At 62.5% G+C, this 230,686-nt stretch carries 204 protein-coding genes, 1 tRNA gene and 1 pseudogene (1 of these 206 running past the window's edge); 122 read left to right on the forward strand and 84 right to left on the reverse strand.

What is annotated here, in order from left to right:
* Nucleotides 1-255 carry the start of a cyclase family protein gene (locus RHP72_RS00565; protein ID WP_007735859.1) on the reverse strand. Its footprint begins 699 nt before the window's first position, so only the first 255 of its 954 coding nucleotides appear in the window; its start codon is at nucleotides 253-255; its stop codon lies beyond the left edge, outside the window.
* A 163-nt stretch (nucleotides 256-418) separates the two neighbouring features.
* Here RHP72_RS00565 and RHP72_RS00570 point away from each other — a divergent pair, with 163 nt between their 5' ends.
* Together RHP72_RS00570 and RHP72_RS00575 are read left to right on the forward strand one after the other, a co-directional pair.
* Nucleotides 419-1,297: a TetR family transcriptional regulator gene (locus RHP72_RS00570; protein ID WP_372482283.1), complete on the forward strand. Its 879-nt coding sequence runs from the start codon at nucleotides 419-421 to the stop codon at nucleotides 1,295-1,297.
* 46 nt (nucleotides 1,298-1,343) lie between these two features.
* A complete protein-coding gene (locus tag RHP72_RS00575) occupies nucleotides 1,344-3,071 on the forward strand; it encodes an oleate hydratase (RefSeq protein WP_118605004.1) in 1,728 nt (575 codons plus the stop codon).
* Nucleotides 3,072-3,078: 7 nt separating this feature from the next.
* Here RHP72_RS00575 and RHP72_RS00580 read toward each other — a convergent pair whose 3' ends face one another.
* On the reverse strand, nucleotides 3,079-3,456 hold the full coding sequence (locus RHP72_RS00580; protein WP_003943558.1) for a DUF5313 family protein: 378 nt from the start codon (nucleotides 3,454-3,456) through the stop codon (nucleotides 3,079-3,081).
* A 30-nt stretch (nucleotides 3,457-3,486) separates the two neighbouring features.
* Nucleotides 3,487-4,458, reverse strand: coding sequence for a GlxA family transcriptional regulator (locus RHP72_RS00585; protein WP_007735863.1), 972 nt, complete (start codon nucleotides 4,456-4,458; stop codon nucleotides 3,487-3,489).
* 71 nt (nucleotides 4,459-4,529) lie between these two features.
* Between RHP72_RS00585 and RHP72_RS00590 the strand changes: the two genes are divergently transcribed.
* The 3 genes from RHP72_RS00590 to RHP72_RS00600 all read left to right on the forward strand — a co-directional run bounded on the left by RHP72_RS00590 (nucleotide 4,530) and on the right by RHP72_RS00600 (nucleotide 7,925).
* Nucleotides 4,530-5,846 (forward strand): MFS transporter, encoded by a 1,317-nt coding sequence (locus RHP72_RS00590; protein WP_030536659.1) that lies wholly within the window; start codon nucleotides 4,530-4,532, stop codon nucleotides 5,844-5,846.
* A gap of 78 nt (nucleotides 5,847-5,924) precedes the next feature.
* A complete protein-coding gene (locus RHP72_RS00595; RefSeq protein ID WP_003943578.1) occupies nucleotides 5,925-7,478 on the forward strand; it encodes a succinic semialdehyde dehydrogenase in 1,554 nt (517 codons plus the stop codon).
* A 3-nt stretch (nucleotides 7,479-7,481) separates the two neighbouring features.
* Nucleotides 7,482-7,925, forward strand: coding sequence for an SRPBCC family protein (locus RHP72_RS00600; protein ID WP_311094186.1), 444 nt, complete (start codon nucleotides 7,482-7,484; stop codon nucleotides 7,923-7,925).
* 61 nt (nucleotides 7,926-7,986) lie between these two features.
* On the opposite strand, the gene RHP72_RS00605 is transcribed toward RHP72_RS00600, so the two are convergent.
* Complete coding sequence (locus tag RHP72_RS00605; protein ID WP_064688029.1) at nucleotides 7,987-8,943, reverse strand: proline dehydrogenase family protein; 957 nt, start codon at nucleotides 8,941-8,943, stop codon at nucleotides 7,987-7,989.
* Between the two features lie 115 nt (nucleotides 8,944-9,058).
* Between RHP72_RS00605 and RHP72_RS00610 the strand changes: the two genes are divergently transcribed.
* Nucleotides 9,059-9,463, forward strand: a complete 405-nt coding sequence (locus tag RHP72_RS00610; RefSeq protein WP_228232358.1) for a hypothetical protein — start codon at nucleotides 9,059-9,061, stop codon at nucleotides 9,461-9,463.
* Between the two features lie 9 nt (nucleotides 9,464-9,472).
* Here RHP72_RS00610 and RHP72_RS00615 read toward each other — a convergent pair whose 3' ends face one another.
* From RHP72_RS00615 to RHP72_RS00630, 4 genes are all read right to left on the reverse strand, one after another.
* The gene (locus RHP72_RS00615; RefSeq protein ID WP_047272699.1) at nucleotides 9,473-10,288 is read right to left on the reverse strand and encodes a siderophore-interacting protein; all 816 of its coding nucleotides are present in this window, start codon (nucleotides 10,286-10,288) and stop codon (nucleotides 9,473-9,475) included.
* A gap of 144 nt (nucleotides 10,289-10,432) precedes the next feature.
* The gene (locus tag RHP72_RS00620) at nucleotides 10,433-11,671 is read right to left on the reverse strand and encodes a DUF222 domain-containing protein (protein WP_311094187.1); all 1,239 of its coding nucleotides are present in this window, start codon (nucleotides 11,669-11,671) and stop codon (nucleotides 10,433-10,435) included.
* Between the two features lie 92 nt (nucleotides 11,672-11,763).
* Nucleotides 11,764-12,381: a response regulator transcription factor gene (locus RHP72_RS00625; RefSeq protein ID WP_003943536.1), complete on the reverse strand. Its 618-nt coding sequence runs from the start codon at nucleotides 12,379-12,381 to the stop codon at nucleotides 11,764-11,766.
* Complete coding sequence (locus RHP72_RS00630; protein ID WP_003943587.1) at nucleotides 12,378-13,580, reverse strand: sensor histidine kinase; 1,203 nt, start codon at nucleotides 13,578-13,580, stop codon at nucleotides 12,378-12,380. The genes RHP72_RS00625 and RHP72_RS00630 overlap by 4 nt, the downstream gene beginning before the upstream one ends.
* 114 nt (nucleotides 13,581-13,694) lie before the next feature.
* Here RHP72_RS00630 and RHP72_RS00635 point away from each other — a divergent pair, with 114 nt between their 5' ends.
* The 3 genes from RHP72_RS00635 (at nucleotide 13,695) to RHP72_RS00645 (ending at nucleotide 16,030) form a co-directional block, all read left to right on the forward strand.
* Nucleotides 13,695-14,741: an ABC transporter permease gene (locus tag RHP72_RS00635; protein WP_039973533.1), complete on the forward strand. Its 1,047-nt coding sequence runs from the start codon at nucleotides 13,695-13,697 to the stop codon at nucleotides 14,739-14,741.
* Entirely contained in the window at nucleotides 14,738-15,478 is a 741-nt protein-coding gene (locus RHP72_RS00640; protein ID WP_003943539.1) for an ABC transporter ATP-binding protein, read from the forward strand. Before RHP72_RS00635 ends, RHP72_RS00640 begins: the two co-directional genes overlap by 4 nt.
* A gap of 111 nt (nucleotides 15,479-15,589) precedes the next feature.
* A complete protein-coding gene (locus RHP72_RS00645; protein ID WP_311094188.1) occupies nucleotides 15,590-16,030 on the forward strand; it encodes a PAS domain-containing protein in 441 nt (146 codons plus the stop codon).
* A 6-nt stretch (nucleotides 16,031-16,036) separates the two neighbouring features.
* On the opposite strand, the gene RHP72_RS00650 is transcribed toward RHP72_RS00645, so the two are convergent.
* Complete coding sequence (locus RHP72_RS00650) at nucleotides 16,037-16,663, reverse strand: TetR/AcrR family transcriptional regulator (RefSeq protein WP_003943606.1); 627 nt, start codon at nucleotides 16,661-16,663, stop codon at nucleotides 16,037-16,039.
* A gap of 51 nt (nucleotides 16,664-16,714) precedes the next feature.
* Here RHP72_RS00650 and RHP72_RS00655 point away from each other — a divergent pair, with 51 nt between their 5' ends.
* On the forward strand, nucleotides 16,715-17,686 hold the full coding sequence (locus RHP72_RS00655; protein ID WP_037130941.1) for a hypothetical protein: 972 nt from the start codon (nucleotides 16,715-16,717) through the stop codon (nucleotides 17,684-17,686).
* Here the strand turns inward: RHP72_RS00655 and RHP72_RS00660 are convergent.
* The 5 genes from RHP72_RS00660 to RHP72_RS00680 form a co-directional block, all read right to left on the reverse strand.
* A complete protein-coding gene (locus RHP72_RS00660; protein ID WP_030535883.1) occupies nucleotides 17,633-18,925 on the reverse strand; it encodes a YcaO-like family protein in 1,293 nt (430 codons plus the stop codon). The genes RHP72_RS00655 and RHP72_RS00660 overlap by 54 nt on opposite strands.
* Nucleotides 18,922-20,262, reverse strand: a complete 1,341-nt coding sequence (locus tag RHP72_RS00665; RefSeq protein ID WP_311094189.1) for a YcaO-like family protein — start codon at nucleotides 20,260-20,262, stop codon at nucleotides 18,922-18,924. Before RHP72_RS00665 ends, RHP72_RS00660 begins: the two co-directional genes overlap by 4 nt.
* Nucleotides 20,255-21,685, reverse strand: coding sequence for a CocE/NonD family hydrolase (locus RHP72_RS00670; RefSeq protein WP_311094190.1), 1,431 nt, complete (start codon nucleotides 21,683-21,685; stop codon nucleotides 20,255-20,257). Before RHP72_RS00670 ends, RHP72_RS00665 begins: the two co-directional genes overlap by 8 nt.
* Complete coding sequence (locus RHP72_RS00675) at nucleotides 21,682-22,494, reverse strand: hypothetical protein (RefSeq protein ID WP_311094191.1); 813 nt, start codon at nucleotides 22,492-22,494, stop codon at nucleotides 21,682-21,684. Before RHP72_RS00675 ends, RHP72_RS00670 begins: the two co-directional genes overlap by 4 nt.
* Before the next feature lie 94 nt (nucleotides 22,495-22,588).
* Nucleotides 22,589-22,777, reverse strand: a complete 189-nt coding sequence (locus RHP72_RS00680) for a streptamidine-related RiPP repeat protein (protein WP_003943543.1) — start codon at nucleotides 22,775-22,777, stop codon at nucleotides 22,589-22,591.
* Nucleotides 22,778-22,869: 92 nt separating this feature from the next.
* On the opposite strand from RHP72_RS00680, the gene RHP72_RS00685 reads away from it, so the two are divergent.
* The 5 genes from RHP72_RS00685 to RHP72_RS00705 all read left to right on the forward strand — a co-directional run bounded on the left by RHP72_RS00685 (nucleotide 22,870) and on the right by RHP72_RS00705 (nucleotide 27,729).
* Nucleotides 22,870-24,129: an MFS transporter gene (locus tag RHP72_RS00685; protein WP_311094192.1), complete on the forward strand. Its 1,260-nt coding sequence runs from the start codon at nucleotides 22,870-22,872 to the stop codon at nucleotides 24,127-24,129.
* An 84-nt stretch (nucleotides 24,130-24,213) separates the two neighbouring features.
* Nucleotides 24,214-25,281: an iron ABC transporter permease gene (locus RHP72_RS00690; protein WP_218681112.1), complete on the forward strand. Its 1,068-nt coding sequence runs from the start codon at nucleotides 24,214-24,216 to the stop codon at nucleotides 25,279-25,281.
* Nucleotides 25,278-26,072, forward strand: a complete 795-nt coding sequence (locus RHP72_RS00695; protein ID WP_042453274.1) for an ABC transporter ATP-binding protein — start codon at nucleotides 25,278-25,280, stop codon at nucleotides 26,070-26,072. The genes RHP72_RS00690 and RHP72_RS00695 overlap by 4 nt, the downstream gene beginning before the upstream one ends.
* Entirely contained in the window at nucleotides 26,069-27,049 is a 981-nt protein-coding gene (locus tag RHP72_RS00700; protein ID WP_311094193.1) for an ABC transporter substrate-binding protein, read from the forward strand. The genes RHP72_RS00695 and RHP72_RS00700 overlap by 4 nt, the downstream gene beginning before the upstream one ends.
* Nucleotides 27,046-27,729 (forward strand): SagB family peptide dehydrogenase, encoded by a 684-nt coding sequence (locus tag RHP72_RS00705; protein ID WP_165638696.1) that lies wholly within the window; start codon nucleotides 27,046-27,048, stop codon nucleotides 27,727-27,729. Before RHP72_RS00700 ends, RHP72_RS00705 begins: the two co-directional genes overlap by 4 nt.
* Before the next feature lies 1 nt (nucleotide 27,730).
* On the opposite strand, the gene RHP72_RS00710 is transcribed toward RHP72_RS00705, so the two are convergent.
* The 4 genes from RHP72_RS00710 to RHP72_RS00725 form a co-directional block, all read right to left on the reverse strand.
* Nucleotides 27,731-28,015, reverse strand: coding sequence for an SHOCT domain-containing protein (locus tag RHP72_RS00710; protein ID WP_007735909.1), 285 nt, complete (start codon nucleotides 28,013-28,015; stop codon nucleotides 27,731-27,733).
* Nucleotides 28,012-28,464, reverse strand: a complete 453-nt coding sequence (locus RHP72_RS00715; RefSeq protein WP_007735911.1) for a DUF6325 family protein — start codon at nucleotides 28,462-28,464, stop codon at nucleotides 28,012-28,014. The genes RHP72_RS00710 and RHP72_RS00715 overlap by 4 nt, the downstream gene beginning before the upstream one ends.
* A gap of 3 nt (nucleotides 28,465-28,467) precedes the next feature.
* The gene (locus tag RHP72_RS00720) at nucleotides 28,468-30,114 is read right to left on the reverse strand and encodes an MFS transporter (protein ID WP_050657053.1); all 1,647 of its coding nucleotides are present in this window, start codon (nucleotides 30,112-30,114) and stop codon (nucleotides 28,468-28,470) included.
* Between the two features lie 68 nt (nucleotides 30,115-30,182).
* Nucleotides 30,183-31,430: a hypothetical protein gene (locus RHP72_RS00725; RefSeq protein ID WP_311094194.1), complete on the reverse strand. Its 1,248-nt coding sequence runs from the start codon at nucleotides 31,428-31,430 to the stop codon at nucleotides 30,183-30,185.
* An 18-nt stretch (nucleotides 31,431-31,448) separates the two neighbouring features.
* Between RHP72_RS00725 and RHP72_RS00730 the strand changes: the two genes are divergently transcribed.
* Entirely contained in the window at nucleotides 31,449-32,036 is a 588-nt protein-coding gene (locus RHP72_RS00730; protein WP_003944177.1) for a DinB family protein, read from the forward strand.
* A gap of 1 nt (nucleotide 32,037) precedes the next feature.
* On the opposite strand, the gene RHP72_RS00735 is transcribed toward RHP72_RS00730, so the two are convergent.
* Together RHP72_RS00735 and RHP72_RS00740 are read right to left on the reverse strand one after the other, a co-directional pair.
* Nucleotides 32,038-33,600 carry a YfcC family protein gene (locus RHP72_RS00735; RefSeq protein ID WP_050657054.1) on the reverse strand — a complete coding sequence of 521 codons (1,563 nt, stop codon included), beginning with the start codon at nucleotides 33,598-33,600 and terminating at the stop codon, nucleotides 32,038-32,040.
* Complete coding sequence (locus tag RHP72_RS00740) at nucleotides 33,597-34,973, reverse strand: M20/M25/M40 family metallo-hydrolase (protein WP_311094195.1); 1,377 nt, start codon at nucleotides 34,971-34,973, stop codon at nucleotides 33,597-33,599. Before RHP72_RS00740 ends, RHP72_RS00735 begins: the two co-directional genes overlap by 4 nt.
* A 150-nt stretch (nucleotides 34,974-35,123) precedes the next feature.
* Here RHP72_RS00740 and RHP72_RS00745 point away from each other — a divergent pair, with 150 nt between their 5' ends.
* Genes RHP72_RS00745 through RHP72_RS00760 form a run of 4 tightly spaced genes read left to right on the forward strand, consistent with a single transcriptional unit; the run spans nucleotide 35,124 to nucleotide 42,103 of the window.
* Entirely contained in the window at nucleotides 35,124-35,759 is a 636-nt protein-coding gene (locus tag RHP72_RS00745) for a TetR/AcrR family transcriptional regulator (RefSeq protein ID WP_054828442.1), read from the forward strand.
* Nucleotides 35,760-35,784: 25 nt separating this feature from the next.
* Nucleotides 35,785-37,482, forward strand: coding sequence for an AMP-binding protein (locus RHP72_RS00750; protein ID WP_311094196.1), 1,698 nt, complete (start codon nucleotides 35,785-35,787; stop codon nucleotides 37,480-37,482).
* The gene (locus RHP72_RS00755; protein ID WP_311094197.1) at nucleotides 37,479-40,676 is read left to right on the forward strand and encodes a carboxyl transferase domain-containing protein; all 3,198 of its coding nucleotides are present in this window, start codon (nucleotides 37,479-37,481) and stop codon (nucleotides 40,674-40,676) included. Before RHP72_RS00750 ends, RHP72_RS00755 begins: the two co-directional genes overlap by 4 nt.
* A 56-nt stretch (nucleotides 40,677-40,732) precedes the next feature.
* Nucleotides 40,733-42,103, forward strand: coding sequence for a sulfatase (locus tag RHP72_RS00760; RefSeq protein WP_003944134.1), 1,371 nt, complete (start codon nucleotides 40,733-40,735; stop codon nucleotides 42,101-42,103).
* Here the strand turns inward: RHP72_RS00760 and cysC are convergent.
* The 8 genes from cysC to RHP72_RS00800 form a co-directional block, all read right to left on the reverse strand.
* Entirely contained in the window at nucleotides 42,100-43,980 is a 1,881-nt protein-coding gene (gene cysC / locus RHP72_RS00765) for an adenylyl-sulfate kinase (protein ID WP_311094198.1), read from the reverse strand. The genes RHP72_RS00760 and cysC overlap by 4 nt on opposite strands.
* A complete protein-coding gene (gene cysD / locus RHP72_RS00770; RefSeq protein WP_030535867.1) occupies nucleotides 43,980-44,894 on the reverse strand; it encodes a sulfate adenylyltransferase subunit CysD in 915 nt (304 codons plus the stop codon). The genes cysC and cysD overlap by 1 nt, the downstream gene beginning before the upstream one ends.
* A complete protein-coding gene (locus RHP72_RS00775) occupies nucleotides 44,891-45,700 on the reverse strand; it encodes a trehalose 2-sulfotransferase (RefSeq protein ID WP_007735934.1) in 810 nt (269 codons plus the stop codon). Before RHP72_RS00775 ends, cysD begins: the two co-directional genes overlap by 4 nt.
* A 122-nt stretch (nucleotides 45,701-45,822) precedes the next feature.
* A complete protein-coding gene (locus RHP72_RS00780) occupies nucleotides 45,823-46,764 on the reverse strand; it encodes a CopD family protein (RefSeq protein ID WP_311094199.1) in 942 nt (313 codons plus the stop codon).
* Between the two features lie 4 nt (nucleotides 46,765-46,768).
* The gene (locus RHP72_RS00785) at nucleotides 46,769-47,287 is read right to left on the reverse strand and encodes a copper resistance CopC family protein (RefSeq protein WP_003944137.1); all 519 of its coding nucleotides are present in this window, start codon (nucleotides 47,285-47,287) and stop codon (nucleotides 46,769-46,771) included.
* Nucleotides 47,287-47,955 carry a YcnI family protein gene (locus RHP72_RS00790; RefSeq protein ID WP_058038085.1) on the reverse strand — a complete coding sequence of 223 codons (669 nt, stop codon included), beginning with the start codon at nucleotides 47,953-47,955 and terminating at the stop codon, nucleotides 47,287-47,289. Before RHP72_RS00790 ends, RHP72_RS00785 begins: the two co-directional genes overlap by 1 nt.
* A gap of 52 nt (nucleotides 47,956-48,007) precedes the next feature.
* The gene (locus tag RHP72_RS00795; RefSeq protein WP_003944165.1) at nucleotides 48,008-48,523 is read right to left on the reverse strand and encodes a hypothetical protein; all 516 of its coding nucleotides are present in this window, start codon (nucleotides 48,521-48,523) and stop codon (nucleotides 48,008-48,010) included.
* Between the two features lie 14 nt (nucleotides 48,524-48,537).
* Nucleotides 48,538-49,191, reverse strand: a complete 654-nt coding sequence (locus tag RHP72_RS00800) for a DUF6474 family protein (protein ID WP_003944178.1) — start codon at nucleotides 49,189-49,191, stop codon at nucleotides 48,538-48,540.
* Between the two features lie 124 nt (nucleotides 49,192-49,315).
* On the opposite strand from RHP72_RS00800, the gene RHP72_RS00805 reads away from it, so the two are divergent.
* Together RHP72_RS00805 and RHP72_RS00810 are read left to right on the forward strand one after the other, a co-directional pair.
* The gene (locus tag RHP72_RS00805; RefSeq protein WP_275232001.1) at nucleotides 49,316-50,872 is read left to right on the forward strand and encodes a TM0106 family RecB-like putative nuclease; all 1,557 of its coding nucleotides are present in this window, start codon (nucleotides 49,316-49,318) and stop codon (nucleotides 50,870-50,872) included.
* Nucleotides 50,873-51,010: 138 nt separating this feature from the next.
* Entirely contained in the window at nucleotides 51,011-53,338 is a 2,328-nt protein-coding gene (locus tag RHP72_RS00810) for a bifunctional diguanylate cyclase/phosphodiesterase (RefSeq protein ID WP_311094200.1), read from the forward strand.
* 55 nt (nucleotides 53,339-53,393) lie between these two features.
* Here the strand turns inward: RHP72_RS00810 and RHP72_RS00815 are convergent, their stop codons facing one another.
* Nucleotides 53,394-54,161, reverse strand: a complete 768-nt coding sequence (locus RHP72_RS00815) for an SDR family NAD(P)-dependent oxidoreductase (protein WP_003944195.1) — start codon at nucleotides 54,159-54,161, stop codon at nucleotides 53,394-53,396.
* Between the two features lie 158 nt (nucleotides 54,162-54,319).
* Between RHP72_RS00815 and RHP72_RS00820 the strand changes: the two genes are divergently transcribed.
* Genes RHP72_RS00820 through RHP72_RS00830 form a run of 3 tightly spaced genes read left to right on the forward strand, consistent with a single transcriptional unit; the run spans nucleotide 54,320 to nucleotide 57,046 of the window.
* Entirely contained in the window at nucleotides 54,320-54,910 is a 591-nt protein-coding gene (locus RHP72_RS00820; RefSeq protein WP_054188683.1) for a hypothetical protein, read from the forward strand.
* Entirely contained in the window at nucleotides 54,903-55,553 is a 651-nt protein-coding gene (locus RHP72_RS00825) for a DUF6308 family protein (RefSeq protein WP_003944144.1), read from the forward strand. Before RHP72_RS00820 ends, RHP72_RS00825 begins: the two co-directional genes overlap by 8 nt.
* 35 nt (nucleotides 55,554-55,588) lie before the next feature.
* Entirely contained in the window at nucleotides 55,589-57,046 is a 1,458-nt protein-coding gene (locus RHP72_RS00830) for a DUF222 domain-containing protein (protein WP_311094201.1), read from the forward strand.
* Here RHP72_RS00830 and RHP72_RS00835 read toward each other — a convergent pair.
* Together RHP72_RS00835 and RHP72_RS00840 are read right to left on the reverse strand one after the other, a co-directional pair.
* On the reverse strand, nucleotides 57,024-57,575 hold the full coding sequence (locus RHP72_RS00835) for a GNAT family N-acetyltransferase (protein ID WP_311094202.1): 552 nt from the start codon (nucleotides 57,573-57,575) through the stop codon (nucleotides 57,024-57,026). The genes RHP72_RS00830 and RHP72_RS00835 overlap by 23 nt on opposite strands.
* On the reverse strand, nucleotides 57,572-58,255 hold the full coding sequence (locus tag RHP72_RS00840; RefSeq protein ID WP_158170479.1) for a TetR/AcrR family transcriptional regulator: 684 nt from the start codon (nucleotides 58,253-58,255) through the stop codon (nucleotides 57,572-57,574). The genes RHP72_RS00835 and RHP72_RS00840 overlap by 4 nt, the downstream gene beginning before the upstream one ends.
* A 102-nt stretch (nucleotides 58,256-58,357) precedes the next feature.
* Between RHP72_RS00840 and RHP72_RS00845 the strand changes: the two genes are divergently transcribed.
* Genes RHP72_RS00845 through RHP72_RS00865 form a run of 5 tightly spaced genes read left to right on the forward strand, consistent with a single transcriptional unit; the run spans nucleotide 58,358 to nucleotide 64,016 of the window.
* Nucleotides 58,358-59,548 carry a lipid-transfer protein gene (locus tag RHP72_RS00845; RefSeq protein ID WP_007735955.1) on the forward strand — a complete coding sequence of 397 codons (1,191 nt, stop codon included), beginning with the start codon at nucleotides 58,358-58,360 and terminating at the stop codon, nucleotides 59,546-59,548.
* A 42-nt stretch (nucleotides 59,549-59,590) separates the two neighbouring features.
* Nucleotides 59,591-60,022 carry an SRPBCC family protein gene (locus RHP72_RS00850; RefSeq protein WP_030535858.1) on the forward strand — a complete coding sequence of 144 codons (432 nt, stop codon included), beginning with the start codon at nucleotides 59,591-59,593 and terminating at the stop codon, nucleotides 60,020-60,022.
* Between the two features lie 7 nt (nucleotides 60,023-60,029).
* The gene (locus RHP72_RS00855; protein ID WP_050655961.1) at nucleotides 60,030-60,905 is read left to right on the forward strand and encodes a MaoC/PaaZ C-terminal domain-containing protein; all 876 of its coding nucleotides are present in this window, start codon (nucleotides 60,030-60,032) and stop codon (nucleotides 60,903-60,905) included.
* 41 nt (nucleotides 60,906-60,946) lie between these two features.
* Nucleotides 60,947-61,813, forward strand: coding sequence for an SDR family oxidoreductase (locus RHP72_RS00860; protein ID WP_007735961.1), 867 nt, complete (start codon nucleotides 60,947-60,949; stop codon nucleotides 61,811-61,813).
* A gap of 4 nt (nucleotides 61,814-61,817) precedes the next feature.
* Nucleotides 61,818-64,016 (forward strand): acyl-CoA dehydrogenase, encoded by a 2,199-nt coding sequence (locus tag RHP72_RS00865; protein ID WP_065351756.1) that lies wholly within the window; start codon nucleotides 61,818-61,820, stop codon nucleotides 64,014-64,016.
* Nucleotides 64,017-64,036: 20 nt separating this feature from the next.
* Here RHP72_RS00865 and RHP72_RS00870 read toward each other — a convergent pair whose 3' ends face one another.
* From RHP72_RS00870 to RHP72_RS00885, 4 genes are all read right to left on the reverse strand, one after another.
* The gene (locus RHP72_RS00870; RefSeq protein ID WP_042453230.1) at nucleotides 64,037-65,449 is read right to left on the reverse strand and encodes an amidase; all 1,413 of its coding nucleotides are present in this window, start codon (nucleotides 65,447-65,449) and stop codon (nucleotides 64,037-64,039) included.
* A 90-nt stretch (nucleotides 65,450-65,539) separates the two neighbouring features.
* Nucleotides 65,540-65,698, reverse strand: coding sequence for a hypothetical protein (locus RHP72_RS00875; protein ID WP_003944172.1), 159 nt, complete (start codon nucleotides 65,696-65,698; stop codon nucleotides 65,540-65,542).
* 143 nt (nucleotides 65,699-65,841) lie between these two features.
* On the reverse strand, nucleotides 65,842-66,492 hold the full coding sequence (locus tag RHP72_RS00880; protein WP_030535853.1) for a sterol desaturase family protein: 651 nt from the start codon (nucleotides 66,490-66,492) through the stop codon (nucleotides 65,842-65,844).
* On the reverse strand, nucleotides 66,489-67,211 hold the full coding sequence (locus RHP72_RS00885) for a GntR family transcriptional regulator (protein WP_311094203.1): 723 nt from the start codon (nucleotides 67,209-67,211) through the stop codon (nucleotides 66,489-66,491). Before RHP72_RS00885 ends, RHP72_RS00880 begins: the two co-directional genes overlap by 4 nt.
* 166 nt (nucleotides 67,212-67,377) lie before the next feature.
* On the opposite strand from RHP72_RS00885, the gene RHP72_RS00890 reads away from it, so the two are divergent.
* Together RHP72_RS00890 and RHP72_RS00895 are read left to right on the forward strand one after the other, a co-directional pair.
* The gene (locus RHP72_RS00890; RefSeq protein WP_212634060.1) at nucleotides 67,378-68,400 is read left to right on the forward strand and encodes an ABC transporter substrate-binding protein; all 1,023 of its coding nucleotides are present in this window, start codon (nucleotides 67,378-67,380) and stop codon (nucleotides 68,398-68,400) included.
* Nucleotides 68,397-69,410 (forward strand): ABC transporter substrate-binding protein, encoded by a 1,014-nt coding sequence (locus tag RHP72_RS00895; protein WP_047272737.1) that lies wholly within the window; start codon nucleotides 68,397-68,399, stop codon nucleotides 69,408-69,410. The genes RHP72_RS00890 and RHP72_RS00895 overlap by 4 nt, the downstream gene beginning before the upstream one ends.
* 12 nt (nucleotides 69,411-69,422) lie before the next feature.
* Here RHP72_RS00895 and RHP72_RS00900 read toward each other — a convergent pair whose 3' ends face one another.
* From RHP72_RS00900 to RHP72_RS00910, 3 genes are read right to left on the reverse strand one after another with little or no spacing between them, the layout of a single operon-like run.
* On the reverse strand, nucleotides 69,423-70,874 hold the full coding sequence (locus RHP72_RS00900) for an amidase (protein WP_311094204.1): 1,452 nt from the start codon (nucleotides 70,872-70,874) through the stop codon (nucleotides 69,423-69,425).
* 33 nt (nucleotides 70,875-70,907) lie between these two features.
* Nucleotides 70,908-72,170: an amidohydrolase gene (locus RHP72_RS00905; protein WP_030535849.1), complete on the reverse strand. Its 1,263-nt coding sequence runs from the start codon at nucleotides 72,168-72,170 to the stop codon at nucleotides 70,908-70,910.
* Between the two features lie 13 nt (nucleotides 72,171-72,183).
* Nucleotides 72,184-73,392 carry an MFS transporter gene (locus tag RHP72_RS00910; RefSeq protein WP_311094205.1) on the reverse strand — a complete coding sequence of 403 codons (1,209 nt, stop codon included), beginning with the start codon at nucleotides 73,390-73,392 and terminating at the stop codon, nucleotides 72,184-72,186.
* 99 nt (nucleotides 73,393-73,491) lie between these two features.
* On the opposite strand from RHP72_RS00910, the gene RHP72_RS00915 reads away from it, so the two are divergent.
* Nucleotides 73,492-74,526, forward strand: a complete 1,035-nt coding sequence (locus RHP72_RS00915; RefSeq protein ID WP_311094206.1) for an Lrp/AsnC family transcriptional regulator — start codon at nucleotides 73,492-73,494, stop codon at nucleotides 74,524-74,526.
* Between the two features lie 3 nt (nucleotides 74,527-74,529).
* Here the strand turns inward: RHP72_RS00915 and RHP72_RS00920 are convergent, their stop codons facing one another.
* Together RHP72_RS00920 and RHP72_RS00925 are read right to left on the reverse strand one after the other, a co-directional pair.
* Complete coding sequence (locus tag RHP72_RS00920) at nucleotides 74,530-75,243, reverse strand: TMEM165/GDT1 family protein (protein ID WP_058227350.1); 714 nt, start codon at nucleotides 75,241-75,243, stop codon at nucleotides 74,530-74,532.
* A 294-nt stretch (nucleotides 75,244-75,537) separates the two neighbouring features.
* The gene (locus RHP72_RS00925) at nucleotides 75,538-76,065 is read right to left on the reverse strand and encodes a hypothetical protein (RefSeq protein WP_003944138.1); all 528 of its coding nucleotides are present in this window, start codon (nucleotides 76,063-76,065) and stop codon (nucleotides 75,538-75,540) included.
* 165 nt (nucleotides 76,066-76,230) lie between these two features.
* On the opposite strand from RHP72_RS00925, the gene RHP72_RS00930 reads away from it, so the two are divergent.
* From RHP72_RS00930 to RHP72_RS00945, 4 genes are all read left to right on the forward strand, one after another.
* On the forward strand, nucleotides 76,231-77,580 hold the full coding sequence (locus RHP72_RS00930; RefSeq protein WP_054831751.1) for a DUF1254 domain-containing protein: 1,350 nt from the start codon (nucleotides 76,231-76,233) through the stop codon (nucleotides 77,578-77,580).
* A gap of 156 nt (nucleotides 77,581-77,736) precedes the next feature.
* Nucleotides 77,737-78,309: an HdeD family acid-resistance protein gene (locus RHP72_RS00935; RefSeq protein WP_003944155.1), complete on the forward strand. Its 573-nt coding sequence runs from the start codon at nucleotides 77,737-77,739 to the stop codon at nucleotides 78,307-78,309.
* A complete protein-coding gene (locus RHP72_RS00940; protein WP_311094207.1) occupies nucleotides 78,299-79,447 on the forward strand; it encodes an AI-2E family transporter in 1,149 nt (382 codons plus the stop codon). The genes RHP72_RS00935 and RHP72_RS00940 overlap by 11 nt, the downstream gene beginning before the upstream one ends.
* Before the next feature lie 43 nt (nucleotides 79,448-79,490).
* Nucleotides 79,491-80,840 carry a hypothetical protein gene (locus tag RHP72_RS00945; RefSeq protein ID WP_311094208.1) on the forward strand — a complete coding sequence of 450 codons (1,350 nt, stop codon included), beginning with the start codon at nucleotides 79,491-79,493 and terminating at the stop codon, nucleotides 80,838-80,840.
* On the opposite strand, the gene RHP72_RS00950 is transcribed toward RHP72_RS00945, so the two are convergent.
* Nucleotides 80,837-81,460 (reverse strand): superoxide dismutase, encoded by a 624-nt coding sequence (locus RHP72_RS00950; RefSeq protein ID WP_003944189.1) that lies wholly within the window; start codon nucleotides 81,458-81,460, stop codon nucleotides 80,837-80,839. The two genes, RHP72_RS00945 and RHP72_RS00950, sit on opposite strands and share 4 nt — an antisense overlap.
* A gap of 260 nt (nucleotides 81,461-81,720) precedes the next feature.
* Between RHP72_RS00950 and RHP72_RS00955 the strand changes: the two genes are divergently transcribed.
* The 3 genes from RHP72_RS00955 (at nucleotide 81,721) to RHP72_RS00965 (ending at nucleotide 84,259) form a co-directional block, all read left to right on the forward strand.
* Nucleotides 81,721-82,899: an acyltransferase gene (locus tag RHP72_RS00955; protein ID WP_047272742.1), complete on the forward strand. Its 1,179-nt coding sequence runs from the start codon at nucleotides 81,721-81,723 to the stop codon at nucleotides 82,897-82,899.
* Nucleotides 82,838-83,551 carry a peptide-methionine (S)-S-oxide reductase MsrA gene (gene msrA, locus RHP72_RS00960; RefSeq protein WP_020905733.1) on the forward strand — a complete coding sequence of 238 codons (714 nt, stop codon included), beginning with the start codon at nucleotides 82,838-82,840 and terminating at the stop codon, nucleotides 83,549-83,551. The genes RHP72_RS00955 and msrA overlap by 62 nt, the downstream gene beginning before the upstream one ends.
* 177 nt (nucleotides 83,552-83,728) lie before the next feature.
* Nucleotides 83,729-84,259 carry a hypothetical protein gene (locus tag RHP72_RS00965; protein WP_003944143.1) on the forward strand — a complete coding sequence of 177 codons (531 nt, stop codon included), beginning with the start codon at nucleotides 83,729-83,731 and terminating at the stop codon, nucleotides 84,257-84,259.
* Nucleotides 84,260-84,274: 15 nt separating this feature from the next.
* Here the strand turns inward: RHP72_RS00965 and RHP72_RS00970 are convergent, their stop codons facing one another.
* Both RHP72_RS00970 and RHP72_RS00975 read right to left on the reverse strand, forming a co-directional pair.
* Nucleotides 84,275-85,204, reverse strand: a complete 930-nt coding sequence (locus RHP72_RS00970; protein ID WP_058038067.1) for an LLM class F420-dependent oxidoreductase — start codon at nucleotides 85,202-85,204, stop codon at nucleotides 84,275-84,277.
* A gap of 16 nt (nucleotides 85,205-85,220) precedes the next feature.
* Nucleotides 85,221-87,002: a hypothetical protein gene (locus RHP72_RS00975; protein ID WP_311094209.1), complete on the reverse strand. Its 1,782-nt coding sequence runs from the start codon at nucleotides 87,000-87,002 to the stop codon at nucleotides 85,221-85,223.
* A gap of 415 nt (nucleotides 87,003-87,417) precedes the next feature.
* Between RHP72_RS00975 and RHP72_RS00980 the strand changes: the two genes are divergently transcribed.
* The 4 genes from RHP72_RS00980 to RHP72_RS00995 are packed head-to-tail and all read left to right on the forward strand — an operon-like array spanning nucleotide 87,418 to nucleotide 90,954.
* Nucleotides 87,418-88,395, forward strand: coding sequence for a DUF4328 domain-containing protein (locus RHP72_RS00980; protein WP_311094210.1), 978 nt, complete (start codon nucleotides 87,418-87,420; stop codon nucleotides 88,393-88,395).
* A complete protein-coding gene (locus RHP72_RS00985; RefSeq protein WP_042920594.1) occupies nucleotides 88,392-89,156 on the forward strand; it encodes a glycerophosphodiester phosphodiesterase in 765 nt (254 codons plus the stop codon). Before RHP72_RS00980 ends, RHP72_RS00985 begins: the two co-directional genes overlap by 4 nt.
* Before the next feature lie 11 nt (nucleotides 89,157-89,167).
* Entirely contained in the window at nucleotides 89,168-90,082 is a 915-nt protein-coding gene (locus tag RHP72_RS00990) for a DUF5926 family protein (RefSeq protein ID WP_311094211.1), read from the forward strand.
* A 53-nt stretch (nucleotides 90,083-90,135) separates the two neighbouring features.
* A complete protein-coding gene (locus RHP72_RS00995; RefSeq protein WP_003944129.1) occupies nucleotides 90,136-90,954 on the forward strand; it encodes an alpha/beta fold hydrolase in 819 nt (272 codons plus the stop codon).
* Here the strand turns inward: RHP72_RS00995 and RHP72_RS01000 are convergent.
* Both RHP72_RS01000 and RHP72_RS01005 read right to left on the reverse strand, forming a co-directional pair.
* On the reverse strand, nucleotides 90,951-91,496 hold the full coding sequence (locus tag RHP72_RS01000; RefSeq protein WP_030535839.1) for a ferritin: 546 nt from the start codon (nucleotides 91,494-91,496) through the stop codon (nucleotides 90,951-90,953). The two genes, RHP72_RS00995 and RHP72_RS01000, sit on opposite strands and share 4 nt — an antisense overlap.
* 154 nt (nucleotides 91,497-91,650) lie before the next feature.
* Nucleotides 91,651-92,577, reverse strand: a complete 927-nt coding sequence (locus RHP72_RS01005) for a cation diffusion facilitator family transporter (RefSeq protein ID WP_311094212.1) — start codon at nucleotides 92,575-92,577, stop codon at nucleotides 91,651-91,653.
* A gap of 179 nt (nucleotides 92,578-92,756) precedes the next feature.
* Here RHP72_RS01005 and RHP72_RS01010 point away from each other — a divergent pair, with 179 nt between their 5' ends.
* The 3 genes from RHP72_RS01010 to RHP72_RS01020 are packed head-to-tail and all read left to right on the forward strand — an operon-like array spanning nucleotide 92,757 to nucleotide 94,718.
* The gene (locus tag RHP72_RS01010) at nucleotides 92,757-93,386 is read left to right on the forward strand and encodes a M23 family metallopeptidase (RefSeq protein WP_047272743.1); all 630 of its coding nucleotides are present in this window, start codon (nucleotides 92,757-92,759) and stop codon (nucleotides 93,384-93,386) included.
* A 28-nt stretch (nucleotides 93,387-93,414) separates the two neighbouring features.
* Nucleotides 93,415-93,774, forward strand: a complete 360-nt coding sequence (locus RHP72_RS01015) for a BlaI/MecI/CopY family transcriptional regulator (RefSeq protein ID WP_063315268.1) — start codon at nucleotides 93,415-93,417, stop codon at nucleotides 93,772-93,774.
* Complete coding sequence (locus RHP72_RS01020) at nucleotides 93,771-94,718, forward strand: M56 family metallopeptidase (protein ID WP_003944128.1); 948 nt, start codon at nucleotides 93,771-93,773, stop codon at nucleotides 94,716-94,718. Before RHP72_RS01015 ends, RHP72_RS01020 begins: the two co-directional genes overlap by 4 nt.
* Here the strand turns inward: RHP72_RS01020 and RHP72_RS01025 are convergent, their stop codons facing one another.
* Nucleotides 94,719-95,363, reverse strand: coding sequence for a DsbA family protein (locus RHP72_RS01025; RefSeq protein WP_311094213.1), 645 nt, complete (start codon nucleotides 95,361-95,363; stop codon nucleotides 94,719-94,721).
* Between the two features lie 126 nt (nucleotides 95,364-95,489).
* Between RHP72_RS01025 and RHP72_RS01030 the strand changes: the two genes are divergently transcribed.
* On the forward strand, nucleotides 95,490-96,431 hold the full coding sequence (locus tag RHP72_RS01030) for a cytochrome c oxidase assembly protein (protein WP_007736006.1): 942 nt from the start codon (nucleotides 95,490-95,492) through the stop codon (nucleotides 96,429-96,431).
* Nucleotides 96,432-96,442: 11 nt separating this feature from the next.
* On the opposite strand, the gene RHP72_RS01035 is transcribed toward RHP72_RS01030, so the two are convergent.
* From RHP72_RS01035 to RHP72_RS01055, 5 genes are all read right to left on the reverse strand, one after another.
* A complete protein-coding gene (locus tag RHP72_RS01035) occupies nucleotides 96,443-96,988 on the reverse strand; it encodes a ferritin (protein WP_003944176.1) in 546 nt (181 codons plus the stop codon).
* Between the two features lie 37 nt (nucleotides 96,989-97,025).
* Nucleotides 97,026-97,496 carry a hypothetical protein gene (locus RHP72_RS01040; protein WP_007736008.1) on the reverse strand — a complete coding sequence of 157 codons (471 nt, stop codon included), beginning with the start codon at nucleotides 97,494-97,496 and terminating at the stop codon, nucleotides 97,026-97,028.
* 99 nt (nucleotides 97,497-97,595) lie between these two features.
* Nucleotides 97,596-98,831: an LCP family protein gene (locus RHP72_RS01045; RefSeq protein ID WP_174519508.1), complete on the reverse strand. Its 1,236-nt coding sequence runs from the start codon at nucleotides 98,829-98,831 to the stop codon at nucleotides 97,596-97,598.
* 160 nt (nucleotides 98,832-98,991) lie between these two features.
* Nucleotides 98,992-99,813: a CPBP family intramembrane glutamic endopeptidase gene (locus tag RHP72_RS01050; protein WP_058227346.1), complete on the reverse strand. Its 822-nt coding sequence runs from the start codon at nucleotides 99,811-99,813 to the stop codon at nucleotides 98,992-98,994.
* 10 nt (nucleotides 99,814-99,823) lie between these two features.
* Nucleotides 99,824-100,603, reverse strand: coding sequence for a DUF2470 domain-containing protein (locus RHP72_RS01055; protein WP_003945406.1), 780 nt, complete (start codon nucleotides 100,601-100,603; stop codon nucleotides 99,824-99,826).
* A gap of 139 nt (nucleotides 100,604-100,742) precedes the next feature.
* On the opposite strand from RHP72_RS01055, the gene RHP72_RS01060 reads away from it, so the two are divergent.
* From RHP72_RS01060 to RHP72_RS01070, 3 genes are read left to right on the forward strand one after another with little or no spacing between them, the layout of a single operon-like run.
* Nucleotides 100,743-101,381 carry a hypothetical protein gene (locus tag RHP72_RS01060; protein WP_003945395.1) on the forward strand — a complete coding sequence of 213 codons (639 nt, stop codon included), beginning with the start codon at nucleotides 100,743-100,745 and terminating at the stop codon, nucleotides 101,379-101,381.
* A gap of 31 nt (nucleotides 101,382-101,412) precedes the next feature.
* Nucleotides 101,413-102,327, forward strand: coding sequence for a prephenate dehydratase (gene pheA / locus RHP72_RS01065; protein WP_007736017.1), 915 nt, complete (start codon nucleotides 101,413-101,415; stop codon nucleotides 102,325-102,327).
* Nucleotides 102,324-102,992, forward strand: coding sequence for a histidine phosphatase family protein (locus RHP72_RS01070; RefSeq protein ID WP_083057958.1), 669 nt, complete (start codon nucleotides 102,324-102,326; stop codon nucleotides 102,990-102,992). The genes pheA and RHP72_RS01070 overlap by 4 nt, the downstream gene beginning before the upstream one ends.
* A 9-nt stretch (nucleotides 102,993-103,001) precedes the next feature.
* Here RHP72_RS01070 and RHP72_RS01075 read toward each other — a convergent pair whose 3' ends face one another.
* From RHP72_RS01075 to RHP72_RS01100, 6 genes are all read right to left on the reverse strand, one after another.
* Complete coding sequence (locus RHP72_RS01075) at nucleotides 103,002-105,104, reverse strand: acyltransferase family protein (RefSeq protein ID WP_269611663.1); 2,103 nt, start codon at nucleotides 105,102-105,104, stop codon at nucleotides 103,002-103,004.
* 40 nt (nucleotides 105,105-105,144) lie between these two features.
* On the reverse strand, nucleotides 105,145-105,963 hold the full coding sequence (locus tag RHP72_RS01080; RefSeq protein ID WP_003945407.1) for an ESX secretion-associated protein EspG: 819 nt from the start codon (nucleotides 105,961-105,963) through the stop codon (nucleotides 105,145-105,147).
* Nucleotides 105,963-107,222 (reverse strand): PPE domain-containing protein, encoded by a 1,260-nt coding sequence (locus RHP72_RS01085; RefSeq protein ID WP_073513207.1) that lies wholly within the window; start codon nucleotides 107,220-107,222, stop codon nucleotides 105,963-105,965. The genes RHP72_RS01080 and RHP72_RS01085 overlap by 1 nt, the downstream gene beginning before the upstream one ends.
* 60 nt (nucleotides 107,223-107,282) lie before the next feature.
* A complete protein-coding gene (locus tag RHP72_RS01090; RefSeq protein ID WP_003945399.1) occupies nucleotides 107,283-107,582 on the reverse strand; it encodes a PE family protein in 300 nt (99 codons plus the stop codon).
* Between the two features lie 134 nt (nucleotides 107,583-107,716).
* Nucleotides 107,717-108,067, reverse strand: coding sequence for a metallopeptidase family protein (locus tag RHP72_RS01095; RefSeq protein WP_007736028.1), 351 nt, complete (start codon nucleotides 108,065-108,067; stop codon nucleotides 107,717-107,719).
* Nucleotides 108,068-108,070: 3 nt separating this feature from the next.
* Nucleotides 108,071-109,177 carry a septum formation family protein gene (locus tag RHP72_RS01100; RefSeq protein ID WP_003945397.1) on the reverse strand — a complete coding sequence of 369 codons (1,107 nt, stop codon included), beginning with the start codon at nucleotides 109,175-109,177 and terminating at the stop codon, nucleotides 108,071-108,073.
* A 70-nt stretch (nucleotides 109,178-109,247) separates the two neighbouring features.
* Here RHP72_RS01100 and RHP72_RS01105 point away from each other — a divergent pair, with 70 nt between their 5' ends.
* From RHP72_RS01105 to RHP72_RS01120, 4 genes are all read left to right on the forward strand, one after another.
* Nucleotides 109,248-109,643, forward strand: a complete 396-nt coding sequence (locus RHP72_RS01105; RefSeq protein WP_003945404.1) for an ankyrin repeat domain-containing protein — start codon at nucleotides 109,248-109,250, stop codon at nucleotides 109,641-109,643.
* A gap of 65 nt (nucleotides 109,644-109,708) precedes the next feature.
* Complete coding sequence (serS, locus tag RHP72_RS01110) at nucleotides 109,709-110,962, forward strand: serine--tRNA ligase (protein WP_007736032.1); 1,254 nt, start codon at nucleotides 109,709-109,711, stop codon at nucleotides 110,960-110,962.
* 657 nt (nucleotides 110,963-111,619) lie between these two features.
* Complete coding sequence (locus RHP72_RS01115; RefSeq protein ID WP_311094214.1) at nucleotides 111,620-114,535, forward strand: Ig-like domain-containing protein; 2,916 nt, start codon at nucleotides 111,620-111,622, stop codon at nucleotides 114,533-114,535.
* 252 nt (nucleotides 114,536-114,787) lie between these two features.
* Nucleotides 114,788-118,552, forward strand: coding sequence for an Ig-like domain-containing protein (locus RHP72_RS01120; protein WP_311094215.1), 3,765 nt, complete (start codon nucleotides 114,788-114,790; stop codon nucleotides 118,550-118,552).
* Nucleotides 118,553-118,562: 10 nt separating this feature from the next.
* On the opposite strand, the gene RHP72_RS01125 is transcribed toward RHP72_RS01120, so the two are convergent.
* Nucleotides 118,563-119,402, reverse strand: coding sequence for a hypothetical protein (locus RHP72_RS01125; protein ID WP_073513723.1), 840 nt, complete (start codon nucleotides 119,400-119,402; stop codon nucleotides 118,563-118,565).
* A 93-nt stretch (nucleotides 119,403-119,495) separates the two neighbouring features.
* Here RHP72_RS01125 and RHP72_RS01130 point away from each other — a divergent pair, with 93 nt between their 5' ends.
* Genes RHP72_RS01130 through RHP72_RS01140 form a run of 3 tightly spaced genes read left to right on the forward strand, consistent with a single transcriptional unit; the run spans nucleotide 119,496 to nucleotide 121,864 of the window.
* Nucleotides 119,496-120,251: a 1-acyl-sn-glycerol-3-phosphate acyltransferase gene (locus RHP72_RS01130; RefSeq protein ID WP_042921233.1), complete on the forward strand. Its 756-nt coding sequence runs from the start codon at nucleotides 119,496-119,498 to the stop codon at nucleotides 120,249-120,251.
* A 3-nt stretch (nucleotides 120,252-120,254) separates the two neighbouring features.
* On the forward strand, nucleotides 120,255-120,989 hold the full coding sequence (locus RHP72_RS01135; RefSeq protein ID WP_054188660.1) for a 1-acyl-sn-glycerol-3-phosphate acyltransferase: 735 nt from the start codon (nucleotides 120,255-120,257) through the stop codon (nucleotides 120,987-120,989).
* Between the two features lie 53 nt (nucleotides 120,990-121,042).
* Nucleotides 121,043-121,864: a Cof-type HAD-IIB family hydrolase gene (locus tag RHP72_RS01140; RefSeq protein ID WP_037131235.1), complete on the forward strand. Its 822-nt coding sequence runs from the start codon at nucleotides 121,043-121,045 to the stop codon at nucleotides 121,862-121,864.
* Between the two features lie 37 nt (nucleotides 121,865-121,901).
* On the opposite strand, the gene RHP72_RS01145 is transcribed toward RHP72_RS01140, so the two are convergent.
* Nucleotides 121,902-123,875 (reverse strand): N-acetylmuramoyl-L-alanine amidase, encoded by a 1,974-nt coding sequence (locus RHP72_RS01145; protein WP_003943924.1) that lies wholly within the window; start codon nucleotides 123,873-123,875, stop codon nucleotides 121,902-121,904.
* A 331-nt stretch (nucleotides 123,876-124,206) separates the two neighbouring features.
* Between RHP72_RS01145 and RHP72_RS01150 the strand changes: the two genes are divergently transcribed.
* On the forward strand, nucleotides 124,207-125,769 hold the full coding sequence (locus tag RHP72_RS01150) for a SpoIID/LytB domain-containing protein (protein ID WP_042921230.1): 1,563 nt from the start codon (nucleotides 124,207-124,209) through the stop codon (nucleotides 125,767-125,769).
* A 102-nt stretch (nucleotides 125,770-125,871) separates the two neighbouring features.
* On the opposite strand, the gene RHP72_RS01155 is transcribed toward RHP72_RS01150, so the two are convergent.
* Nucleotides 125,872-127,365, reverse strand: a complete 1,494-nt coding sequence (locus RHP72_RS01155; RefSeq protein ID WP_311094216.1) for a PucR family transcriptional regulator — start codon at nucleotides 127,363-127,365, stop codon at nucleotides 125,872-125,874.
* Nucleotides 127,366-127,536: 171 nt separating this feature from the next.
* Here RHP72_RS01155 and RHP72_RS01160 point away from each other — a divergent pair, with 171 nt between their 5' ends.
* The 17 genes from RHP72_RS01160 (at nucleotide 127,537) to RHP72_RS01240 (ending at nucleotide 153,804) form a co-directional block, all read left to right on the forward strand.
* A complete protein-coding gene (locus RHP72_RS01160; RefSeq protein WP_064442963.1) occupies nucleotides 127,537-128,946 on the forward strand; it encodes an amino acid permease in 1,410 nt (469 codons plus the stop codon).
* A 90-nt stretch (nucleotides 128,947-129,036) separates the two neighbouring features.
* The gene (locus tag RHP72_RS01165; RefSeq protein WP_007731825.1) at nucleotides 129,037-130,218 is read left to right on the forward strand and encodes a thiolase family protein; all 1,182 of its coding nucleotides are present in this window, start codon (nucleotides 129,037-129,039) and stop codon (nucleotides 130,216-130,218) included.
* A 2-nt stretch (nucleotides 130,219-130,220) separates the two neighbouring features.
* Nucleotides 130,221-131,372, forward strand: a complete 1,152-nt coding sequence (locus tag RHP72_RS01170; RefSeq protein ID WP_007731824.1) for an acyl-CoA dehydrogenase family protein — start codon at nucleotides 130,221-130,223, stop codon at nucleotides 131,370-131,372.
* Nucleotides 131,373-131,482: 110 nt separating this feature from the next.
* Nucleotides 131,483-132,406: an MBL fold metallo-hydrolase gene (locus tag RHP72_RS01175; RefSeq protein ID WP_161121230.1), complete on the forward strand. Its 924-nt coding sequence runs from the start codon at nucleotides 131,483-131,485 to the stop codon at nucleotides 132,404-132,406.
* 69 nt (nucleotides 132,407-132,475) lie between these two features.
* Nucleotides 132,476-133,690, forward strand: coding sequence for a UDP-galactopyranose mutase (glf, locus tag RHP72_RS01180; protein ID WP_003943925.1), 1,215 nt, complete (start codon nucleotides 132,476-132,478; stop codon nucleotides 133,688-133,690).
* Nucleotides 133,687-135,600, forward strand: coding sequence for a glycosyltransferase (locus tag RHP72_RS01185; protein ID WP_003943981.1), 1,914 nt, complete (start codon nucleotides 133,687-133,689; stop codon nucleotides 135,598-135,600). The genes glf and RHP72_RS01185 overlap by 4 nt, the downstream gene beginning before the upstream one ends.
* Nucleotides 135,581-136,114 carry a phosphatase PAP2 family protein gene (locus RHP72_RS01190; protein WP_003943893.1) on the forward strand — a complete coding sequence of 178 codons (534 nt, stop codon included), beginning with the start codon at nucleotides 135,581-135,583 and terminating at the stop codon, nucleotides 136,112-136,114. The genes RHP72_RS01185 and RHP72_RS01190 overlap by 20 nt, the downstream gene beginning before the upstream one ends.
* Entirely contained in the window at nucleotides 136,111-137,016 is a 906-nt protein-coding gene (locus RHP72_RS01195) for a decaprenyl-phosphate phosphoribosyltransferase (protein WP_003943808.1), read from the forward strand. The genes RHP72_RS01190 and RHP72_RS01195 overlap by 4 nt, the downstream gene beginning before the upstream one ends.
* Nucleotides 136,994-138,913: a flagellar motor control protein ZomB gene (gene zomB / locus RHP72_RS01200; RefSeq protein ID WP_161121231.1), complete on the forward strand. Its 1,920-nt coding sequence runs from the start codon at nucleotides 136,994-136,996 to the stop codon at nucleotides 138,911-138,913. The genes RHP72_RS01195 and zomB overlap by 23 nt, the downstream gene beginning before the upstream one ends.
* 331 nt (nucleotides 138,914-139,244) lie before the next feature.
* Nucleotides 139,245-140,255, forward strand: coding sequence for an alpha/beta hydrolase family protein (locus RHP72_RS01205; RefSeq protein WP_003943835.1), 1,011 nt, complete (start codon nucleotides 139,245-139,247; stop codon nucleotides 140,253-140,255).
* Between the two features lie 252 nt (nucleotides 140,256-140,507).
* Nucleotides 140,508-142,391 carry an alpha/beta hydrolase-fold protein gene (locus tag RHP72_RS01210; RefSeq protein ID WP_230359378.1) on the forward strand — a complete coding sequence of 628 codons (1,884 nt, stop codon included), beginning with the start codon at nucleotides 140,508-140,510 and terminating at the stop codon, nucleotides 142,389-142,391.
* Between the two features lie 106 nt (nucleotides 142,392-142,497).
* A complete protein-coding gene (locus RHP72_RS01215) occupies nucleotides 142,498-143,049 on the forward strand; it encodes a DUF732 domain-containing protein (protein ID WP_003943980.1) in 552 nt (183 codons plus the stop codon).
* A gap of 9 nt (nucleotides 143,050-143,058) precedes the next feature.
* Complete coding sequence (locus tag RHP72_RS01220; RefSeq protein ID WP_003943848.1) at nucleotides 143,059-144,012, forward strand: cutinase family protein; 954 nt, start codon at nucleotides 143,059-143,061, stop codon at nucleotides 144,010-144,012.
* Between the two features lie 205 nt (nucleotides 144,013-144,217).
* Entirely contained in the window at nucleotides 144,218-145,213 is a 996-nt protein-coding gene (locus RHP72_RS01225; RefSeq protein WP_007731815.1) for an LLM class F420-dependent oxidoreductase, read from the forward strand.
* A 182-nt stretch (nucleotides 145,214-145,395) separates the two neighbouring features.
* Nucleotides 145,396-147,285, forward strand: a complete 1,890-nt coding sequence (gene fadD32 / locus RHP72_RS01230; RefSeq protein ID WP_003943899.1) for a long-chain-fatty-acid--AMP ligase FadD32 — start codon at nucleotides 145,396-145,398, stop codon at nucleotides 147,283-147,285.
* A 37-nt stretch (nucleotides 147,286-147,322) separates the two neighbouring features.
* On the forward strand, nucleotides 147,323-152,266 hold the full coding sequence (gene pks13 / locus RHP72_RS01235) for a polyketide synthase Pks13 (RefSeq protein ID WP_037126071.1): 4,944 nt from the start codon (nucleotides 147,323-147,325) through the stop codon (nucleotides 152,264-152,266).
* Nucleotides 152,263-153,804 (forward strand): acyl-CoA carboxylase subunit beta, encoded by a 1,542-nt coding sequence (locus RHP72_RS01240; RefSeq protein ID WP_003943957.1) that lies wholly within the window; start codon nucleotides 152,263-152,265, stop codon nucleotides 153,802-153,804. The genes pks13 and RHP72_RS01240 overlap by 4 nt, the downstream gene beginning before the upstream one ends.
* Before the next feature lie 42 nt (nucleotides 153,805-153,846).
* On the opposite strand, the gene RHP72_RS01245 is transcribed toward RHP72_RS01240, so the two are convergent.
* Nucleotides 153,847-154,635, reverse strand: a complete 789-nt coding sequence (locus RHP72_RS01245) for a GntR family transcriptional regulator (protein ID WP_080552804.1) — start codon at nucleotides 154,633-154,635, stop codon at nucleotides 153,847-153,849.
* A gap of 392 nt (nucleotides 154,636-155,027) precedes the next feature.
* Between RHP72_RS01245 and RHP72_RS01250 the strand changes: the two genes are divergently transcribed.
* The 15 genes from RHP72_RS01250 to RHP72_RS01320 all read left to right on the forward strand — a co-directional run bounded on the left by RHP72_RS01250 (nucleotide 155,028) and on the right by RHP72_RS01320 (nucleotide 169,672).
* The gene (locus RHP72_RS01250) at nucleotides 155,028-156,602 is read left to right on the forward strand and encodes an APC family permease (protein ID WP_003943825.1); all 1,575 of its coding nucleotides are present in this window, start codon (nucleotides 155,028-155,030) and stop codon (nucleotides 156,600-156,602) included.
* A 229-nt stretch (nucleotides 156,603-156,831) separates the two neighbouring features.
* Nucleotides 156,832-158,118: an aspartate aminotransferase family protein gene (locus tag RHP72_RS01255; protein ID WP_003943881.1), complete on the forward strand. Its 1,287-nt coding sequence runs from the start codon at nucleotides 156,832-156,834 to the stop codon at nucleotides 158,116-158,118.
* Entirely contained in the window at nucleotides 158,118-159,680 is a 1,563-nt protein-coding gene (locus RHP72_RS01260; protein ID WP_003943852.1) for an aldehyde dehydrogenase family protein, read from the forward strand. The genes RHP72_RS01255 and RHP72_RS01260 overlap by 1 nt, the downstream gene beginning before the upstream one ends.
* 3 nt (nucleotides 159,681-159,683) lie before the next feature.
* Entirely contained in the window at nucleotides 159,684-160,286 is a 603-nt protein-coding gene (locus RHP72_RS01265; protein WP_003943811.1) for a BMC domain-containing protein, read from the forward strand.
* Entirely contained in the window at nucleotides 160,286-160,774 is a 489-nt protein-coding gene (locus RHP72_RS01270) for a hypothetical protein (protein ID WP_037131195.1), read from the forward strand. Before RHP72_RS01265 ends, RHP72_RS01270 begins: the two co-directional genes overlap by 1 nt.
* Nucleotides 160,774-161,049, forward strand: a complete 276-nt coding sequence (locus RHP72_RS01275) for a EutN/CcmL family microcompartment protein (RefSeq protein ID WP_003943836.1) — start codon at nucleotides 160,774-160,776, stop codon at nucleotides 161,047-161,049. The genes RHP72_RS01270 and RHP72_RS01275 overlap by 1 nt, the downstream gene beginning before the upstream one ends.
* A 62-nt stretch (nucleotides 161,050-161,111) precedes the next feature.
* On the forward strand, nucleotides 161,112-161,393 hold the full coding sequence (locus RHP72_RS01280) for a BMC domain-containing protein (protein WP_003943829.1): 282 nt from the start codon (nucleotides 161,112-161,114) through the stop codon (nucleotides 161,391-161,393).
* Nucleotides 161,394-161,510: 117 nt separating this feature from the next.
* Nucleotides 161,511-162,119 (forward strand): microcompartment protein, encoded by a 609-nt coding sequence (locus RHP72_RS01285; protein ID WP_050794046.1) that lies wholly within the window; start codon nucleotides 161,511-161,513, stop codon nucleotides 162,117-162,119.
* Between the two features lie 33 nt (nucleotides 162,120-162,152).
* Nucleotides 162,153-163,169 carry a phosphotransferase enzyme family protein gene (locus tag RHP72_RS01290; RefSeq protein WP_003943949.1) on the forward strand — a complete coding sequence of 339 codons (1,017 nt, stop codon included), beginning with the start codon at nucleotides 162,153-162,155 and terminating at the stop codon, nucleotides 163,167-163,169.
* 38 nt (nucleotides 163,170-163,207) lie between these two features.
* Complete coding sequence (gene fabG, locus RHP72_RS01295) at nucleotides 163,208-163,987, forward strand: 3-oxoacyl-ACP reductase FabG (RefSeq protein ID WP_003943844.1); 780 nt, start codon at nucleotides 163,208-163,210, stop codon at nucleotides 163,985-163,987.
* A 103-nt stretch (nucleotides 163,988-164,090) separates the two neighbouring features.
* Nucleotides 164,091-164,861 carry a GntR family transcriptional regulator gene (locus RHP72_RS01300; protein WP_037131190.1) on the forward strand — a complete coding sequence of 257 codons (771 nt, stop codon included), beginning with the start codon at nucleotides 164,091-164,093 and terminating at the stop codon, nucleotides 164,859-164,861.
* 301 nt (nucleotides 164,862-165,162) lie between these two features.
* Nucleotides 165,163-166,530 (forward strand): ArgE/DapE family deacylase, encoded by a 1,368-nt coding sequence (locus RHP72_RS01305; protein WP_003943974.1) that lies wholly within the window; start codon nucleotides 165,163-165,165, stop codon nucleotides 166,528-166,530.
* Nucleotides 166,527-166,826: a hypothetical protein gene (locus RHP72_RS01310; protein ID WP_003943970.1), complete on the forward strand. Its 300-nt coding sequence runs from the start codon at nucleotides 166,527-166,529 to the stop codon at nucleotides 166,824-166,826. The genes RHP72_RS01305 and RHP72_RS01310 overlap by 4 nt, the downstream gene beginning before the upstream one ends.
* A gap of 1 nt (nucleotide 166,827) precedes the next feature.
* A complete protein-coding gene (locus RHP72_RS01315) occupies nucleotides 166,828-168,348 on the forward strand; it encodes a sodium:solute symporter (protein ID WP_003943875.1) in 1,521 nt (506 codons plus the stop codon).
* A gap of 340 nt (nucleotides 168,349-168,688) precedes the next feature.
* Nucleotides 168,689-169,672 (forward strand): response regulator transcription factor, encoded by a 984-nt coding sequence (locus tag RHP72_RS01320; protein WP_161121237.1) that lies wholly within the window; start codon nucleotides 168,689-168,691, stop codon nucleotides 169,670-169,672.
* Nucleotides 169,673-169,723: 51 nt separating this feature from the next.
* Here RHP72_RS01320 and RHP72_RS01325 read toward each other — a convergent pair whose 3' ends face one another.
* Both RHP72_RS01325 and RHP72_RS01330 read right to left on the reverse strand, forming a co-directional pair.
* Entirely contained in the window at nucleotides 169,724-170,500 is a 777-nt protein-coding gene (locus RHP72_RS01325) for an SDR family NAD(P)-dependent oxidoreductase (RefSeq protein WP_003943850.1), read from the reverse strand.
* Nucleotides 170,501-170,650: 150 nt separating this feature from the next.
* Nucleotides 170,651-171,550, reverse strand: coding sequence for a LysR family transcriptional regulator (locus tag RHP72_RS01330; RefSeq protein ID WP_311094217.1), 900 nt, complete (start codon nucleotides 171,548-171,550; stop codon nucleotides 170,651-170,653).
* A 73-nt stretch (nucleotides 171,551-171,623) separates the two neighbouring features.
* Here RHP72_RS01330 and RHP72_RS01335 point away from each other — a divergent pair, with 73 nt between their 5' ends.
* Entirely contained in the window at nucleotides 171,624-172,574 is a 951-nt protein-coding gene (locus RHP72_RS01335; protein ID WP_058227044.1) for a DMT family transporter, read from the forward strand.
* Here RHP72_RS01335 and RHP72_RS01340 read toward each other — a convergent pair.
* The 3 genes from RHP72_RS01340 to RHP72_RS01350 form a co-directional block, all read right to left on the reverse strand.
* Nucleotides 172,571-175,873, reverse strand: coding sequence for an arabinosyltransferase domain-containing protein (locus tag RHP72_RS01340; protein WP_030535817.1), 3,303 nt, complete (start codon nucleotides 175,871-175,873; stop codon nucleotides 172,571-172,573). The two genes, RHP72_RS01335 and RHP72_RS01340, sit on opposite strands and share 4 nt — an antisense overlap.
* 73 nt (nucleotides 175,874-175,946) lie before the next feature.
* Complete coding sequence (locus tag RHP72_RS01345; protein ID WP_311094914.1) at nucleotides 175,947-179,201, reverse strand: arabinosyltransferase domain-containing protein; 3,255 nt, start codon at nucleotides 179,199-179,201, stop codon at nucleotides 175,947-175,949.
* A gap of 82 nt (nucleotides 179,202-179,283) precedes the next feature.
* Complete coding sequence (locus RHP72_RS01350) at nucleotides 179,284-179,553, reverse strand: helix-turn-helix domain-containing protein (protein WP_003943854.1); 270 nt, start codon at nucleotides 179,551-179,553, stop codon at nucleotides 179,284-179,286.
* A gap of 49 nt (nucleotides 179,554-179,602) precedes the next feature.
* Between RHP72_RS01350 and map the strand changes: the two genes are divergently transcribed.
* Complete coding sequence (map, locus tag RHP72_RS01355) at nucleotides 179,603-180,367, forward strand: type I methionyl aminopeptidase (protein WP_030535815.1); 765 nt, start codon at nucleotides 179,603-179,605, stop codon at nucleotides 180,365-180,367.
* Nucleotides 180,368-180,376: 9 nt separating this feature from the next.
* Here map and RHP72_RS01360 read toward each other — a convergent pair whose 3' ends face one another.
* On the reverse strand, nucleotides 180,377-182,209 hold the full coding sequence (locus RHP72_RS01360) for a glycosyl transferase (RefSeq protein WP_283377503.1): 1,833 nt from the start codon (nucleotides 182,207-182,209) through the stop codon (nucleotides 180,377-180,379).
* A gap of 335 nt (nucleotides 182,210-182,544) precedes the next feature.
* Here RHP72_RS01360 and RHP72_RS01365 point away from each other — a divergent pair, with 335 nt between their 5' ends.
* Nucleotides 182,545-183,216 (forward strand): MspA family porin, encoded by a 672-nt coding sequence (locus tag RHP72_RS01365; RefSeq protein WP_003943954.1) that lies wholly within the window; start codon nucleotides 182,545-182,547, stop codon nucleotides 183,214-183,216.
* Between the two features lie 21 nt (nucleotides 183,217-183,237).
* Here the strand turns inward: RHP72_RS01365 and RHP72_RS01370 are convergent, their stop codons facing one another.
* The 5 genes from RHP72_RS01370 to RHP72_RS01390 form a co-directional block, all read right to left on the reverse strand.
* Nucleotides 183,238-183,870 (reverse strand): hypothetical protein, encoded by a 633-nt coding sequence (locus RHP72_RS01370; protein ID WP_202022615.1) that lies wholly within the window; start codon nucleotides 183,868-183,870, stop codon nucleotides 183,238-183,240.
* A gap of 99 nt (nucleotides 183,871-183,969) precedes the next feature.
* Nucleotides 183,970-184,578: a TetR/AcrR family transcriptional regulator gene (locus RHP72_RS01375; protein WP_003943927.1), complete on the reverse strand. Its 609-nt coding sequence runs from the start codon at nucleotides 184,576-184,578 to the stop codon at nucleotides 183,970-183,972.
* Between the two features lie 73 nt (nucleotides 184,579-184,651).
* A complete protein-coding gene (locus tag RHP72_RS01380) occupies nucleotides 184,652-186,505 on the reverse strand; it encodes a galactan 5-O-arabinofuranosyltransferase (RefSeq protein ID WP_042921256.1) in 1,854 nt (617 codons plus the stop codon).
* A gap of 90 nt (nucleotides 186,506-186,595) precedes the next feature.
* Nucleotides 186,596-187,357: a decaprenylphospho-beta-D-erythro-pentofuranosid-2-ulose 2-reductase gene (locus tag RHP72_RS01385; protein ID WP_007731800.1), complete on the reverse strand. Its 762-nt coding sequence runs from the start codon at nucleotides 187,355-187,357 to the stop codon at nucleotides 186,596-186,598.
* Nucleotides 187,354-188,787 (reverse strand): FAD-binding oxidoreductase, encoded by a 1,434-nt coding sequence (locus RHP72_RS01390; RefSeq protein ID WP_003943934.1) that lies wholly within the window; start codon nucleotides 188,785-188,787, stop codon nucleotides 187,354-187,356. The genes RHP72_RS01385 and RHP72_RS01390 overlap by 4 nt, the downstream gene beginning before the upstream one ends.
* 63 nt (nucleotides 188,788-188,850) lie before the next feature.
* On the opposite strand from RHP72_RS01390, the gene RHP72_RS01395 reads away from it, so the two are divergent.
* From RHP72_RS01395 to RHP72_RS01405, 3 genes are read left to right on the forward strand one after another with little or no spacing between them, the layout of a single operon-like run.
* Nucleotides 188,851-189,324 (forward strand): GtrA family protein, encoded by a 474-nt coding sequence (locus RHP72_RS01395; protein WP_074447111.1) that lies wholly within the window; start codon nucleotides 188,851-188,853, stop codon nucleotides 189,322-189,324.
* Between the two features lie 54 nt (nucleotides 189,325-189,378).
* Nucleotides 189,379-190,287 carry a PIN domain-containing protein gene (locus tag RHP72_RS01400; protein WP_311094218.1) on the forward strand — a complete coding sequence of 303 codons (909 nt, stop codon included), beginning with the start codon at nucleotides 189,379-189,381 and terminating at the stop codon, nucleotides 190,285-190,287.
* Nucleotides 190,288-190,306: 19 nt separating this feature from the next.
* Nucleotides 190,307-191,290 carry an alpha/beta hydrolase gene (locus RHP72_RS01405; RefSeq protein ID WP_030535811.1) on the forward strand — a complete coding sequence of 328 codons (984 nt, stop codon included), beginning with the start codon at nucleotides 190,307-190,309 and terminating at the stop codon, nucleotides 191,288-191,290.
* 13 nt (nucleotides 191,291-191,303) lie between these two features.
* Here RHP72_RS01405 and RHP72_RS01410 read toward each other — a convergent pair whose 3' ends face one another.
* The gene (locus tag RHP72_RS01410; RefSeq protein ID WP_158170230.1) at nucleotides 191,304-191,912 is read right to left on the reverse strand and encodes a TetR/AcrR family transcriptional regulator; all 609 of its coding nucleotides are present in this window, start codon (nucleotides 191,910-191,912) and stop codon (nucleotides 191,304-191,306) included.
* Between the two features lie 209 nt (nucleotides 191,913-192,121).
* On the opposite strand from RHP72_RS01410, the gene RHP72_RS01415 reads away from it, so the two are divergent.
* Genes RHP72_RS01415 through RHP72_RS01430 form a run of 4 tightly spaced genes read left to right on the forward strand, consistent with a single transcriptional unit; the run spans nucleotide 192,122 to nucleotide 196,678 of the window.
* The gene (locus RHP72_RS01415; protein WP_311094219.1) at nucleotides 192,122-192,913 is read left to right on the forward strand and encodes a cyclase family protein; all 792 of its coding nucleotides are present in this window, start codon (nucleotides 192,122-192,124) and stop codon (nucleotides 192,911-192,913) included.
* A gap of 53 nt (nucleotides 192,914-192,966) precedes the next feature.
* Nucleotides 192,967-193,899 carry a fumarylacetoacetate hydrolase family protein gene (locus tag RHP72_RS01420; protein WP_030535808.1) on the forward strand — a complete coding sequence of 311 codons (933 nt, stop codon included), beginning with the start codon at nucleotides 192,967-192,969 and terminating at the stop codon, nucleotides 193,897-193,899.
* Complete coding sequence (locus RHP72_RS01425) at nucleotides 193,896-195,134, forward strand: thiolase family protein (protein ID WP_030535807.1); 1,239 nt, start codon at nucleotides 193,896-193,898, stop codon at nucleotides 195,132-195,134. Before RHP72_RS01420 ends, RHP72_RS01425 begins: the two co-directional genes overlap by 4 nt.
* Complete coding sequence (locus RHP72_RS01430; protein WP_058038043.1) at nucleotides 195,131-196,678, forward strand: AMP-binding protein; 1,548 nt, start codon at nucleotides 195,131-195,133, stop codon at nucleotides 196,676-196,678. Before RHP72_RS01425 ends, RHP72_RS01430 begins: the two co-directional genes overlap by 4 nt.
* On the opposite strand, the gene RHP72_RS01435 is transcribed toward RHP72_RS01430, so the two are convergent.
* The 4 genes from RHP72_RS01435 to rfbA are packed head-to-tail and all read right to left on the reverse strand — an operon-like array spanning nucleotide 196,667 to nucleotide 200,187.
* Nucleotides 196,667-197,527 (reverse strand): hypothetical protein, encoded by an 861-nt coding sequence (locus tag RHP72_RS01435; RefSeq protein ID WP_311094220.1) that lies wholly within the window; start codon nucleotides 197,525-197,527, stop codon nucleotides 196,667-196,669. The genes RHP72_RS01430 and RHP72_RS01435 overlap by 12 nt on opposite strands.
* Nucleotides 197,528-197,561: 34 nt before the next feature.
* Nucleotides 197,562-198,653: a S1C family serine protease gene (locus tag RHP72_RS01440; RefSeq protein ID WP_064687981.1), complete on the reverse strand. Its 1,092-nt coding sequence runs from the start codon at nucleotides 198,651-198,653 to the stop codon at nucleotides 197,562-197,564.
* A gap of 51 nt (nucleotides 198,654-198,704) precedes the next feature.
* On the reverse strand, nucleotides 198,705-199,310 hold the full coding sequence (locus RHP72_RS01445; protein ID WP_042447635.1) for a dTDP-4-dehydrorhamnose 3,5-epimerase family protein: 606 nt from the start codon (nucleotides 199,308-199,310) through the stop codon (nucleotides 198,705-198,707).
* Between the two features lies 1 nt (nucleotide 199,311).
* Complete coding sequence (rfbA, locus tag RHP72_RS01450; protein WP_311094221.1) at nucleotides 199,312-200,187, reverse strand: glucose-1-phosphate thymidylyltransferase RfbA; 876 nt, start codon at nucleotides 200,185-200,187, stop codon at nucleotides 199,312-199,314.
* Nucleotides 200,188-200,283: 96 nt separating this feature from the next.
* Here rfbA and rfbB point away from each other — a divergent pair, with 96 nt between their 5' ends.
* From rfbB to RHP72_RS01465, 3 genes are all read left to right on the forward strand, one after another.
* A complete protein-coding gene (gene rfbB, locus RHP72_RS01455) occupies nucleotides 200,284-201,288 on the forward strand; it encodes a dTDP-glucose 4,6-dehydratase (protein ID WP_149357858.1) in 1,005 nt (334 codons plus the stop codon).
* Between the two features lie 81 nt (nucleotides 201,289-201,369).
* Nucleotides 201,370-203,271, forward strand: coding sequence for a glycosyltransferase (locus RHP72_RS01460; protein ID WP_311094222.1), 1,902 nt, complete (start codon nucleotides 201,370-201,372; stop codon nucleotides 203,269-203,271).
* A 3-nt stretch (nucleotides 203,272-203,274) separates the two neighbouring features.
* Nucleotides 203,275-204,843 carry a glycosyltransferase family 39 protein gene (locus RHP72_RS01465; RefSeq protein ID WP_311094223.1) on the forward strand — a complete coding sequence of 523 codons (1,569 nt, stop codon included), beginning with the start codon at nucleotides 203,275-203,277 and terminating at the stop codon, nucleotides 204,841-204,843.
* Here RHP72_RS01465 and RHP72_RS01470 read toward each other — a convergent pair whose 3' ends face one another.
* The 4 genes from RHP72_RS01470 to RHP72_RS01485 form a co-directional block, all read right to left on the reverse strand.
* A complete protein-coding gene (locus tag RHP72_RS01470; RefSeq protein WP_003943943.1) occupies nucleotides 204,844-205,692 on the reverse strand; it encodes an ABC transporter permease in 849 nt (282 codons plus the stop codon).
* A 36-nt stretch (nucleotides 205,693-205,728) separates the two neighbouring features.
* The gene (locus RHP72_RS01475; RefSeq protein WP_042447644.1) at nucleotides 205,729-206,616 is read right to left on the reverse strand and encodes a glycosyltransferase family 2 protein; all 888 of its coding nucleotides are present in this window, start codon (nucleotides 206,614-206,616) and stop codon (nucleotides 205,729-205,731) included.
* A complete protein-coding gene (locus RHP72_RS01480) occupies nucleotides 206,609-207,451 on the reverse strand; it encodes an ABC transporter ATP-binding protein (RefSeq protein WP_003943818.1) in 843 nt (280 codons plus the stop codon). The genes RHP72_RS01475 and RHP72_RS01480 overlap by 8 nt, the downstream gene beginning before the upstream one ends.
* Nucleotides 207,452-207,608: 157 nt before the next feature.
* Nucleotides 207,609-208,178: a bacterial proteasome activator family protein gene (locus RHP72_RS01485; RefSeq protein ID WP_003943894.1), complete on the reverse strand. Its 570-nt coding sequence runs from the start codon at nucleotides 208,176-208,178 to the stop codon at nucleotides 207,609-207,611.
* Nucleotides 208,179-208,310: 132 nt separating this feature from the next.
* Here RHP72_RS01485 and RHP72_RS01490 point away from each other — a divergent pair, with 132 nt between their 5' ends.
* On the forward strand, nucleotides 208,311-209,513 hold the full coding sequence (locus RHP72_RS01490; RefSeq protein WP_311094224.1) for a cysteine desulfurase-like protein: 1,203 nt from the start codon (nucleotides 208,311-208,313) through the stop codon (nucleotides 209,511-209,513).
* A 15-nt stretch (nucleotides 209,514-209,528) separates the two neighbouring features.
* Here RHP72_RS01490 and RHP72_RS01495 read toward each other — a convergent pair whose 3' ends face one another.
* Nucleotides 209,529-210,518 carry an NAD(P)H-quinone oxidoreductase gene (locus RHP72_RS01495; protein WP_007731765.1) on the reverse strand — a complete coding sequence of 330 codons (990 nt, stop codon included), beginning with the start codon at nucleotides 210,516-210,518 and terminating at the stop codon, nucleotides 209,529-209,531.
* On the opposite strand from RHP72_RS01495, the gene RHP72_RS01500 reads away from it, so the two are divergent.
* The 3 genes from RHP72_RS01500 to RHP72_RS01510 all read left to right on the forward strand — a co-directional run bounded on the left by RHP72_RS01500 (nucleotide 210,517) and on the right by RHP72_RS01510 (nucleotide 212,450).
* Nucleotides 210,517-211,755 carry a lactate 2-monooxygenase gene (locus RHP72_RS01500; protein ID WP_311094225.1) on the forward strand — a complete coding sequence of 413 codons (1,239 nt, stop codon included), beginning with the start codon at nucleotides 210,517-210,519 and terminating at the stop codon, nucleotides 211,753-211,755. The genes RHP72_RS01495 and RHP72_RS01500 overlap by 2 nt on opposite strands.
* 128 nt (nucleotides 211,756-211,883) lie before the next feature.
* Complete coding sequence (locus RHP72_RS01505) at nucleotides 211,884-212,309, forward strand: MarR family winged helix-turn-helix transcriptional regulator (RefSeq protein ID WP_020968140.1); 426 nt, start codon at nucleotides 211,884-211,886, stop codon at nucleotides 212,307-212,309.
* 51 nt (nucleotides 212,310-212,360) lie between these two features.
* Nucleotides 212,361-212,450: transfer RNA gene (locus RHP72_RS01510), tRNA-Ser, on the forward strand.
* A 2,119-nt stretch (nucleotides 212,451-214,569) separates the two neighbouring features.
* On the opposite strand, the gene RHP72_RS01515 is transcribed toward RHP72_RS01510, so the two are convergent.
* Nucleotides 214,570-214,950, reverse strand: a complete 381-nt coding sequence (locus tag RHP72_RS01515; protein WP_099696805.1) for a hypothetical protein — start codon at nucleotides 214,948-214,950, stop codon at nucleotides 214,570-214,572.
* 401 nt (nucleotides 214,951-215,351) lie between these two features.
* Nucleotides 215,352-215,846, reverse strand: coding sequence for a DUF1877 family protein (locus RHP72_RS01520; protein WP_019746449.1), 495 nt, complete (start codon nucleotides 215,844-215,846; stop codon nucleotides 215,352-215,354).
* A gap of 250 nt (nucleotides 215,847-216,096) precedes the next feature.
* Here RHP72_RS01520 and RHP72_RS01525 point away from each other — a divergent pair, with 250 nt between their 5' ends.
* From RHP72_RS01525 to amt, 14 genes and pseudogenes are all read left to right on the forward strand, one after another.
* A complete protein-coding gene (locus tag RHP72_RS01525; RefSeq protein ID WP_223257880.1) occupies nucleotides 216,097-216,948 on the forward strand; it encodes a glycoside hydrolase family 43 protein in 852 nt (283 codons plus the stop codon).
* Nucleotides 216,949-217,538: 590 nt separating this feature from the next.
* Nucleotides 217,539-218,222, forward strand: coding sequence for an MspA family porin (locus RHP72_RS01530; protein WP_311094226.1), 684 nt, complete (start codon nucleotides 217,539-217,541; stop codon nucleotides 218,220-218,222).
* A 90-nt stretch (nucleotides 218,223-218,312) separates the two neighbouring features.
* Nucleotides 218,313-218,705 (forward strand): hypothetical protein, encoded by a 393-nt coding sequence (locus tag RHP72_RS01535; RefSeq protein ID WP_020968150.1) that lies wholly within the window; start codon nucleotides 218,313-218,315, stop codon nucleotides 218,703-218,705.
* Between the two features lie 62 nt (nucleotides 218,706-218,767).
* Nucleotides 218,768-219,106: a hypothetical protein gene (locus RHP72_RS01540; RefSeq protein WP_029254242.1), complete on the forward strand. Its 339-nt coding sequence runs from the start codon at nucleotides 218,768-218,770 to the stop codon at nucleotides 219,104-219,106.
* Entirely contained in the window at nucleotides 219,103-221,271 is a 2,169-nt protein-coding gene (locus RHP72_RS01545; RefSeq protein WP_190287624.1) for a hypothetical protein, read from the forward strand. The genes RHP72_RS01540 and RHP72_RS01545 overlap by 4 nt, the downstream gene beginning before the upstream one ends.
* Before the next feature lie 1,022 nt (nucleotides 221,272-222,293).
* Entirely contained in the window at nucleotides 222,294-222,971 is a 678-nt protein-coding gene (locus tag RHP72_RS01550; RefSeq protein ID WP_054781775.1) for an SMI1/KNR4 family protein, read from the forward strand.
* Nucleotides 222,972-223,294: 323 nt separating this feature from the next.
* A pseudogene (locus RHP72_RS01555) lies at nucleotides 223,295-223,534 on the forward strand (hypothetical protein); the annotation flags it as partial.
* Nucleotides 223,535-223,636: 102 nt separating this feature from the next.
* The gene (locus RHP72_RS01560) at nucleotides 223,637-224,191 is read left to right on the forward strand and encodes a hypothetical protein (RefSeq protein ID WP_007731734.1); all 555 of its coding nucleotides are present in this window, start codon (nucleotides 223,637-223,639) and stop codon (nucleotides 224,189-224,191) included.
* Between the two features lies 1 nt (nucleotide 224,192).
* Nucleotides 224,193-224,381, forward strand: a complete 189-nt coding sequence (locus RHP72_RS01565; protein ID WP_007731733.1) for a hypothetical protein — start codon at nucleotides 224,193-224,195, stop codon at nucleotides 224,379-224,381.
* A 138-nt stretch (nucleotides 224,382-224,519) separates the two neighbouring features.
* Entirely contained in the window at nucleotides 224,520-225,293 is a 774-nt protein-coding gene (locus RHP72_RS01570; RefSeq protein WP_223304698.1) for a hypothetical protein, read from the forward strand.
* Between the two features lie 533 nt (nucleotides 225,294-225,826).
* A complete protein-coding gene (locus tag RHP72_RS01575) occupies nucleotides 225,827-226,522 on the forward strand; it encodes an Imm52 family immunity protein (RefSeq protein WP_397517603.1) in 696 nt (231 codons plus the stop codon).
* An 86-nt stretch (nucleotides 226,523-226,608) separates the two neighbouring features.
* Nucleotides 226,609-227,304, forward strand: coding sequence for an Imm52 family immunity protein (locus tag RHP72_RS01580; RefSeq protein ID WP_311094227.1), 696 nt, complete (start codon nucleotides 226,609-226,611; stop codon nucleotides 227,302-227,304).
* Between the two features lie 92 nt (nucleotides 227,305-227,396).
* Nucleotides 227,397-228,392 carry a squalene cyclase gene (locus RHP72_RS01585; RefSeq protein ID WP_311094228.1) on the forward strand — a complete coding sequence of 332 codons (996 nt, stop codon included), beginning with the start codon at nucleotides 227,397-227,399 and terminating at the stop codon, nucleotides 228,390-228,392.
* A gap of 575 nt (nucleotides 228,393-228,967) precedes the next feature.
* A complete protein-coding gene (gene amt, locus RHP72_RS01590) occupies nucleotides 228,968-230,647 on the forward strand; it encodes an ammonium transporter (protein WP_283377546.1) in 1,680 nt (559 codons plus the stop codon).
* The last annotated feature ends 39 nt before the right edge of the window (nucleotides 230,648-230,686 follow it).

Below are 230,686 nucleotides of genomic sequence, written 5' to 3' on the forward strand. Positions count from 1 at the left end.
GCCGTCCCAGCTGCTCTCGTCGAAGATCTGTGTGCGCTCGGCAGGGCTGCGTCCCGGCCACACCGGATCACCCTTGGGGTCGCCGATGAGCCGTTGAAGCGTGAACACGGAACCCTGCTTGATGGTTCCGACGCCACGAAGCACCTGTCCGGCGTCGAGGTAGTTCAGTGAACCGACCTCGTCGGACTCTCCCCACTTGCCCCAGTTGCTGGGTGCGTCGCGCAGGAGTTCTCCAAGATATGGCGCCTCGGTCATGGTGATTCGATCCTCTCGCTACCGACACCGAACGATCGCTCGGGCGGACCTGGGTCTTTGTGATCCACATCATGTTCAGGCCGATAATCAGTAGTCAACAGGTTCACCGATTGCCGTGGTCATCGCATTGTTGGAAATCCAATGTTCGGGAATACTGAACACTGTGACCGAATTCGAGAATGCCGTCCTGATCGGAGCGTCGATCCGGCAAGCCCGGCGTCACCGTGGGCTCTCGCTGCGCGAATTGGCCAGGCGTCTCGGCGTCAGCGCAGCTACCCTCAGCGCCGTCGAGACCGGAAAGACCAGAGTCAGCGTCGACAGGTTGGCGGCAATCGGCGGGATTCTCGGAGTGCGTTTCGACGCTCTGCTCCCGGCTGCGATAGTGCGTCCGCCAGAACAGCCACGATGGGGAGGCGACGACGCCGACCCGAACGCACATTTTCGCCCGAACGAGTGGCGAAGGTTCGGCCCGAGTTCGTTCGATCCGGTGTTGGCGGCCGCGCTCGCGGAGATGGTGAAGACCGGATATCACGGTGCTGCGATGCGTGAGATCGCCAAACGTGCGCAGATGAGTGTTCCAGGTCTGTACCACCACTATTCCAGCAAGCAGCAGATGTTGGCCGAAATTCTCGACCTCACCATGGATGAACTCAACACGCGATCGTTGGCGGCAATCGACGAGGGCGAAAGTCCCTCCGAAAGGCTGGCTTTCCTCGTCGAATGTGTGACCTTGTTCCATATCTATCGGCGTGATCAAGGATTTCTCGGTGCCAGCGAAATGCGCAGTCTCACAGCCGAGAACAGGTTGCGCATCACGGAATCACGCAACTACCAGCAATGGTTGATGACGAAGCAGGTCGACGACGGAATCGCCGCCGGTGTGTTCGGGACGGATCGGCCGAGACAGGCCGCGCGTGCAATCGTCGTGATGTGTGTCTCTGTCGCGCAATGGTATCGGCCGAGCGGACCACAAACGCCCGAGGAAATTGCACGCGACTACGCGCGTTTTGCACTGGATCTGGTGCGCCTTCAGCGACCGTGACGGACGTCATCCGGTTCGGGTGATGCGCCTGCGGGCAAAGGGGTCCATGCTTGGAAGGTATCCGTACCGCGACTCGAGTAAGGAACGAAACCCAATGTCTTCCAATCTGTCTCACAAGGCCTACATGATCGGTGCCGGCATCGGAAACCTCTCGGCTGCCGTCTATCTGATTCGAGACGGTGAGTGGAACGGTGAGGACATCACCATCATGGGCCTGGACATGCACGGAGCGAACGACGGCGAATCTGCCGCTACGTTTCAGCACCAGTACGGCCATCGCGAACTCGGTAACGACGCGGGTTTCATCAATCGTGGCGGTCGCATGCTCAACGAGGAGACCTATGAGAACCTCTGGGACGTGCTGAGTGTGGTTCCGTCGCTGGATAACCCGGGAAAATCGGTGACGGATGACATTCTCGATTTCGACCACGCACATCCGACGCACGACGTCGCACGATTGATCGATCGCGACGGTATTCGCAACAAGGGTGAAAACGACTACAAGCACATGCAATTCGACAACAAGGATCGGTACTTGTTGACGAAGCTGATGACGATGCCGGAGTCGGACGAGGCAAAACTCGACGACATCAGTATCGAGCAGTGGTTCGAGGACACTCCGCACTTCTTCACCACCAACTTCTGGTACATGTGGGAGACCACATTTGCTTTCAAGCGGGTGAGTTCGGCGATGGAGCTGCGCCGGTACATGAACCGAATGATTCTCGAGTTCAGTCGCATTCAAACTCTTGCCGGTGTCACCAGATCCCCGTACAACCAGTACGAGAGCATCATCTTGCCGATGCGGGCCTTCCTCGAAGGCAAGGGCGTGAAGTTCGTCAACGAACTGAAGATCACGGAGTTCGTGTTCAAGGACACCCCGCTACGAGACGAGATCATCGTGACGGGACTCGATTACGAAAACGTCCGCACCGGTGAGAAGGGCAGAATCGACGTGGCGGAGGGCGATTTCGTCTTCGACACCAACGGCAGCATCACCGACAGTTCTTCGATCGGCGATCTCGACACGCCGATCGTCGAAGACATGAGATACGCACCGAGTGCGCTGCTGTGGAAGCAGGCCACCGAGCATTTCTACGATCTCGGGAATCCCGACAAGTTCTTCGGGGACCGGGCGCAGAGTGAGTGGACCAGCTTCACCGTCACCACTTCGTCACACGAGCTCATCAACGAGATTTCCCGAATCACCAAGCAGCTCCCCGGAAATGCGCTCAACACATTCGTGGACTCGAACGTGCTTCTCTCGATCGTGGTCCACCATCAGCCGCACTACCACGCGCAGAAGGAGAACGAAGGAGTCTTCTGGGGTTACTGTCTGTTCCCGCGCAAGGACGGCGACTACGTGAAGAAGCCGTTCATCGAGATGACCGGGCGGGAAATGCTGGAAGAGACGCTCGGACACCTCGAGGCGCTCGACGAGAGCGGTGCGCTCGCCGCGCGTCGACAAGAGATTATGGACAGCGTCGTGAATTCGATTCCCAGCCATATGCCTTACGCCAGTGCGCTGTTCAATCGGCGCGCCGTCGGCGACCGGCCGCTGGTGGTGCCGAAGCACTCCAAGAACCTGGCGTTCATCAGTCAGTTCGCGGAGCTGCCGTTCGACATGGTGTTCACCGAGCAGTACTCGGTGCGCTGCGCTCAGGTAGCCGTCTACAAGTTCCTGGGGATTCCGGAAGACAAGCTCACCAAGATGCATCACTACGAGAAGGATCCGAAGGTCCTCGCCAAGGCCGCAGTGACGATGTTCCGCTGAGGGGTGCTCAGCGACCGTGCCGCTTCTCGTAGTCCTCGCGAGTGCGATCGGCACGGCGCTGGGCCTTCTCGTCGAGCAGTTCGGGATCGAGTCCGTGGCTCAGCAGGCGGTGACGGCGGTAGATGGTCCCGAGCGCCACGACGAAGTACGCGAGCGGGATGAGCAACAAGGCCATCATGGCCAAGGGAATCCAGATCGGTCCCGGGATCAAGAGGAACAGCAGAAGAATCAGCGTCGCCGGCACGGTGAAGCGGATGATGTAGCGGGCCTGGGCGCCCGGGCCGACCAGATCGTTCCGAACCCAGTCTTGATACCGGTCGGGGAGCGTCTTCCCCAGGAGGTATCCGCAGTACTGAGGAAAGTTCGGGCGAGTCTGTTCGGCCATGGCATCCAGGATAGTGCCTGGTACTGCCGCTTACACCGGTGCCTTGAACGTGCGTCGGTAGGCGCTCGGTGAAACGCCGAGGGCCTCGTTCATGTGTTGACGCATGGATGTCGCAGTCCCGAAGCCGGTTCGAGCGGCAATCGCATCGATCGACAGATCGGATTCCTCCAATAGTTCCCGCGCCCGATCGACGCGTCTGCTGGTCAACCAGCGGTTCGGTGTGGTTCCGACTTCGTCGCGGAATCGACGGCTGAACGTGCGGACGCTCATGTTGGCGCGCGTCGCCAGGTCCGCCAGGGTGATCGGGTCGTCGAGATGTTCGAGGGCCCAGTGCCGAGCGTCGGCAGTCGATTCCGAAGGCTTGTCGGCCAGGGGGCGTCGGATGTACTGAGCTTGGCCACCGTCGCGCCACGGCGGTACGACGCAACGCCTCGCGACGGTGTTCGCCACTTCCATGCCGTGGTCACGCCTGACGATATGCAGGCAGAGGTCGACTCCCGACGCCACCCCGGCCGAGGTCAGGATGTGGCCTTCGTCGACGAACAGCACGTCCGGATCCACGTTCACCTTGGGATAGACACGCTGGAAATGGTCGGTGTTGCGCCAGTGCGTCGTGGCGCGGAGTCCGTCGAGCAAACCCGCCGCGGCGAGGATGTACGACCCGGTGCAGATCGAGACCAGCCGAGTGCCCGGCCGGATGTGTTGGAAAGCTGCGGCCAACTCGGGGGAGAGGTAGCCGTCTTCGTAGGCCGGACCCAACTCGTACGACGCGGGGATGACGACGGTGTCGGCGGTGGCGAGCAACTCGCTCCCGTGGTCGACCGAGATGCTGAAGTCTGCGTCGGTCTGCACGGGATTGCCGTCGACGGTGCACGTCAGGATCTCGTACAGCGGCCGATCCTCGACGTCGAGGGCACGTCCGAAGATGCGCGCCGGGATGCCGAGTTCGAAGGGGATGACTCCATTCAGTGCCAGTACGACGACGCGATGCGGACCAGACATGGCTTGATTCTTTCATATATTGGCAATCTGGCCACTGTTCTCCATCGAATCCGAACTGCAGAATTCTCTCTGTGACTTCTGAGACCGCTCTCCCCGAATCAGGCCAACAGCAGGTGAGCCCGCCGCGCTTTCACCGCGCCTGGTCCGTCGCGATCGTGGCATTCCTGGCGTTGGTCGGTGCGGCGAGCTTCCGCGCTGCCCCATCGGTGCTGATCGATCCGCTGCACGAGGATTTCGGGTGGTCGCGCGCCAGCATCTCGGCGGCCGTCTCGGTCAACCTGATTCTGTACGGGTTGACCTCGCCGTTCGCTGCTGCCTTGATGGAGAGGTTCGGTATCCGGGCGGTCGTCACCTCGGCGTTGGCGCTCATCTCGCTCGGCAGTGGTCTCACGATCTTCATGACCTCGAGTTGGCAGCTCATTCTGCTGTGGGGTGTCTTCGTCGGTCTCGGTACCGGTTCGATGGCGCTGGCGTTTGTCGCCACCGTCGTCGATCGCTGGTTCGTCGAGAAGCGTGGTCTCGTGACCGGCATCCTGACGGCCGGTGGTGCTGCCGGTCAGCTGGTGTTCCTTCCGGTCCTGGCGAAGATCGCCGAAACGTACGACTGGAAGAGCGTCGCCTTCACAGTTTCGTTTGCCGCACTGGCCGTTGTGCCGTTCGTTCTGCTGTTCCTGCGTAACTATCCGTCAGACGTGGGTACGACGCCTTACGGAGCGCCCGCCGATTACGCCCCACCAGCCAAGCCTGTCTACCAGCGCGGCGGCGCCGGGGGCCGGGCGATCTCGGTGCTGGTGATGGCGTCGAAGACCAAGGTGTTCTGGCTTCTCGCCGGTACCTTCGCGATCTGTGGCGCGAGCACCAACGGCCTGATCGGCACGCACTTCGTCCCGGCGTCGCACGATCACGGAATGCCGATCACCACGGCCGCGTCACTGTTGGCGTTGATCGGAATCCTCGACATGGTCGGCACCATCGCTTCGGGTTGGTTCACCGACCGCATGGACTCGCGAAAACTTCTCGGCATCTACTACCTGTTCCGCGGAATCTCGCTGCTCTTCCTGCCGCTGCTGCTCGCCAACACCGTGAATCCGCCGATGATCGCGTTTGTCATCTTCTACGGGCTCGACTGGGTGGCGACGGTTCCGCCGACCGTCGCGCTGTGCCGTCAACACTTCGGCGCCGACGCTCCCATCGTGTTCGGTTGGGTGCTGGCATCGCACCAGATCGGTGCGGGTCTGGTGGCCTTCTTGGCCGGTCTCGTTCGTGATCAGATCGGCTCGTACGACGCTGCCTTCTTGGTGGCCGGCGCGCTCTGCGCGATCGCTGCAGTCATGTCGTTGTTGATCGCAAAACGTCCGAAAGAGGCAGTATTGGTTGACTCTGTCTGATTCGGCACTGTGATCGGTACCACCGACGGGGTAAGTTGTGTGTAACTCCAAGAACTACTCACCAGTAGGGGTACTGAAATGCCTGCTCCGTCCGCTGCGACCTTCTCGCGGCTCGCCGATCTGATCGCCATCGACAATGTTGCCGATCGCCCGACGAAGTCCATCACCGAGGTGTTCACCGGCAAGGAGCTGGCGACCATCCCCGTCGGCACCGCCGACGACGCACTTGCGGCCATCGCCCGTGCCCGCGTCGCCCAGAAGGAATGGGCCAAGCGCTCCGTCCTCGACCGCGCTGCCGTCTTCCACCGCTACCGCGATCTCATCCTCGAGAACCGCGACGCCCTCATGGACATGGCTCAGGCCGAGACCGGAAAGTCGCGTACCGCAGCTCAGGAAGAAGTCCTCGACATCTCGATGACGTCGCGTCACTACGCACGTGTGGCGCCGAAGCTGCTGCGCCCGCGTCGCGTCTCCGGCATGCTCCCGGGTCTGACGAAGACCGTCGTCCGCTACCAGCCCAAGGGTGTCGTCGGCGTCATCTCGCCGTGGAACTACCCGATGACGCTGGCCGTGTCCGACGCCATCGCCGCGCTGCTCGCCGGTAACGCCGTTGTCCTCAAGCCGGACAGCCAGACACCGTACTGCGCGCTCGCCTGCGTCGAACTGCTCTACAAGGCGGGTCTGCCTCGCGACCTCTTCGCCGTGGTTCCCGGGCCGGGCTCCGTCGTCGGCACCGCCCTGGTCGAGAACACCGATTACCTCATGTTCACCGGTTCCACCGCGACCGGTCAGCTCCTCGCCGAGCAGGCCGGCCGTCGACTGATCGGCTTCTCCGCCGAACTCGGTGGCAAGAACCCGATGATCGTTGCCGCCGGCGCAGACCTGCGCGAGGTCACCGACGCCGCTGTGCGTGCGTGCTTCTCCAACTCCGGTCAGCTGTGCATCTCCATCGAGCGCATCTACGTCGAAGAGTCCATCGCACCCGAGTTCATCCGCATGTTCGGTGACCGCGTCAAGAAGATGAACCTCGCCGCCGGATACGAATTCGGAATCGAGATGGGCAGCCTCGTCTCCGAGGCGCAGGTCAAGGCAATCTCCGCTCATGTCGATGACGCAGTGGTCAAGGGCGCCACCGTCATTGCCGGTGGCAAGGCTCGGCCGGACATCGGACCGCTGTTCTACGAGCCCACCCTGCTCACCGGGGTTCCCGAAGACGCCGAGTGCTACCGCGACGAGACCTTCGGGCCGCTCGTCTCGATCTACCCCGTCAAGGACGTCGAAGAGGCCATCGCTGCGGCCAACGACACCGAGTACGGCCTCAACGCCAGTGTGTGGGCGGGAAGCAAGGCTGCCGGCGAAGCCATCGCAGCGCGCATCCACGCCGGCACTGTCAACGTCGACGAGGGTTACGCACCGACCTGGGGCAGCACCGCAGCACCGATGGGCGGTATGGGTGTCTCGGGCGTCGGTCGTCGTCACGGCGCCGAGGGGCTAATCAAGTACACCGAACCGCAGACCGTTGCCACCACTCGCGTCATGAATCTCGGTGGACCGCGCGGACTTCCGGCCAAGGTGTGGGCAAAGCTCATGCCTCACGCCATCAAGATCATGTCCTGGGTTCCGGGCCGGTAACGGGTGGAAACCGCCAGCGCGTACATCGAGGCAACGCCGGTATCGGTGTGGAAGGTTGTCAGCGACATCGAAGGTATGGGTCGCTTCAGTCCTGAAAACACCGGTGGAACATGGACTTCCGGAACTCCGGGCACTGTGGGTGCAAAGTTCAAGGGCACCAACAAGCATGGTCTGATTCGGTGGAGCACGCACTGCACGGTGATCGACGTGGTCGACTGCCGGAGGTTCTCCTTCGAATCGGACGAGCCGAAAGCGCGGTGGACCTATGTGCTCGAGCCTTCGGGAACGGGCACCGTGCTTACCGAGACTCGTGAGATCTATGCGACGCCAGCGCTTTACGTGCGCATGATGTCGGGTAGCGGCCTACTCGGTCGGGGTCGAGATCAGCTGATGCAGACCGGAATGGAAACCACCCTGGCGCGCATCAAGGCGTTTCTGGAGAGCTAGAAACTGACACAAGTGGGGCTGCACTCGATTCGAGTGCGGTCCCACTTCTGTTGTTGGAGATCTAGTTTGCAGTGCTGATGAGCGCAGCGTCGATGAGCGCGGTGTAGACACGCTCCGGTTCTTCGGCGATGCGATTGAGTACGTACAGCCACCACTGTGTTCCGAAGATGACGTATTCGCGTGTGGTGAAGCCCGCTCCTCGGAGTGCGTCCAGTTGCTCGGTGCCGAGGCCGAGCAGCATCTCGAACTCGACGTGCTCGCCTCTGAGCTTCGAATCATGTTCGGCGCGTAGTGCTTCGAGGATGTCGCGGTCATGTGTCGCGATGGAGACCTGGTGACCCGAGTCGACGATTCGGGCTGCGTAGTCGAGATACGCGCTGCGCAGTTCGGCACTACCGCGTGGGTAGGCGACGGACTCGGCTTCGAGGAAGGCGCCCTTTACGAGACGGATGCGACCGGGTCGGTCCAGCAGAGCGGTGAGATCCTTTGCCGTGCGGTGCAGTCGGGCCTGAACGGTGATCCCCACGTGAGTGAACCGCTCGGCCAGTCGCGCGTGCATGTCGAGGACCAGGTCGGTGCGGTCGGACGCTTCGGCGGAGATGATCAGCTCAGCACCGGCGCGTTCCGTGGTCTCGGCCAGGCGCACGACATTGCGAAAGCACTGCTCTGGATCGATCACCAAGCCGATGTGCGAGAGGTCGAACGACACGGTGCTGTCGACGCCCGACGTTCCGATCCGTTCCGCCAATTCCACGAACACATCGGTTTCGGCGTTCGCGAGTTCGGGATCCCGGACGCTTTCCCCGGTGTATTCGATGCTCGCCTTGTGTCCTCGCGCGAAGATCGAGGGGAGTCGGTCGAAAGCGTCGTCGATGGTTTCGCCGCCGATGTAGCGAGCGGCGACTTTCCGTGCGAGTGCTGCCGTCGCAGCGTCCGCCATGGTGCGTTCTTTCAGGGATTCGTCGAGTGCGAGGCGGCGTAGGGCGTCCGCGGCCTGGGCTTGTAGATCCGTGTTCACGGCTTCAGCGTATCCGGACGAGGGTGCGGGAATTATTCTACGAACTCTTGCGTTCGATCTATTGTCGATATATCGTCGATACGTCAAACAAACACAGACAGTCCAGGAGGACAACATGTACGCCCCACACAACAACCCAGAAATGCAAGAACGTCGCGAGCATGGCCGCCGAGGCCCGCATCGTGGACACGGTTTCCGTCGAGGATTCGAGGGCGAGCGACCCGAGGGTCGCTTCGAAGACCGAGCAGAAGGACGCCCCGAAGGCCGGCGCGGTCGACTTGACCAGCGCGGACACGGTCGGCCTCACTTCGGTGAAGCCGGCGCAGCGCTCCGTCCCGCGATGGGCCTACTCCGAGGTGCCGCTGTCGCGGTAGCCGCAGGTGGGACCGCCGAGCAGGTAGCCAAGGCCGAGGCAATTCTCGCCGAGGCACGCCGAGCACTGTTCGAGATGCTGGCGGAAAAGCCGGCTGACGCGCAGCAGGCTCACGCAGAATCTACCGCCACGCTGCCGGCAGAGTGATCACGGCGCTCAGGCGCCGACGGTGACTTCCTCGCTGTTCATGCCGGAAACGTGGCCGTCGGCGCCCTCTCGCCAGTACCCGACAACATTGTGCTTGTCGCGAGCAATTCCTCGAACTTCCCTCAGATGCTTACGAATGCGACGGCTTGTTGCGCTTTCGCACGCCACCCACGCGTAGATGTCGGCCGATTCGGATTCGGGAAACTCGACCTTCTCCACAGCCTCGAACAGTGCGCTCGGCGCCTTTCCGAGGCCACTCCCGACGAGCCACGTGTACGTGACGTCGCCGCGAGTGACAAATTCCTGTCGATCCTCTTCGGTTTCGACCTCGATGATCGCCTGTGCGACATCGCCCTTTCGAAGTTCTTCGACAATCCTGCCCAGTCCGGGGAGACCCGTGGCGTCTGCGACCAGCAGCTGCCAGCGAGGACCCGCCGGTGCTTGGTAGTGGGACCGCGAACTGTCCGACCAGAAGACGCCTAGTAGGTGACCTGGTTCGGCCCGCAGGGCCCAATCCGCTGCAATACCGCCAGGGTGCACGACGAAGTCGATGTCCAGACGTCGGCCGCCGTCGTGCACCTTGCGCACGGTGTAGTGCCGCCACGGTGGCTCGGTTCCGAGATCGGCCTTGCCGTAGTCGGGATTGTTGAAGTAGTCGTATTCTGCTTCTGTTTCACCGGGTTTCGGGAACGCGAGGTCGATGCGCTCGTCGCCTTGTCCGCCGGTCGGCCAGTGCCAGTCGCCTTCTGCCTCGATGCTGATTCGCCGCATGTGCGGGGTCAGGGACGTGACGGTGACAACGCGGGCGGGTTCGCAGAAAGACATGCCTCGACCCTATGGGTCCGGCGTGTCGAAGTGGAGACAGATGCTGTCGCAAGACGGACATCGAGCGCAGCTGAAAACGCCAGCGTATGCCCCGGGGCATGATTCTTCCCCGGTGCACACGCTGGCCTTTTCAGTTATGTCGGTTCACGCCGCTGTCGGTGGGCTGTTCCCGCCGATCGGCTGTTGATACGGATCAACCGACATCGGTGGATAGAACACCGATTTCCGATCCGGGCCGATCTCCACCCGCCACTCCGTGTGGTGCATCGTCCGGTGGTGATGACCGCACAACAAGATCAGGTTGTCGAGATCTGTTGGGCCACCATCGTTCCAGTGAACAATATGATGGGCATCGCACCACCCCGACGGAGTTCCGCACCCGGGAAACGCACACCCGCCATCACGAACCGCCAACGCTCGCCGCTGCGGAACCGTCGCTGTTCTCGCTTCCTTGCCGCAGTCGAGCGGAACACCATTCTCATCCAACAAAATTCGCGTGATCGTGCAGTCGCACGCCAACATCCGGGCAGTGTCGATACTGATCGGGCCCACCCAATCCGTCCACGCGAAACCCAGTTCCTGAGTCGACGGCAACATATCCTTCATTGCTTTGAGGTCGGTCATGTCTATCGCCGACGCAGTCACCGTGATGTGCGGTTTCACCCCGCCCTCGATCGGACCCAACCCCGCCCGCTCATACCGCCGCAGTAGTTCGCAAAACCCGTCCGCCCGCCGTAGCGCCGGCGTACGGGTGTCCTTCACGCCGTCCTTCTCCGGCGTCGGCGCAGACAGGCTCGACAACAACGTGATCAACCGGGCCCCGTTCACCGCATCCAGATCCCCCTTCACAGTGACCCGCCCGTACAAGCCTTTCGAGGCGTAGAACTCGTTACGCTCCGAATCCTCGCCGACCGGGACGCCGTCCTCGCGCTTGCCGTACTGCTTCTCGATCCGCCGGATCGCTGCCCGCACCGCATCGCAATCCGCAATGTTCTTCGACGCCAACGACAACAAAATCCCGCGAGCCTTGTCCACATCCGCCAGGGTCATGTTCTTCGGCGGATGCTGACAAAACGACGCCACCTGCCGCGCCTTCAACGCATCCACGTCACCGCGATGAAACGCATCCGCGACAACAGGTTCGAGCATCAACAACCGCGCCAACCCGACCAGCAGACTGCACTCACCGATCTCCAAATTCGTCGAACCATGCAACCACTGCGCGATCGCCCGAAAACCCTTCCCACCGAGAACCTCCCGGGAAAACATCTCCACGATCAACAACACCAACCGCGACTGCAACTCGTGCCGGACACGCACCAGATCGAGAACCTCACTCTTGAGGCCCTCGCCATCCAGTTGCCACGCTTCCCGACTGTCCATGCCGAAAGTCTAATCGAACAAAGTTTCGAACACAATAGAATTGCGAGCGAAAATTGCTGCTGTCCAGCTACTTTCGACAATTCGGGCAAATGTCAGATCGAACCCAGCTCCCGCGCACGAGCTACCGCCGACGTCCGCGACTTCACTCCCAACTTGCCGAAGATGTGAACCAGATGCGATTTGACCGTGGTCTCACTCAGGAACAGTTCTTTGCCGATCTCTCGGTTGGAGCGACCCGCCGCCACCAACTTCAGAACTTCGATTTCCCTTGGGCTGAGGCTGGTTTCGGGTTTGCGTACCCGAGTCATGAGCTTCGACGCGATGGCGGGGGAGAGAACGCTGTCCCCGCTCGCAGCGGCACGGACGGCTGACAGCAACTCGACCGGTGGTGTGTCCTTGAGTAAGTACCCGCTGGCCCCGGCCTCGACAGCGCTCAAGATGTCTGCATCCGTGTCGTAGTTGGTCACGACGAGTACGTGCGGCGGATTCGGCAGCGCGCACACCGCGCGGGTGGCGTCGACGCCCGTCTTCCCGGGGCCGAATCGCAGGTCCATGAGCACGAGGTCGACCGGCGTGGTGGCGCAGAAGGCTATGGCTTCCTCGGCGGTGCCCGCTTCGCCGACTACCTCGATGTCGGCTTCGCTTTCGAGCAGCGCTCGTAACCCGGCGCGCACGATCGCGTGATCGTCGGCGAGCAGCAGGCGGATCACGGTTCGCCGACTTCGAGAGGAAACGTCACTGCGACGGCCGTGTGTCCCGGCTCGGACTCGATTGAGAAAGTCCCGCCCTGCAGTTCGACGCGTCGGCGAATTGCATTGAGGCCGAAAGATTCCGCCGGGCCACGTTCGAGAACTGCCACGTCGAAGCCGCGACCGTTGTCGACCACGTCGAGGCTGACGGTGTCATCGGAATAGGTCAGTGTCACAGCCATTCTGGTTGCATCGGCATGGCGGAGAACATTGGACACCGCGCCCTGAGCGATGCGTACCAATGTTGCTTCGAGGGGCATCGGCAGCCGCACTGCCTCGCCTTCGACCACGGAGCGCGCTTCCAGTTCAGGACTGCTCGCGCGTTCGCAGATTCGACGAAGCGCGTCGGCGAGCGACTGACCGTCCAAGGCCGCGGGCGTCAATTCGGCTATGAGTTGGCGGGTTTCGGCAAGACTGTCCGCGGCAGTTTCCCGTGCGAGGCTGATCTGACGGATGGCCGGGCTGTCCGGATCGGCGCGTTCGGCAGCGTGAAGGAGCATCTGGATGCTCGAAAGTCCTTGGGCCACGGTGTCGTGAATCTCGGCGGCGAGTCTTTCACGTTCCGCGAATTTTCCGGCATCGCGAGACGTCGACGCCAATTCTTCACGAGTATTCATCAACTCGTCGATGAGACGACCGCGCTCGGCTGCCTCGCGGTACAGCGCTTGATATCCGAGGCCGATTGCAACCGCTACGGCAGCGCCGATGATCGGGCCGACGGCGCCGGCAATCGTCCATCCACGATGCAGGCCGGTGCCGACCACGGCGACAGCCGTTGCCGCGGTGACGGCGAGAAGACTCCAGGGGCGTCGCAGAATATGGAGATAGAGGAAGAAGAGTCCGAACGCGAGGTAGGCGGCGTCGGCGGATACCGCCATCGTCGCGATCCAGACGAGGGTCAGCACGGCCAGCCACCAGCGGGCCGCGTTGCCGCGCAGCCTTTTGGCGACCCCGAAAAGATAGACGGCAACAAAGATCACGGCCAACGCGATGATTGTTGCGGTCAGGTCGGATTCGTCGATCAGCGCTCGAAGAAACACCACACCGGCCAGCGCCATGACAAGGACATGCAGGCCCAGTTGTAGGCCGGCGAAGACAGGCGTGAGCGGAGATCGGTGCATCTCGCCCAGCTTAGCGAGGTTCGGGCCTGGTTCATCCATCAAAAGTTGTAAACCGGGATGGTTCTTTCGAGCGCTGGAATGTCGATCCGAGGTGCGATGGAAAGAGTCTGCATCCGCGAGAGCGTAGAGGCAAGCACAGGAAAGGAATTCACAGTGTTTGTCGCAATGAGGGACTTACGGGCAGCGCGAGGTCGTTTCGCGCTGATCTCCGTCGTGGTTCTGTTGGTTGCACTTCTGGTCAGTTTTCTCAGCGGGTTGACTGCAGGACTTCGCCATCAGAACGTGTCGGCCATCGAGGCCATGAATGCCGACACGGTGGTGTTCGCCGACACCGGAGCCGGGGCGTCGTTCGACGAGTCGGCGCTCACGCAGGACCAGGTCAACGCTTGGACCTCCACGTCAAAGGACGTCGACCCCATCGGAATCGGTCGCGGGAAAGCGGGATTGGCCGACGGAAATCAGAAGTCGGTGGCCCTGTTCGGCGCTGATGGCGGTTTCGGTGACGTGACGCCGTCGGCGTCAGGCACGGTGGTGTTGAGCGAAGGTGCCGCCCGCGATCTGGGGGCGGGCGCCGGCGATCAGGTGAGTGTCGGTACGCAGCAGTTCACCGTCAGCGCCGTTCGCGGTGACGACTGGTACAGCCATTCGCCCGTCGTCTGGATGACGCTCGACGACTGGCAGGCGGCCAATCCACGCGGCGGAGTTGCGACAGTACTGGCTGTCACCGGAGCCTCCGACGCTTCCGCAACGGACAAGGCGGCTGCGACGACGTCGACGACGGTCAGCGGTTCGCTCGACGCGATCGGTTCGTACAAGTCGGAGAACGGGTCGTTGACGTTGATGACGCTCATGTTGTTCGCGATCTCAGCCCTGGTGATCGGTGCGTTCTTCACGGTGTGGACGATCCAGCGAACTCCGGACATCGCGACGCTGAAAGCGCTCGGTGCGACTACCGGTTCGCTGGTGCGCGACGCACTGGGTCAGGCGCTCATCGTTCTGATTGCCGGTGTCACCGTCGGAATCGGGCTGACGGCCGTGGCCGGATCGCTGATCGGTGACGCCATGCCGTTTGTCCTGGACGCATCCACCACCGTCGTACCTGCCGTGGCATTGATCGGGCTCGGTCTGCTCGGCGCGGCCTTTGCACTTCGATTCCTCTCGACCACCGATCCACTCACAGCATTGGGGAGCGCACGATGACCATGACAACCGGCACCACAGTTCTCGACATCCAGAACGTCGATCTGACGTTTCCCGATGGGCAATCGCGGGTGACGGCGCTGGACGACGTGTCTCTGCGACTGCACCGCGGCGAGATCGCCGCGATCACCGGGCCCTCGGGTTCGGGCAAGTCCAGCCTGTTGGCGGTGGCGTCGACGCTGATCCGTCCGGATTCCGGGCACGTCTATCTCCGGACGCCGGAAGGCAGCACCGACATCGCTGCGCTGAGTCGGCGGGCGGCGTCGGAGCTGCGACGCTCGTCGATCGGCATCGTCTTCCAACAGTCGAACCTCGTGTCTTCGCTGACTGCACTGGAGCAGCTCGAGGTGATGGCGCATCTGGGGCAGTCCGTGTTCACGTCACGGGCCCGTCGCAAGGCCGTGAAATCAAAAGCGATGGATTTGCTGGACGCTGTCGGGCTCGCGGATCAGAGCGGAAAACGGCCGTCCCAGCTGTCGGGCGGGCAGCGACAGCGCGTCAATCTCGCGCGAGCATTGATGAACGATCCGCAGCTTCTCGTGGTCGACGAGCCCACGAGTGCGCTCGATCAGGAGCGCGGTGCCGCTGTCATGGATCTGATCATCGGCGTGGTGCGGGAACGCGAGGCGGCAACCCTTCTCGTGACACACGACCGAAGTCACCTGTCTCGGATGGATACTGTCTATCGTGTTGTTGACGGTTCCTTGGCGGAGGATCAGGAGGCGCTCGCGGCGTGACTCAGGCGGGCACGATTCGGGCATTCGTCACTGCATCCGGGCGGGAAGTCAACCCGCGATTTGCTGGGCAGTTAGACTGTTGTCGACTCGGGCAACTTGAGAGGACGTGTTATGGAACGCCGCCGCAACGTTGCGCAGCCGCCACAATCGCCGATTGCGGATCTGGAGCAGATGCCTGCCCTGATTCTCCTCGACCGGCTTCCGGTGCCGGTCATGGCCGTTCACCGCGACGGCAGCATCGTTTTTGCCAATCCGTCCTTCGCTGACATGCTGGGATATCCCAAGAAGGCCGTCTCGGCGTTGCGTTTGCAGGACATCCTCTACGACAAGGATGCCGACGACGTCAGTGCAGAGCAGGCCCATCGTGAACTGAGTTCCGAGCCGGGCTCGGTCAAGGAGTTCGTGCACTCCGACTCCACGTTGGTGCGCGCGACGGTCAGCCAGTCTCTGCTCCGACGGGACGACGACACGATCGCCCTTGCCGTCCTCCACGATCTGACGGAGCGCCTGTGGAACAACCCACGGCACATCGACGACAAGCCCACCAAGTAATCCCAGCTACTTCCGGGATTTGACGGTTCGGTCCAGGCCGAGGGTGGCGGCAAGGGTGTTGACCACCCATTCTTCGTACTGTTGGCCGGTCCAACCCGCGCCGACCACGAGGTCTGTGTAGGTCTCGGGACTGAGCAGCGTGAGTGCGACGTTCACGGCTGTTTCGAGGTCGACGGTTGGCGCTTTTTCGACGATGCCGACCATCAGATGTTCCTGCACCGTGCGTCTCTGAGTGCGGTTGATTTGCCACAGACGGGCGGCGTCCTCGTCGGCGGAAGCGGCGGCCCGCAGTGCCAGCAGGATGTCTGCGGTGCGTTCCAGAATGAGCCGTCCGTGGTGAACCTGAATCCGGAGTTGCCCGAGTGGATGTGGGGCGCCGAGTGCTGCCGCCACCCACGGACGGTCGAGAGTTGCCGTCTTTTCCTCGTCGCCCGCAACGGCCACGTCGAGCAGTGCTGACAGCACGCTCGGCTTGTTGCCGAACACGAAATAGACACTCTGCACCGACACGCCCGCCGCCGCGGCAAGCTGCTTGATCGTGGCGGCCGCGTAGCCGGGATCGACAAAAACCTCACGCGCTGCCTCGATGATCTTGCGCCGCGCCGACGTGTCTTCCCGAAGAACCTCAGTCATGATTAGAGTCTAACTCTAGAGTCGAACTCTAGCGAATCGGGAGGCGAAGTAATGACGAAGGTTCTTGTACTCGGTGGCTACGGTGCCGTCGGGATTCCCCTGATGAAACAACTCGCGAAGGTCCCCGAAATCTCCGCGTACTCCGCCGGCCGTGACCCTGCCCGCGCGGACGTCGTCGTTGATCTTAAAGAACCAGGCGCGTATTCGACTGTGGTTCGAGACTTCGATGTCGTGGTGAATGCGTCGGGTTTCGAGGATGTTCGCCTGGCCGACGAAGCGGTACGCGGTGGGGCGGCATTCGTCGACATCACGGCGACCTCGAGCTACTGCGAAGAATTGGAAGCGGTCGACGGACCCGTTCTCATGGGCGTCGGGTTGGCGCCGGGATTGACCAGTGTCCTTGCAACCGAGGCGCATCGACTCGGCGACGGACCCGTGGACATCCTGATCGGCCTCGGCGGTGGAGAACTACACGGGCCGGCCGCAACGGCGTGGACGTACGGGATGTTGGGCACGAGGTTTCCTGATCCCGACGGACGATCGGTCCGCAACTACACCGGGATGAAGACGTTTCGAATACCGGCCGATGCGACCGGCTACCGCACCGGTCCTGCTGTGCGGGCCGACTTTTCGGACCAGCATGCGTTGACGCGAGACCTCGGTGTTCCGGTCAGGACGTACCTGCGATTGGACACGTCCACCGCGACGCTCGGACTTGCGGCCATGACGTGGGCACCCGCTCTACAGAAGGTCGTGCCGAAGAAGCTGTGGGGCTCGGATCGTTGGGTAGCGATGGCCCGAGCGGATACCGGCCCGGCGCTGTGGGTTTCGGGGCGTAGCCAGTCGGTCGCGACGGCAGCTATCGCCGCGCGCGCCGTGCAGGTGATTCGGGATGCCGCGATCTCGAAGCCGACGTGGTTCCACGCGGTGGAAACCACCGAGTCGTTGCAAGCGGCGGTTCCCGAACTGTCAGTGCGGCAATGGGATGGTGCGAGCCGATCGTCCGGCAAGACTGTCCACTAGTCGGGGCGAGCCGAGAAACGGCAATCCGGCGGCCGCATTGGTGAGACAACCGGGTACGACGACGCGGACGACGTGCAGGCCGGCGTGGAGAACATCAGTTGTGGTGAGATCGACCCATGCCGGCCGGAAACCGGCTGCCGTCAGAGCGCTTTCGGTGCCGGCGGCTGATGTCAGAGAGTCGAGTCCCACCTCGCCGACGACGGCACCGACCAGCTCACTCTCGAATCGTGCTTGGATCTCCGGGTCCAGGTGAAGTTGCAAGTGGCATCCGTAGTCCATCACGTCGGCAAAATCCGATCGGTAGGCGCCTGCATAGCTTCGGTCAGCTCGCCAAGGCGCAAGCGGACTGGTCGGGGAGGCCGCGGCTCGACCGATGCCGCTCTGCGGGTTGTCGTAGTCGGCGGAAAGCAGCTGCAGCTGAAGCGCTTCGCCGAGTGACTTGAACGCAGCGGTCTGGGCGTCTTCGTGGCAAGCGGTACCCATGGTCGAGTATCCGGTCAGTCGGTCGCAAACCAGGGCGCCCAGGACGGGGATCTCAAAATCACTCTCGAATGAAATCCACCTGGTCGAGAGGCTGTCGTGATTGCCCAGTCGAAGAAGCGCCTCGGGCATGCCGGTGACGACCCGAACACCACGCCGCCCGGTCCAGGACAGCGTCATCGCGTCTCGTTCGACTATCTCGCGCAAGGCATTGTCGATTGCGAACTTCACCGAGGGTCCGGCGGCGAGACCCGCCTGAGCTACCGGAGAGATCGCCGGACCCGTCCGGGCGACGAAATGAGGATACGAACCCCAGACGAGTTCGGCCGGTACCCAGATATCCGAACCCGTGATCAGGTCGGCTCCGCGAGTCCAGTCCATCTCCAGATCGTCGGTTGGTTCGACGAACGGGAACTGTGGCCGCGCGTACTGGGCGGCGTCGAAACGCGCGAGTTGTGACAGGTCGATGCTTGCTCCGATCAAGGCATCGGCCGACCCGCGGACGATCGGTTTGGCGACGATGTTGCCGCAATATCGTTCCACCGCTTCGCCTATCGCAGCTGCGGTAGGCCGTGCACGGTTGCCCAGATCGAAGCAATATCCGGCGCCGGCCGAGTCACTGGACCAGGGTGAAAAGCGTGCTGAATCACTGACATACGAGTGAATCAGCTTGAACTCGGGCGGAAAGTGCTGGGGAACAACGGCGTCGACCAGCTCTCGAATGATCCCAGTTCGGCGGTCGACGAGCGAAGATGTCATGCGAGGGGGACCGGCAGATGCAGATGGGTGGTCGATGCGCTGGTCAATCTGCTACCTCCAAGAAGGGGAAAGGCTGCCGGGGCGTTGTTGTACAGGCCCGGAGTCAGGATGCGGACGACGTGCAACCCGGCAATCGAGATGTCGCCGGTGGTGAGATCGACGGAAATCGGCTGGTGTCCCCGTGACATCAGAAGCGCTACGAGAGAAGCCAGATCCAACGGCGCTTCGTCGGGAATCTCTGATACCGAGAGTGTTTCGGTGTAGTCGAAGAGATGTTCCTCTGCGGCCAGGGCCATCACGGGATCGAGATAAAGTTGGGCGACGGTCGGCAGATCGACGATGTCTTTCCATTGCGGATCGAACTCGTCCCGGTAACGACGGTCGGCCCGAAAGGGTTTGTACAGGTGCGCCGGCAGCGTTCCGTCCGCCACGCTGCGCCAGGTCGGCCCGTCGGGGTCGGCGAGGTCGATCGTGATGGCAAGTACGGCATACGCCTCGACAAGCGCCTTCGAGACTGCCGCCTCCACCGTCGGTCGACAAGCTGTGCCCAGCGCGACCAGTCCACGTCGGTCATCGCGGATCCACGCTGCGGCGACGGGAATGCCGAAGGGGGAGGGAAGCAGCAGCACTCGAACGCTCCGGGTCTGGCTCTCCAGATCCCCGAGTTGGTGGTGCGCAGGCAACCGCTCCCAGTCGGAAAGCTCGATCGCCGGCTGTGACCGGTCCCCGCACCACCACAGCGCGGTGGCATCGCGTTCGAGAAGTTCCAGCAGAGCTGACATCTCGGCCTCGTCGCGTGAGCGTCCCGCTGCGATTCCGGCGTACTGCAACGACGCGATCGGTGGCTCGCAGCGACGGGTGCCTGTGTAGTACCCGAGATAAGTCAGGGCCGCAGGCACGTAGGTGGGCACCTTTTCGTCCATGGTGTGACCCAATGCCCAGCGAATGTTCAGATCAGAGGTGAAGGGAACAAAGGGGAATCCGGGAAGGCGGTACTGATCCTCGCTGTACAACGCAAATTTCGCCGGATCGACGACCCGTGAGCCGGCCAGTTCCAGCGCTGATGCACTGCTGCGGACCAGATCTTCGGGGACCACGTTGCCGCAATATCTTTCGACGGCCTCACCGGTTGCCGCCCCGCGAGCTGCTGCATCGTCGCGTATCGAAGCCCCGAATCCGTAAGGGTCCGCGCGAAACAGTGAACCGCTGCCGCCGAAGTTTCTGGTGTCGGCCACCCTCGCGGCCCAACCGACCCAGCCTGTCGGCATGTCCGAGCGAATGTGTGGTTCCAGTGAGGTCAGCACGCCGCTCCGGTCGTCGACCAGCAAGTCATCCACCGGCAGTTCCTCCGCGTATCGGCAGGGTCAACGACCCGGAAAATGATTGGTGCAGTGCGGTACTGCGTGTTCCTCGATAGCGATCACCGTCTCCGAGATTGAGTGCGAGTCGTGGGAAGTCCGAGCCGGCGATCCGCAGCGTCAAGACATCACCCGCGCGCACAGTGTGCAACACGGGATCCAGATCGATTGTCACCATCGTCGGCTGCAGGCTGACACCCGCGCCCCGTGCGATCGATCTGGTAACTCCAGCGGGATCGACCACGCTCAGTTCGGCGATCCAATCGGCTTCGCCCTCGGGTGAATACACTTTCAGCTCCACCGATGGTGTTCCGGAGAGTACGGAGTCGTGCTTGATATCGAAAGTCCAGAAAACACAGTCGTTTCGGTCCCGTGAGGCGTCATACAGGAAGGTGTAGGCCGCATCCTTCCGATCGGGTTCGAGGCGAACGCGATTCGCACCCGTGACAAACGGTCCGGTCGACCATTCGCCGGAGCCCCGGTCGAATACCCGATTGATGGTCAGGGGCCGCGCAGCGAATACCGATTCCATCCACTCGACCTGAAGGCGGCCGAAACTTGTCTCGCCGACCATTCCAGGGCGGAGGTCGTGCGCCCAGGGGCCCACGATCAAACTCTGCGGCCCGCGCCCCACGGACGTGAAGTGCCGCAGTGTCTCCCGAATCATCGCATCGTCCCAACCGCCGATGTGCAGCCCGGCGATGTCGAGTTCGGAGAGTTCGTCCGCCGAGACCAGATCATCGCCACCGAAGTCTTCGCGTTTACGAGCGCGAAGGATCGGCGTCAACCAGCCCGGTGAATCGGAGGTCAGACCAACCTCCTCGATCATCGACTGCACCGGGAGATGTTCCAGCAAAGACGAATCCGAGCGCATCAGGGCAGGGATGAAACCCTCACGAGAGGAAGACGAATCTCCGTGCTCGCCCCACCACGCCAGATGCTCGGCGAGGAGAAGTATCCCCGAGGGATCACGTTTGACGCGGTCGCTTCCGATGGTCGGCACCTTGGAGACGACGCCGTCTACACGAAATGACCGATCGGCGCTGTTGGTCTCGGCAGCAAATGCCCAGGCGGTTCCGGCCGCATACGAAGCCCCGCTCGCGATGACGCACTCCGGTGTCCACGGCTGATCCTGCAGCCACTCGGCCAGGGAGGCGCTGTCCTCGCGCTCGTGGACGTACGGTTCCCAAGAGCCGGTGGAATCGTGCCGTCCGCGTACGTCCTGCGAGATGAATGCAATTCCTCGCAATCGCCATTCGATCCCCTCCGCCAGATGCCATCCACGCCCGTACGGGGTGCGGATCACGATCAGTCCCCGCGGTGAAGAATCCGGTGGGAGAAGCACATCCGTAGCCAACGAAGAACCGTCTGCTGCCGGGATCTTCACGCCGAGTGAGATCACCGGAGCGTCGGCGCGGGTTCGAGAACGCCGCCGGGCAGTGGTAGCACGGGATGGGGAGTCATCATGAGGGTTCGCGGATTCATCCGGATCTGGTGGTGAAGGTGTGATGGCGGTGCGCCATGTACACCAGCCACGACGTCCGAACAGGCAAGCGCACTGGCCATTGCGGCTGCGGTGGGTTCAAGTTCGAGCGGGCGAGGTTCGCTGCCGGCGAGGTGATTCCACAGTGCCTGCAGATGATTCGGGACGCGCGACGCGGCAAGCCGTCGACCGCAGACGTCCCGGTAGCTTGCGCTGCCGATACCGTCGAAGAAGGGTCCGATGCAGATCTCGCCCAGCTCCGCGTGGACGCGTTGCCACGGTGTTTGGTTTCGGCGGCACCAGGTATCGAGTTCCGACCACTCGTCGTGAGGAGGAGCACCGGCAACCGACAGTACGAGGTCCGACGACGCAACGTCGTCTTCGATTGGCGCAGTAGTGGATACGACCTCGAGATGCGGAAGAGCCTTGGAGAGCAGGGCGATGCAAGCATCGGCAACGGGCCCGATCCCGTCCATCAGCACACGCTGTGGGCGCGGAATCTCTGGCACTTGACCTGGAACAGCCAGCACGCCGCGAGAGACGAGGGCGTCGGCGATCTCGATAGCTCCCGGGCCGAGCACCGAACCAGAGCGCCTGAGAAAGTTGTCGAGTTCCGCGAGGTCTTCGGCCGGCGCGCCGATCGTGACCGCGTTCTCGTCCGGTGTCAGGTAATGCCAAGTGCCGTCCGGGGTCGGATACAGCTGGTGTCCGTCGGCGAGGGCGTACACGGATCTCCTTGTCGGTGCCCGCACCCGACGAGTCGGATGCGGGCGGGGTCATCGGCAGATCAGACTGTCGAAACAGTCTGGATCAGGGGAGGTTTCAGCTCTGGAAGCTGAACGGGTTGTCGACGAGGGCGTTGGTGCCCACACCCTGCAGGGCGTGTGCGGACGTTGCCTCGGCAACCGGCTCGAAGGTGAACGGGTTGTCGACGAGAGCGTTGGTGCCGACGCCCTGGAGTGCATTGGCCGGAGCCGAGTTGGAGACGCTGTCGAACGAAATGTTGCTCATTGTCATCCCTTCCGTAATGGAAACCATTTCCATTACGATGCCACCGTACGAAAGATCGCCACGGAGAGCAACAGGTACAAGAGAGTGCATACATGAGCGAGACCCCGACGACGGGATCCGTCGAAGCGCAACCACATGTCTTTCGGGACAGATCGTTTCGATTGTTCTTCACGGCTCGTACCATTGCCGTAGCCGGTGCGGCGGTCACCGGAGTGGCCATGCCGATCCTGGTGTTCGACATCAGCCGGTCTCCGTTTCTCACCTCGCTCGCGGCTGCGGGGACGGTTCTGCCGTATCTCGTGTTCGGCTTGTTCGCCGGCGCCGTGGCAGACCGAGTCAACCGGCGGACGGTCATCCTGTGTGCGCAGGCCGTAGCTGCACTTGCTTTGGCGAGTATTCCGGCAGCGCAGGCACTCGGCGTATTGACGGCGTGGCATGCCGTCGGCGTATCGATGTGCATCGGAACGTGTTTCGTGTGGTTCGACGCCGCTGCTTTCGGAGCGCTGCCTGCTCTGGTCGGTCGGCAGAGGATACCGGCGGCCAACAGCGCGCTGTGGACGTCCAGCACGCTGATCGATGTTGTCTTTCCGGCGATAGCCGGCGTGCTTGTGGCCTCGATCGGCCCGGCCTACGCATTGGGTGCTGATGCACTGGCTTACGTACTGGCCGGGCTGGCCATGGCCTCGATCGGAGCCTCGTTTTCGATTACTCCTGCGGCGCCGAAGAAGTCGGGAACCGGAATTGCGCGTGACATACGCGAAGGCCTCAACTTCCTCTGGCAGTCGCCGCTTCTGCGGGCCTTGACCGGCGTCGGCTTCGTCAATTCCCTGACGCAGGGTGCGGTTACGGCGCTCCTGGTGGTGTACGCATCCGAGAGGCTTGGGATTTCGACGTCGAGTCCGATGATCGGCGCCGTGTGGACGGCCGTCTCCGTGGGTGGAGTGGTCGGGGCGCTCGTGCTTCCACGCCTACCGGCGCAGTGGCCGGTCGGGGCGATCACTGTCGGGGCGCTGACCATCGCCCCGGTGGTGCTGTTCGTCGTTGCGACAACCGGCAACACCGGCGCCGCGATCACGGCGCTCGTCGTCTACTCCGGCTGTGCGACCGTCACCATCCTCAATGGCATCGGTGCACGTCAGCGCCTGACTCCGGATCGTCTGCAGGGGCGCGTGAACACCACGGCGAGGATGGTCGCCTGGGGTGGTTCGCCGGTCGGCGCCTTGATTGCCGGGGCAATCGCAGGACGCTGGGACATCGGCACCGCCTACCTCGTTGCGTGCATCTTTGCGCTGGTCGGGGCGCTCTTCGCGTGGGCGAGCGCGCTGCGGGCCGACCCTTATCCGCACAAATGAGCATGTGACTATTAATGAAAACGACTGTCGTTATGGTTAGATCCACCTGTTCATGACTGCGAACCCCACCGACTCAGGAGTGCGATGACGCTGACCAGCGAGGCAGCACCACGAGTGCCGTCGCGTCCACATCCCGTCGGCGAGCGCGGGTACGTCCCGTTTCTGTTGGCCACGGCGGTTGTGCTTGTCGCGGTCTCTACCGTCGCGGTGTGGTCGGGTGCCGCGTCGGTGTCCTTTGCCGACGTGTTCGCGGTGTTGTACGCACACGTCGGCGGTCCGCCGGTCGACCCGTTGCTCGATCGGATCGTGTGGGGATTGCGGGTACCGCGCATTCTGATTGCGGCATTGGCGGGCGCCGGGCTGTCGCTGGCCGGCGCCGTGCTGCAAGCGTTGGTGCGCAACCCGATTGCCGATCCGTACATTCTGGGCGTGGGTTCCGGAGCATCCTTCGGTGCAGTACTGATCATGACGACCGGCATCGGCACCGGCCTGTCGATCGGTGTTCCGGTGGCAGCCTTCCTGGGGGCCATGGTTTCCCTGATCGCGGTTCTCGTACTGGGTCGGCGAGAGGGAATGCTCGTCCCGCTGCGCATGGTCCTGGCCGGAGTTGCCATCGGCTATCTGCTCTCGGCTGCAACAAGTTTTGTGCAGTTGCGCGCCGATCCGAGTCAGCTTTCGGGAGTGCTCTTCTGGTTGCTGGGCTCGGTGAGCGGGGCCAGTTGGTCGGATCTCGGTGTGCCCGCCGCGATGATCACCGTCTGTGCGGCAATTCTGTTGACACAATCGCGCCAACTCAACGCGTTGGCCATGGGAGACGAGAGCGCGCAATCGGTCGGCGTGGACGTGCGCCGTACCAGGTTGCTACTACTGGTGATCGCGTCGTTGCTGACCGCGGTTGTCGTATCCGTCGCCGGGGGAATCGGTTTCGTGGGGCTGCTCGTGCCGCACGCCGTACGACTTCTGGTCGGTTCCGATCACGGCAAGCTGCTCCCCGCGACCGCGTTGGTTGGTGCCACCTTCCTGGTGATCGTCGATCTTGCGGCTCGGATGTTGGATGCGCCCAACGAATTACCACTCGGGATCATCACCGCCGGATTGGGTGCACCGTTCTTCCTCTGGTTGCTTCGACGGGACGGGGGTGCGCAGTCATGAGATTGTCGGCCAGCGGAATTCACGTCGTTCGGGGCGGACGCCTCGTGGTTTCGGGTGTAGACCTCGAAGCGCCCGAGGGAAGCGTGGTCGGACTCGTCGGACCGAACGGCAGTGGAAAGTCCTCCCTCCTGCGCGCGTTGTATCGCTCGATGAAGCCGCGAAGCGGAATCGTGAAGGTGGACGAGGTGAATGTTTGGGACGATCTCTCGCCTCGATCGGCGGCACGCATCATCGGTGTTGTGGGGCAGGAGCATTCATCCGATTTCTCGTTCAGTGTCCGTGAGGTGGTTGCAACGGGTCGGACGCCGCATCACAGCGCGTTCTCTCGACTCGGCGAGATCGACCGAGACATCGTCAGCGCCGCACTGGTGCGAACCGGCATGCAGGGCTTTGGATCACGTCTCTTCGCCGAACTGTCCGGCGGAGAAAAACAGCGTGTGATGTTGGCCCGGGCGATCGCTCAACAACCGTCAGTGCTGGTCCTGGACGAGCCCACCAACCACCTCGACATCCGTGCTCAACTCGAATTGATGGAATTGGTCGCCGAACTCGGTACCACGACGATTGTCGCGATCCATGAACTCGCCTTGGCCGCAGCGTATTGCGACTACGTCTGTCTGCTCTCCGGCGGGGTAGTTGTCGCGACAGGACCAACGGCCGAGGTCCTCACCGAGGACCTGCTGTCCGAAGTATTCGGGGTTCAGGTGCATCTCGGCACTCATCCGTTGACCGGGCGCCCCCTGCTCTCGTTCGCACCTCCGCTCCTACACACGAAAGAAGCAGTGTCTTGAAATCCTCGATACGTACTGCCGCGCTGATGTGCTCGGCCGTTACCGCCACCGCAGTACTGACCGCATGCGGAAACTCCACGGCGGATTCGGCGGCGTCGTCGTCCGAGAAGATCACCGTCACCAATTGTGATCGCGAGGTCACGGTGCCCAAGACGGCGGAGCGGATTGTCTCGCTGTATCCGTCGATGACGGAACTTCTCATTCAGCTCGGCGCCGCCGACCGCATTGTCGGACAATCGAATACCGACCTCTCTCCTCCCAGCCCCGAACTCGCTGATCAGTTCGCGGCCGTGCCGGTACTGAGCACCGGAGTTCCCGCGAAAGAAGCATTGCTCGACGCCCGTCCGGATCTGATCGTCTCCGACGGGGAATACTGGTTCGACGGTGACCGATTGCAGACCATGGACGAATTGCGTGACCTCGGCATCCCGATCTTCGTGAACAGCGGCTACTGCCACAAGGCCGTCACCGAGGGGCGGATCGACGACGTCTGGTCCGACCTCGACGGTCTCGGCGCCTTGACCGGAACAAGTGACGCGGCAGCAACCCTCCTGGCCGACGGCAAGAAGTCCCTCGCAGCAACCGAGGCATCTGTCGCCGGGCAGGAGCCGGTTCCCACTGTGATGGTTCAGGTTTCGGAGGGACAGTCCTATGCTCTGGCCAGGGGCCTCTACAGCAGTGTGCTCGAGGCCGCCGGGGGAAGCAATCTTTTCGAGAACGACCTTCCCGACGGAAAGTACTTCGGCCAGGTAGCCACGGAATCGGTGCTCGCGAAGTCGCCGAAGGCTATCCTCGTCGTCTACTCCACCGAGTCGGCTCGGGAATCCACCCTGGATGCTGCGCGGACGGCATTTGCCGGAACCCCCGCCGCGGCGTCGAATGCGATCTTTGCCGTTCCGGAGGCGTGGTTCGCCGGCGAGTTGGTCTCGATCGACGGGGCCGGCGAGGTGTCTCGCCTGCTGCACCCGGGTTCGTGACCGCACTCGAGCGAATCGAGGCCGTCGTATCGCTGCATGCAGTGTTGGACCGGACGGTGAGTCCGTCGGAGCTACCGTTCGACGAGCACGCACTGCCGCCGGTGACGTGTGAATCCGTGGAACTGCCGGCCGCGACGCCACTGCCGGCCTGCGGGTTCGCGGACGTCTTGCAGGCACGGCGGAGCCGCTACGACCCCGCACAGACGGCACTCCGAGCAGGCGAGCTGTCAAACGTGTTGCACCACAGTGTTGTCAGCAGCCCGACGGCGGGCGGGATGCGCGAACTGACGCTGTCGTTTGTTCTCAGCCGACCCGGAGACGAGCTCGGAGCCGGGGTATACCGATATGCCCGAGGCCGTGCCGAAGCTGTCCGGCCAGGCGACGTGCGAGAGCACCTTCGAGCGAGCCTTCTCCAACCCGAGTTCGTCGACGTGTTCCCGGTTCTTCTGTTTGTGGTCGCCGACGTCGAAGCTCCGCTCGAGAAGTACGCGATGCGGCACTACCGCACGATGCACGTGGATGCCGGTGTGCTGGTTCAGAATCTGTACCTCGTGACCGAGGCGATGGGACTTGCGGGCTGCGCCATCGCAGGATTCACGGATGCGCGAGTGGCATCTCTGTTGAATCTCGCGACGACGCAGCTTCCCGTCATGGCTTTTGCACTCGGGAGGCGCAGCTAGGTCAGGCGAGAATACGTGCCTTCTGGGTCTCGAACTCGGCCTCGGTCAATACTCCCGCATTCTTGAGTTCGCCCAGCTTGGTGAGCTGTTCGAGCTTCAAGTCCATCGATGCTGCCGGAGCTGCCTGCGGTGGCAGGGGTGGTAGATCGGGAATCGGCGGCACCGGCTGGGCCTGCGCTGCGCGAGCCTGATCTTCGGCGGCCCAACGGGTCCGCTGACGGCGCTGAACATTGCCGTGAATGGAGCTTGCGACGGCTACCCGGCCGGCTCGCCTCAAGAAACTCATGCGTCCTTCTCCGTATTGCCTGGTGCGGTGTTGTCGAGTGCGGTGGCAAGTTCGTCCAAGCTCAGGTGACCTTCGGTGACAATCTTTGCGCCGCTGCGTGTCCACGCGTCGATCACCGGCAGTATGGCCAGTTCCTCGTAAACGAGCACGGCGGCAACACTACCGGTGGCCAACTCGTCACCAACGGCGGCGATGTCGCCGGCGTCGAGCAGTCCGGAGGCTGCGCCGTCGAACTGCGCCAGATCGAAATCTGCGAGTTCGAAGGTCGATGCCGGTACGACGGCCACTGATCCATCGGCGGCTTTGGTGACGAACTCGAGGTCGAGGATGCGGATCACGCCGGAGTCGACGAGAGTGAGCAGCTGCTCGAATCCCGCGGAGGTCGGTGCACCGCCGGGAAACTCGACGGCAACGTATTCGATCGGACCGAATTGGTCTTGGTTGGACATCGGTTACTTCTTGCCCTTCGTGGGTTGCGGTTCTTCCAGAGCAGGTACTTCGTCGGGCATGCGCCCGGCCGGAATGATGGCGAGCAGAGAGAGCCCGGCGAGTACGAGCAGCGAGGTTCGCAGTGCGCGCAAGCGCGCTTCGGTGTTGATCCGGATGGCTTCGTCGATCTGTGCCTGTGTCGCGGAGGTGTTTTCGAGCGTCACGACGAGTTGATCGTTGGGGACGAAGTTGACCTGGTCGAGATTGATTCCTGACTCGACCTTGAGCGATGCCGGGATGGTGGGGTTGTCGATCAGCTGCGAGCTGACGAGGGAACCGAGGATTCCGACGGCGAACACGCTGGCCACCGCGATGCCGACGCTGCCGGACATGTTGTGTACCAGTCCCCGCCAGGCACCGACGTCGCCGGCCAGTTCCTTGGGAGCTGCGGTGAGGAGGGTGTTGAACACCAGCGCAACGATGGCGCCCTGCCCGAGGCCGAGGGTGATCAGTCCGATGACGACAAAGATCTGATGCCAGTCGCCACGAATGGTGAAGGCCAACAGGATGAGTCCAGCGGCAACGACGACGAACCCGGCTCGTGCGATCAGACGCGGGGAGTACGTCTTGTACAGACGCGCGACGACGGTACTCGCGATGAAGATCGAAAGTGTGTACGGGATGATCGAGAACGACGTCTGCAAGCTGCTGCGGCCCTGGATGATCTGCATGTACAGCGGAATGAGGAAGTTGGCCGCGGTTCCCACGAACATCATCGTCGCCATGCAGATCGTGGTGGCGCGCTCGGCGCCGGTCTTGAGGACGTCGAGGTTGAAGAGCTGAGGCTTGTTCTGCGCCTTGCGGCTTCGCGTCCACTGGAAGAATCCCTGCGCGCAGATGGTGCCGAGGACGATCAGGATGGCCGCGGGTGAAACACCGATGACCGAGAACGGCGCAGCGTCGGTGGCCAGGATGACGCCCCACGAGTTCAGGCCGCTGAAACCGAAGCTGAGCAGGATGACGGCAACGGCAGCAATGGCGGCGCCGGCCCAGTCGATGGTGATGTCCTTCTGCGGGGGAACAGGTTTGACCCGGAAGCTCAGGATCAGGTTGACCACCGCGAGAGCCACGACGAGGGCGAACGAGTATCGCCACCCGATCGTCGTCGCGAAGGAACCGGCGATGAGCAGCGCCAGCACACCGGCCGCCGGGATTGCTGCTGCCAGGTAACCGATGGCCTTTGCCTGCTGATCGCCACTGAAGTTCGTGGCGATGAAGACCGTCAACGCAGGAGCGATGAGGGCGATCACGGCGCCGGATGCAGCTTGCGCCACGAACAGCATTGCCGGGCTCTGACTCAGGGCGACCGCGGCCATTGCGAGGCCGTGAATCGCGACGGCAATCTGGAAGACCAGACGCGTTCCGTAACGGGCGCCGATCTTGGCCCCCAACAGAATGAAGGCAGCCATGGCGAAGGTGCCCGCGGTGATCGCGGTGCCGACACTTGTTGCGGGCGTGTCGAGATCGGTGGTGATGCCGGCCATCGAGACGGTCAGGGCGTTGACGGCGAACGACGCCTGAATCTGGGTGAGGACCACCACGATGAGTGGTAGCCAGGAGGCGGTGCTCACGGCGGCCGTTGTGGCGGCCGCGCCAGGCTTTACGGACATGATGGGTCACGCCTTCCTCGACACTGCGTGTACTCGCGACGTGCCCGGATCAGCCACGCACGGCTACATTAGCCGGAATTGTGCTGAATGGTCGCCTGCAAGTGGTTGGTTTCTTCGCGGTAGACCACCATCTCCCGGTGCAAGGCGCGACGGAAGCGCGGTTGCTCGGCCAGGAGTACGGCCAGCACGGTCAGCAACAGCCACGTCGCGGCCGCGCTCGCGAGGAGCAGCAGGACCGGAATCCACGGACCGCCCATCTGCTCGAGCAGCGTCGTCTTTGCCCAGACGCGCCAGTAGAGCATCAGATTGACGATCAGTCCGACACCGTACGAGATGACGAAGGACAGCAGGAACTGCTTCCACGTGCCGTCGTGGCGCCGCGCCGTCATCGGTTCCGCCCGCAACGGCAAGCTCACCGACATCACGTTCGCGACCCCCAACCAGAGCAGGATCATGGTCAGCACCTGGCCGCACGCCTTCACCAGGTCGGCACTGCTTCCGGAGCGCCACGCGAGGACGGCGCTGAGCAGGAACCCGGCGCTGCCGACGAGAAGCAGCATCACCGCGTTCTTCGCGACCAGTACGTGCCAGAGCCTGGTTCCACCGGACAACGCAGCACGGACGCGGCCGGCGTCGAAGCTGAGCGCATTGGTGCACACGACGCTTCCGACCACACCCGAGAGTGCATACAGCGCAAGATAAGGCAGTCGATCTTCCTTGGCGTCCCACTGGAAGAGGCGAATGAATGCCAGGTACGCCAAGCCCATTCCGAGGCTCAGCCCCAGCCGAAACGCGATCGACCGAGGCTTACCACTCACCACGTGCCGTGCTTCCTCACGGATCCGGGAGCCGAGATCCTGCACGTGCCGGACGACGGGGTTGCCCGAGTTCAGCGGGACGTAACCACGGATCGCGGCGGCGACGGTATCGGTGTCACCGGCATCGAGCGCGGCGACGTGTGCTTCGAGAACCGCAAGGTGGGCGGCGCGCAAGGCTATCCGTGCGGTGGTCACCGCGGCGACGGCGTCGGCCTCGGCCTGCGCGGCGGTGCCGATGCCGGCGTCGGCGGGCAGTGGCGGCTGCAACGTCGTGATCAGTTCGAGTTGACGCGCCATGTGCGGCGACGGTGACAACCCGCTGTACGACGGTCGGCTCAGCGCTGATCGTTCGTCGTCGAGCGAATCACGGACGGCCGCGGCAGCCTTGCGGACGGCTGCCGGGTTGTGCCAGCGCACCGACCGGGCGTCACGCTCGGCGGCGACGGCCCGGGAGGCAACCTCGGTCAGATCCTCGACCGCTGTCAATGTCTGCTCCACTCGGTTTAGGTTGGTTTCATGACCACCAACTCGGAAAAGGAAGATCTCCAGCGGTACCTGCAGGCAGCACGTGATGCGCTCGTCTGGAAGCTCGACGGGCTGTCGGAGTATGACATTCGGCGCCCGATGACCCGGACAGGGACCAACTTGTTGGGTCTGGTCAAACACATGATCGGCGTCGAGCTCGGGTATTTCGGTCCGACGTTCGGCCGTCGGGTTCCCGATCTACCCGCGTGGTTGCGTTCGGAGGAACTCAACGTCGACATGTGGGCCCGCGCCGACGAGTCCACTGCCGACATCGTCGAAACCTATCGCCGCACCTGGGCTTTCGCCGACGCCACGATCGAGGAGCACGATCTGGACGCCCCCGGCTTCGTGAAGCACTGGCCGGAGGATCGTCGCGACGTCACACTGCACCGGATACTCGTTCACGTTGTCACCGAGATCCATCGGCACGCCGGCCACGCGGACATCGTGCGGGAGCTGATCGACGGCGCCGCTGGGATGAAGGCGGGCGACAACAATCTGGCTCCCGGCGATGAGGCGTGGTGGGCCGAGTACACCGACCGTCTGGAGACGGCGGCACGCGAGGCCCACCACGCCTGAACTACTCGAATACCGCTGCTGCGCCGATCACCACGACAACGATCACGAAGTTGATCAGTAGCAGTGGCCAGACGAAGCGCAGGAACTTGTCGTAGCCGACCTTCGCCATGGCCAACCCGCCGACAACGACGACGTTGGTCGGGGCAACCATCAGCATCAGGCCGTGGCCCATCTGGAAGGCGGTGATGACGAGTGCGCGGCTAACTCCGGCGAAGTCGCCCAGCGGCGCGAGCAGCGGCATCGCCAAGGTGGCGTGACCGGAACTGGACGGGATCAGGAACGCCAGCGGGATGTTGACGAGCATCACCAGGATCGCGAAGACCCCCGCCGAAGCGCCGCTGACCAATTGCTCCATCGCGTTGAGGATTGTGTCGAGGGTTTCGGTGTTGGTCATGATCACCGAGACGCCGCGAGCGAGCAGGATGACGATCGCCGGTCCGACCATGTCGCCGGCTCCACGCGTGATCAGGGAGACGATCTTCTTCTCACCCATCTTCGCGACTATGCCGACGAGAACGGCGGCGAGGATGAACAGCATCGCCAATTGCGGGAACCACCAGTTCAACTCGAACCAGTAGGGCTCGGTTGCCGTGACGTGGTACGCGTCGTACTCGGCCGGACCGGTGGTGGCGCCGAAGATGCTCGACCACGGGATGACGGAGAAGATCATCAGTCCGAAGGTGAGTCCGGTGATGAGCAGTACCAGCTTCTGAGTTCCGGTGAGCTTGCCGTCGATGTCGACCGGCTCGGCCGGCTCTTCGTCTTCGTCGTCCGCGATGTCGAAGCCGACAAGCGACTTGGACGGATCCTTCTTCACCTTTGCGGCGTAGCGGAGAACGAATACCACTGCCACAGCGGTCAATACGATCCACAGGATCACGCGCAGCACGATGCCGTCACCGATGGAGACGCCTGCCTCACCGGAGGCGACGCCGATCGAGAACGGATTGACGGTCGACGCCATGTTTCCGACCAGAGCGCCGAGGATGATCATGGTGGCCGCGACCATGCGGTCGTAGCCCAGTGCCGTCATCAGCGGTATGAGCAGGGCGTAGAAGCCGAACGTCTCGACCGAGAAGCCCATTGTCGAACCGAGCAGTGAGAACAGCACCATGATGACGGTGATGAGCAACCAGCCCTTGTCGCTGAGCTTGGTAGCGAGTTGGGAGACAGCGGTTTCGAGACTGCGGGTGGCAAAGCTGACCGAGATGAACGCACCGAGCGCCATGATGAAGAGGACTACGCCGACCGAACCGAAGAGCCGTCCGATGTTGTCGGTGTCGACGAACCCGGTGATCGAATCCTGGACGCCGTAGAGGCCGTTGACGGGGGAGAGGATCAGTTGCTGGATTCGTTCCCAGAACGACAGCGGAGACGTGACGGTTTCGAAGCTGCCGGGAACGGGTGAGCCGTCCACGTCGACGCCGAAGCGTCCGGCCGGAATGAACAGTGCTGCAATCCATACCAGGACGGTGACGATCGCGAGCATCGTGACCGCGCCGGGGAACTCGAACTTCTTCTTGGCCGGAGTAGGTGCGGACCCCGTGTCGGTTTCGGTGCTCATTTCTTCCCCTCGAAGGTGTCGGCGTACTCCTGGAAGAACAGTGCTTTGGCGACGACGGCCTTCTCGAGCTCGTCGAGCAGGACGCGTTCGTTGGGGCCGTGGATGTTCGCGTAACCGTCGGTGGCGCCGAACAACAGCTTCTCGGCGGTGGGCACTGCTGTATCCAAGGCCATCACGAGGGGGATCGAGCCGCCGCCTGCCATCAGCCCGGCCGGTTCACCCCACGACTGCGATAGTGCAGACAGTGCCGCGTCGAAGGCCGGTCCACCTTCGGCTGCCGCAAACCCGTCGCCGGTTTCTCCCGCGGTGACAGTCAGTTGCAAACCGAAGGGGCGCAGGGCTTCCAGGTGCCGGACCAGAGCAGCCTGCGCCTCGATGGCAGGTTGGCGCGGGTGTACGCGCAGATTGATCACGGCGCGGGCAGTGCTTGCGACGGCGTTGACCGCACCGTCCACAGGGGGAGCGTCGATTCCCGTCACGGTGATGGCCGGGCCCGACCAGATGCGTTCGCCGATGCCGCCGGTTCCGAGCAGCGGAAGCCCGTCTTGGATCTCGGCGAGGGTGCGGAACTCGTCCTCGGTGTACGAACTGCCGGTCCACGGTTCGCGCAGGAGGCCGTCGATCGCCACGTCACCGTTGTCGTCGTGCAGCGACGCCAGTGCGCGGATGAGCGCGAGGCGGGCGTCCGGTGCGGCGCCGCCGTAGAGGCCGTTGTGCTTGTCGGCGCCGAGAGTGGTGAGTTCGACGATCACCTGGGCGGATCCGCGCAGTGCGACGGTCAGGGTCGGTGATCCGGGGCGAACGCTGCCGACGTCGGCGATGACCATTGCGTCGGCCGCAAATAATTCAGGGGCTTCCGGCGGATAGTTGTCGAAGGGGCTGCCGAATTCTTCCTGGCCCTCGATGACGAGCTTGACCGTCACCGGCGGCTTTCCGTCGAAGACTCGAAGTGCACCGATCATGCCGATGACATTTGCCTTCGAATCTGCCGTACCGCGGCCGTAAATCGCGCCGTCACGCTTGCTCGGTTCGAAAGGCGGAGAATCCCAGAGTTCGACGTCGTCGGCGGGAACGACGTCGTAATGCGAATACATCAATACCGTCGGGGATCCGGCGGGGCCGGGCACTGTCGCAATGATGACGGGCGCGGTTTTACCTGTTATTTCGAGTTTCTCTATCTTCGTGACTCCGGATTTTTCCAGTAGAGAAACGATCAGATCGTGAGCCTCGAAGAGGGGTTCGCTGGGGAAACCCTCGGTCGCTATCGACGGAATGCGAACAAGTTCGACTAGTTCCGACTCCAGAGTCGGCATCAAAGCTGCAACTGTTTCCTTGATCGTGGAATAGGAGGGTGACGCGGATTCTTCCGGCACGGAACTGACTCCTTCTGGAAAAGGCGAAAAGCATTAGAGGCAGAGTCTTACACCCGATATATGGGCTGTGAAAGGGCAACCCGAACAAAAGGCCGAAGTCGGTCGTCGGGGCTGCGATTCTTGACATTGACGTCAACGTCAACACACACTGTGACGGTGACCACCAGCGAAACGCAGGAGCGAGCGCGGACAGCCCGCAAGCTCGGGGACGGTCCACGCCGTGCCGGACTGCTCGACACCGCTGCCCTCTGCTTCGGCGAACTCGGATACGACGCCGTGACCGTCGAGACGATCACGACCAGGGCTGATGTGTCCCGGGCGACCTTCTACGCGTACTTCTCGTCGAAGGACGAGGTCTTCCGCGCCGTCGCCGAAATGATGTGCCGACGCTTCCTCGACGCTCAGCACATGGAGGGCCCGGCGGCCGAGGATCTACGCGAAGTTCTCCGAACGACCACGTCGGCGTTCATCACGGCCGTGTACACCTACGGTGACCTGCTCGCGGTGATCGAGCATCGGGCGCGGGTGGATTCCGAGGTCGAGCGCAGTTGGTCGGCGGTTCGCGAAAAGCTCGTGAGCCGCTACGTCCGGTTTGTCGAACGGATTCGACGGGTTCACGACGTAGATCCCTGTGTTTCGCCCCCGGTGCTCGTTCAGATGATCTCGGACGCACAGATGGCCGGTGGAGCACGACTGAGTAAGGCGAGTGTCGAAGAGCAGAACCAGTTCATTGCAGATATGACGACGATGTCCGAGCGGTTGATCGGGTTCGAAGAGTCGAAATAGATTTCTTTTACGAATGGAGTGATCGGTGGCAGAACAAGACGTGCTCGAAGCGGCTCTGGCGGAGATCTCTGCGCTGCAACAAGCGCATTGGCCCGCCGGCATTCCCCGCGCCGTCGAGTATCCGCTCGAAGGTGGGGGACTTGTCGATTACTTGCGGCATTGGGCGATCGAGCGGCCGGATACTCCTGCCATCGTCTTCTACGGCCGGGTCATCACGTATTCCGAATACGACGAGCTTTCGGATCGTTTTGCCGGATGGCTGCTGTCACTCGGAGTCGAACGCGGCGATCGCGTCGGCGTTCACCTGGTCAATTGCCCTCAGTTCCATATCGCGATGCTCGGCATTCTCAAGGTCGGTGCGGTTCACGTGCCGATCAATCCACTCTTCCGTGAACATGAATTGATTCACGAACTCAACGATGCCGGCGTCAAGGTCCTACTGACGCAGAACACCTTCTCGAAGTTGGTGAAGAAGGTTCGCTCACAGACTCCACTCGAACACGTCGCGAAGACTGCAGTGTCGGACATGCTGACGGCGATCCCGACCGTCGAACTGCCCTTCGAGGTCGACGATCCGCGCCTGAGCGACTGGCAGTCGATCATCACCAGTGAGCGGGCGACTCCTGTCGCCACCGAACTCGATTCCCTCGCCGCCCTGAACTACACGGGCGGAACGACGGGAATGCCCAAGGGCTGTGAGCACACTCAGCGCCACATGGTTTACACCGCGGCCACCGCGACGCTTGCGGGCGGTGACCAGGTGGGTGCCAATCCGCCGGTGTCCCTGGTGTTTCTGCCGATCTTCTGGATCGCAGGTGAGGACTTCGGCATCCTGGTTCCGCTCGTCAACGGCGGAACCGTGGTCCTGCTGAATCGTTGGGATGCGGAGACCACGCTCGACGCTGTCGAGGCTTACGGCGTGACCTCGCTGGTCGGAACTGTCGACAATTACGTCGAACTGATGGACACGCCAGGATTCGCGGAGCGAAATCTCTCGACACTCCAGAACGTCATGGCAGTTTCGTTCGTTCTCAAACTCGATCCGGCCACGCGCCAGCGGTGGCGCGAGGCTACCGGCGGCGTTCTGCGCGAAGCGAGCTACGGCATGACCGAAACCCACACCGCGGACACGATCACCCTCGGCTTCCAGGACGGCGACTACGACCTGAAAAGCGAGCCGGTGTTCTGCGGAATTCCGGTGCCCGGCACCGACATTCTGATCGTCGATCACGACGGCAGGCCGGTTCCCGTCGGCGAGCACGGGCAGATCATCGTGCGCAGCCCATCCATCCTTTCCGCGTACTACCGCAACGAGGGGGCCACCGCCGACGCCATCCGTGACGGCTGGCTGCAGACCGGTGACGTCGGAAAGTTCAGTGAGCGTGGCGGTTTGCACTATTTGGCGCGGAACAAGGAAATGATCAAGACCAACGGCATGAGTGTCTTTCCCTCCGAGGTGGAAGCGCTGCTCATGCTGCACCCGGCGATCGAAAAGGCTGCGGTGGTGCCGAAACCGGACCCGGACAAGGGGCAGGTGGCTTTTGCGTTTGTCCAACTGGTCGAGGGTTCCGACACTGTGGCCGACGAGATCGTCTCGTGGGCGAAGGAGAACATGGCCACGTACAAGGTGCCCGAAGTGGAAGTGCTCGAGGCGCTTCCGATGACAGCGACAGGAAAGGTGCGCAAGGGCGATCTGTTCGAGCGCACTCAGGGGGACAAGTGAGACTGCTGATTGCGAACCGCGGCGAAATTGCGCTGCGGATCATTCGAACTGCCCGTGAACTCGGGATCGAGACGGTGTCGGTGTACGCCGAGGACGACGCGTCCAGTCCGCACGTCGCGGCGGCCACGGAGTCGGTGCCGCTCGGAGCGTCGGGCGCATCCGCGTATCTCGATCAGGGGGCTTTGCTGAAGATCGCGGCCGAAACAGGCGCCACGCACGTGCACCCAGGTTACGGGTTCCTCAGTGAGAACGCCGAATTCGCGCAGGCGTGTACCGAGGCGGGCATCGTCTTCGTCGGCCCGGACGCCCAGGTTCTCCGGACTTTCGGCGACAAGGCCAGTGCCCGCACCGCGGCTGTCGACTCAGGAGTGCCGGTCCTGCCGTCGACATCGGCGAACGCCGACCTCGACGAGGTGCGTGAATTCTTCGAGCGCAATTCCCGCGGGATCATGATCAAGGCGCTCAGCGGCGGCGGTGGCCGCGGCATGCGCGCGGTGCGTGACCCGAAAGCACTCGACGACGCGTACCGTGTGTGTGCGGCCGAAGCCCAGTCGGGATTCGGCAGTTCGGCACTGTTCGCCGAGGTACTCAGTGAGCACGCTCGGCACATCGAAGTGCAGATCGTGGCGGCACCGGGGCAAGGTGGAACCCACGCGCTCGCTCTGGGTGACCGCGATTGCAGTGTCCAACGTCGCCATCAGAAGTTGATCGAGGTTGCGCCCGCGCAGGGGCTGTCGGGGGCCCTGCGCGATCGTCTTCACGCTGCGGCGGCGAGGCTGTGCGCCGAGGTCGGCTACCGCGGCATCGCGACGGTCGAGTTCCTCGTCGAGGAACGCGGCTTCGTCTTCCTCGAGGTCAATCCCCGAATTCAGGTGGAGCACACGGTGACCGAGGAGGTCACCGGAGTCGACCTCGTCTCCGTGCAGCTCGCGATCGCGGACGGAGTTCCGTTCGAGAACCTGGACCTGCCAACAGGGATCTTCGCTGTCGAGAAGGGCTCGGAGACAGTCGGATCCGTGGCAAACGCTTCGGGAATCGCGATCCAGACCCGCGTCAACATGGAAACCATGACGCCGGACGGCAATGCGTTGCCCTCGTCGGGCACGCTCGACAACTTCACTCCTCCGGGCGGGCCCGGCGTGCGAGTGGACACCTTCGGTACGGTCGGACTCTCGCCGAGTGCGCGTTACGATTCGCTCTTGGCAAAGGTGATCACCCACACGCGTCGATCGGATTTCCCTGCCGCGGTGCGCAAGTCGATTGCCGCTTTGAGTGAGTTCGCCATCGGCGGCGTAGCGACCAACATCGAGTTCCTGCAGGCAATACTGTCGGACAAGGACTTCCGCGACGGCCTGGTCGACGTCGACTGGTTGGGTTCTCGATTGGCGGACCTCGTCCCCGACGTTGGCCCACAAACGCCCTCCTCGTCTGTGGACGTGGCACCGGACGAGGATGTGGTCCGTGCACAGATGGCGGGCATCGTCGTCGAACTCGCGGCAGTCGGTGACGGCGTCCATGCGGGTGGCCAGGTTGCCGTCCTCGAGGCGATGAAGATGCAGCATGTTCTCTCGGCGCCCGGTGATCTCGAAGTGGTCCGGGTCCTGTCGTCACCGGGGAGGTCGGTGGGTGCGGGCGAACCGTTGCTCGTCGTCCGTAGTGCAAGCGCGGGATCGAAGCTCGCCGAGGTCGACGAGGTGGACCTCGACGACGTGCGTCCCGATCTCGCGGAGATCATCGCTCGCCACGAGGTGACCCTGGACCCGGCCCGGCCCGCAGCCGTGGCGAAGCGTCACAAGCTGGGACGCCGGACTGCTCGCGAGAACGTCTACGACCTGGTCGACGACGACAGCCTGGTCGAGTACGGCGCGCTCGCGCTGGCGGCGCAGCGCAGTCGGCGAAGCGAGGAAGACCTGATCGCCAACACTCCTGCCGACGGGTTGATCGGCGGAGTGGCGACCATCAGCGGCGGCGAGAGCGTCGTGATCTCGTACGACTACTCGGTGCTCGCCGGTACCCAGGGCATGCGCAATCACGCCAAGACCGACCGCCTGCTCGAGATCGCCGATCGCAAGCGAGTTCCGGTAGTGCTGTTCGCGGAAGGTGGCGGCGGTCGCCCCGGTGACACCGACGCCGGCGCCGGGGCGGGCCTCGAGCTGGGAACCTTCCGCGCCATGGCGGCGCTGAGCGGGCGGGTGCCCATGGTCGCCGTCGTGTCCGGGCGCTGTTTCGCGGGCAACGCGGCCCTGGCCGGCGCGTGCGACGTCCTGATCGCGACACCGGACGCCAACATCGGGATGGGTGGTCCTGCCATGGTCGAGGGCGGCGGGCTCGGAAACTTTCGCCCCGAGGACATCGGCCCGATCGACGTCCAGCGCCGCAACGGCGTCGTACACCTGGTCGCTGACGACGACGCTCATGCGGTGGCGCTGGCCAAGCAGTACCTCGGCTACTTCCAGGGTGCGAGCGGAGAGTGGACGGCTCCGGATCCGCGGCTCTCGCGGCATGTGGTGCCGGAGAATCGCCTGCGCTCGTACGACGTTCGTGGAGCGATCGACGCAATCGCGGACGTCGACAGCGTCCTGGAACTGCGTCGAGACTACGGACGCGGTGTAGTCACCGCACTCGTTCGTGTCGAAGGAGTTCCGTACGGTGTGCTGGCGAACAGCAGCGAGCATCTCGGCGGCGCGATCGACGCGGAAGCCTCGGACAAGGCTTCGGATTTCCTGGAACTGCTCGAAGCGCACCGCATCCCTCTGGTGACCCTGTGCGACACACCGGGATTCATGGTGGGCCCGGATTCGGAGGAGGAGGCGACGGTCCGAAGGTTCGGCCGGTTCTTCGTTGCCGGTGCTCGCCTCACCGTGCCGTTCGGAACGATCATCCTGCGCAAGGGTTACGGGTTGGGCGCCATGGCAATGGCCGGTGGTTCCTTCCACGCCCCCGAGTTCACGGTGGCGTGGCCGACGGGCGAGATCGGGCCGATGGGTCTGGAAGGTGCCGTGCGTCTCGGTTTCCGCAAGGAACTCGAGTCCGTCGAAGATCCGGTGGCTCGGGAAACGCTGTTCGGTCAGTTCGTGGAACTGGCCTACGCACAGGGCAAGGCATTGATGGCGGCTACCACGTTCGAACTGGACGATGTCATCGATCCCGCCGACACCCGCGCCTGGATCAGGCAGCTCGGCAGAAACAGTTGAGATCCTGCTGATTCGAGCTGTTGCCGCACGTGGGCAGGGCAACTAGCCTTGCCCACGTGTCGGCTGCGCGAGATAACGTCCTGATCATTCATTGGCACGACCTGGGCCGACACCTCGCGAGTTACGGTGTCGCCGGGGTCAACAGCCCCCATCTCGACCGACTGGCGGCAGAAGGCATCCGGTTCACCGACGCACACGCGACGGCGCCGCTGTGCTCGCCTTCGCGCGGATCGCTCTTCTCGGGTAGGTATCCGCACAACAACGGTCTGATCGGGTTGGCGCACCACGGCTGGGAGTACCACGCGGAGGTGCAGACGCTCCCGCAGATCCTCTCCGACAACGGTTGGTACACCTCGCTGTTCGGCATGCAGCACGAGACTGCGTATCCGAAGCGACTGGGCTATCACGAGTACGACGTCACCAACTCGTTCTGCGACTACGTGGTTCCGCGTGCCCAGAACTGGCTACGACGCTTCCCGCCCGAGCCGTTCCTGCTCACCACGGGATTCTTCGAAACGCATCGCCCGTACCCCGCCGATCGCTATACCCCGGCGGACACCGCAGCCCTGGAGGTCCCCGGATATCTTCCGGACGTGCCACAGGTGCGCGAGGATCTGGCCGAATTCCACGGCAGCGTAGAGGTGGCCGACGCCGCGGTGGGGGAACTGCTCGCGACCCTCGAGGAAGAGGGGCTCGACGAGAACACCTGGGTCTTCTTCCTCACTGATCACGGCGCGGCGTTCCCGCGTGCCAAGTCGACGCTCTACGCCCCGGGTACCGGTATTGCCTTGATCGCTCGGCCTCCCGCGCGGTATCGCAGTGGCGGAAAGGAATACGAGACACTGTTCAGTGGTGTGGATCTTGTTCCGACCATTCTCGATCTGCTCGGAATCGACGTCCCCACCGAGGTGGAAGGGCGCTCGCACGCCGATGCCCTCGTCGACCGCGGAACTGAACCGTCCGAACCCGTTCGTACTTCCCTGTTCACGGAGAAGACCTTTCACGACAGCTTCGATCCCATTCGTGCGGTGCGCACCAAGGACTACAGCTACATCGAGAACTACGCCGTCCGCCCGGCTCTGGATCTACCGCTCGACATCGAGGACAGTCTTTCCGGAAAAGCGCTCGGCACCGAGCATCTTGCGGTACGCGCACCCCGGGAGCTGTACGACCTCCGTGCCGACCCGGACGAGAAGATCAATCTGATCGATCGACCGGAAGTCTCGGCAATACAGGCGGAATTGTCCTCGCAGCTTCACACGTGGCGCGCCGAAACCGACGATCGTCTTCCGGACGAGGCATTGGGAAGCGCGATGGCGGTGCACCGCATGGCGGCGTACCTCGAGAAGATCGGTGTCCGACCCAACGTGCGGTCCGCCTACAGTGCGGACCGCGGTTACCTCGAGTCGGACACCGAAAATCCCTAGGGCCTTGCGGCTTCGCGCTCTTCCAACAATGCGATGACCCGCTCGACCAGCTCGTTGATGTCAGCGCCGGTTGTGTCGAATGCCAGGTCCGGGTCCTCCGGCGTCTCGTAAGGCGCGTCGATTCCGGTGAGCCCCTTCAGTTCACCCGCCCGCGCACGTGCGTACAGGCCCTTGGGATCGCGGCGTTCGCATTCTTCGACGGGAGTGGTGACGGCAACTTCGAGGAAGGTGAGTCCGGCAGCTTCGTTGAGAGCGCGCGCAATTGCTCGATCCGAACGCAGCGGTGAGACCATCGACGCGATGGCCACGACGCCGGCGTCGGCGAACAGTCGAGTGAGATGCCCGACGCGCCGGATGTTCTCGGCTCGGTCTCCCGGCGAGAACCCGAGATCGTCGGAGATACCGTGGCGGACGTTGTCACCGTCCAGGAGATACGCGGTGCGTCCCGCGTCGACGAGCGCACGTTCGACAGCGACTGCGACGGTGGATTTTCCGGAGGCAGGAAGGCCGGTCAGCCAGATCGTCGCGCCCCTCTGGGTGGTAGACGCCCATCGCCGTTGACGTTCGAGTGAGGACGGATGCCACTTGATGTCGTTGCGGGTCTGCTCGCCGGGAACGACGACGCGTGGTTCGAGAATGGTGCCGGCGCCGACGGTGTCGTTGCTCTGCTCGTCGATCAGGATGAAGGCGCCAGAGTCCCGATTGTGGTCGTAGGTGTCGGCGACCACCACGGAACTGGTTCGGAGCGTGACCGTTCCGATGTCGTTGAGTCCCAGTTCGACTGGGCTGTCCTGCTCGTCGAGCGTTTCAGGATCGAGACGGGTGTGCAGTTCTTGGACGGTCGCTCGCACGGTCCGGGACGTGTGTTTGAGCGCTATCCGATCGCCCGCGCGCAACGGTGTGTTGGACAACCAGCAGATGGTGGCTTCGAGTTCTCGGGCCAGAACCGGCAAATGAGCCTGCGCACCGCCACTGACCAGAACGTCGCCACGTCCGACGTCGATGTCGTCGGCCAGTTCCACCGAAACCGACAGTGGTGCAACGGCAGTACTGCGGTTGTCGTCGAGAGTGTCCAGACTGATCACGGTGCTCTTCGATCCGGACGGCAGGACCACTACCTCGTCTCCGACGCTCAGTGTGCCTGCCGAGATCCGGCCGGTGTACCGGCGACGATTCTGCGGATCGGGGCGCGAAACCCATTGCACGGGAAGCCGAAGCTCCTCGATGTGCGTCGCGGGCGCATGGAGTTCGACGCCTTCGAGGTACTCGAGGAGCGTCGGCCCCTCGTACCACGCGGTGTTCTCGGACCGCGTCACGACATTGTCGCCGGCTTTCGCGGAGACCGGTATGGCGAGTACGTCCTCGCGTCCGACTTGCCGCGCCAAGGCCCGTAATTCTTCCTGCACCTGAGCGAATCTCGCTTCGTCGAAGTCCACCAGATCGATCTTGTTCACCACGGCTACAAGGTTCGGAACACCGAGCAGTGCGGCGATTCTGGCGTGCCGACGGGTCTGACGCAGCACGCCGGTCCTCGCGTCGACCAGCAGGACCGCTACGTGAGCGTTGGATGCTCCGGTGAACATGTTGCGCGTGTAGCGTTCGTGCCCCGGGGTGTCGGCGAGTACGTAACTTCTGGTTGGAGTGGAGAAGAAGCGGTACGCGACGTCGATCGTGATGCCCTGTTCACGCTCGGCACGTAGTCCGTCGGAGAGTGCAGCCAGGTCGGCGACACCGTACTCGTCGGTGACGGAATCGAGGTGATCGGTTGGCAGACTGTCGGTGTCATGCAACAGTCGGCCGATCAGCGTGCTCTTGCCGTCGTCGACGCTACCCGCCGTTGCCAGCCGCAGGAGTTGGCGAGTGATGGTGGTCGTCATCAGAAGTAGCCCTCACGCTTTCGGTCTTCCATCGCGGCGACCGACGTTCGGTCGTCTGCGCGAGTCTCGCCTCGTTCGGAAACCGTCGCGGCCGAGATTTCGGTGACGACGTCGTCGATGGTGGTGGCATGAGATCGAACGGCACCGGTGATGGTCAGATCGCCGACGGTTCGATATCGCACCCACTCGGTCGTTGCCGCGGCGTTCTCGGCGTCGGTGCTGAATTCGGAAGCAGCGAGGAGCATTCCGTCGCGCTCGAATACCCTCCGCTGGTGCGCGAAATAGATGGACGGCAGTTCCAGTTCCTCCTGGGCTATGTAGCGCCAGATGTCGAGTTCGGTCCAGTTGCTCAGCGGGAAGACACGAACGGACTCGCCGCGTCTGATCCGACCGTTGTAGAGCGACCACGGTTCGGCCCGTTGCGCTCGCGGGTCCCACTGGCCGAACTCGTCCCGGAAGCTGAGGACTCTTTCCTTGGCGCGCGCACGTTCCTCGTCCCGGCGGGCGCCACCGAACGCGGCGTCGAACCTTCCAGCTTCGAGAGCGTCGAGCAGGGTTCTGGTCTGCAGGCGGTTTCGCGATCCGCTGGTCTCGGTCGACTCCTGCACTCTGCCCTGGTCGATCGAATCCTGAACGGAAGCAACCAGAAGTGTGTGCCCGCCCTCCTTGATTCGACGGTCGCGAAATTCGATGACCTCCGCGAAATTGTGACCGGTGTCGACGTGCAGGACCGGGAAAGGGAGTGGGGAGGGCCGAAACGCCTTCTCGGCCAGACGAAGCAGGACTATCGAGTCCTTGCCGGCCGAGAAGAGCAGTACCGGTCTTTCGAGTTCTGCCACCACCTCTCGAATGATGTGAACCGCTTCGGATTCGAGAACTCGGAGTTCGTCGACGACATCGGTGACGGTGCTCATGTGACGGGATATCCGTTCTGTTCGGCGTCGATGCGATAACGCTGCACCCATTCCCGGGATCGTCCGTCGCTCTGACGACGCAGCGGCGGTGGCGGGGCCAGTTGTCCGTCGAGGCCGAGGGAGATGAGGGTTTTTGCGACCACGGACTGCGGGTCTTCGGTGAGATCGCGGAACCCGACTTCGATGGGAGAGATGTCCTCTTCTTCGAACCAGCGCTTCCATTGGCGTTCCTGCTCACCGAGAATCGTCACCAGGTGCGCGATTCCGACTGCGTTGTACTGCGCACCGTCCGAGAGATTCGGTGGAGTCGCGTCGTCGCGCCAAACCTGTGTCTGCACGGCGCGCCACATCGACACAGCTTGAGCGACGACATCTTCTCGATAGACGTGGATGAACTGCAGGTCGTGATCGAGGGTGTCGTGGAGTGCGGAACGTAGGTCCGTCCCACTGCGCCAGGGCAATCCGGCCGCGCGATCGAGTAGGAGCGGCGTCTGGTTCCACATGAGCTTGCCACCCCAGACTCCGTTGGGGGTTCGGCCGAGTTCGAGAAGTTGTGTGCGCCACTGTTCGGAGGTGCGAGTGTCCGGCGTGCCCGGGTGGAACGGGGCGAGCAGACCCAGGACGGACTCGTCCGTGACGTCTTCGAACCACTGCCTCGGTTGCGGCGATCGCGAGGTCTCGGGGAGGTACTGGAAGAACTCTTCCGGCTCACCCGCAACCCCGGTTGCTCGCAGGGATTCGACCAGCAAAGTACTGCCGCTGCGCTGCGAAGCGCAGACGAGAAACGAGCGTTGGGCCTCCGTCATGCGAGCAACGCTAAGGGGGGCCGGAAACCGCCGCAAGCTGGGAAAATAAACTCACGCAGAGGTTAAATCTCGACGTGAAACGTTAAATGTGCGGGTCACGAAATGTCGCGCTGAGGCACGTCTTACGCAGTTGTCGCAAGGGCCGCGGCAAGCCCGAATGCGATGGCCATGAAGACAACTTCACCGATGGCGCGACGCAGGGATCCGTCCGAACTCATGCGGTGTGCAGCGCTCGCGACCACCCATGTCCGGCGCCACCACCATCCCAGGGCGACGAGCAGTCCGATCGCCACGATCTTGGCGAGGATCACCCGGCCGTATGCGGTGTCGTAGAAGGCGGAGAGTGAGTCGAGTCGCACGACGGCGTTGACGATACCGGTGACGACCAGCGCGAGGACGCATCGCCAGGCGAGAGCGGAGTACTTGGGCAACCAGATCGCCCAGGCACCGCGCGACGGTACGGCAAGCGCGAGTGCGGCGAGCACGCCGAACCACAAGGCCGCAGCGAGGACGTGAACGGCGTCGAGGATCGATCCGAAGCTCTGCTGCGCCATGTGCCCGGTGATCGGGCGGGCAGCGAGCGCCAACGCGGAGACGACCAATGCCGGTGCGACGGGCACCGTCTCGGGATTGGTGAATCCGTAGATGCCGTAACAGACGACGGCAAACGCGCACGCGATGATCGCGACGCCGACGCGGCCGACGTTGACCTCGGAGATGAATGCGCCGAAGTGCCCGATGGTCAGCGAGGTGACCGGGGCGCCGTCGGCCGCTGCGGCATTGAGCACGAGGAGCGTGATCTCGGCGACGAGCCACACTGCTGCCACCGCGGTGAGCTGAGTCCACATGACGGCGGGGGTTGTTGCCGGGCGGCGTTCACTGCGGCCCATCCAGGCGAGCGTCGCGATGCCGAGCGTCAACGAACCACATCCGATCGCGAGAACGCGGACCGTGCTCGACGATTCGGGTCCCGATGGGCTGGCGAGGCCCCAGGCGATCAGGACTCCCAGCAGAGCTGTGGGTACGGCAAACAGCAACCACCACCTGTTTGCCGTACCCGTCACGCGATCAGCTCGACTTCGGCTTACGGAGCACGAAGAACAGCGCACCGCCGAACACGACGACGCCGGCGACGATGAAGATCCACACCGGCATGCTGCCGGACTCCGACTCACCCGTACTCGACGCGGCGGCAGCGCCGGGAGTGCCCGACCCCGCCTCGGTGAGGGTGAACGTCAGGGTTCCGTTGACGGGGTGACCGTCAGCGGAGGTGACGCGGTACGCGATGGTGTAGACGCCGGTCGGCCCGAGATCGCCGAGGTCTGCACTGACAGTGGGTCCTTCGACGGACGGATCGCTCTTGGTCCAGAGGTTGCCGTCGGGACCGGTGACGGTCAGCGCCGCGAACTGCGCCTGCAGAGCCTCGTTGAACGTGACCGAAACCGTGTCAGGCGCAACTTGAATGGACGCACCGTTTTCCGGGTTGGAGCCGACCACCGCGGAGTGTGCACTGGCCGTGCCCATTCCGAGCATCGTGGCCAGCATCGCGAGCATGCCGACGGCGATGACCTTGATCCGGGTACTCATCAGCGCTTGCTCCTGACCAGTGCGCCGAGGCCGAGTGCAGCGCCCAAAGCGCCGAGCACCAGGCCGACGCCGCCGAGCCAGCGCGCGGTGTTGTCTGACGAAGAAGATTCGGAAGCAGCGGACGTCTCGGCAGTGTTATCGGCAGCAGGCGCTCCGTGAGCATCGCCGGTGGATGCGGCGAGAGTCAGCGTCGGCGCGGGCTTGTCCGGCTCGCTGCCGTCGGCAAGTTCTTCCTGATCCCAGTTGACGACGTTGCCGTCGCTGTACGTCTGCACGGCCTTGAACTCGACCTCTTCCTGCTCGGGCAGCGGGCCGGCGGAAAGGACGAACTGCTGGAACTGGCCGGGGGCGATTCCGACGCCGGGGTCGGCGGTCCACGTCACGGACTTGGCGACCAACGAGGTGGGGTCCTTCTCCACGACGGCGGTCCAGCCGGGCATCGGTTCGGTGCGTGCCGACTTGAGGTCGGGGAGCGCCACCGTCAGCTTGGTGGTCGAAGCGGTGTCGGATTCGGTGGGCACGCGGAACGTGAGAACGGAGTATCCGCCCTGCGCAGCTCCTGGTGCGACGACGCTGACGTGTGCTGAAGCAATTCCGGCGGCCAGCAGCACGGCGCTGCCGGTAGCGACGGTCGTGACAACCGCGCGCGAAATCAGGGTGTTCTTCATGTCGGGAAGTGTCCTCTTGGTCTGGTGAAGGGGTGGGGCGTTCTACGAATCTTCAGACCAGGGCAGGAGGACCGCGCCGCGAGATGCTGGCGCGAAGTAGAGCGTCGACAGGTCCGTGATGGATTCCGGTCGAGACGGTGTGGCCGCGAGAAGTGACAGCGGCGGGAGCCAGAGACGCCAGGACGACGTGGAGAGCGTGGGTGACAACGCGGTAGAGGCGCTCGGCGGCCAGGACCGCCACCGCACAAGCGACGGTGGCACCGGCGTGAGCACCGAGCATCACCAATCCCGGAGCGGGCGAATGAGCGTGCTCGGAGAGCGTCATGGTGGTGTGCGCGGCGAGCTGACCCAGACCCAGAGCAACGATCAAGGCAGCGGGCCCCCGAGAGAGGGCGGGAAGGGTGGCCGTCACGGCGCCGACGGTTGCGCAGACGGCGAGCAACAGGGTCAGCGACGACGACTGTGGCAGCTCGCCTCCGCCGATCCCGTGCGCGGCGACAGCGAGAGCAGCCGAAGCGGAACCGACAGCTGTCCCCCGGAGGGTCGCGGTCTGCTCGGCTGCTCTCACTGGAGTTCTCAGGTCTAGCGCACGCCGAGACGTGCGAGCAGATCTGCTTCGACGCCGTCGAGTTCGGAAGAAATCGCCTGGTGAGCTGCTTTACGGCGAGCCTGCGGCATCTGCTCGGCAGCGCGAACTGCCGTGCTGAGGTCGCCGAGGCGCTCACGGATGGCGGCGGCGAAACGCTGCGTCTCCGCGTCGTCGGGCTTGCGGCTGAGGATCTCGGTGACCGAGCTCTCGGCGCCGGCGATACGAGCGCTCAACTTCGCGCCGTGACCGGTGTAGTCACCGAGCTGGTCGACGGCGATGCCCATCTTCTGTGCACGCGTGGTGTCGAGCTGGGCGCGCACCGCCGTGGCTGCGCGGTAAGCGATCGGCAGGAGAACGGGGGCAAGCAGACGTGCCACTCCCAGGTACTTACGCACCTTGGCGACGGTCAGGCCCTGATTCGCAGCGGCCTTCTCCTGCGCCTTCAGGGTCGCGATCTGAGCCTTTTCGATCTTGTGCTGTGACTCGATCTCGGCTTTCTCCAGCTTCTTGAGCGACTTGGTCTCGACCTTGTCGCGCTTACGCTGGCTCTTGGCGTTGAGCTTCGCCTCGACCTCAGCCTTGTGCTTGAGAGCCTTTGCCTCCGCCTTGCGGGTGGCACGAGACTTTCGCTTCTTGAACAACCCCATCGAAAAGGACCCCGTTTCCAGGTGTTTGTGTGTTGCCAGGTACCTGCGCTTCGGCTTCAGCCTAGGGGAGCACATAATCTTCGTCATCGTGTGTTCCGTTAACAACCCCGCGCCCCAGCTCCCGATCATCGATTCGGGGGCGTTGACCCGATGCCGTCATCGGGTGCGTCTGGACGGGTTGTTTCCCGGGAAATCGGCTTCGGAACCCGTCGACACCGGCGTCAAGCAGCGCCAGGACGCCGCGATCGCGAAGCGCGCGGAGATCGCCGAACTCGTGATCGGCGCTGCTCCCGAGCGTTGGGTGAAGATCAACCCTGATCAATCGGCGTCGGCTCAGGCTCGCGACACCTTGGCTGCCTGTGAGGCCGGCGCGGACCGGATCTGGGGCGCGGTCTTGCCGGTCGAGCGCGACACCGGACGCAAGGGCCGCTGCGAAATGCTCATCCGTGACGACGAGGGTGGTGGGTACATCCCCGTCATTGTCGTCAATCACAAGGTGACCGATCCGGGTCAGGGCGCGATCACCTCGGGGCTCTTCGAATGGGAGCCCGTGGTCGATCCCAAACGCAAGGTCCGCAGTCAGGTCCGCGATCAGATGCGCGTCGCGCAGGTCTATCGGATGCTCGAGCGTCGTGGGCTGGCGAGCCCGTCGCTCACGGCCGGGGCGATCGGATACAACGGAGACTGCATCCTCGTTCACGACCTCAGTGCCGTTCTCGACGATTACGACGAGCGTTTCGCCGACCGTATCGCTGTGGCCCGCGGTGAGGTGCTGACGTCTCCGTCACAGGTGAGCGAGTGCAAGTCGTGTCCGTGGTGGACCGAATGCAAGCAGGAGTTGGTCCGCAACCGCGACGTCAGCCTGGTGGCTGTCGGATCGCGGGCCGAGCTTCTGCGCGACGTGGGCTGCAACACGATCGATCAGCTGGCCGCCTGGGACGGTGAGCCGCTAGAGGATTGGCCGCACGGAAATTTCGACGACGCAGTAGTGATCGCCAAGGCGTGGTTGGTGGATGCTCCGTTGGTGCGGCGGTTCGAGAAAATCTCGGTGACTCGGGCGGACATCGAGATCGACGTCGACATGGAGAGCTATCAGGAGCACGGCGCCTACCTGTGGGGGACGTTGCTCAATGTCGGTGGCTTCTCGATGTATCGAGGATTTGCGACGTGGGACCCGTTGCCGACACGTGACGAGGCGCGGTCGTTCGCAGAGTTCTGGGGCTGGCTGATGGCGGAGCGTGCCGCAGCCGCCGCTTCGGGTAAAACCTTTGCCGCGTACTGCTATTCGCGTTCGGCCGAGGACAAATGGTTGTTGGACTCGGCGCGCAGGTTTGCCGGTGAACCCGGGATTCCGAGTAAGGACGAGATCCGCGAGTTCATCGACAGTCCGCAGTGGGTCGACATCTATCAAGCGGTGAGTGATCAGTTCATCTGCCCGAACGGCAAGGGACTCAAGAAGATTGCCCCCGTTGCCGGATTCAACTGGCGTGACGCCGAGGCCGGGGGTGAAGCGTCGATGGCGTGGTACCGCGAGGCGGTCGGCTACGACGGTGAGCCGGACGAGACGCAGCGGACACGCATCCTGCAGTACAACGAGGACGACGTCATTGCCACCAAGGTCCTCCGTGAGTGGATGACGGACCGCGCGGAGAAGGAAATTCCGCTGGCTTCCGAGTTGTAGCGCTGATCCGTTCTGTCGCGATTGTCTGAAACATCCTATTTAACAGTATGTTTCAACTCGTAGTTTCTCGTCATCGTGTGTCCGGAACCCGCATCCGCGCTACCTTCATCTGGTCGGCTCCACGATGGAGGGTGTTGCATGCTGAGCAGGCTGACTTCGAGTGCGAGCGACGCCGAACTGTCTGACGTCGAGCGGCGCGACCTCTTCGCACGCCAGATACTGCAGGTGACGACGGTCGCGCCACTGGCCAACATGGTCAATGTACTCAGCGTGTGCGCTTTGCTTGTGTATGTCGTACCCCCCGGTCACAACGAGTTTCGGGTGATCTGGGGTTCTGCGGCCTTCTTGGTCGTCCTCAATTCGGTGCGCGTCTGGATACCGCGAGTCGTCCTGAAGGGCCGGTACACGCCCAAACATACGACGAGGTACGACTACTGGGCGCTCATGCTCGAGGTGATCCTGTTCGGGCTTCTGCTTGTCGTTCTCGCCGCCGCGATGCTTCCCGTGACGGACAACTCGCGAAAGCTTGTGCTTCTAGCGACATTCGCCGGAGTCATGGGCGCCGGCGCCGTAGCATTGTCGACGGTTCGGTCGATAGCGGTAGCGTGGATTCTGGTGCACAGCATCGGATTGCTCGTCGTTATCCTGCCCAAGAGAACCACGGAATACGCTGTCCTCTCGTTCCAGTTGGTCGTGTACTCGGTGACACTGATTATCGGCGTCGTGTACCTCTGGGCGTCGTTCCGAAGTCGTTGTCTTGCCGAGTTCGAGGCTGCTGCCGAGCGCCAGACGGTCAGTTTGCTTCTCGACGATTTCGAGGGTGGGTCACGCGACTGGCTGTGGGAAGTCGACACCACCGGGACGTTGTCGCACACCTCCGCTCGGCTGTCGCAGATCTCGGGAGTTCCCGTCTCCGACTTGCGAACCCTGTCGCTGCGCGGATTGTTGGATCGGCTCGACGTGGGTTCGACGAAGAGTGGCCGAGCCGCGGTCCAGGTCATCGGAGACCACCTCGACCGCCTCATGCCGTTTCGAGAGGTCGTCATTCCCGTTCGTGTCGACGGCGTCGACCGATGGTGGTCTCTGTCGGGTCACCCCAGGCTATCCGAGGCCACGGAGTTCGTGGGTTGGCGAGGCGTGGGCTCGGACATCACCGAGAAGTACAACTACGAGCGGCGAATTCTGTGGCTTGCTGCAACCGACGGACTGACCGGGCTCCCGAATCGCCGGACGTTCGGCTCGGAGCTGTCCGACGCGCTCGGCACCGTCCGAACCGGCGAGGAAGTCCTTGTCGGAATCCTCGACCTGGACAATTTCAAGTCGGTGAACGACACGTTAGGGCACCCTGTCGGTGACAAATTGTTGATTTCCGTTGCTGCACGGCTCAATCGGGTGGTCGACGGCGCCATGTGTGCGCGAATCGGTGGTGACGAATTCGGCGTCGTCTTGCGGGGAACAGGGGACGGCGGAGAGGTGTTCGCTCGCTATCTGGATGCATTGCGTGAGCCGTTTTACGTGCGGGGGAATCGCATCGAGGTTCGTGCATCGATCGGCTATGCCGGCGCACCCGCAGATTCCGAAGATGCGGACACGCTTGTCATGTCCGCCGACCTGGCGCTGTATGCGGCAAAATCCGCCGGCAAGAACCGGGTAGGAAGATACTCACCGGTGCTGCGGGCGCGGGCCAGGGAGCGAGCATCGGCCCTGCAAGAACTTGGGCTTGCGATCGAGTCTCGGCAGTTCGAGCTGTACTACCAACCGCAGGTTCGTGCGGACACCGGCCGCGTCGAGGGTTTCGAGGCACTGCTTCGCTGGAATCACCCGGTGCGGGGCGTGCTTGCACCGCACATTTTCATCGATGTCGCGGAGGAGACCGGCTTGATAGTCCCTCTGGGGCTTCAGGTACTGAACATGGCGTGCGCCGAAGCCGCGACGTGGCCCGACGACACTTACGTGACGGTGAACGTCTCTCCGGTGCAACTGATGTCGTCCGGCTTCGGATCGGCCGTGAACGATGCGCTGGAGGCAAGCGGTCTGTCCGGCAAACGGCTTCAGCTGGAAATCACAGAGACGGGAGCAGTGGAGGAGCTTGCCGTCGCCGAGTTGGATCGCCTGCGTGCCACCGGAATTGCGATTGCCCTGGACGACTTCGGAACCGGCTATTCGTCTTTCGAGAGTTTGAAGAAACTGCCGTTGGACATTCTGAAAATCGACCGGTCGTTCATCACCGAACTGAGCGAGGGTGATTCGGCAGTTGTCACTTCGGTGGTCGAGGTGGCGAAGGCGCTCGGTATGCAGTCATTGGCGGAAGGCGTGGAGACGGCCGACCAGCTGAGGCTCTTGCTTACCGCCGGTTGCGAATTGGTTCAGGGTTACTACGTCAGCCGACCGATGCCGGCGAAGGAAGTGGCCGAGTACCTCAGCGCAACTGCCCACTCCAACGGTGGGTATTTTCATTCGTTCTGACAACTGTGCGCCTTTATTAACCGCGGGCGGTTAATAAAGGCGCACAGCAGGGAGGTTAGCGCGGCGCCATGCGCAGTGCGCCGTCCATGCGGATGGTCTCGCCGTTGAGGTAGTCGTGCTCGACGATCATCTGCGCGAGCTGCGCGTACTCGGACGGCTGGCCCAGGCGCGACGGGAACGGAACGCCGGCCTCGAGGCCCTTGCGGTACTCGTCGGTGACGCCTGCGAGCATCGGGGTGTCGATGATGCCGGGAGCGATCGTGTTGACGCGGATGCCGAACTGCGCAAGGTCACGGGCAGCCGGAACCGTCATGCCGTGCACGCCGCCCTTGGAGGCGGAGTACGCGATCTGGCCGATCTGGCCTTCGAAGGCAGCAACGGAAGCGGTGTTGATGACGACGCCGCGCTGGCCCGACTCGTCGACGGCCTCGGTCTTGGCGATGGCGTCGGCGGCCAGGCGCATGACGTTGAAGGTGCCGAGCAGGTTGACGGTGATGACCGTGCGGAACAGCTCGAGGTCGTGCGGACCCTTCTTGGACAGGATGCGTCCGGCCCAGCCGACACCGGCACAGTTGACGACGATGCGCAGCGGGGAGCCCGACTCGACGATCTGGTTGATCGCTGCTTCGACCTCTTCGCCGCTGGTCACGTCGGTGGGGATGAGGGTGACGCCGGCGGGGACGTTGTCGCCTGCGCGCTCGATCGACGCGGGCAGATCCAGGCCGAAGACGGTAGCGCCGGCGTCGGCGAGGCGCTTGGCTGTTGCGGCGCCGAGGCCTGATGCCGCTCCGGTGACCAGTGCTGCGGTTCCCTTGATTTCCACTTCGTGTGCTCCTCGAGTTAGCGATCGGTAAGGCGGTGGTACGTGTCGAGAACCATAACGCGAGGGTGTATGTGAGGGCGAACGCGCGAGACCCGCGTAGGGCTGGGTACCTTGGACGCGAGGTCTGAGAGCAAAGCACCGGACGAGAGGGGACCTGCGTGAGCAAGGCGCCTGTGCGTCCCGCCGCTTCTGTCGAGAATTTCGAGCGGTTGCAGCGCGACCCGCTCTTCGAAGATCTTGCCGAGCTGATTGCCGAGGTTCTCTCCTACGCGTTCGACGCTCCGGCCGCCGTCGAGATCGAACAGTGGACGATCAGTTGCCTGCCGTCGACCAACCGATCCGCGGAGCGCCATCGCTTGTTCACGCTCAATATCGGTCCGATGGAGATTCTGAGCGTCGAGTGCCATCTGGTCGGCGGTAAGCCGATCGAGCACGTCATGTCCGTGTACGTATCCAGTTCGGCACTGGAATCGCGAACCGGATGCAGCATCGAAGAACTCGACGCCAAGCACGATCTGGTCGCCATCAGACGCACCGAGTTGGCGTCCGCCGACGGCGACGGGACCGTGATCGACTGCAGTCTCGAGGACTCGGATGCGTTGGAACAGTTCGCCCAACTGCCCGTCGACATGACGACGGTTCGTCCGCTCGCGGAGCATCTTGTTGCCAAGGGCAAGGGCCCATTTCGGCAGTATCACAACGCCGGGTTCGCCAAATATGTACTGGAAAGGTCGCTCGACCATGCTTGATCAGTTGCCCATCCGACTCCCGCGTGTGCTGCGAGACGGGGACGATGACGGCGCGGTCGACGTGCTGCAGGAATATTTCACGAGGCCGCTCCGAAAGACCGGTTATCTCCGAACCGGTGCGTTGTGGGATTCCTGGGATCCCAGTGGCAATCGCGATCGTGATGCGAACATCTTCACCGCGGAAGATCTTGTTGCGGTGACGCTTCTGTCGGTTCAGGTTCCGGCGCAAGGAGCCTTCTTCCTGCTCGGGGAGAACAATGCCGAACTGAACCGACTCCTGGCGGACGTGGGCCCGGATCGCGATCTGTCGAACGAACCCGATCCCTTCACTCCGGAATCTCCGGTGTGGCGGTTGGAGACGGCGCTTCGAGAGATTCACGGTGTCGGGCGAACCATGGCGTCCAAACTGATCGCGCGCAAGCGTCCGCGACTCTTCCCGATCTACGACGACGTCATCGGGCGGGAGTTGGGAACGAAGTCGGCCCACCTGGAACCCGTTCGCGTAGCCATGCGGGAAGACGAGTTGCAGAGTCGACTCCTCGATCTACGTGCACGAGCAGGTCTCGACGAATCCGTTCCGGTCATCAGGGTGTTGGACGTGCTGGCGTGGATGCAGGGTAAGGGATACAAACCGGCACTCTAGCTTTCTTGTCGGTGGGTGGGTTTATTGTCGAATGTATGTTCGATAACGGATCGACGGGCGGTGTGGGGGCAGTCGTCGATGACGGCCGTCCTGTCGTCGATCCACTCATGTTGCCGGACATGCTCTTTGCGACGGCGCAGAGCGAGAACATGCTAGCCGCGCAAAAGGTGCTCGGTGCATCCATGTTGTCGGAGTCGAGATTCAACGCCGAACTCGACGTGTCCGGTGATGTCGACAAGGCGTGGCGGATCGCATGCAACGAGATCGCGGTCATGCTCACGTGCTCGCGTCGTACTGCCGAAGTCCACATCGAGATCGGTGATGCCCTACGGGAGTTCCTTCCGCTCACCAAGGTCGCCTTCGCTGCCGGCGAGCTGGACTATGCGCGTGTGCGCAAGATTGTCGACGGACTCACCGGGGTCGACCCCGAGGCGATCGCAGCACTCGAGCGCCGGGTACTTGCCTCGGCGCACCGTCTTCCGCCCGGGCAACTAGAGCGCGACATCGAGCGCCAGCTCTTTGCCTACGATCCGGATGCTGCCGCCGAACGTCGCCGGAAGATGCTGGAACACCGCGATGTTCGCACGCGAGCAGACCGTCACGGACTCGCCCAGTTGCAGGCAACACTCAGCGCGACCGAGGCCGTCGAAGCGCTTGGCCTGATCAACGAGGCCGCCGGAAGCGTCTGCAACCACGATCCACGAAATGTCTCGACCCGTAGGGCCGACGCACTGGTCGCTCTGCTGCACGGCGAACAGGGGCTGACTTGTCAGTGTGGCAGCGAAACGTGCGAGGCAGCATCCACAGCAGCTCGATCGACTGCATTCTCACGTCGGAAGCCGTTGTTGCACATCGTGTGTGATCTGGCGACGCTCCTCGGATTGACGTCAGATCCCGCGAGCATCGACGGATACGGGCCGATCGATCCTGATTTTGCTCGCGAGCTCGCCGCTGATTCCACCTGGCAGGCCTTGTTCGTCGATTTCCGCGCCCAGGCCGCGGGGAATCGACCGCGTCGGCAGCATGCTCCCACTGTCCCGCCGCTTGTCACCCGACGTGATCGCCCAAGTCGCGAACCGAACGGCTGCGGGGATCGGATTCGGGCAATGCAACGGTTGGTCGCGCGATCCCCGGACATCGTTCGAAGATCGGATGGGCATGGCACCCAACCCGCTCCGCCTCCCGGCGCGCTGACCTATGCTCCGGGAGCGGCTCTGGCCGCATTGGTGCGGGCCGTCGACGGTCACTGCCGGTTCCCTGGTTGTTCGGTGCCCGCGAACAGGTGCCAACTCGACCACATCACCGAGTTCGATCCTTCCGATCCGAGACGCGGTGGGTGGACCATTGCGAGCAACCTCCAATGCCTGTGTCGTCATCACCATCAGGTGAAGACATACAGGTTGTGGACACCGGTGATGCTGGAGGACCGTGCCATTCACTGGACCGATAAAACCAGCGGGTTGACGGCGGTCACGGTTCCGGAGAGGCACTGACTTCGAAGATGGTCTCCAGACCGTCTTCTTCGTCCCACTGCTCACCGACTTCGTTGAAACTGTACTGGCTGATCAGATTTCGTGATGCGATGTTGTCCGGACTGATGGTCGCGCGAACGATGTGTACTTCGGATTCGCGACTCGCGACGTCGAGAAGTATCTCGAGGGCGGTTCGTGCGTAGCCCTGGCGCCGGAACGCCGGGTCGATGCGATATCCGACCTCCACCATCCCGCGCGCATCGGGGCGACCGTGGAATCCGGCCAACCCCACCGGCGTCGAGGTGCGGGCATCGACGGCGATGCGGGTGATCCACGCGCTGTCGAGGGGATTCTCTGCTATCTGCTTGCTCCGGTAGCGCCACAAGCCCTGGCATTCTTCGCCGAGGAGATACGGGGTCAGGAGGTCGGGTGCGAGTTCCATTGCAAGAGTGGCGTTGTCTTCACCCAGTGCGTGCAGGGCGAGTGATGGAACCTGGACCAGTTGAAGTCCACGTCCGCCGAGTGTCCAGGGTAGTTCGGTGACTGTCACAGGTCGGCGATCGGAGTCGACAGCGTTATGTCGACACCGATGCTCCGGAGATTGCCGTCGAGGACTTGCCAGATGGAGCGTTCGAGGAATTCGGCCAATTCCGCACTGGTCACATCGGAACCCGGCTGGCTGAGCCAACGGTTGACGCTGACGTCGACCAATCCGATGACGCCGAAAGCCAAGGGCTCCGCCATCTTCGACGGTTTGCCACGGCTGGTGAGGATCGTGCCCAACAAATTTCCCAATTGGACGGCGATTGCCGTCTTGGTTCCGGTCACCACTTTCGAACCGGTGGCCCGCGTACTCGGCGAGCCCTTGCCTAAAAAGTGGTGCAGTCGTGGATATTTCACAATCCACTGAAGGTAGGTCTCGACGGCCCGTGAGATGGCCTCGCCGACGGTGCCCTTCGGCGTGAGAGTGGGGGCCAGGTCGGTCATCATCATCTCGAGGATGCGGACTCGCAGCTGCTCGTCGAGGTCGGCTCGATCCTTGAAGATCCGGTAGACAACAGAGCGGGGGACGTCGGCGCGCTCGGCGATCTGCTGGACGCCGACGTCGGCGCCACCTTCGTTGACTGCATCGAGTGCTGCGTCGAGGATCCGCGCTTTGCGCTGCTCCTTGTGATCGTTCCAGCGAGTGCTGCGCCCGTCGGGCTGCGCCGACTCGGCTGTTTTTGTCATAAATCGAACGATACTCACCCCGCCATTGACTGGACAAGATGTCTCACATACTTTGGTGGGACAGCGTGTCACACACAGATACCGTTCTCTTCAGGAGTGGCAATGAGTAACAGGGTTTTTGTCGTCGGCGTCGGCATGACGAAGTTCGAGAAGCCGGGAGCCCGCGAGTGGGACTACCCCGACATGGCACGCGAGTCGGGTACCAAGGCGCTCGAAGACGCGGGTATCGACTACACCGAGGTCGAGCAGGCATACGTCGGCTACGTCTACGGCGAGTCCACCGCAGGTCAGCGCGCTGTCTACGAGCTCGGTCTGACGGGTATCCCCATCGTCAACGTGAACAACAACTGTTCGACGGGATCGACCGCGCTCTACCTCGCCACGCAGGCGGTCAAGAGTGGTCAGGCCGACTGCGCACTCGCGCTGGGCTTCGAGAAGATGCAGTCCGGGTCCCTCGGATCCACCTACGACGACCGTGAACAGCCCCTCATGCGGCACCTCCTCGCTCTCGCCGAGCTGCAGGAGTTCGCGATGCCGCCGGCTCCGTACATGTTCGGCGCCGCGGGCGTCGAGCACATGGAACGCTTCGGAACCACTGCCGAGCAGTTCGCGAAGATCGCCGTCAAGAACCACAAGCACTCACTGAACAACCCGTACGCGCAGTTCCAGGACGAGTACACCCTCGAGCAGATCCTCGAAGCACGCCAGATTCACGGGCCGCTCACCAAGCTCCAGTGCTCGCCCACCTCGGACGGATCCGGCGCGGCGATCATCGCCAGCGAAGCATTCGTCGAAAAGCACGGGCTCGCTGCTCAGGCGATCGAGATCGTCGGACAGGCCATGGTCACCGACATGAACAGCACTTTCGAGGACAAGAGCGCCATCAGCCTCGTCGGCGCAGACATGACCCGCAAGGCCGCCGAGAAGGTATACGCCCAGGCCGGGATCACCGCCGACGACGTCGACGTCATCGAACTCCACGACTGCTTCTCCACCAACGAGTTGCTGACCTACGAGGCACTTGGACTGTGCGCCGAAGGTGACGGCGGCAAGCTCGTCGACGCCGACGACACCACCTACGGCGGACGCTGGGTGGTCAACCCGTCCGGCGGCCTTATCTCGAAGGGCCACCCTCTCGGAGCAACAGGCCTCGCGCAGTGCGCCGAACTCACCTGGCAGCTCCGCGGAACCGCGGACAAGCGTCAGGTCGACGGCGCGAAGGTCGCCCTCCAGCACAACATCGGACTCGGCGGTGCAGTTGTCGTGACCGCATACAAGCCCTACGCACGCTGAATCACACCCTCAACCCGCTAGCTACCCACTAGGAGTTTCATCATGGCTTCCGTTTCCGTCTCCGCTGTACTGCCCGCATCCCCCGAGAAGACCTGGGATGCGCTCTCCGACCTGTCGCGCTGGGAGGAGTGGCTCACCATTCACCAGGGCTGGAAGAGTGAACTCCCCACCGAGGTGGCTTTGGGCGCCAAGTTCACCGAGGTCGTCTCCGTGATGGGTATGGCCAACAAGATCGAGTGGACCGTCGAAGAGGTCGAGGTTCCGAAGATGGTCAAGATTGCCGGTACCGGAATGGCCGGCGTCACCGTCGAATTCATCCTCTCGGTCGAGGCCGACGGTGCGGGCTCGAAGGCAACCGTCGACGCCAGCTTCAAGGGCACCATGATCGTCGGGCCGATCGGCAAGGCAGTTGCCAAGAACGCCAAGGCTGATCTCGAGGCCTCGCTGGCCAAGTTCGCCGAGCTGGTCGGGTAACGGCTCGATGACGACACCGAAGACCAACGCGGTCGAATTCGATACGTCCGGGCTGGACGTATGGACCGATCCGGAGCACTTCGAGGTGACAGCCGAGCGCATCGCCGAATATGCCGCTGCCACAAACGACCCCATCGAGCGACACCTGAAAGGTGAGATCGCTCCGCCGGTCTTCGCGGTGGTACCCGTCTTCATGTCGATGGCACCCGCTGCGCTGTCGGTGGCGCCGGTCGAACTGCTGATGAAGCTCGTTCACGGTGAGCAGGACTTCCTGTTCCACCGTCCGATCTACCCTGGCGACCATCTGGTCGCTCGCGCCAAGCCCATCGGATTCGAGGGCCGGGACAACGGGTCCACCGTCGTCATCTACGTCGAAACCAAAACCGACAAGGGTGAATTGGTCAACGAGCAATGGATGACAGCGTTCTTCCGCAAGGTCGACGCGGGCCCCGGACTGGGCGAGAAGGCTCCCGAACACCGATTCGACGACGCTCTTCGCGCTGGTAGTCCCGCAGCGGTGGTGAACCAGCATATCGACGAGGACCAGACGTTCCGGTACTCACCGGCTTCCGGCGATCCGATGCCGATCCACCTTGACGAGGAGATCGCTCGGATGTCCGGGCTCCCCGGAATCATCAACCACGGACTGTGCACGATGGCGTTCACGTCGTGGGGAGCCCTGACCGAACTGGCAGGCGGCGAGACCGAGCGGTTGCGCCGTCTCGCAGTGCGATTCGCGAAACCCGTACTCCCGACACAGGACATCGAGACGGTGTTCTACAAGTCGAGTTCGGCAGACGGAGCCACGTCGTACTCGTACGAAACCAGTGCGGTCGGCGACCTCGTGATCAAGGACGGCCTCGCGGTCATCGCCGACAAATGAGTCTTCATGTCCGACAACTGAACTGATGGGAATTTGAACTGATGGGAAGTCTCGACGGTCGCGTAGCGATCATCACCGGAGCAGGACGCGGCATCGGCCGTGAGCATGCGCTGCTCTTCGCTCGTGAGGGTGCGAGCGTCGTGGTCAACGACCTCGGCGGCGCAAACGACGGTTCCGGTGCAGATGCCGGCCCCGCGCAGCAGGTAGTCGACGAGATCGTTGCCGCAGGCGGCAAGGCCGTTGCCAACACCGACAACATCGCCACCTGGGACGGTGCCGAGGGCCTCGTCAAGCAGGCCGTCAGTGAGTTCGGCCGACTCGACGTCCTGGTCAACAACGCCGGCATTCTTCGTGACGCCTTCATCGCGGGTATGGACGAGAGCCAGTGGGACGCAGTCATTGCCGTGCACCTCAAAGGGCACGCCGCGACACTGCACCACGCTGCCGCATACTGGAAGGACCAGAGCAAGGCAGGCGAGACCGTCAACGCTTCGGTCATCAACACTGCTTCGGCTTCGGGTACCTTCATGCCCAATGCGGGCCAGGGCAACTACGGTGCCGCCAAGGCGGGCATCGCAGCCCTGACGTTGGTGGCCGCTGACGAGCTCGATCGATACGGCGTGCGCGTCAACGCAATTGCGCCGATCGCGCGTACTCGACTGACGCTGGCGACACCCGGTATGGGTGCGCTCTTCGCGGCCGAGGTCCCCGAGGGTGAGTTCGATGCGTTTGCGCCGTCCAACATCTCGCCGCTCGTGGCCTATCTCGCGGCGGCGGACTGCAAGCTCACCGGCAAGGTGTATGCCGTTCAGGGTGGGGCCATCACGGAACTCGCCGGCTGGCACGGTGTGAACACCATCGAGAGCGAGGGTCCCTGGACCACCGCCGACCTCGCAGAACGACTGTAAGCGCATGGCACGCAACGCATACGAACTCGGTCTCGGGCTGAGTGAGGAGCACACCGCGCTTGCAGATTCGGTGCGCTCCTTCGCCGAGCGCACCATCACCACCGAGCAGGTGCGCGCGGCCGTGGAGTCGCGGACCGAGGACAAGTTCCCCCAGTTCTGGACGGCGCTCGTCGGGCAGGACCTTCTCGGGCTCGCGGTTCCGGAAGAGCAAGGTGGTCACGGCGCCGGCCTGCTGACCTTGGCAGTGGCACTGGAAGCATTGGGCCGCACAGTCTCTCCCGGCCCGTTCGTTCCGACGGTATTGGCAAGTGCCGTTCTCGGTGTCGCCGATTCCAAGGCGGGACCCGAGTTCCTGCCCGGTCTGATCGACGGAAGTCGTACGGCAGCAGTCGCCTTGGGTGCACCGTTTGCGGCCGAGTCGTCGGACGGTGGGTACAAGATCACGGGCGCACTCGACGGTGTGCTCGGTGGTGAGCACGCCGACGTACTGCTGGTTCCGATCCAGTTGCCCGAGGGCGTTCGCTACGCGGTGCTCGAGAGCAGCGCAGTCGCGATCACCGTTCAGGACAGCATCGACGTGCTGCGCGGTAGTGCGCGGATCGAAGCTGACAATGCTCAGATCAGCGCCGAACGGATACTCGACGGTCTCACCGAGGCGCGGGTACGGTCCATTGCCGCAGTCGTTCTCGGCGCCGAAGACGTCGGCGTCATGTCCTGGTGCGTTTCCACTGCGTCGGAGTACGCCAAGACACGCGTGCAGTTCGGGCGACCCATCGGCCAGTTCCAGGGCGTCAAGCACAAGTGTGCGCAGATGGGCATTGCGCTCGAGCAGGCACGCGCCGTTGTGTGGGATGCGGCAAGCGCATTGGACAAGGGCGACGACACGGCAGATTTTGCCGCCGATATCGCAGCAGTCATCGTGCCGGACGCCGCAGTGCAGGTAGCGCAGGATTGTGTGCAGGTCCACGGCGGCATCGGCTTCACGTGGGAGCACGACGCCCACCTGTACTACCGGCGCGCGCTCTCGATCCGCGGCATTCTCGGTACCCGCGAGGATCGTGCCAACCGTGTTGCGCAGCAGGCACTTGACGGTGTCAGCCGGGCTTCGGTTCTCGAACTGCCGCCGGAGGCAGAGGAGATCCGCGGCGGCATCGCGGCCGAGCTTGCCAAGTTGGTCGAGCTCGACGAGGACGACCAGCTGATCGCGCTCGGCGACGGCGGCTGGGTTCAGCCTCACCTGCCGAAGCCGTACGGGCGCGGCGCCGCTCCGCTCGAGCAGATCGTCATCTCCCAGGAAATCAAGGCTGCCGGTATCTCGATGCCGCAGCTTCTGATGGGAACGTGGGCAGTGCAGGCCGTCGTGGCACATGGTTCGGACAAGCAGAAGCAAGAGCTGGCCGTGCCTACCCTGCAGGGTGAGCTGGTGTGGTGCCAGCTCTTCAGCGAGCCCGGTGCTGGTTCCGACCTTGCGTCATTGTCCACGAAGGCCGAAAAGGTCGACGGCGGTTGGAAGATCACCGGTCAGAAGATCTGGACCACGGTTGCTCAGTTCTCCGACTGGGCGATGCTGATCGCCCGTACGGACGCCGGCAAGCCGAAGCATCAGGGCATCACCTACTTCGTGCTCGATATGTCGACACCGGGCATCACCGTCCGCCCGCTGCGTGAGATGACGGGCTCGGCGTTGTTCAACGAGGTGTTCCTCGACGACGTGTTCATCCCCGACGAGAACGTGGTCGGCGAGGTCAACGACGGCTGGAACGTCGCCCGGACGACGCTGGCCGGCGAGCGCGTCGCGCTCAGCCAGAAGATGGAGGCGTACGCCTCGGACTCCGATCTGCTGAAGTTCGCGAAGTCGGCAGACCTGAGCCCGATCGGACGCTACCGTGTCGGCGAGCTGGTTGCGGAGAGTCAGGCGATCGATCTCATCGGTTCCCGCGTTGTGCTCAAGCAACTTTCGGGGATCGACGTGAGTACGACGTCGAGCGTCGGCAAGCTGTTGGCGATGAAGATCAGCCAGTCGATTGCCGAGTTCGTCGTCGCCGAACTGGGTGCTGCCGGAGCGGTCAGCATCCCAGGTCAGCCAAGCGACAAGGCGATGGAGCAACTCATTTCGGGCCGTGCCACCACCATCTACGGTGGCACAACCGAGGTGCAGCTCAACGTGATCGGAGAGCGCATGCTCGGATTACCGCGAGACTGAGGGTATTTATCGGGTGGGGCTCAGTCCTGGATTCTTCTCCAGGGCTGAGCCTCTTCCAGTTCGAAGGCCAATTCGAGGAGCGTGCGCTCGTCGCCGAGATCGGCGGAGAAATGCGCAGCCAACGGCAAACCATTGCTGGTCTGATGCATCGGTAGCGAAATCGCGGGACCTCCGGAAATGTTGTTCAGTGGCGTGAACGATGTGTACGCGATCAGCTTGTCGAAAAGCTCCTCGAAAGGCTGAGCGGGAGAGAGGTATCCAAGCTCGGGGGTGGTGTGCCCCAGAGCCGGCGAGAGCACGACGTCGTACTTCAAGAACATGGCGCTGTATTGCTGCTGGAGCCGTCGCAGACGATAGAGCACGCGCGGCGTCTTCACCAGGTTCTTCCGGTACAGCGTGTAGAGGCCCTTGGTGAGATTGTCGGTGCCGGACTTGTCGAAGTCGGGTCCGAGCATTTGTTTGCCACCGGTGGAGATGGCAAACGACAGAAAGCCCCAGTAAATGCTGAAGTCGTCGATGAATTCGGGGCCGACGGGCAGTGCTGCGTCCTCGACATGATGGCCAAGGCTTGCAAGGAGTTCGGCCGTAGCTTCGACGGACTTGCGCGTCTCGTCGTCCGTCTTGGTGACGGTGACGGAATCGGCGATCACGCCGACGCGCAGGCGGGTTGAGCTGGGTCCTTCGATCAAGCGAACCGGTGCGAGTCGCGGATTGCGGTAGTAGTTCTCAGCCGCAGACATCCATCGTGCAGTGTCGCGAACAGTGCGAGTAACGGCGCCCTGGGCGATCAACCGGATCGGCATCGACTTGTCGGCCGGATCGGCGATGGTGCGTCCGCGAGTGGGTTTGAGTCCGACGAGTCCGCAGGCAGCGGCGGGAATGCGAATCGATCCACCGCCGTCGTTGGCGTGCGCGATCGGGAGTACGCCGGCAGCAACAAGCGCGGCTGCGCCTCCCGAGGAAGCGCCCGACGAGTACGCCGGATTCCACGGGTTGTGCACGGGTTCTTCCGTCATGTATTCGGTGGACGCACTGAATCCGAACTCGGGCAGTCGGGTCTTGCCGATCGAAATGGCCCCGGTGGAGAGGAACTGCTTCGCGAAATCGCTGTCGGCTTTGGCGGGGATCGCGGTGAAGGCGGTACTGCCCTGCTGGGTGGGAAGGCCGGCGCTGTCGGTGTTGTCCTTGATCGCGGTGGGGACACCGGCAAAGACGCCCTTGGCGGGCCGGTTGCTCCTGGCGAGGGCACGATCGAAATCAGTGCAGGCCAGACCGTTCAATTGCCCCTGCACTGCCTCGGCGCGGGCGATCGATGCCTCCATGACTTCCCGTGCGGTCACCTCGCCTGATTCGATCCGGGCGGCGACGCCGGTGGCGTCGAGGTCGCCCAGGGCGTCGTCGGTGAAAGCGTGGATGGGGGTGTTCGCGGTCATGGGGATCCTTGTCAGGCGGAGGCACTCAGGTCGTCCGTCCAGCATATTGGACGGACGACCCCTGAGTGGCGCTATCTGTGGATTGCGGTATCAGCTACCGAAGATCGTCACTGCCTGCTCTGCTGCCTGCGGCGCCTGCTGGAACACTCCCTGTGGGATGAACTGCTGCGGAATGAACTGCTGGGGGCCCAACTGCTGGAAGTTCGTGACCATCGGGTGGATGACGTTGTTGAATACATCGTTGAACATGTGTTGTGTCCTTCGGTTACAGCGTTTTCGAACTTCTGACTCCATCGACACTAAGCACGGTTCTGACGAGTTTCAACGAAAATTGCTGATACACAGGCAAGTTCAAGTTCATTGCCAGCTGGGGGCCAGGAATCGGTCTTCCTTCACAGCTTGGACGCTGCGCCGTGCAGGTTCTTGGCTGTCGGGGAGGTCTCGACGGATTTGGGATCGGGGTACGTGCCCAGTACGCGATCGGCAGTTCCCGCGGTGGTGACGGTGAACCAGTAGTGCTCGTTCTTGAAGTGGTGGTTGCGGTGATTGCGCCAAACCGACCGGTAGAGAGCAGTTTTCGGCTTGTAGTCACTGTGGATGAGGAAATGTGTCCACTCGTAACCGAGGCCGAGCACGGAAATGAAGGTCAGGAACGTCAGACCGAGTTCGACGCGGGGAAATGTCAGGAGGGCGACGGCTGTCAGAACGGGAATCACGATCAGGAGCGTCTGCCACGGGATGAAGATGAGTGAGACGGTTCGCGGCGCAAAGTGGTGTTCCCGATGGCTGCGCGCCAGCCGTGAATCGAGTGTGACGCCGGCAATGGTTCGCGGCTTCCAATGGAGAACGAAGACGTGAATGATCCACTCCACGAAGGGGAATGCGGCAAGCATCACGAGCGGAACGAGGGCGTCGGTGATCTGCCAGTTGCCCACTGCGATGCGCGCCGCCGCGGCGGCCAGCAGCATGGTGCCGATCATCCACGGCGTCGGTGACTTGCGGAACGTCCGTGCGGCATCGGCGAGAGTGAGAGGCTTGCTCATGGTTTCAGTCCTTCCAGGAAGGTGAGAGCGTCGCCGATTGCCGTCGTGCCGGTGTGAAGGAGCTGTGCGGCTGACGTCTCGGCAGTTGGCTCGTCGTGTGAAGTGATGGCGGAGGCCAGTTTTCGATACAGGTCGGTCTGGCCGACTTCGGCGACCATGACGGATGCAAGTGCGGTCATAACCGGCTCGTATGCAGCCCGAAGGCTGTTGAAGATCAAACGGAAGGCAATGGAATCTGCGCTGTCGACGACGACGTCCCAGAACGCCAGAGCGCGGTCTTGCAACTCCACTGGATCTTCGGTGGCGCCTAGTTGATCAACGGCCGTGTCGAGTTCTCGGGCGGATTCCGCGGAGATGCGACGGGCGGCCAGCACAGCGATCTGCGGTCCCATCAACTCGCGAGTTTCCAGGACGCTGCGCACCACGCTCAGGTCGGGGACGCCGTCGCGCACCAGCAGCTGGGGGAGAAGTTCGGGTCCGGCCTGGCGTCGAAAATCGCGCACCGACGTGGACTCGCCCTGGCGGACCTCGACGAGTCCGGCCTGGGCGAGCTTCTGAATTGCCTCGCGGACTGCGGGCCGCGAGACGCCGAATGCCTCGGCGAGCTTGCGCTCGCTGGGTAGTGCCTCACCCGCAGCCAGCTCTCCGGCCAGCACTTTCACCGATATCTGGTCGAAGACTGCGCCGGAGGCCGAGGTACGTGCAACGGGTTGAAACATGTACCGACCGTAACCCGCTTCTCGGTAAGAGGTCAAGTGGTAATACCAGTTCAACGATTGGAGGCTTGGCGCGAAAGAGATATGTCTTGGCCAAGAGGCTTCACCGTAACGGCGCAGGTGAGAGTAATTTTAGGTAGCCCTAATTCGGATAACCGTCAGGAAACCCATGACATCGCTCCTGTTACCGACTCCAGATACCGATGCAGAGTTCGCTCGCATCACCGCTGCCCTGACTCGACGCGGCTTTCTCGGCGGAAGTGCCGCCGCGCTGTCCACACTTGCTCTCGTCGGATGCGGTAGTGGGGAGGGCGGGGACGGTGCGGACGGCGCAACTCGTACTGTGCAGACGCACTACGGATCCGTGGATGTTCCCGTCGATCCGCAGCGCATCGTCGCCGTCTCATACAACACCCCGTGGCAGTTGCAAGCCGTCGGCGCCCGACCCGTCGCGACGCTCGACTACAGCGCGTACATCGACCAGTTCACCCCGACACAGCAGAAGTTCATCGACGGCTTGTCCACGGTGGGGGTTTTCCTCGAGGTCAACCGCGAAGCCGTCGTGGCTGCCGCGCCTGATCTCATCGTCGGCGATGCGTACGAGATCGACGAGGACATGTTCCGCGAGCTCTCGAAAATTGCTCCGACAGCGGTGTATTCGGGCACGAACCGATCGGATTGGCGCGCTGTCGCCGAGGGTGTCGCAGACGCGGTCAACAAGGGTTCGGCATTGACGTCGAATCGCGAGAAGTATCAGGCGATGCAAGAGCGAATCCGCACCGAATACGCCGCGCAGCTTGGCGAGAATCGGTGGGCCCAGGTTGCTATCGGTGGTTCGGAAGGGCACTTCTCCATCTTGTATCCAACCGGAGTGACCGGCGCGATGCTCGCCGACCTGAACGTGACCCGCGGCGAATTCATCCCGGACCTGCGCCCAGCCACCGGCTTCGAAGCCTTCCCGCTCGAACAACTCGAAATGCTGCGGGACGTCACCGTCGTCATCTACCCGAAGCAGCCGAACGGAACTGATTCTGCAGGAATGAAATCCGTCTTCGCCAGCCCGCTGTGGAGCCGCATTCCGGCAGCAGCTTCGGGCCGGGTATTCGGAATCAGCACTCAGGTCACCGACTACGGCACTGCAATCAATTGGCTCAACGAACTCGAAACCGGCGCTTTGGAGGCACTTTCATGACATCACTTCTATTGCCCAGCGCTGACACCGATGCCGAATTCGCTCGCATCACCGCAGCACTTACCCGACGCGGTTTCCTCGGAGCCGGTGCCTTGGCGGGGATCGGATTGCTCACGGCCTGCGGAACCAGCTCCGGTGAATCGGCCGAGGGTTCGATGCGCACCATCAACACGGCTCTGGGGCAGGTGGAAGTGCCCACCAACCCGCAACGGGTGGTCAGCGCCGATTACTACACGGGCCCCGCGATGTTCGACGCCGGGTTCACACCGGTCGGATTGCCGGTCGACTACGAGAACGCCGACGGCGTCCCGGAACCCTATGCGTCCGCTCTGCGGTCTCTCCCGAAGGTGGGACGCTGGTACGAGCCCAACGCCGAGGCGATAGCGGCTTTGTCTCCCGACCTGATCGTGATGACCAACCTGCTGTCGGAGAACAACCCGGATCTTTACGAGCAGATCCGGTCGATCGCACCGACCGCGGTTTTTGCCGAGGACGGGCAGTACGCATGGAAGGAGCGCGCCTTCGGAGTCGCGGACGCGCTGAACCAGAGCGCGAAGGTTCAAGAGTTGGCAGATCGGTACGAGGCGCGGATCGCCAAGTTCCGCAGCGACAACGCTGATGTGCTGAGCAAGGTGAAGGTCGTCTACACCACGTACTTCGAGGAGAGTGGTTTCTCGCTGTACTCGCCGACCAAGTATCAGACGACGGTCATCAGCGAGGCCGGGTTCCAGTTCAACGACCGTTCGCTCGCAATTCCCGCCGGCAGCAACGAGTGGTTCCCGAAGGAGCAGTTGGAGCTACTCGACGAGGCCGACGTCATCATCACCAACAGTGGCAAGGGCCCCATCAACGAGAAGTTGGCGAACGACACCATCTTCCAGCGTCTGCGCGCCGTCAAGAATGATCAGGTGTACTCGTTCGACTACGAGGGCGTCGCGTCCTTCGGTTGGGCCCTGACATTCCTCGAGCAGTTCCAGCCGATCGCTGAGGAGATCAGGGCCAAGCTCTGATCTCCTCAGCGATCACGAGGAAGCCGGCGCCACCACATTCAGCTTCGGTTGATGCTGGTCGGTGTATGCCCACGGGAGGATCTTCTCCAGTGCTTTGCCGATCCGGAACACGGTCGGTTCGTCGTACGTATGGCCGACGATCTGGACGCCCGTGGGAACGCCGTTGTGTGCGTGTCCACTCGGCACCGCCAATACGGGGCACCGATTGGCGACGTTGAACGGCAATGTGAGAAGTGCTTCGGCGGTGGTATTCACGTGCTGACCCGCCACAGTGAGGCCGTCGAGCAAAGACTCGCCTGCCGGGAAGGCGATGGTGCCCGAAGTCGGGCAGATCAGCGCATCGAAGGGAGCCATCGCCTCGGCGAGCTCTCGTTGCATTTGGGTTTCCTTGCGAAGGCCGTCCAGAAATGACATTTCCGCAGCGCCCTTCGACGTGATCGCGACGTTGTCGAGCGTGTAGTCGGCAAGAAGATCACCGTGGACGCGAGCAACTTCCGCCACGGATGCACCCATGATCGTTCCGAAATGGACTTTCACCGCTGCTGCCATCGAATCACGAGTCCACGGCAACTCGATCTCCTCGACGATCGCGCCGGCATCGACCAACGACTGTGCGAGAGCCCGGGTGTTCGCCTCGATGTCAGGCTCGATGGGGAAGTCACCGAGCCGCAGGCACAGGGCAATTCGCATTCCCTCGACCGACGGGTACTCGTGTGGCAGCGTGATCGCCGGCTTCAGCGAAGAATGGTCACGCGGATCCGGCCCGATCAGAACGTTGGCCAAGAGAATTGCGTCGTCAACAGTTCGGGCCATCGGACCGTCGCCACGGTAGGAATCCATGGACAGCGGGGCGACCCCGGCGATACGCCCGTACGAGGCCTTGAGACCGACGGTGCCGGTAAAGCCTGCCGGGCCTCGTGTCGACCCGCCGATGTCGGATGCTGTTGCCAGAGTAGTAGTTCCGGCGGCCAGTGCGGCGCCGGCTCCGCCGGAGGAGCCGCCGGGACTGTAATCGAGGTTCCAGGGATTGCGGGTCACGCCCCACAAAGGAGAGTGTGTGAACGCCGCGACGCAGAATTCCGGTGTCGTCGTGCGTGCGTGAATCAGGCCGCCTGCTGCCAGAACTCGGTCGATCACGGGTGCGTTCTCGCGGGCGATGTTGCCGCGCCCCGCCAGCGAACCTTCGGTCAGAGACCTTCCGGCAATAGCGTGTTTTTCCTTGGCAGCTACCGGAATTCCCTCGAGCGGCCGCGGATCGGGTCCGTGGCCGAGATATCGGCTCTCGGCTTCCCGAGCGCCGGTGAGTGCCTCGTCGAACATCTCTTCGGTGAAGGCATTGATGTGAGGTTCGAACTTCTGGGTTCGGTCGACGACTGCTTGTAGCAGTTCGACCGGAGACAATTCCCGCGCGCGAAAGTGAGCAATGGCTTCGGTGGCGCTGAGGTAGTGCAGTTCGTCTGACATGACGTTATCTCCCTGGGTAAGTCTGTGTGGGAATCACGCGCTCCGCGCAAGGGCTCCCAGCGCGGCCGCGGTCATGGCTGTGACACCTTCGGGTAGGGCCGCGGCGGGATCTGGGGCGAAGCGCGGTGAATGATTCGACGGCGTGCCGGGTGGTATCCGTCCCTCGGCGAGCGCGGCAAGGGCGGTTCCGTCGAAACTTTGAAGTGCCGTTCCGCCGAAATGCCAGAATACGGAAGGGCATTGGGCGGCGGTGCCGAAGATGCCGAAGTCCTCGCTACCCGAAAGTGGTTGTGACAGAGTATGCATTCCCAAGCCGGCCTGTCGCAGGTCGGACATCACCGTGGACGTGGCGTCCGGAGTGTTGACCGTGGCCGGAAAGCCGTTGTACGCATGAACGTCCGGCTGTTCGACGGCGCCTGCCCCGTCAGCTTCTGCGCGAGCGATCCTGCCCACCGATTCGAGCATGTGATCTCGCGACGACGCACTGAAAGTTCGCAGGCTGAGTAGCAGTTCGGCGTCGTCGGCAATGATGTTCGCAGCTGTGCCGGCGTGCAAGGCTCCCACCGTGAGCACAGGTGCTGTCGGGGTTGCCGCTTCATGAGCCACCAGACTTTGAATGCGCAGCGCGAAAGACGCTGCCATCAACAAAGGGTCGATGCATGCGTACGGTGAGGACGCGTGTCCACCACGGCCGTGAAAGACCACTCGTATCGTGTCGGATGCTGCCATCAAGATGTCGGGTTTGCTGACCAACATCCCCGCCGGAGTTGGGCCCACGTGCTGTCCCAGACAGAGGTCCGGTCGCGGGAAGCGGTCGAAGATTCCGTCGTCGACCATCGCACGAGCGCCGGAGCCGGTCTCCTCGGCAGGCTGGAAGACCGCGACAACAGTCCCGGTGATCGATGTCGGATCCGCGGAAAGTGCGGCGCACGTGGCAAGTAGCGCGGTTACGTGGACATCGTGGCCACACGCATGCATGACTCCATCAGTTCTGGAGGCGTAGGACAGCCCGGTGTCTTCTGCCACCGGCAACGCGTCCATGTCGGCGCGTAGCAGGATCACCGGACCGCTGCTCCCTTCGAGAACACCGACGACACCCGTACCGCCGACACCGACCGTGACGTCCCAGCCGCCGATTCGCCGAAGTTCCTCGGCAACAATTGCGGCGGTGCGAGTTTCGTCGCCGGACAACTCGGGGTGTGCGTGTAGGTCCCGGTAGAGCTCGAACCAGTGCGGCTCGACGGTTCGCAACCGCGACGGGTCTCCGAACTCGAGATTCGAAAGCAGTTGATTCATGGTTGATCTTCTTTCAGTTGGCGGTTTTCAGTTGCACCAGGTTCAGCATCTTTTCTCGGGTTTGTGGTGCTGCCATGACCGCGACGATCGCCACGACGGGCCCGAGTGCGAGCGATACGAACGCCGCTGACCAGGAGAGATGGTCCACGATGAATCCGAATACAAGCGGTGCGACTATTCCGGCGACCATGCCGCCGAAAATGATCATCGACGAGGCGGCCCCGACCACCGAAGAAGGCAGAGCCCGCAGGGGCAGTGCAAAACACGGCATGAAAGCGAAAGAGGCAGCGGCAGATCCGAGGGTGACGAGAACGACGAACAAGGCCGTGTTGGAGACGAAAGGAATCGAAACGAGCATCACGATGCACGCGAGCATGGACGGCACCACGACGACACGACTGTTGCCAGCCAGCCGATCGGAGATTCGCCCGCCGATGACGGTGGTCACGGCGGCCACCACGGTAGCCGGAATCAGAAGGAGGCTTGCACTCGAGAGGGCGATTCCACGTTCGTCATGGAGGTAGGACGGAACCCACGACGACATCCCCCAGATCACGAAGTCGTATCCGAAGAACATCAAGGCGAAGAGCCACATCGCGCGGGAGCGAAGTACGGTGCGCATGTTGTCCCAGGAGGAATCCGGACCGTGGTCGTTCTCCGCCGGAAGTGCCGGCGGGAGCCACAACTTGATGCTGACGAGCGAGAGTACGCCGAGCGCCGCGACGGCCAGAAACATTCCACGCCAGCCGATCAACGGGAGAAGTGCTGCCGCAACAACGATGGCAAGAAGCGTACCGACGGCGTTGGAACTGTTCATCCATCCTGTGGCAGTGGCACGTTGCTCCGGGATGCTCCGCTCGGCAACGAGCTTTACTGCAGCTGCCGGAAACACGCCCTGCGCGAGACCGAAGAGAAAGCGAACAACCAGAAGCGTCCCGAACGACCAGGCAAGGGCAGTGAGGCCGGTGAAGACACTCCACGCCACCAACCCGATCAGAGCCATCCGGACTGCGCCGTATCGATCGGCGAGCAGTCCACCAGGCAGTTGGGCCAGCGTGTATGCAATGAAGAACGTGGAGATGATCAATCCACGCTGGGAGTAGTCGAGATCGAACTCCTCACCGAGCAAGGGGAGAGCGAGGTTGATCGCCAGCCGATCTATGTAGTCGATCGCGTACGCGACGAACAGCAACGCGACCGTGACTTTGGTGGAGCGAAGCACTGGGCCTCCAAGTGGTGAACCTGTGAAGTGATTCACACATCTTTGGCAAACAGGCAGGGATCACCGACCAGAATGCAGTAATCCGGCAATACTGGGCCGATGAAGCCGGAATCCGACGCATTTGTCATCGCGGAATCTGATCTGGAGATCATCAATGCACTTCAGCTCAACCCCCGCGCGTCGTGGACGCAGTTGTCGTCAGTGCTCGACATGGATTCGACGACGATCGCCCGCCGGTGGCGTCGCCTCGTCTCGAACGGTCATTCGTGGGTCAACGCGGTCGCAATCGGTCGAACCCACATATTCGGCTATCTCCTGATCAGGACCACACAGGATTCCGTTGCCGACGTGGGGGAGCTGTTACGTCAACTCTCCTGTGCCTATCTGTTGGCCAGGACGGAAGGCGAGTACGAGTATTTCGTCGGAGTCGTGGCCGCCGACCACAAGAGTTTGGACGCCTTGGTGTGTGAGCACCTTGCCGCCGATCCTGGAATTCTGTCGATCAGAAGCCGGGTCGGGGTGAAGGTGTACCGGGACGGGTTCAGCTGGGAGCCGGGCGCTCTGGGGCAAGCGGGTCGCGCTCAGCTGGCAACGGCATCGACAAAGGGCGCTGCGGTGCCGGCAGATCCGACAGTGTTCCGTGAGTCCGACGGTGCCCTGTTGGAGGAGCTCGGCCGTGACGGACGTGCCAGCTATGCGCGTCTCGCCGCGATTTGTGGAACGAACGAGACTGCGATTCGACGGCGCTTGGCCCAACTGACTGCGTCGCAACAGTTGATTTTCCGCTGCGATGTCTCGCAACAGGCCGTCGGTTCACCGTTCGAAGTGATCTTCGACGTCGCTGTGGACGGTTCCACCGACGAACTCGGCAATCTTGTGTCGAGTTGGCCGGAGATCAGATTGTTGGTGGCGACTACCGGAACAGCGAACATGTTGATCAGCGTGTGGCTGAGCAGCCTCGCGCAGAGTCTTGTCGTCGAGGATCGACTCCGCCGAATCGGTAGTGTGCGGATCCTCGATCGACGTGTCTCGCTGTACCCGATGAAGCGGTTCGGGCAGTTACTCGGACCGAGCGGAGTGGCGGAAGGTCATGTCCCGATCGCAATTTGGGGTGCCGGCGACCTTCTTCGCTGAGCGTCAGTCGATCGGCGTCCGATTGTCGTCGACGAGGTGCGTAGCGGAGTCGGTCGCACGGGAGCGCTTCCAGATCATCCGAGCCAGTGCGCCCAGCACGGACACGGCCAGGACAACGCCACCGCCGATGATGCCGGCCGACGAGTCCGGGAAGATGCCCTCGAGCAGCAGCCAGACACCGAAGACGAAGAACAGCACCGCGGCGCCGATCTTGATGAATCCGTCCGGAAGGTGCTTGCCCAGCACCGAGCCGACGATGATGGCGAGAGCGTCGGCCGCCACCATGCCTACCGTCGACCCGATCCAGACGCCGATCCAGTCGTTGTCGGTGGCAAGGGTGATGGTGGCGAGCATGGTCTTGTCGCCGAGTTCTGCCAGGAAGAAGGCCGAGGCGACGGCGATGAAGGCGGATCGCGTGACGCGACCGGCCTTGTTCTGCTCGTCGTCGGTGAGATCGTCACCGCGCAAGGTCCAGAGGCCGAAGATCAGGAAAGCGATACCGCCGACGATGGAAATCGCCGCGGTGGGGAGGGCGACGCCCAGGTAGTGGCCGACGGCGACCGAGACGAGGTGAACAAGGGTGGTGGCGACGGTGATTCCGCCGAGGACGACCCACCAGCGATAGCGCAAGGCAAACGTCATTGCCATCAGTTGCGACTTGTCACCGAGTTCTGCGACAAAAATGACGCCGAAACTCAAAAGTATTGCGGCAAGCAAGATTTACTCCTCCGGTCGGTGTAGGTCGGAGGAAAAATGCGAGCCTCCGGCCTGGGCAGGCGCAGTGGGTGCGCTTGTCCGGCCGAAGGTCTCGCCCACCGAGGCCACAAGACCTTCGGTTCGCCAGGCCGGGTGCTTCGCGATCCGCACCAGGCGGAGCGCGTCGAACCAGTATGTCGACACGGGCGATTGGGGGCTACTCCCCTTCGTTGCTGCCCACGTTAGCGCGCCTGAAACGAATTGGCAAAGCGCACAGCAAGTTTGGGAGTCCGAACTTATCGCTTACCGGGGCCGTCACGAGGCGAGGAGCATGGCCAAAACAGCGGTGTCGGGATCGCTGATCGGATCGATGCCGACACGACTGATCATGGAGACGACTGTGCCGTCCGGCTCAGCCTCGACCCACGCCGCACGATGCTCCAAACCCAGATAGGGAAGGCCTGGCAGCAGTACACACCCCGACGCGCTGCCCTCGCATTCCGGCAGGCTGGGCGTGGTTTCCGACGGTGGGTGCAGCATGATCAGCGCCGGTGGCTGATGGTCGGAGAAACGGCCGGGTGTCAAGGCGAAATCGCCGAGTACCGGACCTTCGGCGACCACCAGACCGACGGTGCCCGGCTGCGGATCTTCGGGAACGTCTTCACGGACCCCGAAGACCGTCGTGGTCGGCAACAAACCTGGCATCGAGGCCACGCGGACGGCCAATGCGAGAAGCTGCGCCCACTCCTGGGTGGTGTCCGGCCAACGACCGGAAATGACGAACCCCTGCAAAGACCCAGCGGCTTGGAACGGAGAAATGCCTATTGCTTCGTTTCTGTTCATTTCTGTTCCTCCCTCGGTGCTGGGGCAAATCTCGGGCAGACGCGCATGCGTCGGTCCGGCACACCTCGTTGGGTAATCGAAATATGCACCCATTCGGTACTGGCACACAAGAGAGGGAGAGTGCCAGCCAGGTTTGCGCTGGTGAGGGCAGTGGTATGCGCAGGCATGACTCTGTCGAAGAACCGTTCTCGGCTGGAAGACCTGGCAACGCAGGCATGGATCTTCGGATATCCCCTGTTGATTGCTGCGGTATCGCGGGACGTCATGACGGCGGTGCCTACGCCGGTGGCGATGAAAGCCCCGCTCAACCAGTTCGCCTACGCGCGTACGACGCCGGATGCGACCTTCACCGATGTCGTCTCACCCAACGCGGACACTCTCTACTCGTCGGGGTGGCTGGACGTCTCGACGGAACCGCAGGTGCTCTCACTGCCGGACTTCGGCACGCGGTACTGGCTGGTCCCCATCCTCGACGCGTGGAGCGACGTGTTCACGGTTCCGGGATCTCGGACAGTCGGGCGGACCGGGGGACCGTACCTGGTGGCCGGGCCGAATTGGAAAGGCAACGTGCCCAAGGGTTTGACGCTGCTGCGGTCTCCGACAGCGATGAACTGGATAGTCGCCCGCTACGCGACGTCGGGGGGAACAGACCTGGCAGAAGTGCACAGCCTGCAGGACCGGACGCGACTCACTCCTCTGTCGGAGTGGACGGGTGACCCGCAGGACTACACGCCTGGTGAAATGCCGGTGAACCCTGCCGTCGACACGCGGACGCCGCCGGTGGACCAGGTGGCCGCCATGGACGGCGAGGCATTCTTCACCAGACTCGACGCACTTCTCGACGACAATCCTCCGCGTCCGGAGGACACCGAGATGATGAAACAACTGTCCGACATAGGAATCGGCTCCTCCTTGCCCTGGAGGTCGCGTCCGCAGGAGGTACGTGATGCCCTCGATAGAGCTGCGCGAACCGGTATGGACGTGCTGAGCGAGATCGCCGAAGAGGCCGAGGGCAGTCCGAAGAACGGCTGGACGATGCACCGCGGCTTGGGGCACTACGGAACCCATTACGCTCAGCGGGCTCTGATCGTCTGGCTCGGTTTCGGGGCCAATCTCGATGCTGATGCCGTGTACCCGCATGCCACGACGGACGTCGACGGGAAGCCGCTGACCGGGGCGAAGAAGTACGTCCTGCACTTCGAGAAGGACGAGCTGCCACCGGTCGAGGGCTTCTGGTCGCTCACGATGATGAACGAGCGGCAGTTCTTCGTGGACAACCCGATCGACCGATACGCGATTGGCGATCGAAGCGATCTGGTGTTTGCCGACGACGGTTCCCTCGACATCTATCTTCAGCACGAATCCCCTGGTGGTGAGAAGGAGCGGAACTGGCTGCCGGCTCCGTCCGGCGACTTCAACGTCTTTCTGCGCCTGTACTGGCCGAAGGCTGCAGTGCTGTCGGGATCGTGGACTGCGCCCGGTATTCGAGAAGCAAGTATTCGAGAAGCAGGCTGAAAGTCCCCTCGCTTCGTACCCGAAGAGCACAACTCGGTATCAGCCGCGCGTTTCGATGGGCGGAAAGGTCACAAGAGTCATACGATCTGTCGGTACTGCCCTGTTTGAAGAGCTGTTGAATCGGTCAGAGACACCCGCTTGTTTCGGAGGCTACTGATGGTCACGCAGAATCCGTTCGTGCAGTACGGCAAAGAGATCTGGTGGATGATCCTGATCCGCGGAATCTTCGGCGTGATCTTCGGAATAATCGCGCTCGTGTGGCCGGGAATTACCGTGGTGGCCTTGGTTTTCCTGTTCGGTATCTACTCCATCGCCGACGGTTTGATCACGATAGTTCGCGCCATCCGGGACCGCGAGCATCTGAGCTCGTGGGGTTGGTGGGTGTTCACGGGCGTCGTCTCGGTCGGAGCCGGCATCGTCGCGCTGGTCTGGCCGGGCATCACTGCGCTGGTGCTGCTGTACATAATTGCCTTCTACGCCATCATGTTCGGAATCTTCGGAATTGTCGGCGCCTTCAAGATGAAGGCGCTGCCCGGATCCAGTTGGGGATGGTTGCTCGCCGCATCGGTGCTTGCTGTCATCTTCGGCATCATTCTTCTCATCGCGCCCGGCGAAGGCATCATCAGCCTCATCTGGTTGTTGGGTTGGTACGCAATCCTGTTCGGCCTCTTCATGATCGTGGGAGCATTCCAGATCAGGAGCCGGGCAAAGGAAGCCGGTGTTCTCTAAGAAGGGAAAGCCGGCCGTCGAGGCTCCCACTCCGATCCCCACGCTGTCCGGTAGTGAGAACTGGTCGATCCCGCGCGGTTTGATCGTCCTGCTCGGTATTGCCGCCACCGTGGTCGCCGTCGGCGGAATGAAGGTGTTCGGCGGCATCCTCGGACCGGTATTCCTGGCCCTGGTGCTGACGATTGCCGTTCAGCCCATTCAGGATTGGTCACAGCGCCGAGGGTGGCCCAAGTGGGTCGGGATGCTCGGCTCACTGGTCACCGTGTACTTGATCCTGCTCGGGTTGGCGGCGTCGTTGATCGTGTCGACGGCTCAGTTGGCGACGATCCTGCCGCAGTACTCCGAGGAGATGACCAACCTCCTCAACGAGGGCCGCGACAAGTTGGCCGACTTCGGAGTGAGCACCGAACAGATCCAAAGCACGCTCAGCAGTGTCGATCTCACGAAGGTTGTGGGCGTACTCGAAAGCGGGCTGGAGGGCCTGCTCGGCATCCTGTCGGATCTGGTGTTCATTCTCGCGTTGTTGTTGTTCATGGCCTTCGACGGCATGAGCATCCGCTCGCGGTTGCATGTGTTGTCCGAGCAACGTCCCGAAATCTCCTACGCGCTCTCCACCTTTGCCGCCGGAACTCGCAAATACCTGGTGGTCTCGACGGTCTTCGGTCTCATCGTGGCGGTACTCGACGGTGGCGCGCTGTGGCTCATGGGCATTCAGCTGCCCGTCCTGTGGGCGTTGCTGTCCTTCATCACCAACTACATCCCCAACATCGGGTTCGTCATCGGCGTGATTCCACCGGCGCTCCTGGGACTGTTGCAGGGCGGGCCGTGGCTGATGCTGTGGGTGATCGTCGTCTACTCCATCATCAACTTCGTGATCCAGTCCATCATCCAACCCAAGTTCGTCGGCGACGCCGTCGGACTGTCGGTGACGATGACGTTCCTCTCACTTGTCTTCTGGTCGTGGGTTCTCGGGGCGCTCGGAGCGCTGCTGGCGATCCCGCTCTCGTTGTTGGTGAAGGCCGTCCTGCTCGACATCGACCCAGCCACGCGCTGGGCCGACATCCTGATCAGTGGGCCTCGGGACATGCCGAAGGAGGAACCCGAGGAGTCTGAGAAGCCGGCCACGCCCGCAGACTAGGGCTCTCAGTGTTTCTACAAGTTGTTGCTTTATCGTCTCGCCCATGAGCGCCGAGAACACCACAGAAAACTCCCATCGCCGGCCGTCACGACTCGGTCGACGGCTGGCAGTCGGTGGTGTGGCCGCGATCGTCGCGGCTGCGGTGGCGGGGATCGGGTTCGTGATCTTCGCGGGCGGTGCCGACACCTCGAACACCGTCGCGATCGTGAACGCCGACGCGGGAACCACGCTCGACGGCAAGGAACTTCGGGCCGGCGACACGCTGGTGGACACGTTGGGCAAGAACGAAGACTTCGACTTCCAGGTGGTCGACAACCCCGGCGGGAACTACTTCGCGACGTTGACCGTGCCGGAGGACTTCAGCGAAACCGTCGCGTCGATGTTCGGCATGGATCCACGGCAGGCGAGCGTCGACCTCGAGGTGAAGGGCTCGGATTCGGAGAAGTCGGCCGAGTTGACTCGGGCCGTATCGGCGCAGGTCGGCGCGGACGGCATCAAGGGCCTGCTGGCTCAGACGTCGGCCGCCAGACGCTCGATCGATCAAAACCTCACCACCGCACAGATTCTGGTCGCCGGAACCAACGAGGCCGGAAAGTCCATCGATCAGGTGAAAGCAGGCGCAGGCACTCTGCTGCCGTACCTCGAGACCGCACGGTCCGGGGCGTTGGAGCTGATGAGCGTCGCGGATCAGGTGTCCGGTGTTGTCGATCAGGCGTCGGGGTCGGCGGAAGAGCTGGCCACGCGCGCGGACTCACTGGGCCTGACGCTTGGGGAGGCGTCGACCTCGACCGCGGAACTGAAGACACGAATCGACACGCTGCAGACTGCGCTGAACGGCCTTCCTATCCCGCCTGACGTGACAGCGCAACTGGCCGGTGTGAGTTCGGATCTCGGTGCGCTGAATGCGCAATTGGGCACCGTTCCGGCGCTGTTGGGTGGCTCGGTCGGGCCCGATACGGAGCTCGGTGATCTAGTCCGCACCGCTGTCGGGCAGCTGCAAGGCGCGAGCGATCAACTGAGCAGTGCTGCCGGACAATTGAACGACGGCCTCATTCCCATCGCTGATCAGGCGCCGCAGATGCTCGGTGACGTGACCGATCAGATCACCCAGGGATTCACGACGCTGCAAGGAATCGCCAAGTCACTGGTCACGGGCCTCGACGGCGCAAAATCCGGTATTCCCGCGATGACCACCCCGCAGCAGGTTCAGCTGACCTCGGTGCTGTCGGATCCGGTGGCCGTGAATCAGACCACCGCGAGCAGCGGTGACTCCGGAACTCGCACACTGGCATTGGTCTTCGGAGCCACGACGGTCCTGCTCGGTGGTGCTCTGCTGACACGAACGGCGGCGCCCCTGGTGAGGCGCCGCCGTTCGCAAGAAGAGCGTGACTAGACGATCAGACCTGCGGTCTGGGTACGTGCACGGTCGAAGCGAGCCGAAACGTCGTTCCAGTTGACGATGTTCCAGAATGCCTTGACGTAGTCGCCCTTGACGTTCTGGTAGTCGAGGTAGAAAGCGTGCTCCCACATGTCGAGGAGCAGCAGCGGCGTGAGGCCGATGGAGATGTTGCCCTGCTGATCGTAGAGCTGGACGATGATCAGACGCTGTCCGATCGAGTCCCACGCGAGGATGGACCAGCCGGAGCCCTGGATGGCGTTGGCGTTCGCGGAGAAGTGAGCGCGGAAGAGATCGAACGAACCGAAGTTGTCGTCGATCGCTGCGGCGAGTTCACCTTCGGGCTTGTCGCCACCGTCAGCGCTGAGGTTGTTCCAGAAAACGGTGTGGTTGGTGTGGCCACCGAGGTGGAACGCCAGGTTCTTCTCGAGCAGGTTGGCCTGCGCTGCGATGGTGTCGTTCTCACGAGCCTCGGCCAGCTTCTCGAGTGCAGCGTTGGCACCGGCAACGTAAGCCGCGTGGTGCTTGTCGTGATGCAGCTCCATGATCTTGCCCGAGATGTGCGGCTCGAGGGCTGCGTAGTCGTAGGGGAGTTCCGGCAGCGTGTAAACAGACACGAGGGTCCCTTCTTTGCGGGCTGGTGAGCCCTGGTGCTTTAGAGTGCGTCGATCACCGGTCACGGCGTGACGTCACTCGCGTATGTGCAAATCATTCTTCGGGTTTCCACCCAATAACATTCGTACACCGTCCGCAACAGTCCGGCTCAGGTAGTAATCACCAAAGAATAAAGTTTGGGAAACCGAACTTGCCCCGATCTAAGGGTAAGCTAATATGCGCAAATTCGTCGTAAAGGTGAACGGAACCTTAAACTTGCGCGATGCCCGCACCAGTTTTCCTCCCGGAATCACCAGAGGCGGCCGCGCCTCGGGTGAATCTTCCGGGCGCTGACCTGCTGCGAGCCCTGGCGGTTGCCGCCGTGATCTACTCCCACATCTCTTTCTACGTCATCGACGATCTCGGCTCGGGTTGGTGGGTGATCGACGTCGTCTACGGCGTTTTGATCGAGCCTGCCGAACTCAACCAGCACCTCTCTTTTGTCGGCGTCGCAGTATTCATGATGCTTACCGGTGCTCTGGTGACGCGATCCGCGATTCGCGACGGCCCCGGAAAGTTCTTGACCAACCGATTCAGTCGACTGCTGCCCGCATTCTGGGTGGCGACCGCGATTGCCATTCTTCTGGTCCGCCTCGGAATCAACGGAATGTTCAGCGGTCAGGAAGGTATTTCCGATACCGAAGCGTTGATGAGCTTTTTTCTCGGCGGATTCTTTCTCAAGCCCGAGGTAGCAGTTCTGGGAGTGACCTGGACACTCACCGTTCAATTCCTCTTTTATCTCGCATGTGTAGCGGCTCGCCCGATACTGCGGCTGCGACCGATCGTCATGCCGCTCGCCGGTGGTGCGCTGTGCTCGCTGGTGCTGCTCTACAACGTCTACGCGCCGCTGCCGTACACCGTGCCGATGCTGTCCAAGATCGCCGCGACGCTGCCGGCCGTCTTCCTCGGCCAGATCATGTACCTCGCGTGGGCGAAGCTCGCTCCCGGCCGCTGGCTGATCGCGGCCGTCCTCGTCCAGATGCACGTCATCATCGTGGCGACCCAGTTCCGCGTCTACTGGGCCGGTGAGCACTATCTGTGGACCATTTCGGTAGTCGCTGCAGCGGTAGTTCTCATCGGCCGCTACGACGGCGTCCCGACGCGCTGGCCGGTCGTGAAGTGGCTCTCGACGCGTAGTTACGTCATCTATCTCGTGCACACCCTGATCCTGTACCGCGTCGTCGAGAACACCGTTTTGTACGTCGGACCGACGCTGGCGTTTGCACTCTTCCTTCTGGCCACGGCCGCGGTAGCAGAAATCGGCTACCGGTGGGTGGAGTTGCCCGGCGCCCGCGCGATCACGGCGTGGCGAAACAGTCGCTCGCGCGTAGCATCGAAGCATGAGCTGGTACGACGACATTCTGGGACGAGCGTCCGCAAAATCCACGCTGATCGCGCCTGAGGACGCACTCCCGGGCCGAGAGCAGAAAATGCCGGTTCCGACCGCGCACTACGTCAACGGGCATCCGTTGACGCCGCCGTTTCCGGCCGAACTGCAGACCGTCGTCGTAGGGATGGGTTGTTTCTGGGGCGCCGAGAAGGAGTTCTGGCAGCTTCCCGGCGTGTACACGACCGCTGCGGGTTATGCGGGCGGCTTCACGCCCAACCCGACGTACGAAGAGACGTGCTCCGGACGTACGGGTCACACCGAAGTCGTGCTGGTGGTCTTCGATCCCGCAGTGATCTCCTACGAGCAGATCCTGGCGCACTTCTGGGAGAACCACGATCCGACGCAGGGGATGCGTCAGGGTAACGACCAGGGCTCGCAGTACCGTTCGGCGATCTTCACGACGTCCGCGGAGCAGGAAGAAATCGCTCATGCGTCGGCCGTCGCTTTCGGTGAACGGCTTGCCGAAGCCGGATATGGAGCGATCACCACCGAAATCGGTCCGCTGCGCGACTTCTTCTACGCGGAGGATTACCACCAGCAGTATCTGGCGAAGAATCCCGGCGGTTACTGCCCGGTGCATGCCACGGGCGTCAGTTGCCCGGTCGGATTGCTCCGTCAGGATCAGGTTCCGGCGCAGACGGACATCCTTCCGCCGAGCGAATAACTGGACAGGTGTTGGAGGACACATGTGATTCAGCTCGTTAACACTTGCAACTAGATGGAAACAAAGGGAATCTCGATGTAAGAGTGTGTCGTCGAGAGAACTGAGCTCACAATGTCAGGTAGTACGCGAGGAACTGCGTCGCTGCTCCGACGCACAATTCATGTAGGCCACGATCCGATGGTTCGCCGCAGTGATCGGATCGAAGGGTTCATGTCCTTCGGTCTGATCATTTTCGCGATTCTTCTCCTGCCTCTCGCGGTATGGGCAGGGGCTGCGACTGCTTCGAGCCAGAACGCACTGATCGCCAAACAATCCGCCGAATTACACAGTATTTCGGCGACGACGACAGCAGATTCGACGCAGACCACCGCCTCGACAGCCGATTACATTGCGCCGACCACCGAAATGGCCAGCGCGCAGTGGAACTGGAACGGCCAGGTTCACACGGGTGATGTCACTGTCGACTCGGCGACGCCCGCCGGCACCGAGGTCCCCATCTACGTCAATGATCAGGGCGACAAGACCGTAGCTCCGATCACTCAGAGCGCTGCCGACGTCGCAGCCGTGGTGACCGGGGTTTTCACCTGGTTCAGCGTGATGTCGCTGCTGGTCATCGCTTTCATGCTGGTGCGCGTCTTTCTCGACCGTTCCCGCTCGGCCCAGTGGGACCGAGACCTACGCGCGTTCCTCGACGCGAACGCGCTGTAGATCCCGGCCCATTCCTTACTGCAGTTGGGGCATGACCTCGCTTGCGACGAGTTCGAGATGATCCAGATCGGCGAGATCGAGAGTCTGCAGATACACGCGCTGTGAACCGGCCTCGGCAAAAGTGCCGATCTTGTCGACCAGCTCCGAAGGTGTTCCGGCCAGACCGTTCTCACGTAGCTCGTCGACGTCGCGTCCGATAGCCTCGGCGCGCTTCTTGATCTCCGCCTCGTCGCGGCCGCAGCACAGGACGAGAGCGTTGGAGTACACCAATTCGTTCGGATCGCGCTCGTGCTCGACGCAAGCCTGACGAACCCGCGCAAAGATGTCCTTCGTTTCCTCGAGGGACTTGAACGGGATGTTGAACTCGTTTGCGAACCGAGCGGCGAGCGCTGGAGTCTTCTTCTTGCCCGTGCCACCGATCAGGATCGGCGGACCGTCGACCTGGTGCGGTTTGGGAAGCGCGGGAGAGTTCTTGATCTGCACGTGCTTACCGTCGTAGTCGAACGTGTCGCCGACCGTCGTACGCCACAGACCGGTCACGACGTCGAGAGTTTCCTCGAGCAGTTCGAAGCGATCCTTGAGCGCCGGGAACGGGATGCCGTACGCCTGGTGCTCTTCCTCGTACCAGCCGGCACCGATGCCGAGGTCTACGCGGCCACCACTCATCTGATCGACCTGTGCGACCGAGATGGCCAGCGGTCCGGCGTGACGGAACGTAGCCGACGTCACCAGAGTGCCGAGGCGGATGGTGGATGTTTCGCGGGCGATTCCGGCGAGCGTGATCCACGCGTCGGTAGGCCCGGGAAGGCCGTCGGAATTCATGGCGAGATAGTGATCCGAGCGGAAAAATGCGCCGTAGCCGAGTTTTTCGGCGGTCTGGGCAACAGTCAGTAGTTGTTCGTAGGTAGCGCCCTGCTGGGGTTCGGTGAATATACGCAGCTCCATGACTTCCACTCTGCCACTATTTTGTGGAGGTCGGGACGACGGCACCGACTTGTCCGGCGCCGAAACACAGCGTCAGTCCCGGCGTTGTCGGCGTGATCTTCACACTGTTTCCGTGGCCGACCAGGCGCACGAATGCCGAGTGCAAACCTTGGGTCACGGGTACCGATACTGCGTCACCGGACTCCAACGCAACATCGATCGTTCCGTCGGTGCTCGCGAGGTAATTGAGCTGAACCGTCCATTCCCAGCCGGCCAGGGGACCGTCGAGGGGGAGCTCGGTCGGGCCTTCGGCACGGGTGCCGCAGTTCGGCGCCGTTCCTTCGGGAATCCTTCTCGTCCAGGTCACTTCGGCATCGACGATCTGACCGCTGTCGTCGATGGTGCGCAGAATCGGAGTGCTGGAAGAGAATTCGGGGCGATCAGGCAGCGGCGCGAGAACGTTGCTTGCCAAATTGTTCGGAAAGGCGACGGGAAGGAGCACTTCGATCGCGACGGGTTGCTCGAGCAGTGGAGCATCCTGATTCTGTGACAACGACATTCGCGCGTTCGCGAGGTAGTCGCGGGTCGGGTTCTCGCGCCAGATGTCGACGAACGTGACGGTCGAGACGAGCGAACTGATCACGAAGAGCACTGACAGGCCGGCGGCGACTGCGACGGGCAAACGGGCCGGACGTCGCCGAGGCGCAGCGAGAATAAGAGCGGCGGCGAGGGCGAACACCGTCGCCGAATCCGTGAAGTAACGCAAGGTCTGCGCCAACTCGTAAGTGGTGTCGGCGTCGGATCGGGTAGCGGTCATCGCCACCACGGAGGCCAGGAAGTACAGCGCCGCGGCAGCCCAGATCCAGGCAGCGCCGCGTCGGGCACGCACTGTCATCACGGCCGTCGTCAGCAGCGCGGCCCAGGCTGCGACCACCAAAAGCGTCGGCGGATCGGCCCAGGCGGGGCTGGGGATCCACCGCTCCCAGCGCCAGGGGCCGCCGAGAAGAGTGGGAAGCATCCCCAAAGACGTTCCGTGATGCAGCAGTTCGGTGGACATCGAACGGCCGTATCCGGTGATCGGAGATTCGACAGTTGTCAGATACACCGGAATCCAGAACGCGAGCACGGCGGCGGAGGCCGTCCACAGGAGTCGGCACTTCGTGACCGCACTTCGTATCGGCGTTCCTTCACCTTGTGTGCGCAAGTACAGCACCAGAAAAGCGAGTGCGACGAACGGAACGAGCACTGCTTTCTCGAAGAACAGCAAGGAGACGACAAAAACCGCGGTGCCCGAGAACACGTAGCGCACCTGCCCGGTGCGGTACAGCTTGATCGCGTCGCCGCATGCCCAGGCCAGCGCGATCTGGAGCGGCAATGCATTGAGCGCGGCTGCCCACCACGAGAACGCCGGAAGTGTCAGCGGGACGAACAGATACAGGATCAACGGAATCAACAGTGCCGGTCGCCGGCCGAGGACCAACCGAAGAGTGCGCAGAAGCGCCAACGACGCGGCGGCCTGACCGACGACGAGCAGTGCCGCCGACAGCGCCCAGTTGTACGGCGCGAAACGGGCGATCAACCCGGTGAAGAAGAAGGCCGCGGGCATGAAGTGACCGTCGTGGTCGTAGAGCAGGAGTTCGCTCGAGAAGAGTGGGAAGCGTCCTCCGCGGCCCATCAGGATGAGGTCGTCCCAGTAGAAGTAATTGCTCGCGGCAACCCAGATGCGAATGACGAGCTGACATCCGATCAACACGAACGCGAGCTGCGTGACCCGTCTCGGGGTGAACGTCAGAGTTGGCTCGGGCTGTGGAGAAGTCATCGACGGTCATGCTTCCAGGTGTGTCAAAAACCGACTTCTCATAAAAAGGGGATACCGGTCTTTTCTGTCTTTTCGGGAGCATTTTCTGAATGGATTGTGAACTTTGCCGGGATAAATGACGTCGACGCCCGAAAGTTCACTGACCTGCGGTGTCAAATTCATCCTCGAGCCTGTGCATCGTTCGCTAACACCTGTCAGCAAATTCTCAGGGTCTTGCCCGTGACCTGTGGATAAAGCCCGATTCATTCATCCAGAACTGTGGATGAACCTGTGGAAACTGTGGATAACTCGAGTTTTTAAGTGGCGGAGGTCACATTATTCGAACAATGCAGGTGAACGCGGTGGAGGTTCGATCACAAATCGGGAGTGAATCCATTTGCTGCCGTTACCGATACGGCGTGACAGAATCGAAGTTGTGAGTGTCGTTCAGGTCTGCGCCCGGTGCGCCGCACGCTGGCCTGTCGTCGGCGGCCCGACGCAGTGGTGCCCGCGCTGCAGCGGGGTCCTGCTGATCCCCACCCGCACCGAGATCTACCAACCGCCCAACCGCCGTGGCTTCCGCTGGATCGCGCGCTCCCCGTCCGACCCCCGCGGCGTGGGGGACGCACCAGTGCGCCGTAGCTTCTCCACTCCGCGCTACGACGCTGTCCCGCAGTGGGGACTCCAGGACGTCGTCGATACCTCACCGGTGCCGCCCTCGCGAGCGGACCGGATGGCCGACCGAGTCGGGCCGTTGCTGACGCTCGCAACGATCCTCTACGGACTGGCAGTGTTCGCCGAACTGGGCAGATACGCGATCCTGGTCCGCAACCGCACCAGGCTGATCCCGCAGCCGTTGCTCACGGTCTCCGACGCCGCCGTGTACTTCACTCAGTTGGGTGGACTGCTGATCTCGGTCTTCGCGGCAATCGCCTCTGTGTGCTGGCTGCTTCGTCGGCGTCGTGAACACTTCGCAGGTGTCCGGGAATCCGATCCACGCACAGCGTCGGAAGTTGTCGTCGGCTGCGCTGTGCCGATCCTCAACCTGGTGATGCCGGCCGTTTATCTCTTCGAGTTGGTCCGCCGCGATCCGCGCGGAACCCTGCTGGTCAAGATCTGGTGGGGCTTCTGGGGATTCAGCGCTCTGCTGCTGGTGGTCAACGCGTACTGGCGATCACGCCCGGGGATTCAGGCAATGGCCGACGGGGTTCTGCTGAACGCTTTCATCGCACTGATCGCTGCCGTCACCGCGGCGTTGACGCTCGTCGTGATCCGCCGGATCGAGCGCAAGAGCTGGCGCGGTGAACCGGAATCGGAAACCCGGTGGGTGCCAGTTCCGCGCTCGGTGCTGGAAGAGAAGACGGTGCTGGACGAGAAGACGGTGCTGGACGAGAAGGAGACCGCTGCCCTGTGAGCCCAGATCGTCGAGGTCCACTCGTCGTTGCGCACCGAGGTGCGTCGGCTGCGCGGCCGGAGCACACCCTCGCCGCCTACGAACTGGCCCTCGAGGAGGGTGCGGACGGGCTCGAATGCGACGTCCGGCTCACCCGCGACGGACACCTGGTCTGCGTTCACGACCGCAAGGTCGACCGCACCTCCAGCGGGACGGGGATCGTCAGCGAGATGACGCTCGATTCGCTGACCGCTCTGGACTACGGGTCGACGAGCGAACCGGCCGAACTGCTGACTCTCTCCGACCTCATCACCCTCGCTCTGGATTTTGCGCGCCCGGTGAAGCTGTTCATCGAGACCAAGCACCCCGTGCGATTCGGCGGATTGGTCGAAGCCAAACTCCTGGCGGAACTGCACCGCTTCGGGATCGCGTCACCGCCGTCGGCCGATCATTCGCGCGCTGTCGTCATGTCTTTCTCGGCGAGTGCGGTGTGGCGAGTGCGTCGTTCGGCACCGCTGCTGCCGACGGTCCTGCTCGGTGACGCGTCGCGGTACCTCGGCGGCGGTGCGTCGACGGCTGTGGGCGCTACGGCGATCGGGCCGTCGATCAAGGCGCTGCGCGAACATCCCGATCTGGTCGATCGGGCCGCCGCTGCGGGTCGCGCGACGTACTGCTGGACCGTCGACGACAAGGCGGATGTGGACCTGTGTCGTGAGCTCGGGGTCAGTTGGGTTGCCACCAACCATCCCGGGCGCACGAAGCAATGGCTGGGCAGCGTGTAGATTTTGCCCTCGTGGCCAAGAAGAGCAAAAGAAACAGTGGACCGAAGCAGGGCAGCGCACGCGCAGAGAAGCTGGCGGCACGCCAAGCAGAGCGTGAAGCCGCTGCCGGCGTAGTCAGCCGCCCGTTCGAGGGCCTTGCCGCCGAGTGCGATCTGGTCGCGCTGCGTGAATTCGTTCCGTCCGCCACGGCTCCGTTGCCGGTCATCGGCTCCGACCGTCCCGTCACGTTGGCAACGGTCCTCCCCGGCGCTGTTGCCGCACTCGTCCGCGACGAGGGCGAGACGGCCATTGGATTTGTCGGTGTCCAGGTTCAGGCGCACTCGGCCGACCTCGGCGCAGACCTCGCCGCTTCGGTGAACTGGATCAAGGACGCGGCCCCCGGCGACGCGCTTTCTGCCGCGAACCCCGATTCCGAGACCCCCGCTGTCACCGCTGTCGTCGATCCCTCGGCACTGCTCGACATCACCGTGCACCAGAACTTCAACTGGTGGATCCCCGAGGGCGTCGAAACCGATCCCGAGGTTGCCGCCACCGTGCAGCACGCCAACTCGGCGATCATGCCCTCTGCACGCCTCGAAGGCGACGGCCTCGTTGCCGCGTGGTGGGTCGACGCCGGCGAGAAGGCGCACCTGCGTTGGGTTCGTCCCGAGAGCGAAGACGACCTGATGCTCGCGCTGGCGCGCGTGCACGCGACCGGTGGACTGCATCTGGGTGAGGGCTCGCGCTACGCAGGCTCGTTCCGCACCCACGGCCTGTTGGTTCCCGTCTTCGACCTCGACCGCGAAAAGCATGCAAACGAGTGGGTAGCGGCAACCGTCGAGCTCGGTGAGCGTCTTGCCGAGGCTCTGGCCGTCGATGCTCCGCTGACCTCGGCCGAGCTTCGCTCGCGCGACGGACTTCGTGGTCGTCAGGTCACGCTGCGCTGATTTTTTCGCCCGAACTATAGGCGTTACGCGAAGTTACGGTTAATGTTGGTGACATGACCTTGTCGCATGACATCTCCGGTAGTGGTCCCACGCTTGTGCTCGTCCATGGCATCGTCCATCGACGGCAGGCGTGGGATTCGCTTTTGGACCAGCTGACGCCGTACCGCCGCGTCGTCACCGTCGACCTGCCGGGTCACGGAGAGTCGCTGCTGCCCGAACTCGGTCCGGACGTCATGGGACAGCTGATCGACGATGTCAGTGAGTTCGTCAAGGAAGTGACGCCGGCGGGGGAGCGTGCCCACGTCGCGGGAAACTCCCTCGGCGGCTGGATTGCCCTCTCGCTGGCAGCGCGCGGAGATGTCGCGTCGGCGACAGCTCTTTCGCCGGCCGGGTTCTTTGTCAATCACCTCGATCAGGTGCGAGCGATCAACACGTTCCGTGCACTGCGCGGCACGGCCAAGCTCATGGGTGACGGATTGCCACGCGCATTGCGGTACAAGCTGATTCGCTATCCGGCGCTCGCCGCGTTCTTCGCTCATCCGAGTCATGTCGGTTATGCAGCGGCGTTGGCCGACTGCCGTTCGCTCGTGTCGAACGAACTCGTCGATCTCGGTCTCGAGATGGACTTCGTGCTGCCGCCCATCGTGGATCCCACTGTGCCGGTGACGGTTGCGTGGGGTCGACGCGATCTCATCCTGCCCGTGTATCAGGCGCAGCGCGTGAAAAAGCCGTTCCCGCAGGCAAAGTTGATGGTTTTGCCCGGCCTTGGGCACGTACCGATGACAGATGCCCCCGAGCTGATCAGTTCGATCCTGCTGGCAGGAAGCGAACCGTTCGGCTCGAGGGCAAAATCCGTGAGTGCTGCAGGCTAGATGGTTCCGCCGGCTGCGCTCGGTGCACCGGTGGTGTCACCGACGGTGCTCATCTCGCGGGACACGAAGTCTTCGAGGTCGAACAGGTTGGCGCCTGCGCGGTCCGCGATGGTGAGAAGTGTTGTCATGCTTGCAACTTCCTCGACCTGCTCCTTGAGGAACCACTGCATGAACTGCTCGCCGAGGTAGTCGCCTTCTTCGCGGGCAGTGCTCGCGAGCTGGACGATTTGCTCGGTGACCGTCTTCTCCTGCGTCAGCGCGAGAGCGATGGGCTCGCGGGCATCCTTGAAGTCGGCCTTCGCGGCGTCGACGCCGGTGAGTTCGACATTGATGTCGCGATCGAGGAAATACTGAACGATCATCATGGCGTGGTTACGCTCTTCCACAGCCTGCTTGTAGAAGTGCTTTGCCAGCTGTGGCAGATCCGCATTGTCGAAGTAAACCGCTGTCGCGATGTACTGATGCGAAGCGTTGAACTCGTTGCGAATCTGGTCTCGGAGTAGTGCGTGGAATTTGGTCATGTGAGTCTCCCCAGAAGTCATGAATTCCAAGATAGTGCAGGTCAGAGGCCCTGTCATCCCAGTATGACCTTATTGTGGTAAGCGTTCCCAAACTAAAGAAGACCTAATTTTTCTTCGAATTCGGTGAGGTTATCGAGCCCGGTGAATTCGAATGTTTCATTTAGGAATGTCCATTTCACCAGGCGAGTTCCGCGCATTTACCGTCGCTTCCCTGTAGTTCCACCTGTACGGTGGCGTGCCCCAGTTCGAATTCCTCGGCAAGCAAGGTTCGGGTTGCTGCGAGCACCGTTGTGGGATCGGCGTCACTGACCGCGGTGACGTGAACGGAAGCAACTTCCATCCCCGAGGTGAGTGTCCAGACGTGCAGATCGTGCGCGTCGACGACTCCCGGCAGAGCGTTGATCTTCTCGATGATCGAGGTGACGTCGATGCGGTCGGGAGCCTGCTGGAGGAGGATGCGAACGGCGTGGCGGCCCAGGTTGAAGGCACGTGGCAAGACGAAGAGGCCGATCGCGACGCCGATCACGGGGTCGGCGTAGCGCCAACCGAACGCAAGCGTGACCAAGCCGCTGACCAGGACGCCGACGGACCCGACCATGTCCGCCATGACTTCGAGGTAGGCGCCGCGTATGTTGATGCTTTCCTTCGCGCCGCTGCGCAGCATGAGGAAGGCGATGACGTTCATCGCCAGACCGACGACGGCGACTGTCGCGACGGGAAGGCCGGGAACCTCGGGCGGATCCGTGAAGCGGCTGGCGGCCTCGTAAAGCACCCACCCGGCGACTGCGAAGAGCAGGATCGCATTGGCCAGTGCCGCAAACACTTCCGTGCGGTACATGCCGAAAGTACGGTCGGGGCGCCGGGCGGCACGCTGTGCGACGAGGATCGCGGCGAGCGCCATGAAGATGCCGAAGATGTCTGTGAACACGTGCGCCGAGTCCGAGAGCAGGGCCAGTGACGAGGTGAAGAGGCCGACCGTCACCTGCAGCACGAAGGTCACCAACCCGAGGCCGGCGGCGATCCACAGTTTGTTGACATGCTTGCCGCTGTTGCTGGTCGCAGCCTCGGCGGGGGAGATTCCGTGCCCGTGTCCGTGTGACATCGAAGGTCCTTTCGTCGACGCCAGCCTAGACACATATGCATATATGCGCAATAGTGCATGTCTTAAAAACTATGCAACATAGTTGTAAGGTGGCGGCGTAGACCTTCATTTGTCATCGACGCGAGGACCGAGAAGTGGGAAGACATCGAAAATCCGAGCCGATCAGACCCGGCGGGCGCATGGCCGCGGTTTCCGTGGCGACGGGTGCAATCCTCGCGTCCGGCACTTCCATCGGGCACGCGTCGCCGCCGTCGGTTGTAGTCGAGGATGTATCTGCGGTGTCGGCGCCGGAGATCCTCGACCTTGTCCGGTCGACGGATCTTGCCGGAATAGCCGAACAACTCGGCAAGACGCGACAACTCGAATCCGAGCGAGCGGCGCTGGTGTACGAGGCCGAAAAGCCACAGGTGATGGCCCCCGTCAGCGGGACGATGACGTCCAACTTCGGTCCACGGTGGGGAACCACCCACTACGGTCTCGACATCGCGAACGCGATCGGAACGCCCATCGTGTCGGCGACCGACGGTGTGGTGCTCGAATCCGGTCCCGCCGCGGGATTCGGGCTCTGGGTCCGCATCCAGCAGGACGACGGGACCGTCGGCGTCTACGGACACATCAACGAGGCGCTCGTGGTTGCGGGTCAGAAGGTGCGGGCGGGTGAGTTGATCGCGACCGTGGGCAATCGTGGACAATCGACAGGACCACACCTGCACTACGAGGTGTGGCAATCTGACGGACAGAAGACCGATCCGCTCGCGTACCTGAATTCCCGGGGCGTGTCGTTCGGGGAGAAGACCACGGGCGACTGAAGTTCTGTCACGACGCGATGGAGGAGCAATGCAGGGGCTGGGCGGACTCGAAGCCGAGGTCATGGATGTGCTCTGGCAGTCCGACGACGCGCTCTCGGTCAAGGATCTGGTCGAGATCCTGGGTGAGCGTCGACAACTTGCGTACACCACGATCCTGACCGTCGTGACGCATCTCTTTGACAAGGGCTGGGTGAGTCGTGAGAAGAAGAGTCGCGCCTACTTCTATCGGCCGAGTCGCAGCCGTGAAGAGGCCACATCCAGAGCGCTGCGCGAATTGTTGGACAGCAGTTCCGATTCCGCTGCCGTGCTGTTGCACTTCGCCAAGACCATGACAGATGCCGAGAACGAGGCCCTGCGCCGGGGTCTTTCCGGGGAAGGTGTGCAATGACATTGGCGTTGCCGATGTTTCTCGGTGCGATGCTCGTGGGATTCCTGGTTCCGAGAGTGTTGCGAGCCGTTTCCTCGGCGTTGTCACCGGCGGTGCTGCTCGCGGCGTGGCTCGGCAGCATGGCGTCGGCTCTGTATCTCGCTCTCTCCGCGGTCTTGGTTCTGGTGTGGCCGAGCCACGCGCCGGTCGAGGGGCTGGTCGACGGTATCGCTCGGTGTTTCAGCGCCTTCGCGCACGGCACGAGTTCATGGGTGGGTGAACTGATCACCGGCACAGCCGTTGCTGTGGTGGGTGTGATCGCCGTTCGGATCGTGCTGGCCGGCCGCAAGCAGGCACGTGAGCACGCGAGGGTCCGAGATTTCCATCGTGATGTTCTCTCGATCGTCGCGCGCCGCGACAACTCGGAGTCCGACGTGTTGTGGCTGGATCATCCGCTGCCTATGGCGTACAGCGTCGCCGGAAAGCCTGGATTTGTTGTTGCGACGCAAGGCTTGTCATCCGCTCTCAGTGGAGGCGAGCGGGATGCTGTCCTCGCGCACGAGCGTGCACACCTGAGCGGCGGTCATCACCGAATTGTCGGTGCGTGCGAAGTCTTGGCCGCTGTTCTTCCGCGAGTGCCGTTGTTCGCGGCGGCACCCGCTGCCGTCGGCGCGATCGTCGAACTGTCGGCGGACAGACACGCCGCTCGCGTCACCAGCCCGGCTGCGGTGCGTTCCGCCCTTGCCGTGGTGTCGAAATCGCCGCTTCCTCAGCCGGACTGGAGCTTGAGCGATCGCGGCAGCGCGACCGCGGTGCGATTGAGTTCCCTGGTCGACGGCGACGTGGCGTCGCCTCGGCGACTGACCTGCGCGGTGGCGGCCTGTGCGCCGGCCGCTGTCACGACGGCTGTTGCCGCAGCCGTGACGGTGGCCGTCTCTGCGGGGATCTGCGCTGTTCTGACCTGATCATTCTCCCAAGGCCGAATCGATCTGGGCTTTCAACTGCTCGTAGCTCGGCATCTGGTCCAGCTTCACGTCGTTGAGGAACAGCGTCGGAGTACCTTGGACGCCGAGGCGTCGGCCTTCTTCGAAGTCGCGCTCGACCCGCTCGCGGACGCCGCGGCCGCCGAGGTCGGAGTCGAATCGGGCCATGTCAAGTCCGAGATCTTGTGCGTAGGAACGGAACAGCGCCTCCTGTGATTCGGCGGATTCACCCCACTGCGACTGCGTCTCGTACATTCGCTTGTACATCTCGACGAATTTGCCCTGGCGAGATGCGGATTCGACGACCTGCGCCGCGAGAGTGCTGTTGGTGTGACTCGGAATCGGAAAGTATCTGATGCCGAACGTGATTCGATCCTCGTACTCCGCTCTGATCCGCTCCATCGTCGGGTACAGCGCGAGGCAGGCTTCGCATTCGAAGTCGAGGAACTCGACCAGGTTCACCTTGCCGTCGGCGGCCGAGGTCAATCGGTACGCGTCGTCGGTGAGGACGGCGGTGGATTGTGCTGCCCGATTGGCGTTCTCGTTGTCTGCCCGAATCGGATCGACGGTGATGAACGTGATCAGTGCTACCGCGAACACCGCGATCAGGGCGGCGGATATCTTCATGCTTCTGGACACTGCTGTGCACCTGTACCTTCCGTCGAATTCCTAAATACTATCCAACATAGTAGTTAGGTGTAGAGTCGACGGTACCCGCATGGAGACGAAGGAGGACCCGCCGGTGAAGCGTTCGTGAATGACACGCCGCCGCCGTCGATCGGGCAGATGCTGGAGTGGGATACCTCATCCCTCCCGCTTCTTCCTGCCCTGGGAGTTGTTCTTGCACTCTGGTATTGGACTGGCGCTCAGCGAGTTCGCGCGAGTGGGCGACCATGGCCGTGGCATCGGACAGCGTGTTTCCTCGGTGGGTGCCTGCTGCTGATCGCGGTGACCGGACTGAAGGTCGAGAGCTACGGCTACGAACTCTTCAGCGTCTGGATGTTCCAACACCTGACGCTCTCGATGGCGATCCCGCCGCTCTGGGTACTGGGCTCGCCGGGACTGCTGCTACTACGTTCGACGCCGCACCGAGGAATAGGAAAAGGCATTCTCGCGCTTGCCCTCTCGGCATTGCGCAGCCGTCCGGCGCGGTGGATGCTGCACCCCGGGTTCACGATCCCGGTATTTCTGTTCAGCTACTACGGGATCTACCTGTCGCCGATCTTCGACACCGTCTCGGCGTTACCGGCTGGACACGTCTTTCTCGAGATCTTCTTTCTCGCCAGCGGTCTGCTCTTCATCATGCCGGTGCTCGCCACCGGCCCACTGCCGGTGCGACAGAGCTACCTCGGCCGGTGTTTCGACCTGTTCGTGGAGATGCCGCTGCACGTGTTCATCGGCGTCGTACTCATGATGGCGACAAAGCCGCTGCTGACCACGTTCGTGGATCCGCCTCCGGAGTGGGGCGTGGACGTGATGCAGGATCAGCAGCTGGCGGGCGCCCTCGCGTGGTCGTACGGAGAGCCCGTCGCGCTGGTGGTGGTCGTGATCTTCGCGATGCGCTGGAACCGCGACGACAAACGGATGAATGCCGACCTGGACCGCCGCGCCGAGATCGACGGCGACAGTGATCTTGAGGCGTACAACAATTTCCTCAGATCACTGAACGCCGCCGAGCGGCCTGAGACTCGGTAGGCCGGTGGCCCTCAGACGCCGCCGCCGGCGGGCGTCGGCGCCATTGCGTCGGCAGCGGCCGGGGTGTTCATCTCGCGTGCGACAAACGTTTCGAGGTGGAACAGGTTGTCGCCGGCGCGGTCGACGATGGTGAGAAGTGTTGTCATGCTTGCCACTTCCTCGACCTGTTCCTTGAGGAACCACTGCATGAACTGCTCGCCCAGGTAGTCGCCGGTATCGCGCGCGGTGCGTGCCAGCTGCGTGATCTGCTCCGTGACCGTCTTCTCCTGCTCGAGTGCCAACTCGACCGGAGCCCGGACACTGTCGAACTTCGTCACGACGTCGTCGATGCCCGGAACGTCCACGTCGAGGTCGTTGTCGAGCAGGTACTGGATCATCATCATCGCGTGACCGCGTTCCTCGGTGGCCTGGCTGTAGAAGCGCGCGGCCATCTGCGGAAGATCGTGTGCATCGAAGTACACCGCTACCGCGATGTACTGCTGCGATGCAGTGAACTCGTTACGGATCTGCTGACGCAGCAGAGTGGTGAATTCGCTCGAGTTCTTCGCCTGTGTCATCCCAACAGGTTACTGGGTCGTCGCCGCTGAGAGGGAGCTACTTCTTGTCGAGCTGATCGATGACGAAGCCGACAGTTTCCGGTCGGTACCCGTAGACGAACGAGTCCTTTTCGCCGACGTACCAATCGCCGCACTGCAAAGAACTGCCCTTCTCGACCCCCGTCGGCCACCACTGTGCGGACAACGATGCGGGACGAGTTTCGACGGTGGGTCGTGCGATGCAGCTGTTGTGATCTATCTCCGCGATGTTCGCAGTCATTCGCAGGATGCGTTCGTTGCCGGTGGTGCGGATGACCTCGTCGATACCCGTCGCGCCGGCGGGAACCCAACTCGGCAGTGTGTCGATTCCGTTGGATGCTTGTGCAAAAGAGAAGGTTTCGGTTTTCTTGTACGCCTTGGAGTCGTCGAACTTCTCGAAGGTTCCGGAGCAGGACGTCACGAGTGCAGCAGCTCCGACGGCGGCGGCAACGACGGCGAGAGTGCGGAATCGGCGGTGTGTTGTGTTCATACCTTCACGGTATTTTTCGGCGGGCCGTTCCGCGTCCTGCCGGAAAGCGATTTGTTCGCCGGGCCTGTCCTCCCGCGGTACTACCGGAACTCAGGGCAATTACCCCGTCGTGATCAGATCCTGTGGAATCTGCTGATCGTTGGCCAGGGCGTCGAAGAACTGCGAAGCGCGCGCCTTGTCCCACAACAACACGTTGCCCGACCCGTCCACGTCCTCGAAACCGGCGACCGGAACCGTCGTGGTGGTCATCCCGCCGCGAAGCGCCCAGGCGAGTGAGGCCAGATTCCAGATGTGATCGCCTTCGTCGACCTGTAGAGACTTGGCGGTATCCGAGACGAGTGGCCACAACCGGAACGGATTGAGGAACGTGGTCGGACTCGTCGCCTTCGACAGCAACGCCGACATGAACTGGCGCTGGTTGTTCATGCGGTCGAGGTCGGCGAGCGCCGTCGCGCGAGTTCGCACGAACCCGAGTGCGTCCGAACCCTTCAAGTCCTGGCATCCGGCGGGGAGGTTGATCCCGGCCAGCGGATCGTCGATCGGCTGTGCCAGGCACACGTTGACGCCACCGACGGCGTCGACGATGCCGGCGAACCCGCTGAATCCGATCTCGGCGTAGTGGTCGATGCGAAGCCCCGTTGCCTCTTCGACGGTCTGCACGAGCAATGGAGCGCCACCGAAGGCGAAGGCGGCGTTGATCTTGTCGGAGCCGTAGCCGGGAATCGGAACGTACGAATCGCGAGGGATGCTGACCATGGTCGTCTTCCCACTTTTGGGGACGTGGACCAAGATGACCGTGTCAGTGCGCTTGGGACCGGTGTCGCCGCCCGTCGCAAGGGCTTGCTCCTGCTCTGGGGTGAGCCCCTCACGACTGTCGGACCCGACGATCAGCCAGTTCGTGCCCGGAGTATCGGCGACGCGTCCCGCGTAGTCGGGCAGCGCGTCGATTCGATTGAGCGAACTGTCGACGTAGTAGATCGCGCCGGCCAGCGCGAGCAGCAAGACCAACAACGTGATGCCGATACGTCTACCCCAGCTACGACGCTTGCGGGGGCGGCGCTGCTTCGGAGGTTCTGGAGGGCGCGGCGGGGCGTTCGGCGGGGTTCGGCGCGGCGGTGCGGGCGCGTACTTCGCCTGGCGCTGCGGATCCTGACGCGGCGGCCCCTGCCTGCGCGGGTCGTCCTGAAACGGTTGCGGGCGCTGGGTCGGCGCCCAGTCCTCACGCCTGGGCTGCTGCGGCGCTTGTGGTGGGACCTGTGACCAGGCCTGATTGGCCGGATTCTGCTGCTGCGGGCGTCCGTCGCGGCGAATGACCGTCGGCCCTTCCGGCGGCATCGGTGGACGCCGCTGCGGGGGTGGGCCCTGACGGGGTGGATTCTGGCGTGGAGGGTTCTGCCTCGGAGGCATCGGTCCACGCGGAGGTGGCCCTGGCGGCTGGCGCCGCGGAGGGCGCTGAGGATATTCGGAGTCGCCGGTCACCAGTTCACGGTACCGGTCACGGCAGCCAGGAGACGTGATCGCGCAGGAGGGCGTAACCGATGAACGCCACCATGTCGATGAGAGCGTGGGCGATGACCAGCGGCCAGAGTTTCCCGGTGCGCTGCCAGTACCGGCCGAACACGAGCCCCATGATCACGTTTCCGACGCCGCCACCGAACCCCTGATAGAGGTGGTAACTGCCGCGCAGGAGTGACGACGCGAGCAGTGATTTGTTCTCGCTCCAACCCAGCGTTCGGAGGCGAGTGATCAGGTAGGCGACGACCAGCACCTCTTCGGCACCGGAGTTCGCGATCGCGGACAGTACGAGGATCGGCACCCGCCACCAGTGATCGTCGAGCGCACTGGCCTGGACGGTGAGGTTGATGCTCAGTGCCTGAGCCACGAGATAGAACAGCAGACCGGGGAGACCGATCACAGCGGCGAGGCCGAATCCCGGTGCTATGTCGCGCCCGAATCGAGGCTTGGGGGTCAGTCCCGCAGCACGTGGACCGATCCCCGAACGCCACAGTAGATAGAGTCCCAGCGCTGCCCACGCGAGAAGCTTTGCGACGCCCAGCAATTGGCGTGCCAGGTCGATCCAGTCGATGGCGGCCCGCGACGGGTTGAGTGCAACCGTCTGATCCGAGAGCGCAACCGGCGTCGCCAGGGATTCGGCGAGCGAGAGGATCCCGGACAATCCGCTGAGTCCGAACGTGACCAGCAGAACGATGGTGATCTCGATCCAGACTCCGCGTCTGGCGGTCGGATCGAGGGCCGGGCCGGCCGGGACGGGAGTCGGCGGCCGTAACCACGTGCGGACGGTTTCGCGGGCATTCACCCGCGCAACGCTAGCCGTTTGATGCGCCGCCTGATCGGAGGCCGTTGAGGAAAGGGCACCCGACCAGCATGCGGATGGCGCGGCTCAGCGCGGGAGCGTCGTCGACGGGGTTGGCGAACGGCATCCACACGTCGCGGTCACCGGTGTGATCCTCGACCCGCAGGCGAAGTCCGTAGCGGTCGATGCCGAGTGGGCGAACGCGTCCGGTGCGCATGTACGGGGGAAGCTTGCGCACGAGCAGGTCCACGAGGTCGCGGTGGTCTTCGTCGAGATGCTGCAGCCATGCGGTCTCCATTTCCCAGAAGGGATCGGGGCTGGCGTTCAGCAACTCGTCCACGGCGACGGGTTCTGCCCCCGTTGAATCAGCGACTACAGCCGAGGCCAGGCTCAAGCGAAGGAGGACCGAGGTGTGGCCGATGTCGAGGAGCCCCGGGTGGGGATGTTCGGATGCGACGTCGTCGGCGAGAACGCGTGCCTCGTAGTCGGGCACGGCGTGTAACGAGCCGCGAAGCCACACGAGGGAGCGCACGGGCTCACGCAGACGCAGTGGTGCGTGATCGGTGATCTCGAGGACGGCAGGCAGGCCGCCGCCGCCGGAGTTCCAGGCCAGAGCCGCAGCAGCGGAGGCATGTGGGACTGCAACGACGACGTCACCGTTCGAACGCAGGTGATGCACCGACGTGACGGTGGGATCGCTGCCTTCGATGGCGAGAACTGCGTCTTGTGCGCGCACACAGGCGCTGCGGACGCGTTCGGCGGTGGACGGGCCGGTGCTGGTCTTCGTTGCCATGCTGCCCCCTTGGCGGGTGTTCTCTCGAACTCCATCGGATGATGAGGTAACCCTAACCTAAGGCGCTTCGGTGTGAATCGCAAGACTTTTGCGCAACTCGCGTGGAATCCGCCGCCTGCGCCGGGGTTACGGTTTGTCTGTGGCCATTCCTCTCTCACTCGGGCTGCCCGCCCCGAGAAACTCGCGCGGACTCCTCGAAGCACTCTTTCTCCCGGTTGTTCCGGCGTCGGCTCTGATCGGTGGCGAAGCAGCAGGCCGGGTTGTCGTCCGTCTCGATATCGATCCGGAAGAACTGCGTGCGGACACGGAAGCGTCGTACGAGGCCGTCCGATTCGACGTCGACGTCACCACCGACCAGATCGACGACGCGATCGCGCTGCGCCTGCCCGCTCCGCTCGCTGTGTACGTCGACGGCGGCGAAGAGGATCTGACACCCGCCGAAGCGGCGCTGCGTCTGTGCGAAGGTGGCCGGATCCCCGGACTCGCCGCCGGTCTTACGCCCACCGAAGTGGCTGATTTCCTGGCGGTACTCGCGCACGAGTCCGTCGGTTTCGTAGCCCGCGCGGCCGACGGCGACGAGGTGATCGCCCTGCTGTGTGGCACCGTCGCTGCACTGCGCGGCGACGACGTGCGCGCCGCGATGGTCGATCCGAAGCCGGAAAAACTTGCCGCGCTGATCCCCGAAGCCGCGTCGGCCATGCGTGAGGTGCTGCTCACGATCGAGGTCGCGGATCTGCCTGCGGTGGAAACGGCTTTGCGTGCCGCGGGTTTGCAGTGACCGGCGTGGGTCGGTGCGTAATCTTTTAGGCGTGCCAAGAATCGCGTATTTCGGTCCGTCGGGAACCTTCACGGAGATAGCTCTCGCCCAGTTGGAGGCTGAGGGCGCGTTCGGCGAAACCGTCGAGCGAGTACCGGCAGGCAGTCCGCCGGCGACTCTCGACATGGTTCGCGACGGTTCCGTGGACGGAGCCGTGGTTCCCTTCGAGAACTCGGTGGAAGGCGGCGTAGCTCCGACGCTCGATTCACTCGCTCTCGGTTCGCCGCTGCAGATCGTCGCCGAAACCGATCTGGACGTGAGTTTCTCCATCCTGGTTCGGGCCGGGACCACCGCCGATCAGGTCCGAACGATCGGCGCGTACCCGCATGCGGGCGCGCAGGTCCGCGGATGGATCGCCGAGAACCTGCCCCAGGCCGAGGTGGTGTTGGCCTCGTCCAACGCCGGTGCGGCCCTGGATGTGCAGGCCGGAACCGTCGACGCCGGTGTGTCCACGGCTTTGGCCGGTCAGATGCTCGGACTCGAGAGCCTGGCGGACAACGTCGCCGATGTAGGCGGCGCCCGCACACGTTTCGTGTTGGTCACCAAGCCGGCCCCGGTTCCGGCGCGGACCGGTGCCGATCGCACCGCGCTGGTGCTTCACCTCGACAACGCTCCCGGCTCCCTGGTGCGTGCACTCTCCGAATTCGCCGCTCGCGGTATCGATCTGACTCGGATCGAATCACGGCCGATGCGAACGGAATTGGGCACGTACCGGTTCTTCGTGGACTGCGTCGGACACGTCGAGGACTCGCTGGTGGCCGAGGCGATGCGTGCGCTGCATCGTAAATCCGGAGTCCGCTTCCTGGGGTCGTGGGCGACAGCGAATTCGACCGGGCCACAACCTCCTTCGGACGAAGAAGCGATTCGGTGGATCGACGAACTCAAGCATGGAGGGGGAGAACGATGACCGGAAGGCTCATCCTCGTTCGGCACGGTCAGACGGAGGCGAATGTCGCCAAACGTCTCGACACCGCCCTGCCAGGAGCAAAGCTCACGCCGGAAGGGTTGGCGCAGGCCGAGACGTTGGGCATCGGCCTGGCTTCGGCGCCTCCGCTGGCGCTCGTATCGTCCTTGGCTTTGCGTGCTCGGCAGACAGCAGGTTTCGTGGAGCAGGCCGCCGGTGTCTCTCTGGACGTGCGGGACGGATTGCACGAGGTGCAGGCCGGTGACCTCGAAGATCGTACCGACGAGGCCGCGCACCGACTGTTCATGGAGACGTTCCATCACTGGCACACCGGCAACCTCGGCGCTCGCATCCCCGGTGGTGAAACGGGATACGACGTCCTGGAGCGGTACGTCCCCGTCGTCAATGCGTTGCGCGAAGAATTTCTCGAAGGCTCACGAGACGTCGGCGACATCGTCGTGGTCAGTCATGGTGCAGCGATCCGTCTTGTCGCAGCCCAGCTTGCCGGTGTCCCCGGTCTGTTCGCAGCCAACAACCACTTGGCCAACACCGAGACCGTCGAACTGTTGCCTTCGGTCGACGGCGGTTGGGAGTGCCTGCGCTGGGGAACCGTCAACCCGCCGTTCGAGCACCGACTCATCCCCGGTGCCGACGACGTGATGGGCTGACGGCCGGCTTCACCACCAACCGGTCTGGACGCTCAGTTGGCGCCCGAGTTCAGCGGACAGCGTGCTCACGTAGCTGGCTGTCAGGTGGTGGGAATCGTGATACACCAATACATTTCCCTCCACGACGCGGCACAACTCCGGTCCGCAGACGCCGTCGCTGAGGTCGAGTAGACGGACGTTGGTCAGATCGCCGATCGCCGACGGCGCCGGATTGACGTCGCTGAGCATTTCGGACCGTGGCATCGCGCAGTGATCGGGTGACGTGGTTGTCGCCAGACAGTCGATCGCGCGGTAGGCGACGCCGTCGTGGTGCAACCACGGGGTATCGCGGATGGCGAGCACGTCGATACCGTCGCGCCCCAGTTCCTCCCACACGTGTACGTAAGACTCGGGCGTCACGTCGCCAGGGCCGTCGGAACTCGGCCTGGTTGCCGTCGTGAACACGAAATCGGGTGAGGCGTCGGCCAACTCGGTCAGCACTCCACGCGACCAGTCGACGCAATCCGGATAGTCGTTGTCCGACAACGTCTGCATGGAGTCGATGGTGAGCGGGCAGCCCATCTTCAGATACGTGTCGACGCGGAACCCGTGACTCTTGCCGAGTTCGTCGAGTGCAGTGAGCCAGTGCTCGGAGTGCGAACCACCTGCGAGGGCGATGGTTCTGTCGGCGTCGGCGTCGCCGTAGGTGCAGTGGACGACGTCCCGCTCGAGAAAATCGGCGATACAGCCGTCGAGCGTACTGGCCGGAAGGTCCAGTGGCGCATCGAAGATCGAGGGAACCATCGACGCCTTGGGTACTTCGGCACCGTCGGTGAGCGCGAGTGCGCCGGGATGGGTCAAGAGGTCGAGGGTGTCGACTGCCCGCTGGCCCGTCGTCTGGCTGCTCGCGTACGACTGCCAGGCGACCGAAGCGGCGAGGACCACGGCAGCGGTGACGACGCAAGCCAGGACGGTGTACCGGCGCGAGCGGCCTCCACGTTCCACCGGAACCTCGATCAGGCGCCGGAGTGCAAGCGCCCCCGCGACGGAGAGGGCGATGATCAGTGCCCCGCCGAGCAGGCCGGCTTCGGGGCGTCCGGTGATGACGAGTGCAAACACCAGAATCGGCCAGTGAATCAGGTACAGCGCGAATGCGAACGAGCCGAGCCACGTCAGTGCCGGATGGGCAAGAGTCTTCGACGTCCAAGGCGTGTCGTCGCCGACTCCGGACAGGATCAGCGCAAGAGTGGCCAGCACCGGCACCAGCGCCCACGGGCCGGGGAACTGCTGGGCGCCGTCGAGCACTATGCCGCACAACAGGATCGACGAAAGCCCCGCCCAGCCGATCGTTGCTCTGACCGAGAACGGCAGGGATGCGATCTGCCGACTGCGTGTGCTGGTCATCAGAACGGCCAGCAGACCACCGAGGGCCAATTCCCACAACCTGGCGCCGGAGTCGTAGTACGCCCAGGCTTGGTGACGCGAAGATTTGGCGAGTGCGTAGAGAAAAGATCCTGCGGTCAGAACCAGAAGGGTGACCGCGAGTGACGGGCGGAAATAGTTGGGATTCACGCGTGAAGCGACATAAGCGATCACGGAGACCAGTGCGATGGCCAGGAGATAGAACTGACCTTGTACGGCCATCGACCACAGGTGCTGCAGGGGAGTGACCGAGCCGTCGGCGGCCAGGTAGTCGCTTGCGGTGCTGGCGAGCTGCCAGTTCTGGAAGAACCCGAGCACCGCGATCAGTTGATCGCCCAGATCGGCCCAGCGTGTGCGTGGCAGCAGCAACGCGGTCCCCAGTGCGGTCAAAATGCTGACCACCGCGATCAGGGGGAACAGCCGCAGAAACACCCGCCGCAGTGCCGGGACCGGGTTGAGTGAACCCCCGGCTTCGGCGCGTCGAACCAGTGAGCCGACGAAGAAGTATCCGGACAGAACCAGGAAGACGTCCACCCCGCCCGATACCCGTCCGAACCACACGTGGAACACGACCACCAAACCGATGGCGAGGCCACGCAGTCCGTTCAGGTCTTGTCGGTGCGGTGTTGTTGCCCGTTCTTCGTTCGGCCGGTCGATCGTGGCGACCGAGCCTTGTTCGCTCGGTGACGACGGTTGACGCGAGAACTGCATGCTGAAGTAAGGCTCCGGGCGTTGAAGGGACGCCCCGAGGTTACCCGGAAGTCTCCGGCGCCGATTCCTCGAGTTCCGTTACCAGAGCGTTCACGGCTTGTCGGAGGCGATGGGATGTTCCGGAACTGATGGACGTCCATTCTGTGCCGTCGGCGGCCCGAGTGGTCGAACCGACCAGCCGACCCGACAAGGTGTCGTACACAGTCACTGCGCCGGTCATGAGCGTCGTCGCTCCCAAACTGTGTGGTATTCCGACCAATTCGGCGAAGGCGGTGCATGTGACGATTGCGCTACCCAGTTGGCGCGCGTCGTCTTCGGGTATTCCGGCGTTGATCAAGGCCGAGGTTACGCTGCCTGCATCCGGGCCGGCGCCGAATGCCAGGCTGAGCATCTCGGTCGGTGCGTTGATCACGGCAATCGGCATTGCTTCGGCGCTGCCGAGCGCGGTGACAACGGGTGCAGTCGGTTCGGCGGTGACGCTGCGCAATGCGAACGAAGAATCAGTTGAAGTCGCTTCGACACAAAGGAATTCGCCCTGCGCGACGCAGAGGCGTGAAATGCTTCCGCCGACATGCCGACGCAGCGCCAACTCCCATTTGGGGTGGGTCAGGACGCGCAGGCGGGCACTGAGGTCGTGATGGATCTCCCCGCCGGGGAGGAGATCGCGCTCGGAGAGTGAATCTGCCGCGGACTGCATCGCCGTACGGTGAGCGCTCGCACTGCCGTGAACCGTCGCGCCACCGAGAACTACCGGAAGCGCATCGAGTCCGAGTCGCTCACGTACATAGTCGATTTCGTCCTGTGACAGGGCGACGACAGGTAAATTCCACCCCTCAGGTGAGGTGCCGAGGTCCACCATCAATGCTCTGCAGTTTCGAGTGCGCCACCGATCACGGACGGGATGACTGTTCGGCCGTCGGCGAAGTGCTCGAAGTGCTTCAGGTAATCGGGTGTGTCGTGCTCGGTCTCGTCTTCAGATTGGGCCGCATGACGGCCGCCGGCGATCGGCGCAGATCCGCCTGCGGTTCGGGCCGGATCCACCTTGACGGTATCCGCGGTGCCCTGAACCGGCGAGGTCACGGGGTTCTGGCGTGTGGCGTTCTGGCCGGTGGAGGGATCAGGAAGAGCGTGCCGACCGGTGCTGCTGCTGCTCGACGACGAGCCCGCGATTGCTCCGGCTCCTGTAGTCGCGGATGCTGCGCTGACCTGTGCCGGTGCCCGACGTGCCGACGGGGTGCCGAACAGTGATGGTGTGGAAGCGCCGGGTCTTGCGCCGCCGAGTCCCGCGCCGCCCAGTCCGGTGAGTCCTGCTCCTGCCGTCGCGAGAGCTGATGCGGCAGTGGTGGCGCCTGTGACTGCGGTGGTGGTGGTGGCGCTGGCTGCGGTGGCAACTCCACCGGAGATGGCACCGGCCTGTGAGGCAGCGGCGGCAAATACCGGGTTGGAAACTACGGATGCGACAGCAGCGGTGGCGGCGCGCACGGGATCCGCGATTGCGTCAGCGAGCGTGGATGCCGCTTGCACGACGGACTGTCGTGCGGCGCTGCCTGGGCTTTCGGCCGAAGCGGATGCCCCAGCTGTGGGTTCCGCGATGGACGGTGGTGAGTCGAAGTTCTGCTGCACGGCCAGATGGGCCGTTGCGGCGTCGTACGTTTCCATTGTCACCGCCGCTCGAATTTTGAGAGCTTCTTCGGCAGCCTCGGCTGCAGCGGCTCCGCCTACCAGCGCCCCGCCGATGGAATACGCGGCGACCTTGGCCGCTTGAACTGCTGCAATCTCGGCCAGGGACGGCATGGCGAGGGTGGCAACCGTGTATGAACCGGACTGTACTTGGGCTTTACCTGCAGTTTCTCCCGCGAGCAACGCGGCAGCAGCAGCCCATTCCTGAAACGGCGCGAACTTGCTCAATGCGGCATCCGCTGCTTCTCCGGACCACCCGGTGCGAAGGTCCGCCATCACGCGAGAGATTGATGCAGCGGTGTCGGTCAGTCCGGACGACACGGTGGACCAGGCTCCGGCCGCCACGCCGAGAGGGACCGGCCCGGCTCCGGCGACCAGTGCTGCGGAGTTGGGTGCTGCGCCCCGTGGATACCAGATGACGCCGGTGATGCCGACCATTGTTCTTCCCCCCAGGAAGTGTGACTGTGTTGCCGAGTTACCGAGCTCGATTTCTGTCGATCAGATCGGTGCGGCTGCCAGGCTGGACTTGGTGAGCTGGTCTTCGAGCTCGTAGGCAGCTGCATTCTTGCGCAGAGCTGCCGCAGCCGCGGTGAGCTCCTCGATTGCCCGATCGGTGGACGAGGCAAGGCTGCCCGAGATGGTGTTGAAGTAATTTGCCGCGCTACCGGACACTTCTTCGGATCCCGCTGGGAGAACGCGTAGCGTCGGCTGCGCAGTAGAGACGATTCCGCGCAATCGCGTCGCCGCGGACTCGAGTTCCATTGCGGCGGCAACTAGGGCTTGAGGGTCGACGTGCATAGTGCCGAACTCCTTCCTGACCAGGGCGGATAAGTGGTCGGGAGGCCGTGCGCACAGCCGTCGATATCCCCCCGCACATACTTTGATGCATACCGCCCGCTTTTGGTTCCCCCCGAAATCGGACGACTTTGCCCTCAGCCCCAGCCGAGTTCGTGCAATCTGTCTTCTTCGATGCCGAAGTAGTGCGCGATCTCGTGGATGACGGTCACGGCAACCTCGTGAACAACCTCGTCCTCGGATGCGCAGATGTCGAGTATCGAATCGCGGAAAATAGTGACCGTGTCCGGCAGGTACCCACCGTAATGAGAATCCCGCTCGGTCAGAGCGACGCCCTGATACAAACCGAGCAGCCCCGGTTCTTCCTCGTCACGTGCTTCGACAAGCACCACGACATTGTCGATTGCCTTGGCAAGTTCGGGCGGAATCAGATCGAGCGCCTCGCCGACCAGTTCCTCGAACCGGTCGGGCGTCATAGTTACCGTCATGGCTTACGACGGCGGAGCTGCGCCGGGCAACGGCGTCGGCAACGACCGACCTTCCGGTGCAGCGGGTGGCGGGACCGGAGCGGCGCCGTTGATCAGGATGTCGCCCTTGGCGCTTCCGGTGATCGCGGCAAACCCGCCGGTTTCGACCTCTTTGCCGATCGAACAATTGACTCGGCGGCTGCCGGCCAACCAGCTTTCCAGTGAAATGTTGTCCCAGAACAGTGTCAGCGTCTTGTCGCGAAGCGCGTCTGCGGAACCAAGGTACTCGTTGGACGCCTGAGTGCAGACGCCCTCGAGATAGCGGTCCTGATCTTCGACCGACGGCATTGCGCCCGGGAATTGAGTGCCGAGGTCTATCACCGAAATAACCTCGTATGCATGCGGTTTCGCGCAATCGACCGGATCGGTGGGGAGGTTCTGGTTGATGCCGATGCACGTGCCGACGTCCCACACGTTCGACTGGTCCTGGTCCGCCACGCGGCCAACGAACGGTTGTAGCTCGCCGGTCGTGGTCGAGAACTGCAACCCGCAACGCAGTGCGCGCTCGCCCGAAGCCCAACCCGATTCACTCGGGAACATCAAGCCGACGCTGAACTTGCCCTTGGGATCGAATTTCGAATCGAGGTAGGACATGACGATGGGTGTGCAGTGCTCGTCGCGTAGTTCGGCGAATCGAAGGGCGCCCGGGTACCGGGAACCGGGGCCGAACTCGGCACCCGGGAACACCGAGAGGTCGAGTGGTCCGGCTACCTCGAAGCGGTGTTCAGTTCCGCACTGAACCTTCGACATGTCCGTGCGGTCTCCGCCCGACTCGGTCGCAGGCGTCCAGTTGAGACAGTCGCCGGCCGCAGCCGCGGTGAAGGCGTCGTCGCGAGTCGATCCCGTCGCTGCGGGACCACCGCCACTGACACTGACCGAGGACGAGTCGTCCTTGTTCAATCCACCGGAAATCGCGATCGTTGCGATCGCGGCGACCACCGCACCTACCGCCACAGCAGCCAGGACCCGACGGGTGCGACTCGCGGAGACAGTTTTCTTCGCCGGCGTCCCCTGGGGATCTGCCGGATCTGGCGACTTCTCGATCTTGTCTTCGGACATCGATTCCATCATGCCTGTTGCCGTGGCGATATCGAACCTTCACTACAAAACTCACAATCGCGTCTGTGAGTATTTTGTAGTCATGAGCGAAAACACCCCACTCGATCCCGAGGCTGTCGAGCTGGCGGGCCGGCTCTTCGACATGGCACGAACCGGTGATGCAGCCGGGCTGGCGTCGTACGTCGATGCCGGAGTTCCCGTCAATCTGACCAACGAGAGTGGCGACACGCTCGTCATGTTGGCGGCGTACCACGGTCACGCTGACGCCGTCGTTGCCCTGATCGAGCGCGGCGCCGACGTCAACCGGCCCAACGACAAGAACCAGACGCCCCTTGCCGGAGCGGTCTTCAAGGGTGAGGATGCGGTGGTGAAAGCGCTGGTGAGCGGGGGAGCCGACCCGAAAGGTGGACACCCGACTGCCGTCGACGCGGCTCGGATGTTCGGACGCGAGGACTACCTGAGTCTGCTCGAATCGTGATCTCTCCCTCTCCGACGTGGACGTGACCGTCGGAGAGCTGCAGTGAGTGGGTAAAGTTCGAAGTCGTGATTGACCTCAAGTTTCTCCGTGAGAACCCCGAAATCGTCCGCGAGTCGCAGCGCACCCGTGGAGAAGATCCAGGACTGGTCGACGCTCTGCTCGAAGCCGACGCGTCCCGACGCGCTGCCGTTCTGACCGGAGACAACCTCCGTGCAGAGCAGAAGGCCTTCGGCAAGAAGGTCGGACAGGCATCTCCGGAGGAGCGTCCCGCACTGCTCGAAGGTTCCAAGGAACTGGCGGCAAAGGTCAAGGAAGCCGAGGCCGCGCAGCACGAGGCGCAGGCCGCGCTCGACGCCGCACACCGCGCGATTTCCAACGTCGTACAAGAAGGTGCGCCGGCGGGCGGCGAGGACGATTACATCGTTCTCGAACACGTCGGTGAGATTCCGAAGTTCGACTTCGAGCCGAAGGATCACCTCGAGCTGGGCGAGTCGCTCGGCCTGATCGACATGGAACGCGGCGCCAAGGTTTCGGGTTCGCGCTTCTACTTCATGACCGGCTACGGGGCCATGCTCCAGCTCGGACTGCTGCAGTTGGCTGCGCAGAAGGCGATCGCCAACGGATTCACGATGATGATTCCGCCGGTGCTCGTACGCCCGGAAATCATGGCCGGTACCGGCTTCCTCGGTGCTCACTCGGACGAGATCTACCACTTGCAGGATGACGACCTGTACCTCGTCGGAACTTCCGAGGTACCCATGGCCGGCTACCACTCGGGCGAGATCCTCGAACTGAACGAAGGCCCGAAGCGCTACGCCGGTTGGTCCTCGTGCTTCCGCCGCGAGGCCGGAAGCTACGGCAAGGACACCCGCGGCATCATCCGTGTCCATCAGTTCGACAAGGTCGAGATGTTCACGTACTGCCGTCCCGAGGACGCCGACGCCGAACACCAGCGTCTCCTAGGGTGGGAGCGAGACATGTTGGCGGCCATCGACGTTCCGTACCGCGTGATCGACGTCGCCGGCGGAGACCTCGGTTCTTCGGCTGCGCGTAAGTTCGACTGCGAGGCATGGGTCCCGACGCAGGGCACCTACCGCGAGCTGACATCGACGTCCAACTGCACGACGTTCCAGGCCCGCCGCCTCGGAGTTCGGTACCGCGACGAGAACGGCAAGCCGCAGACGGCCGCCACTCTCAACGGCACCTTGGCTACGACGCGCTGGATCGTGTCGATTCTCGAGAACCATCAGCAGGCCGACGGCTCGGTGCGAGTGCCCGAGGCATTGGTGCCGTTTGTCGGCACGGATGTGCTTCGCTGACACGCTGAACCAACACAATCAGGGCCGCGACGGACTCCGTCGCGGCCCTTTTCGTACTTTCGTACTGGTAGGTTTGGAACTTTTTCTGAACTGACGAAATATCAACTTTTTCCCGCCGATTGGCGCGGTGACCACCAAAAGCGTTGTCGATGGGCCGCTTTGGCGATAGTTTTGCGTTCAATCGAGTTTCCATACCCTGCTTTTCCATCCCGCGTCTGGTGATACGAGGGTGAGTCCGGGGTGAATTGGACAAGTGTCTTGCCAAAAGTAGTACACGTACTAGTTTTTTCGTTATGTTGTGACGGCGCGCACACGTTTTGTCCGAATCCACTGCTCATGTTTGCCCTTCCGAAGGAAGTGCCCATGCCCCAAATCTCTCAGTTGCGGCGATTCGCCGTGCCCATAACCGGAACCGCCATGGTCGCCGGAATGCTGCTGGTCGGGTCCCCAGCCTCAGCAGTTCAAAGCCAATTCAACTTCTCTACCTCATGCCAGGCGAAAGCACTCATCACTGTCGACAAAGTAACTACGAGTTTTGTCACCGTGGATGCCCCCACATCAGTTGCTCCGGGTGAAACCTTCACTATCCGAATGCAATCCAATGGACAGTCTTTTCCGAACTCGGATTCGGGCGCCACAACAACCAATTTGTCGCGCTTGAAGAACGATTTCGATGTCCCGGCAAATGCCATCTTCATCAGTGCGGCGATCGTGCCCGGAACCTCGTTCAACTTGGAGAACGTCGCTCCCAGTGTCATCCGCATCAACGAGGCTGGAAGCCCTGACGCGGCGGGTCCATATCTCCGAATCTCGGGTAACAACGAGGTGATCGGAAACAGTCCCAGTACCAGCACGAACAGTGAGGGTGGGATCCGCGCACCCAAGACGAAAAAGAACCTCGACGGGAGCACCAACACCAACGGTGACAGTTGGTTCAGGATGCCTGCAATCGATATTACGATGATCGCCGGCGCATCCGGTGTGATTCAGCCGAAGGTCAGAACTGCCGGTGACGCTGCTACATACGGCAACGACAAAAATTTCAATACACAGCTTGCGAAAGCGAGTCTCCTCGGCACGCAATGGGCTCCGACCAGATGCACGCCTCGAGATGCGAAGGGTAGCGCTCTCAACGCTGGTGCAGGTCCACTCGCGACGATCAGCATTGCTTCGGCTCCGGTGGATGTCGAGACCACGACGTCACTCTCGGTTCCGGCTACGGCAATCACGGGTACGGCGGTTGACCTGACCGCGACGGTTGCTCCGAACAACGCTGTCGGCACGGTGCAGTTCAAGTCGAACGGCACTGCAATCGGTTCCCCGGTCACGGTGAGTGGCGGTGTTGCGACTCTGTCGCACGCGTTCGATGCTGCTGGTGCACAGAGTGTTACGGCTGACTTCACTGCTGGTGCAGGGTTTGTGAGTTCGTCGGCGCCTGCTCAGACGGTGACCGTTTCTGATCCGGCTCCGGTGGATGTGGAGACCACGACGTCACTCTCGGTTCCGGCGACGGCGATCACGGGTACGGCTGTTGATCTGACCGCTACCGTGGCTCCGAATACTGCTGTCGGTACGGTGCAGTTCAAGTCGAACGGCACGGCAATCGGCTCCCCGGTCACGGTGACTGGCGGTGTTGCGACTCTGTCGCACGCGTTCGATGCTGCTGGCGCTCAAAGCGTTACGGCTGACTTCACCGCTGGTGCAGGGTTCGTCAGCTCGTCGGCGCCTGCTCAGACGGTGACCGTGTCGGATCCGGCTCCAGTGGATGTGGAGACCACGACGTCGTTGTCGGTTCCCGCGACTGCCATCACGGGTGCGGCGGTTGATCTGACGGCGACGGTTGCTCCGAATACTGCTGTCGGTACGGTGCAGTTCAAGTCGAATGGCGCTGCGATCGGTTCGCCGGTGACGGTGACTGGTGGTGTTGCGACTCTGTCGCACGCGTTCGATGTTGCTGGTGCGCAGAGTGTTACGGCTGACTTCACTGCTGGTGCAGGGTTTGTGAGTTCGTCGGCGCCTGCTCAGACGGTGACCGTTTCTGATCCGGCTCCGGTGGATGTGGAGACGACGACGTCGTTGTCGGTTCCGGCGACTGCCGTCACGGGTACGGCGGTTGATCTGACGGCGACGGTTGCTCCGAATACTGCTGTCGGTACGGTGCAGTTCAAGTCGAATGGCGCTGCGATCGGTTCGCCGGTGACGGTGACTGGTGGTGTTGCGACTCTGTCGCACGCGTTCGATGTTGCTGGTGCACAAAGTGTTACGGCTGACTTCACTGCTGGTGCTGGCTTTGTGAGTTCGTCGGCGCCTGCTCAGACGGTGACCGTTTCTGATCCGGCTCCCGTGGATGTGGAGACGACGACGTCGTTGTCGGTTCCGGCTACGGCGATCACGGGCAGCGCGGTTGATCTGACGGCGACGGTGGCTCCGAACAATGCTGTGGGTACGGTGCAGTTCAAGTCGAACGGCACGGCGATCGGCACTCCGGTGGCAGTCTCCGCGGGTGTTGCGACATTGAGCCATTCGTTCGATGCTGCTGGTGCACAAAGTGTTACGGCTGACTTCACCGCTGGTGCAGGGTTTGTGAGTTCGTCGGCGCCTGCTCAGACGGTGACCGTTTCTGATCCGGCTCCGGTGGATGTGGAGACGACGACGTCGTTGTCGGTTCCGGCTACGGCAATCACGGGCAGCGCGGTTGATCTGACCGCAACGGTGGCTCCGAACAATGCTGTGGGTACGGTGCAGTTCAAGTCGAACGGCACGGCAATCGGTGCACCGGTGACAGTCACGTCCGGTGTTGCGACTCTGTCGCACGCATTCGATGCTGCTGGCGCTCAAAGCGTTACGGCTGACTTCACCGCCGGTGCTGGCTTCGTGAGTTCGTCGGCGCCTGCTCAGACGGTGACGGTGTCGGATCCGGCTCCGGTCGACAAGGCGACAAAGACGGTGCTGAGTGTTCAGGGTGAAGCCAAGGTCGGACTGCCTGTTGATCTCTTCGCGACAGTGTCCGAAGATCCCTCGGACGCCCTGGTGCCTTCCGGCGGAACGGTCCAGTTCAAGATCGGTGGAGTCGATCTGGGCGCCCCGGTCGCGGTTGTTGACGGAGTTGCCAAGCTCCCGCACGTCTTCGGAGCAGAAGGCACCTTTGCAGTCTCGGCTGTATTCAGTGGATCCGGTGTGTTCACGTCGTCCACTGCGGAGTCTGTCGACGTCAATGTCACGGTTCCGACCCCGTCGGATGTCGAAAGCTCTACGTCGTTGACGGCTCCGTCCTCGGCAAAGGTCGGCACGGCGGTGCAGCTGAAGGCTGTGGTCAGTTCTTCCGGCGCGACGTCGGGAACCGTCCAGTTCTTCGACGGAACGACTCCGATCGGAACTGCCGTTGATGTTGTCGGTGGGCAGGCCGTGCTGAGCCACACCTTCACCACGACCGGCAACCATTCGATCACCGCGGTCTACAGCGGAGCCCAGGGCGTCACGGGTTCCACGTCGACTGCATCGGTTGTGAACGTCGGTAACGGGGGTGGTGGCTCCGGTTCGCTCGGTTCGCTGTCGCTGCCGTTCGGTTCATGATTCTCCGATGATGTGATGCCCCCTTGCGCCCATAGGTGCAAGGGGGCATTGCTCTTCGGGAATCGCGGATTGGTCGTTAGCTGAACTATTGGCAATTCGTGAATATTTGTCTGAAATAACTGATACAAGTACTACTTTTGACGGGTACTGTACGAGCGTCCAGCTCCATTCCGATTTCCGCTCTGTTCGAGTGACCTCCTTCCGTGCGGTTCCCGATCCACGTCTGTTGCTAGCTGAGGAGAGTTCGTGTTGGTGAGAAGAAGTTCCGCGGTCGTGGTGGCGGCGTTGGTCGGTGGCGTGCTGGTGGCAGGTGGCGTTGCTTCGGCAGCTCCGACGTCATCTCCCGCGGTGGAGAACTCGATCGGGTTCAAGCTGGGTTGCGATGGTTATGAACATCTGGCTGTTGATATCGCGGATGTGTTTCATTCGACGGGTGTGACGGTGTCTGCACCGGAGAAGGTGGTGGCGGGGTCGACGTTCACCTATCGGGTTCAGCCGAACGTGATGTCGGTGCCGACGGGTGGGCATGCAGGCCGCAGTGTCGGTAAATGGACGCGGCTCAAGTACGACTTCGATATACCTGCAGGGGTGTCGTTGGTGGATGCTCAGGTCGTGGCAGGTACTTCGTCGAATTTGTCCGGTGTGACTCCGTCGGTGATTCGGATCAACGACGGCGGTTCGCCGGATGGCGCGGGTACGCATCTGCGTATTTCGGGGAACAATCAGACTGCTGACTCGAACAACAAGGGCGGTAACGGCCCGAGCACGAGCAAGAACAGTGACGGTGGAATCGAGGTAGGGGCAGGGAAGACCTTCCGGTTGCCCGCGATCGACGTGACGGTGGTTGCCGGTGCCGCGGGTAGTACGGTGCAGCCGAAGTTGCGTGCCACAGATGGTGATTCGGGTGCGTTCAATTCGCCGAAGAATGCGTTCACGTTCTTGCAGTACGAGACCCTTTGGCCGGGGTACTGGGAGCGCTACAACTGCTCTCCGCGCGATTCGAGTGGTGGTGGGTTGAATGCGGGTGGTCAGGCATTGGCCACCGTCAACGTCGTCTCGCAGGCGGGGACCGCGACTGCAGTGACATCCGGCGCGGCTGCAACGGTCGGTCAGTCGACCGATTTGGTTGCGCAGGTCTCCCCGGCACCGACAGGCGGCACCGTTCAGTTCAAGGATGGCGGAACTGACATCGGCGCCCCGGTGGCCGTCGTCAATGGCGTTGCCACACTGCCACATACATTCACCGCAGCGGGAGATCACTCCATCACCGCTGTATACGACGGTGTTCTCGAGTTTCTGACATCCACGTCACCGGCACGCACAGTGAGCGTGGCCGCTGCCGATGTACAGACGACTGCGTCGTTGACAGTCCCGAGTAGTGCCGTCGAGCAGACCTCGGTCGCGCTGACCGCAAACATCTCACCGGCAGCTAACGGCGGAACGGTCCAGTTCAAGGACGGTGGCATCGACATCGGCGGACCCATCGCGGTGACTGGCGGAGCGGCGACCCTGGATCACACGTTCACCACGACGGGATCACACTCGATCACTGCGGTCTACTCAGGTACTGCAGGTTTTGGTGGTTCGACCGCGCAAGCTCAGACCATCGAGATCTCGAGCTCAGCGCTGAGTACGACTACAACGCTTCAAGTTCCGGCTACGGCGGTCACGGGTACTGCGGTTGATTTGACCGCTACCGTGGCTCCGAACAATGCGGTGGGTTCGGTGCAGTTCAAGTCGAACGGCACTGCGATCGGCACTCCGGTTGCAGTTGCGTCGGGTGTTGCGACGCTGTCGCATGCGTTCGATGTTGCTGGTGCTCAAAGTGTTACCGCTGAATTCACTGCTGCTGCAGGGTTTGTGAGTTCGTCGGCGCCTGCTCAGACGGTGACGGTGTCGGATCCGGCTCCGGTGGATGTCCAGACCACGACCTCACTCTCGGTTCCCGCGACTGCCATCACGGGCACGGCTGTTGATCTGACCGCGACGGTCGCTCCGAACAATGCTGTCGGTACGGTGCAGTTCAAGTCGAACGGTGCGGCGATCGGCTCGCCGGTGACAGTCTCCGCGGGTGTTGCGACGCTGTCGCATTCGTTCGATGCTGCTGGTGCTCAAAGTGTTACCGCTGAATTCACTGCTGCTGCAGGGTTTGTGAGTTCGTCGGCGCCTGCTCAGACGGTGACGGTGTCGGATCCGGCTCCGGTGGATGTCCAGACCACGACCTCACTCTCGGTTCCCGCGACTGCCATCACGGGCACGGCTGTTGATCTGACCGCGACGGTCGCTCCGAACAATGCTGTCGGTACGGTGCAGTTCAAGTCGAACGGTGCGGCGATCGGCTCGCCGGTGACAGTCTCCGCGGGTGTTGCGACGCTGTCGCATTCGTTCGATGCTGCTGGTGCTCAAAGTGTTACCGCTGAATTCACTGCTGCTGCAGGGTTTGTGAGTTCGTCGGCGCCTGCTCAGACGGTGACGGTGTCGGATCCGGCTCCGGTGGATGTCCAGACCACGACCTCACTCTCGGTTCCCGCGACTGCCATCACGGGCACGGCTGTTGATCTGACCGCGACGGTCGCTCCGAACAATGCTGTCGGTACGGTGCAGTTCAAGTCGAACGGTGCGGCGATCGGCTCGCCGGTGACAGTCTCCGCGGGTGTTGCGACACTGAGCCATTCGTTCGATGCTGCTGGTGCACAAAGTGTTACGGCTGACTTCACTGCCGGTGCAGGCTTCGTCAGCTCCTCGGCGTCGGCTCAGGCGGTGACGGTGTCTGATCCGGCTCCGGTGGATGTGGTGACGACGACGTCGCTCTCGGTTCCCGCGACGGCGGTTACGGGTACGGCGGTTGATCTGACCGCTACCGTGGCTCCGAACAATGCGGTGGGTTCGGTGCAGTTCAAGTCGAACGGCACGGCAATCGGCGCACCGGTGACGGTGTCCGGTGGCACCGCGACGCTCTCGCATTCCTTCGATACTGCTGGTGCTCAGAGTGTTACGGCTGACTTCACTGCCGGTGCAGGGTTTGTGAGTTCGTCGGCGTCGGCTCGCACGGTGACGGTCTCTGATCCGGCTCCGGTGGATGTCGAGACGACGACGTCGCTCTCGGTTCCCGCGACGGCGGTTACGGGTACGGCGGTTGATCTCACCGCGACGGTTGCTCCGAACAACGCGGTGGGTTCGGTGCAGTTCAAGTCGAACGGCACGGCAATCGGTGCACCAGTCACGGTGTCCGGTGGTACCGCGACCCTCTCACATTCCTTCGATGCCGCTGGCGCGCAGAGCATTACCGCGAATTTCACCGCTGGTGCCGGATTCAAAAACTCGGTTGCGAGTGCGAAGTCAGTTCAGGTCAGTGTTGCCGACCAGGAATCCGTCGTCGAACTGAATATTCCGACCGACGCCAAAACTGGTGTGGCGACCGACTTGTGGGCAACCGTCCGAACGTCGTCGGATGATGCTGTCGGCGTCGGAACCGTGCAGTTCTACGACGGTGGCGTCGCGATCGGCGGTCCTGAAGCGGTTACGGCCGGCGCTGCGGGCCTGACGCATTCGTTTACCTCTGCGGGTGCGCACAGCATCACTGCGGTCTATTCGGGAGGAGCCGGTGTAGTCGGATCCTCGGCCCAGGCGCGGACGGTGAATGTAACGGACCCTGCGCCTTCGGATGTCACCACGGAGACTGTGGTGACGGTGCCTGGTGATGCCGTGGTGAACAAGTCGGTGACCCTGTCGGCGACTGTCAGTTCGGTGCAGAACGGTGGAACGGTGCAGTTCATGGATGGGGATACTCCGATCGGTGACGCTGTTGCAGTGGTCAACGGGATCGCGGCGCTGAACCACACCTTCACCACAACTGGCGCGCATTCGATTTCGGCAATCTACAGTGGCGCAGCCGGATTCACAGGCTCCACCTCGACGGCCCACGCAATTCAGGTCAAGGCTGCAACCGGTGGTGGCACGGGCAGCCTCGGTTCAGGCAGCGCTGGCTCGAGCGATTTCCTTCCCTTCGGTTCCTGACCGAAGCAGTTCAGGTCGCGGCCCCGAGGCAATATCCCTCGGGGCCGATCGACAGGGTGAACTGCATCGAGCGCGAGTTACCGGTTCCGTCGCTGACGGGCAGGGTGACACGGACGTAGTCGCCGCGAACCGGAGTGACTGTTGCAGCGTCGGCGTCGAAAGACCTGATACCGGCCAGCTGATTCGGATCGAGCTTGAGAGGCGGCTGGCCGGTTGCGCCGGTGCCGTCCGGATCCCACGGGCTGTTGCCGGGGCAGATCAGTGGATAGAACGTCTCGACGTCGCGGGTATTGACCGGCCGTCCCGTGGCGCGTGAGAGAAACCTGACGACGGCGTGGGAAGCGTCGGCCGCGGTGTAGAAGTTTGATTGCCCCGCAGGGAAGACGAACGGGCACGCATAGCCGGAAGCGATCTCCGAGCGATTGGCGGCGACGGAGAGTCCGCCGCCATTCCAGGTGACCGCGTACTGGCCGTCGACGCCTGGTGCGGCGATGGCCGTCAAGATGGCGGGAACATCCGAGTATCGGTCGGCGATCGTTGTGGGCGGCATCGTCCAGCATGCGTTCGTGAGCGCGTCCACGTCCAAGGACACCAGGTCCGTTGCCCAAGCTGCCAAGGCCGGCGCAGCAGCCGGATTGCCGGGCACGTCACCAACCGGAGGTGGCGCGACCGGCGCAGCGGGCGCAATTGTCGTCGTGGGTGCGAGAGTGGTTGTCGTCGTGGTTTCCGTCGTCGGCGGAGACGGTTCGTCCGTCAGGATTCCCGTCCGTCCGTCGTCCTCACATGCGGTTATCGCCAACGTCATGGCGAGTGCGACTGCCCCCACTGCCGCTCGTCCTGCCGACTTCATTCGTTCGTACGCCCCTTTTGCGACATTCTGACCAACATCCACCCCAGAACTGCTGCGGGTCAGATCACGGATTCCCGTCTACGCTAGCGAACTGTGGATCCCGTTTACAGAACAGTCATCGGCATCGCCCGTACCGTCTTCGCTTTCGAGGGCCTGAAGTTCTCCGTCAAGGGAGAGCAGAACATCCCGGCGTCCGGTGGCGCCGTGATCGCGATCAACCACACCGGGTACATGGACTTCACGTATGCGGGACTGCCGGCACGGACCCCGAAGCGCTACATCCGGTTCATGGCCAAGAAAGAGGTCTTCGACAACAAGATCTCCGGACCGATCATGCGGGCCCTCAAGCACATCCCGGTCGACCGCGGCGCGGGCGCCGACTCCTACAAGGCGGCCGTAGATTTCCTGAAGCGCGGCGAATTGGTGGGCGTGTACCCCGAAGCCACGATCAGTCGGAGCTTCGAGATCAAGGAATTCAAGTCCGGCGCCGCCCGCATGGCGATCGAGGCGGGCGTCCCGATCGTTCCCGTCGTCATCTGGGGCGCTCAGCGCGTGTGGACGAAGGGTTATCCGAAGCGTTTGGGCCGCACCAACACTCCCATCTCCATTGCCGTCGGCGAGCCGATTGCACCTTTCGAGCCGGCGAGTGAGCTGACGGCGAAGCTGCGGTCGACGATGCAGGAGTTGCTGCTCGATCTGCAGAAGAGCTACGACCATCCCGCCGGCGAGTACTGGGTGCCGGCCCGCCTCGGTGGCAGCGCGCCGACGCTCGAGCAGGCCGACAAGATGGATGCCGATGAGGCCGAGGCGAAAGCCAAGGCTCGCGAGGCGCGGAAGTCCGAAGGCTGACCCATGCCCTTCGAACCCGTTTACACCGCCGTCGAGGTAGTCGCGCGTGGTCTGAGCGGTTTCCAGGGCGTGAAAGTCACCCGCACCGGGACGGAACACGTCCCGGTGTCCGGCGGTGCCGTCATCGCGATCAACCACACGAGTTACCTCGATTTCATACCGGCGGCCCTGGCGGTCGGCACCGCGAAACGCAAGCTCAGAGTGATGGCCAAGGCTGAGCTGGCGGACAACAAGGTCCTCGGCTTCCTCATGCGTGGATGCGGCGTCATCGAAGTGGACCGCTCCGCCGGAGCGCAGGCGTATCGAGCCGGAGTCGACGCCCTCAAGCGTGGCGAATTGGTGGGCGTCTACCCGGAAGCGACGATCAGCCGGAGCTTCGAGATCAAGGAAATGAAATCCGGAGCAGCTCGGATGGCCATCGACGCCGGCGTGCCGATAATTCCGCTGATCGTCTGGGGCGCCCAGCGGATCGTCACCAAGGGCGGACCGAAAAATCTGGGCCGCAATCATTTCCCGATCTCGGTGGAGGTGGGTGCACCGATCGATCCGGTCGAGCCCGCCGAAGCGCTGAGCGAGATCCTGCGCATCGAGATGGATGCGATCCTGCGCCACGTTCAGGACGGGTTCGTGCACGAGCCCGGGGCGTACTGGGTGCCGCGCCGACTCGGCGGTGGCGCACCGACGCCGGAGGAAGCTGCGGCCATGGACGCACAGGAACGCGCGAAGCGGGCGCGCTGAGCGAGACCGTCGTACCGGGCAGGCACAATGGCGGTGTGAGCCCAGACCGTCGTATCAGCCCTGACCGCCCAACCTTGGTTGCGACCGATGTCGACGGCACCCTCATCGATCACGACGAGTTGGTCAGTGCCCGCACCCGCGCCGCCGTGCATGCCGTCGTCGAATCCGGCACGCCGTTCCTGCTGGCAACCGGGCGTCCTCCGCGATGGATTTCGCCCGTCGTCGAGGGCTTGGGATACGCGCCACTCGCCGTCTGCGCAAACGGTGCCGTTGTCTACGACAGCTACGCCGACCGCGTCCTCAGCGCCGCGACCTTGTCGGTCGACGCACTCACCGAACTCTCCGAGCTGGCACTGGTTGCACTCCCGGGCGCAGGTTTGGCCGCGGAACGAGTGGGGGAGAGCGCACATGACGCCGCCACCCCACAGTTCGTCAGCTCACCAGATTACGAACACGCCTGGCTCAACCCGGACAACACCGAGATGTCCGAGGACGAAGTGCTTGCGGCGCCGGCCGTCAAACTCCTGATTCGCCGTCCAGGCATGACCAGCACGGCGATGTACGACACGCTCGCCCCGCACGTCGGTGCGCTCGCCGACATGACGTACTCCACCGAGAACGGACTGATCGAACTCTCGGCGCCGGGCATCACGAAGGCGTCGGGCCTGGTTGCCGCCGCGGAGAGGTTCGGCTTCGACCTGTCGGGTCTGGTGGCCTTCGGGGACATGCCCAACGACATCCCGATGCTGGGGATGGCTCGACTCGGCGTTGCCATGGGCAACGCTCACCCCGAAGCCAAAGCCGCAGCCGACGAGGTCACCGACACCAATTCGGCACACGGGGTTGCAAAAGTCCTCGAGCGCTGGTGGTCGTAGAACCCACCAGCGCCCGAGGACGTGTCTTGCTCGAGTGTCAGCCGACAGGCGCGCTGTTGGCCATTTCCTGGGCAAAGGTCTCGTTGTAGGTCTTGAGGACCTTCGTGACCATGCCGGTGATCTGGTTGAAGATCAGCGAACCGTTCTCGAAGTCGCTTCGCAGGCCGTCCGGGATCGAGTACTCGTCCGAGATCGGCAATCCCAGTTCACCCGCGTCGGAACCGAAACTCTGCCACGACTTGAAGATCTCGCCGAGCACGGTGAACACTCCGCCGTTCGGCGAGGTGTAGACAGCGCCGTTCTGGAACAGCGCACCCTGGTTGCCGAGCTTCGCCTGCAGAATTCCGGACAGTGCCTGGCCGAGGCGTCCGATCTCGCCACCTTCGGCGATCCACTTCTGCGCGAGCGGTGAATTGTCGGTGATCTGCAGAATCTGGGTGACCAGATCCGGGATCGACGAACCGGTGCCACCGGTGACCGTGTCGACCGGAGTGGTCGGCTTGGGCGCAGGCGTCGACGGATTGGAAGGGTTCGAGGGGTTCAACGTTCCCCCGATGTTCGCGGCCGCGATGTTCCGGATGTCGTTCATGTGTGCGTATGCGGCATCACCCGGGCACGCGGTGTTTCCGACGTCGCGGTGGGCGAAGATGATCGGCAGATCGACTGCTGCGCCCTGCGGGTACGGCGTGAACTCGGTGCCCTCGGAGTACATCGTCGTTCGGCCCTTGGGATCGAGTCCGGCCATGCCGAGCTTCCAACCGAGGAACTTGCCGACGGCGTTGAGCGTCGCCTGCGAAGGCTCGACGGTGGAGTAGTCGCCCATCATCGCGATACCGGTGGTGTTCTCGTTGAATCCACCCGCGTGTGCACCCTGAACTGCCTTGTCGAGTCCGCCTGCGCGGCCTTCGAAGGTCTGACCGTACTTGTCGACGAGGACGTTGTATCCGACGTCGCACCAGCCGAGCGTCTGTGCGTGGTAGGCGTAGATCGAGCGGACGATGCCGGCCGATTCGGCCTTCGTGTAGTTGTTGCTACCTGCGGTGTGGTGAACGGTCGCGCCACCGATGAAGTCGTCGTAGGTGGGGGAGTCGCAGCGAAGTGACTCGTCTGCTCCCCACTGAGCACGGGTGATGACGGACGGTCCGCTGCCGCCGAGCGGCGCTGCGACGGCCTGCAGATTGCTGTCTGCCTCGCTGGCACCCGGGTCGATCAACACGGCGGTGACGGCATCTGCTGCCGTCGTCACCTGGCGAAGGGGCTTGGACACCGAAGCGGGTGTGTACCCGAGTTCGCCGGTGGCTGCGGGTGCTTCAGCGGGGGCAGCTTCCGGAGCGGGCGCGGGGGCAGCTTCCGGAGCCGGGGCCGGCACAACCTCGGCTGCGGGAGCAGCGGCACCCTGCGGCGTGAGGATCTGGATGGACTTGGTTGCGCCGACGAAGACCGGTTCGGTGGCGGTACCGGAGTTGGTGGCCTGATCCGAGCTGGCGGAGTCGATGGCGTCAGGGGTGAACCACGGGCCCCAGGTGCCGTCTTCGGCCAGGGCGCGGACCTTGGACTGCGCCGAGGCGATGGTGTCCGAGGTCAACGCGACCATGCTGAACGGAGTGTCGCGGGTGACTTCCTTGACCACGGCACCTGGCTCTTCCTCGGAAGGAACCGGAGCGGTTTCGGTCGGGGCGCCGGGAGCAGCGGGTGCCGGGAACAGCTCGGTCGGCAGCGTGATCCCGGGAGGTAGCGGGATTTCGGTCGGGAGCTTGAGGTTTCTCAGATCACCGAGGTTGATGTCGGGGAGATCGAGACCGGTCAGCTCCTTGACCGGAATGATGATGTCGGGCACCGACGCGAGGAGCACCTCTGCGATCTGGGTCGGCACTGCTACTGACGTCGTCTCGTTCGCGGAACGTACATCGGACGTAGTGCTCGTGAAGCCGTAGACCGCAAAAGGACTTGCGACAGCCACTGCGGCTACAGCCCCGAGTACGAGCGAGGGCTTCGGTCGACGGTGTGGCAAGGGATTACTCCTCGGTTGTAGTTACTTGCGAGCGAACTTCAGGGCCGATGACGGCCGTGAACGGAATCCTTCAAAACCGGATCCGAGCAGGTCGGATGCCATGTTCTGGGGTTGAACTCCAGTTTTCGGACGCGTACGTCTGCAACTCGTGATGCTGATGTGACTCGTGTGACTGGTGTTGCTAACTCCAAACACTCTTGCCACACTAGTCACAAAAGTCCATAACGCTCAACCTTAGGGTGAGACTTTAGTTAAATCGTTGTGGACTGGCCTGCGCGCGAAGTACCGACTTCGCGGACTCGTGAGGCCGGTAGCGATGAGGAGAGCATTGATGGCGAGAAGCGGAAGAAGCGGAACTGCAGGTAAGAAGCCTGTGTCCGGTCGCGCAGGTCGCTTTCTGGTGGGCGGACCCGGGAGGCGAACCTCGCTGATGCGGATCTCGGTCCTCGGTCTCGTTCCGGCTCTTGCGCTCGGCGTCGCGATCGGAGGTTTCACGCAAATCCGCGCTGACGAGCCGTCGATCCTGCACGCCGTCGCTGCCGACACGCAATTCACGCTCTCCGGGCACGGCAACGGACATGGCCGTGGAATGGGCCAGTGGGGCGCTTACGGCTACGCCAAGAACGACGGCTGGTCCGGCGAGCGAATCCTCAGTCACTACTACGGCGGAACCGTCCTGGACTCGATGCCGCCCGCCCAGATGAGTGTGCGGCTCACGGCCCAGGACAACTCGACGCTCGACGTCTACTCCGACGCCGGCCTCGTGGTCAACGGTCAGCGCACCGCGCCCGGCGAGGCTGCCCATCTCACTGCGCTGCCCGGTGGCGGTGCGCAGGTAGTGGTCACCAGCGGGTGTGGTGGCGGGGTTGTCTGGGAAGCGGTCACCGACCATCCGTGGGTGGACCCGGTGGACCTCGGTCCTGATCGACCCGCCGACCAGTTCCTGAAGCTGTGCAACAACGACGCGCCCTATCGAGGCGCCCTCGGCGTAGTGCTCGACAACGGCTCGGCTCGGACAGTCAATCTCCTCGACATGGAGGACTACCTGCTCGGCGTGGTGCCGGTCGAAGCGAAGGCCGAATGGGCCGATTCCGGTGGGGCCGAAGCGCTACGGGCGCAAGCCGTGGCAGCACGCTCGTACGCTGCGACCGAGCATCGCAGCTCGTACGCCGACACCTGCGACACTCAGGACTGCCAGGTCTACGGCGGAGCGGGCAAGGAAGATCCCCGCACCACCGAAGCCGTCCGGTCCACCGCCGGCGCCGTTCTGTCGCGTGACGGCAAGATCGTTGCCACCGAATTCTCCTCGTCCACAGGAGGTTACAGCTCCGGCGGTGAATTCCCGGCCGTCGAGGATCTCGGTGACGCCCTTTCCCCGAATCATGACTGGACAGTGAATCTGACCGCAGGGCAGATTGCGGACGCCTTCGATGTTGGTGAGCTGCAATCGCTCAAGATTCTCTCGCGCAACGGATTCGGTACCGACGGCGGGCGAGTGACGGCAGTCGAGGTAGTCGGAACAGATGCAACTGTTGGCGCCACCGGAATTCAGTTCCGCCAGAAACTCGGCCTGAAATCCGACTGGTTCACCATCGGTGACGGTGCGGGTGTGGTAGTGGCACCGGATTCGGAATCGACAGTGCTGGAATCTAATTCGCCATCCGACGATCCATCGGGTACGGTTACGGAGACGCAGATCGAGAAGAAGTATCGGGAGCTCGGCGGTGAAAGCGGCTCTCTCGGTGCTCCTGCCGGCCCGGAGATGCAGTTGCCCTCCGAAGCAGGCACTTTCCGTGTCTACGAAAACGGAACCATCATCTGGACAAAGGTTTTGGGCGCGCAGGTAGTTGATGCCAACGTGCTCCGCGAGTGGATACCGACGGGCGGAAGCTAGGGGAAGGTCGGTCGGTAGCGACTCGCACGTATCGAATCTGAAGGGTCTCTGCCGTAACCCGGCGGAGGCCCTTCAGGTCGTTCAGGGTTCGTTGGTTGTCGGTCAGATGGTCGGGGCGTCGCCGAGCAGGCGGTACTCGAGCCACAACTCCGCACGTTCCGTGGGGGAGCCGAGGTCGAGCTGGAGAAGGCTCTCGATCCGAGCGAGTCTGCTGCGCAACGTATGCCGATGAATATTCAGCGCTGTGGCTGCGGCGTCGCCCACCCCGTTGTGTGCCAACCACATGGCCAAGGTCCGGTAGAGATCGCTACCGCCCTTCGCTTCCAGAAGCGGGCGCAAGTGTGCCGCCGCGAATGCCGTCGAGCGATCCTGGTCGAGAAATGCGGACAATCCGCTCTCCGAGAGTTCGGCGAACCGCATCGAAGGCAGGTTGCGGGCACCGGCCTCGGCTGCTGCCTGCGCGGCTTGGCGTCTGGCGCGCGAGAGATCGTCCCACCACAGCATGTCCGACACGCCGACGGTGACGTCGATTTCGTTGACACGGGCGAGGATTCGCCCGCTGTCGGTAGCCGAGACGACGGCAATCAGTGCACCGTCGGTGATGCCGAACGCCAGATCGCGGCTGAGACCGTCGAGCAGTGAGACGGACACGCTCTCGAGCAGGCCACTCGGGCCCGCTACGTGGAAGACCTGGAAAGGCTCGACCGGAAATCCTCCCCACAGTTCCCCGGAGATGTTGCGGGCGAGCGCATTCTGTCCCTCGAACAGCTGATGCATCGCAACGGTACGAAGGTGGTTCATCGTCAGCTGTGCGTCTCGGGTTCGAGCCGTCATCAACGTGAGCAGAGACGCGGCTGCGATGACGATGCCCTGATTCAGTGAACCGACGGCGCCGGGGCAGCCGGCGACGAGGTACCCCATCAGCTTTCCCCTCGACGTCAGCAGCGGATGGGAGATGACGTCCTCGTTCTCACTCGTGAGGAAACTGACTTCCATCGGGCGGGCGTCGCGCTCGGGGGCAGTTCGCTCGATTCCGGCGGCCGCGGCGGTGTGTGAGATCTCGACGGTATGTCCGGCCGAGTCCAGCAGAGCCGCCCATCCGCCGATCAATTCCGCCACCCGTCGTACGACTGCCCGGGTGCCGTTGACCGTCACCGCAGCTTGAAGCAGTCGCCGCAGGCTCTGGTAATTGCTGCGCAGCGCTTTCATGTCGTCGTCGGATTGCGCCTTCGACACCGCTTTGGTCAGGGCGATGAAAGGTGTTCGCAATGGGACGTCGAGAAGGGGCACACTGAGACGGGTGGCCGCATCCACCAGAGTCTGTGGCGCCTGCTCGTATCCGAGGCCGGTTCCGAAACCGATTCCGGCAATTCCGGCCGCCACCAGGGTCCGTACGAATCGGGTCGTTTCCGCGGCCGTCGTCGGTAGTGACACCCCGGTGATGAGTAGTAGTTCACCGCCGTCGAGGAAGGGCGTCGGGTCGGGAAGTTCGGAGACATGTGCCCAGGTCAGGGTGCGATCGAGCTGGTCGTGCCCAGCCAGGACGCGAAGGCCGAACTGTTCGGTCGCACAAAGCTGGCGGAGCGTGATGGGCATGAGTCCAGTCTGACACCTCGAACTCGCCACTTTGTAGTGCCTGCGGTCACGTTTGTACAAAGTGGAGCCTGACGCGAGCTTGCCGAAGGTCCGACACTGGCGCTATCGAAAATGCGCTCCGGATAGAGCGCCACCGAGATCCACGTTCCGAACAGCCCACAAGGAGTACTGATGTCCAGTACAGACCAGCCGGCACTTCAGCACACGCTGAAGAAGCGGCATCTGTCGATGATTGCGATCGCAGGCGTCATCGGCGCCGGACTGTTCGTCGGCTCCGGTGTGGCGATCCAGGAGACGGGACCCGGTGTCCTGATTTCCTACGCGCTTGCCGGCGTCGTCGTCATCCTCGTGATGCGCATGCTCGGTGAGATGTCGGCAGCGTCGCCGGAAACCGGCTCGTTCTCCTCGTACGCCGACAAGGCCATCGGCCGCTGGGCGGGCTTCTCGATCGGCTGGCTGTACGCGTGGTTCTGGATCATCGTGCTCGGCATCGAGGCCACCGCCGGTGCCCTCATCATGAATCGCTGGGTCCCCGGCGTTCCCCAGTGGACCTGGGCATTGATTCTGATGATCGTGCTGACGCTGACCAACATCATCTCGGTCAAGTCGTTCGGCGAGTTCGAGTTCTGGTTCGCCTCCATCAAGGTCGTCGCCATCATCGCGTTCCTCGGCATGGGCATCGTGGCGATCTGCGGATGGATGCCCGGCGTCGAAGCACCCGGAATGACAAACCTGACCGGTCACGGCGGCTTCCTGCCGAACGGAACAGGAGCGATGCTCGCCGCAGTCCTTGTGGTCGTGTTCTCGTTCTTCGGGGCCGAAATCGCCACGATCGCCGCCGGTGAATCGGCCAACCCGCTCGAAGCTGTTCGCGCAGCCGTCAAATCCGTCGTCTGGCGAATTCTCATCTTCTACATCGGCTCGATCGCGGTGGTCGTCACCCTGCTTCCCTGGGACAGCGCGTCGGTTGCACTCAGCCCGTACGTCGCCGTCATGGACTCCTACGGCATTCCGGCCGCGGGCAACATCATGGACGTCGTCGTCCTCACGTCGGTTCTGTCCTGCCTCAACTCGGGTCTCTACACCGCGAGCCGCATGATCTTCTCCCTCGCCGGCCGCGGCGACGCCCCCAAGTCGCTCTCACGTATCGAGAAGACCGGCGTCCCGATGCGCGCTGTCCTGGTCTCGACGATCGTCGGCTTCCTCACCGTCGGCATGAACTACCTCTCCCCGGACAAGGTCTTCCTGTTCCTGGTCAACTCCTCCGGTGCGATCGCGCTGTTCGTCTGGCTGGTCATCTCGGTGTCCCAGCTGCGCACCCGCCGCAAGCTCGAAGCTTCGGGCCAGGAGCTGGAACTCAAGATGTGGTTCTTCCCGTACCTGACCTACGCCACGATCGCCGCCATCATCGCGCTCTGCATCGGAATGCTCACCCTGGACTCGACGCGCAGCCAGATGATCGTGTCCCTGGGACTTGCAGCGATCCTCGTGGGTATCGGGCTCTACCGCTACCGGAACCACAAAGACACCGACGCCGACGCCGAGGTCGTGCCCGTCGCCGAGAGCGCTCCCACACCCTGACACCAACGTCCCCATCTGCGAGATACTTCGATGTCCTAGTATCGGCCACGGACAGAGAAATCGACGTGAGCACAGCAGATGGGGACAATCATGACCACACCCGAACCGATCGTCATCGTCGACGGGGCCAGGACCCCCGTCGGTAGCTTCGGCGGCGTCTTCAAGGACGTACCCGCACACGAGCTGGGCGCCGCAGCAGCCAAGGCCGCGCTGAGCCGCGCCGGCGTTGCGCCCGAAGACATCGACGAGGTCGTCATGGGCTGCATCGGCCAGGTCGGCCCGGACGCCTACAACGCACGCCGCGTCGGCATCGCCGCCGGACTGCCCGAGAACGTCCCCGCCTACACCGTCAACCGCCTCTGTGGCAGCGGTCTGCAGGCTGTGTGGTCTGCGGCGATGCAGATGCGATGGGGCGCAGCTGCCATCACGCTCGCCGGCGGTGACGAGAGCATGTCTCGCATGCCCTTCTACGACTTCGCCGCCCGCTCGGGCTACAAGCTCGGCGATCGCAGCCTCGTCGACGGCACCGTCGCGATGCTCACCGACCCGTTCAGCAAGGCTCACATGGGCCGCACTGCCGAAGCCGTCGCCCGTAAGTACGGCGTCAGTCGCGAGCAGCAGGACGAGTTCGCCGTCGAATCTCAGCGCCGTGCCGCTACCGACGCAGCGAAGGCGGCATTCGCCGAGGAAATCACTCCCGTCGAGACCGGTGGTCGGCGCTCCGTCACCGTCACCGAGGACGAGCATCCCAAGCCCGGAACCACCGTCGAAACCCTCGCCAAGCTGCGCCCCGCATTCGAAGAGGGCGGATCCGTCACCGCCGGTAACGCGTCGGGCATCAACGACGGTGCCGGCGCACTCGTCCTCGCGACGGGCACCGAGGCAGCCAAGCGCGGTCTCACCGGACTGGTCACGCTCGAAACCGTCACGACGGCAGCCATGGAGCCCGGCCTGATGGGCTACGCTCCCGTGCTCGCTCTCGAAAAGCTCTTTGCACAAACAGGATTGAAGCCGTCCGACATCGGCACCGCCGAGGTCAACGAGGCGTTCGCTTCGCAGGCCATCGCCGTCATCCGTGACAGTGGCCTGGATCCGGAGAAGACCAACCCGTACGGCGGAGCGATCGCCCTCGGACACCCGGTCGGCGCCACCGGAGCCATCCTGACCCTGCGTGCCGCGCGCGACATGGTTCGCCGCGACCTCGAATTCGGCATCGTCACCATGTGCATCGGCGGCGGTCAGGCACTCGCTGCCCTGCTGAAGCGGGTCTGATCATGGCGACCAAGCGCAAGCCGTCGTGGCACGACGACGAGATCACCGCAGTAGCCGAACTGGCCCGTGGTTTCTTCGATCGTGAACTGATCGCCAAGCGTGAGCAGTGGGACGCTCAGCATCGCGTCGACCGGTCCGTGTGGCTCGAAGCCGGCAAGCTCGGCCTGCTGTGCTGCTCGATTCCCGAGGAATACGGCGGGGGCGGTGGAACTTTCGCGCACGATCTCGCTGTCTTCGAGGCGCAGGGCTACTGCGGTGACTATGCGCTCGGTAACTCCGTGCACAGTGGCATCGTCGCCCACTACGTGCTCGAGTACGGAAGCGAAGAGCAGAAGAAGGCCTGGCTGCCAGGTATGGCGACGGGCGAAATCCTCGGCGCCATCGGAATGACCGAGCCAGGAACAGGTTCCGACCTCAAGGCAATCACCACGTCCGCGATCCGTGACGGTGACCACTACGTCGTGAACGGGTCGAAGACCTTCATCACCAATGGTGGCAGCGCAGACATGATCGTGCTTGCCGTCAAGACCGACCCCAAGGCGGGCGCCAAGGGTGTCTCGCTCCTGATTGTGGATCTTCGTGACTGCGAAGGCTTTGCGGTCGGCCGCGTGCTCGACAAGGTCGGTCAGCACGGCGCCGATACGTCGGAGCTGTCCTTCACCGACGTTCGCGTTCCCGTCTCGAACCTCCTCGGTGAGTCCGAGGGGCTCGGCTTCGGTCAGTTGATGGCGCAGCTGGTGCAGGAACGCCTCATCATCGGCGCGCAGGCCATCGGCACCATCGAGCGTGCAGTCGAGGAGACCGTCGCATACACCAAGGCGCGTCAAGCGTTCGGGCACAGCCTCTTCGAGTTCCAGAACACCGCCTTCGAGCTGGCCGAGTGCCAGACGATCGCACGCACCTGCCGTGTCTTCCTCGACAACTGCATCGAGGATCACCTCAACGGCGAGCTGGACGGCGCAGACGCCGCGATGGTCAAGTACTGGCTCACCGAGCAGCAATGCGCCGTCGTCGACCGGTGCGTGCAGCTCTACGGCGGATACGGCTACATGCGTGAATACCCGATCGCGCGCATGTACGAGGACTCCCGCGTCCAGAAGATCTACGCCGGCGCCAACGAAGTGATGAAGGGCATCATCGCGAAGAGTCTTTGATCACCGGCGTCGAAAACCATTGACACCGACCAGGCACCCACCGAGCATTTCGGTGGGTGCCTTTGTGTGTGCCCACAAGCGGTATCGAGCTGTTCGGAAGGCAAACACTGATGAGCTTCACCATCGACGTCGGGTCGGCGCGCGTCACCCAACTGACAGAGCTGGCGCACTGGCCGTTTCCGCCGCGAGAGCTCTTTCCCCAGGCGAGTGAGGCCGAGATCAGTGAAGCGTCGGCGCGGCTGACACCGGAGTTCTTCGACGAGGGTAGTGGTGACCTCGTGCTTGCCATCCACACCTACCTGGTGGAGATCGGCGGCAAGGCCGTCGTCGTCGACACCGGCAACGGCAACAGCAAGCACCGGCCGAACCTCTTGCCGCATCACATGTTCGGCACCGACTACCTCTCACGCTTCGCAGCCACCGGTGTGTCCGTCGACGACGTCGATCTGGTGGTCAGCACACATCTGCACCCTGACCACTGTGGCTGGAACACCGCCCTCGACGCCGAAACCTGGCGGCCTACCTTCCCCCGCGCGACCTACATTTTCGATCGCACCGAACTGGCCGCGCTCGAACAACTCGCCGCCGACGGTCCACACCAAGGAGTGGTCTCGGATCTGGCGCAGACCTTCGAGGACAGCGTCCGTCCCGTTCTGGACGGGGCGAAGTGGGAGGCGGTCGACGACGGCCACGTCCTGGCCGAGTCCGAAGGCACACGCGTCGTCGTGCGCAGCGCGCCCGGCCACACGCCGGGTCACATCGTGATCGAGATCCGCACTGCCGACGGCGGCGCCGTCATCTCCGGCGATGTGATCCACCATCCGATCCAGTTTCTGTACCCGGACCTCAGTCAGGGCGGCGACGCGGATCCGGAGATCGCGAGGGTCACCCGCCGCGAACTTCTCGAACGCTGCGCGTCGGAGGGACTGCTTCTACTTCCCGCGCACTTTCCGGTCGACGAACCGATCGTGATCGGATTCGATTCGAGCGGTGCACCGAGTGCTTCCGGTCTGATCGGTCTCGCAGCGTCCTGACTTGCCGCATCGGCCCTGGTGACGCATCCAACCCTCGGCTTCCGAACAGGTCCGATACCCTGGTTCATCGTGACCGCTGCAAATTCAGAGACCGTCCGTGCCCAGTACGACCTGATCGTCGTCGGTTCGGGATTCTTCGGGCTGACCATCGCCGAGCGTGCCGCTACCCAGCTGGGTAAGCGCGTGCTGGTGTTGGATCGCCGTCACCACCTTGGGGGGAACGCATACTCGGAGGCTGAGCCGGAGACCGGCATCGAGGTCCACAAGTACGGTGCCCACCTGTTCCACACCTCCAACAAGAAGGTCTGGGACTACGTCACTCAGTTCACGGAGTTCACGAACTACCAGCACCGCGTCTTTGCGCTGCACAAGGGGCAGGCGTATCAGTTCCCGATGGGACTCGGTCTCGTGTCGCAGTTCTTTGGTCGGTACTTCACTCCCGAAGAAGCACGCGCCCTCATCGCCGAACAGTCCAGCGAGATCGATTCGAAGGACGCCTCCAACCTCGAAGAGAAGGCGATCTCCCTGATCGGGCGCCCGCTCTACGAAGCATTTGTGCGTGACTACACGGCTAAGCAGTGGCAGACCGACCCCACCGAGTTGCCCGCGGCGAACATCAGCCGCCTGCCGGTCCGCTACAACTTCGACAATCGCTACTTCAACGACACGTACGAGGGCCTGCCCGTCGACGGATATACGGCGTGGCTCGAGAACATGGCGAAGGATCCGAAGATCGAGGTCCGCCTCGACACCGATTACTTCGACGTCCGCGACGAACTGCGTACCGCCAGCCCCGACGCACCCGTCATCTACACGGGCCCGCTCGACCGCTACTTCGACTACTCCGAAGGTGCACTGGGATGGCGCACCCTCGATTTCGAGACCGAGGTTCTGCCCACCGGAGACTTCCAGGGCACCCCGGTCATGAACTACAACGACGCCGACGTGCCGTTCACCCGAATCCACGAGTTCCGTCACTTCCATCCGGAGCGCGAGTACCCGACCGACAAGACCGTCATCATGCGTGAGTTCTCACGTGCAGCGGAGGCGAAGGACGAGCCGTACTACCCGATCAACACTCCGGAGGATCGTGAGAAGCTCTCCGCGTACCGCTCACGCGCCAAGAAGGAGACCGCGGAGAACAAGGTCCTCTTCGGTGGGCGTCTCGGCACCTACCAGTACCTGGACATGCACATGGCGATCGCCAGCGCGCTGACGATGTTCGAGAACACCCTGCGCCCGCATCTCGAAACGGGTGCGGAATTGGCAGGGGAGAGCGAATGAACGCACGTCATCTACTCGAAGGCGAAGATGCCGTCACCGGCGACGAGGTGACCTACCTCGGCAAGTCCCTGCTCTCTCGGATCATCCTTCCCCGCGCCGGCGAACCTCTCGACGTCCGCACGCTGTACTTGGAGGAAGCTTCGACCAACAGTCGTCGGGCTCACTCCACCTCGAGGACGTCCGTCGCGCTCGGTGCCGAGACCGAGGTCTCGTTCGCCACGTACTTCAACGCGTTCCCCGCCAGCTACTGGCGTCGATGGTCCATCCTGAAATCTGTGGTCCTTCGACTCGAACTGTCCGGACACGGCCGCGTGGATGTCTACCGTTCCAAGGCGGACTCCTCGCGAATTCACGTGGAAGGCAAGGAATTTGCCGACGGTGATGCCGCGGTCGAACTCGAGGTGGAGTTGGCACCGTTCGAGGACGGCGGCTGGATCTGGTTCGACATCACCACCGATACGGCCGTAGTCGTCGAGAGCGGCGGCTGGTACGCGCCCGTCGAGGCTCCCGGCGAAGCGACGGTCGCCGTTGGTATTCCGACGTTCAATCGCCCGACCGACGCTGTCAAGGCGCTGGCTGCGTTGTCCTCGGATCCGCTGGTGTCGGACGTGATCAAGGCCGTCATCATGCCGGATCAGGGCACCCGCAAGGTGCGTGACGAGCCCGGGTTCGCCGAAGCTGCTGCAGCACTTGGTGATCGGCTCGCCATTCACGATCAGGGCAACCTCGGTGGCTCCGGCGGATACAGCCGAATCATGTACGAGGCACTCAAGACCACGCAGTGCCAGCACATCCTGTTCATGGACGACGACATCGAGATCGAACCCGACTCGATCCTTCGTGCGCTTGCTTTCTCGCGCTTCGCGAAGTCGCCGATGCTGGTGGGTGGGCAGATGCTCAACCTGCAGGAACGTAGCCACCTTCACGTGATGGGTGAAGTGGTCAACCGCGGGATCTTCATGTGGTCTGCCGCGCCGAACGTCGAATACGACCACGACTTCTCCAAGAATTCGCTGCGAGATTCGAAACTGCTGCACCGTCGCATCGACGTCGACTTCAACGGTTGGTGGATGTGCATGATCCCGCGCCAGGTCGCGGAAGAGCTCAAGCAGCCGCTGCCACTGTTCATCAAGTGGGACGACTGCGAATACGGTTTGCGCGCAAAGGAAGCCGGATACCCGACCGTCACGTTGCCTGGTGCCGCGATCTGGCACATGGCGTGGAGCGACAAGGACGACGCCATCGACTGGCAGGCGTACTTCCACCTCCGTAACCGTCTGGTGGTGGCCGCGCTCCACATGCCGGGCAACGGCCGCGGCCTTGTCGTCAACACGGTGAAGGCGACTCTCAAGCACCTGCTGTGCCTCGAGTACTCCACCGTCGCGATCCAGAACAAGGCCATCGCGGACTTCCTCGCCGGACCGGAACACGTCGCGAACATGCTGCCCACCGCACTCGGTGAGGTTCACGCCCAGCGCAAGGAGTACCCCGACGCCGTCGTGGTGCCCTCGGCAACCGCACTACCGCTGCCCTCCGGCGCCGAAGTCGGGGACGTCAGCGCGCCGACCAACCCCGTCGCGAAGATCGTCCGCGTCGGCAAGGCCGTGGTACACAACCTCAAGCCCGCGCACCCCGAGCATCACGAGCGTCCTCAGCTCAACGTGCCGACTATCGACGCCAGGTGGTATCTGCTCTCGCAGGTCGACGGGGTCACCGTCACCACCGCCGACGGTCGTGGCGTCGTCTACCGCAAGCGCAACCCCAAGCAGGCACTTGAACTGCTCAAGGAAGCCATGCGTTTGCGCCGCGAACTCGCCGCACGTTTCCCCGAGCTCAAGAAGCAGTACCAGGACGCCGTTCCTTCACTGACCAGCACGGAAAGGTGGGAACGTGTCTTCGGCATCTCCTGAAGTACAGATTCTGGCCGGGATTCAGTCGACCGTCGGGCAGCTGCCGGGAGCCGTCAAGGTCGCCCGCGGTATGTCTCACTTCGGTGAGCACTCCCTCGGGTGGATCGCGATCGCTGCCGTCGGAGCTGCTGTGGACAAGCCGCGTCGACGGGAATGGGCCGGAGCAGCCGTCGGAGCATTCGGTGCACACGCCGCCTCCGTGGTGATCAAACGAGTGGTCAGGCGCAAGCGACCTTCCGATCCTTCGGTGCAGGTCAACGTCTCGACACCGAGCAAGCTCAGCTTCCCGTCATCACACGCGACGTCGACGACGGCGGCGGCTGTGCTGATCGGTCGGCTCACCGGGCTACCCTTACCGGCGTTGCTGGTGCCCCCGATGATGCTCTCGCGTCTGGTCCTGGGAGTTCACTACCCGACCGACGTACTCGCCGGAGCGGCACTGGGAGCCGCATCCGCGGCGGTAGTTCGCCGGGTCGAAGAAGCCAGAGCCGAACAGAAATGTGGAGATAAATGAGCGAGGAACCGGCTACGGTCAGCGGACCCCCGAAGTCCCTGCCCGCCGGCATCGTCAAGGCGCTTCGCCCACGTCAGTGGGTCAAGAACGTCCTTGTGCTGGCAGCGCCCATCGCGGCCGGAACCGCCACCGAAGCCGACGTGCTGTTGCCCGTCGCGCTGGCGTTCGTCGTGTTCTGTATGGCGGCATCAGGCATCTATCTCGTCAACGACGCGATGGATGTCGAAGCCGACCGTGCTCACCCCACGAAGCGATTCCGTCCCATCGCGGCCGGCGTTCTACCCGTCAACATCGCCTACGGCATGGCAGTCGTGCTGCTTGCCGGTGCGATCGGGCTGTCCTTCCTGGCCAACTGGCAACTCGCCGTGGTCATGGGCGTGTACATCGTCATCCAGCTCGCCTACTGCTTCGGTCTCAAGCATCAGGCCGTCATCGACATCTGCATCGTCTCGTCCGGCTTCCTGCTTCGAGCGATCGCCGGTGGCGTTGCCGCCGAGATCGATCTCTCGCAGTGGTTCCTGCTGATGATGGCGTTCGGCTCACTCTTCATGGCGGCAGGCAAGCGCTACGCCGAACTGCAGTTGGCCGAGAAGACCGGCGCCAAGATCCGTAAGTCCCTCGAGAGCTACACGATGACGTACCTGCGTTTCGTGTGGACGATGGCAGCGACGACGCTGGTCCTCTGCTACGGACTGTGGGCGTTCCAACAGGACGCCATCAAGGGCACCAACTGGTACGCCATCTCGATGGTGCCGTTCACCATCGCGGTGCTGCGATACGCGGTGGACGTCGACGGCGGCGAAGCCGGAGAGCCTGAGGAGATCGCGCTCGGTGACCGGGTGCTGCAACTCCTCGCGATTGCGTGGATCGGAGTAGTGGGTGTCGCTGTCTACCTCGTCTGAGCCACGCACCGAGGCCGACCCGCACGTCGACACTGCGGCGAATCGCACCACCCTCAGTCGAGGAGTTTTTCTCGGCGGGGTGGTGCTTGCTGCTGCCCTCATGTTCTGGGGTGCGTGGGAGCGTCGCTGGATCGCCGACGACGGACTCATCGTCTTGCGAACCGTCCGCAACCTGCTCGCGGGGAACGGCCCGGTCTTCAACGCGGGTGAGCGTGTCGAGGCGAACACGAGTACCGCGTGGACGTACATCGTCTACGCGTTCAGTTGGCTCACGCAGATCCGTCTCGAATACGTTGTTCTGACGATCGCGCTCGTACTCTCGACTGCTGCCGTCGTGTTGGCGATGCTCGGCACCGGTCGTCTGTACCGCGGCGTTCGGCCGTCGGCGGGCGGAACGATCCTGCTGATACCGGCAGGTGTTCTCGTCTACATCGCGGTTCCGCCTGCGCGAGATTTCGCCACTTCCGGGCTCGAGACATGCTTGGTGATCTTCTGGATCGCGCTCCTGTGGGTACTGCTCGTTAGGTGGGCGCAGGCGTCGACGCCGTCCACGGCGTCGATCCTGACTCTCTCGTTCGTGGCCGGACTCGGACCACTGGTTCGACCCGAGATGGCGATTCCCGGTGCTGCCGCGTTGATGATGATCGTTCTCTCCGCAGGCCTGACCTGGAAGATTCGCACACTGATCGTCGTCGTCGCCGGACTTGTCCCGGTGGGCTATCAGATCTGGCGAATGGGCTATTACGCCTTGCCGTACCCGAACACCGCGGTGTCGAAGGACGCCGGTGGCGCGAAGTGGGCGCAGGGTTTTGCGTACCTGTGGAACCTGGTCGGGCCGTACCTGCTCTGGTTGCCGTTGCTGTTCCTGCTCATCGGTGCGCTGCTGCTCGTGTGGCGAAGCCGAGCGGACACACCTACCGCTACCGCAGATCAACCCGCACGCCCGCTGTGGCAGCGCTTTCAGCAGTTTCTGCGCACGCCGCGGGCGATTGTCACCTTCATTCTCGGCAGTGGGCTGATCCTCGGGATCTACTCTCTGCGCGTCGGCGGCGACTTCATGCACGGCCGCGTCCTGTTGCCGGTGCTGTTCTGCCTGCTCATCCCGGTGGCGGTCATTCCGTTGCGGGTGCCGGCGCGGGCAGCGTTCGGAAGTAATCGCGACACCGCGATCTTCGGAGTCTCGGCGGTGCTGTGGATCGGCACGATCATCTGGGCCTTCTTCGCCGCGAACACGACGGGTATGCCCGAAGGATCCGTGGTGGGTCGCTCGGGAATCGTCGACGAGCGAGCGTTCTACGCACTCAACACCGGTCACAAGCATCCGATCCTGGCCGAGGACTACCTCGACTATCCGCGAATGCGTGCCATGGTCGAGACCATCGCGCGGACTCCGGAGGGTGGGCTGCTGCTGCCGTCCGCGAGCTACGACTCCTGGTTCGTCGTCCCACCACCCGGACCGATCGAAGAGCCGGCCGAGCACGTCGTCTTCTTCCTCAACCTCGGAATGACGAGCATGAACGTCGGCCTCGACGTTCGGGTGCTCGATCAGATGGGGCTGGCGTACCCCCTGGCAGCTCACACCGAGCGACTCGAGGACGGCCGGATCGGGCACGACAAGAATCTCTATCCGGACTGGGTGGTCGCGGACACGGGAATGATCGACGTTCGACCGTGGCTGCCGTTCTTCCTCGACGAAGACTGGGTTGCGGACGCAAAGCTGGCCATCACCTGCCCGGAAACGCAGGAGCTGCTCACGTCGTACCGCTCCGAGCTGACCTGGGCCAGATTCAAACAGAACTTCCAGCAGGCATTCGACTTCGCGAAGTACCGATTCGACCGGGTTCCGGCCTACGAATTGGAACGCTGCGGTCTCGTTCCACCGGAGTCACCCAGGTGATGTGATCAGCATCACCGGCTGTTGAGGGTTTGAATATTTCGATTCAGTAACACCGAATTGATTGGCCACGATGTACTCGAAGACGATTCACCTAACCTGAATCACCCCCGAGGGGTGATGACGGTGTTGCTCGCGGATTGGGACGTAACGGTCCACCTATTTGTCACAGCTGAACCTGTGACATAAAGTCCAGCGAGCGCAGTGTGACTTGGAAGAGGTCCGCTGCCGACCCGAACTCGTTCGGGCTGGCAGAAAAGCCTGTTCCCCGACGGAATCCGCCGGAACCACTCCACCGAGTGGGTTCCGCAGACGAAGAGAGAGAGCAGTATCCATGCGTTTTGCCAGAAAGAGGCTGACCCAGCGCCTCAAGCACCGAGCGTTGGCCATCGGTGCCGCAGCACTTGTGCTCCCCCTTGCTGCAGGAGTTGCCGGTAGTGCTGTCGCCTCTGCTGCGCCTGCGCACACTGCTCCCAGCCACACCGCCCCCTCCGGCGGATACGACGAGCTGTGGGTGCCCTCCTCGATGGGCAACATCAAGGTCCAGGTCCAGTGGGCCGCTCGCGGCGGAAACGCTGCCCTTTACCTCCTCGACGGCCTGCGTGCGCGTAACGACGCCAACGCGTGGAGCTTCGAGACCAATGCGAAGGACCAGTACCGCAACGACAACATCACCCTCGTGATGCCCGTCGGCGGCGAGTCCAGCTTCTACAGCGACTGGTATGCACCGTCGAACTTCAACGGCCAGCAGATCACGTACAAGTGGGAAACCTTCCTCACCGAAGAACTGCCCAACTTCCTCGCGAACTACGGCGTCTCGCCCACCAACAACGCGGTCCTCGGCCTCTCGATGGGTGGCAGCGCTGCTCTGACGCTGGCTGCTTACCACCGTGACCAGTTCAAGTTCGCCGGCTCGCTGTCGGGCTACCTGAACATCTCGGCTCCGGGCATGCGCGAGGCAATCCGCGTCGCAATGCTCGATGCCGGTCGCTTCAACGTCGACTCCATGTGGGGACCGCCGTGGAGCCCGTCCTGGCTGCGCAACGACCCGTTCGTCTTCGCACCGCGTCTGCAGGGCCTGTCGATGTACATCTCGTCGGCAAGCGGCCTGCCCGGTGAATACGACCACCCGCGCGCACCGATCGACTACTACAACACGGCTAACGGCATGGGCCTCGAGGCTCTCGCCCTGGTCAACACCCGTGCATTCCAGATCCGCATGAACTCGCTGGGTATCCCGGCCACCTACAGCTTCCCGTCCAACGGCACGCATTCGTGGCCGTACTGGTCGGCGGAGCTGTGGAAGGCTCGCGGCCAGATCCTCGACACCATGAACGCTTGGTGATCGTGCGCGATCCCGTGACCTAGTCACTTCACCAGTGCCGTTCCGGACTCCTCGAAGGAGAACCGGGACGGCACTTGTGTATTCAGGTGCTGCACAAGCGCCCGATGTCAGTAACAATTGCACCACCAGTAACAGCGCGGCTACCCCAAGCGGGGATCGTTTGCGTGTAGAAATAGTTTCAACGGGGGTCTGGCTGCTCAGGCGGCCACACGATCGACGCGCGGACCGAACGTAAGGAAAGAGAGTGAGCTCATGCGAGTAGGCCTTGCCACGGAGGACCGTCGCCGGTCCCGGGCAACCTTCCGGACAAAGGTCGTCGGCGCACTGGCAGCGATGCTGGTTCTGCCGATCGCCGCGGGCTTGACGACGGCCGGAACCGCGGCAGCCGCGCCGGCACCTGCTCAGGCCGCACCGGCCGCCACCCAGAACCCCACCGGAGCAGCGGTCACGAAGGTCGACTGGCTCAGCGAGCGTCGCGTCGCGCTGTGGGTGAACTCTCCCGCGATGGGCACCCCGATTCAGGTGCAGATCCTCTTGGCCCGTGATTGGAACGTCAATCCGTCGGCCAGCTTCCCCTCGGTCTGGATGCTCGACGGTCTTCGCGCGACCGACAACGAGAACGCCTGGACCTACGAGACCGACGCCGAGTCCTTCTACGCGGACAAGAACGTCAACGTCATCCTCCCGGTCGGCGGTCAGTCCAGCTTCTACTCCGACTGGCTCCAGCCCGACAACGGCAAGAACTACCAGTGGGAGACGTTCCTGACCAAGGAACTGCCCCCCATCCTCGAACAGGACTGGCGGACCACGCAGACACGCGGTGTCGTCGGTCTGTCGATGGGCGGTACGTCCGCCATGTTCCTCACGGCGCGCAACCCCGGCTTCTTCAAGTTCGCCGCTTCGCTCTCCGGCATCCTCACCACCACCTCGCTCGGCATGCCTCAGGCAATCCAGTTCGCGATGACCGACGCCGGTGGATACAACTCCGCCGCGATGTGGGGACCGCCGTCCAACCCGCAGTGGGCTGCACACGATCCGTACGCGCTCGCCGAGAAGCTCAAGGGCGTCAGCCTGTACGTCTCGAGTGGTAGCGGTACGACCGGCCCGTACGACCAGCCGTCGGGAATTCCCGGCGTGAGCACCAACTACGCAGGCATGGGCCTCGAGATCCTCGCTCGCCTGACCTCGCAGACCTTCGCGACCAAGCTCAACCAGCTCGGCATCCCCGCGCAGGTCAACTACCGCCCGTCCGGAACCCACTCGTGGCCGTACTGGCAGTTCGAGCTTCATCAGCTGTGGCCGCAGTTGGCCAACGCCATCGGCGTCGAGGTCGAGAAGCCGGCTTGCGGCACTTCGGGCGAGATCGGTGCGACGGCCGCAGCCAACGGCTGGATCGGTGACTGCATCACCCCCGAGTACAGCGTCGCGGGTGGCCTGGCACAGGACTTCCGCAACGGTCGCATCTACTTCACCAGTGGAACGGGCGCCCAGCCCGTCGCCGGTCGTATCGCCGGCGCGTACATGAACACCGGAGCAGCGGCCGGCCCGCTCGGCTTCCCGCGTACCCCCGAACTCGGTACCCCCGACGGACGCGGACGCTTCAACCACTTCCAGAACGGCTCCATCTACTGGACCCCGCAGACCGGCGCTCACCCCGTCAGCGGTGACATCCTCGCCGAGTGGTCCGCACAGGGTTGGGAAGGTGGCCCGCTCGGCTACCCGACTGCCGACGAGATCGCGACCCCCGGCAAGCCGGGCAAGGTCCAGGGATTCGAGATCGGCGCAATGTACAGCAGCGCCAATGGAACTCACGCGGTTCTCGGAATGATCATGGGCAAGTACGGCGAACTCGGCTGGGAAAACGGCTGGCTCGGATTCCCGAAGTCGAACGAGGTTCCGATCAAGGACAACGGACGCTTCACCGAGTTCGAGGGCGGCAACATCTACTGGAGCCCCGGCACCGGTGCATGGTCCGTCGAGAACGGTCCGCTGTTCGACGGTTGGAAGAGCGTCGGATACGAAGGTGGACGACTCGGATTCCCGATCAGTGACAAGTTCGACATTCCCGGTGGTGTCCAGCAGAACTTCCAGTTCGGCTACATCACGGTGATCGGTGACAAGACAGAAGTTCACTAACTCACAGTGGTGCACGACGGGCGGGCCCGATCACGGATCGGTGCCCGCCCGCGTGCGTTGCGTAACCTGTTGATGGACTTTCGACTGAAGGCAAGGACGGACATTGATGTCGCTTTTCTCGGGTAACCGAAACACTTGTGCACGCGCGATCGCGGTCGGCGCCCTGGCGCTCGCCACCGGTGGCGCGCTTGTCGCGTGCGGTAGTGACGACTCCACTGCAACCTCCAATCCGGTCACCACGACGTCCGCGGCGGCTTCGTCCTCGAGCGGTTCGGCATCTGCGTCCGCCTCCGCGACCACGACGGCGTCGGCTGCGCCCACCAGTCCGGGAGCCGCGGCCACCGCGCCGCCGGAGCAGCCGCAGAGCATCGAGGGCTTCCCGGGTCCCACAGTCGTCGAGGTCAGTCCCGAGGCACAGAAGTTCCTCGACGGACTGAAGGCGAAGGGCATCACCCCAGCCGGTGACGGAAGCATCGCCGTCAACACGGCCAATTACATCTGCGCTGCCGGTCCTCAGACCGACGACGAGGTCCTGACCTTCGTGACCGCCTTCGTCGGCCAGGAAGCGTCGGCGGAAGGCAAGCAGATCACTCCCGAGCAGGCAGGTGCGAACGCTCAGATCTACATCGACGTCGCCAACGCCACCTACTGCAAGTAGGCGCGGGTCATGGCGAGGTCTGGAAAGCGTCGTGGGTGCCTGATCCCGCTGCTGATCATTCTTGTGGTCGCAGCGGTCGTGATCGGCGGTTGGTACATCCTGGCCGGGCGGGTGCCTTCGCCGACTCCGATCCCGCCGAGCCCGGAGCCTCCGGTGTCTCAGCCGGCCAGTTGCCCCGATGTCCAGGTAGTAGCCATACCGGGTACGTGGGAGTCGAGCGCTACCGACGACCCGTACAACCCGACGGCCAATCCGGCGTCGTTGATGCTGAACGTGACCCGTCCTCTGCAGGAGAAGTTCGATACTTCACGGGCCGACGTCTACACCGTTCCGTATGTCGCACAGTTTTCGAATCCGGTTGCGATCCCGCCGGACGGACAGCAGTCCTACAACAACAGTCGGGCCGCGGGAACTGCTGCCACTAACGACTTTCTGATGAAGCGGCACGCCGAGTGCCCGCTCACGAGTTACGTCCTGACCGGATTTTCCCAGGGCGCGGTGATCGCGGGTGACGTCGCCGCGAGTATCGGCGACGGTACCGGCGCGGTGCCTGCCGATCTGGTTCTGGGCGTCGGCTTGATCGCCGACGGTCGGCGCGATCCGGCGTTCGGGAACACCGTTGGCCCGAGCGTTGCCGGTGTCGGCGCCGAGCTGTCGCTGAACGGGCTGAAGCTGCCCGGTCTCACGATGACCGGCCCGAGGCCCGGCGGGTTCGGTGACCTCAACGATCGGACCTATCAGATCTGTGCGCCGAGCGACGGTATCTGCGACGCGCCGGCAGCCGCTCTCAACCCGACCAACTGGCTGAGTTCGGCGCCGCGACTGCTCGAGTACTACAACAACCCTGTGCACGCGATGTACAACTCCTTCCAAGTCGATCCGAACGGCACGACGGCCACCCAATGGATGGCACAGTGGGCTGCGGAGAAGATCGACGCTGCACCGACGCCGCCCCACAGTTGAGTCACCGCCGCACTGTTGATTCGTCACAATCGGGCGTCTCGGGAGTTCGCTCGCGGGTAATCTGCTCGTTTGGTCCCGGTAGAGTGCTGCACGGTCCGGGGGCTTCCTCTACAGTGCTGTCACGTAAGTGACTGGCGAGTAGGTTCGATTTGTCCGAGTTTGTAGTTCGAGTACGACGTACGTGTCCATCACAGGAGATCGATATATGAGTTCCACCCACGGCAGCGATGCCCTACGCAAATTTCGGTTTGCGGCCGGTGGCGAGGGCAACGCCGAAGAGGGTGGTGCGCGACGCTTCGTCAAGCTCGCGCAGAAGGCCGAGGAACTCGGCTACGACTCGTTCATGATTCCGGATCACCTGGGTAATCAGGTCGGCCCGATCGCCGCTCTCGGAGCGCTCGCGGTGGCCACCGACAAGATTCGTCTCGGCACCGCCGTGTTGGCCAACGGCTTCCGTCATCCTGCTGTGCTCGCGAAGGACGCGGCGACAATCGACGTGCTGTCCGGTGGTCGACTCGAACTCGGTATCGGTGCGGGCTGGATGAAGGAAGAGTTCGACAAGGGCGGCATCGCCTACGAAAGTCCGGGCGTTCGCATCGAGAAGCTCGAGGAGTCTCTGCAGATTCTCGACGTTCTTCTGCGCGGGCAGGAATGCACTTTCGAAGGCAAGCACTATCAGGTGCGCGGCCTCAAGGGCAGCCCGCGACCGCGGCAGGGCCCGCGGCCACCGATCATCGTGGGCGGCGGAGGCCCGAAGATGCTTGCTCTCGCGGCGAAGTACGCGGACATCATCTCGGTCGCCACACCGACCAACCGTGACGGGCGGCTTCTGCTCTCCGGAATCACGATGGAAAAGACCATCGAACGTGTCGAGCGGATCCGCGAAGCTGCCGGCGAGCGTTTCGATGAGATCGAACTCAACTGGACCATCACCATGATCATGATCACCGACGATCGAGAGCAGGCTGCCGAAATGGCAATCGCCGCTCTGGACCAAGGTTTTCCGCCGAACATCGAAGTGGATCGTAAGCTGAGCGTGGAGGAGCTGTTGAACTCTCCATACCTGGCTGTGGGCACTTTCGAGGAAATCGCAGACCAGATTCGACTGGTCCGCGAGAAGACGTCGATGTCGTACGTCGGGGTCTTCCCGACGCAGATGGAAGCGTTCGCCCCGATCATCCCGTTACTGGCGGGCGAGTAGGCCGGAGAATACGGACGATGCGAATCTGTAACATATCGATGGTTTGGGATCGATGAAGTGATTCAGGTGAGTTGCGCACAAAGTGCGATTCGATTGATCGAAGATGGACCCGAGAGAGCGAAGGAAGTCTGGGGCGCAGGCATGAAAGACAGTGCTTGTGTGATCGCTTCGGAGGAGATGGAATGAACGCGCTGTTCGATGGCTTTCTCGACGAGAAGGGCCAGATCCGCCTGCAACCAGGCTTCACGCTGGTCGACTACGTCGAGCAACACTCGCGTGTCAACGCGGACGAGCTCGCGTATCGGTACATCGACTACTCACGCGAGCGTGACGGTGAAGCCCTGGAGCTGACCTGGGAGCAGTTCGGTGTGCGTCTGCGCGCTGTTGCAGCCCGTCTGCAGCAGGTCACCAAGCGTGGCGACCGCGTCGCGATTCTTGCTCCGCAGGGACTCGACTACGTCATTTCGTTCTTCGCGGCCATTCAGGCCGGTTCCATCGCGGTGCCGCTCTTCGATCCGGACGAGCCCGGTCACACCGACCGTCTTCACGCTGTTCTCGGTGACTGCAAGCCGACTGCGATTCTGACTGCCGCATCGTCGGCGGCCGGTGTTCGCCAGTTGTTCCGCTCGCTTCCCGCTGCCGAGCGTCCGCGCATCATCGCCGTCGACGCGATTCCCGATACCGTCGGTGAAACGTGGGTTCGCCCCGACATCGAACTCGACGACATCGCGTACCTGCAGTACACCTCGGGTTCGACCCGAGTTCCCGCCGGCGTGGAGATCACCCATCGTGCTGTCGGAACGAACGCGCTCCAGATGGTCGACTCCATCGAACTCAACGAGGACTCTCGGGGCGTCACGTGGCTGCCGCTGTTCCACGACATGGGCCTGCTGACGGTCATCCTGCCTGCTCTGGGCGGCAAGTACATCACCATCATGAGCCCGCGTGCTTTCGTGCAGCGGCCGTACCGGTGGATCAAGGAACTTGCTGCGGTTTCCGACGGCGCCGGCACCTTTGCTGCCGCTCCCAACTTCGCTTTCGAGCACGCTGCCGCGCGTGGCCTGCCGAAGGACGGCGAGACCCTGGACCTGAGCAACGTCATCGGTCTGATCAACGGCAGTGAGCCGGTCACGACGTCGTCGATGCGCAAGTTCAACGACGCTTTTGCTCAGTACGGTCTGCCCAAGACTGCGATCAAGCCGTCGTACGGCATGGCCGAGGCGACGCTCTTCGTCTCCTCGACCAAGCATTCCGACGAGGCCAAGGTCATCTACGTCGACCGCACGGAACTCAACAAGGGACGCATGGTCATCGTCGACCAGTACTCCGAGAACGCAATCGCGCAGGTCTCCTGTGGGTACGTCTCGCGCAGTCAGTGGGCGGCGATCGTCGATCCCGAGACGCTGACCGAGGTCCCCGACAATCACGTCGGCGAGATCTGGTTGCACGGCGAGAACATCGGTATCGGCTACTGGGGTCGCCCCGACGAGACGGCGGAGACCTTTCACAACAAGCTGGACAATCGGTTGAGCGAAGACAGCCACACCGAGGGCACGCCGGCGGATGCGAACTGGATGCGTACCGGCGACTTCGGCGTCTACGTCGACGGCGAGCTGTACATCACCGGTCGCGTCAAGGACCTCGTGATCGTCGACGGTCGCAATCATTACCCGCAGGACCTCGAGGCTTCGGCTCAGGAAGCCAGCCCGGCTCTGCGCCCCGGCTTCATCGCTGCGTTTGCCGTACCGGCCAACCAGCTGCCGTCCGTCGTGTTCTCCAACACGCACTCGGGTCTGAAGTTCGACGACGACGATTCCTCGGAGCAGTTGGTCATCGTGGCCGAGCGTGCTCCCGGCGCAGGCAAGGCCGATCCGCAGCCGATCGCGGACACCGTGCGTGCGGCGATTTCTTCCCGTCACGGTGTTACGGCCCGAGACATCCTGCTCGTCCCCGCGGGTTCGATTCCGCGTACGTCCAGCGGCAAGATCGCTCGCCGCGCGTGTAAGGCGAGCTATATCGAGGGAACGTTGCGAGGCGGCTATCAGCAGACCGCATTCCCCGATAGCGTTTGAGGAGCAGTCCCTTCATGATCGGTGGCTTGGTGAGTTGATGGTTGAACAAGATGGTGCGCAGAGCAAAGACGTTGTGAGCGAGATGAGTGTCGCGCAGCTGCGTGAGTGGCTTCGCAATTGGATCGCCAACGCGACCGGTCAGCCGGCGGGTTCGATCACGGACGATCGCCCGATGGAAGAGTTCGGGCTCGCCTCGCGGGACGCAGTCGCTCTGAGCGGAGACATCGAGGATCTGCTCGGCGTCACGCTGACCGCCACGGTTGCCTATCAACACCCCACCATCGCTTCGCTGGCTACTCGGATCATCGAAGGTGAGCCCGAGGCGCCGGAGGAGACCGTCGACGCCTCGTACTACGTCTCAGGCGGCGCGACGGACGCTCACGACATCGCCATCGTCGGACTGTCCACACGATTCCCCGGTGCCGGGCACACGCCTTCGGACATGTGGGAAATGCTGGCGGACGGACGCGACGGCATCAGCGACCTCCCCGAGGACCGCTGGGCCGAGTTCATGTCGGATCCCGCCATCAAGGCCGCGGTCGAGAACGCGAACACCAAGGGCGGGTACCTCGACGACGTCAAGGGTTTCGACGCCGAGTTCTTCGCGATGTCTCCGCTCGAGGTCGTCAACGTCGATCCGCAGCAGCGCCTCGCACTCGAACTCGCGTGGGAAGCACTCGAGCACGCTCGCATTCCGGCCAGTGGGCTCAAGGGCAAGCAGGTCGGTGTTTTCATCGGCAGTTCCGCCAACGACTACCAGCTGCTCGCGGTCAGTGATCCGACGACGGCGCATCCGTACGCGTTGACCGGAACGTCGACTGCCATCGTCGCGAACCGGGTCTCGTACTTCTTCGACTTCCGTGGACCGTCCATCGCTCTGGACACCGCGTGTTCGTCTTCGCTGGTTGCCGTTCACGAGGCTGTGCGCTCGCTGCGCAGCGGTGACTCCAACATCGCGCTGGCCGGTGGCGTCAACATGCTGCTGGCCCCTCCCGGAACCCTCGGTTTCGATCAGACCGGGATGCTCGCTCCCGACGGAAAACTGCGTGCCTTCTCCGCTCAGGCTCAGGGAATCGTTCGCAGTGAGGGCGGCGGACTCGTCGTGCTCAAGCGCCTCGAAGACGCCGAGCGTGACGGAGATTCCATCCTCGCGGTGATCGCCGGATCCGCGGTCAACCAGGACGGCCGTTCCAACGGTCTGCTCGCACCCAATCCCGATGCCCAGGCCGACGTGTTGCGTTTCGCGTACCGCGACGCCGGCATCTTGCCGACCACCGTCGACTACATCGAGGCGCACGGAACGGGTACCGATCTCGGTGATCCCATCGAGGCCGACGCGCTCAGTCGTGTCGTCGGTCGTGGTCGTGACGACGACAAGCCGGCACTGCTCGGTAGCGCGAAGACCAACTTCGGGCACCTGGAAGCAGCTGCAGGCGCCGCCGGCCTGATCAAGGTCGTTCTGGCGATGCAGGAAAACAAGATTCCCGCGACGATCAACTACCTGGGCCCGAACCCGCACATCGACTTCGAGAAGTCGCACCTGCAGGTGACGCCCGAGGCCACCGACTGGCCGCGCTACACCGGCAAGGCTGTCGCCGGTGTCTCCGGTTTCGGTTTCGGTGGAACCAACGCGCACGTCGTGGTCAAGGAGTACGTGCCTGCCGACGCAGTAGTCGATGAACCGGTTGTGGATGCCCCGGTGGTCGACGAACCGGCAGCAGAGAACGAGAGCACCGTTGTGCTGGCCGTGTCCGGCGCGCTGCCGTCGCGTCGTCGCCGCGCAGCCGCTGACCTGGCCGACTGGCTCGAAACCGAAGAGGGAAGCAAGACGCCCCTCGCCGACGTCGCCCGCACACTCGCGCGTCGCAACCACGGACGCTCGCGCGCCGCTGTTCTGGCGAAGACGCGCTCCGAGGCCATCAGCTCGCTGCGCGCCGTCGCCGCAGGCAAGCCTGCTCAAGGAGTCTTCTCGGCCGACTCTCCGTCGCCCAAGGGCGCGGTGTGGGTGTTCTCGGGCTTCGGCTCGCAGCACCGCAAGATGGCCAAGCAGCTCTACACGGAGAACTCGGCCTTCAAGGCGGCCGTCGACGAGGTCGACGCGCTGATCCAGGACGAGGCCGGTTACTCGATGGTCGAGATGTTCCTCGACGATTCGATCGAGTACAACGTCGAGACAGCCCAGGTGGGAATCTTCACCATCCAGGTCGGTCTGGCCGCGTTGCTGCGTCACCACGGCGCCGAGGCCGAAGCCGTGGTTCCGCACTCGATGGGTGAGGCCGCTGCCGCGTACGTTTCCGGCGGTCTGAACCTGGAAGACGCTGTCCGCGTGATCTGTTCACGTTCACGGCTGATGGGTGAGGCCGAGGGCGCACTTGTCGGTGACGACATCCGTCTGATGGCTCTGCTCGAGTACAGCGCATCCGAGATCGAGGCGCTGCTGCCCACGTACCCCAAGCTCGAGGTCTGTGTTTACGCAGCTCCGACGCACACGGTGATCGGTGGACCACAGCCGGACATCGAGGCGATCGTCGCGGCCGCCGAGGCCGACGGCAAGATGGCGCGTGTCCTGCAGACCAAGGGCGCCAGCCATACTTCGCAGGTAGATCCGCTGCTCGGTGAGCTTGCCGCCGAGTTGGCCGGTATCGAGCCGACCACGTTGAAGCTCGGCGTCTACTCGTCCGTCGACAAGGACACCTTCTACCGCCCCGGTCACGAGCCGATCCATCAAGAGGCGTACTGGGTCAAGGGTCTTCGCCACAGCGTGTACTTCACCAACGCGGTACGCGGTGCAGTTGCCCACGGCCACACCACTTTTGTCGAGCTTGCACCCAATCCGGTGACGCTGATGTCGGTGGCGGCTACCGCGTTCGATTCGGGCCTGCACGACATGGAGCTCATCCAGACGCTCAAGCGTAAGGAAGACGAGTCCGCGGGTGTTCTTGCCGCTCTCGCGCAGCTGTACGTGCACGGCCATGCCGTGAACCTCGAGTCTCTGCTTCCCGCAGGCGATTTCGCTTCGGTTCCGCGTACCGCATTCCTGCGTAAGCCGTATTGGCTCGACATTCGCGTCAGTGCCGGCGGTTCGGCTCGCGTACCCGGTTCGCACGTCGCTCTGCCCGACGGCCGCCACGTGTGGGAGGTCGACGCATCCGCCGTCACCGATCTGGCTGTGCTCGTGAGCGCTGCTGCCGGACAGGTGCTCTCGGATGTCGCTCTCACCGCTGCCGTTCCCCATGGTGAGCTGGCCGGCGCTGCGACCCTGACCACGACACTCAATCCGCATCCGGGTGGAGCGTCGGTGCAGGTGCACGCTCGTGAGGGTGCTACGTTCCGTCTGCTCTTCGACGCCGTCGTCACGTCCGGTGAGCCGCTGCCCGAGCTGGTCGTCAGCGCGCCGGTCAAGACCAGTGCGCCGATGGAATCCCTGGCCGAGGTCGTCGAAGACGCCGGAGACAAGTGGGATCCGAACGGTTCGCAGAGCCTCGACGACCGCCTCAAGATCGTGGTAGCCGAGTCGATGGGGTACTCGCCGGAGGATCTGCCGGCCGAGGTTCCGCTCATCGAACTGGGTCTCGACTCGCTCATGGCGATGCGTATCAAGAACCGCGTCGAGTACGAGTTCGACATTCCGCAGCTCCAGCTCCAGGCAGTCAAGGATGCGAGCCTCAACGAGGTCAACAAGTACCTGCGCTACGCGATCGACAATCGCGAAGAGGTTCAGGCGATGGCCGACAAGCAGGCCGCGGAGAAGTTGGCGGCCGACGCTGCTGACGAGGACGTTGCTCCCGCAGAGGTGGCAGTGGAACTACCTACCACTGCTCCGGTTGCTGCTGCGCCTTCCGATCCTTCTCGAGCCGGAACTGCCGACGACGCAGGCTCGGACGTTCCGCCGCGAGATGCGGCCGAGCGCTTGACGTTTGCGACGTGGGCGGTTGTCACCGGGAAGTCGGCCAAGGGCATCTTCAACGATCTGCCGATCGTCGGTGACGAGGTCGCCGAGAAGCTTGCTGCTCGGCTTTCCGAGCGTGCCGGCGGCGAGATCACTCTCGACGACGTTCTCGACTCCACCACCATCGAAGAGCTTGCGGACGTCGTTCGCCAGTACCTCGAGGACGACGGCAAGATCGACGGACTCGTACGTACTCTGCGTGCCCGTCCCGAAGGTTCCACTGCCGTACCGGTATTCGTCTTCCATGCTGCCGGTGGTTCGACGGTGACGTACGAGCCTCTGCTCAAGCGCCTGCCCGCCGGCACGCCGATGTACGGGTTCGAGCGGGTCGAGGGCTCGATCGAAACCCGCGCTGCTGCTTACGTTCCGCTGCTGCGTGAGATCCAGGGCGACGGGCCGTACGTGCTGTGTGGCTGGTCGTTCGGTGGCGTGATGTCGTATGCGGTCGCGAAGTTGCTGCGCGAGCAGGGCGCCGACGTGCGTGTGGTCGGGCTGCTCGACACCGTCATGGCCGGCGAGGTCGTGCCGGACACCGAGGCGGAACGACGCAAGCGCTGGGAGCGCTACGGCAAGTTCGCCAAGCGCACCTACAACCTGGATGTGCCGCTGCCGCTTGACGTTCTGGCTTCCACCGAAGCCGACGAGGATCAGATCCAGATCTTGATGGACATGATCAAGATGAGCGGCGCCAAGATTCCCGGCGGCATCATCGAGCATCAGCGGACGTCGTGGTTGGACAATCGCGCCATCCAGACGGCCGAGTTCAGCAGTTACGACGGCGACGTCGTGCTCTACATGGCTGACAAGTACCACGACGAGCTGATGACGCTCGAGCCTGCATTCAAGACCCGCAAGGCGGATGGTGGCTGGGGTGACTACGTGAAGAACCTCGAGGTCGTCTACATCGGCGGGGACCACCTGCAGATCGTCGACGAGCCGTACATCGCGAAGGTTGCGGCAGACCTCACCACCAAGCTGGCCCAGATCGAGACAGCTCAGACCAAAGCAGCGGAAACCGGAGTTCAGAAGTGACGACAACCACCGCGGAGAAGCTCGCTGAACTCCGCGAAAAGTTGGAGAAGGCAAAGGAACCCGGCTCGGCTCGGGCCATTGCCAAGCGCGATGCAGCAGGGCACAGCACGCCGCGCCAGCGCATCGACATGTTGCTCGACCCCGGTAGCTTCATCGAGATCGGTGCCCTGGTGAAGATGGCGGGGGAGGGCAACCCGTACAGCGACGGCGTCATGACCGGTCACGGAACCGTCGACGGGCGTCCGGTAGCCGTGTTCGCGCACGATCAGACGGTGTTCGGCGGTGCCGCCGGAGAGATGTTCGGCCGTAAGGTCGCAGCTGTCAACGATTTTGCGCTGAAGGTGGGCTGCCCGGTCGTCGGTATCAACGATTCCGGTGGAGCTCGCATCCAGGATGCCGTTTCCTCGTTGGCCTGGTACGCCAACATGGGTTCACGTCAGGAGCCGTTGTCCGGCCTGTGCCCGCAGATCTCGGTCATCCTCGGTAAATGCGCCGGCGGTGCCGTGTACGCCCCGATCAACACGGACGTCGTGGTCGCGACCGAAGAGTCGTACATGTTCGTCACCGGACCCGACGTCATCAAGTCGGTCACCGGCGAAGAGGTCAGCCTCGAGGACTTGGGTGGAGCCCGCAAGCAGGCGGAGTACGGAAACATCCATCACGTCGCTCCCGACGAGAAGGCTGCCTTCGACTGGGTGCGTGAGTACCTGAGCTTCATGCCGTCGTCATGCCAGGAGAAGGCGCCGCTGATCAACCCGGGCCTCGAACCCGAGATCACCGAGTCGGATCTCGAACTCAATGCGTTCATGCCGGATGCCGACAACGCCGGCTACGACATGCACGACATCATTCTGCGGATCTTCGACGACGGCACTTTCCACGAAATCGGAGCCCAGGTCGCGCACAACGTGATCACCGGATTCTCCCGCGTCGACGGCCTGCCCGTCGGTGTCGTGGCCAACCAGCCCACGTACCTCAGCGGCGCCCTCGACGCGGACAGCTCCGACAAGGCCGCCCACTTCGTGCGTCTGTGCGACGCTTTCAACATCCCGCTCGTCTTCGTCGTCGACACACCGGGCTTCCTTCCCGGCGTCGATCAGGAAAAGGTCGGCGTCATCAAGCGCGGCGGGCGTTTCCTGTTCTCGTACATCGAAGCCACTGTGCCGAAGGTGACTGTGGTGGTTCGTAAGGCGTACGGCGGCGGTTATGCCGTCATGGGCTGCAAGCAGCTCGGTGCCGACATCAACCTCGCGTGGCCGACCGCTCGTATCGCCGTGATGGGCGCCGAGGGTGCCGTCAACATCATGGGGCGGCGTCAGCTCGCCGAGGCCGGCGAGAATGCACCCGCGGTGCGTGCTCAGCTGATCAACTTCTACAACGAGTTCGTCGCGACGCCGTACATCGCGGCCGAGCGCGGATACATCGACGCGGTGATCGAGCCTTCGCAGACGCGTCTCGAGATCCGTAAGGCTCTGAAGTTGCTCGCGGACAAGACGATCTTCAAGAACCCGCGCAAGCACAACTTGATGCCGCTTTAGTCCCCGAGAGATACTGACTGGAGGGTTCCGCCGGGGGTTGGTTCAATAGATGAGGTTGAGTTCTACCCCCGAATCAGAATTGTCCGATTCGGCGCGTATCCCGTGACCGGCCGAGCGAACGAGGATCTGGGTACGGTCGGCTCGGAACAGGTCGTTCGAGCATTCGATGATTGCACCGGCCGCGTCCCGCGCGGTTCGCTGGATCGAAATGAGTGGCGCGTCGGTGTGGATGGAAAGCAATCGAGCCTCTTCCGGTGTCGCCGACGCTACTTCGAGTCTTTCCTCGCTGCTCACGACCTCGACTTCGTACTCACTTCGTAGAAGTTCGTAGACTGAGCCACCCAATGGCCGATCCAGTAGTCCGGGGAAGCGTTGAGCAGGGAGCCATGCCTGCTCTATCGACAATGGAGTTCCGTCGGCAAATCGCAATCGAAGGATGCTGAACGCCAGCGAGGTTTGGTCGTCGAGGCCGAGTCGGATTCGAATCGACTGTTCAGGGTTTTGCAGGACGGCCGACAGGACCTGTGACCCGGACGTCATCCCCTGCCTAGCGAGATAGGACGGCAACCCGTCAACTCGATCGAGGTCGCGCTCGAACTTCCGCTGCGCGATGAAGGTGCCTCCCGCCCGGCCTGGTAGCCGATGTGTGATTCCTGCCTGGCACAGACCTGTCAGAACGCCCCGCAAAGTGGATCGGCTCACCTGGAAGTGCTCGGCCAGTTCTCGCTCGCTCGGGAGACGATCCCCGGGTCTGAGAATCCCGGAACTTATGTCGCTCAGTATCTTTCGGCGGACCTGCTCGGCTACCGGCCCGCCCATGCCAGTCGTCATCGGAATCGCCTCCCACCCCGGCGTCGGAGTGCGGCACGTCCCCACCCATTCGCCAATCCCGCACACTGCTGGAGCCTGCGGTCTGTTTCGGCAGCTTATCGCATGGATGCGGTTGATCGGAGCTCCTTGCGTCCTGGCGGGGTCGAATGGTTGCTCCTTCTGAGTGAGCCTTGTGGAAATTGGACCAAACGCCCATTTCTCCCAACCAACAGACATACCAAATTTCAACCTAATTGATATAATTGCAGTACATAGCCTTATAAAAGGTTTAGCGAACTCTTGTTTTGGTATGTTACGTGTGTCACACTCAGTCGATCGCAAGGTGCGCTGCGGCGGCAGGTCGCAGTTCGAGTCGTCGAATCCGTTCGGCAAATACTGAGAGGACCTTCGTCGTGACCGATGTATCCGAGGCCGACGGTGCGGCCGCCGCCGGTGAGAACAGGTCTGGTCAGTCAGTCCAACGTCTGAAGAAGAATTCAGTCGGCCTCGCAGGTGTGGTTTTCATGGCTGTGGCGACCGCTGCGCCGATTACTGCCATGGTCGGGAACGTCCCGATTGCTATCGGCTTCGGCAACGGCAGTGGCGCTCCGGCGGGGTACCTCGTCGCGACAATCGTGCTTGGCCTTTTCGGGGTCGGATATGCAGCGATGGCACGCCATATCACCGCGACCGGGGCCTTTTACGGATTCATCAGTCATGGGCTGGGACGGGTACTCGGGATGGCCTCGGGGACGATCATCACGATGGCCTATGTGGTGTTCGAGGCATCCCTCGTCGGCATCTTCAGCTTCTTCTCGCAGAGCACGGTGGAGAAGTACACCGGCATATCCGTTCCGTGGATCGTGTTCGCCTTGGTGATGCTCGCGGCCAACGCGATCCTCTCCTACTTCGACATCAATTTGGCTGCAAAGGTTTTGGGAGTCTTTCTGGTAACTGAAATCTTGATGTTGGGACTGATGGCCGTTGCAGTGCTCGTTCACGGCGGTGGTCCGGACGGGTTCGCAGTGTCTTCGATCAACCCGGTGAGTGCATTCGAGCCTGCGGCAGGTGTCGGCGGTGCAGTGGCAGGTATCGGACTGTTCTTCGCCTTCTGGTCGTGGGTAGGCTTCGAGTCGACTGCAATGTACGGCGAGGAGTCGCGCGACCCCAAACGAATCATTCCGCGCGCAATTCTCCTGTCGGTTCTGGGAATTGGACTGTTCTACGTATTCGTCTCCTGGATGGCTATCGCCGGCACCGGTCCGTCCCGGGCCATCGAGCTGGCGCAGGATTCCTCGACTTCCAGTGAAATCTTCTTCGGTCCGACACGTGATTTCGTCGGTGGTTGGGCCGTAAGCGTCTTTGAGGTACTACTCATTTCAGGGTCATTCGCGTGCGGAATGGCCTTCCATCAGTGCGCATCTCGATACATCTATGCGCTGGGGCGTGAGGGGCTGATTCCCGGTTCCGAAGGTTCCGTCGGTCGAACCCACCCCGTGCACGGGTCACCACACATCGCGTCGTTCGTCCAGACCGTCATGGCCACTTTGATTGTGATCGCCTTCGCGGTTGCCGGGATGGATCCGTACATCCACCTATTCGGGTTGTTGGCGATTCTCGGTACGATGGCAATCCTGATTGTTCAGTCGCTCTGCGCTTTTGCAGTCATCGGCTATTTCCATGTTTCCAGGAACCATCCGGAAACGGCCAACTGGTTTCGAACTCTTCTGGCCCCCCTCCTAGGCGGGTTGGGAATGCTGTACGTGGTGTACCTCCTATGGGAGAACCGCAGTTTCGCGGCGGGTGCTGCTGCAGATACCCTGCTGTTCCGCTTGAGTCCCTACATCGTGGGCGGACTGTTTCTGTTCGGAATGCTCGTCGCAGTTTGGTACAAGTACCGAGCTCCCGAGCGCTACGCCCGAATCGGACGCATCGTCTTGGACGACACACCCGAATCGGAACCGGAAGCTGAACCTTCGATCAACTAATTTTCATTTGGTACGACCAATAATGCCATAGCGGACATGTTCTTGTCGCAAGCATGTCGGCCGACGTTTGAATCATGTTGCTGTGCAGTATAATTCATACGTACGACTGGCCAACTCAATATTGTTCCATTCGTGCCATTGACTTTATTGGTCCGACCATTAATGATTTACACGTACGCAAAGAGTCGAAAGCCCGAACGAATCGGGCCCGAGTCAGGACAGGTGGGATATGTACGACTACGGCTCATTCAGCTTCGATTCCAAGAGCGAAGTGCTGGAGAAGGCCAAACGGTACTGGAACCCCGACAAGACTCAGTTCTGGACCGACAGTGGCATCGATCTGGTCATCGGCCGACGCGAGGGTTACGTGCTGTGGGATATGGAGGGCCGCCGCCTCATCGACCTTCATTTGAATGGCGGCACCTACAACCTCGGGCATCGAAATCCGGAGGTAGTGGCGGCAGTTGCCGAGGGACTCGAACTGTTCGACATCGGAAACCACCACTTTCCCTCGGTCGCGCGCACCGCACTCGCCGAAGCATTGGTCCAGACGGCTCCTGCAGGTCTGACGAAGGTTGCGTTCGCGTCCGGAGGTGGCGAGGCGATCGACATCGCTCTCAAAAGTGCTCGGCACGCAACGCAGAAGCGAAAGATCGTATCGATCGTGAAGGCTTATCACGGTCATACCGGACTTGCGGTAGGCACCGGTGACGATCGGTTCGCGAAGCTCTTCCTCGCGGATCGACCGGACGAGTTCATCCAAGTGCCGTTCGGAGATCTGGATGCAATGGACAAAGCCTTGTCTGGCCGTGACGTTGCGGCGGTGATCATGGAAACGATTCCGGCGACGTACGGATTTCCACTACCGGAGCCGGGCTACCTCGAAGCGGTCAAAGCGATGACAGAAGCGTACGACGCTCTGTACATCGCCGACGAGGTGCAGACAGGGCTGATGCGTACCGGTGAACTGTGGGGTATCACCAAGCACGGGATCGATCCCGACATCATGGTGACCGGCAAGGGAATTTCCGGCGGTATCTATCCGATCGCGGCTGTGCTGCTCAGTGATCGGGCAGGGCAGTGGCTCGAGCAGGACGGCTTCGGTCATATCTCGACGTTCGGCGGCGCCGAACTCGGTTGTGTCGCAGCGCTCAAGACACTCGAGATCACCACCCGCCCACAGGTGAGATCGATGGTGCACTACATATCCGAACTCATGGGTGCCGGGCTTCGCAGAATTCAAGATCAATACCCCGGGTGGTTCGCCGAGATTCGTCAGAACGGAGTGATCCTTGGTTTGCGATTCGACCACCCCGAAGGGGCGAAGTTCGTGATGCGCCAGTTGTACGAACTGGGGGTATGGGCGATCTTTTCGACTTTGGATCCGCGTGTGCTGCAGTTCAAACCAGGCATTCTGATGTCGCGTGAGCTATGCGAAGACGTCCTCGATCGCGTTGAAGTTGCTGTCGGACGAGCACGCGACGACGTTCACAACTCTGACCGGAGGGCAATCTGATGAGTACGGCTTTTGCCGGACATATGCTCGAACGCGCCGTTTGGGCCGCCGAGTCATTTGCCACCTACGACGCCGACTCGGTGGGTCGTATTGCACAGGCGGTAGCCGACGCGGCATACGAAGCGTCTGGGCACTACGCCGAATGGGCGGTTCGCGAGACGGGGATGGGGGTGGTTGCAGACAAGGTTCGGAAGAATCAGGCCTGCTCACGCGGAATCCTCGAGTTCTACCGTGGGCAGGATTTTGTCAGCCCCAGGGTGGACGAGCTCGACAAGATAGTCGAGATTCCACGCCCTGCCGGAGTCGTGCTTGCTCTGACTCCTACTACCAATCCTGTTTCGTCGGTGTACTTCAAAGTATTGATCGCGATGTTGACCCGAAATGCCATCGTGGTTGCACCACATCCGAGGGCAAAGCTGTCGTGTGCGGATGCTGCGCACATGCTCAGTGCTGCAGCGGTTGCAGCGGGCGCACCGGACGGCATCATTCAGGTGGTCGACGAGCCGACGATTCCGTTGATGGAAGCGCTGATGTCGGACGATCGAACCGACGTCATCGTGGCAACGGGCGGGTCCAGCGTTGTCCGCGCGGCTTACTCGTCGGGCAATCCAGCTCTAGGAGTGGGTCCGGGCAATGTCCCTGTGTTCGTGGACGCCACCGCGGATGTGCGTTTGGCCGCACAACGAATTGTCGATAGCAAGGCTTTCGACAATTCGCTTCTGTGCACCAACGAATCCGTACTCATCGCCGAGGATGCAGTTGCGGATGGCTTGACGCGCGAGATGCAGCGTGTGGGGGCTCACTTCCTGGATGCCGACGATGTGAATCGACTGCGCGAGTACATGTTTCCCGAGGGTCACCTCAACACGGATGTCGTCGGCAAGGATGCAGTGTGGATCGCGGACAAGATCGGACTGCGAGTGACCGCGAAAACCAGACTGCTCGTGGCTCCGTTCGATGTTGTTCGCTCGGAAGAGGTTCTGGCGCACGAGAAACTGTCACCGGTGATCGGGATGGTGCGGGTCCCTGACGCTGAGCGAGGTGTACGAGCTGCGCGGGCAGTGGTCCGTATCGCCGGCGCTGGTCATTCTGCGGCGATTCACAGCGAGAATTCGCACACGATCATGAACTATGCGGCGCTGGTGCCGGTGCTGCGAATTTCGGTGAACGTCGGAAACAGTACGGGTAGCGCTGGACTCGACACGAATCTGGCTCCATCGATGACGATTGGTACCGGATTCGCCGGGCGCAGTTCGATCGGTGACAATCTTGAGCCGAAGCATCTACTGAACTGGGCTCGCGTCGCCTACAACTCGGACGAAAGTGTCCGCATGGCGAATCTTTCGGGCGTCGAAATCTGGCAGGTGCCGGCCGGCGCCGTGCCGGTCTACCCCATCGCCTCGAACGCTGCCCCCGGGTCGGGAGTGGCTGTGCCGAAATCGGTTCCGCGGACAATCCGCGCTGACTCGCCTGTTCGAGGCTCGTCGACAGATGCGGATCGGCTCCGTGCAGAGCTCCGTCGGATAGTCGTCGAAGAACTCTCCCAACTGAACAAGAGGTGACCCATGGCTGAACTTCGATCGTTCATTTTCATTGACAGGCTGCAACCACAGACGATGTCCTATCTGGGTACCTTCATTCGTGGAACGCTTCCGCGAGCCGATTCTGCCGCTCAGATTATCGAGGTTGCGCCAGGACTCGATATCGAAGGCATCACCGACGTTGCCCTCAAACATGCTGATGTGCAGGCTGGCGTGTTGGTTGTCGAAAGGCAATTCGGGTACTTGGAATTTCACGGTGAAACAGGGGCGGTGACTTCTGCCGCGGACGCAGCGCTGGACGCACTCGAGGCAACGAGATCTTCTGCGATCTCGCCGACAATTCTCGCTTCGAAGATTATTTCCAGTATCGAACCGCAGCATGCGTTCCTGATCAATCGCAACAAGATCGGATCGATGGTGCTGGCTGGAGATTCGCTCTTCGTTCTGGAAGTTCAGCCTGCCTCATATGCGATCCTGGCCACGAACGAGGCGGAGAAGGCGGCCGACGTCAAGGTGGTCGACTTTCGCATGATGGGTGCAACTGGTCGAGTGTATCTATCGGGTAGCGAAGCAGATGTGCGGCAGGCCGCCGAGGCAGCTCAGAGTGCTCTGGGAGGTGAATTCTGATGAAATTGCCTCCGCCCGAAGAGCTTCGGACTATGATTCGAGAGATCATCCGGGACGTCGCACCTGATGTCCCGAATAACCTCACTCCGAACAAGCCCGCCCCGAGCAAGCCCGCCTCACCTCAGCTCGCTCCGGTGTCGACTGGTCCGATGGCTGTCTCTCATCGAAACAAGACCGAAGCAGTGCGGCTGAGTACCAGCGCCGAACTGCAGACCTTCGTGTTCAAGCTGCTGGAACTGTTCGAGAATCCGAAATCGCGGCAAGACCTGCGTGCCGGCCGATTGAAATTCACACTCGTCCCCGGCCCGAACGCGGCGGGACCAACATCGGCAGTTCACCGTATCGACGAGGGTGTGGTGACCGAGCGGCACATAGCTCGCTTCGCAGAATCCGGTGCGCGCCTTGTTCTCGGGCGCAAAGCAGTGATAACCCCGCTGGCTCGCGAGAAGGCACGCGCTCTCGGGGTCTCATTCGAAAAGGAGCGCTGATGATTGCCGCAGTTGTCACGGGAAACATCTGGTCGTCGCGACGCATCGACGGACTGCCGAACGGCGCGCTTCTGCGCGTCGAGGCTCTGGAATCGGGCGACCGATTCATCGCGTTCGATGTACTGGGTTCGGGTGTCGGCGAGCACGTCCTCGTTGCGCAGGGTTCCGTCGCATCCAACTGGTTTCCCGGTACACCACCACCTGTGGACGCTCTCGTCATCGGATCGATCGATCGAGACGCCACACCCGAAGTTCCCCCGAACTCCGGTCTCTGACCGGATCGTGATCCTCCTGTCTGCGTACCTCGCGACAGAACCGTCAACAAAGGAGTCGACAAATGTCCAGCACAGCAATCGGAATGATCGAGACCAAGGGATTCGTTGCAGCGTTGGCGGCCGCCGATGCAATGGTCAAGGCAGCAAACGTCACCATCACGGATCGGCAAGAGGTCGGCGACGGATTGGTGGCGGTCATCGTCACCGGTGAAGTGGGGGCGGTGAAGGCCGCCACGGAGGCCGGAGCTGAAACAGCCTCTCAGATAGGCGAATTGGTGAGCGTTCATGTGATTCCGCGTCCGCATGCCGAACTTGGTGCGCACTTCTCGGTGGTCTCCAAGTAGCTCGGTCGCATCGGTTAGGCCCAGCAGGATCAACGTCCTGGCAGGATCAAAGTCTGAGGAGGAGGCACCTCGGTGTCCGCACAAGTGCAATCAACAACGGATATCCGTGTCTACCTGATGGTGCATGACCTGCAACGTCAGTTTGCGGCGTACATGGGTACACCCACTCGCGCGCGTGGGTACCCGCCGTATGAGCACGATTACGCACTCATCGTCGAGGTGTCACCAGCTCTGGCGATCGAACGTGTGATGGACCTCGCGCTGAGGGCGGTGCCTTCCGTCGAGCCCGGGATACTGTACGTGGAAAGGCAATTCGGAGTTCTCGAGATTCATGCGAACAACCTCGCCGATGTGGAACGTGCGGGTCAGGCGATCTTGGACGGCACCGGTAGCGAGGCAGCTGATCAGCTGCGACCGAAGGTGCTCTACCACGACGTGATCGAGGACATCACGGATCAGCATGCGGTGATCATCAATCGGAACAGACAGGCATCCATGGTAATGCCTGGGCAGTCACTGCTCGTGTACGAAATGACCCCGGCGCTGTTCGCGACAGTGGCTGCCAACGAGGCCGAACGCGCAGCTCCGGGAATCACTCTCGTAGACGTCCAGATGATCGGTGCAGCCGGACGGCTGTATATCGCAGGATCGACCGAAGAGGTGACGTCGGCCCGAGACAGGATCACCGACGTCTTGGCAGGTATCGAAGGCCGCGAACACGGCTGAGTCAGTTTCTTGAGAGGAGAGGAGGACCACCTGATGTTTGTCGAAGGTGCGGGATCGGCCGAAGATCTGGTCGCAGATCGTGCGATCAAGGAGTACGCGTTCTCGCGAGATGCGCAGTGGCGCATGATCAACTTGTCGGAAAATGCGACCTATCTGGTCGAAGACCCGGGGACAGGCACGGGTGGAATCCTCCGTGTTCATCGGGAGGGATATCACGATGCGCAGGCGATCGAGTCAGAACTGGATTGGCTCGATGCCCTCCACGAGGAGAACATCGTTGATGCCTCCAAAGTGATTCGGACAGCGGACGGGCGTCGAATCGTGACGACGGAAGTTTCCGGACGAACGCGGCACGCTGTCCTTTTCGAGACGATGGGTGGTTTGGAGCCGGATGAAGCGGGAATTTGTGCGAACGACTTTCATACACTCGGAGCGGTGACAGCGAGACTTCATTCTCATTCGAAGCGTTGGCGCAAACCGGCTGGTTTCGCTCGCTTCTCGTGGGATTGGACAAATACACTCGGCGAGGCGCCGAGGTGGGGACGCTGGCAGGATGCTGTCGGCATCGGGACCAACGAGATTGCGACGTTGGAGCCTGCCGTGGAATTGATTCACCGGAGGTTGGAACGATACGGGCAGGGCCCGGACCGGTTTGGTCTGGTGCACGCAGACCTCCGACTGGCGAATCTTCTCGTTGATGCAGATCAGGTCAATGTGATCGATTTCGACGATTGTGGGTTCGGCTGGTTCCTGTACGACTTCGGTACCGCCGTGTCTTTCATCGAGCACGATTCGGCATTGCCGCGTTGGCAGGAAGCGTGGTTGTCCGGGTACCGAACCGTCGCGGAATTGTCCGACGAGGACGAAGACATGCTCGCTACATTCGTCATGTTGCGCAGGATGCTCCTGGTGGCCTGGATGGGTTCCCACTCGCATTCCCAGGAGTCGCGCACCAAGAGTTCGAGTTATGCAGCGGGAACGTGCGAGCTGGCGACCAGATACCTCGATTCCGATGGTTCCTCGCTCGAACGAACTGATTTTGCTCGCTGACCGACCAGTCCCGATCAATCAACTCTGATGAGGTCCAAATGTTCAACTCCATTGAAGGTCGTTCGGTCGTCGTCACCGGCGGTAGCAAGGGCATCGGCTTGGGAATGGTCCGGGTATTCGCGCGCGCAGGGGCCAATGTGCTCATGACCGCGCGAGACGCTCTGACTCTCGAACGTGCCGCGGAGGGTTTGAATGGTCTTCCTGGCGCGGTCTCCACACTTCAAGTCGACGTCACGAATCCTGACTCCTTGGCCGGTATGGCAGAAGTTGCGGCCGAGCGACACGGAGGAATCGACGTGTTGTGCGCGAACGCTGGGATCTTCCCGTCGAAGCGGTTGGGAGAGATGACCTCGGAGGACATGGACAGCGTATTCGGCGTCAACGTCAAGGGGACCATCCACGCCGTGCAAGCGTGCATGCCGTGGCTCGAAACTTCTGGGCGTGGAAGGGTTGTCGTGACATCGTCGATCACCGGACCCGTAACCGGTTATCCGGGTTGGTCGCACTACGGGGCAAGCAAGGCTGCGCAGATGGGCTTCATCCGAACTGCTGCCATTGAGTTGGCACCGAAGAGGATCACGATCAACGCCGTCTTGCCCGGCAACGTGATCACCGAGGGGCTCGACGGTTTGGGACAGGAATATCTCGACCAAATGGCGTCCAGCGTCCCGGCCGGCAGTCTGGGCAGCGTCGAGGATATCGCCAATGCCGCACTGTTCTTTGCACTGGACGAAGCCGCGTACATCACCGGTCAGTCGTTGATCGTAGATGGTGGACAGGTTCTTCCGGAGTCGGCGATGGCGCTCGGCGAACTGTAAGACAAGCGACGACGGATTCACCCGTCCCCGGTGGATCCGTCGTCGGCGAGCACGGCTATTATTTGGTCAGACCGAATACCCGCCATGTTCAGGAGGCTGCCCCATGGGTGCGCAAACTGAGGAGGTCCGGCGGCGTATCGTGGCCGAGATCAATTCCGGAGCATTGCCTCCCGGGTCGCGTCTCGGGAGCGAGCGGGAACTGGCAGAACACTACGGAGTCAGCCGCTCGAGTCTGCGGCAGGTCCTTGCTGCATTGGAGGAAGCCGGGGTCGTTCGCCGAGCGATCGGGCGTTCCGGCGGCACATTCATCAGTCATGCAACGGTCGAGCGAGATCTCTCCGGTGTCATCGGGTTACCCGCGTATCTGGCGAGCCAAGGATACGTGGCCGGCAGCAGGATCCTGTCCACCCAAATGACCGTTCCCGATCGAAACGCGCGAGATGCGCTGGATTTGGGCGAGGACGAATTCGTGATCGATATTCGGCGCATTCGTCTTGCCGACGGGTCTCCCATCTCGTTGGAACACGTACAACTCCCGGCCGGTAGGTTTCCGGGTCTGCTGGAGCGTCCGCTGGGTGGCTCTCTCTACGAATTGATGGAGCAGGCATACGGTTTGGTTCCGGGTGCGGCCGAGGAGCAGATCGAAGCAGTCAACGCCACCACTACTGAGGCATCGGTACTCGGCACCCGCGTCGATGCTGCTCTGTTGTTGATCACGCGCACCACCCGAGACCAGACGGGTATTCCGTTCGAATACTCACGTGACCTGTTTCGCGCTGATCGAACTCGAATCTCGGTCACTGCCCGGGGACCGGCTGGACGAACAGAGGCCAAGGCAACCGTCCTGGAAGTTCGCACCGACTCCGAATCCTGAGTTCTGGTGCAATAGAACGAGATAACGTCGGATTGTGTGATCCGGCTGCCAGTCGGTACCGAAATCTGGGTCGATCCGGGTGTGGGCAGCATGTCGCACGATCCAGGGATCCGTCGTTTGACGGATGGACGTGTCCCCATAGGTGCTCATCTGGGGTCGAGTTGCTGATGTTGCGTGACCTTGTTCACATCTAGTCTTTGTCTACTTGCGGCGAATCTGCTGCCGCAGTGAGTATTCCGTCCACTCGTGCACGGGACTCTTTCTGGTTCAAGTCGATTCACTTACATTCCAGGAGCACATGGTGAGCAATCCCACGGAGTTGTCCGGACCCTCATCCGAAGTGGCAGCGAAACGTCGTGCGTTCGACGCTGTCGATGCGTTGGCTGAGGACATGGTCACGGTGTTGTCGGAGATCATCGCTATTCCCAGCGTGAATCCGAAATATCCCGGCCAGACCTACGACCAAGTCGTAGGTCTGGAGGGCAAAGTCAGTAACTTGCTGTCCGAGATCTATCAGGACAGTGGCGCCGATGTGGAGAGATGGGAGGTCGAAGCCAAGCGGACCAACGCTGTGGGGACTGTCTCCGGCTCCGGTGGTGGGCGTTCGTTGATCTACAACGGGCACGTAGACGTCGTACCACCGGGAAATGTTGAGCGGTGGGAATCGGGAGACCCGTTCTCGGGTCGAGTCGACGGTGACCGAGTGTGGGGGCGCGGCGCAAGCGATATGAAAGCAGGTTTGGTCGCGCAGGCTTTCGCGGTCAAAGCACTGCAACGTGCCGGTATCTCACTTCGTGGCGATCTGATCATCCAGGCGGTTGTCGGGGAAGAGGTCATGGACCACGAGTGCGGGATTTCGTCGACTCTGGAACGCGGGTATCGGGCTGACGCTGCTGTCGTGGCCGAACCGAGCGGTCCGACTCAACTCGGCGTAATCCCGGTGACCCCAGGTCTGCTCTGGTTCTCGGTGACAGTGGCAGGTAAAGCTACTCACTCGTCGATGCGTGGTCAGACGATCAGAGCCGGCGGTGGCGGGTCCAAGGTCGGCGTCAACGCAATCGACAAGGGGTTTCTCGTCTTTCAGGCACTTCAACGCCTCGAGGAAGAATGGGCATTCACGAAGACGCACCCGCTCTTCGCTCCTGGGCATTTCTCGATTCATCCCGGTGTGGTGACGGGTGGTCCGCACGGAGTGCTTGTGCCGTTCATCCTTTCGGAATACATGACCATCGAGTACTGCGTTTGGTACCCACCTCAGGACGACCCTGAAACAGTCAAGCAGGAGATCGAGGCGCAAATCGAGTCGATAGCGCGGACCGACGGCTGGCTGCGGGACAATCCGCCGACTGTCGAATGGAAACTCAGTTGGCCGGCGAACGATCCGGGAGAGTCTGCGGTCGAGATCACCGAGGCGATCTCTCAAGCACACATCGCTGCCGCGGGCGGGACACGGTTTGCCGGTGCGCCAACCGTTGCAGGTTTCTGTGCGGTTGAGGATACTTCTTTTCTCACAATGGCAGGCGTTCCCGCGATCAGCTACGGCCCCGGCGACTTGCGGGTGTCGCATGCAGATGACGAGTACTGTCTGATCGACGAAGTCCGTACTGCTGCAAGAACTTTTGCCGCCCTTGCGATCGACTGGTGCGGACTCGAGGAGCAGGCAGAATGAAAGAGTTCATTCGGCAACTCGCGCCGCGAACAATTCATGTGACATTCGGTTTTCTGTACGGCATAAGTCTTCTGCTTGCGCTGTTTCCTCCGTTGTATCTCGCAGCAAGTGGCGTCTCGACACGAATCTTGGGGCTGCCGTTCAGTATCTTCTACTGGCTCTTCGACGGTTTGTTGGTCGGGCTGAGCCTGTGGGCGCTCTATCTGGTCGAAGGCATCAGGGGCGAGCTGGACGAGGACTTCGCTGTGGTATCCGACCCCTCCGTTGGGTCACCGAGTTCGCCGACTGGAGAATGACATGTTGATCATGCTCGGAATGTTGACAGTCTTCTATGCTGTCGTCGTCTATATCCTTTACGCCACCAAGCGCAGCGAAGCGCCGTCCTTTACCGAGTATTCGGTGGGTGGCCGTAGCTATGGCCCATGGTTCGTCGCGATGTCCTATGTCAACTCTTGGTGGCCGGGTGCGGTTTTCATCGCCTTCTTCGGTTTGGCGGCTGGTGCCGGAGTATTCGGATTTTACGGACTGGCTTACTCGGGGCTAGGCGTCGCGATGATGTATTTCATGGCTACAAAGGCCTGGCGATGGGGAGCTCGATACGAATTACGTTCACAGCCAGATCTTCTCGGGCTGCGGTTCGACTCGACATTGGTCAAGAAGATTGCCAGTGTGATCGGTGTGGTGTCGTTGTTCCCGTGGGTGGTGCTCGGAATGCAAGCGCTGGGACAACTCCTCGAAGTTGCCAGCGAAGGCAAATGGTCCGTCACCACCTGCCTGTTGATCGGATTGGCGCTCATCGTCATTCGCCAGATCTGGACCGTCAAGATGGGCATGCGCGGGCTTATCATGACCGACCTGTTCCAGGGGATCGTCGCTTACGTGGTTGCCGGATTGGTGTGTCTTCTCATGCTCGTCGGATTTGGTGGATCACCCATCAGCTTCGGGGCGTTGGCAGAACTGCCGGTGGAGATGCTGCGGGTACCAGGCGACGGCGACGCATATGGTCCCTTCTACTTGTTTGCGTTGATCTTCACCGGAGTTGTCGGATCACTCTGTTGGCCAACGAGTTTCCAGCGCATCTACACGGCGTCCGGAGTGCGAGCAGTCAAGGCGGGCACTATCCGCACTGTCTTGATTTCGGGGGTCTTCTACAGCCTTTTGATGCTTGTGGGACTCGCTGCGTCGACCATTGCAGAAGTGCACGAGGTGCCGCAGAATGGTTGGTTCACTCTGATGTACCAATACGGTGGAACATGGATGCTGGGCCTGGCAGTCACGATTGTTTTCGCAGCATCGATGGGGCATATCGACGGCAGCGTCCAGGTGTGCGGTCTGCAGATCGCGAACGACATCATCAATTCGGAAAAGCGTCCGCTGTCAGATCGACAGCTGACTGCCGTTGCAAAGTCCAGCATGGTTGTATTCATGGCGGTCGCCGGTGTCGTCGCGTATCTCACGTTCGACATGGCTCGTTTGCAGCTCCTTGCTCAGATCTCCTACCAGGGGATCGTGCAATTGTCGATTCCTCTGTTTCTGGGACTCTTCTGGCGCGGTGGTAACAAGCATGGTGCAGTTGCCGGCATGCTCTCCGGGTTCAGCGTCGCGGTGATCTTGACCTGGATCTACCCTGACGACATTGCGGGCCTTGGCGGGCTCACCGCCGGTATCGTCGGAATGGCAGTGAACCTCGTTGTCTTCCTGTCGGTCTCGGCGATCACTGGTCGGACCGACGCAGATCGTCGTCGCGTCGATACCCTTTTCGAGGCCGGTCGGAGCCCGGTGCGTGTGCGACAGGACGGGGCACTGCGAGCGTCCTGACTGGATGTCCGTTCACACACCCATCGCTTCGTTCTCACTATTCGGTCGGAGTCGCTGCTAGGAGTCCGTTTCGCGGAATCCTCGGGCAGCGGCTCCGGCCGACTGCGAGTGATCTGTTGATGGCCGCCCGGGGATGCAGCCCACTGTCTCGGCAAAGCGGTAATTGTCACCCGAAAAGCGCGGTTCCGCGGTATTCTACGGTGCTATCAGCCGATGAATCTTCGGATGAATCCCTGGAAAAGTCTTGATGCGCTTCAACTTTCGACAGGGATCGTGCACGAGAAACCGACTGGTCGATTGTCGCCATGTGGCGCGCATCGATCGAAGTGAGGATGGCGACATGGCGCTCACTCATCACACGCTCGCCACTGTGGCGGACATCGCGTCGATATGCATAGAAAATGCACCTGTCGGCCAGAGAGCATCCGCAGTCATGGATCGGCTGAACGAGGAGATACCGTTCGAGGCCGCATCGATCGCGAGTTACGACATGGGAAGGCAGCGTCACTTCACCGTTGCAGCATCCGAATACCCGGGAGAAGTGAGTTCGTATCTCAATCAGGGGTTCACCGTCGACGACCCCGCCTTTCTCGCTATGCGATTTCGACGTTCGCGGCCGCTGCGCTGGTGCGATATTCCGAATTACGCTGACAACTTCAGTGCGCGAGAGGTCTTTCAACCTTCCGGTTTCTACGAAGGAGTCACGACTTGTCTGTTCACACGGGACGGTCGATATACAGGCTCACTTCACCTGAGCACAACATTTCCGGTTCCATTGAGTGACGCGGCCGTAGACTGTTTGATCGCTGTTCAGCCCCTCATCGCGACGCTGACCGACGGTTTGCGGGCAAACGATGGGGACAGTTGGGAACTGTTGGTCGATGGTTCGGAAGAAGCTGCATTCTTGACCGACGAAGGATCGGTGTCCGATGTTCAGGGCACGGCGCGTGGAGAACATCTCCACGAGGATGGCGCGCTGTACCAACAAATGCGTATTGCAGTTGCCCTCGGCGGCCCTCGAAGTCTCTATTGGGTTTCGCCCGACGGACACACGATGCGTATGTCCGTCACACCCGTAGCTGCTGGATCGCTGGTGACGCTCCGTCACGAAAAGGCGCCCCGGAATCTGACGGCTCGGGAACTCGAGGTACTCACGTATCTCGCCCGCGGGCTCAGTAACGCCGAAATAGGCAGAGAATTACATGCGAGTCATCGCACTGTTGCAACACATGTCGAACGCATACTCGACAAACTCGACTGCCACTCACGAGTGGCGGCGGCGGGAATCGCGACTGCTGAGGGCATTGTCCTGCCGCTGCGGTGACAACGAAGCGGTCTCGGCGTCGCTCGACACCGAGACCGCCCGACGATTTTGCTACTGTCCGCCCGTCGGAGTGCCGATGGTCCAACCTCCGTCGACCAGGATATTCTCTCCGACAACATGATCGGAGAGATCGGATGCCAGGAACAAGGTAGCGTTCGCAATATCTTTCGGAGTGGCCCACTGCCCCCTCGGGGTTTGGCCGGTCAATATCTCGCGTGTTGGTTGGTCGTAGGAATCCGTCATTGCAGTCGTTACGAATCCGGGAGCTACAGCGTTGACGTTGATGCCGTAAGGTGCGTAGTCGAGCGCTACCTGTCGTGTGAAGTTGACGATCGCGCCCTTCGAGGCGCAGTAGGCCGCGAAGCCGGGGTTTCCTCGAAACCCGCTGATGGAACTGATGTTCACGATCTTTCCACCCCGATTGATTGCGCGAAGCTGTCGGATCATCTCCCTGGTGCAATAGAACGTGCCGTCAACATTGATCGACATCTGTCGACGCCACAGATCGTCGTCGGTTTCGAGGACAGTCCCGGCGACGAGAATGCCGGCGTTATTCACGAGTATGTCTATTCCGTTGTGTCGCTGAGAGGTCTCGGTGAAAACGGTTGTCACGTCTCTGCTGTCCGAGACGTCGAGGTGGACGTGCTCGGACACTCCTCCACGCGATTCGAGCAACTCCGTAGTCGTGGGTCCACCCTCTCGCGGTTGTTCGGAAAGATCGGCGACTACGATTCGGGCACCCGCCGCCGACAGTGTTTCAGCGATAGCCCTGCCGATACCCGAAGAGCCCCCCGTTACGAGTGCAACTTTGCCGGTCAGATCGATCATGATGCTCCTGGTACTCGAAGGGGTGGATACCCTCGAGCCTAAAAGGCATGTATGACAAAGGGTATCGGTCGGTTAGCCCTCAAACATCATGCTGTTGGCCGACGGTGTCCGTCATTCGACGGAACGGGTTGGCGAAGTGATCACTGAGGTTCATCCCAGAAGGTCGAACTGGCGGCGTAGCGCTTCTATCGCCGCCAGGACGGCCGGCCTTTCGCTGTCTGTCCGCCAGGCGAGGTAGATGTCTCGGCCGAGCGGCGGAACCGTGTCGAGCATTCGAACACCTTCCGGCGGTACAACTCTCGCCAGACGTGGAATCAATGCGACGGCGAGGCCCTGAGCGACGAATTCGACCTGGGTGGGAAACTCGGCGACCTCGTACTCGATTCGTGGGTCGAACCCCTGCGCGCGCAGGGTCCTGACGGTGAAGGTGTGAAAGTCCGTTCCCCGGGTCCACGTCGCCCAGGCATGCTCGGACAGCTCGCTGAGCGCGACGACCTTGTTCTCCGCCAGCGGATGTGACGCCGGGAGAGCGAGCAGCGCCACGTCGTCGTACACGGGCGTGAAGGAGAGTCCGTCGGGAAGTTCGACGGGCAGAGTGCTCCAACTGTCGACCACCACGACGTCGAGGTCGCGGCGAATCAGTGCTGGGAGCAGTTCTTCGGATTCGCCTTCGTTGAAGGTGATTTCGAGCTGCGGGTGCGCATGCCTGATTTCGGCGATGGCTCGCGGCAGCACCGTCCTGCTGGGGGAGACCAGGGCGCCGATACGTACGCGGCCCGTCACCTCGCTCTGCAGCGACGCGATTTCCGCCTCGGCCTGAGCGAGCGTCGAGAGAACCTCTGCGGTTCGGCGCGCGAGGATTCGGCCCGCTTCTGTGAGTCGCACACCGCGGCCCTGCGGTTCGAGGAGCGGAACACCGACCTCGCGCTCGAGTTTGTTCAACTGCTGCGAAATCCCGGACGGTGTGACATGCAAGGTGCGGGCGGCAGCCGCCACTGATCCGTTCTCGGCGACGGCGTGCAGGGCGCGGAGTCTTTCGAGAATCAACACAGTAGCAATGCTACCGAATATACGGTCTGAACATTTGCTTGTGCTGAATAGTTAGCGGCAGGAACATTGTCGAGTGACCACTCTGACCTCCGCGACCGCGCAGACACCGACACCCACCCGAACTCCTCGGGGGCGCATCGACCCTCGATTGCTCGTCGTCGGAGGCGCAGCCGCGATCTCGATCAGTTCGCTCCTCATCAAGTTGGCTGATGTCGGGCCCTCGACGGCCGTCTTCTTCCGTTGCTTCCTGGCCCTGCCGCCGCTGTTGTGGTTGGCGTGGCGGGAGTACCGCCGGGTGGGCAAGCCGAGCCGGCGGGCAGTCGTTCTGCAGGTGCTCGGCGGTCTGCTGCTCGGACTGGATTTCGCGTTGTGGTCGCAGTCGATTCTGATGATCGGCGCGGGGATGGCGAGCGTCGTCGTGAACGTGCAGGTGGTCGTGGTGCCCGCACTGTCCTGGTTGGTGTTCGGCCATCGGGTGCCGATGCGGTTCGTCTTCGCCCTGCCGTTCATGTTCACGGGAATCGCCTTGGCGGGCGGCGTGTTCGGGGGTGGGGGAACCGGCGACGACTTGCTGTGGGGAACGGCGCTCTCGCTCGTCTCCGGAATCGCCTACGGCGGCTACATCTTCGTGGTCGGCCGGACGGGCGAGGCGGATCGGGCAGCGAGCCAGGTGTTGATCTCGACGACGTCCGCGGGCATCGCCGGGTCCGTCATCGGATCACTGTGGGGCCGGATCGATTTCGTCCCGGGCTGGGAAGCCTTCGGCTGGCTCGCGGCACTGGCGCTGGTCGGCCAGGTGTTCGGCTGGATGCTGATGGGGCACTCGCTCCCTCGGCTTCCCGCCGAGGTGGGCGCGACGCTCCTGCTCATGCAACCGGTACTCGCCGTACTGCTGGCGGTTGTGCTGCTCGGCGAACGGCCCGGTATCGGGCAACTACTCGGGTGCGTCGTCGTTGTCGGAGCGGTCTCGGCCGTCTCCGTACGTCGCACCCGAGCAGTCACCCGAGTAGGTAGCGCAGGCTAGTGCACTCGCATCTCGCCGGGCATCCACATGCCCGAGCGGGTTGCGGTGCCCGTCTCCACCTCTGCCGGAACCGCATTGGGGAAGTACCGGTCGTACCGCTCGAGTGATCCCCAGTCCCGCGCCCAGTCGTCCTTCAGATATGTAGGAACCGTCGTCGCACCGGCAAGAACCTCGGTGAATCCGAGCGGGCCACCGTTGTCCGCGGACTGCCAGGTGTCGGTGGAACTGACCGCAAGAGGACGGTCCGGGAGGATGCGGAAGTTCGGCATCTCGGCCACGCCGTTCTGATGTGTGAACGGACGTTGGCACGGGAACTGAAGGCCGACAGCCCAGTCCAGGAGGACCGGCTGCTCGTTGCCGATGTACGAGTTCAGGGACTCGAGCTTGGGCACGCGCGGCGGCGTGAATGCCATCCACTGATCGCCCGTGAGGTTGGGATCGAACGCGACCACCCGAACGGCGTCGGCGTCCGGCGCGAGTTCGTCGATCGGGATACGGACGTTGCGCCACGACGGCGCGGGTCCGATGTCTCGCGGCATGTACGAACCCTGAACCTGCACGGTCCCGTCGGGCTGAGTCTTGCCGTACTCGACCAGAAGTGACTGGCCGTACGTGATCGCACCGGTGTTGTCGACGGACCACACACGCCCGGCGACGGACATGACCACCAGCGGTGATTCTTCACTGCGAGTGGGCAATCCGTACCAACTCGAGATGAGGGAAGCAGGTTCCTGCACACCGGGCTGATAGCTGCCCATGACCGGTGTCTTCGACGGATCGAGGCCGAACGGGAGCTTGGCCGTGCTGCCGTTGACGCCGACGTTGCCGGTGCCGCCGCTGGTTCCGGCGCCGGAACCGGTGGCGAAGGTGGGACCGACGCTCTGGCTGTCGGTATTGCCCATGCCCTGCTTGACTTCGATGTAATCCGCAGTCAGATCGCTGGGAACCCCATTGGGGGAGAAGCCCTTCGAATCAACTCCGGACAACGGATCCTCGGCGTTGAATCCGGGAGCGGTCAGAGGCCGCAGATTCCCGGAATTGACGTCGGTCTCGACCAGAACGTCCTCGGCCATGCCGCAGGTCTTGCCCGCGAGTGCCTCGATGTTGCTTCGGCCCAGCGAGTACGCCGGGTACTGCGACACTGCGCCCTTGAGTAGCGAGAGCACCTCGAACAGGACCATCAGACCGGCAATCACGGTGAGGGGAGCGGCCGCGAATTTGCGAATTCGTCTGCCCTTGGCCGTGTTCGGCTTCTCGGGCGGGGCGGCAAATCCCTCACGCAGGTACTGCCAGGCGGCAAAGGCCAAGGCGAGAGCAAAGAGCGCGAGGAACAGGGTGTTGGATTCACGGCCGTCGTAGGAGATGGTCTTGTCGAACCACGGCACGCCGTAACTCGAGACGTACCAATAGCCGTTGATGCCGGCGAACGTCAACGCGAGCATCAGGAGCAGTCCGGCCACGAACACCGATCGGTTACGACGCGAGCGCAGGGCGGACGCGGACACGGCCACGGCGGTCAGCGCGGCGAGAGAACCGGCGATGCCCGCGTACGCACCGAAGTGGTGAGTCCACTTGGTGGGGTTGAACATCATCAGGAACATCGTGCCGAAGACGACGCCGACCAGGCGCCACGACGGACCGGTTGCCGCGCCGGGGACGCGGCCGCGGCGCAACAACACGAAGAGCGTCGTGAAGAGGCACAGGATCATCGTCAAGAATGCGAAGCGTCGGGCAACCGAGCCGTCGACCGTCTGGACGAAGAGGTAGTAGTAGCGCAGGAAGTCCTGGTACCACTCGAGATTGGGGCCGATGATCGTTCGGACGCGCGTGGCCTCCATGACACCGGCAAAGGTCTGGTCGGCGAAGATGACGACCAGCACGATGGTTCCGGCAGCGGCGATCGGAGCGAGCAGCGGCAGGGTGCCGACCAGTCGGTGACGCTTGACGACGATGCGCACCAACGGGCGCACACCGGCGAGAAGGGCTGCGATACACATCAATCCGGTGGGTGCGGCGGCAAGAGTGAAGGCGCCGATCAAGATTGCCGTGGCCGCGGGCAGCAGACGTCCGGTGGCGATGGCGCGCTCGATGGAGCACCAGGTGAGCAGTGCGCCGAGAGCCACGATGGGCTCGGGGCGAAGACCGTTGTTGTACGCCAGCCAGAAGGACAGGAACACCAGCCCGCCGGTCCAGAGGGCGACGTTGCTCCGGCGAACCGCCCGGCCGAGACGCGGGACGACCTCGCGGCTGATGACCATCCAGCACAGGATTCCGGCGAGGAGAGCGGGCAGACGCATGAACGGGCTCGCGGTCGAGATCTTCGCCATCACGGCCAGGACTTCGTAGTACCAGCCGAACGGGGCCTCGGGAACGCCGAACCAACGGAAGTAGTTGGCCATGTATCCCGCGTCCGGCGAGACTCGAGCCATGGTGAGGAGGTAACCGTCGTCGGCGGTGTTCGCGCCGATGAAGTGCCACACGACGAGCGTGCCGACCACCACTCCGTCGATACCGGAGAACTTCCACCAGCGTGCGGGCAGGAAGCGTCGGTGCTTGCGGCCGTCGGTGCCGTCGAGGCGAGCCAGGGCGACCAGCGCGACGATGGTCGAGAGGACTGCCACGATCATCGCGACCAGCTTCAAGACGCTGGGGCTCGAGGAGAAACGTGAGTCGATCGTCATCGAGAAGCCGAGGCCCTCGGGGGCAGCGCCGTCGGGCAGGTCGCTGAAGACGCCGACCACCTGCGGGCGGAAGTCACCGTCGAGCTGGCCACGAATCGGGTTGCCGTCGGGATAGGTCAGTCCGACGAACTCTGCCGTGGTTCGGTTGACGTCAGAGCTGAACGCGATGGCGCCACAGCGACTGGACTCGACGTCCTCGCGTGCCGCCGAAGCGACGACGACGTTGCGATCGAGCACGTCGACGCTGGTAGCGGACACGCGGACGAACATCGACGAGAGCGCGGCGCCGTCGCCCTGAGCAGGTGCCGTCGACAGCAAGATACCGCCGCCCTCGGGCAGCGAGCTGACCGCGGTGCAGGGGATCGACGCGTTGACGTCGATGGGAACCTGCGCCATCAGCGGTGCCTCGACGTCGCCGATCACGCCGTTCTGCGGCCAGTTGACCGAAGCCGTCGTCTGCACGACGGGAAGCAGCGGAGTTGCCAGTGCGAGCACGAAGCCGAGCAAGCCGGCGATGATCGCGACCCATCGCGTGCGATGGAAACGCTCGCGGGCATCCTGACCAGCAGGAGGCGGCGAACTCGAAGTCTGAGGTGAAGCTGTCACGGCGTCGGGCACGGCTACCGATGGTATGTCAGGGCTGAGCGTGGACCTACCGTGCCCAGGTGGTTGGTAGGTCCACGCGTAACAGTTACGACTGGTAACGAATCGGGCCCGGTGTCCAGGTGCCCGATCGGGTCTCTGTGGTGACGTTCATTTGCGCGGGAACCGCGTCCGAATCGAGCGGTGTGTACTGCTCGAGCGATCCCCAGTCACGATCCCAGTCGTTGTCCAGATAGGTCGGCAATGCCCTGGCCGAGAGCAGTTCGGTAGTCCAGCCGAGCGGTCCGCCGCCGTAGTGGTCCTGCCAGGCGTTGGTGGACTCCGCGCCGATGCGGTCGGGCAGGATGCGCCAGTCGGGGATCTCGGCGACGCCGTACAGGTGATCCACCGGACGTTGGCACGGGAAGGCCAGACCGACAGCCCAGTCCATCAGCACGGGATCGGTGGATCCGACGACGTCCTGCAGCGTGCGCATGGTCGGCACTCGTGGCGGTGTGACCGCCAGCCACTGGTCGGCGCTGATGTCGGTGTCACTGGCCACCAGACGCACGGTGTCGGCGTCGGCGGGCAGCTGATCCATCGGAATGCGCAGGTTGCGCCACGACGGCGACGGGCCGATGTCGATCGGATCGACACGTCCCAGTGCGTCGACGCTCCCGTCGGCCTGCTTCTTGCCGTACTCGACCTGCAGCACTGCGCCGGGGGTGACGATGCCGTCGGAGTTGACGTAGCGGATGCGTCCGGCGGCCGCGACGGTCAGGAGCGGTGCGGCGTCGTTGCGCTCGGGGAGTGAATACCAACCGGTGGTCAGTGACGCGTTCTGAGGTGCTCCGTAACTACCGAGCACCGGGGTTTTTGCGGGGTCGAGCCCGAACGGGAGCGCGACGTTGCTGCCGTTGACGCCGGCCGTCGACTGCGAGCCACCGGCGGTGCCGGATCCGGTTCCCGGCGTGGTGGTGCCGGACTGCGAGGTCGAGGTGTCGAGGCTGTTTGCACTGCCTGCCGTCGAGTCTTCTGCGTCGGCCGTGAGGTCGCCTGCAACCCCGTCCGGCGAGAACCCGGTTGATTCGCTCGCACCGAATGCACCTGCGCCGGCGAGATCGGTGGGCCGATCCGTCAATTGCAGAACGCCGGCGTTCGGATCGGACTCGACGAGTACCTCACCCGCGAGACCGCAGCTTCCGCCGAAGACGGATTCGATGTTGGACTTGCCGATCGAATACGCGGGGTACTGCGCGACCGCGCCCTTGAGCAGGGACAGCACCTCGAACAGCACGACCGCTCCGGCCGCGATGGTCAACGGTGACGGGGCGAGAAGGCGGAGTCGCCTGGTCTTCTTGACGCTGTCCTCCGTGCCGTTTCGCCGGCGCGGCTCCATGACGTGGTACCACGCGGCCAGCAGCAGCGCGAGAATCGTGAGGCCGAGGAAGGCCGTCGAGAATCCCTTGCCGGCGATTGACGGCGGCTTGTCCCACCACGGGACGCCGTAACTCGAGACGTACCACCAGCCGTTGGAGCTCGTGAACGCCACAGCGAGGATGAACAGGATGCCCGCGGCGAACAGCGCGCGGTTTCGTTTGGAACGCATGCTCGACGCACTCACACCGACGGCAGCGAGGACGGCCACCGTGGCGGCCAGACCGGCGTACACACCGAAGTGGTGAGTCCACTTGGTGGGGGTGAACTGCATCAGGAGCAGCGACGCGAACACGATGCCGAGGATTCGGCGCGAGGGCCCGATCGCGGTGCCGGGGATCCGGCCCTTGCGCAGGATCATCATGACGCAGAAGACGAGTCCGACGATCATGACGAACATGCCGAAGCGGCGTGCGAGTGAGCCGTCGGGGGAGATGGTCATCAGTGCGTCCCAACGCAACCGTTCCTCGAACCACGGAACGTTCGGCCCGACGGCCGTTCGCACTCTGGTCGATTCGAGAACTGTCGCGAGGGTTTGATCTGCGAAGACCGCGACGAGCACCACGGTTCCGGCGGCGAGAATCGGCATGATCTGGGACAGGAAGCCGACGCGTTTGCCGCGGGCGATCAGGATCTGCAGGATCGGCCTGGCTCCGGCGATCAGCGCGCCGATGGCGATCAGCCCGGAAGGCCCGGCGGCCAGCGAGAATGCGGCGATCAGCACGGCCATCGCGGCGGGCAACAGACGTCCGGTGGCGATGGCGCGTTCGATGGAGCACCACGTGAGCAGGGCGCCGAGGGCGATGATGGGCTCGGGACGCAGGCCGTTGTTGTACGGCAACCAGAAGGCCAGGAACACGAGCCCGCCCGTCCAGATGGCAACCTTGTTGCGGCGCACCGCAACACCGAGTCGCGGTATCACCTCGCGGCTGATGACCATCCAGCACAGAATGCCGGCGATCAACGCGGGCAGGCGCATCCACATGCTCGCGGTGCTGACCTTCGCGAACAGTGCCAGCACGTCGTAGTACCAACCGAACGGCGCTTCGGGGACGCCGAACCAGCGGAAGTAGTTGGCCATGTACCCGGAGTGCTCCGAGACTCGGGCCATGCCGAGCAGGTAACCGTCGTCGGAAGTGTTGGCGCCGAACACATGCCACAGCGCCAGCGTGCCGATAACCAGGGCGTCGATGCCGGTGAACTTCCACCATCGCGCCGGCAGGAACCGCCGTGCACGACGGCCGTCGACGCCGTCGATCCGGTGCAGTGCGTACAGCGAGACGATGGTCGAGAGTGCCGCGACGATCATCGCGAACAGTTTGAGAAGTGTGGGGCTGGACGAGAACCGGGAGTCGACGTCCATGTGGGCGGACAGTCCGGCGGGCGCTGCGCCCTGCAAGTCGGTGAAGATGCCGACAACCTGTGGGCGGTAGTCACCGGTCAGGGTGGTGCCGACGCCGTCGATACCGGTGACCGCCGCGACGGTCTGCTCGGAGTTGGTCGTGATGGTGATCGCCGTGCACCCGCTCAGTTGATCGAGCGGGGTCGAGATCAATACCGAATCGCGGGTGAGTGCTTCGAGGCGGTCGGCAGTGGTGCGGACGGTGAGGCCGCGGTCGTTTCGGTCCGGCGCGCCGTTCGGCATGGTCGAGAGCAGTGTGCCGCCGCTGCCGCCCAACTGGCCGAGGGTGGAACAGGGAATGCTGATGTCGAGCGATGTGGGCGAGTAGGAGATCAGCGGCGACGAAACGCTGTTGACGGTCCCACCCTGCGGCCAGTCGATGCTCGCGGCTTCCTGCTTGACGGGCAGGAAGGGCGTAGCGAGTGCAAGAAGCAGGCCAAGAAGGCCGGTGACTATCGCGATGAGTCGTGCCGTCCGGACTCTCTGGGAATCCGATTCTCGGGGAGCTTCGGGGCCAGTGGGCACGGGTTTCGGGGGCACTACTACTTCAGACGGCACAAGGAACGATGTTAGGCGAGTGCGGGCCCGCACATCCTGAGAGAACTACTCAGGATGCAACTTCCTGTTCGGATTGTGGTGTTTCAAGTGTTCGGGCGATGGTGTCGAGTGAAATACCCAACACTTCCGCGACCGCGCTGATGGTGAAGAAGGCGGGTGTCGCGATGCGGCCGGTTTCGATCTTGCGCAGAGTTTCGACCGAGATACCGGCGTCGAGCGCTACCTGAACCATGCTTCGGTCCCCCCGCGCCGATCGCAGGAGTTCACCCAGTCGTAGTCCTCGTTCGAGTTCTTCCGCCGTCAGCGGCACGCGCACCATGTGCTTATAGTAATACCGGTATAGTTATTCGACAAGGAAGGTGTTCGAAATGGTCGAAATCAAGACCGCAGGGGAAATCGACGCGATGGCGGCGGCTGGGAGAATCACGGCGCAGGCTCTGGCTGCGGCGCGTGAGGCGGCAAGCGTCGGGGTGACGTTGCTCGAATTGGACGCCGTTGCCGCGGAGGTTATTTCGGCGGCCGGCGCCTCGGCGCTGTTCTTGAACTACCGGCCGGCAACGGCATCGACGCCGTTCCCAGGCGCCATCTGTGCGAGTGTGAACGATGCTGTGGTGCACGGTATCCCGAATGAGTACCGGCTTCGCGACGGTGACCTGGTCAGCATCGACTGCGGCGCGAGACTCGACGGCTGGTGCGGCGACTCCGCCATCAGCTTCACTGTCGGGCGGGGGAGTAGTGAGGATCAGGCACTGATCGACGCGACCGATGAGGCACTTGCCCGTGGCATTGCCGCTGCCCAGCCCGGAAACCGATTGGGCGACATCGGTGCCGCGATCGGACAGTACGCGCGTGGCCGCGGGTACGGCATGCTGGCCGATCACGGTGGGCACGGCATCGGCCGCGAGATGCACGAAGGCCCGGACGTGCCCAACGAAGGTCGAGCAGGCAAAGGCTTCCGGCTGCGTCCCGGCCTGGTCATCGCCATCGAACCGATGCTCATCGCCGACGGAACCGACGACTACCGGCACGACGCCGACGGGTGGACCCTTCGCACCGTTTCGGGCGCCCGGGCTGCGCACAGTGAGCACACGGTCGCGATCACCGAAGACGGTCCGGTGATCATGACCCGCTGATCAACCCGCTCAGCTCTGGTTGGAGGTCTTGCCGCTCACGAGGTCTCGTACGTCCCACACCCACACGTCGTCGACGCGCTTGGCGTCGAAGCCGACCAGTTCGTCGACCGTGTGGCGCAGGGCGTCGTCGCCGGAGAATCGGGGAAGCACCAGTACGTCGGCGTGCCAGTACCGCAGGTCGGTCAGTGCGTTCGCTCTGGTGCCCACGTCGATCAACGGGACCTTGCCGGTTTGTTTGGCATTGACCAGCAGGGTCGAGGTGGGCCGGGACTCGGCGCCGTAGATTCCGGCGCGGGTCTTCGAATCCGGGCCGACGAAGTACCCGCCGGCGATGGGGAAGCCGAAGTCGGCGTCGACCTGCCAGCTCAGTGCGCGGGCGTCTTCGGCGCTCGCGACGGGAACCGTCACCAGGGTGCCGTCGCTGACGTAGTTCTCCCACGAGCCGCTGGTGATGAATTCGGGCGTCGCAGATCGTTGATCGGCGTCGATGGGGGTCGGTATGAGAGGAATCATCGCGACGGCGAGTGTTACCAGCCAGACACCGGCAGCAGTGCGGCGCGGTCCACGAAGTTCGACGAAAGCGCGGTAGGTGCCGAGGGTGAGCAGCAGTCCGATCGCCGGAATCGCGCCCATGGCGAATCGGGATTCGAGCACCGATTCGAACAGCGGCAGGTCGGCGAGAAGTTTCCACGGCAGGGTGATGCCGGTCCTGTCGCCGTCGATGATCAGTTCGGAACCGAGCGAGAGCACACCCATGACTACGATCACGGCGGCGGCAGCGCGGGTCAGACGGATGCGCCACAGCCACACCGTGGCACCGAGGAGCAGGATCACCAGCGGCCACCCGAAGTACGCGTTCTCCTCGGTCGGGTTCATCCGGAACTCGGCGCCCTCGGGATCTCCCGCAACCGACTCGGTCGGGAACGTGGTGAGGGCAGCGGTGTCGTTGCCGGCCTGACCGTGTGAGACGCCGTCGTAGCTCGCTGGGCCGAAGAACTGCGACCACAGCGGCACTGCGGTGATCAGGAGTGTGACTGCACCGCCGATCACGAGGCCGGGCATCGCACGCTTGATCGCCTGGCGTGACTTGGCCAGGTCGGGCAGGGCGTATGCGGCGCCGAACACCATGGCCGACATCGTGAAGATGAGGAGTGGCTCTTCGCCGAGGAAGATCTGCCACGCGACGAGTAGGCCGAGAACGATTCCGTCGCGAACCGGACGCTTGCCGTTCGAGATGCGCACGACCTGCAAGAAGATGAACGGAAGGACGAAGAACGCGACGAAGTTCGGATGGCCGTTGGCGTGCGAGATCATGGCCGGTGCAAATCCGCAGAACCCCGCGCCGACGGCGGCGGCGATCTTGGAGCGGACCGAGACGCCGGTCAGCACGTGCCGCGAGAATGCCCAGTACCAGGCGATAGCGGTGCCGCCGAGGCCGGCAGTCAGTCCGATCGCATACGTGGCTGTCGGTCCGAAGATCAATGTGATCGGGGCCAGCGGGATGCTGATCCCGAACATGGCGGTATTGGCCATCAGGTTCACGCCGAGCGGGTAATTCTGCAGGTCACTGAACAGTGGGCTGCGGAACTGGGCGAGGGCGTGAGCGGTATCGGCGAAGAACCATTCCCACATGGCCTGGTCGCGGCCCGCGTTGAACAGATAGCCGGACTGCAGATCGCTCCACAGGTTGGACATCACGTAGATCGCCGCGACGGTGAACGTCGCCATGATCGCGAGGTCGACCAGACGACCGCGCTGGACGACCGAGCGCCGCACTGCTGAACGGACTCGCCCTGGACGTGCTTCTTCGAGCAGTTGGACGTCGGGCAAGGTCTCGGTCATGCAGTCGGTGCCTTTCGGTTCTGGCGCCCATCCCTGAAGTGGCAGTTCTCAGAAGTTCGGGGTGGCCTACTTAGGTCTCGATTCGATAACTTCCTCTGTCAGAGTAACGAACAAAACGGTTCGCGTCCGCGAGCGGGCGCACTCAGCGGGACAAACCGGTCCGCCCGACTTGTCCGAAAAGTAATGTTTTCGTGCACCGTTTGACGGGTTCGTGACCGGGGTATCGCAACAAGGATCTTGCTCGCGTTTGTTCAGGCAGCCCCGACGAATCCCATCCTCGACGAAGAGTTGGAACCTACGTCCGGGGCCTATACCGGATGGGATGGTGCTTGTGCATGTCGAAGACAGCAGTTCGTAGTAGCGCAGTAGGAGCAGTGGCCTTGTTGGCCGTTGTCCTGGGGGGTGGGACGGCGTCGGCAGGCGTCGACAACACCAGTTCGATCACCGACGTCAAAGGAAATCGGATAGAAGTCTTCCAGGCTGATACCGCTATCCACGTCTTTCCACCTCTCGACAGCTCACCGCTGAGTGTCGAGTTCTTCCACGACGGGGTTGCCGGCGTGAAGATCGACGGCCCGGATGCAGCAAGTTTCACCGGAACGAAGCTGACGATCGGCTATCAGATCGGTTACCCGATCGCGCTGACCGGCGCGACGGTCGTTCTCAACAGTCCTGGTCTCGACTGGGCAGTCGAGAGCGGAACGAACCTCGGGATCGGTCTGGTTCCGGATTTCGAACTGGGCCTGGATATTTCCAATGGGTTCGTCATCGGCGGCGACATCATTCCGTCGCAGGAACTGGACGTCGACCTGGCGCCGGGCGGTATCACCGACGTCGCGCTGCTCGAAGATCAGGAGTTCGACGGTCCCGAAGCCGCTGTCCGTCTGTCCGGAGTTCACGGTTACGTACAGGGAGCAATCGGGCCGGTGACCATCAGGCCGTACGCGAAGGCTGTCACGTCGAATGGCGATACCGTCGTCACTTACGGTGTACCGCAGAGGCTTTAGCGAAAGCGGATGCTCCCGCCGTCACGCTGCAACAGCGTGATGGTGGGAGTTTTCCGCGTTCCTTGTGGTCGAATCGGCGCCACGAATCGGCGAAGCGTCCGCCCAGTGGGCACTACGGGAAACACTGACGAGTTTCGCGACCAACCGTGCCGCGATCCACACGAGGTACACGGCGGTGATCAGAAGCAGAAGTGCCCAGTCGTGCGCGAAGAATCCGACTATCCCGCCGATCGTGAACGCGAGGGCGACGAAGACGACCCGTCCGCCCACGTCGGTCTCGACCAGATACTCGGGTTCGATCGGATCGTCGGGTTCACTCGATTCATCGACGTCCTCGGATGACTCGGCCCTGGACTTCTCGTGGTGTTCGGTGGGGATCTCGAGTAGCTCGCCCCATTCGAGCACCGCAACGGTGTGCGCGGTGTCGGTCGGGATCGCGCGGTAGTCGCGGGACTCGGACACGTCGATGAGAGCCCTTGCCAGAGTGAGTACTTCGATGCGATTGCGAATCGCGACGCTCAACACTTCATGGAAAGCCTGTTCGCGCCCGAACGGTTTGCCGCGCGCAATGACCAGAACATGCTCTGCGGAATCGAGAACTGCACGATGCGGTACAAGCTCGCGGCTTTGCGCAACGAGTTCGCTCACTGTCATCACCTACCCCGCCGGTGGTTGATGCGGCCGTTTGCTCGACTGCGCTTGGAGGGGCTGAGTACCCCGGCAGTTTCGGAAACAAACTCGCCGGACAGCGTGTCAGATTTGCGCAGCCGGGGCCGAGAGTGCTCCGAGGCAACTTTCGATCAGGTCGGCAACGATCACGTGAGCACGTTCGCGGCTGTCGACGCGGCCTTCCCACGTGGCAAAAGTGACGACGGTGAGCACGGTCAGAGTTCCTGCCCGAAGTTCGGCGATCTCTGCCGGTAACGAGGACGCAGCGACTATCCGCCGCTGAACTTCGCGGAAACTCTCGGCCTGCATGTGGTCACGGATAGTCGACGACATCGCCGGGTCGAAGATCGACTGCACCAGGAACCGCGCGTACAACGTGCCCTCGCGGTAGATGGTCTGTTCCGCCAACGGCAGGACGAGAGCCTCGACGAGGGCACGCATCGTCGGTGGATTCGCGTCGAGATCGATCGTGTCGAGCAACTCACGACGACGCTCACCGGCAGGTCGCATTCTGGACTCGACGACGGCCGCCAGCAAACCTTCACGTGACCCGAAGTGATACTGCGCAGCCGATTTGTTGGCCTGCCCGGCTTCGGTCTGAACATCACGAAGAGTCAGAGCGGCCAGACCTCGCTCGGCAACCAGACGCTCGGCTGCATCGATCATCGCCGCTCGGGCATCGGTTCGGGGCACGGTATGAAGCTAGGGGTGCGTCGGGGTCGCGTCAACGACCCCGACGGTAAGCCTTTTGTGACGTATCTCCTGGTTAGATTGCGTCAGAGCGGGTAACGACCACAAACGGCCCCTGCTCGGTCACGGTGAAACGAGGATCGTCGAACAGTTCCTTGGGGAACGTGACCGTGTAGCGGCGGACGTTCGGGTCGTTGGGGTAGACGTCCTCTGCCAACCGCAGCGTGTACCCGTCGGCGCCCTGGCGGAAGACGAAGGCGTCGGGGCTGCGCCACGGCGCCGAGTCCAGCGCAGCTATCAGTTCGTCAGGCGTCTTCAGTTCCGACCACTGCTCGATCAGCGCAGCGCGCGCACGGAAATCGGCGAGCGGGTTCGCGTAGTGCGACGTCAGTCCTTGAAAGCCGAAGTACGGGTAGAAGCTGAGGAAGCCGATGTCGGCAGTGAGGACCACCGTGTCATGGGGTTCGCGTCCCAACTGCTCGCGAATGATCCGGTCGATGTCGGCGTAATTGGCTTCGGCACCCGGGGGTCGCTTGTCCCCGCGCTCGCCGTTGCCGTCGGTATCGCTGTATGCCACAGCGATATCCGGCGCCAGCACCTGCGGGATGTTCTGCGCGAAGGCGATGGCTCCGATGACACCGAGTGCAACCAGTACCGCTTTGACGCGAGGATTTTCGCTGGTGGCCAGCACGATCCAACCGGCGAACTCGAAGAAACCGAACACACCGGCGGCGGCAAGGAGTCCGATCAGGACCGGCTCCAGTCGGAAACCGAGGAGCGTACTGCCGGCGACGGTGAACGTCATGGACAGCAATGCCCACAGGTACACGGCAATGACACCGATACCGAGTGCTCGGGCGCGGCGGGAGAACAGGAACCGCGAAATCAGCCAGATCGTGCCGAGTAGGCACAGTCCGCCGACGAGGGTGAAGCTCAGCATCGGGAAGGGCAGCACCGCACCGGAATCGGGGAGGTAGTGCATTGCGGTGCCGGACTCTGCGGTGGCACCGGAGAGTGCCTTCAGCAGGTACGGCGTCCAGACGGTCAGAGCCACCAGGCCGGAGATCACCGCGATCACGGCGAGCCTGACGAGGGATCCCAGTGCGGCTTTCCACGTGTTCTGGGCGCGTGCGGCAAGTACTGCGGCAACCAAGGCCATCAGAGTCACTGCGAACGCGGCGAATCCGAGATAGAGCGTGTAGACCGTTGCGGCGAGACCGAGGAACAGGCCCGTCCCGAGTATTGCGCCGGCTCCGGCAAATCGAGATGCCCCCGGCCGGTCCAATGCGCCCCACGCGAGGATCAGCACTGGCGGGATCAGGAGGTTGATGACGGCGCCGTACGCCTCGGGGGAGTTGTACGCCAACACGACGGCAGTGACGGCCAATGCCGCGACGACGGCCCAATCGCGTCGAATCAGCTTGGTCCACAACACGAGTGCAACGACGGCGACGACAGCCAACGAGCCGATCGCATAAGGCTTGAAGGCTTCCCAGCCGTCCATTCCCAGCAGGTTCGCGACGCGTCCACCGATCCAGAACCAGCCGGCCGGGTAGAACGGCGGCAGATCCACGTACGTCATGTCCTGCAGCGCAGCAGAATCCGTCAGCCGGGTCAGGTACTCGGTCCGGAACTGCTGATCGACCGAGACGCCGTGCAGATACAGACTCGTCGCGGCCAGGGGAAGTCCGAGCGTCGTGGTGACGAAGCCGGAGAGCCCGGCCCACGAGAGGAGTTTTGCGACCCGCTCGGCCTTGCGGGCGCGGAACATCAGAACCGCAACACCGACCACTGCGATGCAGAGCACCTGCAGCACCGTCGTGACTGCCTGCGTGACATTGGAAGAGGTGAACGCCGGCCACTGCACTCGGCCGAAAGCAAAGAGCCCGACAGCGGCTACAACAGCGGCGACCAGCGCTCCGAGGGCCATTTCCACCACCGTCGCCGCGGCATTACGCCACGGCGACGGGGTCGAAAGGTCTGTACTCGGAGCAGTTGTTGTTTCTGGCACGGGAGGAGCTTAAACCGGCAACTTCCGGAAGATCGGGCGCGGCACGTGGCGAAGACCCATCATGACGAAGCGCCACGGGCCGGGAGTCCAGACGATTTCCTTGCCCTTGTCCGAGGCGGCAACAGCGAGCTTCGCGACGATGTCCTTGTTGACCGTCAGCGGAGCTTCCTTGACGTGGGCACTGAACTGCGTGCGCACCATGCCGGGGCGAACGACGGTGACCTGCGGTCCGAATTCCGCGAGAGCCTCGCCGAGTCCGAGGTAGAAACCGTCGAGGCCCGCCTTGGTGGATCCGTAGACGAAGTTGGCACGCTTGACGCGCTCGCCGGCAACCGACGACATCGCGATGATCTTGCCGAAGCCCTGAGCCTTCATCTTCTCGCCGAGAAGAACACCGACCGAGACGGAAGCGGTGTAGTTGACGTTTGCCACCAGAACGGCCTTGCGCTGGTTCTGCCACAGCTCTTCGGAGTCACCGTCCAGTGCGAAGGCGACGATGGCGACGTCGACGTCACCGTTCGAGAACGCCTGGTCGATCACCTTCGGGTGCGATTCGAAATCAACGGCGTCGAAATCGATGAGCTCCACCGAGGTGGCACCCTTCGCTTCGAGCTGCTTGACCGCAGCTTCGCGTCCCGGATCGCCAGGGAGTGCCGCCAGAACGACGCGGAGCGGCGCCTTCTTCAGGTATTCCTCACAGATGGCGAGGCCGATCTCGGAGGTTCCACCGAGAAGCAAAACGGTTTGCGGGTTACCTACAGCGTTGATCACAGTTCCAGCCTTCTGGACATATCGGAGGCGAAAACGCCTGTGGGGTCGTACTTGCGGCGCGTCGCGATCCACTCGTCGATGCGCGGGTACATGGCGTGGAAGGTTTCCGCGGACGTCCGCGAGTCCTTGGCCGTGTACAGGCGTCCGCCGAATTCGAGGACACGCTTGTCGAGTTCGGTGACGAACTCGTTCAGGCCCGGCTTGATGCGGAAGTCGACGCAGATGTTCCAGCCCGGGATCGGGAAGCTCAGCGGCGCCTGATTGCCTTCGCCGAAGAGCTTGAACACGTTGAGGAACGAGTAGTGCCCGCTGCGCTGGATGTCGACGATGATCTTCTTGAACTCGTCGACGGCCTCCGGCGGAACCACGAACTGGTACTGCAGGAATCCGTTGGATCCGTACGCGCGGTTCCACTCACCGAACATGTCGAGCGGGTGGTAGAACTGCGTCAGATTCTGGACCTTGCCGCGATACTTGCCGGACTTGCGGAACCAGACCTCACCGATCGCGGTGAAGTTGAACTTGTTGGCCAGCCCGTTCGGGAAGACGTCGGGGAACGTCAGCAACTGCGGTGCGTCGAAGGCGAGCGGGTTCTTCTGCAGCTTGGCCGGAAGCTGGTCGAGCTTCGCCAGAGATCCGCGCGAGACTGCCGCACGACCGAGCTTCGGGGGCGCGGAAATCGCGTCGAACCAGGCGCTCGAATACTCGTAGTTGGCCTCGCTGCCGTCGCTGTGCAGCGCGATGGTCTCGTCGAGGCTGTTGGTGACGTCGCCGTCGGCGATGAAGTACGCCGTCTCGGTCGGTGTCATCTTGATGGTTGCCCGCAAGATGATGCCCGTCAGGCCCATGCCGCCGATCGTGGCCCAGAACAGTGCGGCCTTCGGGTCGTTGCGCCCGCCCTTGGGGGTGAGCGTGCGAACCTTGCCGTCGGCCGTCAGCAGATCCAACGACACGACGTGGTTGCCGAAGCTGCCCGCGCTGTGGTGGTTCTTGCCGTGGATATCCGAGCCGATGGCGCCGCCGATCGTGACCTGACGAGTACCCGGCAGGACCGGAACCCACAGGCCGAACGGCAGAGCAGCCTTCATCAGCTGATCCAGATTCACGCCGGCGTCGACGTCCACCAGAGCGGTGTCGCGATCGATGCGGTGAATGCGGCTGAGGGCATTCATGTCGATGACCAGGCCGCCGGCGTTCTGCGCTGGGTCACCGTACGAGCGGCCGAGGCCGCGCGCGATGACGCCGCGTCGCAGATGCGAGGGCTTGGAATCGTTCTGTTCCGCAACCTGGGCGACCGCGTTGGCGATCACTTCCACGTCGGGGGTGGACAGCACCTGTGCAGTGGTGGCGGCGGTGCGTCCCCAACCGGTGAGGGTGCGGGCTTGGGTGTGGAGAGCCGGCTGCGGCGTCTCTTCTGCTGTCGTGGACATCAAGGTAGAGGTTACCTGGGAGTAGTGCCGACGGCTCCGACTCGAGTGGTTACTCTCGTCGTCGTGCCCGAAACACCTGCAAGTCACCAGCACGAACCCCACGTCCCGCTGCCCGTCGAGATTCCTGTCACGACGGACATCGCCGACGACGCGTTGGACCTGAAAACGCAGATCGTCCGGTTCGTCGCGACGGGTGGGCTGTCGGCGGTCGTGGACTACGGGCTGTATGTGCTGCTCCTCGCGTTGGGGTTGCCGCGCGTCGCCGCAAAATCGCTGAGCTTCGTTGCGGGCACCACGACGGCGTACCTCATCAATCGTCGGTGGACGTTCAAGGCCGAGCCTTCTCGCGCCCGCTTCATCGCTGTAGTCGCGCTGTACGCGGTCACTTTTGCGGTTCAGGTCGGACTCAACGAACTGATGGTCCATGTCTTCGACGAGCATTGGTGGCGGACACCGCTGGCCTTCGTCATCGCGCAGGGCACCGCGACGGTCATCAACTTCATCGTTCAGCGGGCAGTGATCTTCAAGATCAAGTAACGGTTCGGGGTGGATTAGCGCATTCGTCCGGTTTCTCGAGAGAGAATCGAGCCCATGATCATCGTTCTCGATTCTTCGGCCCTGACCAGGGGCGCACGGTTCGACACTGCCATCGCCGACGCTCGCGCACTCGGACACCGCGTCGTCGTGCCGCGATTGGTCGTCCTCGAGGTTGCGAGTCGCTACCGCGAGGAATCGGCGGAGATGATCGCGGCCCTGAGCGTCCAGGCGCGCATGTACGACCGACTGGGGTTGCGGCGCGACCTTACGAGGTTCGTCGACGCGGCTCACGACAAGGCCGACGGCTACGTCGACGACGTGATCGAAGACCTCGTGGCGATCGGCGTCGAAGTGGTCGATCCAGTCGACGTTTCGCATCTCGAGGTGGCCGAGAGGGCGATCTCGCTGCGTCGGCCCTATACCGACAAGAAGAAGCGAGACGGATATCCGGCGACGCTGAACTGGCTGACCGTGCTCGATCTCGCCGACCGCAACCCGGGCGTCGACGTCATCTGGGTGAGCTCCGACGCACGGGTATACGGCGACGGCGAAGACGGGGTCTGGCATGGCGATCTCGCACGTGAACTGGCGTCGCGCGGCCTCGAGTATCGGGTCCGCTGGGCGTCGGACATCCCGGTGATCGACGGACCGGTGCAGGTGGAGCAGGTGGCGGAGGTCGAGGAAGCCGCTGAGGTCGCGCCCGAGGCCCCGGTTGCTCAGGGCTTCGTGGAGCCGGAAGCGGTGGTTCCAGCCGAGGTTCCCGAACCCGCGGCACCTGCAGCAGCCCCCGCCCCCAAGCCTGTTCAGCGCGCAGCGCGGACGAGAGTTGCGCCGCAGCGCATCGAACCCGCCCCGAAAGCTCAGTCCGGTGGACTGCGCGGTCTGGGCAAGGTCATCGGCGGGCGGAAACGAAAGGTCACGATCGTCGACGATCTCGACGAAGTCGACCTCTTCGGTGCCTGATCGCTTCTAATCTGGACAGATGTCTCTGTTGCCGACAGTCAGTCGTAGGACCGGAACTCGATACGGCAGGCCGAGTATCGAATCGCAGGTCCTCTACAACGCGTGTCGATGGATGCTTCGGCCCGTGGTCGGGATCGCGCCGCTGACGCCTGGCGCCATGCGCCGCGCCGCAGTGCTGGACTCGGCCGCGGGTGTACGCATTCCGTCCGGGATCGATCGGGAAGCGATTCGCTTTCCAGGTTTCGACGGTGAACTCGTGCGGACGGCAGGCTCGACGGCTGATCTGCGCGACGGTGTTGTTCTCTACCTGCACGGCGGCGGGTTCATGTGCTGCGGGCTCAACACGCATCGGCCGGTCGTTGCAAGCATCGCCAAGCGAACCGGCCTTCCGGTCCTGCACATCGCATATCGACAGTTGCCGAGCACGAGCATCAGCGGGTCCGTCGACGACTGTCTCGATGCATACCGGTGGCTCCTCGAACAGGGAGCCTTGCCGGAAAAGGTTGTCTTCGTTGGCGATTCGGCCGGAGGCTTCCTGGTTTTCGCGACGGCACTTGCAGCTGTTTCCGCGGGGCTCGAGGTTCCGGCCGGTCTTGTCGGGCTCTCACCGCTCCTCGATCTCGATTGCACCACCAAATCGGTCCATGCCAACGCTCGACGCGACGTGATCGCCCCGGTGTCGGCATTGATGGCGATCGGAAAGCTTGGCGGACAGACGAACTCACCCGTCGACGGCGATCTGGCCGCGCTGCCGCCGTCGTTGCTGATCGCCGCCGAATCCGAGGTGCTCAGAGTCGATTCGGAGGTGATGGCGCAACGGCTCGCCGCCGCGGGGGTGCCGTGCTCGCTGCAGATCTGGAACGGCCAGGTTCACGCGTTTCCCGCCGTCTGGCCTGGCTTGCCGGAGAGCCGGGCTGCGCTACGTGACGTTGCCAGGTTCATTCGCGCCAGGCTGGATGCGGTCCCGCCCCAGGTCGCGGGCGAAAGTTGTTCGGGAAGTTGAACTTCCGGTCCGGTTAGGGATTCTCGTGTCCTGACGTTGTGGTAGGTGCCATCGCGCGGGCATAGATCGATTCGAGCTCGGTTACTGCTGAACGTCGATCGACGTTGTCGGGATCGAGGCGATGTTGGAGGTTGATCCCGAGAGTGCCGGCCAGAAGGGTGACGGCAACCAACTCCGGATTGGTGACCGGGGTGTCGATCGAACGCAGGTAGTCCGCGTACAGCGTTCGCATTGCGACGTACTGCTCTGCGTAGGTCTCGCGGATGGTGGACCCGGGAATCACGGCTTCGATCAAGATGGTCGAGAAAATTCGTGCCTCGGGGTATGACATCAGTACGAAGTTGGCTTCGATCAATGCTTCGATTCCAGTCGCCGAGGATGATGCCAACTCTGCGCGTAGCTTTTCCATGCCCCACCGGAATGCGTCCTCGACGACGGCTCGTAGAAGCCCGTCCTTCGATCCGAAGTGCCAGGCCACGGACCCTCTGCTGATACCGGATCTTTCTGCCACGGCTTGTACGGACATCGCGGTCGACCCGCCTTCGGCAGCCAGTTCGGCCGCGGCTTTCACCAGTCGCCGTCTGGTTTCCTCGGAAATCTCCTGCTTGCGTGTCGACGCCATTCGGTGTTCCTGCCTTCTTTCGTTCTCGAGTGCAGCCAATTCCGGCACGCGGTGACGTCGACGCGCCCGTCGGGGCCGAGACCTGCGCACCGCACTCATGCTACGAGGCCGGCCATCGGCCGGCCGTATTCCTCTCGCGACACCCTCTTGCCTATGTTGATCGTCCAGTTCTATGCTGAGCGTCCAATAACTTAACGGAATGGGCGGACATGGAACTCATCGATCTGACTAGAACTCTCGATCCGGCCGATCGGGAATTGCTCCCCGAGGGTTTGAAGGCACTGGCTTCCGTCGTTGCCCCCTCGGTGACCTACTCGCACCCCGCAGGTGCCGGACGCGACGAGTTCGCGGCAGCACTGCAGTGCGGAGTTCATGATCTTCCGGACGGTGAGGGGTGGGGATCGGAGATGTTGAGTGAGTTCAACAGCCATCTGGGCACACACGTCGACGCGCCGTTGCACTACGGATCAACCTCGGAGGGTAAGCCTTCTCTCACGATCACAGACATCGCGTTGGATGAATTGTTCTGCGAGACAGTGGTGCTCGACCTGCGCGGCCGGTGCGAGGCGAATCAGCCGATCTCGGTGGACGCGCTGAAAGCTGCCCTGGCGGAAAACGGTGCGTCCGTTCCCCAGGGTGGTGCCGTGTTGCTCCGTACCGGACAAGAGAGCTTCACCTTGGCTGATCCAGGGTTCTTTCAGTATCCAGGGATGAGTCGCGAAGGCACGCTGTTTCTCGCCGAGCAAGGCGCGAAGGTGCTGGGCACCGACGCTGCCGGCTGGGACTTGAGCTTTGCAGTCATGGCGCAGAAATTTCGTGACACCGGGGACAACTCGGTTCTCTGGGACGGGCACCGGGCCGGACGCGAACGTGAAGTATTCATCGTTCAGCAACTGGCGAACCTCGCCGCGCTTCCGCCCTCGGGATTTCACGTGGCGTTTTTCCCGATCAAGCTTGCGCGAGCCAGCGCTGCCCCGGCTCGTGTGGTCGCGTTCGTCTGAGCAAAATTCCTGCCTCACCTAACGAACAATTCAGTGAAAGGTATTGACTCACAGTGAAACTTGCGACCGTCGAATACGAAAAGACTCAGCAGACGGCTCTGGTGACGGGCAGCGGCGAGCAACTGTTGTTACTCGAGCGAGCTCATCATGATGTGACGGGAAAACCGGCTCCAGAACTGGAAACCATGCAAACCATCATCGAAGGTGGTCCGGCGGCACGGGAGACCCTGGATCGGCTCGCAGACGAGCCGCCGGCAAGTGCAATCGTCGACGCAGGTGATGTGCGCTGGATGTCGCCGCTTCCTCAGCCGGTCCAGATCCGAGACTTCGGCTGCTTCATGGATCACTTCCGCAACGCTCGCGCCCGAATTCAAGGGGTCGCACTCGAGGACGTCGAACTGCCGAAGATCCAGTTGGAGCGCCCGCTGTATTACATAGCGAACCGATTGGCGGTGACCGGACACAAATCTGACGTCGTGTGGCCCGAGTACTCGAGCCTGCGCGATTACGAACTCGAATTCGCCTGTGTGCTGGGGCGCGGTGGAACCGACATCTCACGCGCGGATGCCCCTGCGCATATCTTCGGTTACACCATCTTCAACGATTTCAGCGCCCGCGATACTCAGCTCGAGGAGATCTCCACCGGACTCGGTCTCAGTAAGAGCAAGGACTTTTCGAACGCGAATGTCCTCGGGCCCTGGATCGTGACGGCCGACGAAGTCGGTGACCCCTACCAACTCGAGATGACCGCGAGAATCAACGGAGACGAGGTGAGCCGAGGAACCAGCGCCGACATGGACCATCGTTTCGAGGACGTGATTTCGTTCGCTTCGACTTCCACGCGGCTGTACCCGGGTGAAGTCTTCTGTTCCGGCACCGTGCCGAGTGGATGCGGCTTGGAGCACGGGCGGTTCCTGGAACCGGGAGACGTAGTCGAACTCGAGGTCACCGGCCTCGGTGTATTGAGGAATCGAGTGGTGGCGTGAGCGGCGAAGTCATGGTTCTCGGTGTCGGCGCGACTCTCTTCGGGCGGCACGCGGATACCGCGGCCTCGGAATTGGCGGGGCGTGCGGCGATCGATGCCGTCGAAGACGCGGGCCTGACCCGCGGTGACGTCGGTGCGGTCTTCTACGCGACAGTCAGCCAGAAGGCGATCGACCGGCAGCACATGATCCCAGGCCAGATTGCCTTGAGGCCATACGGTTTCGGGGGAGTCCCGGTCGTCAATGTCGAAAATGCCTGCGCCGGCGGCGCGACTGCACTCTGGCTGGCGATCGCCCACGTTCGCGCCGGTCTGTCCGAGGTCGCGTTGGCGGTCGGGGTGGACAAGCTGGTGTGCTCGGATCCGGCTCGAAGTCTGGAGGTGTTCGACGGTGCACTCGACGTTGCGCATCGCGACGAGACGCTCGCGGGCCTTGCTTCGCTGTCCGCTCCGCTGCCGGATGCACTCGGATCGCAGGGTGAGCGGTCGGTGTTCATGGAGATCTACGCTTCTCTTGCCCGGGCGCACATGGAGAGATTCGGAACCACCGAGTTCGAGCTCGCGTCCGTAGCAGCCAAAAATCATGCGCATTCCGTGCACAATCCGCGGTCGCACTTTCGCAAACTCTTCAGCGTCGAAGAGGTGCTTGCCGCAAGGCGAGTCGCGTGGCCTCTGACAGTTCCGATGTGCTCGCCCGTCAGTGACGGTGCAGCGGCGGTCATTGTGACCAGTGCGGACTTTGCTCGAAGGCACGATTCCTCTCGGCGGGCGGCGCAGGTACTCGGTTGCAGCTTGGTGTCAGGCACGGATCGGACCGCAGATGACGTGGAGAGTCACATCGGTCGCCGTGCAGCAATGAGCGCATACGAGGAAGCCGGAGTCGGGCCAGGCGATGTGGATGTGGCAGAGGTCCACGACGCCACGGCCTTCGGTGAAGTGCAGCAGGTCGAGAATCTGGGGTTCTGCCCGATCGGTGAGGGCGGCGCGTGGTCGGCGTCCGGTGCGAGTTCGTTGGGAGGCGTGCGTCCGGTCAATCCGTCAGGTGGGCTCGAGTCCCGTGGTCATCCGGTCTCGGCAACGGGACTGGCGCAGGTCTTCGAACTTGTCACGCAGTTGCGTGGACAAGCAGGGCGGCGACAAGTTCCGGGTGCTCGAATCGCGGTCGCAGAGAACGGCGGAGGTCTCTACGGCATCGAGGAAGCCGTCGCCGCGGTCACGATCTTGGGAGGGCCACGATGAACGCGGACATCATGAACGATGAACCGATGGCGCCAGGCTTGCAGGTGCAAGCGGGATATGCGGATCTGATTCTGTCGGCGCTGCGACGCCGACCAGACCACATCGCGTTTCGATTCACGGATCGGAACGGTGATCGGGCCGAGCTGACATATTGGCAGACTGCGGAACAGATCGAGCGGATTGCAGGTGTCCTCAGTAGCTTCGCTCTGCCGGACGGAGCCGGGGTCGCCCTGCTTGCGGGGCCGTGTCCTGAAGCATTCACGGTCATGGCCGCGGCGTGTCTGGCGGGCGTGCGCTACACGGCACTCCATCCGCTCGCGACCGAAGAGAACGACAGGATGGTGCTGAAAGACAGTGGTACCGATCTCCTGTTGGTTGCCGACGGACAGTTCCAGGTACGCGCCGAAGCGGCACAGACTCGAGTGATGTCACTGTCAGCCCTCGAATCAGCGTGTGAATTGGGTACGGCGGGAATAGGTTCAGGCTTAGGCGGTCAGGGTCGAGCTTTGTATCTCTTCTACACCGGTGGAACCACCGGTGAGCCGAAAGGCGTCATGCTCAGGGACCGATCCTTGGTCGCCAATGCCTGGGCCTGCACCACGTGGGAGTGGCCGGCTGAAACCACCATGCTGCTCACTACGCCGATGTCTCATGCTGCCGGTCTGCTCGTCGCACCCGGTCTGCTGCGAGGTGCAAGCTTCGAGTTGCACAGGTCGTTCGACCCGGACAGAGTTGTCGACGCCATCGAAAATGGCGGAGTCACAGCTACATTCGTGGTTCCCACGATGCTCTATGCCTTACTCGACCATCCACGCCTGTCGGATGCGAATCTGTCTGGGCTGAACTGGATGCTTTACGGTGCTGCACCCATCGACCCCACCAGGCTCGAGCAGGCAGGGGCGGTGTTCGGGCCGATCCTGAGCCAGCATTACGGTCAGGCCGAAGCCCCGAATGCGTTGACGGTACTCGATACACGTGAGCACACGGACGATCCCGCAGTTTTGGGGAGTTGTGGGCGCGCGATGCCAGGTGTCGAAGTGGTGTTGCTTGACGAGCAGGGAAACGAGACGGCGACGGGCGTACCCGGCGAGCTTTGTGTGCGAGGTCCGCTCGTGATGGACGGCTATTGGAACAAACCTGAACAAACCGCTGCAGCGCTCGCGAATGGGTGGTTGCACACCGGCGACGTTGCTCGAATCGACGAAAGTGGGCTCATCTCGATCGTCGACCGCATCAAAGACACGATCATCAGTGGTGGATTCAACGTCTACCCGCGCGAAGTCGAGGACTCACTCGGACATCATCCCGCGGTGGCAGCATGTGCGGTATTCGGTGTCCCCGATTCTCAATGGGGAGAAGCTGTTACCGCCGCAGTCGTACTGAAGACGGGATGGTCGGTCACACCCGATCAACTCATCGCGCACGTGAGATCGCACAAGGGTCCGATCTGGGCGCCCAAGGAGATTTCGATTCTGGAAGCGCTGCCGCTCACTGCTTTGGGGAAGATCGACAAGAAGGCACTCCGTGGCGCGTCACCGACCTAGTGACGCGACAACTGCCCGTGCGAGGGCGTCGGCAGATCCAGGGGCGAATGGCAGAAAGAGTTCTGGCTCGATCAATTCCACTTCCATGAGCAGTGGTTGATCCACCGGGCCCACGACGTCCACACGTGCATAAAGCAATTCGCCGGGGCCGCATGGGGTCGCGGCCAGTGCTGCGTCGGCCACCGCGAGTTCGGCGGCGGACGGTTCATGGAGGTGGTTGGTTCCACCGTGAAATTCCTGCACGCGGAAGTCGTTGGCGGCCGGGATCTTCCGGACAGCGTGCGAGTAGCGTCCGCCGATGTGGATGATCGAGCGCTCACCGTCGACGACGTCCGAGACGAATGGCTGGACCAACGCGTCGTTGCCACTCTCGAGGATCGAGCTGAGGTGAGCGTGGGCCTGCGCGGATCCCGAGGCAAACTTTCCCACTCCGACAGCGCCGGCGGACACTGCCGGCTTGACGATGACGTCGGCACCCTCGAACGAAGGGAGGGTGAGTGTTTCGCTCTGTCCGGCAGCGATCACAGCGGTGGGGACGATAGGTACGCCGGCCGCGGCAAGTTCGGTGAGGTATCCCTTGTGTGCGTTCCACTTCACGATCGAGAGTGGATTGGCGATCGGAGCGGTCAGCTGATCGAGAACGGCGAGAAATTCGTCGAGGCGCTGGGTGTAGTCCCAGGTCGACCGGATCAGAACCAGGTCGGCGTCGATATCGAGGAGGGACGGGCGCGACCACGGCGCCATCGTCGACGCGATGCCGTAGGAGGTGAGAGCTTCCATGACGAGTTTGCTTTCGACATCCGCCTCGCGGGCGGCGCCGTCACAGGTGAGCAGGAGAACCGTGGTCATGCCACGATGCTTTCACGGCTGGCGCCCTGTACGACTAGCGAGGTGGCCCCTCGTCGAGGACCAGCGACCCGGTCCCGGGTTGCCCGGTTGCGTCCACCCACGTCACCGCGACGGTGTCGCCGGGGCGGCGCGAGCTCATCGCCGCGTTGAGATCAGCGGACGACGCGATCCGGCTGCCACCGAACTCGGTGATGACCGCACCTTTGGTCAGCCCCACCCGCTCGGCGGGCGAATCGAAGCTCACGGCAACAACTTCGGCGCCGGCCGGCATGTCCGCGTGATCCTTCACCGCGACACCGAGTACGGGTGTCGGTCCCACACGCACGGTCTCGGAGGAGCGGCCACCGAGTACCTGCTCGACGATCGGTAGTGCGGTGTCGATCGGTATCGCGTAGGACTGAGGCGCCGGTGAGGTTTCGGTGCGGTCGGTGACGGCGTTGCCCGCGCTGCTGACGCCGATCAGCTCGCCAATGGCGTTGACCAGGGGGCCACCGGAATCGCCAGGCCGGATGTCCGCGTCCACCTCGATGAGGCCCTTCAACTGGTTTCGCGATCCGTCGGACACGTTGCGGGTGTTGACGGTGACACCGAGGTTGGTGATGACGCCGGGAGCAGGGACGGGTACTCCGCCGCCTTCCGCATTTCCGATTGCGGTGACGGAGTCCCCGCGAGCGGCTTCTGCTGATTTGCCGACCACAGCCACCGGCAGATCGTCAGCGCCCGCGAGTCGAAGGACGGCAAGATCGCTGACGCTGTCGTACCCGAGGATCTCGGCGTCGTAGATCAGCCCGTTGGACATGCTGACGGCAGTGACGTCCGAAGCTCCGCTGATGACGTGGTGATTCGTGAGCACCACTCCGTCAGGGGAGAGCACGATCCCGGTCCCAGCAGTGGTGGTGAATCCGGCCGGCGCCGTGATGGTGACGATGGTGGGGACCACTCGGGCCGAGAGCTCCTCCGGGGTGAGCGGAACAACCGGCGCGGGTGGGGTGGTCGTGATGACGGTGACCGGTGCGGACTCGATCGTTCCCGGAGTCAGGGGCGGTGCGACCAGCGCGAGACCACCGAGGCCGGCTGCGAGAACGACGGCCGTCCACAGGCCGCGTCTGCTCGCACGTTTGGTCATCCAGCCGTCCGTCCCGCCGGTGTCATGCCATCGAGTCGTGAAAGGTGAAGATTACCGATTCGGCGAATCTTCGGCCACAAAACCGGGCAACATGCCGTCCGCGCGGAGCGTCGCCAGGGACGGCGCGGCAGCGTCCTTTGCGGAGAGCTCGTAGGTCAGAGGGTTGCCCTTACGGTCTGTTCTCGGCCATTCGATCGCGAGTTCCGGATCGAAGGGATCGAGGTCGCGGTCCAGGTGGGGGGAGTATTCGATGCTGCACAGGTACATCACTGTCGATCCGTCTTCGAGTGAAAGGATCGCGTGGCCGAGGCCTTCCGCCAGGAACACCGCTCGTCGATCGACGTCGTCGATCACCACTGCATCCCACTCGCCGAAGGTCGGTGATCCGACGCGCAGGTCTACGACAACGTCGAGGAAGGCACCTTTCACGCAGGTGATGTACTTCGCCTGTCCGGGCGGATTGTCGGTGAAGTGGATCCCGCGGAGGCTACCGGCTTCGGAGACCGAGCAGTTGGCCTGCGCGAGGTCGAGAGTGCGGCCCGTCGCGGCGGTGAAGGCGGAGCTTTTGAACCATTCGAGAAAGACACCGCGGTTGTCGCCGAACTGCTTCGGTGTAATTTCCCAAGCTCCGGCGATCTTCAGTGGACGGATTTCCACGTCACCATTCCTTGCCGTGCTCGAGCAGCTCGAGTAGGTAGTTGCCGTACCCGGATTTGCCCAATGCTTCTGCCTGAGTGCGTAATTGGTCGGAGCTGATGAATCCTTGACGCCACGCAACCTCTTCAGGGGAACCGATCTTGAGGCCTTGGCGGTGTTCGATGGTCCGCACGTAGTTCGCTGCCTCGAGCAGGGAATCGGGTGTGCCGGTGTCGAGCCACGCGGTTCCGCGGGGGAGGACATCGACAGAAAGTTTGCCAGCTTCGAGATAGTGCTGATTGATGTCGCTGATTTCGTATTCGCCACGCGCAGAGGGCTTCAGAGTGCGTGCGATGTCCACGACGTCGCTGTCGTAGAAATAGAGGCCGGGGACTGCGTAATTGGATTTCGGTGACGTCGGCTTTTCCTCGATGGACACGGCGCGACCCGAGTCGTCGAATTCGACGACGCCGTAGGCGGTCGGATTCGAGACCCAGTAAGCGAATACGGCTCCGCCGTTGATGTCGGAGAAACGCCTGAGTTGGGTTCCGAGGCCGGGGCCGTAGAAGATGTTGTCGCCGAGGACGAGCGCCACGGAGTCGGATCCGATGTGCTCTGCGCCGAGGGTGAATGCCGTTGCGAGGCCGTTCGGTTCGTGTTGCACTGCATAGGTGAGGTTGACGCCGAATTGTGAGCCGTCGCCGAGAACCCGGCGGAATTGTTCGGCGTCGTGTGGGGTCGTGATGATCAAGATGTCGCGAATGTCGGCGAGCATGAGAGTGGAGAGCGGGTAGTAGATCATCGGCTTGTCGTAGACAGGCAAGAGTTGCTTGCTCACTCCGAGGGTGATCGGGTGCAACCGCGACCCGGTGCCACCGGCCAGAATGATTCCGCGCATGCGTGCAGTGTCCTGCACTCCTGCCTGCCGACGCAAACGGACATGACACGCCCGGCCGCTAAAGTGGGGTTCGTCCGATGAGCCTGAGGAGATGACGTGCGACTACTGGTCACCGGGGGTGCCGGCTTCATCGGTGCCAATTTCGTTCATCAGACGGTGGCGACGCGTCCCGACGTGGAAGTCACGGTTCTCGACGCTCTGACCTACGCCGGAAATCGCCAGTCCCTGGCGTCCGTCGAGGACCGGATCACGTTTGTCCACGGCGACGTGGCCGACGAGTCGCTGGTCGACGATCTTGTCTCGCGCTCCGACGCAGTCGTGCACTTCGCGGCCGAAAGCCACAACGACAATTCCCTCGCCGACCCCGAACCGTTTCTGCGCACCAACGTCATGGGAACCTTCTCGCTCCTGCAGGCAGTGCGTTCGCACGGGGTCCGTTATCACCACATTTCGACCGACGAGGTGTACGGCGACCTCGAACTGGATGATCCGGCGAAGTTCACGGAGACGACACCGTACAACCCGTCGAGCCCGTACTCCGCGTCCAAGGCGTCGAGTGATCTGTTCGTGCGCGCCTGGGTGCGCTCGTTCGGGATCGCGGCGACCATCTCGAACTGCTCCAACAATTACGGCCCGTACCAGCATGTGGAGAAGTTCATCCCACGCCAGATCACCAATCTGCTCGACGGAGTGCGTCCACGGTTGTACGGGGAAGGCCGCAACGTCCGCGACTGGATTCACGTCGAGGACCACAACCGCGCCGTCTGGGACATCCTGGACCGCGGGAAGTCCGGCGAGACGTATCTGATCGGCGCCGACGGTGAAACCGACAACCGGACGGTGATTGCGACCCTGCTCGAAATTTTCGGACGCAAGCCGGACGATTTCGACTTCGTCACCGACCGCCCTGGTCACGATCTGCGGTATGCGATCGATTCGACGCGACTGCAGCAGGAACTTGGGTGGAAGCCGCAGTACCGCGATTTTCGAAGCGGACTGGAAGCCACCGTCGAGTGGTATCGCGACAACGAGCAGTGGTGGCGTCCGCAGAAGGCCGGCGTCGAGGCAACGTATTCAGCCGGAGAATCCGTCGTCCGCTGAACCACCGGCTGCCGCGGTTGATACCCTCGAGCCCGATACGTGCTCAGATGTAGCTACATCAACAACGGTAGGGATCAGTAGATGAACGAGGCCTCCGCGGATACGCCGGTCGCAAATGACACGGCTGTGCTTGACGAGGTAATGGTCGAGCATCCACACGGGGATCGTTTTCTGGTCCAGCGTGGCATCTTCCGATCGATGTCCCCCAAGGTGCCAGAGGCAATGTATGTGGTTACCAAGGGTGATGCGCTCGTCGATCGGCATTCTCTGACATTGGGCGAAGCGGCGACCGCGAGCACCAACACGTATTTCGGACGATTTGCTGCCAGTTTCTGGCAGCGGTGGACGCCTGTGAGTTCGGTGCGGATTCAGCTGAACTACGTCGGCGACGGCGGGCTCGACGTCAGCCTGCGTGCATCGGATGTGCGCGGACGCAAGAGGACGATTTCACTTCACTCGGTCGCCGGATCGGGTGAACTCTCGATCGATGCCCCACTCGCTCATTTCGTCGACGGCGGGGCGATGTGGTTGGAATTCGTCGCGACCAAAGGTTCCGTTGTCGTTTCCGGCGTGTCATGGACTGTCTCGGCCCCAGAGTTCATACGCCCGGCGGCTGTTGTCATCTGCACTTTCAATCGCGCCGACGACTGTGTCGAAACCGTTGCGACCATGGCGTCCGATGCGGGTGCGATGACCGGTATCGACGCCGTCTGTGTGGTCGATCAGGGCACAGATCAGGTTCAATCCAGGGATCGTTTCAAGACTGTCGCGCACGATCTCGGCAAGAAGTTGATCTATCTGACGCAGCCGAATCTTGGTGGCGCGGGTGGTTTCTCGCGTGGAATGCTCGAAATCACTTCCTCGTCAGGTTCTGAGCACGCCAACGTCATCCTCATGGACGACGACATTCTTTGCGAGCCCGAATCGGTGCTCAGGATGAATGCATTCGCAAATATGACGGTCGAGCCGGCAATCGTCGGGGCTCAGATGTTGTCACTGAACAATCCGACGATGTTGCATGTCAGTGCGGAGCGAGAGGTTCTCGACGAGCTCAAGGCCGGGGTCCTGACTCCTGGCGCGATGATGGGCGTCGACCTGTTGAAGAAGAAGCAGGAGATGCGCTTCGATGCGGGCTGGAATGGTTGGTGGACTTGCCTGTTGCCGGCCGAGATCATCTCCGAGCTGGGCTTGCCGATACCGCTTTTCTTCCAGTGGGATGACATCGAGTACGGAATCCGAGCGCGCTTCGCCGGCCACCCGACGATAACTCTGCCCAATGCCGGTGTCTGGCACGCGGATTTCCATCTGAAGGATTACGACGACTGGTCCCGGTACTTCAGCATTCGAAATGGGTTGATCGTTTCTTCGATCTACGGCCCGTTCGACGGTAAGGTGATCTCGAAGTTCTTGTTACGCAAGATTACTCAGCTCATTGTAGGAATGCAGTACGGGTTGGCGGCAACATTCGTCAAGGCGGCTGAGGATTTCCTGCAGGGGCCTGACTTCCTCAACGACGGCGGGCAATCTGCTCTTGTCGACGTTCGTGCTCTACGTGACGAATACCCTGAAACGAAAATGCAGCCGGCCTCGGCAGTCGGTGCGGAGTCCGATCCACATACGCAGATGACCGTGTGGGAGTTCGAGCCCGACGAGAACCGCGAGGGTCTGGTGCTTCTCAAGCGCGTAGTTCAACAGTGGACTGGGCGTGTCGACCGTCGACCGGTAACGGTTCCTGCGATCTTCGGCGACTGGTGGCATGTGTCGTTGTTCGAAAATGCCGCTGTCACGGACGCGTCGCAGAACGGCGTCCGCGTCCGTCGGCGCAACAAGAAGCAGGCTACCGAGTTGGCCAAGCGCGCGGCCAAAGTCTGTTGGGAGCTGCGTAAGCGCGCACCTGAGATGAAGAAGGCGTACTCGGACGCCATGCCGCGCCTCACGAGCGCCGAGAACTGGACGCGCTTGTACGGAAACAAGATCGGATAGCTTGTGGCCCTCCCGCTGGGGCAGAGATTGGCCCAGTGGCGCTTGCCGGCTCTACTGGGGCTCGCGGCTACCGTCGTGGGTGTCGCGTGGTCCGGTCGTCCGTCGTTCTGGTGGGACGAAGCGGCGACGGTCTCGATGGCGGACCGATCGCTTCGTTCGACGCTGGCAACCCTCGGACACGTGGATGCGGTCCATGGGCTCTATTACGTGCTGATCCACTGGTGGTTTCAGGTTTTCGGGGTATCGGAATTCTCTGCGCGAGCGCCGAGTGCGCTGGCAGTCGGAATCGCGACGGCAGCGTTGGTAGCGCTGGCGCGGATGTTCGGGGGTACCAGACTCGGCGTTATCGTCGGCGTCACTTTCATGGTGCTTCCCCGAGTTACCTGGGCAGCCACCGAGGCACGCTCGTATGCAATGGTGTTGGCATTGTCCACGGTCACATTGCTGGTGCTCGTGTGTTCGCTGCGAACGTCGAAGCGCGCGTGGTGGATCCTGTACGGCGTGTTGGCAGCTGTCTCTGTAGCACTGTTTCTCTACAGCGCCGTGCTGCTGCTGGTACACGCTGTCATCGTGGTGTTCGGGGCCAAGGTGATTCCGGACGCCGATTCGAAGCGGAATCGTTTCAACGGGTTGTGCTTTGTCGGTGCTTCCGCGTCCGCGGTCCTGCTTGTGTCCCCGCTGATCGCCCTGTCGCTCGGACAATCGAGGCAAGTCAGTTGGATACCACCGTTGGATCGGCATATTTTCACGACGATCGCCGTTGACCAATGGTTCCTTTCGAGTCCGTTGTTTGCTGTCGTGGCGGGGATCATCGTGCTCTCAGGGATTGCGGGCTATTTCTTCGCACCCAGTCGGTGGACTGTCGGGGATCGCAGTGCGTCGACTGTCGCACTGGTGTGGATTCTGGTCCCGATGGCGCTGTTTCTCGTGTATTCGGTCGTCCTGGGAAACATCTACGTCGATCGGTACGTCATATTCACTGCGCCCGGTGTGGCCTTGCTGCTGGGTGTCATGATCAGCCGCCTGACGTCGAGCTGGGTCCTGGCCTCGGCGGCGGTGATACTTCTTGCTGCGGCGTCTCTACCTGCATACGTCAGCCAGCGAGAGCCGTGGGGAAAATCGGGTGGGATGGACTACAGTACGGCTGCGGATTTTCTGAAAGCCAATGGGAATGCGGGCGATTGCGTCGCGTTCCAGCCGGTGGTGTCCTGGGCGCCGAGTTCGTTGCATGCTGTCGCCGAGGCACGGCCTGACTCGATCAAAGGTTTGCGAGATATCGGCCTCGAGCATGATGCGAACTCGATCGACGAGCTGTGGGATTTCGAATATTCAGTGGACGAGACGGCCGAGCGGGCACAGGGCTGCCAGACCGTGTGGGTCGTCACCGACGGTGAGCGTCAGAGCTATGAGGCAATACTTCATACGGCCAATGTCGTGTGGAATTTCGAGCCTTTCCATTTCATCGACACGGAACTGTTCACACAACTTTCAGTGCGAGGGTTCGTTGTCGAAACAGCGACACCGCTGCACCACTTGCAGATCGTGCAGATGGTTCCTTCCACACGCAGGTGACTATACCCAGTACGCGACGCGTGAACGGTAGTTGCGCATGGCCAGAAGTGCCAGGCCCCACCCCACGACGGTGACGGCGAGCACGATGACCCAGTGGTACAGCTGCTGGTCCCCGCCGAGGAGTGGCGTTCGCACGATGTCGAGGAAGTGATACAGGGGATTGAGCTCCGCGATTCGTGCTCGTTCAGCGTTGGCTGTTCCTTGCAGTGACTTCTCGGTCCAAATGATGGGAGTCATGAAGAACAAGAGTTGAACGACGCTCGCGAGCAACGGGCCGATGTCACGGTACCGAGTGGAGAGGATGCCGAAAACCAGGGAAACCCACACTGCGTTGATCGCGATCAACGCCAAAGCAGGAATGAACGAAAGATCCGTCCAGGAAAGCTGTTTCGGGAACACGATCAAAATGACGATGTAGATCACGAAGTTGTGGGCGAAGAGAATCAACTGGCGCCAGACCAGCCGATACACGTGAACGCTCAACGGCGTGGGTAGCTGTTTGATCAGTCCCTCGTTGGAAATGAAGACTTCGGCGCCCTCGAGGATGGCACCGGAGATCATGTTCCACACGATGAAGCCAAGAGTGACGTACGGGAGGAATTCCGCGACGTCCAGATTGAACAATGACGAGTAGAGGATGCCCATCGCGACTGCAGTGGTGCCAGTGGCGATCGTGATCCAGAACGGTCCGAGGATGGATCGTCGGTAGCGCTGCTTGATGTCCTGCCACCCGAGATGGAACCACAGTTCTCGATGGCCGAGACCCTCGCGCAGATCCTGGATTGCTCGGGCGAACGTGCGGGACGCCGGCGCTATGGGGGCCTTGTCGGCAAGGGTTGGGGCAGACACAGCCGCCAAGCCTACTCGGTCGCCGAGCGGGCTCGATCAGATGCGAGAGAAGCGTTCGGATCTACCCAGCTTGCGTAACCTCATCCACTCGCGCAGCCCGGAGACGTCACGCCTGGTGATGAGGAAGTACCAACCGAATCGCACCCATTCCTGTGGAAGGAGCCGTCGCATCCCGGGTTGCGAGAGTAAATAGCCACGGTTGCGATAGGTGTAGAAACGCTTGGTCTCGTTGTCCGGGTACTGCGTGTGCATACGGCCGCCGAGAATGGGTTTGAATTCGTCGGCGCCGTCGGGGTGCAGGTACACAGTCTGTAGGCATGTGCCGAACCGAAGTCCGGAACGGATCAGTCGGCGATGGACCTCCACCTCGTCGCCACGGACGAAGAGCCGCAAATCGGGAACGCCAACGGTCTCGATCGCTTCCGCGGTGAACAGCGCACCGTTGAAGAGGGACGCGATTCCCGGGAGAAGATCACCTTCACCCAGCTCGCTACGTCGTCGACGCCATTCGACCCCACGGCGTAGCGGGAAGGCCAGCTTGTCAGGTTCGGAGATGTCGCACACGACGGGAGATACTTCCGCCAGGTTGTGACGAATTGCGCAATCGAGAAGCGTCGAAAGTACCTCGGGCCCCTCGGGGCGGCCGTCGTCGTCGGCAAGCCAGACTCGGTCTGCACCGAGCGACAATGCCAGCAACATTCCGAGGGCGAAACCACCGGCGCCGCCGAGATTGTGTGCCGACCCTATGTACGTGGTGGGGATCGAGCAGTCGTCCACGAGCGCGCGGACATCGGATTCGTCGGCATTGTCGACGACGACGAGATGGTCGAGTGGGCGCGTCTGGGTTGTGAGTACTTTCAGGGACGAAGCGAGAAGTTCACGACGCCGATGGGTGACAACGACGCCGATTATCCGCTCAGGCATCGTCCGAGCTCGCTTCAGCAATCGCCGATGCCGCGGCGTCTTCGCGTTCCATTTCGCGAATCACATGAGCGACGTGGTCGCCGGCATCGTTGCCCTCGTACGCGCGGACGATTTCTTCGATTCCCCCGGACTGTCTGACAGTTCCGTGATCGATCCACATCGCGCGGTCGCACAGTTGCGCCAGAAATTCGTTCGAGTGGCTCGCGAAAACCAAGATTCCAGATCGTTTGACGAGGTCTTGGAGACGGGTTCGCGCCTTCTTCATGAATTCTGCGTCGACGGCACCGATGCCTTCGTCGAGGAGCAGGATCTCCGGATCGATGCTGGTCACCACACCGAGTGCCACTCGGACCCGCATTCCGGTCGAGTAGGTGCGAAGCGGCATCGAGAGGTAGTCGCCCAACTCGGTGAAGTCTGCGATCTCATCCATTTTCGCGAGCATCTGCTTACGGGTCATTCCGAGGAACATTCCGCGGATGATGATGTTCTCGTATCCCGAGATCTCGGGATCCATACCCACCCCAAGATCGAAGACAGGGGCTACGCGGCCACGAATTGCGGCTGATCCGCGAGTCGGCTCGTAGATCCCGGACAACAGTCGGAGCAATGTGGATTTGCCTGCACCGTTGTGGCCGACGAGTCCGATTCGGTCGCCCTCCTTCAGGGACAACGTCACGTCCCGCAAAGCTTCGACGACAACGACGTCGGAATCGTTTCGTCCGATTGCGCCACCTGCACGACCGAGGAACGCCTTTTTCAGCGAACGCGATTTCGCGTCGAAGATCGGGAAGTCGACACACGCTCCGCGTGTTTCGATGCTGACGTTCTCGGTCATTCTGCTCCTTGCATCCGGTGGAGCGCCTGGTTGGGCGGGCTCCCCGGTTCGGCGTCGCCGGGATTGAATCCGCTCAGTTCGCGGAGTCGGGCACGAGCACCGAGCCTACCGGGGCGCAACACCGTGAAGACTTCAGCTGGGGACGCAGCGCTGCTCGTTACAGATACTGGCCGGTTCCTGGGCTCTGTTGGTCCGGATGTGCCGGCGAATGCGGAGCCCCGATGCTCATGCCGGGAGGCAGTGCGCCCTGACGCATCTGTTCGAGCTGAGCGCGCGCTGCCATCTGCTGCGCGAACAGTGCGGTCTGAATTCCGTGAAACAGTCCTTCGAGCCAGCCGACGAGTTGGGCCTGCGCGATTCGCAGTTCGGCGTCCGAGGGAATGGAGTCGTCGGTGAACGGGAGGCTCAGTCGCTCGAGTTCTTCACGGAGTTCGGGTGCCAGGCCCTGTTCCAGTTCTCGGATGGACGAGGTGTGGATGTCCTTGAGGCGCTTGCGGCTGGCGTCGTCGAGCGGCGCGGCGCGCACTTCTTCCAAGAGTTGTTTGATCATCGTGCCGATTCGCATGACCTTCGCCGGCTGCTCGACCATCTCGGCGACGGACTCGGCTTCGGATTCCGCGCCTTCGGTGGTGCCGGATGTGGAGGCCTCTGCCTCGGCCGCCGGCATCGCGACGGGTCGACCGTCGGGTCCGATAACGAGTACCTGCTCTTTGTCGGGGTTCGTCATGCTTCCATCTTGTCGTGTGTGGGCGACAAACGCCGCGTAACCCCCAAAAAGTTAGCTACCGAATAACTGTACTGACGGGTAATTGGGTGACTGCCTTCGACTAAGCGGGCGTCTGCACCTAGAGTGTCGAGCATGGCTTACGACGTTGCCCGCGTACGGGGGTTGATTCCCTCACTCGGTGACGGCTGGATCCACCTCGATCCGCAGGCCGGAATGCAGATCCCGGACGCCGTCTCGCGGACGGTCTCCACCGCGTTCCGTGCCTCTGCATCTTCTTCCTCCGGTCGCCACGTCTCGAACCGTCGTAGTGCTGCCATTCTCGAGAGTGCGCGCACCGCGGTCGCGGATCTGGTCGGCGGAGATCCTGCGGGAGTCGTTCTCGGATCAGAGCGAGCGGTGTTGTTGGCTTGGCTCGCCGAGTCGCTCAGTTCGCGGTTGGGCCTCGGAACCGGTCTCGTACTCTCGCGCCTCGACGAAGAGGCGAACGTCGCGCCCTGGCTTCGTGTGGCCAGTCGCTACGGCGCTCAGGTGCGATGGGCAGAGGTCGAAATCGAAACGTGTGAGCTCCCGAGTTGGCAGTTCAACGATCTCATCACCTCGACCACTCGCTTGGTGGCCTTGACGGCCGCATCGCCGGTCGTCGGTTCGGCTCCGAACGTCCGTGCCGCAGCTGATCGTCTGCACGAATTCGGCGGACTGATGGTGGTCGACGCCGTCGGTGCAGCGCCATATGCGCATGTGGACATGGCTGATCTCGGGGCGGACATCGTTGCCGTCAGCGCGCCGTCGTGGGGCGGTCCACAGGTGGGCGCACTCGTCTTCCGCGATCCCGGACTGCTCGACCGGATTCCGGCCGTGTCGCTCAACCCGTACGCGCGTGGCGCCGAGCGACTCGAGGTGGGCGGTCATCAGTTCGCGCTGCTGTCCGGTCTCACGTCGTCGATCGATTTCCTGGCGGGCTTGGACGAATCGGCAACGGGAACCAGGCGTGAGCGCCTCGAAACCTCGATCAGCTCGCTGCAGGACTACCAGGACGGTCTGTTCGATCACCTCATGCGTTCTCTCGCAGCCCTGCCCAACGTGATGGTGATCGGCGGCGCACCCACGCGGGTGCCGACGCTCAGCTTCACACTCGAGGGGATGGCGGCAGACAAGGTCGCGGCGCACCTGGCCGACAAGCGCATCGCGACGGTCAGCGGTACGCATGGTGGTTCCAGGCTGCTCGACGCCCTCGGTGTCAACGACGAAGGCGGCGCGGTCACCGTCGGCCTTGCGCCGTATACGACGCGGTACGAGATCAATCAGCTGGTCGCCGAACTCGGCGCCCTGGGCTGATCGATCCCGCTCGGCTCACTTCACGGTGAGGATGACCTTGCCTACGGTTTCCGGCGAATCCAGCAACTGATGGGCTAATGGCGCCTCGGTGATCGGAAGTTCGGTCGACACGATCGGTTGAACCGATCCATCGGCGATCAACGGCCACAACTTCGCACGGACGTCGGCGACGATGTCCGCTTTACCGCCTGGGCCGGTGAGCGGACGCCCGCGCAGGCCCGTCGACGTGATGTTTCCGCGCTTTCCCATCAGCTTGGCGATGTCGACTTCGCCCTTGCGGCCACCCTGCATTCCGATGATCACGACGTGGCCGTCCATGGCGAGTGCGTCGACGTTGCGCCCGAGGTACGACGCTCCCATGTTGTCCAGAACCACATCGGCGCCGTGGTTGTCGGTGGCTTCGGCGAGTGATGCTACGAAGTCGCTGTCGCGATAGTTGATGAGAATATCCGCGCCCAATTCGCGGCAGCGGTTCAATTTGTCCTCCGAACCCGCGGTAACTGCGACGCGGGCGCCGAGGGCTTTGCCGACCTGGATGGCGTGGGTGCCGATTCCGCCGCCACCGCCATGGACGAGTAGTACCTGTCCGCGTCGTAGGCCGCCGCGCATCACGACGTTGGACCACACCGTGCACGCAACTTCCGGCAGGGACGCTGCGACACGGAGATCGACGCCAGCGGGAACCGGGAGAAGTTGTGTTGCCGGGACCGCAACCTTCTCGGCGTAGCCACCGCCGGCCAGCAATGCGCAGACTTCGTCGCCGACGGACCAACCGGTGACGTCTTCGCCGAGTTCGGTGATCACACCCGAGCATTCGAGGCCGAGAATGTCACTCGCGCCGGGCGGCGGCGGGTAGAAGCCTTGACGTTGGAGCAGGTCGGCGCGGTTGACTGCGGTCGCGGCGACCTCGACGAGTACGTGCCCGCGAGGTAGTTCAGGATCGGGCTGTTGCGCCCATTTCATGACCTCGGGACCGCCGGGCTGATCGATCGTTATGGCGTACATGGATACGACGCTAGCGAATCTCCCCGCTGACGGGTGTTTTGCCGCTACCGTCGCGGACGTGACTTACTTCGGGAACATGCAGAACGAGATCTATCTGACGGGACTGAGCGGCGCGAAGCCGGCTTTGCCGATGACTGCGGCAGGCTTGGAAGATGCCGCGCGCGAGCAACTCTCACCGGAGGCCTTCGGGTACATCGCCGGTAGCGCGTCGACCGAACGAACCGCGGAGTCGAATCTGCGGGCGTTCGACAAGCATGCGATCGTGCCGCGGATGTTGCGGGGGACTGCGGCGCCCGACGCGCGTGATCTGAGCGTCGAGGTGTTGGGGACGCGGTTGGCTGCACCGATCCTGACGGCTCCGGTGGGCGTGCTCGGCTTGGCCCACGACGACGCCGAGGTTGCGGTCGGTTCGGTCACTGCCGAGTTGGGGATCGGATCGATTCTCTCGACGGCGGCATCCTCGACCATCGAAGACGTAGCGGCGGCCTCGGGCGATAACTGGTGGTACCAGCTGTACTGGCCGGCCGACGACGAGCTTGCCGAGTCGTTTGTCCGTCGAGCGGAGACGGCGGGCGCGAAGGCTATCGTCCTGACTGCCGACACTCCCGGTATGGGTTGGCGTCCAAGGGATCTCGAACTCGGTCACCTTCCGTTCCTGCAGGCGAAGGGAATTGCCAACTACCTGTCGGATCCGGTGTTCCGCGCAAAACTGGCGACGCCGCCCGAGGAGAGCGCAGAAGCTCTGCAGATCGCGGTTCTCACGTGGGTGTCGTTGTTCGGTAACCATGCGGTGCGGATCGCGGATATCGCGAAACTTCGCCAGTGGACGACACTTCCGATCGCAGTGAAGGGAATTGTCCATCCCGACGACGCACGTGAGGCCGTCGCGGCCGGCGCCAACGGCATTGTCGTGAGCAACCATGGTGGGCGTCAGGTTGACGGGTCGATTTCGGCACTCGATGCTCTCGGTCCCGTCGCAGATGCGGTGGGGCATGAGGTGGACATCCTGATGGACTCCGGAATTCGTTGTGGCGCAGACGTAATCAAGGCTCTGGCCTTGGGTGCCGACGCAGTGCTGTACGGGCGGCCGTGGGTGTACGGGTTGGGATTGGCCGGAGCGGACGGAGTGCGTCATGCGCTCCGGAGTCTCCTGGCCGACCTGGATCTCACCATGGGGCTGGCGGGGCTGGCATCGGTCGCGGAAATCGATCGCTCGATCCTCATGTCCAATTCGTGACTTTAGGGTGAGTCTTACTGTGACGGGCGGACACAGGTCTAAACTTGGAACCTGTGACAGCTGAAGCGACAACCGAGGAGACATCGCAGGCGGCGCACGGTGAGACACCGTGGCTGACGCCATGCGAGATGCGTGCATGGCGCGGCTACATGGACGGTAATCAGCGCCTCATGGAGGTTCTCAACCGCGAACTGCAGGATTCGCACGACCTGTCGTTGGCCGATTACCGCATTTTGGTCATGCTCTCGGAGTCAGCTGACGGGTCGTTGCGGATGAGTGACCTGGCAGACGGCGTGCTGTCTTCGCGGAGCCGCCTGACTCACCAGATCAGGCGGATGGAATCTCAGGGCATCGTCGTGCGAGACACTTGCGTCGAAGATGGTCGCGGCGTGCTCGCTCGGATCACGGAAGAGGGTAGGCGTCGCCTCGCCGAGGCAGCGCCTACTCACGTGGCCGGAGTGCGGAACAATCTGGTCGATCTGCTGACTCCCCAGGAACTGGACGTGCTGGCAGACGTCTTCGAGAAGGTCGACAAAGCCATCGGCGAGCGCTGACTTCTGGAGCCGTTTTCGCGGTCCGTGGGAACACCCGATAGGATCGCCCACGGAAGCGTGGCAGAGCGGCCGAATGCACTCGCCTTGAAAGCGAGCGTGGCGTTAAACCCACCGGGGGTTCAAATCCCTCCGCTTCCGCCAAATGTTCGTTGTTCAAACCCAGCCCGCGCGAAAGCGTGGGCTGGGTTTTTTCGTGCCCTACGAAGCGCAGGAGCGTCGAGGTCCGGATGAGCTGCGCGCCACCAATTAACTGTTGACCGTTCAATAAGTTTGCGTGGCCATATCGCCAGAGACCACGTTGCATTCAATCTGCTGAAATGCTCCGGATCGTGCCTTGTTTGCACGTTTGCTCGACTGTCACCAATGGGCGGATGGTCCAAGTTTGGTGACCAGTCCGGGCCCCAAACCCACTGTCAGTCCACGTCAACAAGCTGCGAACCAGCTTGCCGAAGCGCACGGGGACGTGCCTGCCGGTTTCACCGGCAATGTGCCGATCCCGCCAGATCCGAACGAGCCCGACGACCGATCTTTCCCGCAAAAAGTATGGGACACCGCGTGGGGTGTCGGGGAAAGTGCCGTCGACACAACAGTCGATAGCGTCGGAACGCTCGGAGACGCGTGACGAAACTTCCTCGTAGTCCCCCGTGCACGATGCCGCCGTCGATCCGTTCGGCTTCAATCGCGGCCAACGAGCACAGCCTTCACCCGAGCATTCTCCGGCTGAGATCGCTGCCGCAGCAGCAAATATCGTCTCCCTCATTCCGATCGTAGGCACAGGAGGCAGAGTCGGCGGAGCTGCCGTGCAAGAAGCGGTGGAGGCTGTTCTGCGGCGCGGCGGAACCGCCGCAGACGCCGAAGCCGCAGGTCGCAGGGCAGCCGCCACCGCCGGTGAGGCCGGGAATAGAGCCCCTAGCGATCCGACTATTCCCGTCGGAGACAGACCGGCCTCGACGCCTGTGGGTGGGCGCGGAGATCGCGAAATAAATGTAAAGCCCGGAACCAATCGTCCTGGAATAGTCAACGGTCGTGAATATACGGGGCATGCGTTCGACCGAATGCAAGAGCGCGGCATACTTCCATCCCTGGTTGAACAGGCCATTCGTGAAGGGTTGGCGACCCCGAGCAGAGGAAACACGACCGTGATCTATGATTCGATAAACAACCTATCAGTTATCATCAATGAAACGGGCAGAGTTGTGACCACCTCATTTGGCAATTTATCGGGAAAGTGAAAAACATGACGGATCAATCAATTTACCTCCTGGAAGCTGAGCAGGTTAATCGTGATTATTGTGACGGAAAAATATCCTTGCATGCGCTAGTTGAAATATTCGAGAGGTACGTCAGAGAACGCGAATCGGAGCGTGCATCAGATTCCGAAACCCTGAGGGGGGCCTGGGGTCAAATTGAAATAATGAATGCAATTAACCAGGATGATCCTTCGAATTCGAGCAAAAATGAGTCGGAGGTGCGAGAAGTTATTCAAGAATTCTTGGACTTGCTTCCGTAGTCTCTTTTCTCGGTCCAGGGGCGACTAATCAAGGCAGGCTTTGACTCACTTGCGCGACCAGTGTCATGTCAAGTGACACTGGCCAGCAGTTGCTTATTGTGATGCGGGAGCAGATTAGGATTCGCAGGCTGACGGTTCAGACGTCTTCGCCTTCGAGGGCGGCCATCCATTTGCCCTGATCACCGATCACGACTACCTCGCCTACCGCATCCCAGTGAACACGACCACATTCTGATGATTCCAGGTAAAACCGACTACCTGTACAGCAGCGCAGGCGTCCGTATGCCTGCCTGGCGTGTCACCTTGTCTTCGGAACAGAAGAAGTTACTTTCAGTATTCGAAAGCGCTCGTGACGTCGTCTCAGACGAACTGGACGTAATGGAGCAGAGCGACCGGCACGGCAACGCCGCCTAAGTCTGCAGCTCATCCCACTTTTCGAGCATCCGTCTCGTCTGGACAGTTAAGTTTGAATGCCATCCACTTGCCTCCGTCAAAATGATTTTCATTTTCAATAACAGAGGTGCGCCGAGTCCACCTCATTCGTTCGCCTCAGGGGTCGGTTGTGGATGCGTTATTACGCAGCGGTACAGGGAATTCCCGCACGCATCGGTGCCCGTTTGCAGTCCTCACAAAAGTCGTCCGGGATAACGTCGCCTGTTCAACACTCGGCGACGAACGTGGCCACGGGAAACGAAAAATACTCCGCCCCGCCACAGGAAGAGCGAAGCATCAATTCGACGGCGGAGGGTATTACCAGTTCTGAATGAAGAAGAACTGCTGTGAACCCCTCGCCGGGTTGAGTACGCCGAGAGAAATTTCTCCACCACGGGAGGCTGCTTCGTTGGCGAACTGGTCGAGACGTCCCCAGACGACGTTGGGGCCGCTCTCGAAGCGCGATCCTGGTGCGAGGCGCACGCCGATCTGGGTGGAGTTAGTGATGCTTTCGATCGCAGCGCCGGCATTGAGCTGGCCGAACAATGCCGTCTCACCCTGGTTCAGCTGCACGCCGATGCGCCCGTTGTCGGCGATCGGAGTAACAGCTGATGCTGCGCCCGCGCCGCTGAGTGCGATGGCTGCGATACCGGCAGGTATCAATGCGGCCGCGGTAATCATCGTGCGTAGGTGCGTCATTCGGCTTCTCCCTCGTCGGTGGCCCACTCGAGTTGCGCCTCCACAGGCCACTTTGTCTGATTCTTCCGGTAACAGTCAACGACATGTCGCAAACAATGAGCAATCCACTGGGTTGATTTGAGATGCAGCTCACTACTGGAAATCCGTTGAAGAATAAACTGTTTCAGTGAAACTGCTGGTCGAGATCGTGAATGCCAGAGAAGCGCGCGGGCTGTCGTTACGTTTCCGTTACTGCTCGGTCTGGCTGCGACAAGGACACGCACTCGGTCACCCAGAAACGCTGCGGCACAGGAATTGTCAGAGCAAGAACCCGCGCAGAGGGTCCTCCGCAGTTGAGCGCCACTGTCAAGCGGTCTTTCATTCTTCGAGGGCGCGCTGCTTCGGCAGTGGGCTCTCGACTGTCAGAACCGCACGGTGAATACCACGTGGCGACGCTCTCGGGCCGCGCGCTGGAAAAAGTCCGCCACTTCCTGAAGCCAGCCCCAGGCGTACCCGCGCTCGTCGGAGCCGTACTCCGGGTTGCGGTCGTCGAGCGGCATCGCGTCGTAGCGCACGCCGAACTCGGATTCGGTGATTTCCGCCAGGTACGAGGAGACTTCGGCGACCCGATCGGGTGCCAGGTAGGTGACGAGTTGGTCGTCGGTGTCGGTGTTGAGGTCTTCGTCCCCCAAGATCACGCCGTAGGCCGGCCAGTTCTCGGACACGCGCTCGTACCCCGTGCTGGAGAGGGCGCACAGGATCGGATCCCACGCCTTGTCCGTGTCGCACGAGAATTCGGATCGGCCCGTCTCCTCGATGTCCTCGACCACAGCGCCGAGTTTGTCGTCGTCGCCGCGCGCGTCCAGAAGTTCCGCTGCCACGCTGTCTGACAGCGCGAAATGCACCCCAAGTTCCATGGCGTGATGCTAACGGCCGACCTGCCGCCGTCCCGCCGTCACTACAAGACGAATCGACTTAGGTAACGATCCTGCTCTGCCTCCGACCGAAGTTACCCATGGTGGGCCGGCTGTCGTACATACTTCATCGGTGATTCCGACAAAACGGACCGGCCTTTCGGTTGTATCGCTGGTGATCCTCGTCGTCGCGGGGTTGCTGGTCGCAGCCCCTGCCAGCAGCGCCGCGCCGCCGCCTGACTGGAAATACACAATGGTGGCGTTCAGCAATGCCAGCGACCGTGACATGGATGTCTACGAGTCGGCTGACGGCACCGGCTTTCAACTCGTCCAGCAGTCGGCGTACAGGCCGCCATCTGGGCTCGTGCGTGATCCGAGCATCTTCCGGAACACGGACGGGTTGTACTACCTCACCTACACGACGGGTGGTGGGGCGAACATCGGGTTTGCACGCAGCAGCGACCGCATCAACTGGACGCCGCTGGGGAACTATCCGGTTCCGTTTTGCTGCGCCTTGATGCCTGGTACGGGAGATGGCACCGGTTCTGCGAGCCCCCCGGGCTTCTCGGGTTCGGCTGGTTTCAGCGACGGACCGTCGCTGTCACCATTCGTCACCAAGGCCTGGGCGCCTGAATGGTTTGTGGACGGCGATCGCGTCAACGTCATCCTGTCGATGTCGACCGGTGGAGGATTTGTGCCGTATCTGATGACGGCGTTGGAACCGTCGCTCCGGTTGTGGAGCCCGCCTGTTCCGCTCGCCGGGATCGGTGCGGACCACATCGACACCACCGTGGTCAAAGTTGGATCGACCTATCATGCGTTCACCAAGAACGAGACGAAGAAGGTCGTCGAGCATGCGGTCGCTCCTTCGGTGACGGGACCTTATTCGTTTGTCCCGCCAGGGAATTGGGGTTCGCTTGTCGAAGGTCCGGCTGTGGTTCAGTTGCCGAGCGGCGACTGGCGGATCTATCTTGACGCCTATACCGAAGGTAAGTATCTCTACTCCGACAGCACGGACGGGCTGAACACCTGGTCTCCTGTGCAAGAGGTTCCTGGGGTGTCCGGGACTGCACGGCATCTCGGCATCATGAGAGAACCGGCATAACTTTCGACCCCGAGTTGGTAAGGCTCTGATCAAGGACTCCGGTCTTGGTCAGAGCCTTTTCTCGTACTTGCGTACTACTTGTGTGCGTCGCCTGCGCTAATCAGTGATTGACAAGCTAACGATGCGATGCCAGTGGGTCCGACGAGTTCGCGCCGACCACGAAGTGAGTATCTCCGCGTGAGCTGTGCAGAGTTGCGCTCCCAGGCCCCGCTCGGGCGCCGTACTTCACGATTGATTGCCAAGTAATGCCTGTTGGTTTCATATTCAAGTACGCGCACTGGCTTGATGCCCGCACTTTAGGTCTCCAACTGCTCTGAGGCCCGCGAAATGCGGATTCAATTCGATTTGCCGCACTGTTTCTGAGGGATCTTCTCGTCCGTAAACGGTGACCTTGCTCATAGTAGGACCTAGGTCCTTTTCGCTGCTGATAAGCCTGTCGATATATATCTGTTACCGAAAGTTCACCCTAAATCCAAGATGGGGGAGATGGCGCGCTGGCGGGCAAACAGGACGATTGGTACCGTCCGGTAACTAATTCAGTTAGTTGTCGGCTACCGCTCTGGTTGCTGTGTCACGTGGAGGAGCAGTTCATGTCGATCGAATCGCAAAACGGCGTATCCCACCGTCGATCGAGGGCCGCGGTAGGGCTCGCGGCGTGTGCGGTTGCCGCGCTGTCGTCGGGTGTGGTCTTCGCAGGGAACGCATCGGCAACGCCGACGGCGTTGGCGGACAAATTCGCGAGTACGGTCACCGATGACGGCTGGTCGTTGGATCTTGCCGCCACGAAACTGTCGGCGAATCCGGTGCCGAATCTGGCGACGACGGCGTTCACTCGTGAGGGGTTCGTGTCGGCGAAGGTGACCGGCACGATCGGTGGTGCGGGCGATTCGGCGGTGAAGACCGGTTATGTCGAGCAGGGATTGCAGATCGGCTGCCAGATCGATGTTTCCTCCGGACTTGGCTTGGGGCTTGGCTTTTCGCTCGGCCCGTCTGTCGGTGTGAGTATTTCGGGTGTCCCGTCGGCGAACGTGGGTGTGAATGCGTCGGTGAATCCGAGTATTCAGTCGACGATTGCGCCGGGCACGATCACGACGATTCCGTTGGGGAAGAAGGATCTCGAGTCGTCGAAGGCGTCGATCACGGCAGAGAACGTGCACGTGAAGGTTGATGCGTGCATGGGGCCGGTGACGATCCGCTCGTACGCACAACTCTCGGTGTCGACGGCGACGTCCGACAACACGTTGTTCGTGTACTCCGATCCCACCTGGCTCTAACCCACGCAGCCGTCGTCAGCGCTGCTGGCGACTATTCCCGATCCGCCCCGTCCAGGGGTGGTTACTCATCACGCCCACAAAGGAGAAATCATGAAGATTCGTACCTTGGCCACTGCCGGAACTCTCACCGCAGGTATCGCCCTGATCGGTGTTCTCGGCGCCGGCGTGGCATCTGCCGCAACTCCGATCGTCGAACCGGAACATGGCCGGATCGGTCTGTCGCTCTCGAATGCGGAAACCGCGGCATTGGCGGCGAGCCCGATTCCTGATGCGATTGCGAACATCGTTCCAGGTTCGCTGAGGGGGGTCTGGTTGGCGCCTGGTTCCGCGATAACTGTTACCGATGGCAAGGTCGACGCCCTCGAAGGAGCTGTGCTCGGTGAAGCAGCCGCGCGTGGTGGGCATGCCAATGTCTTTGTCTCCGACCCGAATCACCCCGCCAGTGAGGGGCACATAGTGCTGACGGAGCAGTACTGGAACTGATACCAGGCCGAACGTCGGCGACCCGTTGTCCCCGCTCTCCCTTCCTATTTGGAGTTCCAGCCATGACCGTCAACAACGCCGAACGCCGCAGTGTCCAGTCGGAATCCACTGCCGTCGATAGTAAAGACGTTGCAGACGTTGATGACTGGGATCCGGACAGCGAACTCAGTCCACTTTCCAAGGCTGTGATCGCCACCGCAGTCGGACTGGGGTTGCTGATCGCGGCATTCGCGGTGATCGGGAAGCTCGCCGGCTGGGCGAACGACTACGGGACGATCCTGGTTTACCTGGCATTCTTCTTGTGGATGTCGATCTCCGGACGGTTGTTCTGGTGGGGCGCAGACAAACTCATCGCGCTACTCCGAACGAAGAAGAGTGACAATCGTGGTGCGCACCGGTGAAGTCCGGTAGACGACTTCGCCGGACTCTCGCGGGAGTGCTTGCCGCCGGGGCGCTGTTGACCGGAGCGGCCGGAGTGATCGGTGCGGGAATCGCACTCTCCGCCGCTCCGGCGAACGCGACGCCGGAAGAAGACTGCGCGGCGGTGCGGGCACGTGATCATCAGATCTACCTGAATCTCATTGCGTCGCTGCCACCTGGTGCACCCATCCCGCCAGAGATCATCAACCCGTGCCTGAGTGCGCCGTCCACGACGGCGACAGTTGCGCCGACGACCACGGTCGGGCTCCCCGGTGCGCAGGCTCCAGGCGGTGGCCCGAATGTCGGCGCGAATGCTCCGACGAACTTTCCCACCTACAACGGCACCCCCATCGTCCCTGTGCCGACGATCGAGGTTCCGCCCATTACTTCCGAGTCCCCGGCCTCGGAAACTGGTGTCGGTGCATTCCCCAATGCATCGGCATCAGCGGTTCCCTCACCCACACCCACCCCGGGTGAGGGAACCACCACCGATCGTGGTCCCGGACCGATCCCCGCGGATTCGGATTCGAATATCGCACCGGCCCAAACGGTTCCGGGCCCGGCAGCAGATGTTTCCACCGCCGGGGAGGACTCGGGCCGTGACCGGTATCTCGAACTGGTCCTCGTCGGGGCCGCGGCGTTCACCGCTGCGGGTATGAGAGTGAGGGGGCGGCCGGGACCGTTCAGTGCGCGTGTGAGCGCGCGTCCGTGGGAGTCGGTTCTCTCCCAGGTAGTCGGTACGGTCGCGAAACCGTTCATGCCGTATTTCGTCGGCGGTCAGGACGTCGTGGTCATCCCCGACCCAGGTGGCGGACAACGCACCATCTTCCTCATTCACGACGAAACCTCCTCGCATGAAGCTGAAATGGTGGTCGACCTACCACCCGGCGGACACATGAGCATCAACGACGACGGGTCCGTCGGTGTCTACGACGCGAACGGAGACTTGCAGGGCACCGTTGCCGCTGCGTGGGCGTACGACGTCAACGGCGATCCGGTTCCCACCTACTACGAGATCCGTGACGGCAAGCTCTACCAAGTCGTTATCCCGACCCCGGGCGTCATCTACCCGGTCACTGCTGACGGCCCCTACGGCGGCAGCGACCCGGTCACCGGACGAGACGTCACCGCTACACCCCTTCAAGGCGGCGGTGAGGTCGTCAACCAGTCCGGCGGACCGGTCATGGTCAACGTCCCGACAGACTCCCCCTACAACGACGTCGGCGGGATCGACCCACTGGGCAATCTCGACATGGATCCGCCGACGCAGCCGGCACCGACAACGCCTCTGCCGTTCGATATCGGATCGCCGACCGACTCGGGCACCGATACGAGCGAGCCTCCGTGGAACCCACTCGACAACCTCGACATGGACGCCCCGACGCAGCCGGCACCGACAACACCACTGCCGTTCGATATCGGATCGCCGACCGACTCGGGCACCGATACACCCGGGGGTACAGCGAGCGACCCTCCGTGGAACCCACTCGACAACCTCGACATGGAAACGCAGACGCAGCCAGATCCTCCAATGGAATTACCATTCGGGATCTTTGACTCTGATCCCAACAACGGTTTGATCGGCCCCGCGCAGAGGGCCGCGAACCAACGGGCGCTCGCCCATGGCGACGTACCTGCTGACTTCACTGGCAACGTCCCTCTGACCGCACAGCAACAACTTGACGACCTGCAATGGCAGGTGGATCAGATGCGAGACCGCGGCTATACAGATTCCGAGATCGCAACTGTCTTGAGTAAAGGCAGCACCGCGCTCGGTGGCCCCGCCTCGGGCTTGCAATCTGCGGGCGCCCTTGCGAACACCGGTGTGCATCATGCTGGTTCGCTCCCGAGCGCTGCGCAGGCCGCTCGGTCGGCGGCAGTGGGTACTGTTTTAAGCAGATTATCGGTGGCAGTTGAGGTTGCCTCGGGTGTCATCAAGTGGCGCGAAGGCGCGCCACGTGGCGAAACTGTGGGAAATTCCGGTGGCGCAATCGCATTGGGATGGGCAGGCGGCAAAGGTGGCGCCGCACTCGGCGGGTTTCTCGGCGGCCCGATAGGTGCCGCAGTCGGGGGCGGAATCGGTGCAATCGGAGGATCGCTACTCGGGGCATACTTGGGTACCCGGGCAGGCCGATCATTTGATTGAAGCCTTAGACAATGATCGATCGCTCCAAGAGAAGGGACTGAGACCGTGCATTACCTGCTGATCGCTGCCATTGCATTCTGCCTAGCCTCGGGGGTGCTGTCGGCGCTTGATGCCGCAGCAGGCAATCCGATGCGGGGCGCGATAACCTTGGCCGTTTCGTTGACGGCTGCGAGTGGGATGGTGTTCCTCGTGACTGACAATTCGACCACCCGGATCGGCGCTGTCGCGGGCACTGCGGCGGTCCTCGTTTTGCGTTTTCTCCCGAAGAGTTCCATATACCGACGACACACCGTTCCTCAAGCGGAACCGGCACCATGACCACCTTTTATGCGATTTGTGCGATTGCTGCAGGGGCTGTGGCGTTGATCGTATCTACGCCCTACGTGATGTACCGCAGTCATGCGAGAACGATCTACTGGAGTTCGTCGATCCTTACCATCGTTTTCGCTTGGCTCACCGCTCCACAGCGGTCGATTCTCGGACCTGTCCTCTTGTGCGGTTTCGCTGCTGTGTTCGTGGCGTGGTGGTGGACCCCCTTCCTCACGCGAAGGCATCCCACCGGATTCAACGATGTTTTCGGTGCTTGGCTGACACGGGCGCTCTACCGCGAGCAGAAGGATGCACCTCCGGTAAACAGGTACGACAAATTGCACTACAAAGACACTGACCGCCAAGCACGAGATACCGATTCTGACGGAAATCAGGTCAACACCTGAGCCGGCGCGTAGAGCGCTTTGTCCTTGATACCACCCTCGCGCGTACCCGAACAGCTTGTAGTGAGATGCCGTGGGAAACAGTACTTTCCACATGGCGGCGTACACCTGCCCGGTTTGCGCAAGCTGTACAGTAACCAGGATGATCGATGGCTCGAAGCTGCTCTTCGCGCAGCCCAATTCAGTAGCTGTCAGCGCCATCGCGAGCGGTAGTCCTCTTCCCCTAGTCCCTGCAGCTCATCCCATTTTTCGAGCATCCGCCTCGTCTGGATAGTTAATGATATCTAATATATTGAATGGAGTTCAGTAGTGGATCTGGTCAAGATTTCGCGGTGTGTCGACTCGCCCGTGCTTGCGGAGATTGACGACTTGACACCACTTGAACGTATGGCGCTTCCGAATTATTGGTTGGATGCACTAAATGGTGACGTTGCAGCTCGAATTTCTGGGATATTGGACCAATGGGACGTATTTGGGCGACCGATATTGGGCGACACTTACAGAAACATTAAAGATAATCTATCTGATGTGCGGTTGCTCAGGTCTGAAAATAGGTTCTTTCTTCTATATAAAATTAAAATGGCAGACGGGACCGATCTCTACTATTTGGGTACGCCACCGGTAGTGGATGGTGATGAACTTTCAGGGTATTGGAATAAATTCCCCTCCAGTCTAAAGAATTTCTATTCAAATTTGCACAACGGTTGGTACTATATTGCCGGTAAGACTGTCGGGCCACTGCCTCTTGAAGATATGTTTCGAATTGACAGCTTTGAATGGTCTATTCTGGACGGGCTGTCCCCTGAAGAGTACCCAGATCCGGCTCGTTGCATCGCGACATTCAGATCGGGCGGCGGCGGTTATCTTTGCTTGTACTTTGGTGAGGAATCGACAAGGGGTGTTGTGTGGTCATTGACGGAACCCCCTGAACTGGTCGATTACTCCACTTACCTTGATATCTGGACCAACGTCGGACTCGGTGCCTAGAGCCTGCGCCTTGGATAGCCAGACTGGAGACAGTCTAAGCAATTTGTGTGCGGTCTTGCCCCACGTGCCTCGGATCCAGTCTCCAAAGAGCAGATGATCAATTTGTCTGACCAAAAGGGATCTCGAGGTCATGATCGGTTTCGGGGGTACCTCACGCATCGACTCGTTTTCCTGCACCATTGCCGACGAATCGCTGATTGCGCTGGCGTTAAGGGTCGTACGGGGGCAGGCCGATATCTGGGCCTCTCGTGTCACCGTGCTCTACCACCGGACCGAATCATCGCCTCAGCGCAACGTACCCGGCGACGCGATCGTGGGCAGTTCGGGCTCGGTGGAGCATCGGCGACTACCGGCACCTTCAGAATCGGTCGAAAGGTGAGGTGGAGGTGGGATGGGAAACATACTTCCATTCAGGAGTTACGTTCGATCGCAGCAAACTCCCCCAATCTGCGGTGGTGGAGGAACTGCCCATTGGCACGTTGGTTCGGTTGGGGGACAAGCCAATGGAGGTCGCTGCCGCCGACATCGTGGCGGTGCGGGCGGCGTTGGGTTACCCGGTGTAGCGCCAGAGCCTGTTCCAATTGGTCGATCGTCTTCGAACAGGAGTGACGTTGTCTGCCTTATCTTTACGTCGTGATCCGACCTCCGGGTTGACCTTGAAAGTCATGGCGCGAAAGGGACCGCCGGAAGCCGAATCGGTCACCGCGGCGCTGGCAGCGCGGTCACTGCAGTTCCTTCGAGAGCTTGACCCAGTCTTTGACGTCGACATGTACCGCGCCGTGAGGAATGACCTTCCCGACGGCGTTACGGTCGAGCAGGCTCTGGCATCGAATGGTGGACGGATCCTCACGCTTCAGGCAGAGGACTCCCTCGAGGCCGCAATGATCGAGAGCAGAAAGTCTCCTGATGCCGCAGGCGGGATTTACCCACTCTCATTCGGGCATCAACTCAGGTTGTTCACCGACAACGGAAACATCGAAATTCTCATCGGATTCGGGGGTACGGCAGGAGCAGGTTCCTTACTTTGCACCTTCATCTGGCCGTACCCAGGGGGCTTCGCCGATGAATCTCTGATCTCACTGTCATTGAAACTCGTCCAGGGCATGGCCGATATCTGGGACGCTCCCACGGCCGTGCTCTACCGGGATGCGGAGCTCACACCTCAGTACAACGTGCCCGGCGACGCAACGGTGGGCACGTTGCACCTACTTCGGCCCTGAGATGCCGATCAACGAAACGCAGATCCCACCCACTGTCGAAGCTTTTCCGTACAAGAAAGGAACGATCGTCATCCAGCGTGATCCACGCGCCCCGTTGGTTGCCGACGGAAGCCGAAGCATCCGTGCAGCAGTCGGCCTGCTGACCGAACGACCGGAGGTTCGCCTACCGAAAGGCTCGCGCCGGCTGTGACACCAGAAGTTACGGCCAAGCTCACGTCCGCAGGTGATGGTGTTCTTAAGAACAAGCTGCTCAGATAATGGAGGATGCGTTCGACGAGGTCATCGGGATGGAGAACATCAACATCATCATATTTGGAGGGGAGTGAAAGTGCCTACGTCATCACTGCGCCGCAATCCTACGGCGGGCTTGACAGTGAAGGTCATTCCACGAAAGGGTTCGCCTGAAAGCGAGGCCGTCACGGCCGCGCTCGTTGCACGTTCGCTACGATTGCTTCGCGACATCGATCCTGTCTTCGACGTCGACTTGTACCAAACAGTAGGCGATGCACTCCCCGACGGCGCCGGAGTCGAGCAGGCCTTGGCGTCGAATCTCCGTCAGATCCTTGTACCTCCGACGGAAAAATCGATCGAAGCCGCATTGATCGAGCGCAGACGATCCCCCGATGCCACCGGCGGTATGTATCCCCTCTCATTGGGACGACATATGACCCTGTATTCACCCGCTGGAGACGTCAAAGTCGTTGTCAGTTTCGGGGGCACCTCAGGGTCCGGCGCATTCGCATGTGCCTTTGCCGACGAATCACTGATTTCGCTGGCATTGAAGCTCGTACAGGGACTAGCCGACATCTGGGACTCGCGTGTCACCGTGCTCTACCGCCGAACCGAATCATCGCCTCAGTTCAACGTACCGGGTGACGCGATCGTGGGCAGTTGCACCTACTTCGGTCCTGAGTTGCCGATCAAGGAAACGCAGCTCCCGCCCAGCGTGGAGGCGTTTCCCTACCAGGACGGCACAATCGTCATCCAGAAGAATCTGTCCACGCCGTTAACCGTCGAGGACATCCGAAGCATCCGCGCAGCAGCAGGACTGCCGACCGAACGACCGGAGATTCCTCTACCCAAAGGTTTCAGACGGCTGTGAGCCCTACGTTGGGCGCACTCGGGGCTGCCTGCAGGTAGGGATGGCGCGGACCGACCAGCCTGCCCGCAATTACCGCGCCGCGATCCCGATCCGGCTACGCACCAGCTGATCGACGCTCCGGGTGGAGTGCCACCGCGCGGCATACCCGCCATCGACGGCACAGTTCAACCTGCCGAGCATGATCAACCCTCTGTTCCGTCCGTGAATGAAACCTGCACGCCCGGATCCCGCGATTCCGGAACCCTCGCAACCCACTTTCCCGGCGTTCCCGATCGTGGCGAGTGGGAATCATTCTCGCCCGGTGGGATTGGCGATCCGGGGTCGAACCCGAGACCCGAGAACTCCACCCCGGAGGCTCCCTCGCCAGGTCGTGCCGAGGAACCGAGTGTGCCGACTCTGCCTGATGTCGGTCAGGTGCCGGTGAATCCGGATGCTCCCGGCGCTCCGCAGCAACCCGGACCACAACTGTTCAATGACAATGATTTGCCGAGAACGACTATGACGATCGCAGAGTGGCTGGAAAGGAAAGGTCGATGAATTCGGATCGTGGCGCGACAGTGATCGGGTATTGGGGCCCTCGGACGCAACCGGTAGAAGACATTGCAGCGGAGGTGTTCTCGTTTCTTCATAGTCTGAGGAACATTGATCCAGCACTTGGACAAGCTTGGGTGTTTTCGCCCGAGACTGCCTCCGAGTCGACCGATCTAAGCGTGGAAGGCCTAGCGAAAATCTTCCGGGCAGCGAAGGATGTCGAAGGGCAATCCGTTGCTGCCTTCGACCTTGGCTACATCGTGAGTTTGTTGCACCCGGACAGATATCAGTTCTTGAGAATCCAATTCTCTCTCGGCCGGAATGTTCCGAGGGTTCCGAATCTCGTCAACGTCACCCTCCCCCCGGAGAAACAAGCAATCGGGGAGGCGTCGCAGTTGCTGACTGCACGCGTCGGGGACGCGATCATGAAAGCGATCATCGAGCATTGGTCGCCGGAGTCTGCGCGGTGGGGGACGCGGGAGTACCGCAATGCGCAGGGAAATGAGGTCAGCGAAATCGAAGTCGGTTGGGAGACATACATCCAGTCCGGGATCGATCTCGATCACAGCAAACTGCCCGTCGTCGCCGTACTGGAGGAACTCCCCAACGGAACGCTGATTCGGTTGGGCGAGAAACCGTTAGACGTCAACTTCGACGACATCCTGGCCGTGCGGGAAGCACTGGGTTACCCGGTCTAAGACGCCGCGTGACCGCCGACCCTTGCTCATGTCGCGACACGTAGTCGGACGGAGACTATTACGCAGTGGTTGGAAAGGACGGGGCGATGAGCATAGTCGGGCGGCGGCCGACGGTAGCCGGATATTGGGGCACGCGGGTGCAGTCGAGTCAGGAGGTGGCGCAGACGATGCGGGCTTTCCTCGATGATCTGGAAGCGGTCGACCCGGGGTTGGCGTTGCCGTGGGTCTCGACTGCCGAGTTCGACAAGGTGCCAGCAGATCTCAGTGTGGACGGGTTGGTGCGAATCTTCGAGTATTCCCGCTCGAAGGAGATGGGGTATTCGGACACCCCGGGACCGGGTTACGACATCGACTTGTCGCCCGAGGACGGGACCGCGCGCCGGGTCGGTGCCTGGGTCGGCGGGCTGGAAACCAGTGCTCCCAACAGTGTCCGGGTGTCGTTGCCGACGGAGAAGCAGCTCACCGACAGTACCCGGCGGTTGCTCGACCCGGATATCGGAGACGCGATCGTGAGAGTGATCGTCAAGCATTGGGATCCGGATCGGGCTCGGTGGAGCATCGGCGACTACCGGCACCTTCAGAATCGGTCGAAAGGTGAGGTGGAGGTGGGATGGGAAACATACTTCCATTCAGGAGTTACGTTCGATCGCAGCAAACTCCCCCAATCTGCGGTGGTGGAGGAACTGCCCATTGGCACGTTGGTTCGGTTGGGGGACAAGCCAATGGAGGTCGCTGCCGCCGACATCGTGGCGGTGCGGGCGGCGTTGGGTTACCCGGTGTAGGCCCCGCAACGGGTCTGGAATTCACCATTGCATCAGACGGCGAGAAATGTGTTAACCGGATGGCCTGCTTCGCCTTTCGATAGTATTGCCAGATGGCATCCCGAATCGACTTGCTCGCGTGGCTCCTCGATTCGGATCCAGCGATTCGGTGGCAGGTGGAGCGCGACCTGGTGAACGAAGCGCCCACTGTGTGGGCGGCGACGCGCGCGTCGATCGCCACCGAAGGATTTGGTGCACGCCTGCTTTCATTGCAGGACCGAGACGGCCAATGGGCGGGTGGGGCGTTCTTCCCGGCTGAATTCGACTTTGCGGGACCCGAAGCAGCAGAACAAAGTTCGCAACCCTGGACGGCAACAACCTGGACGCTCAACTCATTGCGGGAGTGGGGCCTCGACGCCAGTGTTCTGCGGGAGCGTCGTACCGCAGAACTGCTCGCGGAGAACTGTCGCTGGGAGTACGAGGGCCGGCCGTACTGGGACGGTGAGGTCGATTGCTGCATCAACGCCTGGACGGTGGCAAACGGTGTGTGGCTCGACATGCGCGTTGATGAACTGGCTGATTGGTTTGTGCGGCATCAACTTCCGGATGGTGGGTGGAACTGTGAGTGGATCGAAGGTTCGACCCGATCGTCGTTCCATTCGACGCTCAATTCACTCAAAGGGCTTCTCGCGTACGAGATCGCGACCGGGGGAACAGATGAGACGCGCGCGGCTCGGCGATCCGGTGAGGAATTCTTACTGTGGCGCGGTCTGTTCCGGCGACTCTCGACCGGCGAACCGCTGGGGCCCTGGGTCGGACGGTTCGCGTATCCATTCCGGTGGCGTTACAACGTGCTCAATGCGGCCGACTACTTCCGTGAAGCGTCGTTGTCGTATGGAAATGAGCCTGATCCGCGAATGGCGGACGCGATCGAGATGATCCGGGCCGCTCGAGCCTCGGATGGGACGTGGCTCCAGGCCGGTCGCCAACCGGGGCGGGTGTGGTTCGAGGTCGACACAAAGGCGGGGGAGCCGTCGAAGTGGCTGACTTTGTCCGGCATCCGAGTGCTCGCCTGGTGGGATCAATCCTCCCCTCTAGGTTCTGCATAACAAAATAGTTACAGCGAAAATTATTTCACCTTTAAAGGTTATCGAAAGGTGATCTTCGACTTTCCGGTCGAAATATCCAGTACGGATGAATAACATATTAACGACAGGATTGCCCTCAGTGCGGTGAAGGTTAATCATCTGAACAGGTGAGAAGATGTTCGGTGAAATTACCTACCCGATTGGATAGGCGGGTCACCGACGTTGGTAATCAAATAAGGCGCTCGCAGCTGTCTTGGTTAGGGAGCTAAGTCCCGAGCTGGAAACGGCATTTCTGCCCCGAAAGTGGCGCTCACCTGCGGCTACGTTCCCCATTTTGCAAGATTTAAACCACTTTCGGCGAGAATTAGTCCCGCAATTGTAGGTTGTGGAGCGTCCGCAATGTTTAGGCAAAGTCCCATCTTTTCCCAGAACAATGCTCTACTAAACGTGAAAACCGGATGTTCCCCCGATTTTGCTGAGAAGGTGCAACTATGGGACGTAGCGTAACTGTCGCAGCGAACCGGAACATCGCGAATTGCTGCTCTAACCAATGACTTTGTTCAGGTCCGAATAATGCTCGGAGGTCGTCGATGTCGATGGAAATGGTGTTAGTCGAAGCAGTGATAGACAGTGGGGACACGGCGTGGGTGCTGATCTCCGCGGGTCTGGTTCTCTTCATGGTTCCCGGACTCGCCTTCTTCTACGCCGGTCTGGTGCGTGGTAGCAGTGCGCTCGTCATGTTGCAGCAGAACCTCGTCCCACTCGGACTCGTCTCGATTACCTGGGTCGTGTTCGGATACAGCTTCGCGTTCAGTGGAGACTGGGGTTCCGGCTTCCTCGGTGACCTCAAATTGTTCGGCTTGCAGGACATACACACTGCCGCCGCCCCGGGCTTCCACCTGATCGAAGGTGCAGTCGCGGTACCGACTCTGGCGTTCGTGGTCTATCAGATGATGTTCGCGATCATCACGCCTGCGCTGATCACCGGTGCGACCGCAAACCGGCTCAAGCCCTTGGGCTGGGCCGTTCTGCTCGTGCTGTGGTCGATCATCGTCTACCCCCCGATTGCGCACTGGCTCTTCAATCCCGAAGGCTGGTTGGCGCTCCGCGGAGCTCAGGACTGGGCCGGCGGAATTGTCGTCCACGCATCCGCCGGCGCCGCCGCCCTGGCAATCTTGCTGGTGGTAGGTAAACGTCCGGGATGGCCCAACGCCGAGGCAGTCCCGCACTCGGTGCCTCTGGCGTTGATCGGCGCAGGCATCCTGTGGTTCGGCTGGTTCGGATTCAACGCGGGCGACGGATTGGCTGCCGATGGTGTTGCGGCACAGGCCTTGATGAACACTCACATCGCCGCAGCGGGCGGTATGGTCGTCTGGCTCGTCATCGAAAGGTACACCGAGGGCAAGGCCACGGCGATCGGCGGAATCACCGGCGCGGTAGCCGGTCTCGCGACCGTCACCCCTTGCGCCGGCTTCGTCAGCACCTTCTCCGCGTTGGCGATCGGCGCGCTTGCCGGACTGGTCTGCCACTTCGCGCTCGCGCTCAAGTCGATCTTCAAGTTCGACGACGCGCTCGACGTCATCGCGGTCCACTTCATCGGCGGCATCCTCGGTTCACTCCTTCTCGGTTTGTTCGGCGAAAAAGCCATCAATTCGATCGGCCGCGACGGACTCTTCTTCGGCGGCGGGGCAGGACTACTCGGCGAGCAGGCGCTGGCGTTGATCGTCGTCATCGCTTTCTCGTTCGTGGTGACCTGGCTGATCGCCACGGGCATCGAGAAGACCATCGGTCTCAAGCTGGCCCCAAAAGACCAGGTGGACATCGACCGTCGTCAGCAAGGCATGGACGCATACCGCTACAACGCCGCATTCGTCGACGCAGGTGGTGCGCCGCAGACCAGCGGGTTCGACTCGGGGGTCCTGGTCGAGGGGGCAAAACTTGTTCCGAACCTCGGCGCCCCGAAGCACGAACTCATCACCGCGGTATTGCAGACCATCGAGTCCGAGAAGCTACGGGAGGCGCTGCTGGCCGCCGGAGCGGAGTCGATAGTCGTATCGGAAGCGCATGTCTCCGCGAGTGACTCGGCCTCGCTCAAGTTCCGCGGACAACGCAACGACGTCGTGTTCACCGAGCGGTTGCGTGTCGAGGTGCTGGTCGCCTCGGAACATGCACAGGCGGTTCTGGACGCGATCAACGAGTACTCGGGCGGCAGGAGGAGCGGTTTCGTCCAGCAAGCGGCCGAACCTCTCACCGAAGCGACGGAACAGGGGAGCTGACATGTATTCGACGACAGGGAGTTACCGCATGATCGACAA

It is taken from the genome of Rhodococcus sp. SG20037 (genome assembly GCF_031763325.1).
GTDB classification, from domain to species: domain Bacteria; phylum Actinomycetota; class Actinomycetes; order Mycobacteriales; family Mycobacteriaceae; genus Rhodococcus_F; species Rhodococcus_F qingshengii.

Bases quoted from the DNA above. Each gene is read 5' to 3' on its own strand.
- RHP72_RS00865 (WP_065351756.1), top strand. From the start codon at position 61,818: ATGGCACGCAACGCATACGAACTCGGTCTCGGGCTGAGTGAGGAGCAC.
- RHP72_RS00655 (WP_037130941.1), top strand. From the start codon at position 16,715: ATGACGAAGGTTCTTGTACTCGGTGGCTACGGTGCCGTCGGGATTCCC.
- RHP72_RS00970 (WP_058038067.1), bottom strand. From the start codon at position 85,204: ATGGAGCTGCGTATATTCACCGAACCCCAGCAGGGCGCTACCTACGAA.
- RHP72_RS00690 (WP_218681112.1), top strand. From the start codon at position 24,214: ATGACGCTGACCAGCGAGGCAGCACCACGAGTGCCGTCGCGTCCACAT.
- RHP72_RS01135 (WP_054188660.1), top strand. From the start codon at position 120,255: ATGCCCTTCGAACCCGTTTACACCGCCGTCGAGGTAGTCGCGCGTGGT.
- RHP72_RS01150 (WP_042921230.1), top strand. From the start codon at position 124,207: ATGGCGAGAAGCGGAAGAAGCGGAACTGCAGGTAAGAAGCCTGTGTCC.
- RHP72_RS01495 (WP_007731765.1), bottom strand. From the start codon at position 210,518: ATGTACGCCATAACGATCGATCAGCCCGGCGGTCCCGAGGTCATGAAA.
- RHP72_RS01530 (WP_311094226.1), top strand. From the start codon at position 217,539: ATGTCGATCGAATCGCAAAACGGCGTATCCCACCGTCGATCGAGGGCC.
- RHP72_RS00650 (WP_003943606.1), bottom strand. From the start codon at position 16,663: ATGACTGAGGTTCTTCGGGAAGACACGTCGGCGCGGCGCAAGATCATC.
- RHP72_RS01360 (WP_283377503.1), bottom strand. From the start codon at position 182,209: ATGACCGAGACCTTGCCCGACGTCCAACTGCTCGAAGAAGCACGTCCA.
- RHP72_RS01075 (WP_269611663.1), bottom strand. From the start codon at position 105,104: ATGCAGTTCTCGCGTCAACCGTCGTCACCGAGCGAACAAGGCTCGGTC.
- RHP72_RS01325 (WP_003943850.1), bottom strand. From the start codon at position 170,500: ATGATCGATCTGACCGGCAAAGTTGCACTCGTAACGGGGGGCTCTTCG.
- RHP72_RS01005 (WP_311094212.1), bottom strand. From the start codon at position 92,577: ATGTCACACGGACACGGGCACGGAATCTCCCCCGCCGAGGCTGCGACC.
- RHP72_RS01320 (WP_161121237.1), top strand. From the start codon at position 168,689: ATGGCGCTCACTCATCACACGCTCGCCACTGTGGCGGACATCGCGTCG.
- RHP72_RS00945 (WP_311094208.1), top strand. From the start codon at position 79,491: ATGAGCGCCGAGAACACCACAGAAAACTCCCATCGCCGGCCGTCACGA.
- RHP72_RS01275 (WP_003943836.1), top strand. From the start codon at position 160,774: ATGATTGCCGCAGTTGTCACGGGAAACATCTGGTCGTCGCGACGCATC.
- RHP72_RS00995 (WP_003944129.1), top strand. From the start codon at position 90,136: ATGACCTTGTCGCATGACATCTCCGGTAGTGGTCCCACGCTTGTGCTC.
- RHP72_RS00800 (WP_003944178.1), bottom strand. From the start codon at position 49,191: ATGGGGTTGTTCAAGAAGCGAAAGTCTCGTGCCACCCGCAAGGCGGAG.
- RHP72_RS00775 (WP_007735934.1), bottom strand. From the start codon at position 45,700: ATGACGGAGGCCCAACGCTCGTTTCTCGTCTGCGCTTCGCAGCGCAGC.
- RHP72_RS01285 (WP_050794046.1), top strand. From the start codon at position 161,511: ATGGTGCATGACCTGCAACGTCAGTTTGCGGCGTACATGGGTACACCC.
- RHP72_RS00585 (WP_007735863.1), bottom strand. From the start codon at position 4,458: ATGTCTGGTCCGCATCGCGTCGTCGTACTGGCACTGAATGGAGTCATC.
- RHP72_RS01165 (WP_007731825.1), top strand. From the start codon at position 129,037: ATGACCACACCCGAACCGATCGTCATCGTCGACGGGGCCAGGACCCCC.
- RHP72_RS01125 (WP_073513723.1), bottom strand. From the start codon at position 119,402: ATGAAGTCGGCAGGACGAGCGGCAGTGGGGGCAGTCGCACTCGCCATG.
- RHP72_RS00790 (WP_058038085.1), bottom strand. From the start codon at position 47,955: ATGAAGAACACCCTGATTTCGCGCGCGGTTGTCACGACCGTCGCTACC.
- RHP72_RS01045 (WP_174519508.1), bottom strand. From the start codon at position 98,831: ATGCCGCCGGAAGGGCCGACGGTCATTCGCCGCGACGGACGCCCGCAG.
- RHP72_RS01195 (WP_003943808.1), top strand. From the start codon at position 136,111: ATGAGCGAGGAACCGGCTACGGTCAGCGGACCCCCGAAGTCCCTGCCC.
- RHP72_RS00930 (WP_054831751.1), top strand. From the start codon at position 76,231: ATGACTCTGTCGAAGAACCGTTCTCGGCTGGAAGACCTGGCAACGCAG.
- RHP72_RS00615 (WP_047272699.1), bottom strand. From the start codon at position 10,288: ATGTCTTTCTGCGAACCCGCCCGCGTTGTCACCGTCACGTCCCTGACC.
- RHP72_RS01405 (WP_030535811.1), top strand. From the start codon at position 190,307: ATGTCTCTGTTGCCGACAGTCAGTCGTAGGACCGGAACTCGATACGGC.
- RHP72_RS00855 (WP_050655961.1), top strand. From the start codon at position 60,030: ATGACGACACCGAAGACCAACGCGGTCGAATTCGATACGTCCGGGCTG.
- RHP72_RS01205 (WP_003943835.1), top strand. From the start codon at position 139,245: ATGCGTTTTGCCAGAAAGAGGCTGACCCAGCGCCTCAAGCACCGAGCG.
- RHP72_RS01435 (WP_311094220.1), bottom strand. From the start codon at position 197,527: ATGACCACGGTTCTCCTGCTCACCTGTGACGGCGCCGCCCGCGAGGCG.
- RHP72_RS01400 (WP_311094218.1), top strand. From the start codon at position 189,379: ATGATCATCGTTCTCGATTCTTCGGCCCTGACCAGGGGCGCACGGTTC.
- RHP72_RS01505 (WP_020968140.1), top strand. From the start codon at position 211,884: ATGCGTGCATGGCGCGGCTACATGGACGGTAATCAGCGCCTCATGGAG.
- RHP72_RS01215 (WP_003943980.1), top strand. From the start codon at position 142,498: ATGTCGCTTTTCTCGGGTAACCGAAACACTTGTGCACGCGCGATCGCG.
- RHP72_RS00890 (WP_212634060.1), top strand. From the start codon at position 67,378: ATGACATCGCTCCTGTTACCGACTCCAGATACCGATGCAGAGTTCGCT.
- RHP72_RS01155 (WP_311094216.1), bottom strand. From the start codon at position 127,365: ATGCCCATCACGCTCCGCCAGCTTTGTGCGACCGAACAGTTCGGCCTT.
- RHP72_RS00680 (WP_003943543.1), bottom strand. From the start codon at position 22,777: ATGAGCAACATTTCGTTCGACAGCGTCTCCAACTCGGCTCCGGCCAAT.
- RHP72_RS01185 (WP_003943981.1), top strand. From the start codon at position 133,687: ATGAACGCACGTCATCTACTCGAAGGCGAAGATGCCGTCACCGGCGAC.
- RHP72_RS01410 (WP_158170230.1), bottom strand. From the start codon at position 191,912: ATGGCGTCGACACGCAAGCAGGAGATTTCCGAGGAAACCAGACGGCGA.
- RHP72_RS00830 (WP_311094201.1), top strand. From the start codon at position 55,589: ATGTTCGATAACGGATCGACGGGCGGTGTGGGGGCAGTCGTCGATGAC.
- RHP72_RS00955 (WP_047272742.1), top strand. From the start codon at position 81,721: ATGCCCGCACCAGTTTTCCTCCCGGAATCACCAGAGGCGGCCGCGCCT.
- RHP72_RS01220 (WP_003943848.1), top strand. From the start codon at position 143,059: ATGGCGAGGTCTGGAAAGCGTCGTGGGTGCCTGATCCCGCTGCTGATC.
- RHP72_RS01370 (WP_202022615.1), bottom strand. From the start codon at position 183,870: ATGACAGTGAGCGAACTCGTTGCGCAAAGCCGCGAGCTTGTACCGCAT.
- RHP72_RS01020 (WP_003944128.1), top strand. From the start codon at position 93,771: ATGACATTGGCGTTGCCGATGTTTCTCGGTGCGATGCTCGTGGGATTC.
- RHP72_RS00880 (WP_030535853.1), bottom strand. From the start codon at position 66,492: ATGAGCAAGCCTCTCACTCTCGCCGATGCCGCACGGACGTTCCGCAAG.
- RHP72_RS00845 (WP_007735955.1), top strand. From the start codon at position 58,358: ATGAGTAACAGGGTTTTTGTCGTCGGCGTCGGCATGACGAAGTTCGAG.
- RHP72_RS00715 (WP_007735911.1), bottom strand. From the start codon at position 28,464: ATGTCCAACCAAGACCAATTCGGTCCGATCGAATACGTTGCCGTCGAG.
- RHP72_RS01480 (WP_003943818.1), bottom strand. From the start codon at position 207,451: ATGACCGAGAACGTCAGCATCGAAACACGCGGAGCGTGTGTCGACTTC.
- RHP72_RS00875 (WP_003944172.1), bottom strand. From the start codon at position 65,698: ATGTTCAACGATGTATTCAACAACGTCATCCACCCGATGGTCACGAAC.
- RHP72_RS00580 (WP_003943558.1), bottom strand. From the start codon at position 3,456: ATGGCCGAACAGACTCGCCCGAACTTTCCTCAGTACTGCGGATACCTC.
- RHP72_RS01055 (WP_003945406.1), bottom strand. From the start codon at position 100,603: ATGGCAACGAAGACCAGCACCGGCCCGTCCACCGCCGAACGCGTCCGC.
- RHP72_RS01035 (WP_003944176.1), bottom strand. From the start codon at position 96,988: ATGACACAGGCGAAGAACTCGAGCGAATTCACCACTCTGCTGCGTCAG.
- RHP72_RS00915 (WP_311094206.1), top strand. From the start codon at position 73,492: ATGAAGCCGGAATCCGACGCATTTGTCATCGCGGAATCTGATCTGGAG.
- rfbA (WP_311094221.1), bottom strand. From the start codon at position 200,187: ATGCGCGGAATCATTCTGGCCGGTGGCACCGGGTCGCGGTTGCACCCG.
- RHP72_RS00575 (WP_118605004.1), top strand. From the start codon at position 1,344: ATGCTTGGAAGGTATCCGTACCGCGACTCGAGTAAGGAACGAAACCCA.
- RHP72_RS00840 (WP_158170479.1), bottom strand. From the start codon at position 58,255: ATGACAAAAACAGCCGAGTCGGCGCAGCCCGACGGGCGCAGCACTCGC.
- RHP72_RS00825 (WP_003944144.1), top strand. From the start codon at position 54,903: ATGCTTGATCAGTTGCCCATCCGACTCCCGCGTGTGCTGCGAGACGGG.
- RHP72_RS01070 (WP_083057958.1), top strand. From the start codon at position 102,324: ATGACCGGAAGGCTCATCCTCGTTCGGCACGGTCAGACGGAGGCGAAT.
- RHP72_RS01175 (WP_161121230.1), top strand. From the start codon at position 131,483: ATGAGCTTCACCATCGACGTCGGGTCGGCGCGCGTCACCCAACTGACA.
- RHP72_RS00620 (WP_311094187.1), bottom strand. From the start codon at position 11,671: ATGGACAGTCGGGAAGCGTGGCAACTGGATGGCGAGGGCCTCAAGAGT.
- RHP72_RS00610 (WP_228232358.1), top strand. From the start codon at position 9,059: ATGTACGCCCCACACAACAACCCAGAAATGCAAGAACGTCGCGAGCAT.
- RHP72_RS00685 (WP_311094192.1), top strand. From the start codon at position 22,870: ATGAGCGAGACCCCGACGACGGGATCCGTCGAAGCGCAACCACATGTC.
- RHP72_RS01160 (WP_064442963.1), top strand. From the start codon at position 127,537: ATGTCCAGTACAGACCAGCCGGCACTTCAGCACACGCTGAAGAAGCGG.
- RHP72_RS01290 (WP_003943949.1), top strand. From the start codon at position 162,153: ATGTTTGTCGAAGGTGCGGGATCGGCCGAAGATCTGGTCGCAGATCGT.
- RHP72_RS01280 (WP_003943829.1), top strand. From the start codon at position 161,112: ATGTCCAGCACAGCAATCGGAATGATCGAGACCAAGGGATTCGTTGCA.
- RHP72_RS01415 (WP_311094219.1), top strand. From the start codon at position 192,122: ATGGAACTCATCGATCTGACTAGAACTCTCGATCCGGCCGATCGGGAA.
- RHP72_RS01265 (WP_003943811.1), top strand. From the start codon at position 159,684: ATGGCTGAACTTCGATCGTTCATTTTCATTGACAGGCTGCAACCACAG.
- RHP72_RS01390 (WP_003943934.1), bottom strand. From the start codon at position 188,787: ATGTCCACGACAGCAGAAGAGACGCCGCAGCCGGCTCTCCACACCCAA.
- RHP72_RS00885 (WP_311094203.1), bottom strand. From the start codon at position 67,211: ATGTTTCAACCCGTTGCACGTACCTCGGCCTCCGGCGCAGTCTTCGAC.
- RHP72_RS01100 (WP_003945397.1), bottom strand. From the start codon at position 109,177: ATGATGGAATCGATGTCCGAAGACAAGATCGAGAAGTCGCCAGATCCG.
- RHP72_RS01105 (WP_003945404.1), top strand. From the start codon at position 109,248: ATGAGCGAAAACACCCCACTCGATCCCGAGGCTGTCGAGCTGGCGGGC.
- RHP72_RS00645 (WP_311094188.1), top strand. From the start codon at position 15,590: ATGGAACGCCGCCGCAACGTTGCGCAGCCGCCACAATCGCCGATTGCG.
- RHP72_RS00595 (WP_003943578.1), top strand. From the start codon at position 5,925: ATGCCTGCTCCGTCCGCTGCGACCTTCTCGCGGCTCGCCGATCTGATC.
- RHP72_RS01380 (WP_042921256.1), bottom strand. From the start codon at position 186,505: ATGGCCCTCGGAGCGCTGGTCGCCGCTGTTGTAGCCGCTGTCGGGCTC.
- RHP72_RS01315 (WP_003943875.1), top strand. From the start codon at position 166,828: ATGTTGATCATGCTCGGAATGTTGACAGTCTTCTATGCTGTCGTCGTC.
- RHP72_RS01095 (WP_007736028.1), bottom strand. From the start codon at position 108,067: ATGACGGTAACTATGACGCCCGACCGGTTCGAGGAACTGGTCGGCGAG.
- msrA (WP_020905733.1), top strand. From the start codon at position 82,838: ATGAGCTGGTACGACGACATTCTGGGACGAGCGTCCGCAAAATCCACG.
- RHP72_RS00695 (WP_042453274.1), top strand. From the start codon at position 25,278: ATGAGATTGTCGGCCAGCGGAATTCACGTCGTTCGGGGCGGACGCCTC.
- RHP72_RS01000 (WP_030535839.1), bottom strand. From the start codon at position 91,496: ATGACTTCTGGGGAGACTCACATGACCAAATTCCACGCACTACTCCGA.
- RHP72_RS01025 (WP_311094213.1), bottom strand. From the start codon at position 95,363: ATGAAGATATCCGCCGCCCTGATCGCGGTGTTCGCGGTAGCACTGATC.
- fabG (WP_003943844.1), top strand. From the start codon at position 163,208: ATGTTCAACTCCATTGAAGGTCGTTCGGTCGTCGTCACCGGCGGTAGC.
- RHP72_RS01475 (WP_042447644.1), bottom strand. From the start codon at position 206,616: ATGCCTGAGCGGATAATCGGCGTCGTTGTCACCCATCGGCGTCGTGAA.
- RHP72_RS01365 (WP_003943954.1), top strand. From the start codon at position 182,545: ATGTCGAAGACAGCAGTTCGTAGTAGCGCAGTAGGAGCAGTGGCCTTG.
- amt (WP_283377546.1), top strand. From the start codon at position 228,968: ATGGAAATGGTGTTAGTCGAAGCAGTGATAGACAGTGGGGACACGGCG.
- RHP72_RS00870 (WP_042453230.1), bottom strand. From the start codon at position 65,449: ATGACCGCGAACACCCCCATCCACGCTTTCACCGACGACGCCCTGGGC.
- map (WP_030535815.1), top strand. From the start codon at position 179,603: ATGGTCGAAATCAAGACCGCAGGGGAAATCGACGCGATGGCGGCGGCT.
- RHP72_RS01210 (WP_230359378.1), top strand. From the start codon at position 140,508: ATGCGAGTAGGCCTTGCCACGGAGGACCGTCGCCGGTCCCGGGCAACC.
- RHP72_RS01490 (WP_311094224.1), top strand. From the start codon at position 208,311: ATGGCTTACGACGTTGCCCGCGTACGGGGGTTGATTCCCTCACTCGGT.
- RHP72_RS01310 (WP_003943970.1), top strand. From the start codon at position 166,527: ATGAAAGAGTTCATTCGGCAACTCGCGCCGCGAACAATTCATGTGACA.
- RHP72_RS01270 (WP_037131195.1), top strand. From the start codon at position 160,286: ATGAAATTGCCTCCGCCCGAAGAGCTTCGGACTATGATTCGAGAGATC.
- RHP72_RS01040 (WP_007736008.1), bottom strand. From the start codon at position 97,496: ATGAACACAACACACCGCCGATTCCGCACTCTCGCCGTCGTTGCCGCC.
- RHP72_RS01225 (WP_007731815.1), top strand. From the start codon at position 144,218: ATGAGTTCCACCCACGGCAGCGATGCCCTACGCAAATTTCGGTTTGCG.
- RHP72_RS00810 (WP_311094200.1), top strand. From the start codon at position 51,011: ATGCTGAGCAGGCTGACTTCGAGTGCGAGCGACGCCGAACTGTCTGAC.
- RHP72_RS01535 (WP_020968150.1), top strand. From the start codon at position 218,313: ATGAAGATTCGTACCTTGGCCACTGCCGGAACTCTCACCGCAGGTATC.
- RHP72_RS01540 (WP_029254242.1), top strand. From the start codon at position 218,768: ATGACCGTCAACAACGCCGAACGCCGCAGTGTCCAGTCGGAATCCACT.
- RHP72_RS00850 (WP_030535858.1), top strand. From the start codon at position 59,591: ATGGCTTCCGTTTCCGTCTCCGCTGTACTGCCCGCATCCCCCGAGAAG.
- RHP72_RS01085 (WP_073513207.1), bottom strand. From the start codon at position 107,222: ATGGTCGGCATCACCGGCGTCATCTGGTATCCACGGGGCGCAGCACCC.
- RHP72_RS00660 (WP_030535883.1), bottom strand. From the start codon at position 18,925: ATGACATCTTCGCTCGTCGACCGCCGAACTGGGATCATTCGAGAGCTG.
- RHP72_RS00900 (WP_311094204.1), bottom strand. From the start codon at position 70,874: ATGTCAGACGAACTGCACTACCTCAGCGCCACCGAAGCCATTGCTCAC.
- fadD32 (WP_003943899.1), top strand. From the start codon at position 145,396: ATGAACGCGCTGTTCGATGGCTTTCTCGACGAGAAGGGCCAGATCCGC.
- RHP72_RS01010 (WP_047272743.1), top strand. From the start codon at position 92,757: ATGGCCGCGGTTTCCGTGGCGACGGGTGCAATCCTCGCGTCCGGCACT.
- RHP72_RS01255 (WP_003943881.1), top strand. From the start codon at position 156,832: ATGTACGACTACGGCTCATTCAGCTTCGATTCCAAGAGCGAAGTGCTG.
- RHP72_RS01485 (WP_003943894.1), bottom strand. From the start codon at position 208,178: ATGACGAACCCCGACAAAGAGCAGGTACTCGTTATCGGACCCGACGGT.
- RHP72_RS00905 (WP_030535849.1), bottom strand. From the start codon at position 72,170: ATGAATCAACTGCTTTCGAATCTCGAGTTCGGAGACCCGTCGCGGTTG.
- RHP72_RS00925 (WP_003944138.1), bottom strand. From the start codon at position 76,065: ATGAACAGAAACGAAGCAATAGGCATTTCTCCGTTCCAAGCCGCTGGG.
- cysC (WP_311094198.1), bottom strand. From the start codon at position 43,980: ATGACGACCACCATCACTCGCCAACTCCTGCGGCTGGCAACGGCGGGT.
- RHP72_RS01580 (WP_311094227.1), top strand. From the start codon at position 226,609: ATGAGCATAGTCGGGCGGCGGCCGACGGTAGCCGGATATTGGGGCACG.
- RHP72_RS01430 (WP_058038043.1), top strand. From the start codon at position 195,131: ATGAACGCGGACATCATGAACGATGAACCGATGGCGCCAGGCTTGCAG.
- RHP72_RS01565 (WP_007731733.1), top strand. From the start codon at position 224,193: ATGCCGATCAACGAAACGCAGATCCCACCCACTGTCGAAGCTTTTCCG.
- RHP72_RS00730 (WP_003944177.1), top strand. From the start codon at position 31,449: ATGACCACCAACTCGGAAAAGGAAGATCTCCAGCGGTACCTGCAGGCA.
- RHP72_RS00640 (WP_003943539.1), top strand. From the start codon at position 14,738: ATGACCATGACAACCGGCACCACAGTTCTCGACATCCAGAACGTCGAT.
- RHP72_RS00895 (WP_047272737.1), top strand. From the start codon at position 68,397: ATGACATCACTTCTATTGCCCAGCGCTGACACCGATGCCGAATTCGCT.
- RHP72_RS01575 (WP_397517603.1), top strand. From the start codon at position 225,827: ATGAATTCGGATCGTGGCGCGACAGTGATCGGGTATTGGGGCCCTCGG.
- RHP72_RS00975 (WP_311094209.1), bottom strand. From the start codon at position 87,002: ATGACTTCTCCACAGCCCGAGCCAACTCTGACGTTCACCCCGAGACGG.
- RHP72_RS01440 (WP_064687981.1), bottom strand. From the start codon at position 198,653: ATGACCAAACGTGCGAGCAGACGCGGCCTGTGGACGGCCGTCGTTCTC.
- RHP72_RS01525 (WP_223257880.1), top strand. From the start codon at position 216,097: ATGGTGGCGTTCAGCAATGCCAGCGACCGTGACATGGATGTCTACGAG.
- RHP72_RS01515 (WP_099696805.1), bottom strand. From the start codon at position 214,950: ATGACGCACCTACGCACGATGATTACCGCGGCCGCATTGATACCTGCC.
- RHP72_RS01090 (WP_003945399.1), bottom strand. From the start codon at position 107,582: ATGCACGTCGACCCTCAAGCCCTAGTTGCCGCCGCAATGGAACTCGAG.
- RHP72_RS00720 (WP_050657053.1), bottom strand. From the start codon at position 30,114: ATGTCCGTAAAGCCTGGCGCGGCCGCCACAACGGCCGCCGTGAGCACC.
- cysD (WP_030535867.1), bottom strand. From the start codon at position 44,894: ATGAGCACCGTCACCGATGTCGTCGACGAACTCCGAGTTCTCGAATCC.
- RHP72_RS01245 (WP_080552804.1), bottom strand. From the start codon at position 154,635: ATGACGACTGGCATGGGCGGGCCGGTAGCCGAGCAGGTCCGCCGAAAG.
- RHP72_RS00935 (WP_003944155.1), top strand. From the start codon at position 77,737: ATGGTCACGCAGAATCCGTTCGTGCAGTACGGCAAAGAGATCTGGTGG.
- RHP72_RS01460 (WP_311094222.1), top strand. From the start codon at position 201,370: ATGAACGAGGCCTCCGCGGATACGCCGGTCGCAAATGACACGGCTGTG.
- RHP72_RS01560 (WP_007731734.1), top strand. From the start codon at position 223,637: ATGGCGCGAAAGGGACCGCCGGAAGCCGAATCGGTCACCGCGGCGCTG.
- RHP72_RS00710 (WP_007735909.1), bottom strand. From the start codon at position 28,015: ATGAGTTTCTTGAGGCGAGCCGGCCGGGTAGCCGTCGCAAGCTCCATT.
- RHP72_RS01585 (WP_311094228.1), top strand. From the start codon at position 227,397: ATGGCATCCCGAATCGACTTGCTCGCGTGGCTCCTCGATTCGGATCCA.
- RHP72_RS01500 (WP_311094225.1), top strand. From the start codon at position 210,517: ATGGATACGACGCTAGCGAATCTCCCCGCTGACGGGTGTTTTGCCGCT.
- RHP72_RS00860 (WP_007735961.1), top strand. From the start codon at position 60,947: ATGGGAAGTCTCGACGGTCGCGTAGCGATCATCACCGGAGCAGGACGC.
- RHP72_RS01350 (WP_003943854.1), bottom strand. From the start codon at position 179,553: ATGGTGCGCGTGCCGCTGACGGCGGAAGAACTCGAACGAGGACTACGA.
- RHP72_RS01300 (WP_037131190.1), top strand. From the start codon at position 164,091: ATGGGTGCGCAAACTGAGGAGGTCCGGCGGCGTATCGTGGCCGAGATC.
- RHP72_RS00735 (WP_050657054.1), bottom strand. From the start codon at position 33,600: ATGAGCACCGAAACCGACACGGGGTCCGCACCTACTCCGGCCAAGAAG.
- RHP72_RS01170 (WP_007731824.1), top strand. From the start codon at position 130,221: ATGGCGACCAAGCGCAAGCCGTCGTGGCACGACGACGAGATCACCGCA.
- RHP72_RS01080 (WP_003945407.1), bottom strand. From the start codon at position 105,963: ATGGTGGACCTCGGCACCTCACCTGAGGGGTGGAATTTACCTGTCGTC.
- RHP72_RS00965 (WP_003944143.1), top strand. From the start codon at position 83,729: ATGGTTCGCCGCAGTGATCGGATCGAAGGGTTCATGTCCTTCGGTCTG.
- pks13 (WP_037126071.1), top strand. From the start codon at position 147,323: ATGGTTGAACAAGATGGTGCGCAGAGCAAAGACGTTGTGAGCGAGATG.
- RHP72_RS00785 (WP_003944137.1), bottom strand. From the start codon at position 47,287: ATGAGTACCCGGATCAAGGTCATCGCCGTCGGCATGCTCGCGATGCTG.
- RHP72_RS01520 (WP_019746449.1), bottom strand. From the start codon at position 215,846: ATGGAACTTGGGGTGCATTTCGCGCTGTCAGACAGCGTGGCAGCGGAA.
- RHP72_RS01015 (WP_063315268.1), top strand. From the start codon at position 93,415: ATGCAGGGGCTGGGCGGACTCGAAGCCGAGGTCATGGATGTGCTCTGG.
- RHP72_RS01260 (WP_003943852.1), top strand. From the start codon at position 158,118: ATGAGTACGGCTTTTGCCGGACATATGCTCGAACGCGCCGTTTGGGCC.
- RHP72_RS00630 (WP_003943587.1), bottom strand. From the start codon at position 13,580: ATGGATGAACCAGGCCCGAACCTCGCTAAGCTGGGCGAGATGCACCGA.